Genomic DNA, 227,752 nt, shown 5'->3' on the forward strand with positions numbered 1-227,752 from the left:
TCCGGATGCCCTGCGTTCGCTGAGCCTGGCCGATCCCGGCGGCGACTATGCCGCCGAGGTCTACGCCCACGCCGGCCTGCCTGCGCCCGAGGAGCCATTGGAACGCAACCAGTTCCGGCGCCAGGCGCTCGAATTGATCCGTGGCGGCGAGGCGGAACGGGGACTGGAACTGTTCGTCGATACGGTGAGCGGCGCCGGGGTATGGAAACGCTCGTCGGCGACGTTCCGCCGAATGACCCTGGACAACGCCATGACCCTGGTCGGGCAGGTGGCCGACCAGCCGCCGGCGCTGGCGCTGTCGGAACTGCGCTCGATCGACCTGCCGAGCCTGATCCTCAATGGCGAACGCAGCCCGCTGCCATTCCCGGCCACCGCCGAGGCGCTGGCGGCGGCCCTGCCGCGCGCCGAGCTGCAACGCATCCAGGGCGCGTCCCATGGCCTCAATGCCACCCGTCCGGCGGCTTTCAACCGGTCGGTACTGGAGTTCCTGGCGCGCGTCGATGGCGTTGCGCCGGACGTGGAAACGTCCTGAAGCGAGGCCGGGCGAACTGACCGCTCGTCAGCTCGCCGCGGATGCTTTACCATGGGCGCTTCGCGCCGGATCAGCTCCGGCGTTTTTCGTCAGTATCCATTCCCAGTGATCTCCGTCCGCGCGCTTCGGCGCAGGGGTGCCGCAAGGCGCCTGCCACTGTGAGGCAGGCCGGCCCGGCGGGCGACGCTTACTGGCACATCCCAACCCACGTGGCCTTTGGTAGGGGTCACCACTAGGAGAGGAGGCGCCATGCCCATCATTACTCTTCCCGACGGCAGTCAACGTTCCTTCGATCACCCGGTCTCCGTGGCCGAGGTGGCCCAATCCATCGGCGCGGGCCTGGCCAAGGCGACCCTCGCCGGCAAGGTCGACGGCCGCCTGGTCGACGCCTGCGACACCATCGATCGCGACGCGACCCTGCAGATCATCACGCCCAAGGACGAGGAAGGACTGGAGATCATCCGCCACTCCTGCGCCCACCTGGTCGGCCATGCGGTCAAGCAGCTCTATCCGACCGCGAAGATGGTCATCGGCCCGGTGATCGAGGAAGGCTTCTACTACGACATCTTCTTCGAGCGCCCCTTCACCCCCGAGGACATGGCGGCGATCCAGCAGCGCATGCGCGAGCTGATCGACAAGGACTACGACGTGATCAAGAAGATGACCCCGCGCGCCGAGGTCATCGAGCTGTTCAAGTCCCGTGGCGAAGACTACAAGCTGCGCCTGATCGACGACATGCCGGACGAGAAGGCCATGGGCCTGTACTTCCATGAGGAGTACGTGGACATGTGCCGCGGCCCGCACGTGCCGAACACTCGCTTCCTCAAGGCGTTCCAGCTGACCAAGATTTCCGGCGCCTACTGGCGCGGCGACTCGAAGAACGAGCAGTTGCAACGCATCTACGGCACCGCCTGGGCCGACAAGAAGCAACTGGCGGCCTACATCCAGCGCATCGAAGAGGCCGAGAAGCGCGACCATCGCCGCATCGGCAAGCAGCTCGACCTGTTCCACCTGCAGGAAGAAGCGCCGGGCATGGTGTTCTGGCACCCGAATGGCTGGAGCGTCTACCAGGTGCTCGAGCAGTACATGCGCAAGGTCCAGCGCGACCATGGCTATGTCGAAGTGCGTACCCCGCAGGTGGTCGACCGCATCCTCTGGGAGCGTTCGGGCCACTGGTCGAACTACGCCGAGAACATGTTCACCACCTCCTCGGAAAGCCGCGACTACGCGGTCAAGCCGATGAACTGCCCGTGCCACGTGCAGATCTTCAACCAGGGCCTGAAGTCCTACCGCGACCTGCCGCTGCGCCTCGCCGAGTTCGGCGCCTGCCACCGCAACGAGCCTTCCGGCGCGCTGCACGGGATCATGCGCGTACGCGGCTTTACCCAGGACGACGCGCATATCTTCTGCACCGAAGAGCAGGTGAAGAAGGAAGCGGCCGATTTCATCAAGCTGACCTTGCAGGTCTACCGCGACTTCGGTTTCACCGACATCGCCATGAAGCTGTCGACCCGTCCGGCCAAGCGCGTCGGTTCCGCCGAGCTGTGGGATCGCGCCGAAGGCGCGCTGGCCGATGCGCTGAACGAATCCGGCCTGGCCTGGGAATACCAGCCGGGCGAGGGCGCGTTCTACGGGCCGAAGATCGAGTTCACCCTGAAGGACTGCCTCGGTCGTAACTGGCAGTGCGGCACCCTGCAGTACGACCCGAACCTGCCGGAGCGCCTGGACGCCAGCTACATCGCCGAGGACAACAACCGCAAGCGCCCGGTGATGCTGCACCGCGCGATCCTCGGGTCCTTCGAGCGCTTCATCGGCATGCTCATCGAGCACTACGCCGGAGCCTTCCCGGCCTGGCTGGCGCCGACCCAGGCAGTGGTGATGAACATCACCGACAAGCAGGCCGATTTCGCCGCCGAGGTGGTGCGGATCCTCGGGGAAAGCGGATTCCGTGCCAAGTCCGACTTGAGAAACGAGAAGATCGGCTTTAAAATCCGCGAGCATACTTTGCTCAAGGTTCCCTATCTCTTGGTTATTGGAGATCGGGAAGTTGAATCGAAGGCCGTCGCGGTGCGTACGCGCGAAGGGGAAGACCTGGGCTCCATGCCCGTCACCCAGTTCGCTGAGCTGTTGGCACAGGCGGTTTCCCGGCGTGGTCGCCAAGACTCGGAGTAATCATTATTAAGCGTGAAATGAGACAGGATAAGCGAGCTCAACCGAAACCCCCGATCAACGAGAACATCTCGGCTCGTGAGGTACGGTTGATTGGAGCTGATGGCCAGCAGGTTGGTGTTGTTTCGATCGATGAGGCGATCCGCCTAGCCGAAGAGGCGAAGCTGGACCTGGTTGAGATTTCGGCCGACGCGGTGCCTCCTGTCTGCCGCATCATGGACTACGGCAAGCACCTGTTCGAGAAGAAGAAGCAGGCTGCGGTCGCCAAGAAGAACCAGAAGCAGGCGCAGGTCAAAGAAATCAAGTTTCGTCCAGGGACGGAAGAAGGGGATTACCAGGTAAAACTACGCAACCTGGTACGTTTCCTTAGTGAAGGGGACAAGGCCAAGGTATCCCTGCGATTCCGCGGCCGTGAGATGGCTCACCAGGAGCTGGGGATGGAGCTGTTGAAGCGGGTCGAAGCCGACCTCGTGGAGTACGGCACCGTCGAGCAGCATCCTAAGCTGGAAGGACGCCAGCTGATGATGGTCATCGCTCCCAAGAAGAAAAAGTAACCACCAGGGCACTGGCAGGCCTTGCGGTTATGCGTAATCACTCAATGCGGAGTATCCGAACATGCCAAAGATGAAGACCAAAAGTGGCGCGGCCAAGCGCTTCAAGAAGACTGCTGGTGGCCTCAAGCACAAGCACGCCTTCAAGAGCCACATCCTGACCAAGATGACCACCAAGCGTAAGCGTCAACTGCGCGGCACCTCGATGCTGAACAAGTCTGACGTTGCGCGCGTAGAACGCTCCCTGCGTCTGCGCTGATTATTAAGGTAGAGGATTAATTCATGGCTCGTGTTAAGCGTGGCGTTATCGCCCGTCGTCGTCACAAGAAAATTCTGAAGCTCGCCAAGGGCTACTACGGTGCACGCTCGCGCGTGTTCCGCGTTGCCAAGCAGGCGGTGATCAAGGCTGGCCAATACGCCTACCGTGACCGTCGTCAGCGCAAGCGTCAGTTCCGCGCACTGTGGATCGCCCGTATCAACGCTGGTGCTCGTCAGAACGGTCTGTCCTACAGCCGCCTGATCGCCGGCCTGAAAAAGGCGGCCATCGAGATCGACCGTAAGGTCCTGGCCGATCTGGCAGTGAACGAAAAAGCGGCGTTTACCGCGATTGTCGAGAAAGCGAAGGCAAGCTTGGCTTAAGCCCTACGACAATCACCGGACTTCGGTCCGGACGTAACGTCACCGATAGGGGAAGAGCCTTACCGCTCTTCCCCTATTTTGTATCTGGAGTCCATACATGGAAAACCTGGATGCGCTGGTCTCTCAAGCATTGGAGGCTGTGCGACACACCGAAGACGTCAATGCCCTGGAGCAGATCCGGGTTCACTACCTCGGCAAGAAAGGCGAACTGACCCAGGTGATGAAGACCCTGGGCGACCTGCCGGCCGAAGAGCGGCCGAAGGTCGGCGCGCTGATCAACGTGGCCAAGGAAAAGGTCCAGGATGCGCTGAACGCGCGTAAGACCGAGCTGGAAGGGGCCGCGCTGGCCGCCCGGCTGGCCGCGGAGCGCATCGACGTCACCCTGCCTGGTCGTGGCCAGCTGAGCGGCGGCCTGCATCCGGTCACCCGCACGCTGGAGCGCATCGAGCAGTGCTTCAGCCGCATCGGCTACGAAGTCGCCGAAGGCCCGGAAGTCGAAGACGACTACCACAACTTCGAAGCGCTCAACATTCCGGGCCACCACCCGGCGCGTGCCATGCACGACACTTTCTATTTCAATGCGAACATGCTGCTGCGTACCCACACCTCACCGGTGCAGGTGCGGACCATGGAGTCCCAGCAGCCACCGATCCGCATTGTCTGCCCGGGGCGCGTCTACCGCTGCGACTCCGACCTGACCCACTCGCCGATGTTCCACCAGGTGGAAGGCCTGCTGGTGGACGAGGGCGTCAGCTTCGCCGACCTCAAGGGCACCATCGAGGAATTCCTCCGCGCCTTCTTCGAGAAGCAGCTCGAAGTGCGCTTCCGTCCGTCCTTCTTCCCCTTCACCGAGCCCTCGGCCGAAGTGGACATCCAGTGCGTGATCTGCAGCGGCAACGGCTGCCGCGTGTGCAAGCAGACCGGCTGGCTGGAAGTCATGGGTTGCGGCATGGTGCACCCGAACGTGCTGCGCATGTCCAACATCGATCCCGAGAAATTCCAGGGCTTCGCCTTCGGCATGGGCGCCGAGCGCCTGGCCATGCTGCGCTACGGGGTGAACGACCTGCGTCTGTTCTTCGATAACGATCTGCGCTTCCTCGGACAATTCCGCTAGGCCAGAACGCAACCGGATTCCTTAGGAGAACAGGATGAAATTCAGTGAAAAGTGGCTGCGGAGCTGGGCAAATCCGCAGGTTTCCCATGACGAGCTGGTCGCTCGCCTGTCCATGGTCGGCCTCGAGGTCGACGCCGACCTGCCGGTCGCCGGCGCCTTCAGCGGCGTGGTGGTCGGCGAGGTGCTCTCGACCGAACAGCATCCGGACGCCGACAAGCTGCGCGTCTGCCAGGTCAGCAACGGCAGCGAGACCTTCCAGGTCGTCTGCGGTGCGCCCAACGTGCGCGCGGGCCTGAAGATTCCCTTCGCCATGATCGGCGCCGAACTGCCGGGCGACTTCAAGATCAAGAAAGCCAAGCTGCGCGGCGTCGAGTCCTTCGGCATGCTCTGCTCGGCCAAGGAATTGCAGATCAGCGAAGAGAACGCCGGTCTGCTCGAGCTACCGGCCGACGCGCCGGTCGGCCAGGACGTCCGCACCTACCTGGAGCTGGACGACTACACCATCGAGGTCGGCCTGACCCCGAACCGCGGCGACTGCCTGTCGCTCGCCGGCCTGGCCCGCGAAGTCAGCGCCATCTACGACGTCCCGCTGGCGCCGGTGGCGGTGGACGCGGTCGCCGCGCAGCACGACGAGACCCGTCCGGTCGAGCTCGCCGCGCCGGCCGCCTGCCCGCGCTACCTCGGACGGGTGATCCGCAACGTCGACCTGAGCCGGCCGACCCCGTTGTGGATGGTCGAGCGCCTGCGCCGTTCCGACATCCGCAGCATCGACCCGGTGGTCGACGTCACCAACTACGTGATGATCGAACTGGGTCAGCCGATGCATGCCTTCGACCTTGCCGAGATCAACGGCGGCGTGCGCGTGCGCATGGCCGAGGACGGCGAGACGCTGGTCCTGCTCGACGGCCAGGAAATCACCCTGCGCGCCGACACCCTGGTGATCGCCGACCACCAGCGCGCCCTGGCCATCGCCGGGGTGATGGGCGGCGAGCACAGCGGCGTCAGCGACAGCACCCGCGACCTGTTCCTCGAAGCCGCGTTCTTCGACACCATCGCCCTGGCCGGCAAGGCCCGCTCCTATGGCCTGCACACCGACTCCTCGCATCGCTTCGAGCGCGGCGTCGACAGCCAGTTGGCGCGCAAGGCCATGGAGCGCGCGACGCGCCTAATCCTCGACATCGTCGGCGGTGAACCGGGGCCGATCGTCGAGCAGGTCAGCGAAGCGCACCTGCCGAAGGTCGCGCCGATCACCCTGCGCGCCGAGCGCGTGACCCAGATGCTCGGCATGCCGCTGGACGCCGCCGAGATCGTGCGCCTGCTGCAAGCCCTGGAACTAACGGTGGTAGCCGACGGGGAAGGGCAGTGGTCGGTCGGCGTACCGAGCCATCGCTTCGACATTTCCCTGGAAGTCGACCTGATCGAGGAACTGGCCCGTCTCTACGGCTACAACCGCCTGCCGGTGCGCTACCCGCAGGCGCGCCTGGCGCCGAACAACAAGCCGGAAGCGCGCGCCGCGCTGCCGCTGCTGCGGCGCCTGCTGGTCGCCCGCGGCTATCAGGAAGCGATCACCTTCAGCTTCATCGATCCGGCCCTGTTCGAACTGTTCGATCCGGGCACCCAGCCGCTGACCCTGGCCAACCCGATCTCCGCCGACATGGCGGCGATGCGTTCCAGCCTCTGGCCGGGCCTGGTCAAGGCGCTGCAGCACAACCTCAACCGCCAGCAGTCGCGGGTCCGCCTGTTCGAAAGCGGCCTGCGCTTCGTCGGTCAACTGGAAGGCCTGAAGCAGGAAGCCATGCTCGCCGGCGCCATCTGCGGCAAGCGCCTGCCCGAAGGCTGGGCCAACGGCCGTGATGGCGTGGACTTCTTCGACGCCAAGGCCGATGTCGAGGCAGTGCTGGCCAGTGCCGGTGCCCTCGGCGACTTCAGCTTCGTGCCCGGCGAGCACCCGGCGCTACACCCGGGGCAGACCGCGCGCATCGAGCGGGAAGGGCGGCTGGTCGGCTACCTGGGCGCGCTGCATCCGGAACTGGCGAAGAAACTCGACCTCGAGCAGCCGGTGTTCCTCTTCGAGCTGCTGTTGGCCGAAGTGGTCGACGGCCACCTGCCGAAGTTCCGCGAGCTGTCGCGCTTCCCCGAAGTACGCCGCGACCTGGCGCTGCTGGTGGACCAGGACGTGCCGGCGCAAGACATCCTGACACAAATCCGTGCGGCGGCCGGCGAATGGCTGACGGACCTCAGGCTGTTTGATGTGTATCACGGTAAAGGCATTGATCCGCATAGAAAAAGCCTTGCCGTCGGCTTGACCTGGCAGCATCCATCGCGCACTCTTAATGACGATGAAGTCAATAGCACGACGCAGAACATCGTCACGTCGTTGGAAGAAAGGTTCAATGCCACGTTAAGGAAATAGCGTATGGGGGCTCTGACGAAAGCTGAAATTGCGGAACGTCTGTACGAAGAGCTGGGCCTGAACAAACGGGAAGCCAAGGAGTTGGTGGAGCTGTTCTTCGAAGAGATCCGCCAGGCGCTGGAGCATAACGAGCAGGTCAAGTTGTCCGGTTTCGGCAACTTCGACCTGCGCGACAAGCGCCAGCGCCCCGGACGCAACCCGAAGACCGGCGAAGAAATCCCGATCACGGCCCGCCGCGTTGTCACCTTTCGTCCAGGGCAGAAACTGAAGGCCAGGGTTGAGGCATATGCTGGAACCAAGTCATAACGACGAGCTGCCACCGATTCCCGGCAAGCGCTACTTCACCATCGGCGAAGTCAGTGACTTGTGCGCGGTCAAGCCCCACGTGCTGCGCTACTGGGAGCAGGAATTCCCGCAGCTCAACCCGGTGAAGCGCCGCGGAAATCGCCGCTATTATCAGCGCCAGGACGTGCTGATGATCCGCCAGATCCGCGCGCTCCTCTACGACCAGGGCTTCACCATCGGCGGGGCGCGCCAGCGCCTCTCCGGCGACGAGGCCAAGGACGACGTCACCCAGTACAAGCAGCTCATCCGCCAGATGATCGCCGAGCTGGAGGAAGTCCTGCTGGTCCTGAAGAAGTGACGGAAGCAAAAAAAACTTCCACTTATCAGAAGCTTAGTATATAGTGCGGCTCACTTCGGAAGCACAGCCACTGAGCTTGGAAGTACAGTCGGGGCGTAGCGCAGCCTGGTAGCGCACTTGCATGGGGTGCAAGGGGTCGAGTGTTCGAATCACTCCGTCCCGACCAAAAATCCCTAGAAAATCCAGTCACTTAGCGGTGGCTGGATTTTTTTATGCCCATAGGTTTTTTGATCGTTTCTTGGAAAGGGGCTTTCTGGTTGCCAATTGGTTGCCAATTGAGATTGGCTTATCTGGCAGGACGAGCAATCATGGATGCATTGTCATTTAGACGTTATGTCGCCGATTAGCTTGATTCATCAGAGAGCATGCTGAGCCTACCCATCCTGACCAAGTACCAATGCCAGTACTACGCGTGGCTGCTTACCCGGCGGGCGGCTGGGGATTCGATCGAGTCTTTGGCTTCGACCCTTGTCGACTCGCAGATTGATCTCAACCCCCACCAGGTCGATGCGGCGTTGTTTGCCTGCCGCAATCCCTTGTCCCGCGGGGTGATCCTGGCCGATGAGGTGGGGCTGGGTAAAACCATTGAGGCCGGACTGGTTATCTCGCAGCGTTGGGCTGAGCGACGGCGGCGTATCCTGATCATTGCTCCTGCCAACCTGCGCAAGCAGTGGCACCAAGAGCTGCAGGACAAGTTCAATCTTCAGGGATTGATCCTAGAGACCAAAAGCTATAACGCACTCCGCAAGCAAGGTTTCATAAATCCTTTTGTGTTTGCCAGTGGCCCGGTGATTTGCTCCTACCAGTTTGCTAAGGCCAAGGCGAAGGACGTCAAGGCCATTGCCTGGGATCTGGTCGTGCTGGATGAGGCGCACCGCCTGCGCAACGTCTACAAGCGCAACAATGTCATCGGCAAGATACTGAAGGACGCGCTGGTCCATGTGAACTCCAAGGTGCTGTTGACCGCAACACCGCTGCAGAATTCGCTGCTCGAACTGTACGGGCTAGTCAGCATGATCGATGACCGAGTCTTCGGTGATATCGACAGCTTTCGTTCTCAGTTCGTCAATGCCGACAGGGGGCAGGCCTTTGGAGGTCTGCGGCAGCGCCTGGGCAGCGTCTGCAAACGCACTCTGCGTCGTCAGGTGCAGCAGTACGTTCCCTATACCGCCAGGCGCGCGATTGTTCAGGAGTTCATCCCCAGTCAGGAGGAGCTTGAGCTGTCCAGTCTGGTGGCCGAATACCTACGTCGCCCGAATCTCAATGCCTTACCTGAAGGCCAGAGGCAACTGATTTCCTTGGTGCTCTGGAAACTGCTGGCTTCCTCGACCCATGCGATTGCAGGGGCGCTGGAGACCATGGCCAAACGCCTGCAGGGCAATCTCGACAAGGCAGCTGAGGTCATCGATCTCACTCAGACCTTGGATGAAGACTACGAAGGCCTAGATGAGCTGGCCGACGAAAGCGAAAGGGAGTTGGAGAGCGAAGAGGTTGTGATCCTGACAGCTGGTGAGCGCGATACCATCGCGGCTGAAATCGCCGAGTTGCAGCAGTTCAAGAACATGGCCACCAGTATCCGCGAGAACGCAAAAGGTAAGGCGCTGCTGATCGCTCTGGACCGTGCCTTTGCCGAACTCGAACGTCTCGGCGCCGCCCGCAAGGCCATCATCTTCACAGAGTCGCGGCGCACCCAGGACTATCTGCTTTCGCTGCTGGCTGGTACGCCCTACGGCAATGGCATCGTGTTGTTCAATGGCACCAATACAGACTCTACAGCCCAGTGCATCTACAAGGACTGGCTGCAGCGCCACGCTGGCAGTGATCGCATTACCGGCTCCAAGACCGCCGATACCCGCGCAGCGCTGGTCGAGCATTTCAAGGAGCGCGGCACCATCATGATCGCCACCGAGGCGGGTGCTGAGGGTATCAACCTGCAGTTCTGTTCCTTGGTGATCAATTACGACCTGCCCTGGAACCCGCAGCGCATTGAACAACGCATCGGGCGCTGCCACCGCTACGGTCAGAAGCACGATGTGGTGGTGGTGAACTTTGTCGACCGCAGCAACGAGGCGGATGCACGGGTCTACGAACTGCTGGCCGAGAAATTCCAGCTGTTCGAGGGCGTATTCGGCGCAAGCGACGAGGTGCTGGGCTCCATCGGCTCAGGAGTTGATTTTGAGCGTCGCATTGCCGACATCTATCAGAATTGCCGCGACCCGGAAGAGATCAAGCGCAGCTTCGAGCAATTGCAGCTGCAACTTTCCGGGGAAATCAGCGAGGCGATGGTCAAGACCCGTCAGGTACTGCTGGAGAACTTCGACGAAGAGGTGCAGGACAAGCTGCGAATCCGCGCCGCAGACAGCAGCTCCACTCGCAATCGCTTCGAGCGTCTACTGCTCGATCTGACTCGCGCCGAACTCGGCGACTACGCTCACTTCCACGGCGAGAGCTTCGAGCTGCACAGGCTGCCGGCCGGCAGCGCTGGCGGCATTACTTTGGGGCGTTATGAACTGCCGCGTCGTGCTGGTAACTCTCATCTGTACCGTCTTGGCCATCCGTTGGCTGCTTGGGTTATCAATCAGGCCAAGAGTCGTCGGCTCGATCAGCAACCCGCCGATACGCTGGTGTTCGACTATGCCGCCTATGGAACCCGAATCAGCACTCTTGAGCCGTTGCGTGGCCAGCGCGGCCGTCTGACCCTGAAACTGTTTTCCGTAGAGGCGCTGGGCAACCTGGAGCAGCACCTAGTAGTTTCCGCCGTCACGAATGACGGGCATGCGCTGCCAGAGGATGATCCGGAAAAGCTGCTGCGCCTGCCGGCACGCCTGGAGCAGAGTGAATCCGCTGTAGCAGGAGCGGTACCGCTGGTTGACGACCTGGAGCAGCGCAAGAATCAGCTGCTGCGCGAGATTAACCAACGCAACATGGGCTACTTCGAACAGGAGGTCGCCAAGCTTGACGCTTGGGCTGATGACCTCAAGCTGGGGCTGGAGCAGGAAATCAAGAAGATTGATGGTGAGGTCAAGGAATTGCGCCGAATCGCGGCAACTGCAGCGACGCTGGAAGAAAAGGTCGGCTACCAGAAGCAGCAGCGCGAGCTGGAGGGCAAGCGCAACAAGCTGCGCCGCGAGCTATATGCCCGACAGGATGAGATCGAGGAAGAGCGCAACGCGCTGATCGATCAGTTGGAGCAGCAACTGCAGCAGCATGTTCGGGAAGAGCCCCTGTTTACTGTGGAATGGGTGCTGCAATGACAAGGCAGGTGCATAAAAAGAAGGCGTCGACATGGTCAAGCAAGTCAATGACTCGGACTAGATCTCATGGCCGGTGTTGCAAGGCTGACAGAACTGAACCGCTTGCATGAAAGGGAGTTTGGATTGATGGGCAAGCCACAAAGTCTTGTGAAGGGGGGTAAGTGTCCAGAGAGTTTAGGAGGTCAAGGCTGATGGCTGCTCTTGCCCCGGACTATATGGTCATTCTCAAGAATATTCTGCGTGAGCGATTTGTAGATTCACTGCCGCCACTGCTGGACACGAAAAAGCCAGCAGCGGAGCAGCAAGACAAGCAGCTGTCGCGCGCATTTAGTGCCTTCGTGTTGCACAAGCTGCTCGATCTGGCGCCAGCGGCTGCCGCAGCGTCGGTGGTCGATGACTTCAATGACAAGGGCATTGATGCCGTTCACTACCACGAGCCGTCGCAAACTCTTTACCTGCTGCAGACCAAGCTGAAGGAGTCGGAGCAGTTCAAACAGGAGGACGCCCTGCCGTTCTGTGAGGGAGTTCGCCTGCTGTTGAAGCAGGAGTTCACCGCCTTCAATCAGCATGTCCTACAGCGTCAAGCGGAGATCGAGACCGCACTTGATGTATGCAGCCATATCAAGCTAGTTGTGCCCTACACCGGCGACGGTGTCTCGAAGACCGCCAGTGATGCCTTGCAGGCACTGCTTGACGACGAAGACCTCGATGAGGATCGTTTGGTTCGGCAGGTGCACTATTACGCGGCAGATGAGATCACTCGCGATCTTCGGGCCGAACAGGCCTACTCACCGGTACATACCGACGTTTACCTGCAGAAGTGCAGCAGGGTTGAGGAACCGCGTGCCACCTACTATGGCCTCGCCAGACTGTCTGATCTGGTTGCGCTGCACCGGCAGCATGGGAAGGCGCTCTATGAGCGCAACATTCGATATTACCTTGGCAGCAGCAAGTCTGAAGTCAGTGCTGCCATTCAGACGACTCTGCGCGATGCTCCTGACGAGTTCTTTTATCTAAATAACGGTGTCACTGCCGTTTGTGACCATGTTGATCAAAAGGGCAACAAGCCTGCGACAGGCTTCCGCAGATACCAGGTCAGGGGGCTTTCCATCATCAATGGTGCGCAGACGGTCGCCTCTGCTGCCGAGTTTGTGGCGCAGAACCCGCAGAGCAATATCGAGTGCGCCAAGGTGCTATTTACCCTGATCAAGGCACCAGCCGCTGGCGATTTTGGCAAACAGGTGACCAAGGCTCGTAATCATCAGAACCCGGTGCAGATGGCGAACTTTGCTGCCCTTGATGAGAATCAGGAGCGGTTGCGCCAAGAGGCTGGGCTCTTGGGTTTTGACTACCATTATCGCCCTGAGGTTCAGGGGACAAGCCCGATGGCCTTCACCTTGGATGAGGCGTTGCGAGCACTGGCCCTGCAGCAGAATGATCCGCGCTATCCAGCGTGGCTCAAGGGGGAGCTGACGCGACTCTCGAATCCGGAGTCGGACGAATACAAGGCATTATTTAGCTCCACACTGAGAGGCATGAGTCTGGTCAATGCAGTCCAGTGCCAGAGAGTTCTTCGTGATTTGATTGTTAGTCATGAAAATGGGGCTCCATCCACCTCCCGAGAGAAGATGCTCTACCGGCACGGTAACTACGTCATAATCTCGGTCATGATGAAGCGGCTGCGTAATCGTATCGAATCCACCCAGATCATTGATCCAGGCGAGGTTGCTGCGTTGATTAGCCCATCCCTAGATCTGCTTCGGCAGCAAGCCTTTGATCTTGGACAGCTACGGTTGAATGGCGCGGGGCCGCTGGCTTTCTTCCGAAATCAGGGCAACGTTGTGGCCTTTTTGGCAGACCTGATGGAGGAGCACTATAGGCTGGCCACCGATCCGGCTATAGCGCCACTCCGTAATATCCAGAATGCAGCGGATGCGTATCCGCGAAAGCGCCTGATCGACTACATGTCGAGCAAGGCACCGCAAATTTGAGAAATACAGTATGAGCAAGCAAAAACTCGAACTCACCTGGATCGGCAAGGACAAGCGTCCCAAGCTGGAACCGCGCATTCTGCTGGAAGATCCAGCGAAGTCGTATCACTCCAGTCATCGCGTGACGGAAAACGACATCTTCGACAACCGGTTGATATTTGGTGACAACCTGCTGGCTCTGAAGGCGCTGGAGCAGGAGTTTGCCGGCAAGGTGAAGTGCGTGTTCATCGATCCGCCGTACAACACCGGCAGTGCCTTCACACATTACGACGATGGGCTGGAACATTCGATTTGGCTAGGCTTGATGCGGGATCGACTGGAGATTATTCAACGATTGTTGTCGGAGGATGGCTCTTTGTGGATCGCTATTGATGATAATGAAGGACATTACTTAAAGGTCTTGTGTGACGAGATTTTTGGGCGTCAGGCATTTATTACATCAATGGTCTGGGAGAATTTTTATGGTCGGAGTAATGCTGCGGCAATTTCTCCTGCGCATAACTATGTTCTCTTATATTCCCCGATGGGTCAGGATTGGAAGAAAGTCCGAAATCTTCTTCCTAGGGGAGAGGAAAGTGCCAGTAAATATAAGAATCTTGATGGTGATCCACGGGGGGCATGGCGTCTTGGGCCAATATTCGCAGGTGGTGAACGTCATGATGGGCTTATGTACACAATTAAAACTCCGTCAGGAAGAGAGGTGCGCCCTCCGAAGGGAAGCCACTGGCGCATGCTAGAGGACCAATTTTGGCGAATGGTTGATGAGGGTAGGATCGTTTTTGGTGAGAATGGCGACAATAATCCGGCTGTGAAGTTGTTCTTGAGTGAAGTCCAAGAGGGCTTGGTGCCTAGGACTTGGTGGCCACACACTGATGTAGGGCACTCTCAAGAGGCTAAGCGAGAGATTCAAGCCCTTTTCCCTGGAGAGGTACCTTTTGATACTCCCAAGCCGGAGCGCTTGCTTGCACAAATTATAACGATTGCGACCAACCCAGGAGATGTTGTTCTCGACTCTTTCGCTGGCTCCGGTACCACTGGTGCAGTTGCGCACAAGATGGGACGTCGCTGGATCATGGTCGAGTTGGGTGAGCATTGTGATACTTGCATTACCCCGCGCCTGCAGAAGGTCATCGACGGCACCGACCAAGGCGGTATCAGCAAGGCGGTCAACTGGCAGGGCGGCGGTGGCTTCCGCTACTACAAGCTGGCACCCACGCTGATTGTCAATGACAGCTGGGGCAATTCGGTGATCAATCCGGAGTACAACGCCGCCATGCTGGCCGAGGCACTGGCGAAGCTGGAAGGCTTCACCTATGCGCCCTCGGAAGCCCACTGGTGGCAGCACGGTCATTCCAGCGAACGTGATTTCATCTACGTCACCACCCAGAACCTGTCCGCCGAACAGCTACAGGCACTGGCCGATGACGTGGGAGCCGAGCAGAGCTTGCTGGTCTGCTGTGCGGCCTTCCATGGCGTGACTGCCGCCCAGGCCGAAGCACGCTGGCCGAACCTGACGCTGAAGAAGATCCCGAAGATGGTGCTATCGCGCTGCGAGTGGGGCCACGACGACTACAGCCTGAACGTCGCTAATCTGCCGCTGGCCGAGCAGTCCGTCGCCGTACCCGAGCCGGCCAAAAACGGCAGGAAGAGCAACGCCGCTGCGCCGGCACAAGCAGCGCTGTTTGGTGAAAGCGAAGCGTGATGTCTGAAGGCCGCGAAAAGCCTGCAGGCTACAAGGAAGAAGGGAAGAAAGTATGAGCAGTTCGCGTATTCAACATCACGTTTCCGGGCGTCTGTCGCTGCGCCCGCCGCAGGCCGAGTCGTTGGGCAAGCTGGTGCAGACGCTGAGCGCAGCGCCGGAGATGTTGGGGCATCAACAGAATGTGCCAGCCATCCTCGATACCCTGAAGGCCCAGTTCCCGACCCTGGAAGATTTCGAGCGCGACTTCCCGTCGCTTTGCTTCGCGCTGGCTACGGGTGTAGGCAAGACCCGGCTGATGGGGGCATTCATTGCTTATCTGCATCTTGAGCACAAGATCAACAACTTCTTCGTGCTCGCACCGAACCTGACCATCTACAACAAGCTGATCAGCGATTTCACCCCGAACACGCCCAAATATGTGTTCAAGGGCATCGGCGAGTTCTCGATCAATGTGCCGCGGGTCATCACCGGCGACAACTACGACCAGCAGAACATCCTGGGCGGTGAGCTGTTTGGCGAGATTCGCATCAACATCTTCAACATCGCCAAGATCAGCTCCGAGGTGCGTGGCGGCAAGGAGCCGCGCATCAAGCGCATGCGTGAGGTGCTGGGCGACAGTTATTTCAACCATCTGGCCAGCTTGGACGATCTGGTGCTACTGATGGATGAGTCGCACCGCTACCGAGCCCAAGCCGGGATGCGGGCGATCAACGAACTCAAACCCCTGTTTGGCCTGGAGGTGACAGCCACGCCGTTCGTGGAGTCCACCAGGGGGCCGGTGCCGTTCAAGAATGTGGTGATGAACTACCCGCTGGCCCGTGCCATCGAAGATGGCTTCGTCAAGGAGCCGGCGGTTGTCACCCAGCGCGACTTCAAGGCCGAGCAGCACGCGCCGGAAGAGGTGGAACGAATCAAGCTGGAAGACGGCGTGCGCCTGCACGAGATGACTAAAGCCGAGCTGCTGACCTACGCCCGCGAAAACGATGCCAGGGTGGTGAAGCCTTTCATGCTGGTGATCGCTCGTGACACCACGCACGCTGGCCAGCTGCTGGAGCTGCTGGAGTCGGAGGTCTTCTTTGAGGGCCGCTATCGCGGCAAGGTCATCCAGGTCGATTCCAGCAAGAGCGGCAAGGATGAAGAGGAAATGATTACCCGCCTGCTGACCGTGGAAAGCGTGGACGAGCCGACCGAGATCGTCATCCACGTCAACATGCTCAAGGAAGGCTGGGACGTCACCAACCTGTACACCATCGTCCCGCTGCGGGCCGCCAAAGCCCGCACGCTGGTTGAGCAGTCCATCGGACGCGGCCTGCGCCTGCCTTATGGCAAGCGCACCGGAGTGGAAGCCGTGGACCGGCTCAATATCGTGGCTCACGACAAATTCCAGGAAATCATCGACGACGCCAACCGAGCTGATTCGCCGATTCGCCTCAAGCAGGTGATTCTCGATGCGCCCAGGGCGGACGACAACAAGACCAGTGTGCAGGTGCAGTCCGGCGCGCATACGATGCTCGGCCTGAGCGAAGGTACAGAGCAGCCGGCTGCTGAGCAGGCGAGCACCTTCGGTGAGGCAAACAATACCGGTTTGAATACCGCTACGCAGAAATCTGTGCCGATTTTCACCACCGATGCAGAAAAGCAGGCTGCGCGTGTGGTGATGGAGGTGATCGGCAAGTACGAAACCAAGCGTGATTTGGTGTCGAGTAGCAGGGATCTGCTGAAGGAGGAAGTGCAGGAGCAGATCAAGGCCGAAGTCGCCGAAAGACTCAAGCCGCAACAAGGCTCGCTGCTGGAAGACCAGGATGCCTATGTGCCGGAGTTGAATCTGGCCGATGTGGTGGCCAAGACCACCGAAGTGGTGGTGCAGCAGACCATCGACATTCCGCGGATAACGGTGGTGCCGACCGGCGAGGTGACTTCGGGTTACCACTCGTTCACATTGAGCGATCTGCCTAATTATCAGCCAGGCCAGCGGGAGATCATCGGGCAGACACTGCGAACCAACGAGCAGTTCACCCTGAGTCGGGAGAGCGGTATCCACGAGAAACGCCTAGAGAATTACATCGTCAAGAAGCTGATCGACTTCGACGACGTGGATTACTTCACCCAGGCCGAACTGCTATACGACCTTGCCGGGCAGGCAGTGACTCATTACCAGACGCAGAACTACACCGAAAGCGAGCTGCACGAGATCCTCGATACGCACGGCGCGGACCTAGCCCGCCTGATCCATGCGGAAATGCTTAAGCACTTCTGGGAAGAGGCCAGTGGCTACGAGGTCAACGTCAGTCGCGGCTTTACCGAGCTCAAGCCTTGCAACTATACCGTGACAGCCAATCAGCCAATACGCAGCGTGCGAGAGACGGTCGCCGAAACCAGCCGGATCAAGCAGATGCTGTTTGGCGGTTTCATGCGCTGCCTGTATCCGTTGCAGAAGTTCGATTCGGACACCGAACGGCGCTTTGCCGTGATCTTGGAGCGTGACGCCCTGAAGTGGCTCAAGCCCGCCAAGGGGCAGTTCCAGATCTTCTACAAGCTCGGTGCCGAACAGCCGGAGTATGTTCCTGACTTCGTGGTGGAGACGGATAGCTGCATCGTTCTAGCCGAAACCAAAGCTGCCAACGACCTGGATACTCAAGAAGTGCAGGCCAAGGCCGCCGCTGCTGCCCAGTGGGCCAAGCATGCTACTGACTACGCGCAGAGCGTCGGTGGCAAACCTTGGAAGTATTTACTGATTCCGCACAGCGAAGTGACCGAGGCGAAACGGTTGATGGACTATCTGAGGTTTGAGGTGAAGACACCAGTGTCAGCAGCAGGCTGAAAGGTCTTGGGCTGAGGACGAATCATTAGCTCCAGGTGCGTTTTGTGCTTGGAGCATGAGATTTTCTGTGCACAGAGATGGGCGTTGAAGGTCAAGGCAGGCTGACCTGCCCCCAGTTTTAGTACCGCTGCCTAGTTAGTAGGCCCTGGGGTTGATATTAATTTTTCCTGCTTCAGCTGCTGCTGGCGAGTTCGCCAACTTGCAGCAAATTCTGCCGGGGTGAGATTGCCAATCGCGCTGTGCGGTCGGTGTTCGTTGTAATCCCGCCGCCAGGCCGCGATGCGGATTCTCGCTTCGGCCAGCGAACAGAACCAGTGCTCATTGAGGCATTCGTCCCGGAACTTACCGTTGAACGACTCGATGAAGGCATTCTGCGTGGGCTTACCAGGCTGAATCAGCTTCAGCTTGATGTCGCGCTGATAGGCCCATTGATCGAGTGCCTTGCCGGTGAACTCGGGCCCCTGGTCGGTGCGGATCGCTTTCGGGTAGCCGCGAAACCGCGCCATCTCGTCCAGCGCCCGTGTGACACGAAGCCGCTGATACCGTGCTCCACCAGGATGCCGACCGACTCCTTGGTGAAGTCATCGACCACCGTCAGGCATTTGATCCGCCGCCCGGTGCTCAGTGCATCGAAGACGAAGTCCATCGACCAGACCTGGTTTGGTGCGCTCGGCAAACTCAGACGTTCGCGCTCCACCGCGACGCCATGGCGGCGGCGCCGCCGTTTCACCATCAAGCCGGCAGCGCGGTACAGGCGATAGATCCGCTTGTGGTTGACCTGCACGCCAGCACGCCGCAGCAGGATGTGCAGGCGGCGATAGCCAAAGCGCCGGCGCTCTTGGGCCAGTTCCACCAGTTGGGCTTGCAGCTCGGTGTTTTGCACACTGGCTCGCGGCTGGTAGCGCAACACCGAGCGGAACAGCCCGATCAACTGACAGGCACGACGCTCGGAGATGCCGGTTCGCGCCTGCATCTCCTGCACCGCCTCCCGCCGTGCTGTCGGGCTTACCCTTTTCCCCGGGCGACCACTTTCAGCGACTCGATGTCGAGGTGGGCCTCGGCGAGCAACTTCTTCAATCGGCTGTTTTCCAGTTCAAGATCCTTCAACCGTTTGGCGTCCGCCACGGTCATACCGCCAAACTTGGCCCGCCAGGTGTAGAACGAGGCATCACTGAAGCCGTGTCGGCGACACAGTTCCTTCACCGGCACACCGGCCTCCGCCTGCTTGAGGAAGTCGAGAATCTGCTCTTCGGTAAAACGCTTTTTCACTGCCGTCTCCTGCTCGGAAAACGGACTCTACTAAGTTTGACATGGTACTGAAATCGGGGGGCAGGTCACTCACGCATCAGGTACATACCTTGAACCGCCCGATTTGCTCACGGTGTCTCCATTCTTTCGATGAACTTGACGGTTGTATCTGCTCCATCGAATGACTCATGTGTTACTGAAGAATGATTTCAAATTTGAAATGTTCTTCTTTGCATCTTTGATCCAGTATCTTCGTCCTAAGACATCTTCAATCTGAATGTCCTTTGCTTCTCTCTGGCTGTCCTCAAAGAAGCTATAAAGTATACGGTCATCGTCATGATGGATTATCAGTTCGAAAATATCACCTTCAGAAAGGCGAATAGATGTATTTTGCGCAACAAGTTTCTCTATCAGTGGCCGTGCCTCGGTAACTACTTCTTGTAGTTCATGGGCTCCAAGTTCACGAAGAGGTGTGAACTAGTTGCCTTGCTCGCTTATGATTACGAAGCGGGTCATTATTATAGGGCGGCGTCCTGCATTGACAATGATTACTCTCATGCTGGGGGCTGGCTCTAACCCACGAGTTGCGTCGTAGAAAATCTCTGATCTTGTGTGTATCCGTGCACGATCCTGACGAGTACTGTAAATGGAGACCGCCAGGCTAAGTCCTGAGATATTGCTGCAGAAAACGAGACTATTAAGGATATTTCGTTGAGCATGAATAGAACCTTATTTCGATAGATGCCGTATGTGGTAATCAACCTATCCCGGATGCTCCTCCTGAAGCGATTTTTCCCAGCGGCTGTAACGCAAAGGCCACGATGTCGAGCGGCCAGTAGGCTTCGATATAGCTGTAGCTTTAACTCCAAGGCAGCAGTTCCGAGTTTGAACTCGGCGGAAATGTACGTCGTTGTTTGCTCAATATGACGAAGTTTTTCGCTTGAATCAGTGATCCGGGATCAGTAGACCTCCTACAGAACATCATCTGTATGCAATGATAAGTTAGGCGTCTACACGCAAACTCCAATAATAGCTTAGGCGTCACCTTCAATCTCTTTTAGTGTGCGACCGGCTTGGTTCTTCCAGGATATCGGTCCAGGCGCCGTTCCACCTCGGATCACTCCTGCGGCTGCGCTTGGACTTGAGAACTCGACGTCTTTAGTGAAGATTAACAGTCCATTCTGCGGCTGAAGCGTTCCATTCTCGATCAGTTGTTGCCGCAACTTGAGTATCCAGGCGCCATGTGTTTTTCCGCTTTGTCGTTCCTGCAGAATGGCTGTTGAACCGGCTAAAACGACAAAGCCATTGGGTGATCGCATTCCGCGTGCCTCCGCACTCTTAATCTTGGATACAAGTACTTCTGTAGGCTGGAGTAGCTCGGCGACCGGCTTTACCGGAGTGAGTAGTTCCGAGCCAAGAACGGGCAATAGCTGTCCGATGCGCTCAAGGTAGACCTCCATATCGTGTTGATCTGACTCTGGCAGGCGCGATCCACTGTTGTTTGCGTTAATTAGGCTGTAGCGGCCAACTTGACTGGCAAGCTCAATGATTCGCCCTTCAAGGTAGCGAATGTGGGCTTTGGTGAGGTTTTCATCCTTGCTAACGAAAACGATGGCGGAGTTCCAGTACTCTTTGCTCCGATGCTGCTTAATGCGATCTAGAACGACCTCAGCTTCACCTATATATGCAACCTGCTTGCCGGAATCGGGGTCTTCTCCGAGCAAGAGATACACACCCGGCTGCAGAAGTTCGCGGCGATTTAAAAGTCGGTCTAAATCAGAGCGTGGGGCTGCGATAGCTTTTCCCGACCAATTGGATATTGATCTTGCCCAGTCCCAGTGGACACCCCGTTAAGCGATAAACTGCAACGAGGTGAATCATGGCAAGACAAGCAACCCCAATGAAACAGACCCGCACCCGCCATTCCCAAGCCTACAAGGACGAAGCGCTGGCTTTGGCCGAGCGCATTGGCGTCAGCAAGGCTGCCGAACAGCTCGGCCTGCATGCTTCCCAGCTCTACGGCTGGCGGAGCAAGAAGCACCAGACTCAGTCCGGCAGCGAGCGCGAGCAGTCGCTGGCCGACGAGAATGCCCGACTCAAGCGGCTGTTGGCCGAGCACGCCGAGGAGCTGGCCATCGTAAAAAAGGCCGCCGCGTACTTTGCCAAGAGCCTCAAGTGAAGTACGCCTTCATGAGGACTCATACCGCGCATTTCTCGATCCAGGCCATGTGTCGCGTGTTGGGCGTTGCCCGCAGCGGTTACTACGCTTGGTGCTCTCGCAGGCCGTCAATGCGCCAGCGGCGAAGAGCCGAACTGGATCGGCAGGTCGCTCAGGCATACAGCGCACGCAAGGGCCGCAGCGGGGCTCCACGGCTTTGCCACGACCTGCGGGAAGCCGGCCTACCCTGCAATCGCAAGACGGTAGCCGCCTCGATGCAACGGCAAGGACTGCGTGCCAAGGCCGCCAAGAAGTTCAAGGCCACGACCAATTCTCAGCACTCCCTGCCAGTGGCAGAGAACTTGCTCAAGCAGGATTTCAAGGCATCTGCGCCAAATCAGAAATGGGTGGGTGACATCACCTACCTGTATACGGAGGAAGGCTGGCTGTATCTGGCAGTGGTCATCGATCTGTATTCACGGATGGTGATCGGCTGGGCCATGAACGAACGCATGACGGCCGACTTGGTTTGCGATGCCTTGCACATGGCGCTGTGGCGACGTAGGCAGCCTAATGACGTGATCGTGCATAGCGACCGCGGCAGCCAGTACTGCTCAGCGGCTTACCAGGAGCTGATCCGCGCCCATCACTTGCGATGCAGCATGAGCGCCAAAGGCAACTGCTACGACAATGCCTGTGCAGAGAGCTTCTTCCACAGCCTGAAGGTCGAGTGCATCCACGGCGAGCGCTTCACGAGCCGCGCCCAGATGCGTGAAACCGTGTTTGAATACGTCGAAACCGATTACAACCGCCAGCGGCGACACAGCACGCTGGGGCACATCAGCCCAGAGGCCTTCGAGGCCAGGATGTGTGCTTAAACCCGTGTCCACGGCTGCTGGGCAAGATCAGATCTCTGCCGTACGGACGCGCTTAGGATCTCCCAGTGGTAGAAAAATTTTTATGGTGGCAGATGGGTTCATTTATGGCGCCTAATGTTTAGCTAGATAATGGCAGGAAGCCTGGCTTATGGTAGAACGATGCGGTAGCTGCGTTACGAAGGTGTTTAAGCTACGGGGTGGACTTCAGTTTGTCATCAGTGAATGAGTTCTCTCGGGTGACGTGATCGTCACGGTTGGGCTGTTGGTATACACAAGCGCCTGCTAATCCCGCAGGCTCACGGGTTCTCTTTCGTTATAAATCGTTACGTCAGCGACGTGCAGTAGTGTCCGGGTTCAGTAGGACACTACGCTACCCACCTACTATAAACAAAGAGACATTGGCCCCACTGCCTAGAAGGCATTGACCCTTTCACTACACGAGCTTCACAACCCCCTCTGCCGCACCACCCCCATCTCCCGCTGCTCCTCCTCGCCAATCTCCTTCAACGCCACTTCTCCCACCCCCAGCGCGCGTTCCACGCTGAGTTCGCCGCCCTGGGCGGCGAGCAGGGCCTGGAGGCGTTGGAATTCGCCGCACCAGAGGGTTTCGATGTCGCGGTCGCGCTGGCTGTCGCGGTTGGCGTTGAGGGCGACGGCGCGCAGTTGCAGGCGGCCGTTGTCGGCCTTGCCGCCGACTTCCAGGCCGTAGCCGGGGGTGGCGGGTTTGCGCAGGACGACCCTGCCGGTCTGCGCCCAGGCGGTGGCCATGCCTTCGCGGACTTCGTAGCCGAGGCTGGCGAGGCCCTGGAGCACGGCCTGGCGGCGGGCGAGGGCGGCCTGTTGCTGGAGGTGGGCGGTGAGGATGGCGTTGCATCGCTCGGTGAGTTCGGCGAGTTGCTGCGGATCGCTGTCGGGCTGGCAGGCGGCGGCGCGCTGGAGCAGTTCGGCGTGTTCGGCGGCGCCGAGGGCGGCGACTTCGCTGGCGAGGTCTTGCAGGTGTTCCAGGCGCTGGCGTTGCTGCTGGTGTTCGCGGGCGGCCTGGGCGAGGTCGAGAACCAGGCTGTCGAGCAGCAGGTTGCGGCGCTCCGGGCGCTGTTCGGCTTCGGCGCGGGCCAGTCGCTCGAGGAACGCTTGGGCGGCGCTGGCCTCGCCTTGCAGCAGTTGCAGTTCGGCGATGTGCCGGTCGATGCGCGCCAGGCGCTGTTCGCGCGGGGCGTCCTGTTGCTGGCGGGCGCGCCACTGTTCCAGGGTGATGGGCGTTTCGTCGGTCTTCAGGCGCTGGGCGAGTTCGCGCTGGGCTGCGCTGAGGCGTTCTTCGGCGGGGGCGCTGGCGAGGGCGGCGAAGCCTTGGGCGAGCAGGGCTTCCGCGTCGTCGCGGAGGGCGCCGTCGGCCAGCGCTTGCAGGGTTTGCCGGAGTGCGGCGCTGGCGGCATCGGGCCTGGCGTCGAGGGCCTGGAGCAGGGCGCTGGCGTTTTCCTGGAGGCGGCGGTGTTGCTGGCGCGTTTCCGCGGCCTGGCGGATGGCGCGCTCTTCGCGTTCGGTGAGGTCGCGCTTGAGGAATTCGCTTTCGATCTTCACCTGTAGTTGCACGTCCAGCCAGCGTTCCTGTTCGAGCAGGGCGTGCAGGCTGGCGCGGCGGGCGTGGGCGGCGGCGCGCTCGGCGTCGCTGAGCTGGGCGAGCCGGCTGGCCTGGTTTTCCCAGCGCGCGAGGGCCTTGTCCAGGCGTTGCAGGTCGCGCTCGCAGGTGGCGATGGCTTCTTCCCGGGTGACGATTCGTACGACTTTCGGTCCGCTCATTGGGAGGCCTCCGCTGCTGCCGTGGGATGGGTTTCCGCGCTGGGCGCCAGGGCCTTCTCGATGGCGGCGCGCAGCCGTGCGCGTTCGTTGTCGCCGTCGTGGTACCAGCCCTGGGAGGAAACCCGGTGGAGGTGCGGGATCGCCCGTCGCAGCACCGAGGGTCGCCAGATTTCCCGGGCGCGGGCGCGTTCCAGCAGCGGGTGGCAGGGGGCGTCGCATTCGATGCCGATGGCGTAGAGGCCGGTGGCCGGGTTCTCGATGGCGAAGTCGAGGCCGAAGGCGTCGCCTTCGCTGGCGGGCGCGGCGGACCAGCCCAGCGAGCGAATGTACTCGCCGACGATCTCGCTGAAGCCGTCGTGCCGCTGGTAGTGCTGGCGGCGTTGGTCGCTGCGGTCGGTGTGCAGGCGCTCGAGCAGTTGGCCGGTACCGGCGAACTCGCCGGCGGACAGTGCGCGGGCGTATTCCAGGTAGCCTTGCAGGTAGTCGCGCGGGCTGCTCGGCGAGCGCTGGGTGCCGAGCATGTCGGAGATGTCGCCGATCGGCATCGAGGTGATCATCACCACCTTGCGCCGCGCGCGGGTCACCGCCACGTTGAGGCGGCGCTCGCCGCCGGTCTGCCCGAGCACGCCGAAGTTGCGCCGGAAGCTGCCCTGGCCGTTGCGGCCGAAGGTGGAGGAGAAGACGATCACGTCGCGCTCGTCGCCCTGCACGTTCTCCACGTTCTTCACGAACACGCCCATGTCCTCGCCGTCTTCGCTGCGCTCGCGCTCCTCGCTGTAGGCGGCGCGGAACGCCTCGTCCTGCTCGGCGCGCAGTTCCAGGCGCTCCTCGATGAGGTCGGCTTGCTTGCGGTTGAAGGTGACCACGCCCACCGACGGCCGCGCCGCGTAGGGTTGGCGCCAGAGTTCGGCGAGGTAGTCGACGACTCGCTCGGCCTCGCGCTCGTTGCTCTGGTTCTGGTACAGGCCGTTCACCTGGATCAGTTCCAGCGGCTTGATGCGCAGGATGTTGGCCTGCGGATGGCGTACCGGCACGCTCAGGCGGTTGCCGTAGAACGAGGCGTTGGAAAAACCGATCAGCTCGCGGTAGGCCGAGCGGTAGTGGATCTGCAAGGTGGTGCTGGGCAGGGCGTTGCGCGCCAGTTGCAGGAGGTCCGGGCAGTCCTTGATCTCGCGGCGGTTCCAGGTGTCCTCGTAGGCTTCGAGCTGCTCCTCGTCGGCGTCCTCGTCGGGCGCTTCGCCGTCGAACAGCTCGGCCTCGTCGCTTTCCACGCGGCTGGAGAAGAACGCGGTCGGCGGCATCTGCTTCTCGTCGCCGCTGACCACCGTGACCCGCCCGCGATAGAGGGTCGGTAGGGCGAATTCCACCGGCATCTGCGAGGCTTCGTCGTAGATCACCGTGTCGAACAGCCCGGCCTTGAGCGGCAGCACGCGGCTGGCCAGGTCGGGGTTCATCAGCCAGACCGGGCGCAGGCTCATCAGGCCGAGTTCGGCGCCCAGCTCGATGAACTCGCGCAGGCGCCGCGAGCGCTTGCCGGTCAGGCGGGTGACGTCTTCCCACTGCTTGCGGCTGCCCAGGCGCGCGGCGTCGATTCCCTTGCCGAGCAGTTCGCGGTTCAGCGCGCGCATCTGCACGTCGGCTTCGGCGAGGCTGGCGACCCTGGCCCTGGCTTCGTCCTGGCTGAACAGCAGTTCCGGATTGTCTTGTTCCAGGCGCTGCTTCCAGCCCAGCCGCGCTTCGCGATTGAGCATGCGGCGCACCGTGGCTTCGAGTGCTTCGGCGGGAATCGCGTCGAGTCGTTCCTGGCGCTGGCGCAGTAGGGCCAGGAATTCCAGGTCGGTGGCTTCGAGCTGGTTGGCGCGGCCACGGAAGCGCTGGTAGGCGACCAGTTGCGGCAGCGCCTCGCGCAGGCGGCCGAGGGCCGGCAGGTTGCTCTGGTTGCCGGCGATGGCGCGGTGCAGCTGTTCCAGCAGTTCGTCGCCGAGCCAGTCGGCGAGCACCTTCAGTTTGTCCAGGCTGAGCTGGCGAGCGGCCTGGCGGATCAGCGCGGCGTCGAGGTCGCCGAGCAGCGCTTCGAAGCGCTGTTTCTCGCCGGTGAGGATCACCGCGTCGAGCTGCTCGGCGCGCGGCGCTTGGGCCAGGCCACGAGCCAGGGTCTGGATCTCGCGCAGCTGCTGGCTGGCGTGGCCGGCCAGGCCGGTCAGTTCCGGACCGGCATCGGTGGCGACTGTCGCCAGCCCCAGGCTCTGTTGCAGCGCCGCCAGTTGCCGGCGCAGCGGCCGCCACTGGCGCTCCAGGTCGCAGGCGCCGAGGAGGGCGGCCAGGCGGCTGTCGTCGTCGGCCTCGCCGTGCTCGCGCAGGAAGCGCCGCAGGCGGCCGCGCCGCAGCAGGCGCAGCGGGTTGAGCCGGGCCAGCCAGGCGCGTGCCTCGAGTACCTGGCGGGCGTGGGCCTGGAGGCGTTCGAGGTTTTTCTCTTCGAGCATGGCGAGGGCAGGAGACAGCAGCGGCGCGTGCCGTTCGAGGTCGAGCTGGCGCAGTTGCCGTTCGATCTGCTCGGCCTCCGCCAACAGGCCGTCGCCACGGCTCGGCTGTCCTGGCGCGGCGTCGCGGAACAGCGGCAGCCAGTGGGCCAGGCGCTGGCGTTGCTCCTCGCGCAAATTCAGCAGGGTACCGACCTGGCTTGCCAGCCAGGCGCGGTAGGGCGTCGGGTCGTCGACCTCGAAGCTCGCCGGGTGTTCGTCGAGGGCTTTCTGCCGGGCGTTCTCCGCTTCGCCGAAGGCGCGCAGGCTGTCGGCGAAGGCTTGCAGGGTGGCCTGGTCGGTGGCGAAGGCGCGCAGTTGCGCCAGCGGGCTGCCTTCGTAGTGGGCCGGTAGCCAGAGGCGGACCAGCGGCGCGCAGTTTTCCTCCAGGCGCGCCAGGCTGCCGATGTCCAGCGCCGCCAGGCGCTGGCGCAGGGCCGGGAAGTCCAGCGGCGGCGAGCCTTTCTCCAGCTCGATCAGTTCGCCGAGCAGGCGCCGGTAGCTCAGCCCGGTGGCCTCGTCCACGCGGTGCAGGCTCTGGTGGTAGCGGTCCAGTTCGCCTTCCAGCGCCTCGATACGCGCCGCCAGGCGCTCGCGCTGGCGCTCCCAGCCCTGGGCGCCGCCGGCGTCGGCGAACAGCGCTTCGAGTTGCTCGCGGATGTTGCGGATCACCGGTTCGCGGTCGCGGTTGACGTCGTTGAGCATGACGATGCGCTGGCCCAGGCCCTCGGCCACCAGGCGCTTGTGCACCACTTCCAGGGCGGCGTGCTTCTGGCAGACGATCAACAGGCTGCGCTGGCGGCCGATGGCGTCGGCGACCATGTTGACGATGGTCTGGCTCTTGCCGGTACCGGGCGGGCCTTCCACCAGCAGCCCCGGGCTCTGCCGGGCCTGCAACACGGCGGCCTCCTGGGACGGGTCGCTGGCCACGGTGAAGTAGCGCTGCAACTCCGGCGGGCTCTCGCGGGCTTCCGGCTCGCCGTTCTCGCGCAGGCGCAGCGCGGTCTCCAGGCCGGTGCCGGAGGGCGGCAGGCTCTTCAGCTGGCGCAGGTCCTCGCCGATCGCCTGGCCCATGAAGGTGACGTGGAACAGCACCGCGGCGCAGGCCAGTTGGTCCTGGTAGGGCGTGACCTCGGTGGAACTCGGTGGCAATCCTTCCAGCACCCTAGCACGCGGCGTGGCGAGCAGGCCGAAGGCATCCATCACATCGGCGGCGCGCAGCGCGGAGCGGCCGAGCAATTCGTCGGCGACCTTGCGCCAGCGCTTGCACGGCTCGGGCCCGAGCAGGCTTTCCAGGGCCGGGTTGAGGCGCACTTCCTCGCGCTCGCCGTCGAAGGCCAGCGCCACCTGGCCGCGGCTGCCGACTTCCAGTTGCAGCTTCAGCGGCCACAGCAGCAGCGGCACGATGCGCGTGCGGGTGGTGCCGCGCGGGTCGCGGTTGAGCAGGAAGGGGAAGCCCAGGTAGAGGCCGTCGATGCCGGTGTCGCGCTTGTACAGCGAGCTTTGCCGGGACAGCGCGTTGAGCCGCACTTCCAGTTGCGGGTTGGCGAGGAAGCTGTCCGGGTCGAGGCTCACCGCGCGGGCGTTGCGTTGCAGCAGGTGGTCGAGCAGGGCGGCGGCGGGGCGTCGCGCGCTGTGCAGTTCGTTGAGGTCGATGCGTGGAGTGCTCTTGCCGATGCTCATGCGCACCAGCGGCCCGCGCATCACTGCGGCGACCACTTTCTTCTCGAAGAAATCGAGGATCTGCGACACGTACTGCTGCTTCTGCGGTTCCAGCCACTGTTCCGGCGGGATCGCCAGCAGCACCAGGACCCTCGCCAACGGCATGCGCCGCTCCAGGCGGAACTGCTCGGCCCATTCGTCGACCCTGGGCACGCCGCTGCGGGCGAAGCCGCTGATGCGTTCGTCGACGCGGCGGTACAGCTCCTGCCGCGAGTGCTGCAACAGGCCGCGCGCGGTCTCCGCGTCGAACAGGTGCACATCGGCGTCGCGGGCCAGGCCGGCGGCTTCCTCGACGATCGCCTCGGCGGCACGGAACTGGCCGATGTTGGCGCTGAGCAGGACGATCAGGTCTTCCTCGGCGATCACCCGGCGCTCGGCCAGGGCCAGCAGGCCGGGGTGCTCGGTGTCCGGCAGGAGGCGCTGGCGCTCCTGCCACTGCGCGGCGAGGCGCGCCCGCGAGGTCGACAGCAGGTAGATGCGCAACTGTTCTTCGGCGAGTTCGATGTGCTGGTGCAGGGCGCGCTGGCGGACGTTCTCGGCGCGGGTCTTGAGCCGCGACAGCCAGCTTTCGGTGTGCAACTGTTCGAGCAGGTCGGGGACCGAGCCGCTGATCAGCCGGTAGCCCTCCAGCGGATGCTCCAGCAGCCAGCCGGGGGTGACGATCTCGCCGCGCTGGATCAGCGGGATTTCCGGGTTCAGCAGCTTGAGCGCCAGCATCAGCCGGAAGTCGTCCTCCAGCCCCTCGTGCTGGGCCACCTGGCGCAGGCCGGCGAGCAGCCTGGGCGACAGGCCGATGTGCTCGGCCCAGGTGACGATCGCCCCGCGCAGCAGGTGGTCGAGGGCCTCCGCCCAGTGCTCGGCCTGGGCCGCGGCCAGGGCGAAGACCGTTGGCTTGCGGAAGCGCCGGGCGCCGAGGGCGATGCTGGCGCCTTCGGCGTCGTCCTTTTCGCTGTCCGCCGAGGCCGGCGCGTCCACCGCCTCGCCGTTCAGCCAGGCCTGTACCTGCGGCCACTGCCAGCGCTGGTGGCGGTCGCGTGCAAGCAGGCCGCGCAGCAGCAGGTGCAACTGCGGGTCGAGGTCGTCGGGCAGCGCTACGCCGTTGGCCAGCACGTGGATCAGGAAGGCGTTGGCGTTGACTCCTTCGAAGCAGGCGCCGCGGGTCAACTGCTCCAGCAGGATCATGCCCAGGCTCCACCAGTCGGAAGCCGCCGCCACGCCGCCGGCGATCGCCTCGGGGGCCATGTAGCGGCTGGTCTCCAGCGGCGAGACGATATCCAGGTCGAACTCCGACAGGCGCGCCGAGCCGAAGCCGCTGATCACCAGGTCCAGCGGCTCGTGGCTGCGCACCAGCAGGCTGGCCGGGCGCAGGTCGCGGTGGCGCAGGCCGGCTTCGTTGAACACGTGCAGGGCGTGGCCCAGCTCGCGGACCACGTGGCGCACCGCCTCGCGGTCCTCCAGCACGGTGCCGAGGTCGGCGAGGCTGCCGCCGGTGAGTTCCTCGACCACTTCGTAGGCGCGCTCGTCCCAGCGGCCGGTGGCGAGGATTTCCGGTACGTGTTCGCGCGGCAGGCGGCGGATCACGTCGTAGATCGCCGGGTCCGGCTCGGCGCCCGGGCGATACAGGGTGAGCACCGCCTGGCGGGCGCTTTCCGCATGTTCGGCCAGGTAGCGCTCGCGCACGCCGTCGCTGCTGGCGATCTGCCGCAGCAGGCGCCAGCCGTCGATCAGGGTTTCCGTGACGGCGGGCTGCGGCGTGGCCTCGGCCTGCATCGGCAGCGGGCCTTCGGCCGGCGCGGCGCCGCACTCCAGGCACATCAGGTCGCCGGGTTGCAGCGGGTGGCCGTTGGCGCAGAGCGGGGCGGACGCCGTTGGCGGCTCGCTGGCGGGCGGCGCGATGGCTTCCTGGGTCAGCACCGGCTGTGGTCGCCAGCCGGCGGGATGGATGGCTTCGGCGGAAAGGTCCCAGCCGCAGGGCTGGCCCTGGATCGAGCCTTCGCAGAAGATTTCCGAAAGCGAGCGTTCGCTCTGGCAGTTGGGGCAGAAACGTATCATCGGTATCGATCCATTCAGCGCGGCCGATGGGCGCTGACGCTAAGTTGGTGGCCCTGTTCGCGCAGCAGGTCCTGTAGCCGCAGCAGGTCGTCGCGGCGCGGGATGCCGGCCATCCACACGCTGCCGTCATGGTCGAACATCAGGTCGAGGGCCTTGTCGTCTTCGCGCAGTGGCCGCTGGTAGCCGCCAAGGCGCGAGCGGCCGAGGTCGGTGAGCAGGCTCAGGCGCTGGTTGTCGCTGCCGCGCAGGGCCAGGCTCTGTTCGGCGTGCTGTTGGTAGGGGTCGCTGATCAGCGCGTCGATCAGCCCGGCGGCCTGCTCCAGTTGCGCGTGCAGATGCTCCAGCGGGTAGCCGCTGTAGACCAGGATGTCGGCGCGGCTGCGCTGGCGCAGTTCGCCGAGCAGGGCGAGGAGGGCAGCGAACTGCTCGAAGGGTTCGCCGCCGGAGACGGTGATGCCCTCGGCCTGCTCCAGCCATGGCTGGATGTCGGCGAGCAGGCGTGCCAGGGCGATGCGCCGCCGTCCCGGCCCCCAGGTATCGGCGGAGATGCAGCCGGGGCAGCGGATGCTACAGCCCTGGAACCAGATGCCCAGGCGCCGTCCCGGGCCCAGGGTGGTCACCGGGAAATGCACCCGCGATAGGCTCAGTTCCATCTCAGCGGCGTTCCAGAGTCAGGCCGTCGGCGTCCAGGGCGCTGATCAGGAAGCGCTCGCCCGGCTGCGCGTCCTGGTCGAACAGCGCCCGCGACAACGGGTTGAGCAGGCGCGCTTCGAGCTGGTTGCGGATGCCGCGGCCGCCGTTGGACAGGTCGCCCAGGCAGAGGTCGTGCAGCGCCTGGCGCGGCGCCTCGGCCAGTTCGATGACGAGGCGCTGCTCGCGGAGGTCGGCGAAGGTGCCGTCGACCATCTGGGTGAAGATCTGCTCGGCGACGTCGGCGCGGATGAAGTCGAAGACGATGATGTTCTCGCCGATCCGGTTGAGGATTTCCGGGCGGTTGAGAACCAGCTTGAAGTAGCGCTCGATCTCGCCGTGGACCTTGCCCTGCACCGCCTCGAAGGGCTCGCCGGGGAGCACGTTGGCGACCCGTTCGCCGTTTTCCCCCTGGCGGTAGATGCCCAGGTTCGAGGTGAACACGATCAGCGCCTCGGAGAAGTACACGCGATCGCCGCGCCCGGAGGTGAGCACGCCGTCGTCGAGGATCTGCAGGAACTTGTCGAGGATCCGGGGGTGGGCTTTCTCGATCTCGTCGAAGAGCACCACGCTGAAGGGTTTTTCGCGGATCGCGTTGGTCAGTTCGCCGCCGACGTCGTAGCCGACGTAGCCGGGCGGCGCGCCGATCAGGCGCTGGTCGGCATGCTCGGCGCTGAACTCGGACATGTCGAAGCGGATGTAGGCGCTCTCATCGCCGAACAGCAGGCTGGTGACGGTCTTCGCCAGCTCGGTCTTGCCGACCCCGGTGGGCCCGGCGAGGAAGGCCACGCCGCGCGGGCGGTTGCCCTTGCGGCTGGCGCCGACCCCGGTCATCGCGCGCTTGACGATGTCCAGCATGTGGGTCACCGCGTGCTGCTGGCCCTTGACCCGGCGGCGGACGATCTCGTCGGCCTGGCGGATGCGCTGGCGGTCGATCTTCAGCCAGGGGTCTTCGGTGACGCCGACCTTGTAGCGGCGCACGGCGTCGGCGATGCGTTCCATGGCCAGGCCTTCCACGCGCGCCAGCTGGACGATGGCGTTGAGATCGAGGAGCAGCAGGCCTTCGGTGTTCTCGACGAAGGTTGCGGCGGCCTGTTGCAGGGCCTCCTCGGCGACGCCCGCGCCGCCGAGCCCGCGGAGCAGCGCCGGGGCCAGGGCCCGGCGCGCCGGCTGGTCGGGCTTCGACACCGGGATATGGCGCAGGCGCGGGTTGTCCACCAGCAGCCAGTCGGGCAGGTCGCCTTCCTTTTCCACCACCCACAGCACGCTGTTGAAGAACGGTTTGCGCTGTTCCCCGGCGGGACGGCTGCGGGCCTGGTGGGAGAGCACCAGGGCCTGGGTGAACAACTGATGCTCGGCGGCGCTCAGGGCGTCGTTGCGCACCGCCAGGCGCGAGGCGAAGTCGACGATCAGGGCGATCGGCTCGCCGCTACGGTTGACCAGGCGTTGCAGGGTCGCGCCGAGCAGGTCGATGCCGGCCGGCGCGGCGCCGTCTACCGGGGTCAGGCCGAGGTCGAGAAGCACCTGCGGAGTGGCCCCCGCCTCGCTGCCCGGCCGGCCGAGCACGCGGAACCCGGCCAGCGGATCCCAGGCCAGCACCTGGGCGTAGCCGGCGTCCAGCAAGGCGTCGCAGAGGGTCTGGTTGAAGCTCTGCGCGGTGACCGTACCCGGCACCACTTCGCAGGCTTGCAGGTCGCGGATGTTCCCGGAGAGGACGAATTGGCTCTTGAGGGGCAGGAAGCGCAGGAGGTCGCGCAACCAGCGTGGCTTTTCGAACAGTGCAGTCCCTGGCATCGATAGTCGCTCACAGCGTGTGTCGTGGCCACAGCATATTGCCCCGAGGGCCATGTCTCCAACCCTGACCTCGCCGGAGGCGACGAAAACCGCTACGAGTTCCGGGTGCCAGGCTTGGCGGAGCGCCTGCTCAACCGTCGTAGCTCCGGCAGCCCCAGCGGAACGCCTGCGCCGCCGCCTCGATCCCGCGGCCGATCACCAGGCGCGGCGGGCTTTCGTCGAGGCCGGGACGCGGCGGCAACGGACGGCTGTAGAGCACCTCCAGCTCGCCGAAACCATCCAGCGCGGCGCGTTCCGCCGGGTGCGGCGTCGCGCCCTGGCGCCGGGCGAAGTCTTCGAGGTCGCCCTCGGCGTAGGCCATCACCAGCACGCCGCTGTCGCCGCGTACCCGCACCGCGTTCACCAGGCTGCCGTCGATGCGCAGCGGGGTGGCGAAGCGGTAGAGCAGGTCGAGGGTCTCGCCGGGCGCGCGATCCAGCACTTCGACGCCCTCGGCGCGCAGGCGCTCGGCGGTTGCGCGGTCGCGGCCGTCGGGGAAGTCGCCGCGGCAGTGCAGGGCGTCGGCGAACAGCGCGGTCAGGTTCGGTGCTGGCGGGGCAGGGGACGTGCAGGCGGCCGGCAGGAGCAGCGCCAGGCCGGCGGCGAGACGGAGCAGGTAGGGGCGGGTCATGTAGCCTTCCGTTGGCGGACAGTGCGGTGGGAGAAATTGCCAGCAGACGCTTCCGCGATACTGGCGGCCGGCGCTCAGAGCAGTACGGGCAGCGCGTCTTCGCCCAGCCCCGCTTCTCTCAGTCGCGCCCTGGCCCTGGCGGTCGCGCGCACGGCGTCGAGGTCGCAGCCGCGAGGAATATAGACCGGATCGAAGCCTTCGAGCACCAGGTAGGTGGAGGCCTGGCCGCGGGCATTCAGGTAGGCGTTGAAAGCCCGGTCGGCCGGGCGCAGAAAGACATCGCACCAGTACGGCAAGCGCTGGGCGAACAGCGCCTTGGCGATCTCCAGGTGCTCTTCGAACAGTTCGTCCATGCTGCCTCCCTTCTCCTGGCGGAATAACGTCACTCTTCGCTACGGCCGTCGCCTTCGCGATCCCTTTCATAGTGCCGTGCCAGCGGAAACGCCGGCAACCAGCCCTCGCGGCGGATGGTCCAGAGTTCGTAGGTGGGCTGGAACTGGTCGGGAGCGTCGAGGGCGCCGAGGCTGACCTCGATCTCGTCGGCGCTGCGCGAGAACACCGACGAGCCGCACTGCGGACAGAAGAAACGCCCGGCGTAGTCGCGGGTCTCGCCCTCGATGCTCACCGCCTCCTCGGGGAAGATCGCCGAAGCGTGGAACAACGCGCCGTGGTGCTTGCGGCAGTCGAGGCAGTGGCAGAGGCCGACCCGATAGGGCTGGCCGCTCGCCACCAGGCGGACCTTGCCGCAGAGGCAGCCGCCGGTGAATCGATCCATTTCGGTACTCCTCTGCAAGGCGTTGGGGCGCTCAGCCCTTGAAGGCCTTCTCTATGGTGGCGATATCGATCCTGCCCATCGTCATCATCGCCTCGAAGGCGCGCCTGGCCGCCGCGCGGTCGGGGCTGGCGATGGCTTCGCTGAGAACGCGCGGGGTGATCTGCCAGGAGATGCCCCATTTGTCGCGGCACCAGCCGCAGGCGCTTTCCTCGCCGCCATTGTCGACGATGGCGTTCCACAGGCGGTCGGTCTCGGCCTGGTCGTCGGTGGCGACCTGGAAGGAGAACGCTTCGCTGTGGCGGAAGGCCGGGCCGCCGTTGAGGCCGAGGCAGGGAATGCCCATCACCCGGAACTCCACCGTCAGCACGTCACCCTCCTTGCCGGAAGGGTAGTCGCCGGGCGCACGATGGACAGCCAGCACGGCGCTGTCAGGAAATGTCTCGGCGTAGAAGGTCGCGGCCTCCAGGGCGGCACTGTCGTACCAGAGGCAGATGGTGTTCTTGCTGATCATGGCTGGGTCTCCATGGGCGGGGGCGACCGTGGAAGTCTAGACCTGCGGGCGTTTCGAGCCGTGCTGGGCGCCGAACGGTGGCGCTGCCGGGCGATCGCATGCGCAGTTGCAGTTCCGCTTCGGGCGTAAATAGAATGAGACTCATTATCATAAGTGTCGTGAACTGCCATGCTCCCTCCCGCCAGCCCCCATCCACCGCAAGAAGAACGGCCAGCGTGCCCGACGGCCTCGATAGGCAAACCCCGCGTCGAGCATGGAAGCCGGCTCCGGCAATGGCTTCGCCTGTGCCTGGGCAATGCCCAGGATGCCGCCGATTTCGCCCACGGCACCTTCGTGCGCGTGTTCGCCTCGCGTAGCGCCGAGGCCCTCCGCGAACCGCGCTGCTACCTGAGCGCGAGCGTCCGGGCGCTGATGAGCGACAGCTTCCGCCGCTGCGCCACCGAGCAGGCCTATCTGGACAGCCTGGCCGCGCGGCCGGAGCCGCTGGACATTCCAGCGCAAACGCGACTGTCGATCCTGGAGACCCTGACTGCCATCGACCTCGCCCTCGACGGCATGGGCGAGCGTACCCGCCAGGTGTTCCTCGCGGTACAGCTCGAAGGGCTTACCTACAGGTCGGCCGGCGAGCGCCTGGGCGTCTCGATGACCGCCGTGGAGAACCACATGGTTCGCGCCATGACCCGCTGCCTGTTGCTCTGCAAGGACTGACCATGGAACTGGAGATCGAGGTGCTGGAGGCCGCCGCCACCTGGTACGTGCGCTTCGGCGCGGAACCGCCGAACGATGGCGAGCGCCAGGCCTGGCGCGAATGGCTGGAGGCCGACCCGCGACACCGTCGGGCCTGGGAGCGTATCGAGCGCTTGCAGGGCCAATGGGCGGTGCTGCCGGTGGAGACCTCCCTGCACACGCTGGCAGGCGTGCGTGCGCGGCGCCGAGCGCTGCTCAAGACGCTCGCCCTGCTGGCCTGCGCCGCGGGTAGCGGCTGGCTGGCGAGCGGCGGCCTGTCTTACCGTGCGCTCCTCGCCGGGGAGCGCACGGGCGTCGGCGAACGCCGCCAACTGCGCCTGGCGGACGGTACCCGGGTCGACCTGAGCAGCGCCACCGCGCTGGACCTGGCCTACGACGAAAGCCTGCGCCAGGCGTACCTGTGGCGGGGCGAGATCCTCGTGGAAAGCGCGCAGAGCGCTCGCCCGTTCCTCGTGCACACCGCACAAGGCAGCGTGCGCGCGCTGGGAACCCGTTTCAGCGTGCGTTGCGAGGGGCCGCGCACGCGCGTTTGTGTCCTCAGCCATGCAGTGGAGCTACGCCCGTTGCAAACGCCGACCCGGCCGATGCGCCTGCCAGCCGGCCAGCAGGCTCTCTTCGACGAGCGACGCGGCTACTCGTCGACGCCCTTGCGCGAAGGCGAAGGCAGTTGGACGCAGGGCGTGCTGACGGTGGTGGACTGGCCGCTGGGCGAGTTCATCGCCGAGCTGTCCCGCTATCGCACCGGGGTGTTGCGCTGCGCCGCCGAGGTGGCGGAGCTGCGCCTTTCCGGCGCCTACCGCCTGGACCGGATCGACGCGGTCCTGCAGAACCTGGGCAAGTCGCTGCCCGTGCGCGTGCGCTACCTGACGCGTTACTGGGTCACCGTCGAGTCGGTCTGAAGGACAGACGCAGAACAACGTCGCGGGCTTGCCGATGGTCATTCTTGTTCGGCCAACACATGAAGCAGCCGCGGACGTTGCCAAACAGGAAAATCTGATGTCGCATTCCCTTCCGGGTTCCTGCGCACTACGTCCGGCTCATCGTTACCGATGCGTTTCCCTGCCTATGCGCCCGAGTTCTCGGCCAGGGCCTGGGAGGGGGCTTCGGCCCGACCTGTCCCACGCCTGCGCCAGACCGGCCAGGTGGACGAGGCCCCGCTCGCAGCAGCGACGGCAGGAGGGCTCTTGGCTGTCGCTGCGCCAGCGTGACGAAGCTGGCGGCGCCGAGGATTCCGATCTGCGCTACCCTATGCCGCGTTTCGCCCGGCCTCGCCGGGCTTTCCGGGCAGCGCCTCGGCGGCGCGCCCTCGACCATGCAAGGACAACCCATGGAAGCGGTCTCCGTCTCGCAGCATCTGGCTGCTCTGTTCGAATCCCACCGGATCGAGTGCGTCGTGCACGGCGAATGGGTGGCGCCAGCCGGGCGGCTACCGGCGATCCGCGCCACCTGGTATGCGGGGGAGAAGACCGGGCGGCTGGACGTCGATGTGCTGCTGGAGGACGAGCGCCAGTTGCAGGAAGCCTTCGCCGGCATCGGCAGCGGCGAGGACGGCTTGCAGGACGCGTTGCGTAACTTCGCCTCCAACTCTTTCCACGTGCTGCTTTCCGCGCTCTGGGGCCAGGCCGAGGAGGACCAGGTGATGGTGGAGACCTGGGAGATCGGCGAGCGGCGTTTCGAGGTGCATATCGGCAACCTCGGCCTGCGCGGCGCCGAGGGCAAGGCGCCGCCGCTGCCGGCCGGGCTGTTCCCGAGCATCGAGCGGGCGATTCGCGCCGAGCCGCTGGACGCGCGCCTGCACTGGTTCCGGCATTTCTTCTGTGCCTTCGGCAACCAGCGCACGGTGGAGGCGCTGTTCGACAACCAGCCGTGGGAGGCCGGCATGCAGAACCTGGCCGCTCTCGACTGGCAGGATTCGCAGGGTTACTACAGCGTGCGCAACTTCCTCATGCTCAAGCCGCTGGCGTAGGCCGCCGCGTCGCGCAGCCCGCAAGGCGTCGATGGCGGCTCCATTCCTGTCAGGTCGCCCTTCGACGAGTTCGACCCCTACCACACGACCAGCACTGCGACGATCCTGCGGCCCCTGGCCGACGGCACGATGCAGATGTCGTTCTTCATCGGCAAGCGGCGCCACGACTTCCAGATGAGGCGCGCGCAGGACTGACACGCCGCGTTCAGCCGAGCAGGGCGGCCACCTGCTCGGCCGTGGCCTTGGCCGACTGCGGGTTCTGCCCGGTGACCAGGCGGCCGTCGACCACCACCTTGCTGGTGAACGGCAGCAGGCTTCTTTCGTAGAGCGCGCCGCGTCGTTTCATTTCTTCCTCGACGTTGTACGGCACCTTGCGGGCGACCCCGGCGAGCACTTCCTCGATCCAGGAGTAGCCGGTGAGGCGGCGCCCGGCGACCAGCAGGCGGCCATCGTCCAGGCGTGTGTTGAGCAGGCCGCAATAGCCATGGCAGACCGATGAGACGATGCCGCCGCGCTGGTAGATCTCGCGGGTCAGGCGCTGCAGCCCGGCGTCGTCGGGGAAGTCCCACATCACGCCGTGGCCGCCGGTGAAATAGATGGCGTCGAAGGCCTCCGCGTCGACCTGCTCGGGAGCGGCGGTGTCGGCCAGCAGCGCCAGGCGCGCCTCGTCGACCAGCCAGGCCTTGGCGCTGGCGTCGGCGTGGGGCCAGCCGAGGGCGCGCGGCTCCAGCGGCGACTCGCCGCCGCGGGGGCTGACCAGGCGTTGCTGGTAGCCCCGGGCGGCGAAGATCTCGTAGGCATGGGTCAACTCCGACAGCCACAGCCCGGTGGGCTGGGTCGGATCGGCATAGTGGGCGACGTTGGTGACGACGTGCAGGATGCGCTTGGTCATTGCGTTGACCTTCCTCGGTGAGTGATCCCTTCGGCAGCCGGTTTCGGCAGGCTGTCCGGGTGGGTTGGCGTCACTCTAAGATTCAAGTCGACTTCAAGGTCAAGCGTCGGAAAGCCGCTGCTCCGCCGGCGTGGAAGAGGCCCCCCGCGAGCGGGTTTGCCGTGGACGCCCGACCGTCTGCGGAGGGCCTTCCTCGCGCAGGCGCTCCAGCACGCGCTGGGTGTTTTCCGTGCACTGCAGACCGTCCGGCTTGTTCTCGATGCTTTCGATGGCCACCAGCAATTGTGCCTTGTTCTGTTCCAGGCGTCGTTGCAGGGCCTCGATCTCGGCCACCTTGCGGCGCAAGCCTTCGAGCAGCTCGCCGTGCTGCCAGGCGCCGTCGCCGCTCGGCAGCAGGCGAGCGATCTCCTCCAGGGAGAAGCCGGCGCCCTGGGCGCCGGTGACCAACTCCAGGATCCACACGGTATCTGCCGCGTAGTCGCGGTAGCCGTTGGCCTTGCGCTGCGAGCGGATCAGGCCGCTGGCCTCATAGAAGCGGATGCGCGATGTCGCCAGGCCGGTGAGCTTGGCCAGTTCGCCGATTTTCATGTCACACCTCGAAACGCGTTGACCTTCAAGCCTACTTCAAGCCTAGGGTGGTTTCACGGCCGGGCGACGAACTCGCCTCCATCGACGGGTTCGCCAGGCCGCATGGGCGCTACCGCCGGTCGCGTTTTCCTCGTCCAGGCGGCGCAACGCAGGCGGCTTTCTACTCTACACAGGGGTACGGCGGCCGCAGGGTGGCGCCGTTGCCTGCATCCACACCGATCGGGAGAAGCGACATGGGTTACGTGACAACGAAGGATGGCGTCGAACTCTTCTACAAGGACTGGGGGCCGCGCGACGCCCAGGTGATCTACTTCCATCATGGCTGGCCACTGAGTTCCGACGACTGGGATGCGCAGATGCTGTTCTTCCTCGCCGAGGGCTTTCGCGTAGTGGCCCACGACCGCCGTGGCCACGGTCGCTCCAGCCAGGTCTGGGACGGCCATGACATGGACCACTACGCCGACGACGTGGCGGCGGTGGTCGAGCGCCTCGGGGTGCGCGGGGCGATCCATGTCGGCCATTCCACCGGCGGCGGCGAGGTCGTCCACTACATCGCCCGCTATCCCGACGACCCGGTGCCGAAGGCGGCGATCATCAGCGCGGTGCCGCCGCTGATGGTGAAGACCGAGGGCAATCCGGGCGGCCTGCCGAAGAGCGTCTTCGACGATCTCCAGGCGCAGCTCGCGGCCAATCGCGCGCAGTTCTACCAGGACATTCCCGCCGGCCCGTTCTATGGCTACAACCGTCCCGGGGCGCAGCCCTCGGAAGGGATCGTCCGCAACTGGTGGCGGCAGGGCATGATGGGCGGCGCCAAGGCCCACTACGACGGGATCGTGGCCTTTTCCCAGACCGACTTCAGCGATGACCTGAAGCGCATCGACATCCCGGTGCTGGTGATGCATGGCGACGACGACCAGATCGTGCCCTACGAGAATTCCGGCGTACTCTCGGCGAAGCTGCTGCGCAACGGCACGCTGAAGACCTATCCGGGGTTCCCGCACGGCATGCCGACCACCCAGGCCGAGGTGATCAACGCCGACCTGCTGGCCTTCATCCGCGGCTGAGCGCGCCGGGTGCCGGGGCGCGCTCCCGGCACCTGGTCGGGGCCCGGGCGGCGCGGCAAAAAAGCGTTGACCTTGAAGTCGACTTCAATCTTATCGTCGGGCCACTGTCCTCATGAGGTAGGCCCATGAACCTGTTCGATACGCTGACGCTTCCCAACGGCTCGACCATTCCCAATCGCCTCGCCAAGGCCGCCATGGAGGAGAACATGGCCGATGCCGCGCAGGCCCCCTCCGAACGCCTGATGCGCCTCTACCAGGCCTGGGCCGACGGCGGCGCCGGGCTGCTGATCAGCGGTAATGTGATGGTCGACAGCCGTGCCATGACCGGCCCCGGCGGGGTGGTCCTGGAAGACGACGCGCAACTGGAGAAGTTCCGCCGCTGGGCGCGCATCGGGCGTTCCGCCGGCGCGCAGTTCTGGTTGCAGATCAACCATCCCGGCCGGCAGATGCAGGCCAATCTCGGCCAGCAGGCCTGGGCGCCCTCGGCGGTGCCGCTGGAACTGGGCGGGATGTCCAGGCACTTCGCTACGCCGAAGGCGATGGACGAGGCGATGATCGCCGAGGTGATCCAGCGGTTCGCCCGCAGCGCCGGCCTGGCCGAGCGGGCCGGCTTCAGCGGGGTGGAGATCCATGCCGCCCATGGTTACCTGCTCAGCCAGTTCCTCTCGCCGCTGAGCAACCGCCGCAGCGACGCCTGGGGCGGCTCCCTGGAGAATCGCGCGCGCCTGCTACTGGAGATCGTCCGGGCGGTGCGCGCCGAGGTTGCCCCTGGCTTCGCGGTGGCGGTGAAGCTGAATTCCGCCGACTTCCAACGCGGTGGTTTCAGCGCCGACGATGCCCGCGAGGTGGTACGGATGCTCGATGGGCTGGGCGTCGACCTGGTCGAGCTGTCGGGCGGCAGCTACGAGGCGCCGGCCATGCAGGGCGAAGCACGCGATGGGCGGACCCTGGCCCGCGAGGCCTACTTCGTCGAGTTCGCCCGCGACATCCGCGCGGCGGCGCGGATGCCGGTAATGGTCACGGGCGGCATCCGCCGGCGGCCGGTGGCCGAGCAGGTGCTGGCCAGCGGGGTGGACATGGTCGGCATCGGCACGGCGCTGGCCATCGAGCCGAACCTGCCGCGCGACTGGCGCGCCGGCAAGGACTCGGCGCCGCAGTTGCGGCCGATAACCTGGAAGAACAAACCCCTGGCCTCGCTGGCGAACATGGCCGCGGTGAAGTTCCAGCTGCGCAAGCTGAGCCGGGGCAGGGCGACCAACCCACGGGTGTCGCCGCTGTGCGCGCTGCTCGCGCAGCAGGCCGGCACGCTCCTGCAGACCCGCCGTTACCGGCGGCTCATGCGTTCGCGCGCCGAAGCCTGAGCACCGTCAGCGCCTCAGGCGCCGTTGCGGTCGAGTTCGGCCAGCTTGCCCGGCAGGCCGAACCAGGCGTCGTGGTCGTCGGGCGCCGGCTTCTTGCGGGTGATCTGCGTCCAGTTGGGATGCGCGGCGAGTTCGCCATTGAGGGCGATGAACTGCCGTTGCCCGAGCGGCACCTCGTCCTCGGCGCGAATCGCGGCGACCGGGCATTCCGGCTCGCAGAGCGCGCAGTCGATGCATTCATCGGGGTGGATGACGAGGAAGTTGGGGCCTTCGTAGAAGCAGTCCACGGGACAGACTTCCACGCAGTCGGTGTGTTTGCAGCGGATGCATTCTTCCAGCACGACGAAGGTCATGATCGTCCTCCCTGGCTCAGGCGTTCGTAGTAGAGGCGGGCGTCGCCAGCCGTTCCAGGCGCGCCGGCACGTACTTGTGCCAGGGCGTGCCGGCGAGGAAGTCGCGCTGGGTGCAGTCGGTCACCTCGTTGGGCGCCACGCCCCGGCGCACCACCTCGCCCTCGGCGTTGCGGTAGTCCAGGCCCTGGCCGTTGGGCAGGGAGATATTGCCCGGCTGCATCATGTCGCTGATCTCCACTTCCGCCTCGACGTCGCCGCGGCGGGTCACCACGCGCAGCACCTCACCGTCGGCGCAGCCCAGCGCCTCGGCGTCCTGCGGGCTGATGCGCAGGGTGCCGTAGCGCCCGCGGCGGTGCCAGCCGGTGTCGCGCACGGCGGTATTGCTGGTGTCGCTGCGTCGCTCGCCGGCGGCGAGGATGAACGGGTAGGCCGGATCGTGGGGTGGCGCGCTGTGGGCGAGCTTGGCCAGTTCCGGCAACAGTTCGGGAATGTGCAGGTTGATCCGCTGTTCGGGACGGGCGACGGCCTGCCAGCTTTCGGCGTAGGTGGTTTCGGCGAAGACCACCCCGGACGGGTTGTCGAGCATGGCCTGGAACAGGCGGTCGGCGGCCAGCGGCGGCAACCCGTCGAAGCCGGCGCGGGCAGCGGTCTTGCGGTTGTTCAGCACGTGCAGTTGGCAGATGCCCCAGATCGCCGCGGCCGCTTCCATGCCGGCGGGCAGGGTCGGGCCGAGGGTACGGTAGAGCAGGACCGGCGCGTATTTCATGACCTTGGGGCGGGTCGCCGCGGCGGCGAGGAAAGCCGCCGAGAACGCCTTGCGCCCGAGCTTCAGGACCAGGCGCAACGGCCGGTAGTCTTTCTCGCCGAGCACCCCCATGGCTTCCAGCAGGCGGGCGTGGATCTCCGCTTCCGGCAGGGTGCCGGGGCGCGCCGGGAACAGCGGCGCGCGCAGATGGAAGGCGTTGCGCGGGAATTCCAGGTTGAAGAAGGTCGCCTCGGCCTTTTCGAACTGGCTCGCCGCCGGCAGCACGTAGTCGGCGTGGCGCGCGGTCTCGGTCATGGCCACGTCGATCACCACCGACAGCTCCAGGGCGCGCATGGCTTCGCGCATGCGCTGGCTATCGGCCAGCGAATGCAGCGGGTTGCCGGTCTCCACCAGCATGGCGCGATAGCGCTTGGGATGGTCGGTGAGGATTTCCTCTGGAATCACGTTGCAGGGAATCAGGCCGATGATGATCTTGGCATTGGCCACCGGGCTGCGCTTCTCGACGCGTGGCGCGCCCTTCTTGCCCATCGAGGTATCGCCCTTGCTCGCCTTGGACAGCGAGAGGAAGGGCACGAAGGCGTTGCTGGTGCCGGGGCGCCCGTAATGGCCGGTGAGCAACCAGACCAGGCGTTGCAGGTAGCTGCCGAGGGTCGAGTGCAGGTTCATCTGCATGCCCAGGTCTTCCAGCGCCGATACGCTGCTGGCGCTGGCGATCCGCCGGGCGGTGGCGCGCAGCTTGTCTTCCGCCACCCCGCAGGTCTCGGCGCAGTAGGCCACCGGGATGGCGTTCAGTTCGTCGACGATGTGCTCGTAGCCGCTGGTGTGCTCGGCCAGCCAGTCGCGCGCCAGCAGCCCGTCCTGGACGATGATCCCGACCAGCGCCGCCAGGCACCAGGCGTCGGTGCCCGGACGGATCTGCAGGTGGAAGTCGGCCAGGGCGGCGGTTTCGCTCAGGCGCGGGTCGATCACGATGATCGAGCGCGCGGGGTCCTTGGCCATGGCGTTGAGCAGCACGCGGGCGCGGGCGAAACCATGGGATTGCCAGGGATTCTTGCCGATCAGGATGGCCACCTCGCAATGCTCGAAGTCGCCGTGCACGCCGGTACCGAACATCTTGCCCTGGACCCAGAACTCGCCGGTCTTTTCCTGGGCCAGGGCGTTGGAGCGGTACTTCACCCCGAGGGCCTTCAGCGTGCTGTCGCCGTAGGCGCCGCCGAGGTGGTTGCCCTGCGCGCCGCCGCCGTAGTAGAGGATGCTTTCGCCGCCATGCCTGCGCTTGATGGCGAGGAATTTCTCCGCCACCTCGCGGATCGCCGTGTCCCAGTCGATGGCTTCATAGCTGCCATCGGGGCGCCGGCGCATCGGCGTGTCCAGGCGGTCGGCGCCGTTCTGGTAGTAGTCCATGCGCTGCGATTTCTCGCAGACGTAGCCCTGCGAGGCGGGGTGGTCGTCATCGCCGCGGATCTTGCTGATGCGGCCATTCTCGGTCTGCACTTCCAGCCCGCAGTTGAGGCTGCAGAGGATACAGGCGGTCTTCTTCCATTGCGGGGACGGCGTAGTCACGGTGTGTTCCTCGTTGTTGTCGTTGCCGGCGCAACCTGGGGCGCACCCCAGCCGTGCGGGCTTCGTTCTTTCGGGACTGCCTGACGCTGTGCTGCAAGGACGACGCGCGGGCGGCACACGGAACCCCGTCGTATCGGCCTTTCCCTCTCATGCTCGACGCTTCTACAGTTCCGAATCGGAACTTACTATGCGGGCGCTGATATGGGACCCGTCCGTAGTGCTGGTTTGTCCGATCCTGCCAGGAGCGCGCCGGGTCCATGACCTTTTCGGCCGGATACTAAGTTCCAATTTGGAACTGGTCAAGCTCCGAAGCGGCCCCCTAGAATGGACGGAGGTTTTTCCGGGAGAACCCCATGAAATGGCAAGAAGTCGGCGAAACGCCCTGTTCGATGGCGCGCAGCCTGGCGATCCTCGGCGACCGCTGGACGCTGCTGATCCTGCGCAACTGCTTTCTCGGCATGCGCCGCTTCGATGAGTTCCAGGCCAGCCTCGGGGTCACCCGCCAGGTACTGGCCGACCGCCTGAGCCGGCTGGTGGAGGCGGGCGCGCTGAAGAAGGTGCCTTACCAGGAGCGACCGCCGCGCTACGAGTACCGCCTCACCGAGATGGGCCACGACCTGCATCCGGTGCTGCTGGCCCTGGCCAACTGGGGCGACCGCTGGCTCGACGAGGGCCGCGGCGCTCCGGTGGAGTACGTGCACAAGGCCTGTGGCCACAAGTTCCGGCCGACCATGGCTTGCCCGGAGTGCGGCGAGCCGGTGGGGTCGCGCGATGTGACGGCGGTGCCGGGGCCGGGGTTCGCGGCGATGGCTGGCAAGCTCGCGCAGAACTGAATCCGCGCGCGCTCTGCCAAGGGCGGGCCGCGACCCGCTCGGTTCGCTCAGCCGGCCTTGCGGAAGACGAACATCAGCCCCACCACGATCAGCCCCATGCCCAGCAGGCTGAGCCAGCCGAGGCGGTTGCCGAAGACCATGAAGTCCATGATCGCGGTCACCGCCGGCACCAGGTAGAACAGGCTGGTGACGTTGACCAGGTTGCCCTGGGCGATCAGCCGGTAGAGCAGCAGGGTCGCGCCCACCGAGACCACGACGCCCATCCACAGCGCGGGAACCAGGAAGCCGGCGTTCCATTCGAACTCGAACGGCTGGAAGGGCACGAACGCCAGGCACAGGCCGAGACCGGCGAGGTACTGCAGGGGCAGGGTGCCCAGCGGGTTCTCGCGGATGCCCTTCTGCATGATCGAGCCGCCGGTGACGCCAGCCAGCGCCAGCAGTGCGCAGAGGATGCCGGCCGTGGACATCCCGGCCAGGCCGATGCCCTGGTAGACCACCAGCACCAGGCCGGCCAGGCCCAGCAGCAGGCCGAACAGGCGCGCCGGCGACTGCCGGCGTTCGAGGATGACGGCGGTGAGGATCGGTTGCACGCCGAGGATGGTCGCCATCATGCCGGGAGTGACCTGCAGCTTCAGCGAGAAGATATAGAAGATCGGATAGATCCCCAGCATCACCAGGCCGGTGAGCAGGGCCTTGCCGCGCTCACGCGCGCTGCGCGGCGCGCGCAGCCTGAGCAGCGGGGCGAGCGGCAGCAGGCAGGCGAGGGCGATGCCGAAGCGGAACACCAGGAAGGCGAACGGCGAGGAATGCGCCAGGCCCCATTTCGAGGCGATGGCGCCACTGCTCCAGAGCAGGACGAAGAGGCTGGTGCTGGCCAGGCCGGCCAGCGCGGATTTGTTCAGTGCAAACATGGATCTGCCACCTTGTAGTCGGGCATGCCGCGGGCTCGGGCCGGCGGCGGACGGCACGCCTCGGCAGCGGATGGCGCTGCTTGCGGCGGGCTGTGGAAGAGCGTTGGGGCGCTACCGCGCTCGTCAGGGACTGACGCCCGGCGGCGGGCAGGCGGCCGAACCGGGAGGGGGAGGCGGAGGCGAGGCGACTACAGGAGGGGAAACGCAGCCCAGGCTGGCGCACGGCTGGAGCGCGCCGACCTCGCCGGTGGCTACCGGAAGGGCGGGGAGCGAGCTGTGCGAGCGCTGGTTCATGGAGGCTATCCGGTCGATGAAGACAACGAGAGGGACTATAGCGGGCCGTCCGGGATTTGACGAGCCTGTGGGCGAGCCTTGCGCTAAAACGCCAGCCCGGCGACAAACCGGGCCGGCGCCGGGCTTCACTTGCCGGTCTTCACCGTGTTCCAGGTGCGCGTGCGCACGCGGTCGATCTTCTGCGGCATGGACTCGAGGGCGAACAGCTTGGCCATCTTCTCCTGCGGCGGGTAGATCGCCGGGTCGGTCTTGATCTCGGCGTCCACCAGCGGGTCGGCGGCCAGGTTGCCGTTGGCGTAGTGCACATGGTTGCTGATCGCCGCCATCACCTCGGGACGCAGCAGGTAGTTCATGAAGGCGTAGCCGGCCTTCTCGTCGGGCGCGTCGACCGGCATCGAGACCATGTCGAACCACAGCGGCGAGCCTTCCTTCGGCGTCGAGTAGCGCACTTCCACGCCGTTGTTGGCCTCCTTGGCGCGGGTCGCGGCCTGCAGGATGTCGCCGGAGAAACCGACCACCATGCAGATCTCGCCGTTGGCCAGGTCGCTGACGTACTTCGAGGAGTGGAAGTAGCGGATGTACGGGCGCACCTTCAGCAACGCCGCCTGGGCCTGCTTGTAGTCGTCGGCCTTCTGGCTGTGGTGTGGCAGGCCGAGGTAGTTGAGGGTGATGGGCAGCAGCTCGGGGCCGTTGTCCAGCACCGCCACCCCGCACTTGCTCAGTTTCTGCATGTATTCGGGCTTGAAGAAGATATCCCAGGAGTCCAGCGGCGCGTCGTCGCCGAGCACCGCCTTGATCTTCGCCGGGTTGTAGCCGATGCCGGTGGTGCCCCAGAGGTAGGGGAAGCCGTACTGGTTGCCCGGATCGTTGACCTCCAGGGCCTTGAGCAGCACCGGGTTGAGGTTCTTCCAGTTGGGCAGCTGGGACTTGTCCAGCTTCTTCAGGGCGCCGGCCTGGATCTGCTTGGCCATGAAGTGGTTCGACGGGAATACCACGTCGTAGCCGGATTGGCCGGTCATCAGCTTGCCGTCGAGGGTCTCGTTGCTGTCGTAGACGTCGTAGGTGGCCTGGATGCCGGTTTCCTTGGCGAAGTTCGCCACGGTTTCGGGAGCGATGTATTCGGACCAGTTGTAGATCTTCAGGTTGTCCGCGGCGAGGGTTGCGCCGCTGCCGCAAGCGAGGGCGAGGAGGGTGAGGGAAGCGATGCGGGTCTTCATTGTTGTAGGTGTCCTGTCGGCTGACGACAGCGTCGGCGACGGACTGGTTCGCCGCCGGCGCTCAGGGGGCGCCGGCAACGCTGGCCGGCACCCGGGTTTTATCCCGCGTTGCTGGAAGCGAGGAAAGGGGCGGCTTTTACCTGCGGGCCCGCAGACAGGCGCCGGCACCGCAGCGGGGCGTCGCTCCGCCCGCCTGCCTCAACTCAGGGCGACCTTGACCCCGAGGGCGATCAGCAGGCCGCCGAGCAGCTTGTCCACCACCCCCTGGGCCCTGGCCAGGCCACGGCGCACCACCGCGCTCTGGATCAGCACCACCAGCAGCGGCCACCAGAGTGCGGCGAGGCCGACGATGATGCCGGCGTACCAGAGCTTCTCGGCGAAGCTGGAGTCCAGGCTCAGCACCTGGGTGAACACGGCGAGGAAGAACAGCGTGGCCTTGGGGTTGAGCAGGTTGCAGAGGTAGCCCTGGAGGAAGGCGCTCCAGTGGCCGACGCGCTGCACGCCGCCGACCGCCAGGTCGAGCGTGCCGCCGCCGCGCGAGCGCAGGGCCTGGATGCCGATCCAGATCAGGTAGACCGCGCCGGTGTACTTCAGCGCGTTGAACAGCCACGGCGTGGTGGTGATCAGCACCGCCAGGCCGGCGACGCAGTAGGCCATGTGGGTGGCCACGCCGAGGATCACCCCCAGCGAGGTCATCATCGCCGCCGAGCGCTGGTAGCGCGCCGCGTTGCGGATGATCAGGAAGAAGTCCGGGCCGGGCGAGAGCATGCCCAGGGTGGCGAGGGTGGCTACGAAGAGCGAGGTTTCCAGCATGATTCGATACGCCTGGCGCAAGGCGGCGCCGGTTCGCTGCGGCGCCGCGGGTCGGTGGTTACTGGGTCAGTTCCTGTTCGCTGAACAGGCCGTCGAAGAGCATGCTCGAAAGATAGCGCTCGCCGGAATCGGGGAGGATCACCACGATGGTCTTGCCCTGCATGTTCGGCTCCTCGGCCAGGCGCACCGCGGCGGCCATCGCCGCGCCGGAGGAGATGCCGCAGAGGATGCCTTCTTCCTGCATCAGGCGCAGCGCCATGTTCTTCGCTTCGTCGTCGCCGATCTTCTCGACCCGGTCGACCAACGACAGGTCGAGGTTCTTCGGCACGAAGCCGGCGCCGATGCCCTGGATCTTGTGCGGGGCGGGCTTGACCTCCTCGCCGGCGAGGGTCTGGCTGATCACCGGCGAGGTCACCGGCTCCACCGCCACGGCGAGGATCGGCTTGCCCCGGGTGTTCTTGATGTAGCGCGAGACGCCGGTGAGGGTGCCGCCGGTGCCGACCCCGGAGACCAGCACGTCCACCGCGCCCTCGGTATCGTTCCAGATCTCCGGGCCGGTGGTCTTCTCATGGATCGCCGGGTTGGCCGGGTTGTCGAACTGCTGCGGCATGAAGTACTTCCCGGGATCCCCCGCGACCAGTTCCTCGGCCTTCTGGATCGCACCCTTCATGCCCTTCGCCGGTTCGGTCAGGACCAGCTCCGCGCCCAGCGCCTTGAGCACCTTGCGTCGCTCCAGGCTCATCGACGCCGGCATGGTCAGGATCAGTTTGTAGCCGCGTGCGGCGGCGACGAAGGCGAGGCCGATGCCGGTGTTGCCGGAGGTCGGCTCGACCAGGGTCATGCCGGACTTCAGTCTGCCGCTGGCTTCGGCATCCCAGATCATGTTCGCGCCGATCCGGCACTTCACCGAATAGCCGGGGTTGCGCCCTTCGATCTTGGCCAGGATGGTGACGCCGCGCGGGGCGATGCGGTTGATCTGGACCAGCGGCGTGTTGCCGATGGACTGCGCGTTGTCTGCGAAGATGCGGCTCATGATGGTGTCCTTGTCGCATGGAGAAAGATCAATCAGCCTATTCCGCCCCCGCCCGCGCGTCCAGACGCGTTCGAACCAGCGGCGCGCCGCGCGTGTCCACTGTCCAGGAGGGCCGTACCGATGAAGAAACGCTATGCCATTCCCCTGGGCAGCCTGGCGGCGCTGCTTCTGTTGTTGCTGGCGCTGCACCTGGCGCTGCCGTACCTGGTGCGCGACTACCTGAACGGCAAGCTGGCCGACATGGGCGACTACCGTGGGCACATCGCCGACGTCGACCTGGCGCTCTGGCGCGGCGCGTATCGGATCGACGGGCTGAGCATCGTCAAGGACAACGGCAAGGTGCCGGTGCCGTTCCTCGACGCGCCGAGCATCGACCTGTCGGTGAGCTGGCAGGCGCTCTGGGATGATCACGCAGTAGTGGCGCGGGTGGTCTTCGAGCGTCCGCAGCTCAACTTCGTCGATGCCGGCGGCGACCGCGACGCCTCGCAGACCGGTGCCGGCACCGACTGGCGCGAGCAACTGGACAAGCTGCTGCCGATCACCCTCAACGAGGTGCGGGTGGTGGACGGCACCCTGCGTTTCCGCAACTTCACTTCGAAGCCGCCGGTGAACCTGCACGCCTCGGCGCTCAACGCCAGCATCTATAACCTGACCAACGTGGCCGACGCCCGGGGCGAGTGGCCGGCGCGTCTCGAAGGCACGGCGCGGATACTCGGCCAGGCGCCGCTGGAAGTGGCGGCGCATTTCGACCCGCTGAGCGACTTCGAGGACTTCGACCTGCGCCTGCGGGTCACCCGGGTCGAGCTGAAGCGGCTCAACGACTTCGCCAGCGCCTATGGCAAGTTCGACTTCAATGCCGGCACCGGCGACCTGGTGCTGGAGGCCCAGGCTAAGCGCGGCCAGTTGGATGGCTACATCAAGCCGCTGCTGCGCGACGTGGACGTGTTCAACTGGCGGCAGGACGTGGAGGATGGCGACAAGAACCTGTTCCGCTCGGTGTGGGAGGCGCTGGTCGGCGGTGGCGAGACGGTGCTGAAGAACCAGCGCAAAGACCAGTTCGCAACCCGTGTGAGCCTGAGCGGTAATATCCACCAGCGGGACGTCAGCGCGTTCCAGGCGTTCCTCGGGATTCTCCGCAACGCGTTCGTCGAGGCGTTCAACGCTCGTTTCGAGCGTTCCCCGGCGACGCGCGACGACGACGGCTGAAGACGCGGGCGGAACGGCGGGTCGCGAGGTGGCCGGGCATTCAGTGACTGAATGACCCGTCTGCGTTCACAGTGCGCTTGTCCCCGCGTTATAGTCGGGTTTTCAAACAATACTGAACTGCCCGGTTTTCCAGCCAGGGCGTTACCGTTCGAGGATTTCCTGATGAAGTTCGAAGGCACCCAGTCCTACGTCGCCACCGACGACCTCAAGCTCGCGGTCAACGCCGCCATCACCCTGCAGCGGCCGCTGCTGGTGAAGGGCGAACCGGGCACCGGCAAGACCATGCTCGCCGAGCAACTGGCCGAGTCCTTCGGCGCCAAGCTGATCACCTGGCACATCAAGTCCACCACCAAGGCCCACCAGGGCCTCTACGAGTACGATGCGGTAAGCCGCCTGCGCGATTCGCAGCTGGGCGTGGACAAGGTCCACGACGTGCGCAACTACATCAAGAAGGGCAAGCTCTGGGAGGCCTTCGAGGCCGAGGAGCGGGTGATCCTGCTGATCGACGAGATCGACAAGGCCGACATCGAGTTCCCCAACGACCTGCTGCAGGAACTCGACAAGATGGAGTTCTACGTCTACGAGACCAACGAAACCATCAAGGCGAAGCAGCGCCCGATCATCATCATCACCTCGAACAACGAGAAGGAACTGCCCGACGCCTTCCTGCGCCGCTGCTTCTTCCATTACATCGCCTTCCCCGACCGCGAGACGTTGCAGAAGATCGTCGACGTGCACTACCCGAACATCAAGCAGTCGCTGGTCAGCGAGGCGCTGGACATCTTCTTCGACGTGCGCAAGGTGCCCGGCCTGAAAAAGAAACCTTCGACTTCCGAGCTGGTCGACTGGCTGAAGCTGCTGATGGCCGACGAGATCGGCGAAGCGGTGCTGCGCGAGCGCGATCCGACCAAGGCGATCCCGCCGCTGGCCGGCGCCCTGGTGAAGAACGAGCAGGACGTGCAGCTTCTCGAGCGCCTGGCGTTCATGAGCCGCCGCGCCAGCCGCTGAGTGCGTCGGCCCTTTCCGGGGAAAGGGCCGCGGGGCGGCACGCCAGACAGCGGAGGAACATCCCATGCTCAGCGGAAGTTGCCTGTGCGGCGCGGTACGTTACGAGATCGACGCGCCCATCGAATCGGCCAGCCATTGTCATTGCAGCCAGTGCCGCAAGGCCCACGGCGCGGCGTTCGCCACCTACGGCAAGGTGCGCCGCGAGGCGTTCCGCTATGTCGCCGGGGCGGACGCGGTGGCCGAATACCACTCGTCGCCAGGCGTCACCCGTACCTTCTGCCGCCACTGCGGATCGAACCTGCAGTGGCTTGGCGGCAACGAGGACCCGACGTACACCTCTATCGCCCTCGGCACCCTCGACTCGCCGCTGCCATCGGTAGCGCAGCGGCACATCTACGTGGGTTCGAAAGCCGACTGGTACGTCATCGCCGACGACCTGCCGCAGGAACACCAATACTGACCGGCGCTCGCGCGCCGGGATCAACGGACAACAGACGAGGTCGCAGCCATGCTGCTCAACCTGTTCAACGAAATGCGCGCAGCCAAGGTGCCGGTGTCGGTGCGCGAGCTGCTCGACCTGATCGACGCCCTGAAGCACCGCGTGGTGTTCGCCGACATGGACGAGTTCTACTACCTGGCGCGCACCATCATGGTCAAGGACGAGCGCCACTTCGACAAGTTCGACCGGGCCTTCGGCGCCTACTTCAAGGGCCTGGAGAAGCTCGACGACCACCTCAAGGCGCTGATCCCCGAGGAATGGCTGCGCAAGGAGTTCGAGCGCCTGCTGACCGACGAGGAAAAGGCGCAGATCCAGTCCCTCGGCGGCCTGGACAAGCTGATCGAGGAGTTCAAGAAACGCCTCGAGGAACAGAAGGAGCGCCATGCCGGCGGTAACAAGTGGATCGGTACCGGCGGTACCAGTCCGTTCGGCTCCGGCGGTTTCAACCCGGAGGGTATCCGCGTCGGCGACGCCGGCAAGCGCCAGGGCAAGGCGGCCAAGGTCTGGGACCAGCGCGAATACAAGAACCTCGACGACCAGGTCGAACTGGGCACGCGCAACATCAAGATCGCCCTGCGGCGCCTGCGCAAGTTCGCCCGTGAGGGCGCGGCGGAGGAGCTGGACATCGACGGCACCATCGACCACACCGCGAAGGACGCCGGGCTGCTCAACATCCAGATGCGCCCGGAGCGGCGCAACACGGTGAAGCTGTTGCTGCTGCTGGACATCGGCGGCTCGATGGACGCCCACGTCAAGGTCTGCGAGGAGCTGTTCTCGGCCTGCAAGACCGAGTTCAAGCACCTGGAGTATTTCTACTTCCACAACTTCATCTACGAGTCGGTGTGGAAGAACAACCTGCGCCGCAGCAGCGAACGCACCGCCACCTTCGACCTGCTGCACAAGTACGGTCCGGACTACAAGGTGGTGTTCGTCGGCGACGCGGCGATGGCGCCCTACGAAATCACCCAGGCCGGCGGCAGCGTCGAGCACTGGAACGAGGAAGCCGGTTACGTCTGGATGCAGCGCTTCATGGAAAAGTACAAGAAGCTCATCTGGATCAACCCCTATCCGAAGGACACCTGGAACTACACGGCGTCCACCGGCCTGGTCCGCGAACTGGTCAAGGAACAGATGTATCCGTTGACCCTGAGCGGCCTGGAGGAGGGCATGCGCTTCCTCTCGCGCGGTTGAGCCAACTGCCTGCGGGACCGGCGACAAGCGCAGCGGCACGCAACTTGCCTACCCTGTGTATCCCGTCCGCGCGGTAACAGCGCGGCGCGGCCACCGGTAACGATGGGCACGCCATGATCGATTCGACCTTCTCCCGCGCCACCTGGCTCAACTCGCTGCACATGTCGACCCTCACTCTCTCGCTGCTGGAGAAGGAAGGGTTCGCCCGCGAGCAACTGCTCGAAGGCAGTGGCATCACCCCCGCCGACCTGCTCGACCTGCGGCGCCTGATCAGCCCCTGGCAGGAGCAGCAGGTGTTCGCCAACGCCTGCCGGCTCAGCGACGAGCCGGCCCTCGGCCTGCGCCTGGGGCTGCGCACGCGGATTTCCGCCTACGGCCTGCTCGGCTACGCGCTGCTCTCCGCGCCGACCCTCGGCGAGGCGCTGCGCATCGGCCTCAGCTATCCGGTCTTGCTCGGCACCTACTTCCACCTGTCGCTGGAAGTCGCCGACGGCCGCGCCTGGCTGGTGGCCACCGGCTACGGCGAGGACGAGGCGCTGCGGCCATTCAACACCGAGCTTTGCCTGGGCTCGCTGAAGGTCACCTGCGCCGACCTGCTCGGCCAGCCGCTGCCCTTGCTGGAAGCGGCCTTCGACTATGCCGGCGACGAGGCGATGGCGCGGGCCTACGCCGAGGGTTTCGCCTGCGAGTTGCACTTCGAACGCGAGCGCAGTGCCATCGGCTTCGCCGCCGAATGGCTGGAGCGCCCGTTGCCGCTGGCCGACCCGGTGACCCACCGGGAGATGCTGGAACAGTGCCGGCGGCAGAACATCGACCTGGCCGCGCGTCGTGCCTGGCTGGACAAGGTCCGGGCGATCCTCGCCGAGCGCTTGCAGGACCCGCCCGGCCTGGAGGAACTGGCCAGGCGCCTGAACTGTTCGTCGCGCAGCCTGCGCCGGCACCTTCAGCAGCAGCGCACCAGCTACCAGCAACTGCTCGACGAGTTGCGCTTCGCCCGCGCCAAGGAGTTGTTGCAGAGCGGCGACATGCCGATCTACCGGATCGCCGAGGAACTCGGCTTCAGCGAGACCGCCAGCCTGCGCCATGCCTTCCAGCGCTGGAGCGGCCAGCCGCCGAGCCATTTCCGCGCCTGAGCGCTCGCTCAGGCGGAGGGGCTGGTGTCGGCGTGGCGCCGCCGCCGTTCGTCCGCCACCTCACCCAGGGATTTTGCCGCGCCGTCGCCAATCCAGGCCATGAAGGCACGATCGAAGCGGAAGTCGGCGCCGCGCAGCCCGACGAGGAAGCGCCGTACGTCCTGGGCGTTGCGCTAGTCGCGGCACACTGCGGTGTCGCGGGTGATGGTGTCGCCGTGCCAGCCGAAGACCATCTGTCGTTTCTCTGCGCGCGCTGGAGCGGGCGGGCCAACGACGGCCCGCCCACGGGCCGTCAGGACACCGGGTCTTCGATCAGCCGGTCATAGGGCGGCAGGCCGCTGTATTGGCCCAGGGCTTGCTCGTAGGCGTTCTTCAGGTCGTCGGCGGCGAGGTCGTAGCCGACCAGCAACTGTTCGAGTTCAGCGGCGTTCTGCGGGTCGTCGTTCTGCAACTGCGCGTCGAGTTCGCGGGTGCGCGCGGCGACGCACTGGATCGCCACCATCAGGGTCTGGGGTTTCAGGTTCATGGTTCACTCCTAGAGCCCGCGGGCTTTTTCCCATTGGCGGCGGATGGCGTTGCGCACGAAGTTGTCCAGTTGGCCCATGAGGACCTCCCGGTACATCGGCTTGGCCGGCATGATGGTGTAGTGGGTGGCTTGCAGGCGCTTGTTGTAGCTGTCCTGTTTCACCTTAAGGTCCGGCGGGATGTCGGTGCCGTCGGGTATCACGAAGTCGCCGTCGGCGCGGCGCAGCACGCCGGCGCGGTCGAACACCGAGGTGCCGCCGGTGTCCGGGGCGTAGAGGCCGTCGCGGCCGGCGACGATGTCCGGCGCGCGGGCGGGGACGCCAGGGGTGTTGGGGCTGTCGAAGGTCGGATGCAGCAGCGGGGCGACTTCCGCAGCCTCGGCGAGTTCCTTGTCGGGACGCAGGTAGCGACCGACGTCGCCGTCGTAGTTGGCCTTGAATACCGCCCGGTAGAGGGTGAGGCTGGTTTTCTCGTAGTCGTAGGACATGCGTGGACTTCCCTGTGGGTTGCGTTCGCGGCGCCGCGGGTGCGCGGCATCGCTACCGACCACCGTCCTTGTGGCACCATCGGCGAGCAGGATAACAGCCGTGGGCGGATCCGCCAGGGGCAGGCGACGACCGTCGCCCGGGAGGCTCAAGGCCTGGCCGCGCCGTGCAGGTAATGGCGGATGCGCACCTCCACGCCGGCGCTCTGGAAGCGCCGGGCGGCGGCCTCGACCCGCAACTCGCCGCGGGTCACCCGCTGGTGGTGGCGCAGGTGCTCCAGCCAGGATTCGTCGATGAAGAACTCCAGCCACAGGCGACGGTTGCCGCTGTCCTGGACCAGCCCCCAGGACACCGCGCCGTTGCGCCGACGCATGGCGCGCACCTCGACCATCGCCGCCTGGAATGCCGCGGCGTCCTGCGGGTCGATGTCGTACTCGAGGGTGACCATCACCGGGCCGCGTTCCTGGTCCACCTCTTCGTCGACCAGTGGCGCCGGCCAGTGCAGCGACGGCGCGAGGTCCTCGGCCTCGGTGACCGGCAGCCGGCAGCGCAGCGACGCGAACAGGCCGAGCAGCAGCGCGGCGCTGGCGCAGAGCAGGGCGAAGGCGATCGACAGGTGGCTGGCGACCAGACCCCACAGGGCGCCGCCGGCGGCCATGCTGCCGAAGAACACCAGGATGTAGACCGCCAGCGCGCGGGCGCGGACCCAGGCCGGCACGGAGGTCTGCGCGGCGACCTGCAGGCTGGAGAGCACGGCGATCCATGCCGCGCCGCTGAGCAGCATCACCGGCACCAGCAAATAGAGGTTGCGCAGCAGCGCCAGGGCCACCAGCACCAGTGCGTAGAGCACGCTGGAGAGCAGCACCAGGCGGTCGCTGCCGAGGCGTTCGCGCAGGTGCGGCAGGAACGCGGCGCCGAGTACCGCGCCGACGCCGACGCTGCCCAGCAGCAGGCCGAAGTCCATGGCGTTGCCATGCAGTTCGCCGCGCACGATCAGGGGCAGCAGCGACATGCCGGCGCTGGCGCCGAGGAAGAACGCCACCGCGCGCACCAGCACCGATTGCAGTGGCCTCGAGCTGCGGCTGTAGCGCCAGCCGGCGCGCAGGGCGCCGAACAGGCGTTCCGCCGGCAGCACCGAGGGCACGGCCTCGCGTTTCCAGGCCAGCAGCACGGCGATCACCGCGAAGAAGGAGAGGGCGTTGAGGGCGAAGGTCAGCCAGGGGCCGACCAGGCTCACCAGCACCCCGGCGATGGCCGGTCCGACCGCCCGCGCCAGGTTGACCCCGACACTGGACAGCGCCACCGCCGCCGGCAGTTCGTCCTTGCCCACCAGTTCCGGAGTGGTGGCGCTCCAGGCCGGCATCATCAGCGCGGTGCCGATGCCCATGCACAGGGTCAGGCCGAGCAGCAGCCAGACGCTGGTCAACTGGAGCAGGGTGAGGCTGGCCAGCAGGGTGGCCACCAAGGCCATCCACAATTGCACGCCGAGCAGGTAGCGGCGCTTGTCGACGATATCGGCGAGGGCGCCGGCCGGCAGGGCCAGGAAGAACATCGGCAGCGATCCGGCGACCTGCACTAGGGCCACGTTCAGCGGGCTGGCGGAGAGCGAGGTCATCAGCCAGCCGGCGCCCACCTCGTGCATCCAGGTGCCGATGTTCGAGGCGATGCTGGCCAGCCATAGCCAGCGGAAGGTGGCTTGGCGCAGGGGACTCCAGGGTGAGGCGGCGGGTGCGGTCATGGTCAGAGCGAGCCTTTGAGTGGGTATTCGACGATCAGGTAGAGGCGGTCGATGTCGTCGCCGGCCTGGGCCGCGTTGGCCCGGTGGCTGAGGTGCGAGACGTTCAGCGAGAGGTCCTTGAGCGGGCCCGAGGCGAACACGTAGCGCAGGTCGAGGTCGCGCTCCCAGTGCTTGCCGCCGCTGCCCTGCAAGGGCCGGTAGCGGCCATCGGCGCCCAGCGGGTTGTAGGCGCCGCCGGCCGGCGCATGGCTGCCGTCGATGGCGCGGCCGCTGACGTAACGCGCCATGAAGCTCAGCCCCGGCAGGCCGAACGGGGCCAGGTCGAGGTCGTAGCGGGCCTGCCAGGAGCGTTCGCCCGGACCGTTGAAATCGGCGTACTTGATCGAGTTGGCGAGGTAGATGGAGTCACCTCCGACGAAGTCGAACGGCGTATCCCCATGGACACGCTGGTAGGCCAGGGAGAAACCCTGCGCGCCGACGCGGTACTTCAGTTGCAGGCTGTAGGCCAGGGTGTCGATCGCGCCGGCCCGGCTGCGGCCCTGGTCGCGCGTGCGATAGAGGTTGCCATCCAGGCTGAACGCGGCACGTTGCAGGTTCATGTTGAGATAGACCTGGCGCCAGACGTTGTCCAGTTGCGCGGCGAACAGCGAGCCGCTCAGGTTGTCGCTGGCCGCCAGGCTGGCGCCGGCGAAGCCGATCGCGCTGCCGGCGGTGCTCGCGCCGTAGCCGTCGAAGTCGCCATGGCCGGAGCTGGAGGCCTGTTCCTTGAAGGCGGTGAAGCGCCCGGCCTGGATCCGCACGCGGTCGAGGTCGTCGCTCTGCAGGAAGAAGCCCCTGGCGTACTGGGGTTGCAGGCGCTTGTCGCTGGTATCGAAGACCGGGGTCTCGACGGTCATCTCGCCGACCTTGAGCAGGCTCTCGCCGAGCCGCAGCTTGAGTGCGGCGCCGGCGTCGGAATACTCGCTGGCGTTATCGCCGGATGAGTCCAGCGGCAACAGGCCGGTGCCGGCATGGCCACGTCCGCCGTCGAGCTTGAAGCCGGCGAAGCCGTGGAGATCGAGGCCGAAACCGACGCGGCCGGGAGTATAGGCCGACTCCAGGTCGACGATCAGGCCGTGTGCCCATTCCTTGCGGTAGCCGCGCCCGGCGTCCGCGCGGCGATAGTCGTTGTAGAGGAAGTAGTTGCGGTTGAGCAGGCGCCACTCCAGGTAGTCGGGTGCCTTGGCTTCCTCTGTCGCGGCGTGGCACGGCGAGGTGCCGCCCAGCGCCAGGAAAAGGGCCAGGCGGCCGACCGGTCGAACGCGGATCATCGGGAAAACTCCGGGCGAGGCGGGCCGCGAAGGGCCCGCCCGGGTACGTCAGAAAGCGAAGCAGGAACAGCCGAATGCGCCCCAGAAACCCTGGAAGTCGCTCACCGGTACGTTGGAGTGGCGCGCGCGGTTGTGCTCGTGGGCGTGTACCGCGCAGGCACCGACGCACTGGTGGACCTGGGCGGTCAGCGGCGCGCCTTGCCGCCAGTGGCCGGGTACCTTGGCCACCGGCGACCAGTCCGGCAGCACCGGCGGCGCCGGCGGACCGAGCTTGTCGAACTCGGCGGCGGCATAGACGATCTTGCCGTCGACCACCGTGAGCACCGACTCGATCCACTTGATGGCCTCTTCCTCGACGCCGAAGAAGTCTGCCGACAGCGCCGCCAGGTCGGCGAGCTGGCCAACCTTGATCTGTCCTTTCTTGCCCTGCTCGCTGGAGAACCAGGCGCTGCCGTGGGTGAACAGCTGCAACGCGGTTTCCCGCGGCAGGCCCTGCGGATACAGGGCCATGCCGCCGACGGTGCGGCCGCTGACCAGCCAGTACAGCGAGGTCCAGGGGTTGTAGCTGGAGACCCGGGTGGCGTCGGTGCCGGCACCCACCGGCACGCCCTCGGCGAGCATGCGCTGGATCGGCGGCGTGGCCTCGGCGGCCTTGGCACCGTAGCGGTCGACGAAGTACTCGCCCTGGAAGGCCATGCGGTCCTGGATCGCGATGCCGCCGCCGAGTGCCCGCACCCGCTCGATGTTGCGCGGGGTGATGGTCTCGGCGTGGTCGAAGAACCAGGGCAGGCCGTTGAACGGAATGTCGCGGTCGACCTTCTCGAACACGTCGAGCATCCGCGAGATCGATTCGTCGTAGGTGGCGTGCAGGCGGAACGGCCAGCGCTGCTCCACCAGGTGGCGGACCACAGGCTCCAGCTCCTGCTCCATGGTCTGCGGCAGGTCCGGGCGCGCTTCGAGAAAGTCCTCGAAGTCGGCGGCGGAGAACACCAGCATCTCGCCGGCGCCGTTATGGCGGAAGAAATCGCTGCCCTGGCCGTACTTGACGCTGCCGGTCCAGTTCTTGAAGTCGGCGAGTTCTTCCTTCGGTTTCTGGGTGAACAGGTTGTAGGCGATGCGTACGGTGAGCTGGCCCTGGTCGGCCAGTTCGCGAATCACCTGGTAGTCGTCCGGGTAGTTCTGGAAGCCGCCGCCGGCGTCGATCGCGCTGGTAAGGCCGAGGCGGTTGAGTTCGCGCATGAACTGGCGGGTGGAGTTGACCTGGTATTCCAGCGGCAGCTTCGGTCCCTTGGCCAGGGTGGCGTAGAGAATCATCGCGTTGGGCCGGGCGATCAGCATGCCGGTGGGTTCGCCGCTGCTGTCGCGGACGATCTCGCCGCCGGGCGGGTTGGGCGTGTCCTTGGTGTAGCCGACCACGCGCAGGGCGGCGCGGTTGAGCAGGGCGCGATCGTACAGGTGGAGGACGAACACCGGGGTGTCCGGCGCGGCCTTGTTCAATTCCTCCAGGGTCGGCATGCGCTTCTCGGCGAACTGGAACTCGTTCCAGCCGCCGACCACCCGCACCCACTGGGGGCTGGGCGTGCGTTCGGCCTGGTTCTTGAGCAGGCGCAAGGCGTCGGCCAGGGAGGGCACGCCTTCCCAGCGCAGCTCCAGGTTGTAGTTGAGGCCACCGCGGATCAGGTGCAGGTGCGAGTCGTTGAGACCGGGGATCACGGTGCGCTTCTGCAGGTCGATCACCTGGGTGGCGCTGCCGCGATGGAGCATCGCCTCGGCGTCGTTGCCGACGGCAAGGAACTTGCCGTCCTTGATCGCCACGGCGGTGGCGGTGGGGTTGTCGCGGTCCACGGTGTGGAAGCGGCCGTTGTGCAGGATCAGGTCGGCGGTCATGGAACCTCCTGGGTTGCTTGCGGGAGAAAGGCTGGCGGCGTTGGCGAAGGGCAGGGCGGACCACAGGACTCCGGCGGCGCCCAGCACCGAACTGGTAGTGAGGAAATGGCGGCGGTCCTTGCTCGGCGGATCGTGGCTCATGGCGTGCTCCTGGCAGCGGGGCGGAATCGGTCAGCGAGGGCGGCGGCGAGAGAGGCCACCGGACAGGATAGGTGCGGCGGAAAACGTACGGGACGAAAGAGCGGTTTTCCCGAATGACGCATCCTCCTGCAAACGCAACTTGCTGGTGGTCGATAGCAAGTAAGGCGCGAGACATGTCCTGAACTTCATGGGGGTTTTTTCTTATAGGGCGGACTGTCGATTCTGCTAGCTGGTAATCCTTCTTTTATTGTCTCTGTGTGCGCTTTTTGTATGGATGTGTCGAATATTTTGAATATCGCCGTTTAATTTTATCCAGGGCCGCAGTTCAGTGATTTATTTTCTCGAAAAGTTTGTTTTTTCCAATATTCATGCTTCATAGTCTGGCCGGCCACGGGAAATTATCTGTTGGCCCGCGTGCTGTTGTGCGCAACAGCTGGAATTCATCGTTCGTTGTCAGGAAACAATCATGAGCCACTATCTCGAAGTTCTAACTCCGCAGAACAGCCAGATCATCTTCATCGACCAGCAGCCACAGATGGCATTCGGCGTACAGTCCATCGATCGCCAGACGCTGAAGAACAACGTAGTGGGCCTGGCCAAGGCGGCGAAGGTATTCGACATCCCGGTCACCATCACCACGGTGGAAACCGACAGCTTCTCCGGCCCGACCTATCCGGAGCTGCTGGCGGTGTTCCCCGAGCAGAAGATCCTCGAACGCACCTCGATGAACTCCTGGGACGACCAGAACGTGCGCGACTCGCTGGCCGCCGCGGGCCGCAAGAAGGTCGTGGTCGCCGGGCTGTGGACCGAGGTCTGCAACACCACCTTCGCCCTCTGCGCCATGCTCGAGGGCGGCTACGAGATCTACATGGTGGCCGATGCCTCGGGCGGCACCTCCAGCGACGCCCACAAGTACGCCATGGACCGCATGGTCCAGGCCGGCGTGGTACCGGTGACCTGGCAGCAGGTCCTGCTGGAGTGGCAGCGCGACTGGGCCCGCCGGGATACCTACGACGCCGTGATGGCCATCGCCAAGGAGCATTCCGGGGCCTACGGCATGGGCGTGGACTACGCCTACACCATGGTGCACAAGGCGCCCGAGCGGGTGACCCACGGCGAACGCATCGGCCCGAATCCGGCCAAGTGAATGCCGGCCGTGCCGCTCCGGTCCGCCGGGCGGCACGGCCGCGAAGGAGAACGAAGATGAAGCTCTACGTATTGTCGCTGGGCGCCGGACTGTTGGTGGGGATCGTCTACAGCCTGCTGCAGGTGCGTTCGCCGGCTCCGCCGCTGGTGGCGCTGGTGGGGTTGCTCGGCATCCTGCTCGGCGAGCAGGTCATCCCGGTCGGCAAGCAATTGCTCGGCGGTTGCGCGTTCGCCTCGGCCTGCGACAAGGCGGGTTCGGTCGGCCATGTGCTGGGGCAACTACCGGGTCGGCATCGCCTCGACCAGGCCGCTGGCCCGTCGGAAAAGGAAAAGGGTTGAGCGCTATATCATCGAGTAACAGCGCAGTAATCTGGTAGTTATCTTCGTCGGTTAGATTTCCCCGGAACGGCTCCCTCGGATTAATCTCTGGGGGAGCTTTCGTGCGTCGTTTTTCGCGTCGAGAGAAAAGTGTCACGAGATCATCAGGCGCATGGAATCAGGGGGAGTCATGACTGTTGCCATAGACAGAACAAAGGGCGACCAATCCACGCCAGGGAACATCATAAGGGGAGAAGGGTACGCCTTGATTCGCAACAGTGAGGCGACTCCCGATCCGGACAAGGTGATCCATATTCCTTGTGCCGATTCGTTTTCCGTCATCGTTCAGTTGCGCGACTTCAATTCCCATCGTCTCTGGAATGGAAACAAACTGGTTTTCGATGGCGGACATCCACGGAAAAGTATCTCCATCGCCTATCTTGGCGATGAAATAAAGTGCCAGCACCGGACAACTTACGACAATGTCCGCTTCATGTTGCCGCGCGCTTCGATAAAGGAGTTTCTCTACGAAGAAGGGCAACGCGCGTCCGCCGAGCCGGAGCGGATCATCGGCGTCGACGATCCGGTGGTCTATCACCTGGCGCTGGCGTTGCTGCCCAGTTTCGCCAGGGCGGGGGAGCGCAACGAGCTGTTCGTCGAACAGGTCATGCTGGCGCTGTTGACCCACGTCCAGGATCGCTTCGCCTCGACCCCGCTCCCGGCCTGCACCGGCAAGGGCCTGGCGCCCTGGCAATTGCGCAGGGCCAAGGAGCTGATCGCCGGGCATCTGGCCGAGGGCGTGTCGGTGGCGCGCCTGGCCGAGGAGTGCGGGCTCTCGCGCAGCTATTTCACCAAGGCCTTCAAGTGCAGCACCGGTGTTTCGCCCCACGAATGGCTGATGCGCATGCGCGTCGACCGGGCCAAGGAGCTGATGCTGGGCAGCGACGAACCGCTGTCGCAGATCGGCGTCGCCTGCGGCTTTTCCGACCAGCCGCATTTCTCGCGGATCTTTCTCCGGCTGGCCGGCGCCTCGCCCTCGACCTGGCGTCGGGTCAAGCGGCAGCGCACCGACGCAGCGCTGTGAACCGCGACCGTGCGTGACGGACGGTACGGAAGCCGCCGGATGCTCGGCTAGAATGCCCTGGCTTCGGCGGTCGCTACCGGCCGCCCACTTCGCAACGGAACAGGGAATCGCAGATGAAAGCAGTACGCCAGGGTCGCGGCGTAACGGGGTTGCTCATGCTCCTGGCGCTGGCCGGGTGCAGTTCGCGGTCGGCGGAGCCGCCGCCGCCCAACCCCGACGAAGTACGGGCGAAGATCGTCCGCCTGATGCCGGCCACGGTGCGCGATCGCCAAGGGTGGGCCAGCGATATCTACGCGGCCTTTTCCACCCAGCAGGTCTACCCCAGCGACGAGAATCTCTGTGCGGTGCTGGCGGTGACCGAGCAGGAGTCCACCTACCAGGTCGACCCGCCGGTGGCCGGCCTGGGCAGGATCGCCACCCGCGAGGTCGAGCGCCGTGCCGGCAAGCTGCACGTGCCGGCGTTCCTGGTCAGCTCGGCGCTGAATATCAAGTCGCCCGATGGCCGCACCTACAGCCAGCGCCTGGCCGCGGCGCGCACGGAGAAGGAACTGAGCGAGACATTCGACGATTTCATCGCCATCGTGCCCATGGGCGGCAAGCTGTTCGGCGGCTTCAACCCGGTACACACCGGCGGGCCGATGCAGGTCAGCATCGCTTTCGCCGAGCAGCACGCGGACGGCTATCCCTATCCGCTGGACGGCAGCATCCGCCGCGAGGTGTTCAGCCGGCGCGGCGGCATGTATTTCGGCATCGCCCACCTGCTTGGCTATCCGGCGGACTACCCGGCGCCGCTGTACCGCTTCGCCGACTTCAACGCCGGCTGGTATGCCAGTCGCAACGCCGCGTTCCAGAATGCGGTGAGTCGCGTCTCGGGGATTCCGCTGGCGCTGGATGGCGATCTGATCCGCTACGGTACGCGCACGCCGGGCTCCACCGAACTGGCCGTGCGCAGCCTCGGCAAGCGCTTGGACATGAGCGACGCGGCGATCCGCCGGGCGCTGGAGCAGGGCGACAGCCCGGAGTTCGCCGACAGCGCGCTGTACCGCAAGGTCTTCGCCCTGGCCGAAAGCGCCACCGGCAAGACGCTGCCCCGCGCCGTGCTGCCGGGGATCGCCCTGGAGAGCCCGAAGATCACCCGCAAGCTGACCACCGCCTGGTTCGCCAAGCGCGTCGACGAACGCTACCAGCGCTGCATGGCGCGCGTGCGGAAACGCTGAGTCCATCGTCGCGCGGTCGCGCGGGTCGAACCTGGCGCCGCCGCGGGAGTCTGCCGTCCTGTCAGCCAAGCTCATGGAGAAGCAGCGTATGAAGACCCGATACAGCGCCGAGGCACCGGCGCGCGACGAACTGGACCGGCTCGCCGGTCCGACGCTGGTGGAGTTCGGTACCGACTGGTGCGGCCATTGCCAGGCCGCCCAGCCGCTGCTGGCGGAAGTATTCAGCGACTATCCGGAGGTCGGCCACCTGAAGGTCGAGGACGGTCCCGGGCGCCGCCTGGGGCGCTCGTTCCAGGTCAAGCTGTGGCCGACCTTCGTCTTTCTTCGCGACGGCCGGGAGGTGGCGCGGGTGGTCCGCCCCGGCAGCGCCAGCGTGCTGGAAGAAGCGTTCGAGAGCCTGGTCGGCGAGGGCTGAGGACCCGGCCCGCGGGCCGGGCGGCGTTCAGGCCGGCATCGCGTGATCCACCTGTTCGCGGATCTCCTGGTAGCGCAGTTCCATCAGCTTGCGCTGCTCGCGCCGGGCCAGGGCCTGGGCGTAGCGGCGTTTCTCGATCGCGGTCTCCGGTTCCAGTGGACGCACCGCCACCGGCCGGCGCTGGTCGTCCATCGCCACCATGGTGAAGAAGCAACTGTTGGTATGGCGCACGGTGCGCTCGTGGATGTTCTCGGTCATCACCTTCACCCCGACCTCCATCGAAGTGCGCCCGGTGTAGTTCACCGAGGCGAGGAAGGTCACCAGTTCGCCGACATGGATCGGCTCGCGGAAGATCACCTGATCCACCGACAGGGTCACCACGTAGCGTCCGGCGTAGCGCTTGGCGCAGGCGAAGGCCACTTCGTCGAGTAGCTTGAGCAGCGCGCCGCCGTGGACGTTGCCGGAGAAGTTCGCCTTGTCGGGGGTCATGAGCACGCTCATGGTCAGTTGGTAGCTGCCAGGTTCCATCGTTCACCTATCACGCAAGTTGGTCACGGGCCATTGCAGTGGGCCGGCGGCCGCTCTGCGGCGGCCTCTGGCGATAGGGTAGGGAGAAACGCCGGCGCGATTAGCACCGCAGTCGACAATGGTGTTTTCCGCGAAACGGGCTTGCGGCGCCGCTCCGTATGCGCCAAGGGCTAGTCGCGGGAGCCGCCGCGTCCTTCCCGGCTGGCATCCATCCAGCGCAGCACTTCTTCGCCGAACTCCGGTGGCGCGATACGCCCCACCCGGCGTACCAGGTCGAGGATGGTCTGCTGGGCCAGCGCTTCTTCCATGCGCTTCTGCGCGGTGAGCATCACCGCGTGGATAGAGCAGGTGTTGCGGGTCGCCCAGGAAGGCGGGTTGCCTTCGAAGATCGCGCAGCGCTCGCGGACCTCGCGGCATTCGAAGATCGATTTGTCGCCGTCGATGGCGCGGACCACGTCGAGCACGCTGATTTCGTTGGCCGGCCGTGCCAGGCGGAAGCCACCGCGCACGCCTTCGGTGGCAGCCACCAGGCCGGCCTTGGCCAGGCGGGTGAAGACCTTGGCCAGCAGTTCCGGCGGCACGCCCTGCAACTCGGCGAGGGTGCGTACGCTGGACTCGCGGCTGTCGCCTTTCTCGTCGGCGAGGAACAACAGGCAGTGGATGCCGTATTCGACGCCGGCGCTATAGAGAGCCATCACTAACTCCGACAGAAATATTCGCAATATTCTGCGCGGTTTTCAGGCCGCTCACAAGGACAGGTCGTTCGCTGTCTTCCGCCTCGAAGCGCTCTATCTCCGATCCTTTTCGTATGTTTTCGACGTCTTTTCCTCTCTTTCACGGCGAGGGGCGATTGCCTGTCGGAACGCTTTTCGGGGATTGATCTCCGTAACTACGACAAATATAGTCGTAGTTACGGAGAGGCTTTTCTCCGGATATCCCGTCCTTTCCCTCCAGGAGCCCCCAATGAAACAACGTATCCTGATCGTCGGTGCCGGATTCGCCGGCATGTGGAGCGCGCTGAGCGCAGTGCGCCAGCTCGACCGCCAGGGCCGCGACGACGTCGAGGTCGCGGTGCTCGCGCCGCAGCCCGAGCTGCGCATCCGCCCGCGTTTCTACGAGCCTGACGTGCAGCGCATGGCGGCGCCGCTGGGCGAATTGTTCGCCGCGGTCGGCGTGCGTTTCGTGCAGGGCAGCGCGCAGCGCATCGACGTGGCCGGCAAGCGAGTGGAGTACCGCGATGCCGAGGGCACGCTGGCGCAGCTGGACTACGACCGCCTGGTGCTGGCGGCCGGCAGCGGCGTGTGGCGTCCGGCGAGTGTCGCCGGCATCGACGCGGCCTTCGATGTCGACCAGTTGGAAGACGCCCTGCGCCTGGAGGCACACCTGCATGCCCTGCGCGACTTGCCGGATTCGCCGGCACGCAACACCGTGGTGGTCGCCGGCGGCGGCTTCACCGGCATCGAGACCGCCACCGAGATGCCGGCGCGCCTGCGGGCGATCCTCGGCGAGAAAGCGGCGCTGCGAGTGATCGTGGTCGACCGCGGCGCCGCCATCGGCGCATCGATGGGCGCGGACCTGAGCGGCTTGATCGCCGAGGCCTCGGCGGAACTGGGCGTGGAGTGGTGCCTGGGGCGTTCGGTGGCGGCGGTGGATGCCGAGGGCGTGACGCTCGACGACGGCCAGCGGATCGAGGCGAAGACCGTGGTCTGGACCGTGGGCGTGCGGGCCAGCACCCTGACCGGGCAGATTCCGGGCGAGCGCGATGCCCAGGGTCGCCTGCATGTCGACCGCAACCTCAAGGTGCTCGGTCTCGACGATGTCTACGCCACCGGCGACGTGGCCCGCGCGGCTACCGACGACCTCGGCAACCATGCCCTGATGACCTGCCAGCACGCCATCGCCCTGGGTCGCTCGGCCGGCAATAACGTGGCCGCCGACCTGCTCGGCGTCGAGCCGATTCCCTACAGCCAGGTGAAATACGTGACCTGTCTCGACCTCGGCGGCTGGGGCGCGGTGTTCACCGAGGGCTGGGACCGCCAGGTACGGTTCGTGCGCGAGGAAGGCAAGAAGATCAAGACCGAGATCAATGGCGTGTGGATCTACCCGCCGGCGGCGGACCGCGCCGTGGCGCTGGCGGCGGCCGACCCGCTGATTCCGGTGGTGGCGTAGGGCGATTTTCCCTCACCCCAACCCTTTCCCGCAGGCGGGAGAGGATGCCGTGCGGCGTAGAGGGATGCAGCGGCGCGCGGATGCCTGGCTTCCAGTAGGGCGAATAACCGCGAAGCGGTTATCCGCCGTTGCGTCGGTCTTCCTTACAGCCCGACCTTCTCCCGCGGGCGGAAGAAAGGGACGGCGTAAAGGGCTCCTGGGAGCGTGCGCCTTCAGCGCTGGCGTTCCACCGCCGGACGGGCGAGCAGAAGGCGCAACGAGGCCCCCAGCGTTTCGCCATGACCCAGGCCGTCGAGCGGCTGGAAGTCCAGCGTCAGCCCGGCAACCCGGCGCAGGTCATCTACCAGCCGCGCCATCGCCTGGCCCGGCTCGGCTTTCAGCGAGCCGCGCGGGCTGGCCGGTTCGGCGCTGCCGCGCCAGAGCAGGAGTTCCGCGCGCTTTCCGCGCAGGCGCTGTTCGAGCCCCGCTCGTTCGCCGAGGATCGCCCCGTCGCGCCACCACAGCGACGGGCTGGCCGCGGCGTAGCGGGCGAACTCGCCGGGACGGGTGAACAGTGCGTGGAGCACCAGCAGGCCGCCGTAGGAGTGTCCCCAGAGGGTTTGCCGCGCAGTGTCCAGGGGCGCCTGCGCCGCCACGGCCGGGCGCATGCCGTCGCGCAGCAGGTCGAGGAAGGCGTCGGCGCCACCGCTGGGCAGGCCGTTGAGTGGGTCGCGCTGATCGGCCTGGCCGGGACTCGCGGGGGTGTAGTCGAAGGTACGCCCGGCGCGGTCGATGCGCAGCGGCGTGCGGTAGCCGATGGCGACCAGCAGCGGTGCGTCGCCGTCGGCCAGGCGTCTCAGGGTGGACGCGTCGAGGGCGCCGACGGCGGCGTTGCCGTCGAGCATCCAGACCACCGGGTAGCCGGCGGCGGGCGGTGCCTGCAGCGGTCGGCCGAGCCACAGCCGGTAATGCCGCTGGCCATCGACGGAGTCCAGGTCCACGGCGCTGAAGCGATAGGGCAGGTCCTGGCGTTGCAGCAGGCTGCGGTCCATGGTCGCCTCGGGGTCCGGTTGCGCCAGCGGCGCGCCGCCGGGCAGGGCCGCCGCCAGGGCGAGGCCCAGGGCGGCGACGAGCAGGGAGGTTCTCATCAGGCTTTCTCGTTATGGCTCAGAACGACGCGGTCAGGCTGGTATAGAAGGTCCGTCCGGGCTCGTTGTAGGTCGCCGCGCCGGCCCCGTCGATGCCGACCACGCCCTGGGCATTGCCGGCGCGGAACAGGCGCTTGTCGAACAGGTTGTCGACGCCGGCGCCGAGGCTCAGGTTCTTGCTCAACCGATAGGTGCCGCCGAGGCCGGCGATGGCGTAGGGCGAGAGCTGGTCGTTGGCGCTGCCGGTGACACGGTCGCCGTGATAGTCGTATTTCTTCGGCTTCTGCTTGCCGTACCAGGTGACCGTGGCTTGCAGCGAGAGGTCGTCGGTGGCCTGCCAGTCGAGCATCGAGTTGAGGGTGTAGCGCGGCGTCACCGAGAGCACGTCGCCGGTTTCCTTGTTCTTCGATTGCAGCATGTAGGTGAAGTTGTTGCTCCACTTCAGGCCGTCGGCCAGGGGCAGGGTCAGGGTGCCTTCGAGGCCCTCGACCACCGCCTTGGGCACGTTCTCCCACTGGTAGATCGCCGCGTTGGCGTAGTCGCCCTTGCCGCCGCTGGCGTGGTCGACCGGTGACAGGCCGGATTCGATCTTGTTCTTGTAGTCGTTGCGGAAGTAGGTCAGCCCCGCTACCAGGCCGTCGTGGCTGTACTCGATGCCCAGTTCCTTGTTCACGCTGGTCTCGGCCTTGAGGCCGTCGTTGCCGCGCAGGTAGCAACTGGTGCTTTGCCCGTAGCAACCCTGGCCACGGCTGTAGAGCAGGTAGTCGGGGTTCAGCTGGTACAGGTTGGGGGCCTTGTAGGCGCGGGCGATACCGGCCTTCAGGGTGACCCGCTCGGTGAGCGCGTGGGACAGGTTCAGCGATGGGCTCCAGTTGTCGCCGACGATGTCGTGGTGGTCCCAACGCAGGCCTGGGGTGAGCATGGTGCCGGGCATCAGCTCGATGTTGTCCTCGGCGAACAGCGAGAAGATCCGCGCCGAGGAACTGCTGCTGCGGTTCTTTCCGGCGAGACCGGGGATCGAGCCGCCTTCCTCGGTGTTCTGGGTGTTGGAGCTGGGGTCGTCGAGCTTCTGCTCGGTCCACTCGCTGCCGAGGGTCAGGGTCTGCTCGTAGCCCAGGTGCAGCGGCAGGTTGACCTCGCCGTGGGCGGTCAGGTCGCGCAGGGTGGCGGTGTAGAAGCCGGCGTTGTTGGGGTCGAAGATACCTTCGGTGCCGCCGGCCAGGCCTTCGTTGATCCGGCTGTTGCGGGTCTTCTCGTACTGCAGGTAGGCCAGCGAGCTGCCGAAGTCCCATTCGCCGCGATGGGTGACCGAGTAGGTCTCGCGGTACATGCGGTTGGTCTCGTGGCCGAGCATCTGCTTCACGTAGTTGTTGCTGTTGGTGTTCTGCGTGTCGCCGGTGTAGATGTTGCCCTGGCGGCTGAAGCCGGCCTCGAACTCGAGAGTCTGCTCGGGCGTCAGGCGCCAGCTGAGCAGCCCGTCGATGTCCTTGTTGCGCACGCCTTCGCGACCGGCGGGGAGGGTGCCGGCCTGCTTGCCGGTGCGGTTGGATTCGTGGCCGGCGTTGATGTCCCAGTCGTCCGAGTCGGTCTTGGCGATGTTGCCGTAGACGCGGTAGCTGAGATTTTCCGTGAGCGGCCCGTTGAGACCGAAGCTCATCCGTTCGCTGGCGCCTTCGGCCTTGTGCTGCGGGAAATTGCTGTAGACGCTGAGATTACCGTGGGTTTCCGCGCCGGCCTGCTTGGTGATGATGTTCACCACGCCGCCCGCCGCGCCGTTGCCGTAGCGCGCCGCCGCCGGGCCGCGGATCACTTCGATGCGCTCGACCTGGTCGGCCGGCACCCAGTTGGTGTCGCCGCGGCTGTCGCGCTCGCCGCGCCAGCCGTAGCGCACCGAGTTGCGCGAGCTGACCGGCTTGCCGTCGACCAGGATCAGGGTGTTCTCCGGGCCCATGCCGCGGATGTCGATCTGCCGGTTGTTGCCACGCTGGCCGCTGGAGCTGTTGCCGGTCAGGTTGACCCCCGGCATGGTCCGGATGATCTGCGACAGGTCGTTGCTCGGCGGTCGCTTGGCGATGTCCTCGGCGGTGATGATGGAAACTCCCGGCGCCTGCTTGGTTTCCTCCTGGGCGGTGGCGACCACGGTCTGCTCGCCCAGCTCGATGACGGAGCCGTCGCCCTGGCCGGCGGCGTGTACGGCGTTGGCGAGCAGGCAACTGGACAGCAGCAGGAAGGGAACGGCGGGAAGGGCGCGTGAGGACATCGGTGATCTCCGGGCAATGCAGCGAAATGCAAGAGATCACGAATGATATTGATTGTTATTTGAGAGTAAAGCGCATTAACTTTCTAAACACTTCGCCCTCAGGCGGCCGCCGGCAGCCACAGGTGCAGGCACAATCCGGGCTTGCCGTTGCTGGCCCAGAGCCGGCCGCCCTGTAGCTCGATGGCGCGCCGGGCGATCGCCAGGCCGAGGCCGAAACCTTCGCCGGCGCTATCGTCCAGGCGCTGGTAGGGGAGGAAGATGCGTTCCAACTGGTCTTCCGCCACGCCAGGGCCCTGGTCCTGCAGGCGCAGGTGCCAGAAGTCGCCCTCGCGCTCGCCGTCGAGGCTGACCGTGCCGTTCTCGGGCGAGTGACGGATGGCGTTGCGCAGGAGGTTCTCCATGGCCTGGGCCAGGCTGTCCAGGTGGACCTCGACGCGACAGTCGACGCCCAAGCGGCAGGGTAGCCGCGCCGGGTCCCAGCCGCTTTCGAAACAGGCGTCATCGCGCAGCGCTTCCCACACCGACAGCGCCAGCACCGGCTCGGTGGGCAGTTGCGGGCGCTCGGTGTCCATCCAGGCGAGGTCGAGGGTGTCTTCCAGCAGTCGTTGCATGTCGCCGATTTCGCGATCCAGGCGCTGGCGCAACTGTTCCGGCGGTAGCTCGCTGTCGTGGGCGATGCGCAGGCGCGCCAGCGGCGTGCGCAGTTCGTGGGACAGGGTGCGCAGCAGCAGGCGCTGCTGGGCGAGACTCAGGCGCAGGCGCTCGGCCATGTGCTCCAGGGCCTGGGCCAGCTCGCCCAGTTCGTCGCGGCGGGCCGCCAGCGGTGCGGCGAGGGGAGTGCTTTCCAGTTCGTCGGCGCGCAGGGCGTCGGCGCGATCGCGCAAGCGGTTCAGCGGCACCACCAGGTGGCGATAGAGCAGCAGGCCGAGCAGGGCGGCCAGCAGGGTCGGGACTATGCCGTGGGTGACCAGGTGGGTCCAGGGGGTCAGTCCGCCGGGCAGCAGGCGCTCCGGTAACTGGATTACCAGCCGGCCCTGCTCGGGATGTCCGGGGAACTCGATGCTGACGTACGGCAGTTCGTCCTGCAGGCGTCGGCTCATCGGCCAGTCGAGCTTGCGCATGAAGGTGAGGTGGCTCGACTCCTCGGCGCTTAGCGGCGTGCTGCCGAGGCTTTCCAGGTACGGTCCGACCAGCGCCACCCAGGTATCTTCCTTCGCCGACAGTTCCTTGCGGAAGCGTTCGGCGCCCGCGGCGCCCTCGCTGCGCCAGGCATCCTCCGCCTGCCGCGCGTAGTCCGCCAGGTAGCTGCGGTCGGCCGGGGCGAGGAAGTAGGTGCTGCGCTCCACCGACAGGCCCCAGGTGTAGATCAGCCAGGTCAGCAGCAGGCAGAAGCCGACCTGCAGCAGCGCCAGTTTCCATAACAGCGGGTGCCTGCGCATCAGGGGTGTTCCGTCTCCACCAGCAGGTAGCCCTGGCCGCGTACCGCCTGGATCTGCAGGTGACGGACGGCGACCGCGGCGAGTTTGCGCCGCAGGTTGCAGACGTGCACGTCGAGACCGCGGTCGAGGCGCGTGTAGCTGCGGTGCAGCACGCTCCGGTAGAGGAACGGCTTGCTCAGCGCCTCGCCAGCGTGTTCGCGGAGCGTCGCCAGGAGGCGGTACTCGGATGGCGTCAGCCCCGCCGGAAGGCCCTGGTGGAGCACATCCTGGGCCTGGTCGTCGAACACCAGCCGGGTATCCCGCCGCTGCGCCGACGGCAGGCGGTCCAGTCGTACGCGGCGCAGCAGGGCGTCGGTGCGGGCGTCCAGCTCGGCCAGGCTGAACGGCTTCGGCAGGTAGTCGTCGGCGCCGCGGGTGAAGCCGCTGATGCGATCCTGCTCGGCGCCCAGGGCCGACATCAGCATCACCGGCGTGGCCTGCTCGCGGCGCAGCAACTCCAGCAGGGCCAGGCCGTCGAGGCCGGGCAGCATGATGTCCAGCAACACCAGGTCGAACGCTTCGCGCCCGGCGGCTTCCAGCCCGTGCGAGCCATCGCCGCAGACGGTCACGCGGAAGCCGCGCTGGCGGAAATGCGCGTCGAGATCCTCGCGCAGGCGCGGGTCGTCTTCGACCAGCAGCAGGCGGGGAGATGGGTTTGAGATATGAGAATGATTCACGTTCGTGAATATCTCATTTTTGCCGGGGATCGAGCAATGGGCCAATGCGACGCATCGCGCTCGGAGCGGAAATACTTTTCGACAAAGCCGTCGTTGCTTCGGTTTTTTTTCTGGCTTAGGGTCGGCGGGTCCGCAGGAGGCGGGCAGGGGTGTCGTGGCTATTGGCTAGCCTTTCGCGACGGCACTGGGTTGTACGATCATCTGGCGCGCCGCTGGCGCGTTGTTCGGGCCGCCCGCCGCAGGTGACTATCAAGGAAGATTCCCCATGCTGTTCTCCCAACACACCCGCCTGGTACACGTGGACTCCCCGCTGGGCCCCGAGGTCCTGCAACTGCAACGGCTGGAAGGCCGCGAGGAGCTGGGCCGGCTGTTCAGCCACGAACTCGAACTGGTCTCGAGCAATCCCGCCTTGCCTCTGGATGCCCTGTTGGGCAAGCCGATGAGCCTCGCGCTGGAACTCCCCGGCGGTAGCCGGCGGCACTTCCACGGCATCGTCGCGCGCTGCAGCCAGGGCGCCGGCGCCGGCCAGTTCGCCAGCTACCAGGTCACCCTGCGCCCCTGGCTGTGGCTGCTGACGCGCACTTCGGACTGCCGCATCTTCCAGAACCAGAAGGTCCCGGACATCATCAAGCAGGTGTTCCGCGACCTCGGCTTCTCCGACTTCGAGGACGCCCTGAGCCGCTCCTACCGCGAGTGGGAATACTGCGTGCAATACCGCGAGACCAGCTTCGATTTCGTCAGCCGGTTGATGGAACAGGAAGGCATCTACTACTGGTTCCGCCACGAAAAGAAGCGCCACATCCTGGTGCTCTCCGATGCCTACGGCGCGCACCACAGCCCGGCCGGCTACACCAGCGTGCCCTATTACCCGCCGAGCCTCGGCCATCGCGAGCGCGACCACTTCTTCGACTGGCACATGGCGCGCGAGGTCCAGCCCGGCTCGCTGAGCCTCAACGACTACGACTTCCAGCGTCCCGGCACCCGCCTGGAAGTGCGCTCCAATGTCGGGCGCGCCCATGCCGCGGCCGACTACCCGCTCTACGACTACCCTGGCGAGTATGTGCAGAGTCAGGACGGCGAACACTATGCACGGACCCGCATCGAGGCGATCCAGACCCAGTACGAGCGAGTTCGCCTGCGGGGATGCGCCAGGGGTATCGGGGCGGGCCATCTGTTCCACCTGAGCAACTACCCGCGCCTGGACCAGAACCGCGAATACCTGGTGGTTGGCGCCGAGTACCGGGTAGTCCAGGAACTCTACGAGACCGGTAATGGCGGGGGCGGCGCGCAGTTCGAGAGCGAGCTGGACTGTATCGACGCCGGCCAGGCTTTCCGCCCCTTGCCGTCGACCCCGGTGCCGGTGGTGCGCGGCCCGCAGACCGCGGTGGTGGTCGGGCCCAAGGGCGAGGAGATCTGGACCGACCAGTATGGCCGGGTCAAGGTGCATTTCCACTGGGACCGCCACGACCAGTCCAACGAGAACAGCTCCTGCTGGATGCGCGTCTCGCAGGCCTGGGCCGGGAAGAACTGGGGCTCGATCCAGATCCCGCGGATCGGCCAGGAAGTGATCGTCAGCTTCCTCGAAGGCGACCCGGACCGTCCGATCATCACCGGGCGGGTCTACAACGCCGAGCAGACGGTGCCCTACGAGCTGCCGGCGAACGCTACCCAGAGCGGCACCAAGAGCCGTTCGAGCAAGGGCGGCACGCCGGCCAACTTCAACGAGATCCGCATGGAGGACAAGAAGGGCGCCGAGCAGTTGTTCATCCATGCCGAGAGGAACCAGGACATCGAGGTCGAGAACGACGAGACCCACTGGGTCGGCCACGACCGGACCAAGACTATCGACCACGACGAGACGGTGCATGTGAAGCACGATCGCACCGAGACCGTGGACAACAACGAGACCATCACCGTGCATGCCAACCGCAGCAAGACGGTCGACCGCAACGAGACGGTCAGGATCGGCATGAACAAGACGGAAACCATCCTCATGGCCTCGTTGCAGAACGTCGGCATGGGGCGCATGGAAAACGTCGGGCTCGGCTACAGCCTGAACGTCGGCATGATGATGAACACCGTGGTCGGGCTGAACCAGAGCACCCAGGTGATGAAGAAGAAGACCTTGTCGGTGGGCGATAGCTACGAAGTGAGCGTGGGCGGCAGCGACGATGGCTCTAAGATCACCCTGGACGGTCAGAGCATCACCCTCGGCAGCCAGCGCATCGAGCTGACCGCCGACCGCGAGATCCTCTTGCGCTGCGGCCAGAGCACGATCCGCCTGACGCCGGGGGAGATCGAGATCCTCTCGCCCAATGTCGATATCAACTGTTGAGCGGCGGGCGGATGTCCTGTCGCGGCTTTTCCCAAGGAAGGATGGATAGATGAGCGGCCTACCGGTTTCCCATGTCGGCGAGAAAGTCTCGGGAGGGGTTATCTCCACCGGCTCGCCCACCGTGCACGTCGGCAGCAACGCGGTCGGCCTGGCCGACCGGGTGTCCGCCTGCGTGCCGTTGGTGGGCAAGCCGGTCAACCCGATGCTCGGCAGCAAGCTGCTGCCGGAAGAGGTCGATTTCGCCCTGGCGGCGCCGGACACCTTCACCTTCGCCCGTGGCTACCTGTCGAGCAACCCCCGTATCGGCCGGCTCGGCCGGGGCTGGTGGCTGCCGGGCGAGAGCATGCACCTGGAACTGAGCGAAGACGCCTGCGTGCTGGTCGACGCCCAGGGCCGCCGGATCGGCTTTCCTGCGCTGGCTCCCGGCGCCCAGCATTATTCCGGCAGCGAGGAGCTGTGGCTGCGCCGCGGCGGTTCGAGCGGCGGCGAAGCGCAGGCCTGGCGCGGGCGCTGGGCGGCGGTGCCGGCCGAACTGCAGACGCAGGAGGGCTCCGTGCTGGTGCTGTCCGGCCACAGCTACCTGCATTTCCAGCGTTGCCCCGACGGTATCTGGCGCCTGCAGGCCAGCTTCGGCCGCGCCGGCTACCGCACCGAGTTCCGCTGGAGCGGACGTGGCCTGCTCACCGGCGTGCGCGACAGCGCCGGGCGCAGCTATGCGCTGGTCTACCAGCAAGCCTGCGAGCCGAGCGAGGGCGACGACGGCCTGCGTCTGTTCGGCGTGATCCTGGCCAGCCACGACGGACCGCCTCCGGACTACATCGATCCGCAGAGCCCGGGGCTCGACTGGCTGGTGCGCTACCAGTTCAGCGACAGCGGCGACCTGATCGCCGTGCGCGACCGTCTTGGCCAGGTGGTCCGGGTATTCGCCTGGCGCGAGCACATGCTGGTCGCCCACGGCGAACCGGGTGGGCTGGAGGTTCGCTACGAGTGGGATGTCCATGCTCCGCACGGGCGGGTCGTGAAGCAGATCGAGGCGGGCGGCCTGACCCGTACCTTCCGCTACCTGCGCGATGCCACCGAGGTCAGCGACAGCCTCGGCCGCGTCGAACGCTACGAGTTCGCCGGCGAGGGTGGGCAGCGGCGCTGGACCGCGCTGGTCAGGGCCGACGGCAGCCGTAGCGAGTTCGACTACGACCTGTTCGGCCGCCTGGTCGCCATGCGCGATCCGCTGGGACGGGAGACGCGGCGCCGGCGCGATGGCCAGGGGCGGATGCTCGAGGAGGAGTCGCCGGGCAAGGCGCGCTATCGCAAGCGCGTCGACGAAGAGACCGGGCTGCTGGTCGAGCTGGAGGACGCGATGCAGCGCCGCTGGACCTTCGAGCGCGACGAACGGGGCAATGCGACGACGGTGCGCGGCCCGGCCGGCAGCACCCGCTACGCCTACGAAGACCCGCGCCTGCCCGACCGGCCGACGCGAATCGTCGACCCGCGCGGCGGCGAGCGGCGCCTGGAGTGGAACCGCTTCGGCCTGTTGGCCGCGTTGACCGATTGTTCCGGCCAGGTCTGGCGTTACGACTACGACAACGAAGGACGTTTGGTCGCCAGCAGCGACCCGCTGGGACAACTGACCCGGCGCCGCTACGACCCGCTGGGGCAACTGATCGGCCTGGAATTGGCCGACGGCAGCGCCCTGAGCTATGAATACGACGCCCTTGGGCGGCAGACCCGTATCGCCGATGCCAAGGGGCACGCCACGCTGTTTTCCTGGGGGCACGGCGATCTGCTGGCGCGGGTTTCCGACGCCGGCGGCGGCGAATTGTCCTACCTGCACGACGAAGCCGGCAGGCTGGTCGCCCTGACCAACGAGAACGGCGTCCAGGCGCAGTTCCGCTACGACCTGCTGGACCGTCTGGTGGAAGAGACCGGCTTCGACGGTCGTCGCCAACGCTATCGCTACAACGCCGCTGACGAACTGATCGCCCGCGAGGATGCCGACGGTCGCGAGACCACCTATGGCTACGACCGCGACGGCCGCCTGGCGAGCATCCGGGTTCCCGCCACCGAGCACGCACCGGCCCTGGTCGAGCGTTACCGCTGGTTGGCCGACGGCCGCCTGGCCAGCGCCGGCGGGGCGGATTGCGAGGTGCGCTACACGTACGACGAGGTCGGTAACCTGCGCCTGGAAAGCCAGGTACATGCCGACGGTTGGGTCTACAGCGTCGAGCACAGCCACGACGCGCTAGGCGTGCGCCAGACCAGCCGCTACGGCGACGCGCCGCCGGTCGCCTGGCTGACCTATGGCCCGGGTCATCTGCACGGCGCGCTGGTCGGTGCGGTCGAGCTGGCCTTCGAGCGCGATGCCCTGCACCGCGAGGTGCGTCGCGACGCCCGCCGCGACGGGCAGGATGACGCGTTGTTCACCCAGGAGCGCCAGCACGCGCCGCTGGGACGCCTGCAGCGCAGCCGCCTGCGTCTGGCCGGCGGTTTCGACTGGCAGCGCGGCTATCGCTACGACGGACTTGGACAACTGGTCGGCATCGACGACAACCAGTATCCGTCGGTGCGCTACGAATACGACCTCGGCGGTCGCCTGCTGGCCAGCCGGCGCGCTGGCGCGGCGGCCAGCACCTACCGCTACGACGCCGCCGGCAACCGCCTGGAGGGCGTCGGCGAGTACGCGCGCGAGGACGCTCGCCAGGCATTCGCCGAGAACGAACTGTACCGCTCCGGTTTCAGTCGCTCCGAGGCGCGCGCGCGCCAGGCCGGCGAAGGCCCGGCGCGCTGGGTCGGCAACCGCGTGGAGAGGATCGCCGGCAACCGCTATCGCTTCGATGCGCTGGGCAACCTGGTCGAGCGTATCGGCGCCGACGGCGAGCGCCTGCGCCTGGCCTACGACGGCGCGCAGCGCCTGGTCCATCTGACGCGCGATTACGCCGACGGTACGCGGCTGGAGGCGCGCTACCGCTACGACGCGCTGTCGCGACGGATCGCCAAGGTGGTGCTGCGCGAGGGTGTCGAGCAGCAGGTGCGCTTCGGCTGGGATGGCGATCGCCAATGCGCCGAAGCCTTTGCGCGGGAACTGCGCACGACCGTTCACGAACCGGGCGGTTTCGTCCCGTTGCTGCGCCTGGAGCAGGCCTGCGAGCCCGATCCCCCGGAGCTGCTGCAACTGCGCCAGGCGTTCGCCGCCGAAGGCCAGCCGCTGCCGGCGCAATGCGTGCCGGCGCTGGGCGAGGCGCGGATCGCTTTCTTCCACACCGATCACCTCGGTACCCCCCTGCAGCTGAGCGACGAACGTGGCCAACTGCGTTGGCAGGGCGTTCCGGACGACTGGCGGGCGGTGGCGCCGGAACGACAGCCGGGTGCGCAGCCGATCCGCTTCCAGGGGCAGTACCACGATGAGGAAAGCGGCCTCTACTACAACCGCTACCGTTACTACCTGCCGGAAGCCGGGCGCTATGCCAGCCAGGACCCGCTCGGCCTGGGCGGTGGGCCCAACCCCTATGCCTACGCGCTGAACGCGCCCACGCTGGCCTACGATCCCACCGGCCTGATCATCCCGCTGGTGGTGATCGGTGCCTTCGCCGCCCGCGCCGCGATCGGAGCGGCGCTGGGCGCCGGCATCGAGCTGGGGATGCAGACCGGCAAGCAGGTGCTGGGGCAGATGAAGGACAACTGGGACAGCGATCGCGACCTCACCGATATCAAGTGGAAGTGCATCGACATCAACTGGAAACACGTCGGCGCCTCGGCGGCCATCGGCACCGTGGCGCCGGGCATGCTCAGCACCGGCAAGACCGTGGTGCAGTCCGCCAAGGCGATCAGGACCCTTTCCGGACAGGCGGCCAACACCGCCAACCGCGCGGCCAAGCTGGCCGCGCGCAAGGCCGCCCATGCCGATACCATCAAGAAGGCCGTGGCCACCCAGGCCGCCTGGCAGACGGGCAAGCAGATCGTCAAATGCCCGCTGAAGGACGAAGAAGAGGAGTGTCCGCCGCAATGATCAAGCATTACCTGCTGATGACCCTCGTCTGCATACCGCTGGCGTTGCTCTACGTCTGCCTGGAATGGTTCTTCGGCAACACCTGGGTGACCGTCGGGGTGTTCTTCGGCGTGCTCGTCGTGCTGCGCCTCGGGCTCTACCTCTACCGCCGCTCGAAGGGCATCAGGGACGGCTACCTGGACGAGTGAGGCCGACCCGGCATCGCGGAGCATCGACCCATGCAGGGCCTCTTCGTCAATGGCTCCGCCAGTCTTCCGCCGCCGATGCTGTCGCGCAGGCGCTGCTGGCGGCGTTCGCCTGGTAACCTGGCGACCTGCCTGTCTTCTTTGCCAAGGTCCGAGGAACCGACCATGCACGACCTGCCTACCTACGACGATGTGATCGCCGCCGCCGCGCGGATCGCCGGGCATGCCAACCGCACGCCGGTGATGTCCTCGCGTACCCTCGACGAAGAACTCGGCGCGGAAGTCTTCTTCAAATGCGAAAACCTGCAGCGCATGGGAGCGTTCAAGTTCCGCGGCGCCTTCAACGCGCTGTCGCGGTTTTCCGCCGAGCAGCGTGCCGCCGGGGTGGTGGCGTTCTCCTCCGGCAACCACGCCCAGGCCATCGCCCTCTCGGCGCGCTTGCTGGGGATCCCGGCGACCATCGTGATGCCGGCCGACGCGCCGGCGGTGAAGATCGAGGCGACCCGTGGCTACGGCGGGCAGGTAGTGCTCTATGACCGCTATACGGAAGATCGCGAGCAGATCGGCCGCGACCTGGCGCAGCGCCATGGCCTGACCCTGATCCCGCCCTACGATCACCCCGACGTGCTGGCCGGGCAGGGCACCGCGGCCAAGGAACTGTTCGAAGAAGTCGGTCCGCTGGACGCCTTCTTCGCGCCCCTCGGCGGCGGCGGCTTGCTCTCCGGCTGCGCCCTGGCGATCCGCGCGCTGGCGCCGGCCTGCCGGATCTACGGGGTGGAGCCGGAGGCCGGCAACGATGGCCAGCGTTCGCTGCGCAGCGGCGCCATCGTGCATATCGATACGCCGCAGACCCTCGCCGATGGCGCCCAGACCCAGCATTTGGGCAATCTCACCTTCCCGCTGATCCAGCGCAACGTCGATGACATCCTCACCGCCAGCGACGCCGAACTGGTGGATGGCATGCGCTTCCTCGCCGCGCGGATGAAGCTGCTGGTCGAGCCCACCGGTTGCCTCGGCCTGGCCGCCGCCCGCCAGCGCAAGGACGAATTGCGCGGCAAGCGGGTCGGGATCCTGCTCAGCGGCGGTAACGTCGACCTGGCGCGTTTCTGCGCCTTGCTCGGCGGCTAGCCGGCCGCTAGAGGCCGAGTCCTTCGCTGGCTGCCCAGCGCGCCATCAGGCGGTTCGAGGGCAGGCTTTCGTCGAGCAGCTTGCGCGCGCTTTCCACCCCCGCGACCGGCAGGCCCTGCGGGTCGAGCAGGCCGATCTGCACCAGCACGCCGGCCTGGTCCCAATAGATGTGCTCGTGGTAAAGGCGGTCGCCGCGAAAGCGCACCACGCCGAGCATGGGGATTTCCACGAAGCGCCCGGTGGGTGGGACGCCGGGCAGCAGCCAGTCGATCTCGCAGCTGTGGGTGAAGCGCATGACGAACTCGTCGACCACCTGCAGCGCCCCCACCGTCCGCGAAATCGGCGTGAGGGTCATGTCCGGCGGGTTGCCGTGAATGAAGTGATGGCGGTAGAAGCGGCTCAGTTCGCGCTGGCCGACGCCGCCGGTGAGGGTCGGGACATGGTTGACATAGGGCTCGGCGACCATGGTCGCCATGGTCGCGGCGACGTCGCGGGTATCGAACTCGTGGCGCACATGCTCGTCCCACAGCGCGGAGAGGTCGAAGTTCGGCCCGATCTCCCGCTTCAGGGCGGCGATGCTGCGTTCGTGGGCCATCAGGTAGGCCGGTTTGTCGAAGTGCATGCCGCCGACGCGGGCGAAGGCGTGATCGACGCCGGGGTAGAGGTACAACTCGGTCTTGGGCAGGTTGCGCAGGCAGGGCAGGATCGCGTCGCGGGCCTGCTGCGGGCAGTAGGCGTCCTGTTCGGCGAAATGCAGCACCAGCCGGCCCTTGATCTGTTTCGCCTCGTCGAGCAGCGCCTCGATGCCCATGCCGTAGTAGCCCACCGAGCAGGAGACGTCGGTGCGCGTCGCGGCGAGGTAGGCCAGCTTGCCGCCCATGCAGAAGCCGACGAAGCCGATCCCGGCGTGGACCACCTCCTCGCGTTGGCGCAGGTGCTCGATACAGGCGGCGATGTCGTCCACCGCGGCGTCTAGGTCGATGCGCTGGAACAGCTCGATGGCCTTGGCGAAGGCCGCTTCGTCGTAGCCCAGGTCGACGCCCGGCTGCAGCCGCCAGAACAGGTCGGGGACCAGGGCCACGTAGCCCTCTTCGGCGTACAGGTCGGCCACCGCGCGCATGTTCGCGTTGACGCCGAAGATTTCCTGACCGATCACCACGCCCGGCCCCTTGCCGCTGGCGGGGAGCGCGAGATACGCGTCGAACCGGCCGCTGCCGTCGGACGCGGCGATGCTGACGTACTGTCCCATGCCTGGATTCCTCATCGGGTTGTTGTTGGAGTGGGAAAACGGGAAAGCGAAGCGAACCAGCCTAGTAGGAACCGGCCGGCGGGTCATTGGCTATCCGCATGCTGGCGGGAGGGTATCCGGATTGTCCGGGAGCGAGGGGCGGGAGGCGGCGCGATCCTCGGCGAGCCGCTCGCGGATACCGCTCAGTCCCGCTGGCGCTGCCAGGGCGGGCCCGCGGCGAACCGCGCTTCCACCCATTGGCGGAACGCGCTGGCCGCCGCCGTGGCGTAGCGCGCCGAGGGGCGCACCAGGTAGACGCCGGCGTCGGCATCCAGTTGCCACTCCGGCAGCACCCGTACCAGCCTGCCGGCTTCGAGGTCGCGGCTCATCAGCCACTCGCCGGCGGCGAAGATGCCCAGGCCCTGGCGTGCGGCGCAGAGCAGGGCCTCGTTGTCGTTGCTGACCATCGAGCCGCGTACCCGCACGGGCTGCTGTTCGTCCTGGCGGGTCAGCTTCCATTCCGGGTACGAGTGCAGTCCGCTGAAGCCGAGGCAATTGTGTGCCGCCAGGTCGGCCGGGATACGCGGTACCCCATGCCGCTCCAGGTAGTCGGGAGCGGCGCCGAGGATGCGCCGGTGGGCGCACAGCCGCCTGGCCACCAGGCGGCTGTCGGCCAGTTCGCCGACCCGGATCGCGAGGTCGAAGCCTTCCGCGATGATGTCGACGAAGCGCTCCGAATAGTCGGTTTCCAGCACCACCTGCGGATGCGCCAGGGCGAACTCCGCCAGCAGCGGACCGAGCCAGAGCCGGCCCATCGCCGATGGCAGGGCGATGCGCAGGCGTCCGCGCAGTTGCGCGGCGCCCAGGCTGGCTTCGTGCTCGGCCTCGTCGAGCAGGTCGACGGCCTGGCGGAAGCGGCTCGCCAGGCGCTCGCCTTCATCGGTGAAGCGCAGTTGCCGGGTGGTGCGTTCGACCAGGCGGATGCCGAGGCGACGCTCCAGTGCGCCGAGCCGCTTCGAGAGCACCGAGGGATGGCGTTGCAGGGCGCGGCCGGCGGCGGCGAACGAACCGTGCTCGGCCAGGGCCAGGAGCGTGGCGACTTCATCGGCCTGCCGGCTGTCGAACGGTTGCATGCATGCGCCTCTTGCGGGTGGGTCAGGGCAAGAGTACCAGCGCGCCTTGCGAGCGTCCCTCCAGCAGATCGGTATGCGCCACGGCCGCCTCGGCCAGCGGGTAGCGCCGCCAGACCCGGGGCTGGATGACACCGTCTGCATGGGCGCGCAGCACAGCCTGCGCGCGTAGCCGGTATTCCTCCGGGTTGGCGGTGTGGGCGGCGAGCGAGGGACGGGTGAGGAACAGCGAACCCTTGGCGTTGAGGGTGGCGACTTCGACGGCTGGCGGCACGCCGGAGGTAGCGCCGAAGGACACCAGCAGGCCGCGCGGACGCAAGCTGTCCAGGGATGCCTCGAAGGTAGCGCGACCGATGGGGTCGTAGACCACATCGACCTTGCGCCCGGCGGTCAGCTCGGCGACCTGGGCGGCGAGACTGGCCGCGTCGAACACCAGCACCTCGTCGCAGCCGGCAGCCCTGGCCCGTTCGACACTTTCCGCCTTCGACACCACGCCGATCACCCAGGCGCCCAGGTGCCGGGCCCAGGCCGCCATCAACTGGCCGACGGCGCCCGCCGCGCCGTACAGCAGGATGCGTGTGCCGGGCCCGACGGGGTAGGTGGCGTGCAGCAGGTAGTGCGCGGTGATGCCCTTGAACAGCAGCGCCGCCGCGTCCTCGAAAGCGAGTGTGTCGGGCAGCTTCAGCAAGCGCTCGGCGGGGTAGAGCCGGGCGCTGGCATAGGCGCCCAGCGGGCCGGTGGCATAGGCGACGCGGTCGCCCGGCGCCAGTCCGGAGACTCCCGGACCCAGCGCGGCGACCACTCCGGCGCCTTCCAGGCCGAGGCCGGACGGCAGCGGAATCGGTACCGCTCCCGAGCGCTGGCCGAGGTCCAGCGGATTGACGCCGATGGCGGCCTGCTCCAGCCAGACCTCGCCGGGGCCCGGTTGCTGCGCCTGGACTTGCTCCAGGCGCAGGACCTCGGGGCCTCCGTTTGCGTTGAGGGTGATGCGACTGGGCATGGCGGTCTCCTTGGCTGCGTTCGTCGTTCCGGCAGTCTAATGAAGCATCTGGGGATGACCAGGTAGGTTCTTTGCAGTTGATTGCTGCACCGCATGCAGTAGTGAGACGGTGCTCCAAGGTGACCGAAAGTCGTGTTTCCGTATCGACGGGATTCGCCTAGTGTAAGGCGGCAGCCTGGACGGCCATGGTCCCTGTGGTCGCCGGGATCATTTCGGGAGAGTCCCATGACGGCACCTTTCAAGGATCATTTCTCCACCGGTTCGGCGAACTACGCCGCACATCGTCCGACCTACCCGGCGCGGTTGGTCGACGAGCTGGCCGCGCTCTGCCCCGGCACCCGCCTGGCCCTGGACTGCGGCTGCGGCACCGGACAGCTTACGGTGCTGTTGGCCGAGCGTTTCGAACGGGTGGTCGGTACCGACGCCAGCGCCGCGCAGATCGACAAGGCGCAGGCGCGCGAGCGGGTCGAGTATCGCGTGGCCCTGGCCGAGGACAGCGGGCTGGCGGCGGCCAGCGCCGACCTGGTGACGGTCGCCCAGGCCGCCCACTGGCTGGACCTGCCGCGCTTCTACGAGGAAGTCCGGCGTGTGGCCCGCGCGGATGCCATCCTGGCCCTGGTTACCTATGGCGTATTGCATGTCAACGGCCCCATGGAACCGCTGGTCCAGCACTTCTACCACCAGGTCGTCGGCCCCTACTGGCCTGCCGAGCGGCGCCACGTGGAGGAGGGCTACCGCAATCTGCCGTTCCCCTTCGAGGAGCGCCGCCTGCCGGACCTGGCCATCGAGGTGGCCTGGACCCTGGACGAACTGCTGGGCTATGTCGGTACCTGGTCGGCGGTGAAGGAAGCCGGCAAGGCCCTTGGCCAGGATCCGGGCGCCGCGTTCGTCGATGAGCTGCGCGAAGCCTGGGGCGACCCGCAGACGCGCTATCGGGTCAGTTGGCCGCTGACGGTGCGCGCCGGGGTGATCCGCTGAGCCATCGGACGCAATCCGAAACTCAACCATGACGGCGGGGAGAGCGCCGATCGCGTCCGCCTGCCGTCTACGCAGGTCGCTGCAACCCCTTGGCAGCCGCGGCGTCGCTTGAGCGCGGGCACAGGGGGCAGGTGGTGCGCCGAGTCGTATTCGTCGAACTCGCCATGCCGCCCCAGGGCGGGTCGGCGTGCAGGTTGCCAGTCCCTGGCGTACGGGGCGCTCAGTGCGTGCTTTCGTTTCACTGAGCCAGGTTTTCCAGCGCTATGAAGAAATCGCCCCGATTGCAGGATGAGTCTTGCTTTCGTCCCGGTTTCACTGCCGCTGGCTGCTGAATCGAGGGTGCACTCCGCGCAGTCCGGCCCCACACCTTGAGAGTCGTTGCCATTGCCGGGGTTACCCACGTGCTTTCCAGCAGGTACGGAGCCGATGGGAGATCGAGTTAGCGAGAGTGCCGGCTTGCTCCGGCCTTCTGAAGACTCTTCTTGAATCAGAAAAACCTTACGCCAGAAGTAGTGGGGGCTGATGGCCCAGCTCGCTTCGATCCTTCATGGTTAGCGGGTTCTGTTCTTCTTCGCCGTGGAGAGTTTTTCTGTGAGTGGTTCCCTCTTGGTACCGGCCAGTCTCGCCAGTCGCATCAGGCTCCTGCTGGTCATGACCCGGCGCGAGGTCGAACTGCGTTATCGCGACGCCATGTTGGGCCGCATCTGGATCATCGTCTCGCCGTTCCTGCTCTTGCTGATCTATACGTTTGTCTTCGGCTTCGTGCTGAAGTCGCGCTGGGGTGGAAGCCAGAGCACGCTTTCCTTCGCCTTGACCCTGTTTTCCGGACTCCTGCTGAACGGGATCCTCGCTGAAAGCCTGTCCAGGGCCCCGACTATCATCCAGGCCAACGCCAACTACGTGAAGAAGCTGGTTTTTCCCCTGGAGATACTCCCCCTCACACCGCTACTGGCCGCTTTCTTCAACGCCATGCTCGGCTACCTGGTGCTCTGTATCTTTCTTCTCTTCAGCGGCGTCGAGCCGGGCTGGCAACTGGTTCTGCTACCGCTTGCCCTGCTCCCCTTCCTGCTCTGCGTGACGGGGCTGGCGTGGTTCCTCGCGGGGCTCGGGGTCTATGTTCGCGACATAGGGCAGTTCGTCCAGTTTCTCCTGGTGCTTCTGCTATTCATCAGCCCGGTGTTCTATCCGCTGTCATCCTTGCCACCGGTAATGCAGCCCTACCTGTACCTCAATCCGCTGACGATCCCGGTGGAAATGGTCAGGGCGATCCTTTTCGATGCTCCCTATCCGACCCTTGGGGTCTTCAGCGTTTATTGCGTTGCGTCGCTGCTGGTCTGTTCATCGGGCTTCCTCTGGTTCCGTCGGGTACAGGAAGGTTTTGCAGATGTCCTCTGAGGCCGTTTCCCCGGGCCCGCAGGTGACGGCCGAGTGGATACCGCTGGGGCAGCGTTTGCTCGAACGCGGGTTGGTGAGCGGCCAGGAACTCGAGCGGGCGCTCGACCTGCAACGCCGGCTTGGCGGCCGCCTGGGAGGTATTCTCGTGCGTTCCGGAGCCATCTCGGAAAATACCCTCATGCAGGTGCTGGCGGAGCAACTGCGGTTGCCGCTGGTGGGGGACGACCTGCGGAAGCCGAGCGAAGAGTCCATCGCCGCATTCCTGCTCAGCACCCCGATCAATACCGACTGGTTCGTCGAAGAGCAACTGGTGGTCTGGGAGGAGGGCGAGCAACTGCTGTTCGCGGCGCGTGATCCGTTATCTCCTTCGATACGCGAAACCCTGGGCTATTTCTATCCGGAGCGCTCGATTCAAGCAGTGCTGTGCCGCTCCCAGGATCTGGACGGCTGGTTGGAGCATTCCCTGGACCTGGCCCGGCAAGGTGCGGATCGGCACGCCTACGGCAGCGAAGACATCCGCTACCTGCGGGAGCTGGCGGAGGAGGCGCCGGTAGTCGAACTCGTCAACAACGTGATGAGCCAGGCCATGGAAAAGCGCTCTTCGGATATTCACATCGAACCCCGGGAGTTCGACTTCCGTATCCGCTTCCGCGTCGACGGCGTCCTGCACGACCAACTGAGCCTTCCCCGCGAGCGATTCGCGGCGGTCGTCTCGCGGATCAAGCTGATCTCCGCCATCGACATCGCGGAGCGACGGTTGCCGCAGGATGGACGCATGAGCATCCGGGTCAGCGGTACGGAGCTCGACGTGCGGGTCTCCACCTTGCCAGGGGTGCATGGCGAATCGGTGGTCATGCGCCTGTTGCCGAAGGAGCGCGAGGGGTTGCGCCTGGACCGGCTCGGGATGCTCCCGGACCACTTGCAGAGGATGCGTGCATGGGTAGCGGAACCCCACGGCATCATCCTGGTGACCGGCCCCACCGGATCGGGCAAGTCCACCACGCTCTATGGCGCGCTGGAGGAAATCAATGATGGCGTGCGCAAGCTCATCAGCGTGGAAGATCCCGTGGAGTACCAGGTGCCCAACATCACCCAGGTCCAGGTCCATGCCGACATCGGCCTGACCTTCGCTGCCGCCTTGCGCTCGATCCTGCGGCAGGATCCCGATGTGATCATGATCGGGGAGATACGCGACCTGGAGACGGCGGAGATCGCCGTACAGTCCTCGCTCACCGGTCACCTGGTGCTTTCGACCCTGCATACCAACGATGCGGTGAGTGCCTTCACGCGCTTGATCGACATGGGCGTGGAACCCTTCCTGGTGGCTTCGCCGGTGCGCGGTGTCCAGGCCCAGCGACTGGTGCGCAGGTTGTGCGCCCACTGCGCGGAACCTTGCGAGCCAACCCTTGCTGCGGCCGATCTGGCAGCGACCGAGGCGGCCACCGCGCGGCTGTTCCCGGGGCAGGCAGCGCAATGGCGCGTGGCGCGAGGCTGCGGCCGCTGCGAAGGTACCGGCTACAGCGGCCGTGTGGGCATCTACGAACTCGTCGATCTGTCTTCCGAGATGCGCGACCTGATCGTGCAGAGAGCTTCCCTCGAACAGATGCATCGGCTTGCCGCCAGCCAGGGACAGCGCAATCTGCGTGAAGATGGCTTGATCAAGGCCTGGTTGGGTATGACCAGTCTTGACGAGGTGCATCGCGTGACCAGCGGCTAAGTCCATGAATTTCATCTACCAAGCCGTCGATCGCAAGGGCAGGCGCGTTCGTGGCGAACTCTGCCTCCCCACGCGCCAGGATGCGCTGCGGCAGTTGCAGCGCCAGGGGCTGACCCCGCTCAGCCTGGAGGTGAAACGCCGCAACCTGGGCTCGCGACGTCGGCTCAAGGCCGAGGAATTGAACATGGCCATCCACGAGCTGGCCACCATGCTCGCGGCGGGAGTGAGCATGGCCGACGCGGTGGAGGCCCAGGAGCGAGGCGCGCGCCACCCGAAGTTGATTTCCGCCCTGCAGGCGATGGCCAATGGTCTGCGCCAGGGGCAATCCTTTCCCGTAGTGCTGGAGAGCGCCGGCCTCGACTTGCCGCGCTATGTATATCAACTGGTGGCGGCCGGCGAGATGACCGGAAACCTCGCAGGAGCTCTGAGGGACTGTGCCACGCAGATGGAATACGAACGGCGAACCCGCGCCGAGTTGCAAGGGGCGCTGATCTACCCTGCGATTCTGGTGCTCAGCGGGGTGCTCGCCGTGGCGACCCTGTTCGTCTTCGTCGTTCCGAAATTCGCCAATCTCCTGAACGAGACCGCCCAGCTTCCGTGGCTTGCCTGGGCAGTGCTGAGCATCGGGGTATGGAGCAACGAGAGTTCCGGCTTGCTGGCGTTCGCCGTCCTGCTGCTTGCTGGCGGCATTGCCGTGGCGCTGCGCAATCCGGCGCTCCGCGCCCATGCGCTCGACCAGTTGGTGCGCCTGCCCGTAGTCGGGGAATGGTTGATGCAGGCGGAAATAGCGCAATGGTCGAAGGTGCTTGGAACCCTGCTGGGAAATCGTGTGCCGCTGGTGGAGGCCCTGGCGCTTTCCGCCGCTGGCGTCCGCATTGCCCGGCAGCGCCGGACCCTGGAGCGAGTCACCCAGGATGTGCGGGCCGGCATCGCCTTGTCGGCAGCGTTGGAGGAGCGCCAGGCGGTCACGTCCATCGGTTCGAGCCTGGTGCGGGTTGGAGAGGCCTCCGGGCAGCTCGCGGAGATGCTGCAGAGCCTGGCGACGCTCTATGGAGAGGCCGGGCAGGCGCGAATGAAAAAGGCCCTGGTACTGATCGAGCCTCTGGCGATCCTGCTGATCGGCTCTGTGTTCGGCCTGATCATTACCGGCGTGGTACTGGCGATTACCAGCGCCAACGACATGGTGCTTTGAATGCCGGGTATCGATGCCGCGGCTGGTTGGATGAGACGTGAAGTGGAAACCGTATGAACAGAGCTGCACAACAGGGCTTCACCCTGCTCGAGATGATTGTGGTGTTGGTGATTATCGGCATGCTGATGGGGCTCGTCGGGCCGCGACTGTTCAGTCAGGCCGACAAGGCGAAGGCGCAGACGGCGGATACCCAGGTGAAGATGCTCAAGGGCGCGTTGCTCACCATGCGCCTGGACATCGGCCGGCTGCCGACCGAAGAAGAAGGCCTGGCGCTACTCAACACGCCGCCTTCCGATGAACGTCTCGGGGCCTTCTGGCACGGGCCCTACCTCGAGGGCGGCGTACCGCTGGACCCCTGGAACCGGCCTTACCTGTACAGCGACAGGCCGAGTGCCGAACAACCCTTCACTCTCTACAGCCAGGGCGCGGATGGGCAGCCCGGTGGGAAAGGCCTGGATGCCGATGTCGGTTACGCGCCCAAACGTTGACCAGGCCGCGTTCACCTTGCTCGAACTGCTGGTGGTGCTGGTGTTCGTCGGGGCCATTGCTGCGGTGGCGTTGCCCGGCCTGGTGAGGATGCAGGAGACCTGGGCGCGCAGGACCGCGCTGGACGATCTGTTCAATCAATTGCAGACCCTGGGCTATCGCGTGCGCAGCGACGGGCGGGAGCTGCTCATTGATGAGAGCGGGGCGGTTCCCGAGCAGTTGCTGCGACTGCCCGATGGCTGGACGGTTACTGCTCGGCCGCCGATACGTTACATGGCAAACGGAGTTTGCCTGGGCGGAAAGTTGCAGGTCCATCATGGGCGCGCGACACATACGCTGCTGCTTCAGCCACCCCTCTGCGCGCCCGGGACGATCCGCTGATGCCGGCGCGGCAGGAAGGCTTCACGCTCCTGGAGGCGGTGGTTGCGCTGACGCTCCTGGCAGTGGTCGGCGGTGCGCTTTTCGCCTGGCTCAACAGTGCCTTTCGGAGCATGCAGCGGGTCGAGGCGGCCGAGCTGCGCATTGAGACGGCCCGGGTGGCGATGGCCTATCTGGAGCGCATGAACCCTGCGCTCGAACCCGCAGGCAGGGTCCGGCTGGGGCATTACCGGCTGGAGTGGCGAAGTTCGCCACTGTCCGCATCGAAAGCGGCGGTGGGCCGCCATAGCGGCAGTCCGGGCATCTACGACGTGACCTTGTTCAGGGTCGTCGCCAGCATCCGGGCCGGCGATGGAACGCCGCAGACGCTGCAACTGGAGCTTCCCGGGTACGTGGTCATCCCAGCGCGACTGGGTGATGGACCATGATCCGCTCGCGACGAAAACAGGGTGCATTCACCCTGCTCGAGATGATCGTGGTGCTGCTGGTCGTTTCCTTCATCGGCACGTTGCTCATGCAAGGGTTGAGCTATGCCAGCAAGGCCAACCAGTCCTTGCACCAGAACCTGGGGCGCGGACAGGTCCGGGCGCTGACCTTCGATTGGTTCCGTGATGCGGTGGAGAACCTGGTCGCTCCCGAGGCTGGCGAGGTCCGCTGGCGTTTGCGAGGGGACGAACTCAGTTTCGAGGCCATGTCTGCCGCGGCCCTGGATCGCCGTGCGGGCATCCCGACGCCCTTGGCCTTCCGGCTCGAGCGGCGGGCAGGAGAGGACAGGACCGAGTTGATCTATGTGCGAAGGCTGGAGGACAGTCGCTGGCCCCTCCTGCATCTGCGCGGCGAAGCTCGCTTCCGCTATCTGGACGGTCATGGCCAGTGGCACCGGGACTGGCCGCCGAGCGCGCAACTGGCCGATACCCTTCCCGAGGCGATGGCACTGACGGCTCCCGAGGAGCGCCTGTTTGTCCTTGTCGCGGTCGCGCTGCCCAGAGCGAGGCCCGCCGAACATGATTTCTGATGGCGCATGCCGACATGCGGCGTCTGCCCGCTCGTCTGGCTTCGTTCTGGTCGGAGTGGTCTGGTTCCTGGCCATCATGACCCTGCTGGCCAGTGCCGCTGTACTCTGGGTCGGGCGCTCGCTGGATGCCACGGAAAACCGGCGCAAGGCGCTGCTTCGTGAGCTGGAGGAGCATGCCTTGCTGGCGCGGGTCCAATGGCTGGTGGCTACCCAGCGCTATACCGTCGCGGGCCTGAGCGTACCGGGAAATGCTGGCGCCGCGCCGAGCAAGGTGGACATGGACACTTCGATCCTGCCCATTGGCGGGGAGCTGCCTCTGGATGGCCGGGAGTTCTGCATGGCCAATGGCTGGTGCATTGCGCTGCTCGATCGCTCCGCGCGCCTCAGTCTTTCCGGCATCGATCCGCGGGTACTGTCCAGGCTGCTGGCGGGGTTGGGGGTTCCCGCCGAGCAGGTGCAGGTCATGGTCGCCCAATGGTTCAGCTATCTCTATCCCGGCGCCGCTCCACGACTGGGTAGCGCCGCGCAAGCCAGCGACAGGTCCTCTCCGGGCCAGGCCCGGCGCCGTCCGTTGCGCTCGGTGATGGAAGTCTTCCGGCTGGAGGCCTGGCGCCCCTGGGAAGCGCATTTGCTCGACGCCGGTTGGCGCGATCTGGTTGCGGCGGACGAGGCGGCGCTGAACATCAACACCGCGGATGCCCGAATCCTGTCTCTTGCCTGGGGACTACCGGAGGACGCTGTCGGCCGACTGCTGCAAGCCCGCTGGCAGCGTCCGTTCACCCGGATGTCGGACCTGCATGACTTCCTCGGGGGGCATGCGAGGCTGGTTCCCGAGGATGGCTGGGCGCGCCTGGCCAGTCCGGTCCTGTCGATTCGGCTCTACCCGCCAGGAGCCGAGCAGGGGACGGAATACGAGGTCCGCTTCAACTCAGAGCACCGCCTGCTGCCACCCTGGCAGCTTCTCTCGAAGAGGTCCGTGAAGATAAATGATCGCTACTCGAATCCTCCGCTGCATCCCGATATCGCCCCCGGGGTTCTTGCCGCCCCGCTTGTGGCAAGGCCGTGGTAAGGATGGCCGGGCGCAGCTTGAGTGGGTACGTAGAGGTACAGGGTTGGCGCGGCGCGCCCCAGCGCAGTGGATCGTGGATCGGGCGTGGTGTGTCTATCGCTGTCTCGATCTCAATCATGTGCCGCGCTCTGACCGGTATCAGGCACTGGCGTTGAAGCTTGCCGCCCTGGCGCCTTTTCGCCGCGCAGGCCATTACGTAGCCTGGCGGGGTGGCCATGCTCTGGTCTGGTTCTGGGATGAGGAGGTCCGGGAGGCCGTTGCCGAAGACTGCGTCGACCAACCTCGGCGTTATCGCTGTATCCCCGAATCCCTCCTGCAGGCTCCCCCTCGGTCGGTCGCGGAAGGCGAGACGGTTCGGCTGCTTCGGGTTCGCTCCGGGCTGGATCTGCAGGTCTGGAGAGATGACTGCCTTGTCCTGAGCCATTTCTTTCCCAGCCCACCCCAGCCAGAACAATGGGTTCGGTTGCTCCGGGGGCTGGCGGGAATACGCATTCCGGAGAGCCTGGTTGCCGAGCCTGGGGAAGCGCTGGGCCGTCCCTGGGCCGTTCCGGCGGCGGAAGCAACGCTGCTGCGATGGGAGCGTTGGTTGCCGCATGGGCTCATAGCCACCCTGTTGCTGGGATGCGGATTCAATCTGGGGGAAGGTTTGTCCTGGTGGTGGGCCGAGCGTGCGCTGCGAACGCAGTACGACCAGCTGAGCGACCAGGTCTCGCCGATCCTCAGCGCACGCAACCAGGCCTTGCAGACCAATCGGATGGCCACGGAGCTGGGGCGCGCTTTGCAGCATCGCTCGCAGGTGGCGCTGCTGGGACAGGTAGCGGAACTGTTGCCGAAGGACAGTCGGTTGCTCGCCTGGCGCTATCGAGGCTCCGAGCTGGAGTTGCGGATTGGCACCGACAGTGTCGACCCGCGTCTCTATGTGCGGCGTTTCATGGAGTCTGGGAGTTTCGAAGATGTCAGGGTGGAACCTTCGCAGAGCGAGGGGCTATCGCTGAGCCTGGTCCTGCGTACGCCGGGGGAGGGTGCCTGATGTCGGACTTCCAGCGATCACTGCAGTTCCAGGGGCGGAACCTGCAACGACAATGGCAGGAAAAACCACTCTTGCGCATGGCCATCTGGAGCCTGTGCCTGCTGCTGGTTGTGCATCTGGTCATGCTCAGCATGGATTGGAGGGAGGAACGAGGGGAGGAATATCGTCGTCTGGCCGGGGAATGGCTCAAGCTCCAGGACGTTTCCCGGCAGACCGCCTGGCCGGAGCGGGCGATGCAGGCGGAGCAGGTCCTGAACCTTCAGCGAGAGCGCTTCTGGCAGGCGCCGAATGCGTCGCAGGCGAGGGCCGATGTGCAGGCCTGGCTGACCGAGCGGGTTCGCCTGGCGGGCGTCCCTGACGCGGAAGTGAGCGTACTGCTTCCTCGCGGCTTCGAGAAGCAAGGGACGATCGCGCGTATCGAGGCCCAGGTTCGCGGGCAGTTGCAGCCAGCCTCGTTCAGTCGGTTGTTGCAGGATATAGAAGCGGAGCAGCGGCAAGTAGCGGTGGAGTTTCTGGAACTGAACAATATGTTGTCGCCCATGCTCAATCTACAGTTGTCGTTCCTGTTCGTAGCGGCCTATTGAAGCGGATGCGGATCGGGCAGCACCCGTTTGCCGGAAGAGTTCGGCGGAGGGCGGTGCCCGTCGATGGAGCGAGTTGCCGCCAGGCGGCCGGGAAACCGAATCCGCTCGGGACGCCTGCGATTCGGCTCCCCGGCCCGCCATTGTCGCATTCGCGCAGCGAAGAACGGCCAGTCTGGCCCGGCCTGTAAACAAGTGCAAAATTTTACTTCATGGTCGGCTTGGCACTCCGAGCCGGCTCGTCCATGCTGGAGCACAACTTTCCCATGGATACCATTGCCATGAAGTTCCTGCTGCCCCTGCTGCTGTTATTTCCGCTTTCCACTCTCGCCGACGACAAGGACTACGACCAATGCATACTCGACTACCAACGCACGGCGAAGAGCGGGGTGGCGGTTCACTTCATCACCCAGGCCTGCGACAAGTTGTATAACGACGGTTCCTTCCTGCTGTCGCGGGAAAAGGCTTATTACGAGTGTCTGCTGGAGAACCTGCCGGGGGTGGAGAACAACCTGGCGGCGCAGAAGATCAGGAGCGCTTGCGAATCGAAGTCGCAGAATTGATCTGGCGAGGAGGGGAGCGAAAGTAGCCAGTGAGGTTTCCGACGGCATCGGCAGGATGCCGTCGGGAAAACCGGCTTAGCGTTGCAGCCAGGATTCGACGGTTTCGGAACCGTACTGTTCTTTCCAGGCTTTCAGAACCTTGTGGTTGCCGCCCTTGGTTTCGACGACTTCACCGTTGTTCGGGTTCTTGTAGACCTTCAGGGCGCGGGCACGGCGCTGCGGAGCGGCGCTGACGGTGACCGGAGCCTTGGGGTCGAGGATGGCGATGATGTTGTGCAGGGTCATGCCGTACTTGTCCATCAACGCCTGCAACTTGTCCTTGAATTCCAGTTCCTGCTTCAGGCTGCTGTCGCTTTTCAGCTTTTCCAGCAGGGCCAGTTGCTCCTGAAGTTTGCGCTCTGCCTCGCGGAACTCGGCAAGTTTGGACATTCGTTTCACTCCCGTTCTAAAAATATGGTGCTGGGTTTTGGTGCATTTATAGTGGCTTTACGGACTTTCCGTGTCCGCGGCAAAGGATAAGTCTTTATCTACTGGAAGAACAATATAGTTGCACGGTTTTATTGACTAACGGACTGTGGGGACAGCTTGCCGGATGTTTCCCGGAAGAATATGAAACCTTTATGTCCGTGGGGATAATGCTTCGTACAACCCATGGGAGAGAGATGGCAGAACGGGCCCGTTGTGTGGAAGCCCGTTTTAGAGCGGATGGCGAAGCGCCAGGGGAGAGTCGGGCGAATCAATCGCCCCGATATTCGCAACCGCTGGTGCAAGTTTCGTGGACGCGGACCTTGGAGAGTTCCGGCAACAGCGGCTTGAGTTGTTGCCAGATCCAGCGGCAGAGGTTTTCGCTGGTGGGGTTTTCCAGGCCTGGAATATCGTTCAGATAATTGTGGTCGAGTTGCTCGTAGATCGGCTTGAAGATCGCCTTGATTTCCGCGAAGTCGCGGATCCAGCCGGTATGCGGATCGACCTCGCCTTCGATGTGGATGGCGACACGGAACGAGTGGCCGTGCAGGCGCCCGCATTTGTGGCCTTCGGGGACGTGGGGCAGGCGATGGGCGGATTCGAAGGTGAATTCTTTGAAGAGTTCCACTGTAGTGCGCTCTGGATCGGGGTTATCGGACAACCGGAATGGGGGCGCCATGGTAGCAGGTTTGCGCGCCGGACCCGGTCTGCTCCGACCGGGCGGTCGTTCACCTGAGTTGCAGGCGGCGCGCCAGGCGCGCCAGGTTGGCGCGATCCAGGCCCAGCTCGCGTGCAGCCGAGGCCCAGCTTCCCTGGTGACGGGCCAGGCAGTCCTGGATCAGGTGGCGTTGGTAGGCGTCGGTGGCCGCGCGCAACGAGTGACCGGTCTGTGGCACGGCGGGCGCGGGCTCGACCACGCTGCGAGGTGGCGCGGGGGTTTCCGCGGGCAGGTCGAGATCCTGCCGATGCAGGGTGACGATCCGCGACCGCTCCGGATTGTGGCCGAGGGCCTTGAGCGAGGCGCGGCCGACCAGGTGCTCGAGTTCGCGCACGTTGCCCGGCCAGCGATAGTCGAGGAGCGCGGCCTGGGCCTCGTGGTCCAGGCGCAGGCTGCGCAGTCCCAGGCGCGGTCGGTTTTCCTCGAGGAAGTAGCCGGCCAGCAGGAGGATATCGCGGCCGCGCTCGCGCAGCGGCGGCACGCGCAAGGGATAGACGCTGAGGCGATGGTAGAGATCGGCGCGGAAGCGCCCGGCGCGCACTTCCTCGGCCAGGTCGCGGTTGGTGGCTGCGATCAGGCGTACGTCGACGCGGTGCTCGCGATCGGAGCCGACCCGCTGCAACTGCCCGCTCTGCAGCACGCGGAGCAGCTTGGCCTGCACCGCCAGCGGCAACTCGCCGACCTCGTCGAGGAACAGGCTGCCGCCGTCGGCCAGTTCGAACTTGCCGCGCCGTTCGTTGACCGCGCCGGAGAAGGCGCCGCGCACATGGCCGAACAATTCGCTTTCCACCAGGGTCTCGGGCAGCGCGGCGCAGTTGAGACTGATCATCGGCTTGCCGCTGCGCATGGAATGCCGGTGGATGGATTGCGCCACCAGTTCCTTGCCGACCCCGGTCTCGCCGGTGATCAGTACGCTCAGGTCGCTGTTGGCGACCAGGCGGATTTCTTCCAGCAGCGCCTTGTGCGCGGCGCTCTGGCCGATCATTTCCCGTGGCCGCTCGCCAGCGGCTTCGAGATAGGCCTCGGCGCGCTGGTGCTCGTCCTCGGCGCGGCGGGTCAGGTCGCGCATCCGCTCGCTGGCCTTGACCGTGGCGGCGGCGAGACTGGCGAAGGCCTCCAGGGTGTCCAGGTCGGCGCTGGCGAAGCGCGACGGATCGAGGGTATCCAGGGTCAGCAAGCCCCAGGGCTGGTCGTCGAGGTACAGCGGACAGCCCAGGCAATCATGGATTTCCAGGTGGCCGTGGAGGCCTTCCACCAGACCGTCGTAGGGATCGGGCAGGCCGCAGTCGGCGGGGAAGCGGGTCGGCCCGCGGCGCTCCAGGAGGGCCTCGAGGCGCGGATGTTCGCCGACCCGGAAGCGCCGGCCGAGGGTGTCCGGGCTGAGGCCGTCCACCGCCAGCGGGATCAGGTATTCGCCGTCCAGGCGCAGCAGCGCGGTGGCGTCGCAGGGCAGCAGGTCGCGCAGGGCCTGGAGCAGTCGGCGGTAGCGTTCGTCTTCCGGCAGGTCGCGGGACAGGTCGGCAACCAGCGGGATCAGGGTGGCAAGCAAGGGGTTGGTGGTCATTTCGACCTCTTTGCAGTCCTAATGACTCTGAATGGTTGCAGTCATTATGACCTATGTCGGCCTGCAAGGCCCGTAAATTCTGGTAGTTTGCCTTGGCACGCTTCCTGAAATGCTTCGAGGTGAAACAAAACCTTGCATGCGTCAGGAGTCATCTATGTTGTCCAATGCCCAACGTGCCCTCATCAAAGCTACCGTACCGCTGCTGGAGACCGGCGGTGAAGCGCTGATCACCCATTTCTACCGCACCATGCTCGGCGAGTACCCCGAGGTGCGCCCGCTGTTCAACCAGGCCCACCAGGCCAGCGGCGACCAGCCGCGGGCGCTGGCCAATGGCGTGCTGATGTACGCCAGGCACATCGACCAGTTGCAGGAACTCGGCCCGCTGGTGGCCAAGGTGGTGAACAAGCATGTCTCCCTGCAGGTGCTGCCCGAACACTATCCGATCGTCGGCACTTGCCTGTTGCGGGCGATCCGCGAGGTCCTCGGCGAACAGATCGCCACCGACGAAGTCCTCGAAGCCTGGGGCGCGGCCTACCAGCAACTGGCCGACCTGCTGATCGAGGCCGAGGAGTCGGTGTATGCCGCCAGCGCCCAGGCCGATGGCGGCTGGCGCGGCGTGCGGCGCTTCCGCGTGGCACGCAAGCAGGCGGAGAGCGAGGAAATCACCTCGTTCTACCTGGAGCCGGTGGACGGCCAGCCGCTGCTGGCGTTCCAGCCGGGACAGTACATCGGCCTGCGGCTGGACATCGACGGCGAGGAAGTGCGCCGCAACTATTCGCTTTCCGCTGCCAGCAACGGCCGCGAATACCGCATCAGCGTCAAGCGCGAGGCGGGTGGACGGGTCTCCAATTACCTGCATGACCGGGTCGCCGAGGGCGACGAGCTGGATCTGTTTCCGCCGGCTGGCGATTTCGTCCTGCGTGACAGCGACAAGCCGCTGGTGCTGATCACCGCCGGCGTCGGCATCACCCCGGCCCTGGCCATGTTGCAGGAAGCGCTGCCGCAGGCGCGGCCGATCCGCTTCATCCATTGCGCCCGGCATGGCGGCGTGCATGCCTTCCGCGACTGGATCGAAGACGTGTCGGCGCAGCACGAGCAGGTCGAGCACTTCTTCTGCTACAGCGAACCGCGTGCCGGCGACAGTCCCGACGCCGAGGGATTGCTGAGCCGCGAGAAACTGGCCGACTGGTTGCCGCAGGAGCGCGACCTGGACGCCTACTTCCTCGGACCCCGGCCTTTCATGGCGCAGGTCAAGCGCCACCTGGCCGACCTCGGCGTACCCTCGCAGCAATGCCACTACGAGTTCTTCGGTCCGGCCGCCGCGCTGGACGCCTGAAGCGACGGGCCGGCGCGAAATGCGTCGGCCCTTTTCGGAAAAAGGAGATCGAGATGAACGCTCTGTTCGATTGTACACGGCGGGTGCTGCGGATCGGTCACGGGCTGCTGGCGGCCGGCCTGGCGCTGCTCGTCGCCGGCGTGATCGCCGCCTATTTCCTCGACCGCTACCTGAACATGCCGGCGCTGGTGTTTTCCCATGCGCTGGTGATCCTCGGCCCGACCCTGTTGAAGATTGGCTACGTGATGCGCCTGAGCGCGCTGTTCCGCATGCGTCGACCCGGTTGGGAGGTCTGCTGTGCAAGTGCTTGATCGTTCCAGGCTGATGGCCATACCGCCGATCTGGCGCCTGGGCTTCCGCCCGTTCTTCCTCGGCGGCGCGCTGTTCGCGGTGCTCGCCATCGCGCTCTGGCTGGCGGCGCTGGCCGGGCTCTGGAGCGGCTGGCAACCGGTCGGTGGCTGGCTGGCCTGGCATCGTCACGAAATGCTCTTCGGTTTCGGTGTGGCGATCATCGCCGGCTTCCTGTTGACCGCCGTGCAGACCTGGACCGGCGTACCCGGCCTGCAGGGCAAACCCCTGGCCCTGCTCGCCGGACTCTGGCTGGCGGCGCGCCTGGCCTGGCTATTCGATGCGCCGCTGGCGCTGCTGCTGGTGCTGCAACTGAGCTTCCTGCCGCTATTGGCCTGGGCTATCGGTCGCAGCCTGTGGCGGGTGCGGCAGAAGCGCAATTACCCGGTGGTGGGCCTGTTGCTGCTGTTGACCCTGGCCGACGCCCTGGTCCTGCTCGGCCTGTTCGAGGGCAACGACGACTGGCAACGGCGTGCCTCCATCGCCGCGCTATGGCTGATCGCCGGAATGATGAACCTGATCGGCGGGCGGGTGATCCCGTTCTTCACCCAGCGCGGTCTCGGCCGTCAGCAGCAGGTGCCGGCGATCGCCTGGCTGGACAATGGCATCCTGCTGGGCTGCGTGCTGGTGGCGCTGCTCACCGCCGCGGGCGTCACGGCGCAGCCGACGCCCTGGCTTGCAGGACTGTTCGCCGCCCTCGGCGGTGCGCAACTGTGGCGCCTGTGGCGTTGGCGCGATCGCGGCATCTGGCAGGTGCCGCTGCTCTGGTCGCTGCACCTGGCGTATTTCTGGATCGCCGTGGCGCCGCTCGGCATGGCGCTCTGGAGCCTGGGCCTGGCGCTGGCGCCGAGCCAGGCGCTGCACGCGCTGGCGGTGGGCGGCATGGGCGGGTTGATCCTGGCGATGCTGGCACGGGTCACTCTCGGCCATACCGGTCGCGCGCTGCAACCGCCGGCAGCGATGCCCTGGGCTTTCGCCCTGCTCAATCTCGGCTGCGCGGCGCGGGTGTTCCTGCCCAGCCTGTTGCCGGCGAACTGGGCGCTGCCCCTGGCAGGCGGACTGTGGGCTTTGGCGTTCCTGCTATTCGCCTGGTGCTACGCGCCGATGCTGTGTCGTCCGCGGGTCGACGGCCATCCCGGTTGATCAGGGGGCTTGCCGCAGACGCCGCAGCTCCTGGTTCAGCCAGTCGGCGGAGTTGCGCGTCTGCCCGGCGCAGCGCACCTGGTAGGGCTTGCCGCTGAGGCTGCTCTGGGTCGCGGCGCGCTCGATGAAGTCCTCGCTGCTGGCGACCAGATCCTTGCGCTCCAGGTAGTCGAGCTTCTTCTGCAGGTGGGCGCGGGCCTCCGCGGCCGGGTATTCGCTGCCGTTGCGGATGAAGGTGCAGCCGCTGTCTTCAACAAAGCTCAGCAAGCGGCCGATCTCCTGGCTCGCCTGCGGGGAGGGCGTGGCCAGCGCCGGCAGGCTCGAGGCCAGCAGCCAACAGGCGGCGCAGGTAGTCCGCCAGGTAATCGTGAAAGCGCGCATCGTTCCAGTACTCCATGTGGCTCAACGGGGTGTGCCGCTTGTACCAGGGACCGACCGGCAGGGCGAGGTCCTCGTGGACGACCGCGGCGTAGTTCTGCAACGGCCGCAGCGGATAGCCGAGCGGATCGGCCGGCGCGTAGACGTTCAGCCAGCGTGCCTGCTGGCGGATCGCCGGGGGCAGGCAGTGGCCGGGAAAGCGGATCGGACAGACCTTCTCGTAGGCGAAGGTGAACAGCGGGATGTTGCAACCGAAGGTGACCAGCCCGGCCAGGGTTTCCAGGCCGAGGAAGGGGTCGATCGAGCAACTCGGCGTGCGGTTGAGTTTCTGCTGGTCCCAGATGAAGTTGGATACGATGTGCCCGCCCAGGGAGTGGGCGAGGATCACCAGCGGCGTCTGCGGCCCGACCTTCGCGCGCAGGGCCATGATCCCGCTGCGCACGTGCTGGTGGACCTGCTGGTAGGTGGTGTCGTAGGCGGCGCTGACCTTGCGGTAGCCGCTGGCGTCGCCGAGGAACAGCGTCACCGCCCGGCGCAGCCAGCGCCAGCCCAGCGGCTCGCGCTCGATGCGCTTGAGGTAGTCCAGCTCGCGGGCGTCCAGCACGCTGGCCCAGTACAGGCTCTGGAAGGCCACCTCGCCGGCTTCCGCGCCGAGACGTCGGCGCAGCGCCGCCACCAGTTCGCGGGCGTAGCTGTGCAGACCGTCCTCGTCGCGGCTATCGGGCTGGTCGCCGATGCCGTGGATCAGCGCTACGGCCAGTTTCATGCAGGATCCTTCTCGTCGGTGGCGGCTCAGTCCAGCGCTTGCAGGCGTTCTCCGAGCCGGCCGCCGTCGACCAGTTCGAGGAATTCGTCGCCGAGCCTGCGGCTTTCCGCCATCGCCTGGCGCCAGTAGCGCTCGCGGCCGTCGTCGTCGCCGAGGTAGCGAGTGAAGTCCTTGCGGTCCGGCAGCTTGGCGTGCGGCAGGCGCGCCAGGTACTCGCGCGACGGCGCCAGCAGCAGCACGTCCTGCAGGCGCCCGGCGTCGCCACGGCGCCAGGGCAAGCCCTTGTCGAACCAGCCGGGGATCACCTTGTCGGTGAAGTGCGGGTAGAGCACCACGCCGCGGTCCTCGTAGGGCAGGTCGAGATGGTAGTCGAGCAGGCCGCCGTCGCGGTAGGTGCCGGGGCCGGCGCCAGGCAGGTTGCGGACGCCTTCCATGACCATCGGGATCGAGCCGGAGGCGAGCAGCGCCTGGCGCAGGTTGCCGCCGTCCAGGTGCAGGTAGCGCGACGGGAAGTCGGTCAGCGCGGCCAGCGGCGGCGCCTGGCGGGCGTCATGCAGGATCACCCGTTCGAAGTGGCGGTGCAGGTGGCGGCGGCCGATCAGGTTGTCGCGGATCACCGAGGACAGCCCCAGGCCGAGGCTGGCCTTGTGGTCGTGGGCGAGGCGCCCGTGGCTCTTCACCACCACCACGTTGAGGCGGTACAGCGGGTTGTCGAGGATCCGCGCGTCCTGGCCGGCGAGCAGGTCGTCGAGCATCGCCGCGCACTTGCGCGAGACTTCGGCGATGCTCACGCCCTTGGGAAAACGCTGCCGGGTGTACAGCTCGCCGAGGCGGGTGAGGCCGGCCACGGCGTCGGGCAGGCAGGCGCTGGCGAAGCGCCAGGAACCGATGGAGGCGCCGATCAGCGAGCGTTCGCGCGGGGCGCGCGGCAGCCACTCGCCGAAGATCGCCAGGTCCAGTCCCTGGATGCCCAGCGCCTTTGGCCCGCCGGCGGCACCGGGGACGATGCCGACGTCGGCCGGCTGCAGTCCGCGCTCGCGGATGCGGGCGAGGGCGCGGCGACCGGCCTTGAGGGTCAGTGCGGGGGACTTGATCTGGATGGCTGGCATGCTGGTCTTCTCCCTTGCGAACCGGCGATTATAGGACGAGTTGTCGCAGGACCAAGCGCTTTCGAACGCCGGCGAGCCCCATCGCAGAGGCTTTCCGTTACCCTATGGCGCGCCCCGGCCATGTCCTTGCGGCAAATTCAGCTTCAATTAAGAGCGCCCGGTTAATCTGCAAACCGTCGAAAGCAACACGATTGATTCCCACGGAGAGATTCCCATGAAGAAACTGACTGCCCTGTTCGCCGCCACCGCCATCGCCCTGACTGCCGGCCTGGCCCAGGCCCGCGACCTCGGCCCGGACGAGGCGCTGAAGCTGCGTGACGCCGGGACCATCAAGTCCTTCGAAGAGCTGAACAAGAACGCCATCGCCAAGCATCCCGGCTCGAGCGTCCACGATACCGAGCTGGAAGAGGAATACGGCCGCTACATCTACCAGGTCGAGTTGCGCGACCCGCAGGGCGTGAAGTGGGACCTGGAGCTGGATGCCGCTACCGGCGCCGTGCTCAAGGACCACCAGGACGACTGATGAAGTGGCTCATGCGCTACGCCGGGATCATCGCACTGGTCCTGGCGGTCATCAGCCTCGAGGCGATGGCGCGCGACCTGGACCAGGACGAGGTCCTGCGCCTGCGCCAGGACGGTGTGATACAGCCGCTCGAATCCCTCATGCAGGAAGCCCTGGGGCGTTACCCCGGGGCGCGCCTGCTGGAGGTCGAGCTGGAAGAGGAAGACGACGTCTATGTCTACGAGGTGGAACTGCTCACCCGCGACGGCGTCGTGCGTGAACTGGAACTGGATGCCCGCAACGGCCGCATCCTGAAGGACGAGGAAGACGACTGATGCGGTTGCTGCTGGTTGAGGATCACGTTCCCCTGGCCGACGAACTGATGGCCAGCCTGACCCGCCAGGGCTACGCGGTGGACTGGCTGGCCGACGGCCGCGACGCGGCGGTACAGGGCGCCAGCGAGCCCTACGACCTGATCATTCTCGACCTCGGCCTGCCCGGGCGTCCCGGCCTGGAGATACTCCAGGAGTGGCGTGGCCTGGGACTCGCGACTCCGGTGCTGATCCTCACCGCGCGCGGTTCCTGGGCCGAACGCATCGATGGGCTCAAGGCCGGTGCCGACGACTATCTGACCAAGCCGTTCCATCCGGAAGAGTTGGCCTTGCGCATCCAGGCCCTGTTGCGCCGCGCCCATGGGCTGGCCAACCAGAGCCAGCTGGAGGCCGCCGGGCTGCGCCTGGACGAGCAGCGTCAGTGCGTGTGCCTGAACGGCGCCGACGTCGACCTGACCGCCGCCGAATTCCGCCTGCTGCGCTATTTCATGCTGCACCCCGGCCAGGTCCTGTCCAAGGGGCACCTGGCCGAGCATCTGTACGACGGCGAGACCGAACGCGATTCCAACGTCATCGAGGTCCACGTCAACCACCTGCGGCGCAAGCTCGGCCGCGAGGTGATCGAGACCCGCCGTGGCCAGGGCTACCGCTACGCCGGGGTGGCCGCCGGATGAGGTCGATCCAGCGGCGCCTGAGCGTCGGCCTGTTCGCGGTGCTGCTGGTGGTCGGGCTGGTCCTCGCGCAGACCGGCCTGTGGCTGTTCGACCAGGGCCTGCGGCGCTATTTCGCCGGCAACCTGCGCGAGGAGGCGGAGAACCTGCTGGTGGCCATGGTGCGCGGGCCGAACGGCATGCAACTGGACGAGCAACGCCTCAACCCGGCGTTCCAGCGCCCGTATTCCGGGCGCTATTTCGTCATCGAGCTGGAAAAGGACACCTGGCGCTCACGCTCCCTGTGGGACAGCGAGCTGGAAGTGCCGCACAAGAAAGGGCTGGTGCAGGGCCTGGTCGATGGGCCCGAGGAGCAGCGACTGCTGGTGTTCCGCGGCCACTACAAGCGCATGGGCCAGAAGCTGCGGATCGTGGTGGCGCAGGACTATACGCCGATCCTGGAAAGCTTCGCCCGTGTGCAGTGGATGGGCCTGGGCGCCGGCGCCCTGGCGCTGCTCCTGGTATTGCTGTTGCAGCGCCTGACCGTGCGTCGTTCGCTGCGTCCGCTGGAGGAGGTGCGCCTGCAGATCGCCCAACTGCAGCAGGGCCAGCGCAGCCAACTGGACAACCAGGCTCCCGAGGAACTGGAGCCGCTGGTGGAGCAGATCAACCACCTGCTGGCGCACACCGAGGAGACCCTGAAGCGTTCGCGCAACGCCCTGGGCAACCTCGGTCACGCCCTGAAGACGCCGCTGGCGGTGCTGGTCAGCCTCGCCGAGCGCGAGGAGATGGCGCGCCAGCCGGAGTTGCAACAGGTCCTGCGCGAACAGCTGGAACAGATCCAGCAGCGCCTCGGTCGCGAGTTGGGCAAGGCGCGCCTGGTCGGCGAAGCGCTGCCTGGCGCACATTTCGATTGCGCCGAGGAGTTGCCGTCGCTGTGCGACACCCTGCGCCTGATCCACGGCCCGCACCTGCAGGTGAGCTGGAGCGCGCCACCGGGGCTGCGCCTGCCATGGGACCGCGAGGACCTGCTGGAGATGCTCGGCAATCTGCTGGACAACGCCTGCAAGTGGGCCGATAGCGAAGTCCGCCTGACTGTCGCGCAGGGCGAGGGCATGGTCCGCCTGAAGGTCGACGATGACGGCCCCGGCATCCTCCCCGACCAGCGCCAGGCGGTGCTCGAGCGGGGTACCCGGCTCGACGAGCAGGTCAGCGGCCATGGCCTGGGCCTGGGCATCGCGCGCGACATCGCCGAGGCCTGCGGTGGCCGCCTGAGTCTCGAAGACAGCCCGCTGGGCGGCCTGCGAGTGAGCATCGAGTTGTCGTTGCAGAAGAGCGGCCGCGCCGCCAGGGCTTAACAGTTCTTCACCATTTGCCGACAGTCCCGGCAAGATTTCCTCCTGCGCTTTCCCTAGCATCCCGGGCTTCTTGCAAGGAGGTCTTGGACGATGAAACGGCGGACGGGTACGGGCCGCTGGCGCTGGGCGCTGATGCTGCCGGTGCTGGTGTTCCTGTTGGGCGAGTCCAGTGGACAGCGAGAGGAGGGGCGGTCGCCGCGGTTACCCGCGCAGGCTCGCTACGAGCAGGCCGTGGAAAACGCGTTGCGCAGCGAGCGCGGCGAACCGCGACAGGCCGGGACAGCGGCAGCGAAGGTGGCCGAGGCGGGAGCCCCGGCGCGTCTGCGTGGCTGGCTGCGCTCGCTGGCCCGCCTGGCGATCTGGGGGACCTACGGCCCCCCGGCGCTATTCAGGCCGTGAACGGTCAGGCCTTGAACTGTTCCATCAGGCCCTGCTGGTGGTTGGCCAGGCGGTTCAGCGACTGACTGACCTGGGCCGATTCCTCGGCCTGGCTCGACAGCGACTCGGTGACGTCGCGGATCGCCGCGACATTGCGGTTGATCTCCTCGGCTACCGAGCTCTGTTCCTCGGCGGCGCTGGCGATCTGCAGGTTCATGTCGTTGATCACCGTCACCGCCTCGCCGATCCGTTGCAGCGCGGCCACCGCTTCATCCACCTGCTCGACGCTGCCCTGGGCCTGGCGATGGCTGCCGTGCATGGCGTCGACCACGTCGCGGGTGCCCTGTTGCAGGCCTTCGATCACCCCGCGGATCTGTTCCACCGAGTCCTGGGTGCGCCGGGCGAGGTTGCGCACTTCGTCGGCGACCACCGCGAAGCCGCGGCCGGCGTCGCCGGCGCGGGCCGCCTCGATGGCCGCGTTGAGCGCCAGCAGGTTGGTCTGCTCGGCGATGGCGCGGATCACTTCCAGCACCGAACCGATTTCCTCGCTGCTGCTGGCCAGTTGCTCGACCTGGCCCATGGCGCTGGTCAGGTTGGCGGCCAGGCTGTCGATGCTCTGTGTGGTGCGGTCGATCAGCGCCAGGCCGTCGCGGGTCGCCTGGTCGGCACCGCGCGCGGCGTCGGCGGCCTGGGCGGCGCTACGGGCGACGTCCTGGGCAGTGGCGGTCATCTCGTGGGATGCGGTGGCGACCTGGTCGATCTCGCGGAACTGCTGCTGCATGCCGGCGCTGGTCTGGCTGGAAATCGCCGCCGACTGGTCGGCGGTACTGCGCGCATCGCGCACCGAGACCTTCACGTCGCGGATGATCGGCTGCAGCTTGTCGAGGAAACGGTTGAACCAACCGGCCAGTTCGCCCAGCTCGTCGCGCCCGGTGTGCGGCAGACGCTGGGTCAGGTCGCCTTCGCCGCTGGCGATGTCGCGCAGCATGTGGGCGACGCCGAGGATCGGCCGGGTTACGCCGCGGGCGGTCAGCCACAGCACCAGCAGGCCGAGCACCGCGGCGCCGAGGCCGAGGCCCAGTTCGACCCAGGTGCCTTCGCGGCGCATGTCGTCCAGTTGCCGCTCCAGCGCCAGGGCCGGGCCGAGCAGGGCGCTCTTCGGCACTTCGAGGAGCACGCCCCAGGGCTTGGCGCCGGGAATCGGCTGCAACGGTTGCAGCACCTTGAGGTCGTCGTTCTCGTTGAACAATTGGCTCTTGCCGGCGGCCAGCAGTTGCAGGAGTTCGCCGGCGTGCTGCGGATCCGCCTTGGCCAGGTTCTTGCCGAGCAGGCCGGCGTCGCGGCTGTTGCCGGCGAACAGCCCGGCCGGGCTGAGGATGCCGACCTGGCCAACGCCGTCGTAGAGTTCGCGGTTGCCCTGTTCGCTGAGCGCCTGCAGATTGCTCAGGTTGATGTCCAGGCCCATCACGCCGATCACCTTGCCATCCAGTTCGAGGGGGAAGGCGATGCTGGTCATCAGCAGTTGGCGCTCGCCGACCTTGTCGAAGTAGGGATCGAGCACGCAGGGTTGAGCGCTTTCCTTCGGGCAGGTGTACCAGGCGTTGTAGGCCGCGCCGCTGGGCCCGCTGCTGGTGTCGGCGAGTTCGGACTCGACCATCGACTCGGACTCCAGCTGTCCCGGCGTGGCCTGCGCCCAGTACAGGGAGAAGCGTCCCTTGTCGTTGCTGCCCAGGGCGGGCTGGTCGACGAACAGTTCGTCCTTGCCGTCCAGTGCGTTGGGTTCGAAGACCACGTACAGGCCGAGCACCTCGGGATTGGCGGCGAGCGCGGTGCGCACCTGGCGGGTCAGGTCTTCGCGCAGGTCGTAGGCGTCGAGGAAGCGCTTCTGCGCCTGGTCGCGGAGGAACAGGATCTGCCGGGAGAAACCCTTGCCGTACTGGAAGGCATCCATGAAATAGCGCTGGATGCGCAACGCCTGCAATTCCCCGCGGGCTTCCAGGCGCAGGCGCGCCGATTCGTCGAGCATCTGCGTACTGGCGCTTTTCACCAGTACGCTGCTGTGCTGCATGCGGTAGACCGAAAGGCCGACCAGCAAGGCGACCACGCCGAGCAGGCAGAGGCCTGCCAGCAGGGTGATCTTCCATTGGATGGACAGGCGGCGAAGGAACATGGGAGGGGTCCTTGTACGAAGAAACTGCGGGGGCCCAAGGCTTATCGGCAGGGCTCGCCCATTCTTGACGACGGTTCGTTCGCTGGCGCCGGATTGCCGTCGTGCGGCGAATCGCACGCAAGAACCGTGCACAACGGTTTATAGCCAGGCGACATTCGCCCATGCGCGGCTTTGACAGGCGGGGATGGCTGTAGCAGAGTACGCCCCTTTTTTCGGTCGCAGGCGGCCGGGTTCGTTTCATTTGCAAGGAGTTCAACGATGAACGCAGTGGTGCTGGCGGTCGCACTGATGCTCGTCCTCAGCCTTTGCCGTGTGCATGTCGTGCTGGCGCTGATCATCGGCGCGGTGGTCGGCGGACTGTTCGGTGGCCTAGGCCTGGAGGGGACTCTCAAGGCCTTCAACGGCGGCCTCGGCGGCGGCGCCACGGTGGCCCTGTCGTACGCCATGCTCGGCGCCTTCGCCGTGGCCATCGCTCGCTCCGGCGTGGCCCATGCGCTGGCCGACAAGGTCCTGGCGCTGCTCGGCCGGCACGACGAGCAGGGCAAGGGCGCCGGTGCGTTCAAGTGGATCCTGGTCGGCCTGCTGCTCTGCGTGGCGGTATCCTCGCAGAATATCCTGCCGATCCATATCGCCTTCATCCCGCTGCTGGTGCCGCCGCTGCTCTATGTGCTGAGCAAGCTGCAGATCGACCGGCGATTGATCGCCTGCGTCATCACCTTCGGCCTGATCACCCCGTACATGTTCCTGCCGGTGGGCTTCGGCAACATCTTCCTCAATGAAATCCTGCTGGCCAACGTGGCGCGCAACGGCGTCGACGTCAGCGGGGTCAACGTCACCCACGCCATGTTCATCCCGGCCCTGGGCATGCTCGCCGGGTTGCTCATCGCGGTGCTGTTCAGCTACCGCCGCAAGCGCGTCTACGACTTGCAGCGGATCGAGCAGGCCGAACGCGTCGATGTCAGCTATAGCCCGAAAAGCCTGGCGGTGGCCGGGGTCTCCATCGTCGCCGCGTTCGTCGTGCAGCTGTGGCTGGACTCGATGATCATCGGCGCGCTGGTCGGTTTTGTGGTCTTCTCGCTGTCCGGCGTGGTGCGCTGGAAGGAGACCGACGACCTGTTCACCGAAGGCATGAAGATGATGGCCACCATCGGTTTCATCATGATTGCCGCGGCCGGTTTCGCCGAGGTGATGAAGGCCACCGGCGAGGTGCAGAGCCTGGTCGACGCCTCGGTGGCCTGGATCGGCAACAGCAAGGCGGTCGGCGCCATGCTGATGCTGCTGGTCGGCCTGCTGGTCACCATGGGCATCGGCTCGTCGTTCTCCACCGTGCCGATCATCGCCGCGATCTTCGTCCCGCTGGCGGTGCAACTGGGCTTCAGCCCGCTGGCCATCGTCAGCATCGTCGGCACCGCCGGCGCGCTGGGGGATGCAGGTTCTCCGGCGTCGGACTCGACCCTCGGGCCGACCTCCGGGCTCAACGTCGACGGCCAGCACAATCACATCTGGGACACCGTGGTGCCGACCTTCCTGCACTACAACCTGCCGTTGCTGGTGTTCGGCTGGGCCGCCGCGATGTTGCTCTGAGTCCCATTTCGGGCGGTCGCCTGACGGAATGTCGGGCCGGCCGCTTAAGCTTCCGACGGGATTGCCGATGAAACGGGAATCCCGTTTTTTATTGGGCGTCATGCTAGGAGTTGATGATGCGTCTGACCCTGAAATCCAAAGTCCTCCTGCTGGCCATGGTGCCGGTGCTGCTCTTCGCCCTGGTGCTCAGCGGCGGAGCGGTGCTGATCCTGAAAAAACAGGCTGATACCGAAGTCAAGGATACCCGCGAGCGCCTGCTCGGCGACCGTCGTGCCGAACTCGAGCACTATGTGCAGATCGCCATGGGCAGTATCCAGGCCGAGTACGACCGCTCGGCCAACGGCGACCTGAACGCCCGCGCCGAGGCTATTGCGCGCCTGTCGAAGGTCAAGTACGGCAAGGACGGCTATATCTTCGGCTACGACTCCCAGGTGGTGCGCCTGTTCCGTGGCGACAGCCCGGTGGATGTCGGCAAGAGCTTCCGCGACCGCCGCGATCCCAGCGGCGTCTACCTCAACCGCGAACTGGTGGAGGCAGGCAAGAGCGGCAGCCACTACGTGACCTATACCTCGCCGCTGCCGGGCAACGAAAGCGTCATGGTGCCGAAGCTGTCGTACACCCTGTACCTGCCGAAGTGGGACATGGTGATCGGCTCGGCGATCAACCTCGACGGCGTCGAGGCCCAACTGGTGGAGATCAAGCAAGCCATCGACGAGCGTATCGGCACCCTGATCGCCAGCATCGTGGCGATCGCCGGGGTCCTCCTGGTGGTCCTGCTGGTGATCGGCCTGGCGGTGGCCAACGCGATGCTGCGTCCGCTGCACCAGATCCGCCAGAACCTCGACGACATCGCCGCCGGCGAGGGCGACCTGACCCGCCGCCTGCCGGTGACCAGCCACGACGAGCTGGGCGAGCTGGCCGGTTCCTTCAACCGCTTCGTCGAGAAGATCCACGGTCTGGTGCGGCAGATCGCCGGGATGACCGGCGACCTCAAGCAACTGGTGGAGCAGATGTCGGCCCAGGCCGAGCGTTCCGAGCAGGCCATGGAGCGCCAGCGCCACGAGACCGATCAGGTCGCCACCGCGATCAACGAGATGTCCGCCGCCGCCCATGAAGTGGCGCAGAGCGCCCAGCGCGCCGCCGAGGCCGCGCAGCAGACCGACCACGAAGGCCAGGCGGCCAAGCGCGTGGTGGACGGCAGCATCGAGCGCATCCACGCGCTGGTGGACGAGATCCGCGACAGCGGTTCCTCGCTGGACAGCCTGCAACAGGACGTGCAGTCGATCGTCAGCGTGCTCGGGGTGATCCGCTCGATTGCCGAACAGACCAACCTGCTGGCGCTCAACGCGGCCATCGAGGCGGCCCGTGCCGGCGAGGCCGGACGTGGCTTCGCGGTGGTCGCCGACGAAGTGCGGGCGCTGGCCAGCCGCACCCAGCAGAGCACCCAGGAAATCCAGGGCATGATCGATCGCCTGCAGCAGGGCACCAACGCCGCGGTCGACGCCATGCGCCGTTCCGGCGAGGCCGGCGAGGGCACCAGCAACCAGGCCAACCAGGCCGGCGATTCGCTGGACGCCATCGCCCAATTGATTGCCACCATCAACGCGATGAACGCGCAGATCGCCAGCGCCGCCGAGGAACAGACCGCGGTGGCCGAGGAGATCAACCGCAGCGTGCACCAGATCGCCGGCGCGGTGGACAGCGTCGCCGACGAGGCCCAGCAGGGCGCGCAGACCGCCCGCAGCCTGGCGCAACTGGGCCAGGGCCTGGGCCGGCTGGTCGGCCAGTTCCGCATCTGACCCTTCCCCCGCGCGACCGCTGCCGGCAAAAGAGCCAGCCGGCAGTGGTGCGCCACAGAGCCTTCCTGTCATTATTCGGCGGAGTCGGCCGGCAGTCGTGAACGATCCACCTCCGCCGGCTGACTAATGCTTTGCTTCCCACTGCCAGATGGATTGGACATGCTCGACACGAAACTGGAATCCCGGACTTTTCTCCTGTTGCTGGCGGTGGTCACGCTCGCCTTCGGCTGGCTCTTGCTGCCGTTCTACGGCGCGGTGTTCTGGGGCACCATCCTGGCGATCATCTTCGCCCCGGTGCAACGCCGCCTGCAGGTGCGTCTGAGGGATCGGAAGAACCTCGCCGCGCTGATCACCCTGCTGATCTGCGTGCTGATCGTGATCATCCCGGTGATCTTCATCGCCGGTTCGCTGGTGCAGGAAGGCGCGAGCGTCTACCAGCGGGTCAAGTCCGGCGAACTGAACTTCGCCGCCTACCTGCAGCAGGCGGTGGCCGCCTTGCCGCCATCGGTGCACCAGTGGCTGGAGCGCTTCGACCTGGCCAATCTCTCGAGCCTGCAGGAGAAGCTCTCCTCGGTGGCGATGCAGGCCAGCCAGGTGGTGGCGACCAAGGCGTTCAGCATCGGCCAGAACACCCTCGACTTCGTCATCAGCTTCGGCATCATGCTCTACCTGCTGTTCTTCCTCCTCCGCGACGGTCGCGTGCTCGGCCGGCGGATCAAGCAGGCGGTGCCGCTGAGCCAGGAACACAAGCACCACCTGTTCGCCAAGTTCACCACGGTGATCCGCGCCACGGTGAAGGGCAACATCGCCGTGGCTGCCACCCAGGGCGCTCTCGGCGGCCTGATCTTCTGGGTGCTGGGCATCGAGGGCGCCTTGCTCTGGGGCACCCTGATGGCCTTCCTGTCGCTGCTGCCGGCCATCGGCGCGGCGCTGATCTGGGCGCCGGTGGCGGCCTATTTCCTGCTCACCGGGGCGATCTGGCAGGGCGTAGTGCTGATCCTGTTCTGCGTGGTGGTGATCGGCCTGGTGGACAACATCCTGCGCCCGATCCTGGTCGGCAAGGACACCAAGATGCCGGACTACGTGGTGCTGATCTCCACCCTCGGCGGTATGGCCCTGTTCGGCCTCAACGGCTTCGTCATCGGCCCGCTGATCGCCGCGCTGTTCATGGCCAGTTGGGACCTGTTCACTGGTCGCGAGGAAGAACCACAGGCCTGAGTCGCGCCCGTGGCAGACAAGCCCCGCGAATGCGGGGCTTGTTCGTTTCAGGCCTTGAAGCATCATGGACGGCGCTGTCGTGGCTGAGCCGCTCCAGGCAGTGCCTGGGGCCTTCGGCTAACAGTGCGTCGAACCCGGTACATCGCGACCGTTGCGCAACCGGACATGGAGCAGCGCTTGCCGGCACTCCTCAGGGCTCGCCGCTGTCAACCGGCGGCGGACCTCGGCTTGAGCGCGCAGGTGGCGAGGAAGGTCGGCATGAAGCGGTCGATGACGAAGCGCGGGTGCGGTTGCCAGTCTTCGTAGAAATCCTGCAGCAGCAGGCCGGCGGCGAGCTGGCCGGCGATTTGCTGGGTCAGGCTATGGCCGAACACCAGGGCTTCGCCTTTCTCGCGCTTCGCCGCGAGGGCTTCGGCGGAGAGGCTTTCCAGGTCGGAGTAGGGCAGGCGATGTCGCGGCCGGATCAGGCCCTGCTCTGCCAGTTCCGGCGAGCGGTCCTCGATGAACAGCGCCGGGTTGTAGAAGCTCGCCAGCAGCTTGCCGCCCGGCCGCAGCACCCGCGCGCATTCGCGCCAGACCGGCAGGACATCGTCGACGTAGAGATTGGAGATGGGATTGAAGACCAGGTCGAAGGAGGCATCGGCGAAGGTCGAGAGGTCGCGCATGTCGCCCTGCACGCAGGCCAGTTCGAGGCGGTCGCGGGCGGCGACCTGGCGGTCCTTGTCCAGCTGTCCCGCCGAGGCGTCGAACAGCGTGACCCGTGCGCCGGCGGCGGCAAGGATCGGCGCCTGCTGGCCGCCGGCCGAGGCCAGGCAGAGGATCTCGCGGCCGCGTACGTCGCCCAGCCAGTGAGTGGGTAACGCGCCCGGGGTCAGCTTTACCGCCCAGTCGCCGCGGCGTGCGGCGGCGACCTCTTCGGCGCTGACCGGTCGCGACCATTCGCAGTCACGGGCGGCCTGGGCGTCCCAACTGGCGCTGTTGTGTCGCAGGACGTCGATATCGTGGAAGGTGGGCATGAGGCCTCCGGGTTCATCCATGGAGCGCGGAGCATGCCACGGCAGCGGGGCAGGGTGCGTGGGGCGGGCCAAAGAAAAACCCCGCCGAGGCGGGGTTTTCGTGGAGCGGGCGACTCAGCCGGCGAGGGCCAGGCCGGAATGCTGGAGGATTTCCAGCAGCGGCTGCGGGTAGACGCCGAGGAAGAACGCCAGCAGGGCGATGGCCACCAGCATGATGCCGCCGGCGCGCTGGCCCCAGTTGAACGGTGCGTCGTGCTGGCGGATGCCGGGCTCGACCAGGAACAGGGTGACCATGACCCGCAGGTAGTAGTACAGGCCGATGGCGCTGCCCAGCACCAGGGCGCCGATCAGCCACCACAGGTGCGACTCGACGCCGACCGCGATCACGTAGAACTTGCCGATGAAGCCGGCGGTCAGCGGGATGCCTGCCAGCGACAGCATCATCACGGTCATCACCGCGGTCAGCACCGGCCGGCGCCAGAACAGGCCGCGGTACTCGAACAGCGCATCGGCGTCGCGGCCGCTGTACGGGGTGGACATCAGGGTGATCACGCCGAACGCGCCGAGGGAGGTCAGTACGTAGGTGGCCAGGTAGACGCCGACCGCTTCCACGGCCATGCCCTTGCTGGCGATCAGGGCGACCAGCAGGTAGCCCAGGTGGGCGATGGACGAGTAGCCGAGCAGGCGCTTGATGTTGCTCTGGGTCAGTGCCAGCAGGTTGCCGAAGAGGATCGAGGCGACCGCGATAACGCTCAGGGAGATGTTCAGCAGTTGGTTGTCCAGGGCCGCCGGGGCGATCTGGAACAGCCGCAGCAGCACGGCGAACACCGCGACCTTGCTGGCGGTGGCGAGGAACGCCGAGACCGGCGCCGGGGCGCCTTCGTAGACGTCCGGGGTCCACAGGTGGAAGGGCACCAGCGACAGCTTGAAGCCCAGGCCGACCAGCATCATGCCGACGCCAACGCTGACCAGCGGACCGCTCAGCACGTGCTCGGCGACCTTGGCGCCAAGGCCGGCGAAGCCCAGGGTACCGGACTCGGCGTAGAGCAGGGCCATGCCGAACAGCAGGAAGGCGGAGCCGGCGGCCGAGAGCACGGTGTACTTGATGCCGGCTTCCAGCGAGCGCTTGTTGAAGAAGGCGTAGGCGACCATCCCGTAGACCGGGACCGAGAGCAGCTCCAGGCCGATGAACAGGCTGGCCAGGTGCTGCGCGCTGACCAGCACCAGGCCGCCGGCGGTGGCCAGCAGCAGGAGCAGGTACAGCTCTTCGCGGTTACCCGGATAGCTTTCCATGTAGGCGTGGGCGAGGGTCACGCAGGCCAGGGCGGAGACCAGCACCAGGGCCATGTAGAAGCAGGCGTAGTTGTCCACCAGCACCAGCGGGGTCACCTCGATCGGGGTGACGCCGAGGACCGGCAGCAGCGACAGCAGGGCCAGGTTGAGGCCGATCACCGAGAGAGTGGCGGTGAACGAGTGATTGCGTTTCCAGGCTACCGCCAGCATCACCACCACCAGGGTGGCGCTGGTGATCAGCAGTGGCAGGAGCGCGATGAAGTGTTGGATCGTAAAGGTCATTTCGCGACTACCGTCCTGCAAGGGTGGAAAGGGCTGCGCCCAGCCATTGCTGCACGCCGTGCATGCTGGCCGCGGAGATGTCCAGCACCGGCTGCGGGTAGACCCCGAGCAGGACCAGCAGGACCGCCAGGCCGAGCACCATGCTCAGTTCGCGGGCGTCGAGGCCGAGGATCGGCTCGTCGGACTGGCTGGGTCCGAAGTAGGCGCGGTGGATCATGATCAGCGAGTAGACCGAGGCGAAGACCAGGCCGAAGGTGGCGATCACGATGATCACCGGGACCACCTTGAAGGCGCCGATCAGGATCAGGAACTCGCCGACGAAGTTGCCGGTGCCGGGCAGGCCCAGCGACGCCGAGGCGAAGAACAGGCTGATCGCCGGCAGGTAGGGCATGCGCGACCACAGGCCGCCCATCTTGCGCATGTCGCGGGTATGCAGGCGCTCGTAGAGCTGGCCGCAGAGGATGAACAGCGCCGCGGCGGAGAGGCCGTGGGCGATCATCTGTACCACCACGCCCTGCAGCGCGACCTGGCTGCCGGAGTAGATGCCGATCATCACGAAGCCCATGTGCGAAACGCTGGAGTAGGCGACCAGGCGCTTGATGTCGGTCTGCGCGAAGGACAGCAGGGCACCGTAGAAGATGCCGATGATGCCGAGCCACATGGCGATCGGCGCGAATTCCGCCGAGGCGTTGGGGAACAGCGGCAGGGCGAAGCGGATCAGGCCGTAGGCGGCGGTCTTCAGGAGGATGCCGGCGAGGTCCACGGAGCCGGCGGTGGGCGCCTGGGCGTGGGCGTCCGGCAGCCAGGAATGCACCGGCACCACCGGCATCTTCACCGCGAAGGCGACGAAGAAGCCGAGCATCAGCAGCCATTCCACGTGGGGGCTCAGCTGGGTCTTCAGCAGGGTGGCGTAGTCGAAGGTGATCACGCCGGTGGCATTGAAGTTGACGAACACCAGGCCGAGGATCGCCACCAGCATCACCAGGCCGCTGGCCTGGGTGAAGATGAAGAACTTGGTGGCGGCGTAGATGCGGGTCTTCTTGCCGTCATCGGAACTGTGTCCCCACAGCGCGATGAGGAAGTACATCGGCACCAGCATCATTTCCCAGAAGAAGAAGAACAGGAACAGGTCGATGGCGAGGAACACGCCGATCACACCGCCCAGGATCCACAGCAGGTTCAGATGGAAGAAGCCGATGCGGCGCTGGATCTCGTTCCAGGAGCAGAGGACCGAGAGCACGCCGAGCAGGCCGGTGAGGGCGACCATCAGCAGCGACAGGCCATCCATCGCCAGGTGGATGCTGATGCCGAGACGCTCGATCCACAGCACCTTGAATTGCAGGGTCCATTCCGGCTCGCCGCCGGGCGCGGGCGCCAGCTGGAAGTCGCCGGTGGCCCAGATCCACAGGCTCAGGATCAGGACCAGGGTCATCGAAAGCAGCGCGATCCAGCGGGGCAGGGTCTTGCTGCTGTGTTCGGCGATCCAGCAGAGGAAACCGCCGATGAAGGGGATCAGGATTAGCCAGGGCAGAATCATGACAGGCTCAGTCTCTCCGTGAATTCGTTAGGCCAGCAGCAGCGCGCCGAGCAGGATGGCGGCGCCACCCACCAGGGAAGCGGCGTACCAGCGCAGGCGGCCGTTCTCGGTGAGGCTGAGGAGGTTGTGTCCGCCGCGCACGCTGAACGGAACGACGCCCAGGGTACGGTCGATGGGGTCGCGCCCCAGCAATTGGCAGAGCAGCAGGTAGGGTTTCACGAACAGCTTGTCGTACAGCCAGTCGAAGCCCCAGGCGTGGTACCACCAGGTACCGAAGAAGCGACCCGGGGCGCTCTTCGCCAGGGCGCTGACGAAGCGGCGCTGGCCGAGGAACAGCAGGCCGGCCAGCAGGATGCCGGCGATGGCGATGGCGCCCGAGGCCAGTTCCAGGCTGTGCTTGGCTTCGCCACCGGCGTGGCCGACGCTTTCCGGCAGGACGCCGGCCAGCGGCGGGGTGATCAGGGCACCGACGAAGGTCGACAGGACGATCAGCACGCTGAGCGGCAGCCAGTGGGAAATCCCGTGGCCGGCGTGGGCTTCGGTCTTCGGCTCGCCGTGGAAGGCGACGAAGATCAGGCGGAAGGTGTAGATCGAGGTCAGGAACGCACCCACCAGGCCGGCGATCAGCAACTCGCGATGGCCGCTGGCGAAGGCCTCCCAGAGGATCTCGTCCTTGGAGTAGAAGCCCGCGGTGAGGAAGGGCAGGGCGGCCAGCGCCGCGCCGCCGACCACGAAGCTGGCGTAGGCCAGCGGCAGCTTCTTCCACAGCCCGCCCATCTTGAAGATGTTCTGCTCGTGGTGGCAGGCGACGATCACCGCGCCCGAGGCGAGGAACAGCAGGGCCTTGAAGAAGGCGTGGGTCATCAGGTGGAAGATCGCCGCGTCCCAGGCGCCGACGCCGAGGGCGAGGAACATGTAGCCGATCTGGCTCATGGTCGAGTAGGCGAGGATGCGCTTGATATCGGTCTGCACCAGGGCGGCGAAGCCGGCCAGGACCAGGGTCACCGCGCCGACGATGCCGACCAGTTCGAGGATGTCCGGGGCCAGGGTGAACAGGCCGTGGCAACGGGCGATCAGGTAGACGCCGGCGGTCACCATGGTGGCGGCGTGGATCAGCGCGGAGACCGGGGTCGGGCCGGCCATGGCGTCGGCCAGCCAGGTCTGCAGCGGCAGCTGGGCGGACTTGCCGACCGCGCCGCCGAGCAGGGCCAGGGTCGCCAGGGTCAGCCAGAGGTTGCCTTCCGGGAACTTCTGCGGCGCCAGCACCAGCAGCTCCTGGATGTTCAGGGTGCCGAACTGCTGGAACAGGATGAACAGGCCGAAAGCCATGAACACGTCGCCGACGCGGGTGACGATGAATGCCTTGAGCGCCGCGTTACCGTTGTTGCGATTGCTGTAGTAGAAGCCGATCAGCAGGTAGCTGCACAGGCCCACGCCTTCCCAGCCGAAGTAGAGGAACAGCAGGTTGTCGCCCAGCACCAGGAACAGCATGCTGGCAATGAACAGGTTGGTGTAGGCGAAGAAGCGCGAATAGCCGGTTTCGCCACGCATGTACCAGGAGGCGAACAGGTGGATCAGGAAGCCGACGCCGGTAACCACGCCGAGCATGGTTACCGAGAGGCCGTCCAGGTACAGGGTGAAGTTGGTGCTGAAGTCGCCGGCCGCCATCCACTGCCACAGCACCAGGCTGTAGGCGCCGCCTTCCGGCGGACTGCTGTGGAAGCTGAAGATGGCCCAGGCCGCGCTCAGGGCGGAGAGGCCGACCGAGCCGACGCCGACCAGCGCCGAAAGGTTTTCCGACCACCTGCCGCGGGAGAACGACAGCAGCAGGAAGCCGACCAGGGGGAACAGGAAGGTAAGAGGTAGAAGGTTCATCCGCGCATCTCGCTGGCAGCGTCGATATCGAGGGTGTGGAAGCGGCGATACAGTTGCAGCAGGATCGCCAGGCCGATGCTCGCTTCGGCGGCCGCGAGGCTCAGCACCAGGATGAACATCACCTGGCCGTCGGGTTGGCCCCAGCGGCTGCCGGCGACCACGAAGGCGAGGGCGGCGGCGTTCATCATCACTTCCAGGCTCATCAGTACGAACAGGATGTTGCGTCGCACCATCAAGCCGACCAGTCCGAGGGCGAACAGGACGCTGGCGAGGGCCAGGCCGTGTTCCAGTGGTATTGCGTTCATAGCGTTACGTTCCCTTGGGGCGGGCGCAGGGCGCCCGCCGAACCTTTATTGTTTGGCGTCTTGACGACCCAGGTGATAGGCAGCGACCAGGGCCGCGAGCAACAGCATGGAGGCCAGTTCGACCACCAGCAGGTACGGGCCGTAGAGGCTGATGCCGACCGCCTTGGCGTCTACCGTGGTATGGCCGATGCCGGCACCGCTCGGGGTGCGGGCGAGGACCACCAGCAGTTCCACCAGCAGGACCAGGGCCAGGGCCGAAGGCCCGACCCAGATGCCGGGCGTGAGCCACTTGCGCTCCTGCTCGACCACGGCCGGGCCGAGGTTGAGCATCATCACCACGAAGACGAACAGAACCATGATGGCGCCAGCGTAGACGATGATCTCCAGGGCGCCGGCGAAGGGTGCGCCGAGGCTGAAGAAGGTCATCGAGATGGCCAGCAGGGAAATGATCAGGTAGAGCAGGGCATGCACCGGGTTGCTGTTGGTGATGACCCGCAGCGTGGCCAGTACGGCGACGCCGGCAGCGAAATAGAAAGCGAATTCCACGCGACGTCTCCTTATGGCAGCAGGCTTTTCACGTTGATCGGTTCGGCTTCGTTCTGCGCGGCGCCTTTCGGCTTGCCGGCGATCGCCATCCCCGCAACGCGGTAGTAGTTGTAGTCCGGGTTCTTGCCCGGGCCGGAGATCAGCAGGTCGTGCTTCTCGTAGACCAGGTCCTGGCGCTTGAACTCGCCCATCTCGAAGTCCGGGGTGAGCTGGATCGCGGTGGTCGGGCAGGCTTCCTCGCACAGGCCGCAGAAGATGCAGCGCGAGAAGTTGATGCGGAAGAACTCCGGATACCAGCGACCGTCCTCGGTCTCGGCCTTCTGCAGGGAGATGCAGCCAACCGGACAGGCCACGGCGCACAGGTTGCAGGCTACGCAGCGTTCCTCGCCGTCGGGGTCGCGGGTCAGGACGATCCGGCCACGATAGCGCGGCGGCAGGTAGACCGGCTCTTCGGGGTATTGCAGGGTGTCGCGCTTGCGGAAGGCATGGCTGAAGATCATCACCAGGCTGCGAAGCTGGGTGAAGGTGCCATGCACGACGTTGATGATTTCTTTGATCACGGTGGTTCTCCTTACTGGGCCGCGGCCAGCACGAGCGCGCCGGTCACCAGCAGGTTGATCAGGGTCAGCGGCAGGCACACCTTCCAGCTGAACGCCATCACCTGGTCATAGCGCGGACGCGGCAGCGAGGCGCGGATCAGGATGAAGAGCATGATGAAGAAGCCAGTCTTGGCGGCGAAGTAGAAGAACGACAGCCAGGGCAGGGTGTCCAGGAACGGACCGTGCCAGCCGCCGAAGAACAGGGTTGCCAGCAGCGCCGAGACCAGCACGATGCCGATGTACTCGCCGACGAAGAACATGCCCCATTTCATCCCGGCGTACTCGATGTGGTAGCCGTCCGCCAGTTCCTGCTCCGCTTCCGGCTGGTCGAACGGGTGACGGTGGGTCACGGCGACGCCGGCGATGATGAAGGTGCAGAAGCCGAAGAACTGCGGAATGATGAACCAGACGTTGTCGATCTGGTACTGGACGATGTCGCGCATGTTGAACGAGCCGACCTGGGCGACGATGCCCATCAGCGACAGGGCCAGGAACACCTCGTAGGAGATGGTCTGGGCCGAGGCGCGCAGGCTGCCGAGCAGGGCGAACTTGTTGTTGCTCGACCAGCCGGCGAACAGCACGGCGTACACCGTCAGGCCGGCCATGGCGAAGAAGAACAGGATGCCGATGTTCAGGTCCGCCACGCCCCAGGTGGGGGTGATCGGCACGATGGCGAAGGCGACGAGCAGGGCGCCCATCGCGATCACCGGAGCCAGGGTGAAGATCATCTTGTCGGCGAACGGCGGGGTCCAGTCCTCCTTGAAGAACATCTTGACCATGTCCGCGCCGAGCTGGAACGCACCGAACGGACCGACCCGGTTGGGGCCGTAGCGGTCCTGCCAGAGGCCGAGCAGGCGGCGCTCGACCCAGCTGAGCAGGGCGCCGCAGATGACCACGGCGAGCAGCACCACGATGGCCTTGACCACGGTGAGGATGATGGTGACCAGAGCGGGAGTCAGCCAACTCATTGTGCAGCCTCCTGCAGACCTTCCACGGAGCAGCCGGCGATCGCCGCCGGGATGCCGGCGAAGCCGACCGGCAGGCCGATCAGGCCGGCGCCGAGTTGTTCATCGATGCGCAGCGGCAGGCGCAGGGCCTGGCCCTTGAGCTGGAAGCCGAGGGTCGCGCCGTCGTTGACGCCGAGGCGGTCCGCGTCTTCCTTGGACAGGGCGACGTAGGTCTCCGGGATGCGCTGCTGGATCGGCGCGGCCCGCGAGCTGTTTTCCTCGCTACCGAACAGGTGGTACAGCGGCACTACCTTCCAGCTGTCGGCCTTGGCGCTGAACGGCACCGGCACGGCCTGGAACCAGTCGAGGCCTTCGCCCTTCGGTTCGATCAGGCGCACGCCGGGGTCGCCGGCGCGCAGGTGGCCGCCGACCTCGTCCTGGAACTTGTTCCAGGCCTGCGGCGAGTTCCAGCCCGGCGACCAGGCGAACGGGATCTGCTGACGGTCTTCCTGGCTGCCGGAGTAGCCTTCCATGGAGAAGGCGAACGCCGAGTCGATGTCCTGCGGGGTGCGCGGTTCGTGCACGCTGATGTTGGCGCGCATGGCGGTGCGCCCGCTGTAGCGGTGCGGTTCGCGGGCCAGCTTGAGGCCCTTGATGCGGAACGAGGCGGCCGGTGCGGCGTCGCGGATACCGGCCAGGATCGGCTTGGCCTCGGCCACGGCTTCGGTGACGTGGTCCAGCTGGGTCCAGTCGACGCGCTTGCCTTGCAGGGTGCTGTGGATCGCATGCAGCCAGCGCCAGCCCTCGCGGACCATGTTCCTGGCGTCGTAGTAGGTCGGGTCGAACACCTGGAAGAAGCGCTGGGCGCGGCCTTCCTGGCTGACCAGGGTGCCGTCGCCTTCGGCGAAGCTGGCCGCCGGCAGCACCAGGTGCGCCTTGGCGGTGGTGGCGGTCTGCTGGTGATCGGCGACGATCACCACCCTGGCCGCCGCCAGGGCTGCGTCGACACGGGCGGCGTCGGTGCGGCGGTAGAGATCGTTCTCCAGCACCACCACGGCGTCGGCCTGTCCGGAGGTCAGTCGCTCGAGCGCGGCTTCCACGGAGTCGCCGCCGAAGAGCGCCAGGCCGAGGCTGTTGGCTTCGCCGACCACCAGGCTGATGGAACCGTTCTTCTCGCGCTGATTGAGGGCCTTGGCGATGTTCGCCGCGGCTTCGATCAGTGCCTTGTTGCCCAGCGAGTTGCCGGACACCACCAACGGACGCTTGGCCGCCAGCAGGGCATCGGCGATGCGCTGGGCGAAGGCCTGGGCCTGCGGGTCGAGGTCGGCCACGGCTGGAGCGCTCGGGTCGATCGCGTGGGCCACGGCGAAGCCGAGGCGGGCGAGGTCGTCCGGTGCGGCGTGGACGGTTTCCTCGGCCACGTCGTCGAGGCGGGTCGCGCTGACGCTGGCGATGAACAGCGGGTTCTGCGCGTGCTGGGCGATGTTCTTCACCGCGGCGTCGAGCCACGGCTGGACCTTCATGTCGGCGGCCATCTCGACGGCCTTGCCCTTCACCGACTGGCGCAGGGCCAGGGCGATGCGGGCGGCGGTCTGGGTCAGGTCCTCGCCGAGGACGAAGACCGCGTCGTGGTCCTCGATGTCGCGGATGCTCGGCACCGGCAGCGGGCCTTCCTGCATGACCTGCAGGATCAGGCGCAGGCGGTCGAGCTCGCCTTCGTTGATGCCGCTGTAGAAGTTGCCTTCGCCAACCAGCTCGCGCAGGGCGAAGTTGCTTTCCAGGCTGGCGCGCGGCGAACCGATGCCGACCACCTTGCGCTCCTTCAGCAGGGCGGCGGCCTGGTCGAGGGCGCCGTCCAGGCTCAGCTTCTGCTTGCTCAGCACCAGCAGCGGCTGGCGCGGACGGTCTTCGCGGTTGACGTAGCCGTAGCCGAAGCGACCGCGGTCGCAGAGGAAGTAGTGGTTGACCGAGCCGTTGTAGCGGTTCTCGATGCGGCGGATCTCGCCGTAGCGCTCGCCGGGGCTGATGTTGCAGCCGCTGGAGCAGCCGTGGCAGATGCTCGGGGCGAACTGCATGTCCCACTTGCGGTTGTAGCGCTCGGAGTGGGTCTTGTCGGTGAACACGCCGGTGGGGCAGACCTCGGTGAGGTTGCCGGAGAACTCGCTTTCCAGCACGCCGTCCTCGACCCGTCCGAAGTAGACGTTGTCGTGGGCGCCGTAGACGCCGAGGTCGGTGCCGCCGGCGTAGTCCTTGTAGTAGCGCACGCAGCGGTAGCAGGCGATGCAGCGGTTCATCTCGTGGGCGATGAACGGGCCGAGTTCCTGGTTCTGGTGGGTGCGCTTGGTGAAGCGATACCGGCGCTCGTTGTGGCCGGTCATCACCGTCATGTCCTGCAGGTGGCAGTGACCGCCTTCCTCGCACACCGGGCAGTCGTGCGGGTGGTTGGTCATCAGCCATTCGACGACGCTGGCGCGGAACTGCTTGGCCTCTTCGTCTTCGATGGAGATCCAGGTGTTGTCGGTGGCGGGGGTCATGCAGGACATGACGAGGCGACCACGCTTGTCGTTCTCGTCGGTGTACTGCTTCACCGCGCACTGGCGGCAGGCGCCGACGCTACCGAGCGCCGGGTGCCAGCAGAAGTAGGGAATGTCGAGACCGAGGGACAGACAGGCCTGCAGGAGGTTGTCTGCACCATCGACTTCGAGCGTCTTGCCGTCTACGTGGATAGTGGCCATGGTTCAAGTCTTCGTTGGCCCGTTGTCAGCGGGCGTGGCTAATAGAAACTCACGGTTCCGTCGGGCCTGCGGCCGGGCCGCGGCACGACGACGAAACATCGCCGGACGGCTGGCCGTCCGGCTGCAAAGCATCAGGCGCCGACCGTTGCCGGGCGCGGCGCGGCCGAAGGCTGGCGGGAGATGCCCGCCTCGAATTCGGCACGGAAATACTTGAGGGCGCTGCCCAGCGGCTCGACGGCTCCCGGCGCATGGGCGCAGAAGGTCTTGCCTGGGCCGAGGAAGTTGACCAGTTGCTCGAGGGTCTCGAGGTCGCCGGGCTGGCCTTCGCCCCGCTCCAGGGCGCGCAGCAGCTTCACGCTCCACGGCAGGCCGTCGCGGCAGGGGGTGCACCAGCCGCAGGACTCGCGGGCGAAGAACTCTTCCATGTTGCGCAGCAGGGAAACCATGTTGATGCTGTCGTCCACCGCCATGGCCAGGCCGGTGCCCATCCGGGTGCCGACCTTGGCGATGCCGCCGGCGAACATCTGCGCATCCAGGTGCTCCGGGAGCAGGAAGCCGGTACCGGCGCCGCCGGGCTGCCAGGCCTTGAGCTGGAAGCCGTCGCGCATGCCGCCGGCGTAGTCCTCGAACAGCTCGCGGGCGCTGACGCCGAACGGCAGTTCCCACAGGCCGGGGTTCTTCACCTTGCCGGAGAAGCCCATCAGCTTGGTGCCCATGTCTTCGCTGCCGGGGCGGGCCAGGGTCTTGTACCAGTCCACGCCGTTGCCGACGATGGCCGGCACGTTGCACAGCGTCTCCACGTTGTTCACGCAGGTCGGCTTGCCCCAGACGCCGACGGCGGCGGGGAAGGGCGGCTTGGAACGCGGGTTGGCGCGGCGGCCTTCCAGCGAGTTGATCAGCGCGGTCTCTTCGCCGCAGATGTAGCGGCCGGCACCGGTGTGGACGAACAGCTCGAAATCGAAGCCGCTGCCGAGGATGTTCTTGCCGAGCAGGCCGGCGGCCTTGGCTTCGTCGATGGCGCGGTTGAGGTTGCGCGCCGCATCGACGTATTCGCCGCGCAGGAAGATGTAGCCGCGGTAGGCCTTCAACGCACGCGCGGAAATCAGCATGCCTTCCACCAGCAGGTGCGGCAGCTGCTCCATGAGCATGCGGTCCTTCCAGGTGTTCGGCTCCATCTCGTCCGCGTTGCACAGCAGGTAGCGGATGTTCAGCGACTCGTCCTTCGGCATCAGGCCCCACTTCACGCCGGTGGGGAAGCCCGCGCCGCCGCGGCCCTTGAGGCCGGAGTCCTTGACGGTCTGGACGATGTCGTCCTGGGCCATCTGGGTCAGCGCCTTGCGCGCCGCGGCATAGCCGTCCTTGCTCTGATATTCCTCGAGCCAGACGGGCTGGGCGTCTTCGCGCAGGCGCCAGGTCAGCGGATGGGTTTCCGCCGAACGCGTCATGCGGTTGGCCGGACCAATGGAGGTAAGGGTCATACGTAGGCCTCCAGCAGTTTGGCGACACCGTCGGGACGCACGTCGCCATGGGTGTCGTCGTCGATCATCAGCGCCGGGGCCTTGTCGCAGTTGCCCAGGCAGCAGACCGGGAGCAGGGTGAAGCGTCCGTCGGCGGTAGTCTGGCCGAGACCGATGCCGAGTTGCTTCTGGATCTCGCCGACCACCGACTCGTGGCCGCCGATGTAGCAGACCATGCTGTCGCAGACGCGGATGATGTGGCGGCCCACCGGCTGGCGGAATATCTGACTATAGAAGGTGGCGACGCCTTCGACGTCGCTGGCCGGGATTCCCAGCACCTCGCCGATCGCCGGGATGGCGCCGTCCGGCACCCAGCCGCGCTGCTTCTGGACGATCTTCAGGGCTTCGATGGACGCCGCGCGCGGGTCCTCGTAGTGATGCATTTCATGCTCGATGGACGAGCGCTCGGTTTCGCTGAGGACGAAACGGTCGGTCTGAATCAGGTTGCTCTGGCTCATGTCAGCGGTCCACGTCAGCCATAACGAAATCGATGCTACCCAGGTAGGCGATCAGGTCCGCGATCATGCTGCCGTTGATCACCGAGGGGATCTGTTGCAGGTGCGCGAAGCTGGGCGTCCGGATACGCGTGCGGTAGCTCATGGTGCTGCCGTCGCTGGTCAGGTAGTAGCTGTTGATACCCTTGGTCGCCTCGATCATCTGGAAGGCTTCGTTGGCCGGCATGACCGGGCCCCAGGAAACCTGCAGGAAGTGGGTGATCAGGGTTTCGATGTGTTGCAGCGTGCGTTCTTTCGGCGGCGGCGTGGTCAGCGGATGGTCGGCCTTGTACGGGCCTTCCGGCATGTTCTTCAGGCACTGTTCGATGATCCGCAGGCTCTGGCGCATCTCGCCCATCTTGACCATGCAGCGGTCGTAGGCGTCGCCGTTGTGGGCCAGCGGTACCTCGAACTCGAAGTTCTCGTAGCCGGAGTAGGGGCGGGCCTTGCGCAGGTCGAAGTCGCAACCGGTGGCGCGCAGGCCGGCGCCGGTGGTGCCCCACTCGAGGGCTTCCTTGGTGTTGTACTGGGCGACGCCGATGGTCCGGCCGCGCAGGATGCTGTTCTTCAGGGCCGCGGTCTCGTACTCGTCGAGGCGCTTGGGCATCCAGTCGAGGAACTCGCGGACCAGCTTGTCCCAGCCGCGCGGCAGGTCGTGGGCGACGCCGCCGATGCGGTACCAGGCCGGGTGCAGGCGGAAGCCGGTGATGGCCTCGACCACCTTGTAGGCGCGCTGGCGGTCGGTGAAGGTGAAGAACACCGGGGTCATGGCGCCGACGTCCTGGATATAGGTGCCCAGGTACAGCAGGTGGTTCAGGATACGGAAGAACTCCGCCATCATGATCCGGATCACGTCGACCCGCTGCGGCACCTTGATCCCGGCGAGCTTCTCCACCGAGAGTACGTAGGGCAGGTTGTTCATCACCCCGCCGAGGTAGTCGATGCGGTCGGTGTAGGGGATGAAACTGTGCCAGGACTGGCGCTCGGCCATCTTCTCGGCGCCGCGGTGGTGGTAGCCGATCTCCGGGACGCAGTCGATGATCTCCTCGCCGTCCAGTTGCAGGATGATGCGGAACGCGCCGTGGGCGGACGGGTGGTTCGGGCCGAGGTTGAGGAACATGTAGTCCTCGTTCTCGCCGTGGCGCTTCATGCCCCAGTCTTCCGGCTTGAAGCGCAGGGCCTCCTGCTCCAGGTCCTGCTTGGCGGCGGACAGGGAGTAGGGATCGAACTCGGTGGCGCGCGCCGGGTAGTCCTTGCGCAGCGGATGGCCCTGCCAGGTCGGCGGCATCAGCATGCGGGTCAGGTGCGGGTGGCCGGTGAAGGTGATGCCGTACATGTCCCACACTTCGCGCTCGTACCAATTGGCATTGGGCCAGATACGGGTGGCGGTGGGCAGGTTGAGGTCGCGCTCGGACAAGGCGACCTTGATCATCACGTCACTATTACGCTCCAGCGACATCAGGTGGTAGAACACGCTGAAGTCGGCGCTCGGCAGGCCGCGGCGATGGGTGCGCAGCCGCTCGTCGACGCCGTGCAGGTCGTAGAGCATCACATAGGGCTTGGGTACCTGACGGAGGAAGGTCAGGACTTCGATCAGTCTTTCGCGCGGGACCCAGAGCACCGGCATGCCGGTACGGGTGGGCTGGACGGTGAAGGTCTCGGCGCCAAAGCGGGAATTCAGTTCGACGACGATATCCTGGTCGTCTGCCTTGTAAGGCGGGATGTACAGAGCGGAGTCTGCAGTCATGGTCTCGGTCGCTTTCGGTCAACGGTGGGGTGAACGCGGCTGGTCTCGGCCGGCCAGCGGGGCTGGCCGGGAGTTCCGGATCACACTTCGTCGGGGCTGCGCAGGTTGGTCACCTGGATGCGCTGCTCGCGTTTCAGGTCTTTCTGGGCCGGCATTTCGGCGCGGTAGACCCCCTGGTCGCCAACGACCCAGGACAACGGGCGGCGCTCCTGGCCGATGGATTCCTGCAGCAGCATCAGGCCTTGCAGGAACGCCTCCGGACGGGGCGGGCAGCCGGGGATGTAGACGTCCACGGGGAGGAACTTGTCGACCCCCTGGACCACCGAATAGATGTCGTACATGCCGCCGGAATTGGCGCACGAGCCCATGGAGATGACCCACTTGGGTTCGAGCATCTGCTCGTAGAGGCGCTGGATGACCGGGGCCATCTTGATGAAGCAGGTGCCGGCGATGACCATGAAGTCGGCCTGGCGCGGCGACGCCCGGATCACTTCGGCGCCGAAGCGGGCGATATCGTGCGGCGCGGTGAAGGCGGTGGTCATCTCCACGTAGCAGCACGACAGCCCGAAGTTATAGGGCCAGAGCGAGTTCTTGCGACCCCAGTTGACGGTGGAGTTCAGCACATCCTCGAGCTTGCCCATGAAGATGTTCTTGTGAACCTGGCCCTCGACCAGCGGGTCGGCTACGGTTTCTCGTTCGCCTATCGGGTATTGGTCGTTGGCCGCATCGGGATCGATCCGGGTAAGTTTGTATTGCATCGCCAAAGCCTCATTGTTTTAGCTTCGCCTGCCGCTTGCGACGGCTTTCGGGAGCCCAATCGAGCGCACCGATCCGCCAAAGATAGACAAGACCCGCCAACAGAATTGCTATGAAAATGGTTGCCTCGATCAGGCCGGCCCAGCCGCTTTCGCGAACCGACACCGACCAGGCGAAGAGGAAGAGGGCTTCGACGTCGAAGATCACGAAGAGCATCGCGACCAGATAGAATTTTGCCGAGAGACGCAGGCGTGCGCCTCCGGTGGGGACGATCCCGGATTCGAAGGGTTCGTTCTTGCTGCGACCAAATGCCTTGCTGCCAAGCAGGGACGAAACCCCTAGCATGAAGGCGAGAAGGCCAACGACCCCTAGAAGGAAGGCAGCGAATCCCCAGTGATGAGCTGCAAGTTCAGCTGGGTTTGGCATGCTGATACTCCTTCTGTACCGGATATATAAGATCGTGGGTTCTGGGCGCAATGCCCGACTTCTTGTGCAACCCGCTGCGTAGTGAGCTAAGGGTTGTATGTATCTTTCCGATTTTATGCCCAAAGCGCCGGACAAGTAAATTTTTCTAACACAAACAGACGCTTCTCTGCTTTTTCCAGCGCTTTGGTTAATCCCCGAAAGCCTCGTGAATGCTGTCTCTGCGAGAAATGGCGCGGCCTGGCTGGCTTTTGGTCGTATTGCCGCGAAGCGTGGGGGAGGGCTCTTTGCAAGACCTCAAACGATAATGAATATCGTTTGCAATGTCGCATCCGTATAACTTCGCTACATATATTCTTCGCCGCGTTACTATTGTTTACCCTTTTATTGGTAATTACTCGCGATCAATCCGTTATTGCATTAAACCGGGAATATTTTCCGGGCCGGGCGCATGGCGGTTTTTCTTCTTTCCGCACCATGACAACCCGGCTGTGGCGCCGCCTGGGGCTGCGCCCGCGGTTCTTCGTGACGGATGCGAAGGCGCTGGGCAAGGTTTGCGGCGGTTCGCTTCGCAGCGCAGATGTAGTCGCTCTGGAGGTGCGCTACCTAGGGGCTGCGGTAGCGTCCCGGGGTTTCTTGCCGACCCAGGCCCAGACCATCTCGCAGGCGATCGGCTGGTTGCCGTTCTCGTCGCTGACCAGCACCGCCACGCGGACCTCGCCCTTGTCCTGTTGCCGGATCTGCTCGATCTGTCCGGCCTCCAGCGTCGCGATGGCGGTCAGGTCGCCCTGGGCGCGCTTGAGATAGTCGATCTTCATGGTCTTGATCAGCGGCAGCTTGTCGTCCGGTACGTTCATTCCGACCAGGAAGCCGCTGGCCGACTCGGCGAGCAAGGCCATCGCTGCGGCATGGATACCTTTTATGTGGTTCTGCACCGGTCGACGGTTCTTCAGGCTGAGGATGGCGCGCTCCTGCCCCAGTTCATGGATGCGCACCCTCGCCGTGCCGGCGAAGCGCACCTGGGAGCCCAGCAGCAGCGTCAGGCTGCGGCTGCGCAGGCGGCGGGGGAGGAGGTTGATGGCGCCGACGGCGCGGCTGAGGCGATTGCGCTTGGGCATGTTGGCGTCCTTCCATAGAGAGGGAGTCTGCATTCCACCCGCTTTGCCCGGGCTTGCCCACGGCTGTAGCGGCGACCTGCGCCGGCATTCCGGCCAACGCAGGTCGTCGTGGCGCGTCAGAGCAGGCGTCGGCCGTCTTCGCGGGTGATCACCACGGTGGCCGAGCGTGGCCGGCGGCCCGGCCCGTCCGGCCAGGTGCTGAGGAGGTTATCGGCGGTCGAGCCTTCCCCCGGGTGCTGGATGTTGATGAACAGCGTACGGAAGTCCGGCGTCGCGGCAATGCCGGTCACCTCGCAACCCAGCGGACCGGTGAGGAAGCGCTTCAGTTCGCCGGTGCGCGGGTCGGCCACCAGCATCTGGTTGTTGCCGAACGGGCCGCTGCTCAACTGGCTGCCGCTCATGTCGGTCTGGATCCACAGGCGGCCTTCCGGGTCGAACCAGAGGCCGTCGGGGCTGGCCAGGATATTGTCCTGGTTCAGCGGCTTGCCGTCCGGGCCGCGGCTGTCTTCGCCGGGACCGGCGAGCATGAACAGGTCCCAGGTGAAGCGTTGCCCGGCATAGTCGCGGCTGCGTTCGCGCCAGCGGATGATATGGCCGTAGGCGTTCTTCACCCGTGGGTTGGCCGCGTCGGCGACGGTGCGCGACGTGTTGTTGGTGAGGGTGAAGTAGACGTCACCGTTGTCCGGGTTGACCGCGCCCCACTCCGGGCGATCCATCTTGGTCGCGCCGAGGACATCGGCGGCCAGGCGGGTGTTGATCAGCACTTCGCCCTGGTCGGCGAAGCTCACCCCGGCCTTGCGACAGGCCGCGCGGAAGTTGCCGTCGGCGATGTCCAACGGCAGCCACTGGCCGCTGCCATCGGCGTTGAAGCGGGCGACGTAGAGGGTGCCTTCGTCGAGCAGGCGAGCGTTGCTGCGACCCGGACGGAACTTGTCGCGGCTGACGTACTTGTAGATGTACTCGTTCTGCGAGTCGTCGCCGGAGTAGCAGACTACCTGGCGGCCCGGCTTGACCGGGGCGAAGACCAGGCCTTCGTGGGCGAAGCGGCCGAGAGCGGTGCGCTTGACCGGTACCGATTGCGGGTCGAACGGGTCGATCTCGACGATCCAGCCGAAGTTGTTCGGTTCGTTGCGGTAGTCGTCCTGGGCCTGTTTGCCCTTGCGGGTGGCGTCGAAGCGCTCGAACTCGTCGCCCGCCAGGGTCTCCCAGCCGAAACGGCTGGTGTTGCGAATACCGTAGCGGGTCAGTTCGCGCGGCAGTTCGCTGTCCTGGGTGGAGAAATAGCCGACCCAGTTCTCCTCGCAGGTGAGGTAGGTGCCCCAGGGGGTGAAACCGTTGGAACAGTTGTTGTGGGTGCCGCGGGTGCGGGTGCCGTCCGGACTGTGGCGGGTGCGCAGCAGTTCGTGGCCGCGCGCCGGGCCGGCGATACGCATCGGCGTGGCGGCGGTGATCCGCCGATTGCGTTGCGACGGTACGACATTCCACTCGCCACGCACGTTGCGACGGATCTCCACGACGGAAACGCCATGGGCGTTGATTTCCTTGCGCACTTCATCGGCGACGGTGCGCTTGCCATCGACCACGGTCGGGCCATTGGTGTGCAGCAGCGGCGCGTCGATGTATTCATGGTTGAGCACCAGCAGGCCATGGTTGCTGATGTGTCCGCCGCCGAAGCCGAACTGCGCGTCGATCGGGAAGAAGTGCATGCCGTCGTGGTGCATGCCGATCTGTTCGGCCTGGTCCTGGGCGCTGTTGCTGGCGTCGTCGAGGAAGCCCGGATAACTGCCGCTGATCGGGGTACCCCAGGGTATGAAGGGCGTCGCCTTGTAGCCGGCGGGCACCCGGATGGTATCGGCACGGCCGCTGGCGATGGCTTCGAAGGGCAAGCGGTTGCGGCGTTTGAAAGGCAAGCCGCGCAGGCCTTCCGCGGCGGGCACCTGCGCTTCGGCGGGAGCGGCGCTGGCGGGGAGCGCGACGCCGAGGAAGGCGAGGGCGCCGAGCGCCGCGCCGCCGGCCAGGACCTGGCGGCGGCCGAGGCCGGCGATCAGGTCGTTCATGTGCGGGTTGTTCGAATGGTTGCTGGGCAACTCGTCGCCATCACCGAACAGGATGGCATCTTTTTTCTCCAGGCTCACGGACGTGCTCCTTGTGGGCTGATCGACGGAGCATTGACGCTAACCGCTGAAAGCGACGGGACGATGACAGGCACTCGAGGCCTTTTGCCATGATCCGGAAATGAAAAACCCCGGCCGGAGCCGGGGTTTTCGCGAGGCGGGCCGGGCAGATCGTGGCTGCCCGGCTGGCCCCTGTTCCTTAGTGGAACTGGTTCATGGTGTTGTCTTTGCCGCTGGCCTTCAGAGCGGCTTCGCCAGCGAAGTACTCTTTATGGTTGTCGCCGATGTCGGAGCCCGCCATGTTCTGGTGCTTGACGCAGGCGATGCCCTGGCGCAGTTCCTGGCGCTGCACGCCCTTCACGTAGGCCAGCATGCCTTCGTCGGCGAAGTAGCCCTTGGCCAGGTTGTCGGTGGACAGCGCGGCGGTGTGGTAGGTCGGCAGGGTGATCAGGTGGTGGAAGATGCCGGCGTGGGCCGAGCCATCGCGCTGGAAGGTGCGGATCTTCTCGTCGGCGACCTTGGCCAGCTCGGTGTCGTCGTACTCGACGCTCATCAGCTTGTTGCGGTCGTAGGCGGAAACGTCCTTGCCTTCGGCGACGAACGCATCGAACACCTGCTGGCGGAAGTTCAGGGTCCAGTTGAAGGACGGGCTGTTGTTGTAGACCAGCTTGGCGTTCGGAATCACTTCGCGGATGCGATCGACCATTGCCTTGATCTGGCCGACGTGCGGCTTCTCGGTTTCGATCCAGAGCAGGTCGGCGCCGTTCTGCAGCGAGGTGATGCAGTCCAGGACGCAGCGATCTTCGCCGGTGCCCTTGCGGAACTGGAACAGGTTGGAAGCCAGGCGCTTCGGACGCAGCAGCTTGCCTTCGCGCTTGATCACGACGTCGCCGTTGCCCAGCTCGGCCTCGGAAATTTCTTCGCAATCCAGGAAGGAGTTGTACAGGTCGCCCAGGTCGCCCGGCTCGTTGGTCACGGCGATCTGCTTGGTCAGGCCGGCGCCCAGGGAGTCGGTGCGGGCGACGATCACGCCATCGTCCACGCCCAGCTCGAGGAAGGCGTAGCGTACGGCATTGATCTTGGCGAGGAAGTCGATATGCGGAACGGTGACCTTGCCGTCCTGGTGGCCGCACTGCTTCTCGTCGGACACCTGGTTCTCGATCTGGATGCAGCAGGCGCCGGCTTCGATCATCTTCTTGGCCAGCAGATAGGTCGCCTCGGCGTTGCCGAAGCCGGCGTCGATGTCGGCGATGATCGGCACCACGTGGGTTTCGAAGTTGTCGATCTGGGCCAGCAGCTCGGCTTCCTTGGCCTTGTCGCCAGCGGCGCGGGCAGCGTCCAGGCCGGTGAACAGCAGGTCCAGCTCGCGGGCGTCAGCCTGGCGCAGGAAGGTGTACAGCTCTTCGATCAGGCCGGAAACCGCGGTTTTCTCGTGCATGGACTGGTCCGGCAGCGGGCCGAAGTCGGAGCGCAGCGCGGCGACCATCCAACCGGACAGGTAGAGGTAGCGCTTGTTGGTGGTCTTCAGGTGCTTCTTGATCGAGATCAGCTTCTGCTGCCCGATGAAGCCGTGCCAGCAACCCAGCGACTGGGTGTAGACGGAGGAGTCCGCATCGTATTCGGCCATGTCCTTGCGCATGATGGCCGCGGTGTACTTGGCGATATCCAGGCCGGTCTTGAAGCGGTTCTGGATACGCATGCGAGCTGCGTACTCGGGGTTGATCGCGCTCCAGCTGCTGCCGTTCTTCTCTTTCAGCGCGGCAACTGCCTTGATCTCGTTCTGATATGCGGACATGGTCAATCCTTCAAGAAATGTATTGGTTGAGCACCGACTGACCCACTCAAAACCTGCTGGTGAAGGTTGTCTTGCGGGTGGCTCACCGCTGCATGGCGAGAGAATGACCGTGGCGAAGAATGACGCCGAGGAGGGGGTGGAGACGAACAGTTCGCGGACCGTGCTTCTCGACTGGATCAAGTGCCGTTCGGCTCGTGGTTGCCGGTGGGCGACTCGCTGTCGAGTCTTTCGATCTGGCTGATACGTAAACGCTTCCCCGTCCCTCAGGACAACTTCGTTCCAGTCGCAATCTCGTCAAGCCGCCTTGTGGGCAGATCAACACGGTGGAGGCCGAGGGCGTATCGGCGCAGGCACCGGGAGCTCGTCGTTTCAGAGCCCCTGATTAGCGGGAGCGGGGCCATCATGCTCTGGAAAAAATCCGTCGTCAAACGTTTTGTAGTGTTTTTTCAAGACTACTACACGAAGGTCTAAGAGTGACCGGATGGTCTTGTCTGGTCGAGATGTTTCCGTTTGCATCGAAAATGCCCGCAAGAGCCCGCGCCCCGCGGCTTTGCCGGAGCGGGAGACAATTCGCGCTGGAAAGAGCGCCGTCGGTCAGTCGAGGGTTTCGACTTTCAGGCGCAGGCTGGTGTCGTCGCGTCCCTGGGTCGAGTAGCGACGCACGAAGCCGCGCTGGTCGGCCTGGTTCTGTTCGCTGACGCCGCCCAGGGTGATCCACTCGCCGAGCTTGCCGCTGACCCGGGTGTCGGTGCTCTGGGTATCGATGACGCCGGGATGGCTCTGGCTGAGGCGGTCATTGCTGGAGCTGATGGTGACGTGCACCAGATTGCCGGTCAGCGTCGCGGTGACGTAGAAGCCGCGGTTGACGTTGCGGTATTCGGTCTGGCTGTAGATCTGCCCGTAGGGACCGGTGGCGGTGCTGGTGATGGGGACGCTCTGGCCGACCTGGATCAGCGCCGGGTAGCCCTCGGTGGCCTGGACCTGCTGGCTGCCGCCGGAACGGCTGTCGGTGGAGCGACGGATGATGCGGACGCGATCCTTGCCGTTGACCTCGCCGCGGCCGCTCTGGATCTCGATGTTGCCGGCGCTGGCCGAACCATCCACCGAATAGCCGCGGCTGTCCTGTTGCAGGTTCTCGCTGGTATCCACGGTGATCAGCAGGCGATGCGGGCGCGAGTCGATCTGCTGCAGGACCGATTGCAACTCGCGGATCTTCGCCGGCTCGGCATTGACGATCAACTGGTTGCCATAGGCGGTGACCTTGCCTTCGCTGCCGATGACCGACTGGGCCACCGCCATCACGTCGTCGGCGGTGCGGTAGTTGAGCGGGATCACTTCGGTGCGCGGGGCGGCCGAGGCGCCGAGAACGACTGTCGCCAACAGCGAGGAGAGCAGGGTGGTGCGCAACAGGGTCACAGGAGGAAGCTCCGCAGGTCCGGGTCGGAAAGACTGGTGTCCCAGGCCTGCTCGAAGCGGGCCTGGAGTTGACGCACCCGCCCGGCGGCACGGTAGCAGGCGTAGCCCGCCGGTTGCGCCGGTTTCGGGCGCAGCAGCAGGCCCTGGTCGTCGGCCAGGAGGAAGGCGTCGTCCTCTTTAGGGTAGTCCGGGTTGAGCCGGCGGATCAGGCAGTTGCTCGACAGGCGGCGCGAAAGGTTGATCAGGCGGTGGCCGTTGCGCACGGCCTGGGCGCTGTCGCCAACGAGGATACGCAGGCGATTGCGTGGATTGGCCAGGAGAAAACGGGTGCAGGCTTCCTGGATGCTGCTGTGGTGATAGAGCCAGCTTTCCAGGTCGGGACTGTGCAGGCAGAGCGAGCGGCGGGCCTGCTGCAGGAGGGCCAGGGCATGGGCGCGGGCTTCCTGCGGATGCTCGAAGCGCTCCAGCGGCTCATGTTCGCCGAGGCGGAATGGCGCTGGTTCCCAGCGTTCCGCGGGTGGTGCGGCGCTTGCCGGGTTGCGTACCGCAAAGCGCCCCGGAGAGCTGAATTCGATGGCCGGCAGGTCGGCCGGCGAGGTCTCCGGGGCGTCGCTCATCGGGCCTCAGTCGCTGTCGCGAACCATGTCGACATGGGGCAGGCCGGCGTCGAGGAACTCGCCGCTGTCGACCTTGAAGCCCAGTCGCTCGTAGAAGGGTATGGCATAGACCTGCGCGGTCAGCAGTTGGCGCTTCAGGCCGCGTCGCTCGGCTTCCTCGATGGCCGCGCGCATCAGCGCGTCGCCGACCTTCAGGCCGCGCCAGTCCTTGAGTACCGAGACCCTGCCGATGTGCCCGTCGCCCAGCAGGCGCGCGGTGCCGATCGCGTATTCGCCTTCATAGGCGAGAAAATGCACGGCTTCGTCGTCTTCGGCGTCCCACTCCAGTTCCGGCGGAACCGACTGTTCGGCAATGAAGACCGCTTCGCGGATGCGGCGCAGTTCGGCATTGTCCTTCTGCCAGTCGGCTACGCGTACGCGGATCTTATTCATCTGCAAACTCCAAACTGCCCTGTTTGACCAACTCCGCCAACAGCTTACGCGCATCGTCGTCGGCCAGCCATTGGCCGAGGTTTTCCAGATGCAACGCATCGGCCGAGCAGACCAGCTTCAGCAGTTCCTTGAGCTGGCCGGGCAGGAGTACGCTCTGGCCGCTGGCGAACAGCACCAGGCCGATGTCGATCTCGCTCCAGGCCAGGCGGGCGCTGGGGTTGCGCACCAGCAGCGCGCCATCCTCGAGGGCGCCGAATAGCTCCTCTTCGGGGATATCCTCGCCGGCAACCAGTTCAGGATAGCGCGGCTCGGTCATGAACTGGCCGAACCAGGTCAGCAGCAGGCGCTCGTCGCTCATGTGCTCCTGGATCAGGCCCTGCAGGCGCTCCAGAGCGTCGCGCTGGATCTGGTGCGGATCGTCGCCTACCGGTTGCAGGCCGGCATCGGTGTAGCGCTCCTCGTCGGAGAGGAACTGGCCGAGGAAGTCGGTGAAATGGGTCAGCACTTCGGCGGCGCTGGGCGCGCGGAAGCCGATCGAGTAGGTCATGCACTCGTCTTCGGCAATGCCGTAGTGGGCGAGGCGCGGGGGCAGGTAGAGCATGTCGCCGGGCTCCAGGACCCACTCGTCGCTCTGTTCGAAGTCGGCGAGGATGCGCAGGTCGGCGTGCTCGCGCAGCGGGCTGTCGCTGCTGCACATCTGTCCGACTTTCCAGCGCCGGCGTCCGTGGCCCTGAAGCAGGAATACGTCGTAGTTGTCGAAGTGCGGACCGACGCCGCCGCCGGGAGCGGCGTAGCTGATCATTACGTCGTCGATCCGCCAGCTGGGCAGGAAGCGGAATTGCTCCAGCAGTTGGGCGACTTCCGGGACGAACTGGTCGACCGCCTGGACCAGCAGGGTCCAGTCCTGTTCCGGCAGGTGCTGGTAGTCCTCCTCCTGGAACGGGCCACGGCGCATTTCCCACGGGGTTTTCCCGTGTTCGAGGACGATGCGCGATTCCACCGATTCCTCCAGCGACAGCCCGGCCAACTCGTCGGCGGACAGCGGGCTTTCGAAGTCCGGAATCGCCTGGCGGACCAGCAGCGGTTTGCGCTGCCAGTAGTCGCGGAGGAATTCGGCAGCGGTCAGTCCGCCCAGAAGTTGCAGGGGAGTATCAGCATTCATGGTTAAGTCCTTGAAACAAAAACGCCCGGCGCAGCCGGGCGTGCAAAAGGGTTGCGTGCTCAGATGCGCTTGGCCTGGGCGGCGGCATTGCCGACGTAGCCGGCCGGGGTCAGCTTCTTCAGCTCGACCTTGGCCTCGGCGGGAATCGCCAGCTCTTCGATGAAAGTCTGCAAGGCTTCGGCGCTGATGCCTTTGCCGCGGGTCAGTTCCTTCAGCTTCTCGTAGGGGTTTTCCACGCCATAGCGACGCATCACGGTCTGCACCGGCTCGGCGAGGACTTCCCAGCAGGCGTCCAGGTCCTCGGCGATGCGCTGGGCGTTCAGCTCCAGCTTGCCGATGCCCTTCAGGCTGGCCTCGTAGGCGATGATGCTGTGGGCGATGCCGACGCCGAGGTTGCGCAGCACGGTGGAGTCGGTCAGGTCGCGCTGCCAGCGCGAGATCGGCAGCTTGCTGGCCAGGTGCTGGAACAGCGCGTTGGCGATGCCGAGGTTGCCCTCGGAGTTCTCGAAGTCGATCGGGTTGACCTTGTGCGGCATGGTCGAGGAGCCGATCTCGCCGGCCACGGTCTTCTGCTTGAAATAGCCGAGGGAGATGTAGCCCCAGACGTCGCGGTCGAAGTCGATGAGGATGGTGTTGAAGCGGGCGATCGCATCGAACAGCTCGGCGATGTAGTCGTGCGGCTCGATCTGAGTGGTGTAGGGGTTGAAGGTCAGGCCGAGGTCGCCTTCGATGAACTGGCGGGCGTTGGCTTCCCAGTCGACTTCGGGATAGGCGGACAGGTGGGCGTTGTAGTTGCCCACGGCACCGTTGATCTTGCCCAGCAACTCGATGCCGGCGACCTGCTTGATCTGCCGCTCCAGGCGGTAGACGACGTTGGCCAGTTCCTTGCCCAGGGTGGTCGGCGAGGCAGGCTGGCCGTGGGTGCGGGAGAGCATCGGCACGTCGGCGAATTTCACCGCCAGTTCGCGGATGGCCTCGGCGATCTGGCGCATCAGCGGCAGCAGCACGCTGTCGCGACCCTCGCGGAGCATCAGGGCGTGGGACAGGTTGTTGATGTCCTCGGAGGTGCAGGCGAAGTGGATGAACTCGCTGACCGCGGCCAGCTCCGGGAGCTTGGCGGCCTGTTCCTTGAGCAGGTACTCCACGGCTTTCACGTCGTGGTTGGTGGTGCGCTCGATTTCCTTGATGCGTTCGGCGTGTTCCAGCTGGAAGTCGCTGGCCAGGCTGTCGAGCAGGGCGTTGGCTTCGGCGGAGAACGGCGCGACCTCGGGAATCCCGGCGTGGGCGGCGAGGCGCTGCAGCCAGCGGACTTCCACCATGACGCGGAAACGGATCAGGCCGTATTCGCTGAAGATCGGACGCAGGCTGCTGGTTTTGCCGGCATAGCGGCCATCGACGGGGGATACCGCGGTGAGCGAGGAAAGCTGCATGAGACGTTCTCGTGGCTGGAAGTCAACGAAAAAGGGGCGCATATCATACATGAAAGGTGCGCCCCGGTGGGGCATTCAGCGGGGCCTTTCGGCGGGGCGGTTGCCCAGCAGGGGGATCAGGCTGGCGGCGAAGATCAGGGCGGCGCCGAGCAGCGACGTGTGGCTGGGCAGTTCGTCCCAGCGCAGCCAGGCGATCACCCCGGCGAAAACGATGGCCATGTAGGCGATCGGTCCGATCACTCCCGGGGAGGCCAGGGCATAGGCCTGCGACATGGTCAGTTGGCCGAGGCTGGCGAACAGTCCGGCGCCGAGCAGCAGGAGCAGTTCCTGGCCGTTCAGCGGCTGCCAGGCCCAGGCCAGCGGCACGGCGGAGAACAGGGTGCCGAACAGGGCGAAGTAGAAGACGATGCGATAGGCCGGCTCGCTGTCGCTCATTTCGCGGATCGAGACGAAGGCACAGGCGGCCATCAGGCTGGAGGCGATGCCGACCAGGGCGATCGGCGCCACTACCGCGCCGCTGGGCCTGGCCACCAGCAGCACGCCGAGGAAGCCGACCAGGGTGGCGACCATCATGCGGCGGGTCAGCGGCTCCTTGATCCACAGGTGTGCGATCAGCGGCGTGAACACCGGCGCGGCATAGCTGAACAGCATGGCGTCGGTCAGCGGCAGGTGGGCGAGGGCGTAGAAGTAGCAGTACATGCCGCCCAGGCCGTAGGTGGTGCGCAGCAGGTGCGATAGCGGGCGGCGGGTGCGCAGCGGGCCGATGCCGCGAGTCAGCGCCAGGGGCAGGAAGAACAGCACGCCGACGAGGTTGCGGAAGAACACCACGGTTTCGTTGTTGACGGTGCTGGAAGCCTCGCGGATCAGGCCGCCCATCAGGGCGAAGAACAGCGCCGAAAGAGCCAGCATGGCGGCGCCCTGGGTCGGGCTGTTGCGCCGTTGCGGCTGGCTCCCGGCCATGGCCATGGCTAGCCGCGCAGCAGGGGATAGAGTTCGTTGAGCAGCCGGCGCCGGCTGAACACCATCTGCCAGCGGCTGCCGCCCAGTTGCCGCCAGAGCCGCGCCGAGCGGATGCCGGCGAGCAGCAGGGCGCGGATCCGCGCGGCGTTGCTGCTGACCTGCAGGTGGCGCATGTCGCCGTGTACCTGGATGCGCTGGCGGAAGGTGCTGAGGGTGTCCTGGTAGATGCTGGCGAACGAGGCGATGACGTTCTCGTGGACCAGGCCGAAGTGCTGGACCTGCTGTTCGACCTGGTCGAGGCGCTGGCCGATCAGGTCGAGCATGTCGCCGCGCTTGTCCAGTTGCCGTTCCAGGGTCAGCATCGCCAGGGCGTAGCGCAGCGGTTCGCGCTGCAGGCTGCCGGGCTTGCGCTCCAGGGCGCTGGCCAGGGCCTTGAAGCCGTCGCGCAGGTTGAGGCTGTCGCCACCGTAGACGTCCAGGGTGCTGGCCGGGTTGCGCGCCAGCAGGCTGCCGAGCATGCAGCCCATCGGGGCTTCGCTGATCTGCCCGGTGCGTGCCAGCTTGTCGACCAGGGCTGCGGATTCGAAGACGGCGCCGAGGGCAATCAGTTGCTGTCGCGGATCGCTCACGGGCGTCCTCCGAAATCCCAGGCTTCCGCCGTTTCGATCACGCCGCCGCCGAGGCAGACGTCGCCGTCGTAGAACACCACCGATTGCCCCGGGGTCACTGCGCGCTGCGGTTCGTCGAACACCGCGCGGTAGCCTTCGGCGGTTTTCTCCAGGACGCAGTCCTGGTCGCTCTGCCGGTAGCGCACCTTGGCCCGCAGGCGACGTGGCCGCTCCAGTTCGACCGGGTTGACCCAGTAGATTCGCGAGGCCAGCAGGGCGCGGGAGAACAGCAGCGGGTGGTCGTTGCCCTGGCCGACCAGCAGTACGTTGCGTTGCAGGTCCTTGCCGAGTACGTACCAGGGATCGTCGCCGGCTTCCTTGAGACCGCCGATGCCGAGGCCCTGGCGCTGGCCGATGGTGTGGTACATCAGGCCGCTGTGGCGACCGATGACCTTGCCTTCGGTGGTCTCGATGTCGCCCGGCTGGGCCGGCAGGTACTGCTTGAGGAAATCGGTGAAGCGTCGCTCGCCAATGAAGCAGATGCCCGTGGAGTCCTTCTTCTTCGCCGTGGCGAGGCCGTGCTTCTCGGCGATGGCGCGGACTTCCGGTTTCTCCAGTTCGCCGACGGGGAACAGGCTGCGGGCGATCTGCTCGCCGCCCACCGCGTGCAGGAAGTAGCTCTGGTCCTTGTTCGGGTCCAGGCCCTTGAGCAGCTCGGTGCGCCCGTCGCGGTCGCGGCGCCGCACATAGTGGCCGGTGGCGATCAGGTCCGCGCCGAGCATCAGCGCGTAGTCGAGGAATGCCTTGAACTTGATTTCGCGGTTGCAGAGGATGTCCGGGTTCGGCGTACGGCCTGCCTTGTACTCGGCAAGGAAATGCTCGAACACGTTATCCCAGTATTCCGCGGCGAAGTTCGCCGTGTGCAGCTTGATGCCGATCCGGTCGCAGACGGCCTGGGCGTCGGCCAGGTCCTCGCGGGCGGTACAGTATTCGGTGCCGTCGTCCTCGTCCCAGTTCTTCATGAACAGGCCTTCGACCTGATAGCCCTGCTGCAACAGGAGCAGGGCGGAGACGGACGAGTCGACGCCGCCGGACATGCCGACGATCACGCGCTCGCGGCGTGGGGTGGGGGCGGATTCAGACATAGCGATCAGGCGTCACGGGCGAATTCGTAAAACGCGGATTCTATCAGGCCTGGGGCAGGGAGGGCGACACGTGGGTGTCGCGGATCAGCGCCAGGGGATAGCGGCCGCCGGCCAGGTAGTCGTCGATGCAGCGCAGCACCAGGTGGCTGCGCCAGCGCTGCGGCTGGGCGGCCAGTTCGTCGCGGGTCAGCCAGCGCGGGCCGATGATGCCGTCGTCGAGGGCGCGTTCGGGATGGTGGCGCACGGGGCGGGCGGCGAAGCATACGCGCTGGTAGGTGACGCCGTTGGACGGGGCGGTGTACAGGTAGATGCCGGTGACGGCGCTCAGCTCGACCTCCCAGCCGGTTTCCTCGAGGGTTTCGCGCAGGGCGGCCTCGAGCAGGCTTTCGGCGGGCTCCAGGTGCCCGGCGGGCTGGTTCAGCACCTCGCGGCCGTCGGCCTGTTCCTCGACCAGCAGGAAGCGGCCCTGGTCCTCGACGATGGTCGCTACGGTGACATGGGGATGCCAGCTCATGGATGTCTCCTCGGTACGGAAAAGGCCTCGATAAAAAGAAACCCCGAGCGTAGGCCCGGGGTTTCTGCTTCGTCAGCGTGACGCCATCAGGCCAGGCTGTCGATCGCTGCGTTGAAGGTGGCGCTGGGGCGCATCACCTTGCTGGTCAGCTCCGGGTTGGAGCGATAGTAGCCGCCGATCTCGGCCGGCTTGCCCTGGACCGCATTGAGTTCGGCGACGATGGTCGCTTCCTGCTCGGTCAGGGCCTTGGCCAGCGGTGCGAAGTGCGCTTTCAGTTCGGCGTCTTCGTCCTGGGCGGCCAGGGCCTGGGCCCAGTACATCGCCAGGTAGAAGTGGCTGCCGCGGTTGTCGATGTCGCCGACCTTGCGCGACGGCGACTTGTTGTTGTCCAGCAGCTTGCCGGTGGCTTCGTCCAGCGCCTTGCCGAGCAGCTTGGCCTTGGCGTTGCCGGTCTTGATCCCGGTTTCCTCCAGGGACACGGCCAGGGCCAGGAACTCGCCCAGGGAGTCCCAGCGCAGGTAGTTCTCTTCCACCAGTTGCTGGACGTGCTTGGGTGCCGAGCCGCCGGCGCCGGTTTCGTACATGCCGCCGCCCGCCATCAGCGGAACGATGGAGAGCATCTTGGCCGAGGTGCCCAGTTCCATGATCGGGAACAGGTCGGTCAGGTAGTCGCGCAGGACGTTGCCGGTCACCGAGATGGTGTCCTTGCCGCGGATCAGGCGTTCCATGCTGACGCGAATGGCCTCGTTGTAGCCCATGATGCTGATGTCGAGGCCGGTCAGGTCGTGGTCCTTGAGGTACAGCTCGACCTTCTTGCGCAGTTCGCGGTCGTGGGCGCGCTCCGGGTCCAGCCAGAAGATCGCCGGGGTGTCGGACTGGCGCGCGCGGGTGACGGCCAGCTTGACCCAGTCGCGGATCGGCGCGTCCTTGGTCTGGCAGGCGCGCCAGATGTCGCCTGTCTCCACCTCGTGCTGCATCAGCACGCTGCCGTCGGCCAGGACCACGCGCATGGTGCCGTCGGCGGTCATTTCGAAGGTCTTGTCGTGGGAGCCGTATTCCTCGGCCTTCTGCGCCATCAGGCCGACGTTCGGCACGCTGCCCATGGTGGTCGGGTCGAAGGCGCCGTTGGTCTTGCAGAAGTTGATCATCTCCTGGTAGATGCGGGCGTAGGTGCTTTCCGGCATTACCGCCTTGGTATCTTTCTGCTTGCCGTCCTTGCCCCACATCTGGCCGGAGTTGCGGATCATCGCCGGCATCGAGGCGTCGACGATGACGTCGCTCGGAATGTGCAGGTTGGTGATGCCTTTCACGGAGTCGACCATCGCCATTTCCGGGCGGTGGCTGTACACCTCGTGGATGTCGTGGAGGATCTCTTCCTGCTGGGAGGCGGGCAGCGACTTGATCTTGTCGTAGACGCTGGAGATACCGTTGTTCGGGTTCACGCCGAGCTCTTCGAAGAGTTGGCCCCACTTGTCGAAGACGTCCTTGTAGTAGACGCTCACCGCATGTCCGAAGACGATCGGGTGGGAAATCTTCATCATGGTCGCCTTGACGTGCAGGGACCACATGACGCCGGTTTCCTTGCAGTCCTGCAGGGTCTTCTCGAAGAAGTCGCGCAGCTTGCCGCAGCTCATGAACATGCTGTCGAGCACTTCGCCTTCCTGCAGGCTCAGTTGCTTCTTGACCTCGACCTTGCCGTCCTTGCCGACGAACTCGATGCGCACGTCACCGGCCTTGGCCATGGTGATGGACTGTTCGCTGGAGAAGAAGTCGCCGCCGCGCATGTAGTCGGCGTGGGAGCGCGAGGCCATGCTCCACTTGCCCATGGAGTGCGGGTGCTTGCGGGCGTAGGCCTTCACCGCGGCAGGCGCGCGACGGTCGGAGTTGCCTTCGCGCAGGACCGGGTTCACGGCGCTGCCGAGGATCTTCGCGTAGCGTGCGCGAACCTCTTTCTCTTCGTCGGTCTGCGGGTCTTCCGGGAAGTCGGGAACCTTGTAGCCCAGGCCCTGCAGCTCGGCGATTGCGCCTTTCAGCTGGGGCACCGAGGCGCTGATGTTGGGCAGCTTGATGATATTGGCGTCGGGCGAGGTGGCCAGGACCGCCAGGCGGGCGAGGTCGTCTTCGATACGCTGGTCGGCGTCGAGGCGGTCGGCGAAGTTGGCCAGGATGCGTCCTGCAAGAGAGATGTCGCTGGTCTCGACGTCGATGCCGGCGGACGCGGCAAAGGCCTTGACGATGGGGAGGAGCGAGTAGGTGGCGAGCGCAGGTGCTTCGTCGGTGAAGGTGTAGGTGATCTTCGAGCGGATGGACATCTACGGTAACTCTCTTTTTTGCTGGGCGCGCACAGAGTCTCGATACGCGTTGGTGGACGCGATGCCTTCGCTCAACATCGGGTTGAATCGAAATCGAGATATGCCGCGGGATATAGGGGCGCCAGTAGAGCGTTGTACGGCGGGCTCATGGTGGCGAACCCGACGCTGCGAGGGGAGAGGGTCTGGTCCCAGACTGCTCGGACCTCGATGACTGCGAAGTCATGGCGCGCAGTATACCACCCTCTCGCCGGGCTGATGCGCTCGCCTGTTTAGACTAAGGAAGATGTGGTTTCCGGGCGGACAACTGGGCTACCCTAGAAGGCTGCAACAGGGTTTTAACCACAACACGGAGTTCAGCATGGGATACCAAAAGATCCAGGTGCCGGCGACCGGTGACAAAATCACTGTGAATGCCGACATGTCCTTGAGCGTACCGAAGAACCCGATCATCCCGTTCATCGAGGGTGATGGCATCGGCGTCGATATCAGCCCGGTCATGATCAAGGTTGTCGACGCTGCAGTGGAAAAAGCATACAAGGGCGAGCGCAAGATCGCCTGGATGGAAGTCTACGCCGGCGAGAAGGCCACCCAGGTCTATGACCAGGACACCTGGCTGCCCCAGGAAACCCTGGACGCCGTGCGCGACTACGTGGTTTCCATCAAGGGCCCGCTGACCACCCCGGTCGGTGGCGGCATCCGCTCCCTGAACGTGGCCCTGCGCCAGCAACTCGATCTCTACGTCTGCCAGCGCCCGGTACGCTGGTTCGAAGGCGTGCCCAGCCCGGTGAAGAAGCCCGGCGACGTAGACATGGTGATCTTCCGCGAGAACTCCGAGGACATCTATGCCGGCGTCGAGTGGAAGGCCGGTTCGCCGGAGGCGGAGAAGGTCATCAAGTTCCTCACCGAGGAAATGGGCGTCAAGAAAATCCGCTTCACCGAGAACTGCGGCATCGGCATCAAGCCGGTTTCCCAGGAAGGCACCAAGCGCCTGGTGCGCAAGGCCCTGCAATACGCCGTCGACAACGACCGCAGTTCGGTGACCCTGGTGCACAAGGGCAACATCATGAAGTTCACCGAGGGTGCCTTCAAGGATTGGGGCTACGAAGTCGCGCGCGATGAATTCGGCGCCGAGCTGCTGGATGGCGGTCCGTGGATGCAGTTCAAGAATCCGAAGACCGGCAAGAACGTCGTGGTCAAGGACGTGATCGCCGACGCCATGTTGCAGCAGATCCTGCTGCGCCCTGCCGAGTACGACGTGATCGCCACCCTGAACCTGAACGGCGACTATCTCTCCGACGCCCTGGCGGCCGAGGTCGGCGGCATCGGCATCGCGCCCGGCGCCAACCTGTCCGATTCGGTGGCCATGTTCGAGGCGACCCACGGCACCGCGCCGAAGTACGCCGGCCAGGACAAGGTCAACCCGGGTTCGCTGATCCTCTCCGCGGAGATGATGCTGCGCCACATGGGCTGGACCGAGGCGGCCGACCTGATCATCAAGGGCACCAACGGGGCGATCGCCGCCAAGACCGTGACCTATGACTTCGAACGCCTGATGGACGGCGCGACCCTGCTGTCCTGCTCGGAGTTCGGCGACGCGATGATCGCCAAGATGTAGGAAGGGCTAGCGCCCGAACGAGAAAAAGGCCGGTTCGCACCGGCCTTTTTCATTTCCGCATCCGCGTTGGGGGTCAGGCTTCGATGGGCGTCGCCTGCGGCTCTTCCTGCGGGGCGGGGGCGGAGGGTGCGGCGGTTGTCGCGGTGGCGGGGCTGATGTTGATGGCATGCAGTCCCTTCGGTCCCTGGATGATCTCGAAATTGACCGGCTGGCCCGCCTTGAGTGTCTTGTAACCGTCCATCTGAATGGCCGAGTAATGGGCGAACAGGTCCTCATCTCGGCCCTCGGCCAGGATGAACCCGTAGCCCTTGGCGTTGTTGAACCACTTGACCTTACCGCTGAGCATGCTCATATCCCTCTGCAAAGGACTCCAACGCTGGAGTATCATCCACTACGATCCCGCGTCCGACCTGGGTCGAGACGGGTGCGGAACCCCTGATACCCTGTAGGGGTATTCCATTGTTTGTAACACCCTTTTGCAGTTAGTCAAGGCGCTGAACCATACGCCTGAGAAACGGATCAACATCATGTCGGTCCATAACTTTCCAGAAAGGCAAAGCTTTTTTTCCTCATGCATGCACCTAGCCAGATTCGACTAACATTCAATCAGGACCATCCCGAGCCTCATGAACACGAGGACGAAGGGGCGGGGCTCGCGGTACAGGAGTCGAAGCCTGTATTACAGCCGCCACCGTTGTATAAGGTGGTACTGTTCAACGACGATTACACGCCGATGGACTTTGTTGTTGAAGTGCTGGAAGTGTTCTTCAACATGGACCGGGAAAAAGCCACCAAGATCATGTTGACGGTACATACTCAGGGTAAGGCGGTCTGCGGCTTGTTTACCCGGGACGTGGCCGAAACCAAGGCGATGCAGGTCAATCAGTATGCACGGGAGAGCCAGCATCCATTGCTCTGCGAGATAGAGAAAGACAGTTGATCGGATGTTTGGGAGCGAGGTGAAGCCATGTTGAATCGAGAGCTCGAAGTCACCCTCAATCTCGCCTTCAAGGAGGCGAGGGCCAAACGCCATGAATTCATGACGGTTGAGCACCTGCTGCTGGCCTTGCTGGACAATGAGGCGGCGGCAACGGTATTGCGTGCGTGCGGTGCCAACCTGGACAAGCTGCGGCGCGACCTGCAGGAATTCATCGATTCCACCACGCCGCTGATCCCGCAGCACGACGACGAGCGCGAAACCCAGCCGACGCTGGGCTTCCAGCGCGTCCTGCAGCGTGCGGTGTTCCACGTGCAGAGTTCCGGCAAGCGCGAAGTGACCGGGGCCAATGTCCTGGTGGCGATCTTCAGCGAACAGGAAAGCCAGGCGGTGTTCCTGCTCAAGCAGCAGAGCATTGCGCGTATCGATGTGGTGAACTACATCGCCCACGGCATCTCCAAGGTGCCCGGGCATGCCGAACATCCGCAGGATGGGGAGCAGGATATGCAGGATGAGGAAGGTGGCGAGTCGGCCACGTCCAACCATCCGCTGGACGCCTATGCCAGCAACCTCAACGAACTGGCTCGCCAGGGGCGGATCGACCCGCTGGTGGGGCGCGAGCATGAAGTCGAGCGGGTGGCGCAGATCCTTGCCCGCCGGCGCAAGAACAATCCGCTGCTGGTAGGTGAGGCGGGGGTCGGCAAGACGGCCATCGCCGAGGGCCTGGCCAAGCGCATCGTCGATGGCCAGGTGCCGGACCTGCTGGCCGACAGCGTGGTCTACTCCCTCGACCTGGGTGCCTTGCTCGCGGGTACCAAGTACCGCGGCGACTTCGAGAAGCGCTTCAAGGCCTTGCTCAACGAGTTGCGCAAGCGCCCGCACGCGGTGCTGTTCATCGACGAGATCCATACCATCATCGGCGCCGGTGCGGCATCCGGCGGGGTAATGGACGCCTCCAACCTGCTCAAGCCGGTTCTGTCCTCGGGCGAGATCCGCTGCATCGGCTCGACCACCTTCCAGGAGTTCCGCGGCATCTTCGAGAAGGACCGGGCCTTGGCGCGGCGCTTCCAGAAGGTCGACGTGACCGAGCCGTCGGTGGAAGACACCTATGGCATCCTCAAGGGTCTCAAGGGGCGCTTCGAGCAGCATCACCACATCGAGTACAGCGACGAGGCGCTGCGCGCCGCGGCCGAGCTGGCGGCGCGCTACATCAACGACCGGCACATGCCGGACAAGGCCATCGACGTCATCGACGAGGCGGGCGCCTACCAGCGCCTGCAGCCGGAAGAGAAGCGCGTGAAGCGCATCGAGGTGGCGCAGGTCGAGGATATCGTGGCGAAGATCGCGCGGATCCCGCCAAAACACGTCACCACCTCCGACAAGGAGTTGCTGCGCAACCTCGAACGCGACCTCAAGCTGACCGTGTTCGGCCAGGACGACGCCATCGAGTCGCTGTCCACCGCGATCAAGCTGTCCCGGGCCGGGCTCAAGGCGCCGGACAAGCCGGTCGGCTCGTTCCTCTTCGCCGGTCCCACCGGCGTGGGCAAGACCGAAGTGGCGCGGCAGTTGGCGAAGGCCTTGGGCGTGGAACTGGTGCGCTTCGACATGTCCGAGTACATGGAGCGGCATACCGTGTCGCGGCTGATCGGTGCGCCTCCGGGCTACGTCGGCTTCGACCAGGGCGGCCTGCTCACCGAGGCGATCACCAAGACCCCGCACTGCGTATTGCTGCTCGACGAGATCGAGAAGGCTCACCCGGAGGTCTTCAACCTGCTGCTGCAGGTGATGGACCACGGCACCCTGACCGACAACAACGGGCGTAAGGCGGACTTCCGCAACATCATCCTGATCATGACCACCAACGCCGGCGCGGAAGTGGCGGCGCGCGCGTCGATCGGCTTCAACCAGCAGGATCACACCACCGATGCGATGGAAGTGATCAAGAAGAGCTTCACCCCGGAGTTCCGCAACCGCCTGGATACCATCATCCAGTTCGGCCGCCTGAGCACCGAGACGATCAAGAGCGTGGTCGACAAGTTCCTCACCGAGCTGCAGGCGCAGCTGGAGGACAAGCGCGTCCAGCTCGAGGTCAGCGATGCGGCGCGCGGCTGGCTGGCGGAGAAGGGCTACGACGTGCAGATGGGTGCGCGACCGATGGCGCGGCTTATCCAGGACAAGATCAAGCGGCCGTTGGCCGAGGAGATCCTGTTCGGCGAGCTGGCCGAGCATGGCGGCCTGGTGCATGTCGACCTGAAGGGCGACGAGCTGGCCTTCGAGTTCGAGATCACGGCGGCGGAGCCCGCCTGATCCGAGCGCGGCAACGAAAACGCCCGGCAGATGCCGGGCGTTTTCTTTTGCAATCGGCGAGCCGCAGCGGCTCGTGTCGACTCAGCGGGCGCGGTAGGTGATGCGGCCCTTGCTCAGGTCGTAGGGCGTCAGTTCCACGCGGACCTTGTCGCCGGTGAGGATGCGGATGTAGTTCTTGCGCATTTTGCCGGAGATGTGCGCGGTGACGACGTGCCCATTTTCCAACTCCACACGGAACATGGTGTTGGGCAGGGTGTCGACGACAGTACCTTCCATTTCGAAGCTGTCTTCTTTCGACATGCAGTAGAGCCCTCGGTATCTATGGGTGGCCCTTTCAATGAGAGGTGGGCCGTGAAAAGCGGCGTGCATTGTGCCAGAAAATCGACAATAGCGCCACACGGCTATCAGGTGAGGGCGACCCAGCGCTGGTTGACGAACAGTTCGATGGGCCGGTACTGGGTCTTGTAGTTCATCTTGCGGCAATTCTTGATCCAGTAGCCCAGGTAGACGGCCTGCAGGCCCAGGCGTTCGGTCTCGGCGATCTGCCAGAGGATCGCATAGCGTCCCAGGCTGCGCTGCTCTTCGTCGGGATCGTAGAAGGTATAGACGGCCGAGAGTCCGTTCGGCAGCACGTCCGTCACGGCTATGGCCAGCAGGCGGCCATGCAGGCGGAACTCGAAGAAGCAGCAGAAGGGCAGGTCGCGGACCAGGAAGGTGGCGAACTGGTCGCGGCTGGGCGGATACATGTCGCCGTCGGCGTGGCGTTGCTCGATGTAGCGCCGATAGAGGTCGTAGTACTCCTCGTTGAAGCTCGGTCGCTTGCGGATCACCTGCAGTTCCGCATTGCGCTTGAGGATGCGCCGCTGCTGGCGGTTCGGGCTGAAGTCGGCGACCGGTATGCGCGCGGCGATGCAGGCGGTGCAATGCTGGCAGTGCGGACGATAGAGATGGTCGCCGCTGCGGCGGAAGCCGACCTCCGACAGCGAGGCGTACAGCTGCGTGTCCATGGGCTGGCTGGGATCGAGGAACAGGGTGGTTGCCTGCTCCTCGGGCAGGTAGCTGCACGGGTGCGGTTGCGTCGCGTAGAACTTCAGTCGGGCGAGTTCGGTCATGGTGAACTCCAGCAGGGACCCATAAGCAAGTTTATGCCAGGCACGGAAACTCGCCTAAAAATCCAGGTCGCCGGTAGGAGGCTGGTCGCGATAGCGTTGCAGGTAGTCGGCGAATTCCCCCCGGCTGATGGCGCGGGCGCCCAGGCTGTGCAGGTGGCGGGTCGGCATCTGGCAGTCGATGAGGACGAAGCCGGCGTCGCGCAGATGGCGGACCAGCGTGACGAAGCCGACCTTGGAAGCGTTGTCGGCGCGGCTGAACATCGATTCGCCGAAGAACAGCCTGCCCATGGCCAGGCCGTAGAGGCCGCCGACCAGTTGTCGCTCCTGCCAGACTTCCACGGAGTGGGCAATTCCGCGCAGGTGCAGCTCCTGGTAGGCCAGTTGCATCGGCGTGGTGATCCAGGTGCCGTCGGCGTAGTCACGCGGCGCGGCACAAGCCTGGATCACCGCCTGGAAGTCATGGTTGAAAGTGACTTCGAAGCGTTGCTGGCGCAGGCACTTGGCCAGGCTGCGGGAAACGTGCAGTTCGTCGGGGAACAGGACGGTGCGCGGGTCGGGCGACCACCAGAGGATCGGCTGGCCATCCTGGTACCAGGGGAAGCAGCCGTGGCGATAGGCTGCGACCAGGCGTTGCGGATTGAGGTCGCCGCCGGCCGCGAGCAGCCCGTTGGGCTCCTGCAAGGCCTTGTCGAGGGGCGGAAAGTCGAAGTCGGTGCGGGAAAGCCAGGTCAGCATGGCGGGGTAGGGGAGGGCGGGCCTCCCCCGGGTCCGATCAATGGTCGTCGAGGTATTTTTCGGCATCCAGCGCTGCCATGCAGCCGGCGCCGGCGGAAGTGATGGCCTGGCGGTAGACGTGGTCGGCCACGTCGCCGGCGGCGAACACGCCTTCGATGCTGGTCTGGGTGGCGTTGCCTTCGCTGCCGCCGTGGATCCGCAGGTAGCCATCGCGCATTTCCAGTTGGCCCTGGAACAGGTCGGTGTTCGGCTTGTGGCCGATGGCGATGAACACGCCGGCCAGCGACAGTTCGCTGGTGCTGCCGTCGATGGTGCTCTTCAGGCGTACGCCGGTGACGCCGGTGACGCCGCTGGCGTCGCCCAGCACCTCGTCCAGGGTGGTGTTCCAGTGCAGGCGCACGTTGCCGTTCTCGGCCTTGTCGAACAGCTTGTCCTGGAGGATTTTCTCCGAACGCAGCTTGTCGCGACGGTGGATCAGGTGGACTTCCTTGGCGATGTTGGCCAGGTACAGCGCTTCCTCGACGGCGGTATTGCCGCCGCCGACCACGCAGACCACCTGGTTGCGGTAGAAGAAGCCGTCGCAGGTGGCGCAGGCGGAAACGCCCTTGCCCATGAAGGCTTCTTCCGACGACATGCCCAGGTATTGCGCGGAGGCACCGGTGGCAATGATCAATGCATCGCAGGTATAAGTGCCACTATCGCCCTTCAGTGTGAAGGGGCGCTGTTGCAACTCGGCGGTGTGGATGTGGTCGTAGACGATCTCGGTGTCGAAACGCTCGGCGTGCTGCTGCATGCGGGTCATCAGCGCCGGGCCGGTAAGGCCTTCGACGTCGCCCGGCCAGTTGTCGACTTCGGTGGTGGTGGTCAGCTGGCCGCCTGGCTGGATGCCGGTGATCACCACTGGCTTGAGATTGGCGCGTGCGGCGTACACGGCGGCGGTATAGCCGGCCGGACCGGAGCCCAGGATGATGAGGCGCGAATGCTTGACTTCACTCATAAAAAGACTCCATAAGCCTTTGTCACATAAGAAAATGCGTGCTCCAATGGAGCCGCCTGAAGAGTTCTGCCGGCTATGCTACACCTATCCGCAAAAGGCCGGCAAAACCCCGGGGCCGGGATCAGCCACGCACGGATTGCCGCTGATTTCGGGTGTGATTTTTCAGAGTTTCCCTAAAGCCGTACAATAGGCGCGTTTTGACCAAGACAGCTTCTAAAGCACCAGCCGTGCGCAGGAAAAATAGCGATTTGAAGGATTCGACCACCGCGAGCCATGCCGCCGCATGGCGTCAGCAACTGCATTCCCGCCTGAAGGAAGGGGTCCTGATCGCGCTGGGCGCGCTCTGCCTCTACTTGTGGATGGCTCTGCTCACCTATGACCCGGCCGATCCGAGCTGGAGTCACTCGAGCCAGGTTGACCAGGTGCAGAATGCCGCCGGTCGGCTCGGTGCGGTATCCGCCGATATCCTGTTCATGACGCTCGGCTACTTCGCCTACCTCTTTCCGCTGTTGCTGGGCATCAAGACCTGGCAGGTATTCCGCCGCCGCAACCTGCCGTGGGAATGGAACACCTGGCTGTTTTCCTGGCGCCTGGTCGGGCTGATCTTCCTGATCCTGGCCGGCTCGGCACTGGCCTACATCCATTTCCACGCCAGCGGCCACATGCCGGCCAGCGCCTCGGCCGGCGGCGCCATCGGCCAGAGCCTGGGCCGCGTCGCGGTGGATGCGCTGAACGTGCAGGGCAGCACGCTGGTGTTCTTCGCCTTGTTCCTCTTCGGCCTGACGGTGTTCGCCGACCTCTCCTGGTTCAAGGTGATGGATGTCACCGGCAAGATCACCCTGGACTTCTTCGAACTGATCCAGAACGCCTTCAATCGCTGGATGGGCGCGCGCGCCGAGCGCAAGCAACTGGTCGCGCAACTGCGCGAGGTCGACGAGCGTGTCGCCGAGGTGGTGGCGCCGAGCGTGCCGGACCGCCGCGAACAGTCCAAGGCCAAGGAGCGCCTGCTGGAACGCGAAGAGGCCCTGGCCAAGCACATGAGCGAGCGGGAGAAGCGCCCGCCGCCGAAGATCGATCCGCCACCGCCGCCGAAGGCCCCGGAGCCGAGCAAGCGCGTGCTGAAAGAGAAGCAGGCGCCGCTGTTCGTCGATACGGCGGTGGAGGGCACCCTGCCGCCGCTGTCGCTGCTCGACCCGGCGGAAGTGAAGCAGAAGAGCTACTCGCCCGAGTCGCTGGAGGCGATGTCGCGCCTGCTGGAGATCAAGCTGAAGGAGTTCGGCGTCGAGGTCAGCGTGGATTCGGTGCATCCGGGCCCCGTGATCACCCGTTTCGAGATCCAGCCCGCGGCGGGGGTCAAGGTCAGCCGCATTTCCAACCTGGCCAAGGACCTGGCGCGCTCGCTGGCGGTGATCAGCGTGCGGGTGGTGGAAGTGATTCCCGGCAAGACCACTGTCGGCATCGAGATTCCCAACGAAGACCGGCAGATGGTGCGCTTCTCCGAAGTGCTGTCGTCGCCGGAGTACGACGAGCACAAGTCCACCGTGCCGCTGGCCCTGGGCCACGACATCGGCGGTCGGCCGATCATCACCGACCTGGCGAAGATGCCGCACCTGCTGGTGGCCGGTACCACCGGCTCCGGTAAGTCGGTGGGGGTCAACGCCATGCTCCTGTCGATCCTGTTCAAGTCCACGCCGAGTGAGGCGCGACTGATCATGATCGACCCGAAGATGCTCGAACTGTCGATCTACGAAGGGATCCCGCACCTGCTCTGCCCGGTGGTCACCGACATGAAGGAAGCCGCCAACGCCCTGCGCTGGAGCGTGGCGGAGATGGAGCGGCGCTACCGCCTGATGGCGGCCATGGGCGTGCGCAACCTGGCTGGCTTCAACCGCAAGGTGAAGGACGCCGAGGAGGCCGGCACGCCGCTGACCGACCCGCTGTTCCGTCGCGAAAGCCCGGACGACGAGCCGCCGCAACTGAGCACCCTGCCGACCATCGTGGTGGTGGTCGACGAATTCGCCGACATGATGATGATCGTCGGCAAGAAGGTCGAGGAGCTTATCGCCCGTATCGCGCAGAAGGCGCGGGCGGCCGGTATCCACCTGATCCTGGCGACCCAGCGGCCGTCGGTGGACGTGATCACCGGCCTGATCAAGGCCAACATCCCGACCCGGATCGCCTTCCAGGTCTCCAGCAAGATCGACTCGCGCACCATCCTCGACCAGGGGGGCGCCGAACAACTGCTCGGCCACGGCGACATGCTCTACCTGCCGCCGGGCACAGGCCTGCCGATTCGCGTACACGGCGCCTTCGTTTCCGACGACGAGGTGCACCGGGTGGTCGAGGCCTGGAAGCTGCGCGGCGCGCCCGACTACATCGAGGACATCCTCGCTGGCGTCGACGAAGGCGGCGGCGGTGGCGGTTCCTTCGATGGCGGCGACGGCTCCGGCGAAGGCAGCGAGGACGACCCGCTCTACGACGAGGCGGTACGTTTCGTCACCGAGAGTCGCCGGGCATCGATCTCCGCCGTGCAACGCAAGCTGAAGATCGGCTACAACCGCGCCGCGCGGATGATCGAGGCGATGGAGATGGCCGGCGTGGTCACCCCGATGAATACCAACGGCTCCCGCGAAGTCATCGCGCCGGCGCCGGTTCGTGATTGAACCCGACAGGTTTTAGAGGATTCCGATGCGACTGATCCGCACGTTGTTCGTTGCCGCCCTGGCCATGGGCGCTTCGCTGGCCCATGCCGACGACAGCGCCGCCGTCCAGCGCCTGACCGGCCTGCTGAACAAGGCCCAGACCCTGACCGCGCGTTTTTCCCAACTGACCCTGGACGGTAGCGGCACGCGCCTGCAGGAAACCGCCGGCCAACTGAGCCTGAAGCGGCCGGGACTGTTCCGCTGGCATACCGATGCGCCGAACGAGCAATTGCTCATTTCCAACGGCGAGAAGGTCTGGCTGTACGACCCGGACCTGGAGCAGGTGACCATCCAGAAGCTCGATCAGCGCCTGACCCAGACGCCGGCGCTGCTGCTCTCCGGCGACATCTCGAAGATCAGCGAAAGCTTCGCCATCACCTACAAGGAAGGCGGCAACGTAGTCGATTTCGTACTCAAGCCGAAGACCAAGGACACCCTCTTCGACACCTTGCGCCTGTCGTTCCGCAGCGGCAAGGTGAACGACATGCAGATGATCGATGGCGTCGGCCAGCGCACCAACATCCTGTTCTTCGACGTGAAGATGAACGAGGCGCTGGATGCCAAGCAATTCACCTTCGACGTTCCGCCGGGCGTCGACGTGATCCAGGAGTAAGCGCAAGCCGTGGATCTGTTCCGCAGCGAGCCCGTCGCGCAGCCCCTGGCGGCACGGCTGAGGCCCGCAAACCTGGACGAGTACGTGGGGCAGGAACACCTGCTGGCCCGCGGCAAGCCCTTGCGCGAGGCGCTGGAGCAGGGCGCGCTGCACTCGATGATCTTCTGGGGCCCGCCGGGAGTCGGCAAGACCACCCTGGCGCGGCTGCTGGCGCAGGTGTCGGACGCCCATTTCGAGACCATTTCCGCGGTGCTGTCCGGGGTCAAGGAGATCCGCCAGGCGGTCGAGGTGGCCAAGCAGCACGCCGCGCAATACGGGCGCCGGACCATCCTGTTCGTCGACGAGGTGCACCGCTTCAACAAGAGCCAGCAGGATGCCTTCCTGCCCTATGTGGAAGACGGCACGCTGATCTTCATTGGCGCGACCACCGAGAACCCGTCCTTCGAGTTGAACAACGCGCTGCTCTCGCGGGCTCGCGTGTATGTCCTCAAGAGCCTCGACGAAGCCGCCCTGCGCAAGCTGTTGGGCCGCGCGCTGAACGAGGACAAGGGCCTCGGCAAGCGCAAGCTGAGCCTGCCGGAGGAGAGCTTCCAGGTTCTCCTGGCCGCCGCCGACGGCGATGGGCGGCGCCTGCTGAACCTGCTGGAGAACGCTGCCGACCTCGCCGAGGACGGCAGCGAGATCAGTCCCGAACTGCTGCAGAATCTGCTCGGCGATACCCGCCGGCGTTTCGACAAGGGCGGCGAGGCGTTCTACGACCAGATCAGCGCGCTGCACAAGTCGGTGCGCGGCTCCAATCCCGACGCGGCACTCTATTGGTTCGCGCGCATGCTCGACGGCGGCTGCGATCCCCTGTACATCGCCCGGCGGGTGGTGCGCATGGCCAGCGAGGAGGTTGGCAACGCCGATCCTCGCGCTCTCGGCCTGTGCCTGTCGGCCTGGGACGTGCAGGAGCGCCTGGGCAGCCCCGAAGGCGAGCTGGCGGTGGCCCAGGCCATCGTCTACCTGGCCTGCGCGCCGAAGAGCAATGCGGTGTACAGCGCGTTCAACGCGGCGATGCGCGACGTCGCCGAAAGCGGCTCGCGGGAAGTGCCATTGCACTTGCGCAACGCGCCGACCAAATTGATGAAGAGCCTCGGCTATGGCGAGGAATACCGCTACGCCCACGACGAGCCGGATGCCTATGCCGCCGGAGAGGATTATTTCCCCGAGGATCTGGAGCCGCGGCGTTACTATCAACCGGTGCCGAGGGGCCTGGAACTGAAGATCCGCGACAAGCTGGAACACCTGGCCGAGCTGGATCGCACCAGCCCCCGCCAACGCAGAAAATCCTGAGCGGTATGGGCTCGGCGGAGCTAGCCAGGCTTCCGCGACGGCGTCGATGACGTCGCCGGGGCCGGCGAAGCGCCAACCGGGCCACGAACCGCCGATAACCGACACGAGACGAGAAAAGAGCATGCTCGATCCCAAACTGGTACGCACCCAGCCGCAAGAAGTGGCTGCCCGCCTGGCCACCCGTGGCTTCCAACTGGATGTCGCGCGCATCGAAGCGCTGGAAGAGCAGCGCAAGTCGGTACAGACCCGTACCGAGCAACTGCAGGCCGAGCGCAACGCGCGCTCCAAGGCGATCGGCCAGGCCAAGCAACGTGGCGAGGACATCGCGCCGCTGCTGGCCGATGTCGACCGCATGGGCTCCGAGCTGGAGGAAGGCAAGCGCCAGCTGGACGCCATCCAGGGCGAACTGGATGCCATGCTGCTGGGCATTCCCAACCTGCCGCACGAGTCGGTGCCGGTCGGTGCCGACGAGGACGCCAACGTCGAAGTGCGTCGCTGGGGCACGCCGAAGACCTTCGATTTCGAGGTCAAGGACCATGTCGCCCTCGGTGAACGGCACGGCTGGCTGGATTTCGAGACCGCCGCCAAGCTTTCCGGCGCGCGCTTCGCCCTCATGCGCGGCCCGATCGCCCGCCTGCATCGCGCCCTGGCGCAGTTCATGATCAACCTGCATACCGCCGAGCATGGCTACGAGGAGGCCTACACCCCCTATCTCGTCCAGGCTCCGGCGCTGCAAGGCACCGGCCAGTTGCCGAAGTTCGAGGAGGACCTGTTCAAGATCGGCCGCGACGGCGAAGCCGACCTCTACCTGATCCCGACCGCCGAGGTTTCGCTGACCAACATTGTCTCCGGGCAGATCCTCGATGCCAAGCAGTTGCCGCTGAAGTTCGTCGCCCATACCCCGTGCTTCCGCAGCGAGGCCGGCGCCTCCGGGCGCGATACCCGCGGCATGATCCGCCAGCACCAGTTCGACAAGGTGGAGATGGTGCAGATCGTCGATCCGGCCACCTCCTACGAGGCGCTGGAAGGCCTGACCGCCAACGCCGAGCGCGTCCTGCAACTGCTCGAGCTGCCGTATCGGGTGCTGGCGCTGTGCACCGGCGACATGGGCTTCGGTGCGACCAAGACCTACGACCTGGAAGTCTGGGTTCCCAGCCAGGACAAGTACCGCGAGATTTCCTCCTGCTCCAACTGCGGCGACTTCCAGGCCCGGCGCATGCAGGCCCGCTACCGCAATCCGGAAACCGGCAAGCCCGAGCTGGTGCACACCCTCAACGGCTCCGGCCTGGCCGTCGGTCGCACCCTGGTGGCGGTACTGGAGAACTACCAGCAGGCGGACGGCTCGATCCGTGTGCCGGAAGTCCTCAAGCCCTACATGGCTGGCATCGAGGTGATCGGCTGACATGGATTTCCTGCCGCTGTTCCACTCCTTGCAAGGGCGCCTCGCGCTGGTGGTCGGCGGCGGCGAAGTCGCCCTGCGCAAGGCGCGCCTGCTGGCCGACGCCGGCGCGCGCCTGCGCGTGGTCGCGCCGCAGATCCACATCGAACTGCGGCATCTGGTGGAGCAGGGCGGCGGCGAGCTGCTCGAACGCGACTACCAGGACGGCGACCAGCCCGGCTGCGCCCTGATCATCGCCGCCACCGACGACGAACCGCTGAACGCCGAGGTGTCGCGAGCGGCCAATGCGCGCGGGATACCGGTCAACGTGGTGGACGCGCCGGCCCTGTGCAGCGTGATCTTCCCGGCCATCGTCGACCGTTCGCCGCTGGTGGTGGCGGTCTCCAGCGGCGGCGATGCGCCCGTGCTGGCGCGGCTGATCCGGGCCAAGCTGGAAACCTGGATTCCCTCGACCTACGGGCAACTGGCCGGACTCGCCAGCCGCTTCCGCCACCGGGTCAAGGAATTGCTACCCGACCTGCAGCAGCGCCGGGTGTTCTGGGAAAACCTGTTCCAGGGCGAGATCGCCGAGCGTGTCCTGGCCGGCCGTCCGGCGGAAGCCGAGCGTCTCCTGGAAGAGCGCCTGGCCGGCGGCCTCGCGCACATAGCCACGGGCGAGGTATATCTGGTCGGGGCCGGGCCGGGGGATCCGGACCTGCTGACGTTCCGTGCCCTGCGCCTGATGCAGCAGGCCGACGTGGTGCTCTACGATCGCCTGGTGGCGCCGTCGATCCTCGAACTATGCCGCCGCGATGCCGAACGCCTGTACGTCGGCAAGCGCCGCGCCGAACATGCGGTGCCGCAGGATCGGATCAACCGCCTGCTGGTGGAGCTGGCCAGCCAGGGCAAGCGCGTGCTGCGCCTGAAGGGTGGCGACCCATTCATCTTCGGCCGCGGCGGTGAGGAAATCGACGAACTGGCTGCCCACGGCATACCTTTCCAGGTCGTGCCGGGAATCACCGCGGCCAGCGGCTGCGCGGCCTACGCCGGGATTCCGCTGACTCATCGCGACCATGCGCAATCGGTTCGTTTCGTCACCGGTCACCTGAAGGATGGCACCACCGACCTGCCGTGGCAGGACCTGGTAGCGCCTGGCCAGACCCTGGTGTTCTACATGGGCCTGGTGGGATTGCCGGTGATCTGCGAGCAACTGGTCGCCCACGGTCGCTCCGCGCAGACCCCGGCGGCGCTGATCCAGCAGGGGACCACCGCCCAGCAGCGGGTATTCACCGGAACCCTGGAAAACCTGCCGCAGCTGGTGGCCGAGCACGAAGTGCATGCGCCGACCCTGGTGATCGTCGGCGAAGTCGTGCAACTGCGCGACAAGTTGGCCTGGTTCGAAGGCGCCCGCGAGGACGCCTGAGCCTTCAGCCTTCTCCCCAGATGCCCTTGCCGGGAAGTCGTTCCCGGCCTGGCGCGCGCGCTAGGTCGAGACGCGGGCCCAGCGGTACTATCCCGGTCGGGTTGATGGTGCGGTGGCTGGCGTAGTAGTGCCCCTTGATATGTTCGAAGTCCACTGTCTCGCCGATGCCCGGGCGTTGGTACAGTTCGCGCAGCCAGCCGGAAAGATTCGGGTAGTCTTCGATGCGCCGCAGGTTGCACTTGAAGTGTCCGTGGTACACCGCATCGAAGCGCACCAGGGTGGTGAACAGGCGGATATCGGCCTCGGTCAGGTATTCGCCGGCCAGGTAGCGGCGTTCGCCGAGCAAGCCTTCCAGGTAGTCCAGTTCCTCGAACAACTGGACGAAGGCCTCCTCGTAGGCGTCCTGGCGAGTGGCGAAGCCAGCACGGTACACGCCGTTGTTGACCGCAGGATAGATGCGTCCGTTGAGGCGGTCGATCTCCTCGCGCAGCGGCTCCGGGTAGAAGTCCAGCGCGTTGGCGCCGATGGCGTCGAAGGCGCTGTTGAAGATGCGGACGATATCGGCTGATTCGTTGTTGACGATCTTCTGCGCCTGCTTGTCCCACAGCAGCGGCACCGTGACCCGGCCGCTGTAGTGCGGGTCGTCGCGGGTATAGCGCTGGTGCAGAAAGGCCAGGCCGTCGAGGCGATCGCCAGTGGAGCCGTGGGCGGGGTCGAAGGTCCAGCCGTTCTCGCGCATCAGCCAACTGACCACCGAAACATCCACCAGCGACTCCAGCCCCTTCAGCTTGCGCACGATCAGGGTCCGATGGGCCCAGGGGCAGGCCAGCGAGACATAGAGATGGTAGCGCCCGCCCTCGGCGGGGAACGCCGGCTCGCCCAGCCAATGGCGGCGCTGGGCGTTTTCGCGCTGGAAGCGGCCGTCTTTCTGTGTGTCATACCACTGGTCGTGCCAGCGGCCATCGATCAACTGTCCCATGAGCGGGTTCCTCCATACGTCGTTGGAGGAACAGTCTAGTGTCGGTCGATCGATAAATTTATATAAATAAAGGGCTATTCGTATCGATCAGATCGATTCGTTTCGGGTCGCCCAGTAGTGTGCGGCTTCCTTGAAGGCTTCTTCGCGATTCTTGCCAAGGGCCCGTAGCGCCAGGGCCATGCTGGAGAGCACCGCCAGGTGGCCATAGGCGTCGCCTTCGCGGCCGTCCCAGACGGCCCGAAGGAAACCCGGGTCGAGCTGTTCCGGCTTCATGTGCCGGTGCGTCGACAATGCCGGCCATTCCTCGTCCCAGGCTTCGCCCTGGTCGCAACCATACAGGTGGGCGACGACGTCCGGGTTGACTTCGACCTCGCCGCCTTCGCCCTTGATGACGATGGCCCGGTCGCCGAGCAGGCGGCTGGCCTCGCGGTGGGTTTCCTGGTAACCGGGGTGGAAGATGCTCTGCAGGATGCAATCCGCATTCAGGGGGTTGAGCAGGCGAACCAGCGAATGGATCGGCGAGCGCAGACCGAGGGTATTGCGCAGATCGATCATACGTTGCAGCACCGGCATCCAGGCGCCGAGCGGAATGAACGCCAGGTGGCCGCGCTCCAGGGCCTGTTCTACCTGCAGCCAGTCGTGGCAGAGCGGGATCTCCAGCGCCGCCAGCAACTGTTCGCTGTACAGGCGTCCGGCGGTATGCGCGCCGCCGCCGTGCATGAGGATGCGCACGCCATGGCCGGCCAGGCACTTGGCGGCCAGCAGGTACCAGGGCAGGTGGCGCTTCTTGCCGGCGTAACTGGGCCAGTCGAGGTCGACGCGCAAGGACGGGACTTGCAGGCGCTCGCGCACCGCCTCGGTGAAACCGGCCAGTTCCTCGCTGCTTTCCTCCTTGTGCCGCAGGAGCATGAGGAAGGCGCCCAGCTGGGTGTCCTCGACCCTGCCGTCGAGGATCATGCCGAGGGCCTCGCGGGCTTCCTCCCGGGTCAGGCTGCGCGCTCCGCGCTTGCCTTTGCCGAGGATGCGGACGAACTGGGCGAACGGATGTTCGGCGGGAGTCGAGAGAGTCATAGACAGTTGCTCGGTTTCGGCAGGCCGGCCAGCTTCGCGCCAAGCTTGGCCGGGGCGCCCTTGAACAGGTGGTTGAGGTGCAGGCTGTTGCCCTTGTCCGGCCCCAGTCGCTGGGCGACGTACTTGATCAGCGGGCGGTTGGCCGGAGACAGCTGGAACTCCGCATAGAACTCGCGGAGCAGTTGGAGAATCTCCCAGTGCTCGGCGGTCAGGGCCAGCTCCTCGCGGGCGGCCAGGGCTTCCGCCACCGGCTCCGACCAATCGTCGAGGGCGGCGAGGTAGCCGTCCTTGTCCAGCCGGATTTCCCGGCCTTCCAGCGTAAGGAGCGTCATAGCCAACTGTTGACCTTGTCGAAGCGGGTGGCGAGTTCGACGAAGCCGGGGTAGTCCACCGCCACCAGGCGAGCGGGGACGTCCTCGATACCGCGCGCCTGGAGGTCTTCCAGCAGGGCGAACAGTTCGATTTCCGCCGGCATCAGTTCCAGGGCCTGGCAGGCGTGGCTGCCGGCCAGCAAGGCGTGCACGGCGTCGCCGCAGAGCAGCAGGCCGTCGCCGGGGTTGAGCAGGTACAGGCAACTGCCCAGGCGGCCGTCATTGAACGGCGAGCGGGACAGTACGTGGAGGGTCGTGGCCATCAGAGGGTAATCACCTGGTCGTAGCGTTGCAGCAGGTCGCGCAGGGCCTGGTCGTCGAGCACCTCGACCGCGAGGGCCAGGCGCTCTTCCGCCAGGCCACGCTCGCGCAGGCTGCGGGCCGAGACGTAGAGGTCGTCCACGCCGAACATCGGCAGGGCCTGCAGGTTGGCCTGCAGGTCCTTCTGCTGCAGGTGCGCAGGATGCTGGCCGGGAGCCAGCTGGAACGCGCCGTCGTCGAGGAACAGCATGCCGACCGGTAGATCGAAGGCGCCGCCGGCCAGGGCTATGTCCAGCGCCTCGCGGGCGCTCGGGCCGGACCAGGGCGACTGGCGGCTGATGATCAGCAGCGACTGGCTCATCGGTCGCCTCCGAAGCAGACCAGGCGGTCCGCGGTTTGCGCCGCCTCGTGCAACTGGCCGAGTCCGGACAGTTCCCATGGTGCGCCAAGGTTGGCGCCGGGACGGCCGTAGCGTTCGGCTTCCTCGGCGTTCAGCACGCCGCGGCGAAGGGCGGCGGCGATGCAGACCACGGCGTCCAGGCCGTTGCGCTCGACCAACTCGCGCCAGGCGGCGGGCAGGTCGAACTCGTCCTGGCCGCTCACGACGTTGGCCGAGGCGCTGTGCACGCCGTCCTGGTAGAAGAACAGGCGGACGATTTCGTGCCCGCCGGCCAGCGCGGCTTCGCTGAAGCGCAGCGCGCGGCGGGCGGCGGGGGAGTGGGGGGGGGCGAATAGGGCGATGGCGAATTTCATGCTGCGATACGCGAAGGATTTCTTCGAATGATAAACCAATGCCTGTGTTTTGCCGGTCCGCAAATGAAAAAGCCCGTCGCGGGGACGGGCTTTTCCGGAGGCGCTTTCTATCAGTCGTCGCCGCCAGCGATGCCGAAGATCTGCAACAGGCTGATGAACAGGTTGTAGATCGACACGTACAGGCTGATGGTGGCCATGATGTAGTTGCGTTCGCCGCCGTGGATGATCGCGCTGGTCTGGTAGAGGATCATCGCCGAGGAGAACAGGACGAAGCCGGCGCTGATCGCCAGTTGCAGGCCACTGATCTGGAAGAACAGCGATACCAGCACGGCGCCCAGCAGGACGAAGAAGCCGGCGGTGATGAAGCCGGACAGGAAGCTCATGTCCTTGCGGGTGGTCAGCACATAGGCGGACAGGCCGAAGAACACCAGGGCGGTCATGGCGAACGCCGAAGTGATGACGCTGCCGCCGTTGGGCAGGCCGAGGTACATGTTGAGGATCGGGCCGAGCGTGTAGCCCATGAAGCCGGTCAGGGCGAAAGTGCTGACCAGGCCCCAGGCGCTGTTGCGCAGCTTCACGGTGAGGAAGAACAGGCCGTAGAAGCCGATCAGCACCACGAACACGTTCGGATAGGGCAGGCGCATCTGCTGCGAAACGTAGGCCACCAGGCCGCTGAAGGCCAGGGTGAGTGCCAGCAGGCCGTAGGTATTGCGCAGAACGCCGCTGACTTCACGCTGTTCCGCGACGGCGGAGTTCAGCTGATATTGCTGTTCTTGCATGGTGTGGGTACTCCTTAACGGGAACGGGTCCATGACGTACTGATGGGCATGATAGCAAAGCCTCTGCCAGGGCCAATCGATAGAGTTTGACAGTGTGTTGCTATCCGGTACTATGGCGCCCCGCGATGCGGAGGTGTGGCCGAGTGGTTTAAGGCAACGGTCTTGAAAACCGTCGAAGGGGAGACTCTTCCGTGAGTTCGAATCTCACCGCCTCCGCCATATTCGCGTACTGAAAAGCACCGCTGAGCGGGGCTTTTGCATTTTCGGGGCGCTGCTCTTCCGCACTTCCGGATCGTTTCCGCAGCCTGCCCGGCGTCGATTCGATGACTCTCCGATTTCGTCGGGTAATGGCTTCAGATCACGAAGAAGCCGTGGGTTCCGTCGCGACCGAGTTGCTCCACCAGGCCGAACTCCCAGTCCAGGTAGCCCTGCATCGCTTCGCGCGGATTGTCGGTACCTTCGTAGGGGCGGCGGTAGCGGTCGATGCGCGGCGACGCCAACAGGCTTTCGCCGTCTTCCGTCGGCAGGCCCGCGGCGACCCAGGCGTTGGTGCCGCCGTCGAGAAGGAACACCGGCTTGCCGCTGAGTGCCTGGACTTCCGCCACGGCGAAGCGCGCCAGCAGGCTGCTGCCGCAGGTGAGTACGTAGCGCTCGGCCGTGCCCAGCCGTTCCAGTGCCTGCTTCAACTGGCTGCGCAATACCCAGGCGGCGCCGGGGATGTGGCGTTTCGCATAGTTGGCGCTGGCGGTGAAGTCGAGCACCCGGGTGCCCGGTTCGCCCAGCCAGGCGGCGAGGGTGGTCGGGTCGATGGTGTCGGCCCGGGGTTGCCCCGGCAGCGGCGCGCTCCAGGCGCCCCTCTCGCTGAAGTCGGCGTCGGAGAGTCCGTCCAGTACCGCGACCTGCCAGCCCATCTGGGCCAGCCAGGAGGCGCTCATGTTGGCGCGTACGCCATCGTCGTCCACCAGTACCAGGCGCGCGCCGCGCACGCTGGCGACATGGTCGGTTTCCTGAACCAGCTGGCCACCGGGCGTGGAGCGGGAGCCAGGCAGGTGACCGGCTTCGTATTCCTCGGGCGTGCGTACGTCGAGCAGGTAGGTGGTGCGGTCGTGCTCGTCCTGCCATTGGGCCAGACCGGCCAGGTCGAGGCGTTCGACGCCGGCGCGGTCGGCGACGGCACGGGCGCGCTGGGCGGCGGCCTTGCGAGTGTCCTGCGAGATCGCACCGAAGCGTCGCGTCTGGCCGTGTTCCAGTTGCTGACCGGCCAGCGTCCAGCCGATGGTGCCGTTGCGTAATGCCGCCACCGGGTTGGGGATGCCGGCGTTGAGCAGCGACTGGGTACCGATGATGCTACGAGTGCGCCCGGCACAGTTGACTATCACCCGGGTGCGCGGGTCCGGCGCCAGTTCGGCGACGCGCAGCACCAGTTCGGCGCCGGGCACGCTGATGCCGCCGGGGATACTCATGGTCTGGTATTCGTCGAAACGACGGGCATCCAGGATCACCGCGTCGGCCCTGGCGTCGAGCAAAGTCTGTACTTCCTCCGCGGCCAGCGATGGCGTGTGGCGCTCGGCCTCCACCAGTTCGCCGAAGGCCTTGCTCGGCACGTTCACATCCCTGAACAGCTCGCCGCCGGTGTTGCGCCAACCGGACAGGCCGCCATCGAGCAAGGCCACGTCGCTGTAGCCGAGGTCGAGGAGGCGTTGCGCGGCGACCGGCGCCAGGCCTTCGCCGTCGTCGTAGACGGTAATCGGCGTGTCGCGGCGCGGCACCCGGGCATGGATCTCCAGTTCCAGCCTGGACAGCGGCAGGTTGGCGGCGAACAGGGGATGGGCCTGGGCGAACGGGTCCTCTTCGCGCAGGTCGCGCAGCGCCAGCTCCCGGCGGGCGAGGAGAGCGGCGCGGATATCGTGGAAGGTGCGTACGGCGATCTGGCTCATGCGGGGTTCTCTTTCGACAGGTCCCAGATATTGGGCAAGCGGCTGTTGGAATAGCCGGAAATGAAGGGTTTTTCCTCACCTTCGGCGCTGAACACGGCACGCCGTACCGCACCGATATTGGCGCCGTAGACGTGGATACTGATGGATGTGCGGTCGCTGAAGGCGTTGCTCACCTGGTGCACGTCGCCAATGCGTGGCGACAGCGCTTCGACCTCGCCGGGCTCCAGGCGTCGACGGGCTCCGCTGGGATGCGGACGCCCCCCCGCATCGAAGGCGTACGGCTGCGAGTATTCGGCCCCGCGGAGCATGCCGATCAGGCCCCAGACCCGATGATCGTGTACCGGTGTGATCTGGCCCGGCCCCCAGACGAAGCTGACCACCGAGAAGCGCTGCCGTGAGTCGACATGCAGCAGGTACTGTTGGTAGCGCTGTGGATCGGGGCGGGCGCAGTCTTCCGGCAGCCAGTCGTCCTGGCGCACCAGCTCGGCCAGCAGGGGGGAGGCTTGGGTGAGCAGGGTGGATTCGTCGGGACGGCTGTCGAGCAGTGTCGCCAGCTCGCCGATGAACTGGCGCAGGCGGTCGAGGCGCAGGATGGATGACATGCGGGGATTCACTCCGGGAAGTTCTGGCGGTACGGTAGCAAACGCTTTTTTATTCCTGAAATGCATTTTGAATCTAAGCTAATATGCGAGAAATGCAATTGGTGCCGGCCCCATGAAAATCGATGACATCGACGCCTTCGTCGCGGTGATCCGCAACGCTTCCCTGAGCCAGGCCGCCGAGAGCCTGGGCCTGACCCAGTCTGCGATCACCCGGCGGGTACAGAGCCTGGAGGAGTCCCTCGGAGTGGCATTGCTGGACCGCAATACCAAGCCGCTCAAACCCACCGCCAGCGGACTGCGGGTCTACGAACAGTGCCGGCGGGTGCTGCGCGAGGTGGATGGCCTGCGCGAACTGGTGGCCGGCGACGCCACACCAAGTGGCGTGCTGCGCCTGGGCGTGCCGCAGAGTATCGGCGAGGTGGTGTTGCTGGATGCCCTTCGGCGGCTGGCCGACGAGTACCCGGAGCTGCGCGCGCAGGTCGGCACTGGCTGGGGCAGCCATTTGCTGGCGCGCCTGGAGAATGCCGAACTGGACGCGGCAGTGGTGTTGTTTCCGCCAAGCAAGGTGTTCCCCGAAGAACTCGGCGCCACGCCCCTAGGGCGCATGGAACTCTGCGTGGTGGTCGCCCGCGACAGTGCCATCCAGGCGCGACGCCTGCTCGATTGCTACCACCATGGCTGGGTGCTCAACCCCGATGGCTGCGGCTTCCGTGCCGGCCTGCAACGGGCCCTGGCCGATCAGGGCCTGGGCCTGCAACTGAACCTCGAGACTTTCGGCAGCGAGCTGCAACTGGGCCTGGTCGCCGCGGGCCGGGGTCTCGGCCTGGTGCCGGCGCCGGCCCTGGCGCGTAGCCGCTACCGCGATCAGTTGCAGGTGCTGCAATTGGAGGATTTCCAGCCGCTGATCCAGCTCTGGCTGGTGCGTCCGCGCCTGCTGGGCAATCTGGAGACGCCGGCACGGCTGTTCGGCAGGGCGGTGGCCGAGGGGTTGGATATGCAAGCCGGTTGAGTAGCGGCGCTGGGAGATCCCCGGGAGACGGGAGCGTGAATGAGAAGGGGCTGCAGTCGGGATCAACATTCCCCTGCGAGCCCCTTTTCGCTTCAGAGGGAAGAGGGAGCGAGGGCGGCTACGCATAGTGTCCGCCTTGGGAAACGCAAAGACGGAAAAGCTAAATATGCGTGTTTAGCATATTAAGATATGACAAAAATGAATTTCCATCATGTAGTTTCAGCCTGTAGCTTCTAAGAAAAGCACCCATGCAGATGTTTTTCTTATAACGACAGCCGCCAACCTTATCAGTCGAGCGGCCCAGGCGAGGGCAACAGCGTGAGCGTGGAAATTCTCGGCATGATCACCGCCACACCGAGTTCCGAGGTGGACCAGCCGTTGGGGGAGGCTGTGGACGCCGGTTTCGTCCGGCGTTTCGCCCAGGCCCATGAGGACGCCGGCTTCGACCGGGTGCTGGTGGGGTATTTCAGCAATGCCGCCGAGGGCACGGTGGTCAGTTCCTTCGTCGCCGCTGCCACCCGGCGCCTTGGCGTTCTCCTGGCCTATCGCCCGGGGGTGATCGCAGCGCCGCTGGCGGCACGCCAACTGGCCACCCTGGATCAGTTCAGCGAGGGCCGCCTGGCCCTGAACGTAGTCAGTGGTGGTAACGACGAGGACCTCGCGCGCGATGGCGACTACCTCGACCATGACCGCCGCTACGCCCGTACCGATGAATACCTGCAAGCCCTGCGTGCTATCTGGACCGCCACGGGACCGGTGGATTTCGACGGCGAGTTCTACCGCTTCCAGGGCGCCTCGCCAGCGGTGCGCCCGCGCCAGTCGCCGCACATACCGATCTATTTCAGTGGCTCCTCCGACGCAGCCATCGAGGTCGCCGCCAGGCACGCCGACACCTACATGCTCTGGGGCGAGCCGCTGGCCGCGGTCGACGGGCATATCCGCCGAGTGCGCGCCGCCGCCAAGGCCCAGGGACGCGATCCGCGCTTCTCGGTGTCATTCCGGCCGATCGTCGCGGATACCGAGGAGGCCGCCTGGAAGCGTGCCGCCGAGGTGCTCGAACAGGTCCGCGAGAACCGTGCGCGCCTCGGTCTGCCGCTGCGCGACCACCAGCCGCAGAACGTCGGTTCGCAGCGCCTGCTGGCCGCCGCCGAGCAGGGCGAGGTGCTCGACAGCCGTTTGTGGACCGGCGTGGCCCGGCTGACCGGGGCGCGCTGGAACTCCACCGCCCTGGTAGGCACCCCCGAGCAGGTTGCCGCTGCGCTTGGCGAGTACTACCGGCTGGGCGTCTCGACCTTCCTGATTCGAGGCTTCGATCCGCTCGGCGACGCCGTGCGCTACGGCCAGGGCCTGATTCCCGCCATACATGACCATATCGCCCGCCTGCCGCTGTTGCGGCACGCCGGTTGAGGAGCTCCGATGAAACTCAAGCAATACCTGTTAACCAGCTTCGCCACGCTTCTGCTCGGTGCCTCCCTGGCCCAGGCCGCAGACCTGCCGACGTTGCGTGTGGGCGACCAGAACTACTACAACGTGCGGGCTTCAATGGAGGCCTCGGGAGTTCTCGAAGGCGCGCCTTACCAGGTCGAATGGAAGCATTTCCAGTCCGCCGCGCCGGTGGCCGAAGGGTTGCAGGCCGGAGCGCTGGACCTGGGTTTCCTCGGCGACTCGGGCTTCATCTTCCTCGCCGCCAAGGGTGCGCCGGTGAAGCTGGTCGGCGTCTCGCGGCAGAACCTCGATACCATAGCCCTGCTGGTGCCGAAGGATTCTCCGGTGCGCAGCATTGCCGATCTCAAGGGCAGGAAAGTCGCCTACTGGCCCGGTGCCTGGAGCCAGCAACTGACCTTGCGCGCGCTGGAGAAAGCCGGCTTGCCGAAGGACTACGTGGAGTTCGTCAAGCTGATGCCGATCGACGCCGCCGCCGCCTTGCCGCGCGGCAGCATCGATGCCTTTCCGGTGTGGGAGCCGTATATCTCGCAGCAGATCGTGGTTTCCGGCGCACGGCCGATTCTCACCGCCCGCGACCTGATGCCGGGGCTGTCCAGCATCGCCGCCAACGCTGCTTCCATCGAGCCCAGGCGCGCGCAGATCGCCGACTTCCTCGGCCGCCTGCGCAAGGCACGGGCCTGGGTCGAGGCACACAAGGAGCAGTACGCCGACCTCTGGGCGCAGAAGGCCAATCTCGACCGGGCAGTCTCCCGCCATTGGATCGGCCAGGCCGGCATGAGCGTCGGCCCGGTAGACGCCCAGGCCGCCACCGACTACCAGGAGACCGCGGATTTCCTGCTGCAGACCGGTGCCTTGCCCAAGCCGTTCGACACTTCCACGGTGATCGACACGTCCTTCAACGAAGCCTTCCACTGAGTACGGACCATGAGCATCCAGTTTCTCGGCATGATCGGCCATCGCCTGGCCTCGGAGACCCTCGCGCCGGTCGGACCTATCCTCGACAAGCCTTACATCGCCGCTTTCGCACGCGCCCACGAAGAGGCCGGCTTCGATCGAATCCTGGTCGGCTACTGGTCGGACCAGCCGGATGGATTCCTGGTGGCCGCCGCCGCTGGCCTGGCCACTTCCCGGATCGGTCTGCTGCTGGCGCACCGCCCCGGTTTCGTCGCCCCGACCCTGGCCGCGCGCAAGCTGGCGACCCTCGAACACCTCCTCGACGGGCGCCTGGCGGTGCATATCATCAGCGGCGGCAGCGACGCCGACCAGCGCAAGGACGGCGATTATCTCGACCACGACCAGCGCTATGCCCGCAGCGACGAATTCATCGAACTGCTCAAGCGCACCTGGACCAGCACCGAACCCTTCGATTTCCACGGCGCGCACTACCGCGTGGAGCACGCCTTCTCGGCCATCCGTCCGCAGCAGAAACCGCACATTCCGGTGTATTTCGGCGGCTCCTCGGAAGCCGCGCTGAAGGTCGCCGGCAAGCAGGCCGATGTGTTCATGCTCTGGGGCGAACCCCTGGCACAGGCCGCCGAAACCATCTCCGCTGTGCGCGAACAGGCGCGCTCGAATGGTCGCGAAGTGGAATTCAGCCTGTCGTTCCGGCCCATCCTCGGGCGCACGGAGGACGAGGCCTGGGCCAAGGCCGAGGCGATACGCGCAAGCGCCGGCGCGCGCCTGGGCGAGGCCGGCTTCCCCAAGGGCAAGCCGCAGAGCGTCGGCGCCCAGCGTCTGCTCAAGGCGGTGGAGCAGGGCGAGCGCCTCGACGAGCGCCTTTGGACCGGAATCGCCAGGCTGGTCGGTGGCGGGCACAACTCCACCGCCCTGGTCGGTACCGCGGAACAGGTGGCCGACGCGCTGCTCGCCTACTACGACCTGGGCGTGCGCAATATCCTCATTCGCGGTTTCGATCCCCTCGCCGATGCCGTGGAATATGGCCGCGAGCTGATCCCGCTGACCCGCGCCAAAGTCGCCGAGCGCGAGCGCCGGCGCGCCACGGCCTGATCCCATGGCCGTCCTGCAGACTCCCTCGGCGGCGTTCGACGAATGGCTGCCGGAACTGACCCGGCAACTGGCGGAAAGCGCCGATGCCCATGACCGCAGCGGAGATTTTCCCCATGCCAACCTGGCCCTGCTGCGACACCACGGACTGCTCGCCCTGGCCTTGCCGCCTGCGCTCGGCGGTCCCGGCGCCAGCCTCGGCGAGCTGCGCCGGGTAATCGGCGCGGTGGCTCGCGGCGAACCCTCCACGGCCCTGGTGCTGTGCATGCAGTACCTGCATTTGCGGCGCCTGGCCGATAACCCCGATTGGCCCGGCGCGCTCAAGCGGCGCGTGGCGCGCGAGGTGCTGGAGCAGGGGGCGTTGATCAATAGCCTGCGCGTGGAGCCCGAGCTGGGTTCGCCGTCACGCGGCGGTCTGCCGGATACGCTGGCGCGGCGTGTCGGCGACGGCTGGCAGCTGTCCGGGCACAAGCTCTACACCACCGGCATTCCCGGCCTGACCTGGCTGGCGGTATGGGCGCGCAGCGACGAGCCGATCCCCCGCGTGGGTACCTGGCTGGTGCGCCGCGACAGCCCAGGCATCCGTATCGTGGAGAGCTGGGACCATCTGGGCATGCGCGCCAGCGGCAGCCACGAGGTGCTCTTCGAAGAGGTGGCGGTGCCTCTGGAAAACGCCATCGGCCTGCATCCCCACGACCAGCCTCCGGCGCCGGACCAGGCCGTGCTGCGCGACTTCGCCCAGGCTAGCGCGGTATTGCTTGGCGCGCTCTACGACGGTATCGCCGGGAGCGCCCGCGAGTGGCTCGTCGGCTGGCTGCGCGAGCGCGTGCCGGCCAGTCTCGGCGCGCCGTTGGCGAGCCTGCCGAGGATGCAGGAGGCGCTCGGCGGGATCGACGGCCTGCTCCTGCAGAACCGCCTGCTGCTCGATGCCGCGTGCTGCGGACAGTTGCCCGCCAGCGACTCCGGGCTGCTCAAGGTCGCGGTCATCGACAACGCGTTGGCGGTGGTCGAGAAGGCCCTGGAACTGAGCGGCAACCACGGCCTCAGCCGGCACAATCCGCTACAGCGGCACTACCGCGACGTGCTTTGCGGACGTGTCCACACGCCACAGAAAGATAGCGTCTGGAGCGCGGCGGGGAGGGCGGCGCTGAGTCTTTGAAACGTACCTCCCACGATTCTCGACCCTGGCCTTGTCGGCGACCGCACCGGCGGAACGGATAGCCCAGGATAGCCCCGGCTCCGTGCGGAGCTGCCTGGAGATTGCCCATGAAACGACCCCTGTGTGTGCTTGCCGGCCTGCTGGCCGCGACCCTGCTGGCTGGAGCCGCCAGCGCCGCCGACCTCATCAGCCTGCGCCTGGGCGATGTGAAGGGCGACCGCTACGCCGCCCTGCGCGCGTCCGGCGAGCTCGACGACCTGCCGTACAAGCTGGAAATGTCGGCGTTCCCCTCCGGTGCGCCGGTGCTCGAGGCGCTCAACGCCGGGGCCCTGGACATAGGCTTTACCGGCGACATCCCGTTCCTCTTCGTCTACGCTGCCGGCGCGCCGCTCAAGGCGGTGGGCGCCTGGCACTTCAACCCGGCGACCGTGGCGCTGGTGGTCGGCAAGGACTCGCCGATCCGTTCGGTGGCCGGCCTCAAGGGCAAGCGCATTGCCGTCAATCGCGGCGGCTGGGGGCATTTCCTCGCCCTTGGCGCGTTGCGTCGCGCCGGCCTCGGACCGCAGGACGTAAGCTTTTCCTTCCTTGGTCCGGTGGACGGCCGCGCCGCCCTGGTGCGTGGCTCGGTAGACGCCTGGGTGCCCTGGGAGCCCTATACCTCCAGCGCCGTGCTGCTCGATCAGGCGCGGGTCATCGACAACGGTGCCGGGATCATGACCGGCTACTCCTATGCCCTGGCCAGCGACGCTGCGATCGCCCGCAAGAAGGCCGCGATCAGCGACCTGCTGACCCGCCTGGCGCGTGCCCAGGCCTGGGCCCTGAGGCACCCGGAGGCGTTCGCCGAGGCCCTGGCCAAGGATCTGAACATGCCGCGCGAAGTCACTCGGCGCTGGGTTGGCGAGGCGCGCATCAGTCCTGTGGTCTTCGGTCCGGAGGTTGCCGCCACCCTGCAGACCGCCGCCGATTTCTTCCATGCCGAAGGCGTGCTGCCGAAGTCGCTGGAGGTCGCCCCGGCGTTCGACTTCAGCCTGTCCGCTGGTGCCGCCGAAGTGGCCCGCCAGTTGCCCGCCGACCTCCGCGTCGGCCAGCGTTGAGGAGTTACGGAATGCGTCAGACCCTGAGCCTGTTCCTGCTTCTCTGCCTGCTCGTCGGCCAGGCCTGTGCCGACGAGCGCGTGACCCTGCGCCTGGCCGACCAGAAGGGCAACATGCGCGCCCAGTTGGAGGCTGCCGGCGCGCTGGACAACCTGACCTACGACATCCGCTGGTTCGAATTCCCCGCCGCCGCCCCCCTCGCCGAAGCACTCAATGCCGGTGCGGTGGATGCCGGCATCATCGGCGACGCGCCATTGCTCTTCGCCCTGGCCGCCGGTGCCCGGCTGAAGGCCATCGCCGTCGACAAATCCGATCCCTACGGTACCGCCGTGCTGGTGAGAGGGGATTCGCCGTTGCGCTCGGCCAACGACCTGAAAGGCCAGCGCATTGCCACCGGGCGCGGTTCCATCGGCCACTTCGTCGCGCTCAAGGCCTTGGCCTCGGTCGGGCTGGGCGAGAAGGACGTCGAGTTCCGCTTCCTCGGCCCGGTGGACGCGAAAATGGCCCTCGCCAATGGTTCCGTGGATGCCTGGGCGACCTGGGAGCCCTACACCGCGTTCGCGGAGACCGCCGACAAGGCTCGGGTACTGGTCGACGGTCGCGGCCTGTGGGCTGGCAACAGCTTCCTCGCTGCTACCGATAGCGCACTGGCCGACCCGGCGAAACGCGCCGTGCTGCAGGACTACCTGCAACGCCTGGCCAGCGCCCAGCGCTGGGCGTACCTGCACCTGGACGAGTATTCGCGAAGCCTGGCGCAGATCATCGGCTTCCCCGAGGACGCCGCGCGCTTGCAGTTCGAACGCCGGCGCTTGCGTTGGCAGGCGCTGGATGAGCGAACGCTCGGCCAGCAGCAGGAGACCGCCGATTTCTACCAGGCCCATGGATTGATTCCGCAGCGCCTCGATGTGCGGCCGACCTTCGCCAGCGGCTTTGCGGTCAGGCAGGCGTCGGATGCGGATATCCGGTAGGCGCTGCCCGGGCATTAATTGATAACTATAAGTTATTTATCGATTGTTTTTTATTCCAATAATCTATCCGTTCCGTCGCCGGCAGCTGGAACTCCCGTCCCTGCGGGCGCTCGCACCTATCCCAGGAGTCATCGCATGTCTCGTCCGTTCCTGCGTCGCTTGGCCATCGTGTTTGCCACTTCCGTCGTCCTGTCGGGCATTGGTGGCGCACAGGCCGAGGAGGTCCTGCGCATCGGCTTCCAGAAATCCTCGACTCTGCTGACCCTGATCCGCAGCCAGGGCACCTTCGAGCACGAGTTGGCCAGGCAGGGCATCCGGGTGTCCTGGCATGAGTTCCCCAGCGGCCTGCCGTTGCTCGAATCGCTCAATGTCGGCAACATCGATCTCTCCGCCGACGTCGCCGACACCGTGCCGGTGTTCGCCCAGGCGGCGGGTGCTCGCCTGACCTACTTCGCCCGCGAAACACCTTCGCCCGCGGCGCAGGCGATACTGGTCGGCGAACATTCGCCGCTGAAGTCCCTGGCCGAGCTGAAGGGCAAGCGCATCGCCGTGACCAAGGCCGCCGGCAGCCACTACCTGCTCATCGCCGCGCTGGCCAGCGCCGGGCTTGAGTTCTCCGACATCCAGCCAGCCTACCTGACGCCAGCCGACGGCCGCGCCGCCTTCGAGAACGGCAAGGTCGACGCCTGGGTGACCTGGGACCCCTACGTGGCAAGCGCCCAGCGCCAGCAACGCGCGCGGGTACTGGCCGACGGCCAGGGCCTGGCCAGCTACCAGCGCTACTACCTCGCCTCCAGCGACTACGCCAGGAAACATCCTGAAGTGCTCCAGCAGGTCTTCGCCGAACTGCAGCGCACCGGGCGCTGGCTCAAGAGCCACCCGGCCGACGCGGCCAAGGTGCTGGGGCCGCTGTGGGGCAATCTCGATGCCGCTACCGTCGAGCAGGCGAATGCGCGGCGCAGCTACGACGTACAACCGGTGAGCGCAGATGGTCTCGACGAGCAACAGCGCATCGCCGACGCCTTCCACGCCCAGGGACTGCTACCCAAACCGGTGGATACGCGCGCCGTGGAGGTATGGCAGCCGCGGCACTGAGCGACGCAGCTGCCCTGTGATGCGCGGCACCGGCGGCCAGCGTAGCTTGCCGCTGGCGCGCGTCCTTCAGGCCAGCCCATAGCTGATCTGCTCGGCCTTGACGTGGAACGCCTGCTCACGGCTCGGAAGATGCTGGTTGGCATCGGCGTTGCCCTGGCGCAGGCGTTCGGACCTCAGCGTTGGCAGGCGGAACACATCCTGCCGCTCGGTCTGCAACGCATTGCCGCGCATCAGTTCCATCAACGGAACCTGCATGGCCGGGGTGCTCTGGCCGAGGAAGTAGTTGGGCACCTCGTCGCACCACAACAGCATGTAGTCGCTCACCGCGTCGTGCTCGGCGTCGAGCACCACGTACTCGACGCGGTGGCGCAGGACCACTTCGGCGTCGATGCTCCAGCGGGTGTCCACGGTGAACAGCGGAACGTGCTTTTCCACGTCCACCAGCAGGCCATTCACCGCCTTGCAGCCGGACTTGCGGCAGGCCACGTGGTAGCGCTTGTCGGGGAGGGGGTGACGCGCCACCACGTCGCGCCCGCCAAGCAGGTGCAGGTCGAACTCCTTGATGCGGATGTCGATCAGCTCGCACGGCAGGTCGAACCCCGCAGGCGTCAGCAGCCTGGGGCAGAAATGGATAAGCATGGTTTTCTCCATCAGGCATGCCCGGGGCTTTCCCGCCCAGGGGGAGAGGTATCTCTATCGATCGGTCGCGGGTCAGACGGCAAGCCGCGTCCTGACGGACGAGGCAGAGCCTCGCCCGGTGAAGGGCGCGAACGCCGGTCCTGGCGGACCTCGCTGGATTTTTCTGGCTCCGGGCGCTCCCGTGCTTCCAGGGGCGTCTCGGACGGGTTTCAGCTCCCGGTCTTGACTCGGCTCCAGACCCGGGTACGGATTCTCTCGACCTTCAGTGGCAGGGTTTCCAGCGGGAAGAGGGTCGCCATGGTTTCCTTGCTCAGGTAAACCGCCGGGTTTTCCCGCAGCTTCCGCTCCACCAGCGGCAGCGCCGCCTGGTTGCCATTCGGATAGCCCACGTAGTTGGAGGTCCTGGCGATGACCTCCGGACGCAGCAGGTAGTCGATCAGCGCATAACCTTGCTGCGGATGCGGTGCATCCTTGAGCAGCACCATGTTCTCGGCCCAGACCAGCGAGCCTTCCCGGGGAATGCTGTAGGCGATATGGCGACCGTTCCCGGCCTGTTCGTTGTTGACCTGGGCCATGTAGGCCGTGCCCTGCCAGCCGACCACCACGCAGACGTTGCCGTTGGAGAGGTCGGTGTCGACTCTGGAGGAGTCGAAATAGCGAATGTAGGGGCGAACCTTCAGCAACAGTTCCTGGGCTTTCTGGTAATCCTCGGGATTCTGGCTGTTGTGCGGCAGGCCCAGGTAGTTGAGGGCGATGGAAACCAGCTCGGTGGAGGAGTCCAGCGTGGCCACGCCGCACTGGCTGAGGCGGGAGATATTCTCCTCCTTGAAGACCAGGTCCCAGGAGTCGACCGGCGCGTCGGGGCCGAGCAGCTTGCGGACCTTGTCCACGTCGTAGGCGATCCCGGTGGTTCCCCAGAGATAAGGTACGGCATAGCGATTGCCGGGATCGTTGGCCTGAAGCTTCCCGAGGATGTCCGCGTCGAGGTTCTTCCAGTGGGGGAGCCGATCGCGGTCGAGTTCCTGGAGGACGCCTGCCTTGATCAGTCCGGGCAGGATGTTGGAGGTGATCACCACCACGTCGTAGCCGGAGCGGCCGACCATCAGTTTGCCCTGCGCGGTCTCGGCGCTGTCGAAGGTGTCGAGGACGACACGGGTGCCGGCTTTCCTTCTGGAAAGCCTTGGGCGTTTCCGGGGCGATGAAGTCATACCAGTTGTAAAGATGGACGCTGGTTTGCGCAGCCCATGCACTGTCCGCCGCTGTCGCACCGATCGTCGTCAGGATCGATAACGCCAGTGCACAAACTTTTTTCATTGGATTTCCTTTCCGAAACGAAACAAGTTGGTTTTTGCACCTACCAGAACTGGTAGTTCTGACCTGTGGCTATCTTCGAAGGCATCGATATTATGCACATTGGAACTCTTCATGACATAACGCCGAGTGACTAATCCCAGAGGAGTAGTTGTGTGGATATCGCATTGCACGGCGGCGCCTGGCACGAGTCACTGGGAAAGTTGCTCGAAGCGCTGGACCGGCCGTTCTTCTGGCGGATCCTGGCGCAGACCCTCGGCCAGTTCGCCCCCGTCGACAATTGGGCGGCCCTGATATTCAGCGACTCCAGCCCCTTGATTCTTTCCTTCATGGAAGAGGAGATAGAAGAAATCGAGCCGGACCCGCTGATCAGTCGATATATAACCGGACTCTATCTGCAAGATCCTTTCTACCAGGTATCCAGAAACTGTCGGCGCGGCGGGCTTTTTCATCTTGCGGATATCGTCTCCGAAGATTTCGAAACGACCGAGTATTACAATGCGTACTTTGCGCATTATGTGGTGACGGACGAAGTTCAATATAACGTCCCGCTGGATGGTGAAAGAACCCTATGCCTGTCGTTGGGCAGCGAGAGCCGCTTCGGTGCCGAGCAGATCGCGCTGTTCGAGCTGCTTCGCCCGTGGGTCATCGCGCTGATGAAAAAACGCATCCACTTCGAGGATGCGGTCAGGGAGGAGGCGAAACCGATCGCAGCGGCGGAGGTGGAAGTCCAGCCCTGGAGAGGGTTGATATCGCCGCTGACCGCGCGGGAGTCGGATGTCATCCGGCTGATGCTGGATGGATACTCGAACAAGGAAATAGCGGATCGGCTGACGCTGTCGATCGCCACCATCAAGGTGCATCGCCGGCATATCTACGCGAAGCTGAACGTGAAGTCCCACTCCGAGATATTCGCGCTGTTGATCAACCCGCCCGCGCCGCGGCTCGCCGACGCACGCTAGTGCGCCGCCTGCGGAGGAATCCGGGCGCATAAGGTTATGCGAAATTCATATTGCCCGACGCTGAAAAAGCCGGCGTCGGATTGCACTCATGGGCGAATTCCATCCAGGACGATTCGACCATGCCCGATGTACGTCTTTCCTCTCGTTCGTTGACCCCCGTGCTCTGTGCGGTGGGGCTCGCCTGCGCGCTGCAGGGCGAGGTGCAGGCCGCCGACGGTGGGCCGCGCGACGCGGCCACGGCGCCCCGGGTATTCGACATAGCGCCCGGCGAACTGGCCGAGGTGTTGTTGAACATCGTGCGCCAGGGACACGTGCCTATCGCCTTCGACCAGCGCCTGGTGGCGGGGTTGCGCGGACCGGATATCCGCGGCCGGCTCAGTGTCGAGGACGCCTTGCGGCGTGCCCTGGCCGGCAGCGGGCTGGCATACGCGCAGGACGAAAGCGGTGCCTTCGTCCTGCGCGGCGGACAGGCGCCTGTGCAGGAGACGCGAGGTGCGGCGGTGGCACCGACCTTGTCCACCGTGGTGGTCACCGGCACGCGCAAGAGCGAGGTGAAGGCGCAGGACAGCCTGAGCCCGATCGACGTGGTCAGCGCTACCCAGCTACGTAGTAGCGGCGCGGTCGACCTGCGCGATGCACTGGTCAAACTGCTGCCCTCGCTGACCCGCCAGGCCCAGCCGTTCAACGCCTCGGCGTTGACCCACACGCAGTCGCTGCGCGGGCTGAGCCCCAACCATGTGCTGGTGCTGGTGAACGGCAAGCGTCGCCACGAAACGGCCAATCTCAATATCAGCGGGGGGCTGGAGAAGGGCTCCACCGGCGTCGATCTGGACACCATCCCGATCAACGCCATCGAGCGGGTCGAGGTGCTGCGCGACGGCGCCTCGGCGCAGTACGGTTCGGACGCCATCGCCGGGGTGATCAACGTCATCCTCAAGTCCGCCGACCACGGCGGGTCGGCGGCCGCTGACGTCGGGCAGACCGGCGACGGCGACGGCTTCACCCATGGCGGCGGGGGGAACATCGGACTGGCCTTCGGCGATAGCGGCTTCGTCAACCTCACCGCCGAATATCGCGAGCAGGAGCGCACGATGCGCAGCGGCATCGATGAGCGCACCGGTCGGCGCGACAACATTTCCATGGGCGATCCCGCGTTCCACCGGCAATCGCTGGCGCTCAACTCGGGTTTCGGGTTGGGCGACGATATCGAGGTGTACGGCTTCGGCACCTATACCCGGCGCAAGGCCTCCTCGGCGGCCAACTATCGCCTGGCCTCGGTGGCACCGACGCTGTATCCGGACGGCTTCACGCCGCGCCCGAACAGCGACGAGGACGACTATGCGTTCCTCGCCGGGGTGCGCGGCGAGCGTCTGCTGGATGCCTGGCACTGGGACCTGAGCAGTGGCTACGGCGCCGACCGTCCCGATATCGGCATGACCCAGTCGGTGAACGCGGCGATCTACCGTGAAACCGGCAACAGCCCGAGAAGCTTCGACCTGGCGCGCTACCGCAACAGCCAATGGACCAGCAACCTGGACCTGGGGCGGGAATTCCAACTGGATTTCCTCGCCGCCCCGCTGGCGCTGTCGCTGGGCGCGGAATACCGGCGGGAAACCTACCGCATCGACGCCGGCGACCCGGCGTCCTACTACAGCGGCGGGGCGGAATCCCTGGCTGGCCTCTCGCCGCTCAGCGAGGGGCAATGGTCGCGGCACGCCTGGGCGTCCTACCTGGACCTGGGTACCTCCCTGACCCCAGCCTGGGAGGTTGACGTGGCGGTGCGCCACGAGAAATTCAGCGACTTCGGCAGCACCACCAACGGCAAGTTCGCCACCCGTTACCAGTTCGATCCGCGGGTGGCGCTGCGCGCCAGCGTAAGCAGCGGGTTCCGCGCGCCGTCCCTGGTCCAGGAGCACTACACCGGCCTCAGCGTCGGTCCGACCATCGCCCTCGGCCTGCTGGCGGCCAACTCGCCGGCAGCGAAGATGCTCGGCGCCGACGAACTGCAACCGGAGAAGTCGACCAGCTTCAACCTTGGCCTGGTACTCAACCCTTGGGAAAACGTCGGGCTGAACATCGACGCCTACCAGATCAGCATCCGCGACCGCATCGTCGACAGCGCCACCTATTCCGGCCAGGAAGCCATCGATGCCCTGGCCGCGGCGGGGATCTCGTTGCCGGCCAGCGCCAGTACGGTCAGTACCCATTACCTGGCCAACGGTGCCGACACCCGCACCCGCGGTGTCGACATCACCGGTCACTACCTCGTCGCGCTTGGCGAGTACGGGCAGATCGACTGGGAACTGTCGGCCAACTTCAACCGCACCACCTTGCGCAAGAACCATCGAGGCGCCAACGGCGAGCCGCTGCTCAATGCCCAGCAGGTCGCCTGGATCACCAGCTCCACCCCGCGCAGCCAGGTTTCCCTCGGCGGCACCTGGAGCCGCCAGGACTGGGAGGTCAGCCTGCGCCTGACGCGCTACGGCCGGACCAGCTCGGAACTCGACTACACGGTAGGGCCGGACGCCTGGTCGACGGAGAAATTCAACCATTTCGTCAACGACCCGAAGTACATCACCGACATCGCCGCGCGCTACCGGCTCAGCGCTGACCTGACGCTGACCGCCGGCGCCGACAACCTGTTCGACGTCCGTCCGGACAAGCTGCCCGCGCAGAACACCACCTATGGCGACGTGCTGCGCTACGACACCTATGCCTCGCAGATCGGCTTCAACGGCGCCTTCTACTACCTGCGCGCGGCCTACCGCTTCTAGAGGGCCAGGCGTGGCGCAACGAGAATTTTCCGCGACCAGCGGCGGCGTGCTGCTGGCGTCGGTGGTGGCGATCATGCTCGGGCCCACCGGCATCCTGCTGAACACCTTCAGTCTGTTCATCGCACCGATGAGCGCCGAGTACGCCTGGGACCGCGCCGAGGTGTCGTTGCTGGTGACGCTGTTCGGACTGGCGGTCGCCATCACCAGCCCGCTCAAGGGCTGGCTGATCGACCGTTGGGGCGCGCGGCGGACAATGCTCGGGCTGACCGCGGCCCTGTCGCTGCCGCTGCTCGGCCTGGCAGCGGTGAATGCCGTCTGGCAACTCTACGCGCTGTTTCTGCTGATCGGCCTGCTGGCGCCAGGCAACCTGCCTTACGGACGTATCCTCGGACTCTGGTTCCGCCAACGCCTGGGCGTGGCCTACGGCCTGCTCGGCCTGGGCTTCGGGGTGGGCGGGCCGCTGGGCCTGCTGGTCGGCCACCAGAGCCTCGAAGCGTGGGGCTGGCGCGGCGCTTTCCTGGTCTACGGCGTGCTCGAACTGGGCCTGGCGCTGCCGCTGCTGGCCTGGCTGTTCCGCGAGCCAGCGCCGGGCGCTGGCGTGGCCGCCGGCACGGCCGTAGCGGAAACCGCGCTGAGCGGATCGACGGCGCCCCAGGCCTGGCGCAGCGCCAGTTTCTGGCTGGTGCTGGGCAACCAGGTGCTGGCGGTGTTCGTGATGTCCGGGATCATGACCCATGGTGTGCCGATGCTGGTGGAGCGCGGTTTGTCCCGGGGCGAGGCGGGCACCGCGCTGTCGGCGTTGTGGGTCGGCATGATGCTGTCGCAGCCGCTGATGGGCTGGCTTCTCGACCGCGTGGCGACGCCGCGGGTGGCGTTGCCCTTCGCCCTGGCGGCGGTGCTCGGCATGGCCTGGTTCCTGGTGGGCGACACACCGAGCGGTCTATGGCTGGCGGTGTTCCTGGTCGGCCTGGGCGGAGGAGGGGAAAGCGGCACCACCAAGTACCTGTTGATGCGCTACTTCGGCCTGCGCAGCTTCGGTGTGATCTACGGTTCGATCCAGCCGTTCACCTTCGCCCTGTCGATCAGTCTCGGCGCTTACCTGCTGGGCTGGCTGTACGACCGCGCCGAAGGCTACGGGACGGCCGAATGGGTGCTGCTCGCGGCTTTTTCCCTGGCTGCGTGCAGCCTGTTCGCCTTTCGCCCCTATCCGCAGAAATTGCCCTGAGGGGAATCATGCCGGCTAGCGTTCGCCCTGGCGCCGCGCGGTCTTGCCGGCGAGGCGGGTCTGGCGATAGTCGTTGGCGCACTGTCCCGTCCAGCGGCGGAAGGCGTGGCGAAAACTGGAGGTATCCATGTAGCCCAGCCTCTCGGCGACTTCCTCGATGCGCAGTCGCTCGTCCCGCAGCAGTTGGCGCGCCCTGTCGTGGCGGACCAGGTCGAGCACTTCCCGGTAGTTAGTGCCCTCGTCGGCGAGCCGTCGGCGCAGCGTCCGCTCGGTGACCTTCAATTGCCGGGCGACCCAGGCGATGCTCGGGTAGCGGTCCTGCAGCACCTCCAGCAGTGCCACGATGCGTTGGCGGTAGCCGCCCATCTCGCGGGTGACGCGGGTGTTGAAAGCCTTGCTGCCGAGCGCCAGCGAGGCCTGGAACACGGCGGAGTTGGCAGTGGCGATCTCGGCCTCGAGCAATTCCTCGGGGAGGGTGAAGGTGATGCCTTCGCCGGCGAAATACACCGGCACCCGGAAATACTCCTCGTATGCCCGCACGTCGCCGTTCCTTTCCGGGAGGCGCAGGCGGACCAGTTCCAGATCGCCCAGCAGCAGGTCGCGGAACACCGCGTAGGCGGCCGACGCCAGGACGTTGGCGTGGTACAACCGGGCCGACTGCGGCCAGTCCGGCTTGTCCTGCAGGTCGATATCCACATCCACGGTGTCGCAACTGGAACGTCTCACCGCGATCCCGCGGATGTCCTTGCGGAACAGCAGCATGTTGGTCTTGATCAGTTGCAAGGCTTCGCCCACGGTGCCGGCACTCTGCAGCGCCAGCCCGGCGACGCCATAGTCGGAAAGGCGGTAGTGTTCCCCCAGGCTCAGGCCTTCCAGGGGGGAGCGCCCGTTCAGCACGATCCACTCGTAGAGCGCTTCGCTGGGCAGGCGCGGCTCGGCAGCCGAACCCTGGCGCATGTCCGGAGGCGTGATGCGTTGCACGGCGAGGTAGTTGTTGAGTGGTCGCCACTCGAAATCGTACTGGATGTTTTCGGACGGGCTCATCGGTTACCTCTTGCACGCGATGCTATCGCCCTGAAGGCGTCAGGGCTTCGTTATTCCATGCGGATGTCGTTTCGGTTGATTTTCGTACGCTGGGCTTCCGGCAATCACTACCTTGCGTAAGGGGTTGACAGGAGCGGGGTCTGCGTATAGCCGCGCCTCCGCGACGCCGTGCCGATCGGTCGTGCATGCTCGCCGTGGCCCGGCCGAACGCTGCCGTCCCGGCCACTCTCTCCGGGGTGGCTGCGCCTGGATGATCGTCGTGGGCGATGGTGGCGCGGGCCGATCGCCGTGAGCTTCAAGCGCCATCGCCGTTTGCCGGCGCTCGGGAGGCTGCTGGCCAAGGAAAACCGTAGCGCCGCGGCGGGCGGCTGCTAGCGGGGATTTCCGGCCACGCGTGCCGTGCCCGGGCCACGCTTGCCTTCCCGGCGCGCCGGACTTCCGGTGGCCTGGAGGACAGGAAAAGCGAGCGGCGAGGTGTCGGCGAGCAGGGTCAACTCGATCTTCTGATAGGGTCGGTGGGCTGTCCGGGGCGGCTAGGATGGACATTTTCATCGTCTCGGGCAGGCCTGTCGCGACCGCGCGAAGTCGCGACGGATGCCGCTGCTAAGGAGCAACGGATGACCGTTCTTATCCAGGGGGCCGGGATCGCCGGCCTGGCGCTGGCGCGCGAATTCACCAAGGCAGGCATCGACTGGCTGCTGGTCGAGCGGGCCAGCGAGATCAGGCCCATCGGTACCGGTATCACCCTGGCGAGCAATGCGTTGACGGCGTTGTCCAGCACCCTGGATCTCGACCGGCTGTTCCGCCGTGGCATGCCGTTGGCCGGCATCAACGTATACGCCCACGACGGTTCGATGCTGATGTCGATGCCTTCCAGTCTGGGTGGGAATTCCCGCGGCGGCCTGGCGTTGCAGCGCCACGAACTGCATGCGGCGCTACTGGAGGGGCTGGATGAGTCGCGCATTCGGGTCGGGGTCTCCATCGTGCAGATCCTCGACGGACTCGACCACGAACGCGTGACCCTGAGCGACGGCACTGTCCACGACTGTTCGCTGGTGGTCGGTGCGGATGGCATTCGTTCGAGCGTGCGACGTTATGTCTGGCCGGAGGCGACCTTGCGTCATTCCGGCGAAACCTGCTGGCGCCTGGTCGTTCCCCATCGGCTGGAGGACGCCGAGCTGGCGGGAGAGGTCTGGGGGCACGGCAAGCGCCTCGGCTTCATCCAGATCAGCCCGCGCGAGATGTATGTCTACGCGACCCTGAAGGTGCGCCGGGAGGAGCCCGAGGACGAGGAGGGCTTCGTCACCCCGCAACGGCTGGCCGCCCACTACGCAGACTTCGACGGCATCGGCGCGAGCATCGCCCGGCTCATACCGAGCGCCACCACGCTGGTGCACAACGACCTCGAGGAGTTGGCCGGCGCCTCCTGGTGCCGCGGACGGGTAGTGCTGATCGGTGGCGCCGCACACGCCATGACGCCGAACCTGGGGCAGGGCGCGGCCATGGCCCTGGAGGACGCCTTCTTGCTGGCGCGCCTGTGGTGTCTGGCGCCGCGCGCCGAGACGCTGATCCTGTTCCAGCAGCAACGCGAGGCGCGGATCGAGTTCATCAGGAAGCAATCCTGGATCGTCGGCCGCCTTGGTCAATGGGAATCGCCCTGGAGCGTCTGGCTGAGGAATACCCTCGTTCGCCTGGTGCCGAATGCCAGTCGCAGGCGCCTCCACCAGCGTCTTTTCACCGGTGTCGGTGAGATGGCCGCGCAGTAGCCGCCGGTGCCAGTGGCGTCTTGGTCGCCTGTTTTCGACTTCGGCGATGGTCGCTATGGAGAAGTCCCGGGCAACCAGGGCGCTTGCGCTTTACCAGGCCCGGCGTCGCTGGGCTCTCCACAGGTTCGCCGGTTTTTGCTGCGATCCGGTCTGCCGCTCGCCGAGGGCTGGCGGTATACTTCGCAGCGCCCGTTCGATGCCGTCGAATGATGTTTCCATGACGCTTGATTTATGACGCCTTTGCGCCAAGCTAGGTCATGGGATGGCTTTCTGTTAAGGTTGCCGAAATCTCCTGGGGGCCCGTGTGGGCGGTTGTCTGCTAATGCGCGACGAGGTGCAGCGTGATTAAGGTGCTGGTGGTCGACGACCACGATCTGGTACGCACCGGTATTACCCGCATGCTGGCCGACATCGAAGGCTTGCAAGTGGTCGGCCAGGCCGACTGCGGTGAAGACTGTCTGAAACTGGCCCGCGAACTGAAGCCGGATGTCGTCCTGATGGACGTGAAGATGCCCGGTATCGGCGGCCTGGAGGCAACCCGCAAGCTGCTGCGCAGCCAGCCCGACATCAAGGTCGTGGTAGTCACCGTCTGCGAAGAGGATCCGTTCCCCACCCGCCTCATGCAGGCCGGCGCCGCCGGCTACATGACCAAGGGCGCGGGGCTGGAGGAAATGGTCCAGGCGATTCGCCAGGTCTTCGCCGGCCAGCGCTATATCAGCCCGCAGATCGCCCAGCAACTGGCGCTGAAGTCCTTCCAGCCGCAGCAGCACGATTCCCCCTTCGATTCGCTGTCCGAGCGCGAGATCCAGATCGCCCTGATGATCGCCAACTGCCACAAGGTGCAGAGCATCTCCGACAAGCTGTGCCTGTCGCCGAAGACCGTGAATACCTATCGCTACCGCATCTTCGAGAAGCTCTCGATCACCAGCGACGTGGAGCTGGCGCTGCTCGCCGTCCGCCACGGCATGGTCGATGCCGCCAGCTAGATGAGCGCCGTTTTCGACGCGAGCGCCTTCCTCGCTACCTGTAGCAATCGTCCGGGCGTCTACCGCATGTTCGATGCGGACGCCAAGCTTCTCTACGTGGGCAAGGCGAAGAGCCTGAAGAAGCGCCTGGCCAGCTATTTCCGCAAGTCCGGCCTGGCGCCGAAGACCGCTGCGCTGGTGGCGCGCATCGCCCAGGTGGAAACCACCATCACCGCCAATGAAACCGAGGCGTTGCTGCTGGAGCAGACGCTGATCAAGGAGTGGCGGCCGCCCTACAACATCCTGCTGCGGGACGACAAGTCCTATCCCTTCGTGTTCCTCTCCAGCGAGGATGAGTATCCGCGGCTGTCCCTGCACCGTGGCGCGAAGAAGCGCAAGGGGCGTTACTTCGGTCCCTATCCGAGCGCGGGAGCGATCCGCGAGAGCCTCAACCTGCTGCAGAAGGCGTTTCTCGTCCGCCAGTGCGAGGACAGCTATTTCCGCAACCGTACGCGGCCCTGCCTGCAATACCAGATCAAGCGCTGCAAGGGGCCCTGCGTGGGACTGGTCAGTCCTGAGGAGTACGCCGAGGACGTGCGCCACTCGGTGATGTTCCTCGAAGGAAGGAGCAACGCGCTGGCCGACGAGCTGAACGTCGGCATGGAGCAGGCGGCGATGCGCCTGGACTTCGAGAAGGCGGCGGAGTTGCGCGACCAGGTGGCGATCCTGCGGCGGGTCCAGGACCAGCAGAGCATGGAAGGTGGCAACGGCGACGTCGACATCGTCGCCGCCATCGTCACCCCTGGCGGCGCTTGCGTACACCTGATCAGCGTACGCGGCGGGCGGGTGCTGGGCAGCAAGAACTTCTTCCCGCAGGTCGCGATCGAGGAGGAGGTGGGCGAAGTGCTGCTGGCGTTCCTTGGCCAGTACTATCTCAGCCACCAGGAGCGCGACCTGCCGGCGGAGTTGATCGTCAACGTGACGCACGAGGATTTCCCGGTGCTGGTTTCGGCGATCGCCGAAGCGCGAGGCCGCGAACTGGAGATCAGCTACCGGGTGCGTGGTACCCGCGCCCGCTGGCAGCAACTGGCGGTGACCAACGCCGAACAGGCCCTGGGCGCACGCCTGGCCAACCGCCAGCATGTGGCGGCACGCTTCGAAGCCCTTGCCGAGGCGCTCGACCTGGCGGAGCCGCCGCAACGCCTGGAGTGCTTCGATATCAGTCACTCCAGCGGCGAGGCCACCGTGGCTTCCTGCGTGGTGTTCGGCCCGGAAGGGCCGCTGAAGTCGGACTATCGCCGCTACAACATCGAAGGCGTCACGGCCGGCGACGACTACGCGGCGATGCACCAGGCGCTGACCCGCCGCTTCAGTCGCCTGAAGGACGGCGAGGGGAAGATGCCCGACATTCTCCTGGTGGATGGCGGCAAAGGGCAATTGGCCATGGCCCAGGAGGTGCTCCAGGAACTGGCGGTCGCCGGTCTGATCCTGCTCGGCGTGGCCAAGGGCGTGACCCGCAAGCCGGGGCTGGAAACCCTCTACCTGAACGATGCCTCCCACGAGTTCACCCTGCCGGCCGATTCGCCGGCGCTGCACCTGATCCAGCAGATACGTGACGAAGCGCACCGTTTCGCCATCACCGGCCACCGTGCGCGGCGCGGCAAGGCACGGCGGACGTCGACGCTGGAGGATGTCCCCGGCGTCGGCCCGAAACGTCGGCGCGACCTGCTCAAGTATTTCGGCGGGTTGCAGGAATTGTCGCGGGCGAGTATCGATGAACTGGCCAAAGCCCCCGGTATCAGTAAAAAGCTTGCCGAGCAGATTTATGCCGTCCTGCACAGCGAGTAGAATGCCGGCTCACCTCGCAGCCTAGATGGTCCGATGAATATCCCCAATCTGCTCACGTTACTGCGCGTCCTGCTCATTCCGATCTTCATTCTGCTGTTCTATCTGCCGACGTCCTGGAGCTACCTGACCGCCAGTGCCGTGTTCGCCCTGGCCGCCGCCACCGACTGGCTGGACGGCTACCTCGCCCGGCGCCTCGGCCAGAGCACGCCGTTCGGCGCCTTCCTCGACCCGGTCGCGGACAAGCTGATGGTGGCGGTTGCGCTGGTCCTGCTGGTGGAAGAGCACGCCAACCTGTGGCTGACCCTGCCGGCGGTGATCATCATCGGCCGCGAGATCGTGGTTTCCGCCTTGCGCGAGTGGATGGCCGAACTGGGGGCGAGGGCTCAGGTGGCGGTGTCCAACCTGGGCAAGTGGAAGACCGCGGCGCAGATGCTGGCGCTGGTCATTCTCCTGGCGAATCCGCCGCTGATGACCTTCTGGGTGATTCTCGGCTACGTGCTGCTGATCATCTCTGCGGCGCTGACCCTGTGGTCCATGGTGCACTACCTGCTGGCCGCGTGGCCGCATCTGTCGACCACCCCGAAAGAGAAATAAACTTTTTTGAATCAAGGAGTTGACACGGCGCCGCGATGCTATAGAATGGCGCCCGTCACCAAGACGATGCGGGAATAGCTCAGTTGGTAGAGCACGACCTTGCCAAGGTCGGGGTCGCGAGTTCGAGTCTCGTTTCCCGCTCCAGATATAGATCCACAGGCTTGCCTGTAGATCATTGAAAAAAGGGCCTTAGGGCCCTTTTTTCGTTTCGGCGGGTTCCATCGGCCCGGCATCGGCCAGCATCTTCTAGTCCATTCTTTAGTGCATCAGTGCTGGGCGGCGGCTACAGATCGTCTATCCCTTGATCCGCGCAATAGAGCATTGAGCATGGTGCGTTGCCATTCGGCATTCGAAGGGCACCGGCAAGGTCCATATAGTCTTGGTCATCGATGGCCTTTCCCAGGCTGTTTCGCCCGAGGATGGCAAGAGCCGGCATTTCCCACTATCGCTGGAAGGACAAGCAAAAGGTGCTTGGTCGGGCAGCTATCCTGAAGTCGCTCTCAAAGAGGCTCGCAGCCGATGCGTCGTGTCCGCGAATTGATCGCATGCGCTCGGCTCTTGCGAGCAACGGACACAGGAGTGCCGGGAAGCCCGGTGTGTGGAAGGGGCGCCTTCTCGAAGATACATCTACCGAGTCATCGGAATGCCCTGTCGCATCGACGACCCGGCATTGGGTCGGTTCCCGCGATTTGACCCGTTCATGCGGTCGATGAGTTACGCGCAGAGCGAGCCCCCTTATCTCTAGGTATTCAACTTAGGCGGAGCCGACGGGGAGGCGCTCATTCCGGAAGCTGGTGGGCATCGGCGTCGCCTCATCGATGCGTTGGTTGTACCGCAGTGTGGGCCGGGTTCGGTTCGACCGACCGGTTCTGCTGGGTTAGTTGTACTCCAGGATGTAGGTCAAAATGGAGTCAGCTTTACCCGCGGTGATTTTTCCGCCAGTGGCGACATAGCGAGCCGATCCCACAAAGCGGTACATCTCCGTCCCTGCACCGCTGGCCAGCCAGTCCAGGGGCAGGGCCCTGGCTTGGGTGAATGGCAATGCCGCTCCCTTACTGGACGTCAACGAAATGCCGACTCCTTGGGCTACACCGGCTTCTCCTCTGCCTGTGAGGTTCAACAGGCCATCCTGGATCGAGTTGCCTTCAAAGTAGACCTTCACAGGAGGTTTGACACTCGGATTGAGCCCTTCGCACACAACATCCAGTGAAAAGCCATGATCTGGCACAGCCCCTCTTTTGATGTCATACGCCGTTGGGCGCCCCATGTTGACATCAATGGTCGACTTTTGTGTGCTGCACGTGGTGAAGAAAGCGTTATGTTCAAGCGTTGCGCGAAGGTTATATCCCTCTATGGTGAATTCAGCCCTGGATGGATTTGTGTAGTTGGTATCGATGAAAAAATTGGTTGAGTAGTTAAAAGGGGTGATGTCTCCCTTTCCTACTCCCATTGCGGTTCGGATGAAATCAACTACGAGAACAGTGGGCATATAGCGCATGGTGCCGATGTTGCCCGTGGGGTAGGTGGCGGGAGCTGCTGTCGGTTCGGTCCAGTTATAGCGTGCTCGGTGTCCAATTCTGATACCGACCCCTGGCACTCCAGACTCATAGAGGCCATTTCCATCTATTGGAATGAGGGTCGTTTTGGGAGCTGTAAAACCGAATTGTCCGGGCTTTCCGTCACTTCCGCACCACGCCCAGCCACCTAGAGTTTCTCCTGAGCCGACTTGCACGGTCATTGTTCCCATCGATTTACCGATCGGTGCGTGCTTCAAGGTGAAAACGGATTGGAGGCTCTGTATCGGCAGGGGGGTCTTGGTAGGTAGTTCAGGCTTGCCGCAATAGGCCACCGAGGAGAGCGACCAAAGGCATCCAGCGGTCGATATACCAATGCAGAAGAGTAGCTTGACGTGTGCGGGAGCTGGCTTTTTCACGGGAACCCTTGAACTCGTAGGATGATTTGCTCACGCTGATTATTCCATCCCTGGTCTTTCAACTGAGACAGGACCGGTCCGGGGGGCTTGTATGAAATTTCTTAACTTTCTGATTGGAAGTAACGCTGGAATCTGATCCTCTCAACCAGCCATAACACTTGAGGTTGCGCAGGTCTCTGGCGGGAATGCTTGCCAGGCGTAGTGCCTCGCATCCTGTCGGCGGATTCATCGCAAGGCGGTCTTCCTGCGATGCTATGGGGCAGGAGCTGCGGCCGCAGGATGAAGCGTTCGTGGAGCGGCTTCGGGAAAAGCCGTGGCGCGGAAGGCTGGGAAAGGAACTCATGGGAAGGGCCACGCAATGGCTGCCTGGCGTTCCTCGACTGTGCCTGCCTGTCCTGTCTCGAAGACTAGTCCTTAATTCAGTCCATCGATCCGAGGTGAGTGCAAGGCTCTCCTTTGGAGTCAGTATCATGGAGGCTCGTTTCCCGCTCCAGGATATCGATATGCAGATTTCACCAAGTTCTGCAGAACCTCGAAAAGGATCGAGAGGCCCTTTTTTCGTATCAGCGTAAAAACACCGGCAGCCGCTCGTTTCCGCCACGGCTGTCTGGGAAAAATACCCGTTCACCTGCTAACATGGCGACATCGGTGCCGATGTGTCCGCAGGCTCTGGGGCGCGGATGCCATGCCCTCTATCCGGCCGGAGAACTTTGCCATCGAAGACTCGACATGCTGACAAGGTCGTTGCTGTCCGCGGTCTTTTGCCTGTTGCCGATCATCCTGCAGCCGCTGCCCGTCGCGGCCGAATCCATCCTGCTCGATGGTCGTATGACGACAACGACGCGCCCCTGGCTCGACAAACGAGCCAGGCAGTGGCTGGATGCCCGGGAGCCGCTGACGATAGGCGTGGTTTCTCCCGACTATCCGCCGCTATCCATCTTCTACGCAGGTTCCTACAAGGGCTTCACGGCCGATTACCTGGCCCTGGTGTTCGAGCGGCCGTTGCGCGTCAGGGACTTTCCGTCGCGGCAGGCGGCAATCGCTGCGTTGTCGCGGGGAGAGATCGATCTGCTCGGTGTCGGTAGCGAGGTCGAGGCCCGGCAACACGGATTGCTGGCATCCGCTGCGTATCTTTCCGACCGGCCGGTACTGGTGTCTTCCAGCGGCGCCCCGTTCGATTCGCAGGCGGAGTCCTGGCTGGCCACGGTCAAGGGTTATCTTCCCGCCGAACGTATCAAGGCCGCCTATCCGCACAGCAAGGTCATCTGGTTCGACTCGCCGCAGCTTGCCCTGGAAGCGCTGAGCATGGGGGACGTCGATGGCGTGCTGGGTGACGCCGTCTCTGCGCACTATCTCATCCAGACCCATTACCTGCTGAACTTGCGTATCGAGAACTTCGCGCCCATCGACAGCCAGGGTTTCCGTTTCCTGCTCCGGCCGGGGGATGAGCCTCTGCTCGCGGTCCTCGATCGAGCCCTGCCGCGTATCAATGGGCGCTACGGCGACGAACTGTTGCGCAGTTGGAGCGCCGGGCGGCGCCTGCGTTTCGACGAGCCCAGGGTGACGCTTGCGCCGGCGGAACAGCGTTGGCTCTCCACGCATCCGGTCGTGCCGGTGGTGATCAACCATTCCCTTGGCGCGCTCGGGCAACTGGATAGCGAGGGGCGGCTGAGCGGTATCGGGCGTGACTATCTGGACCTGATCGGCAAGCGCAGCGGCCTGCAGTTTTCCTTCAGCGGAGCCCGAAACTTCGTCGAGGCGAAACGTCGACTGGATGCGGGCGAGGCGTTGGTTACGCCGACCATGCCCTCGACGGAGCGTCTCGATTCCGGCCTCGAGGTCCTGACTCCCTACCTGCGTAGCACCACGGTGCTGATGAGCGCCAGCCGGGGCGGCCGGGGCGAACGGCTGGAGCGTGTCCATGGCCTCGCGGATCTCGACGGCAAGCGATTGGCCACGACGGTTGGCTATTTCCTCAACGACACCATTCGGCGCGATCACCCTGAGATCAAGCTCCAGGTCTATCCGACCTTTCTCGCCGCGATGCAAAGCGTCGATGCCGGACAGAGCGAGGCTTCTATCAGCAGCGATTATACCGGTCGCTATCTGTCCGCCCAGCATTTCGACAACCGGATCCAGGTCGTCGGTATCCTCGATGATCTCTCCATTCCGATCAGCATCGGTGTGGCGAGGAACCAGCCCGAGCTGCAGGGCATCCTGGAGAAGGCGCAGCTGGCGATCGCTCCGGAAGAAGTGGCGGAAATCCTCCACCGCTGGGAGCCTCGCTTCGCCAAGGGAGGGACGGACTTCTGGCGCGATCACCGGAGCAAGATTCTGCAGATCGGCGGATTGTTCGGCGTACTGATTTCCATCTCTCTCATCTGGGGTTTCTACCTGATGCGCCAGGTGCGCAAGACCCGCCAGGCAGAAGAGCAAGCCGACGCTGCCAACCGTGCCAAGAGCGTGTTTCTTTCGACGATGAGTCACGAGATCCGCACGCCATTGAACGCGGTCATCGGCTTGCAGGAGCTGGTGCTGAAAAAGGGCGAGAAGGGCGTGTTGGATCTCGATTCGCTGAGCATCGCCCAGGAAGCTGCCCAGGGGTTGCTGCTTCTGCTGGGCAATATTCTCGATTTGTCGCGGATCGAATCCGGTCGGTTCGATTCCGCTCCCGAACCAGTGCTTCCTGGCGAGTTGATCAGAGGGATCCTGCCGCTGGTTGGCGGGCTGACGCGGCAGAAGAATCTTTCCCTGGCACTGGAACTCGACGGGGATCTCGAGCAGTGGGTGCTGGTGGATCCCCTGCATTTCAAGCAGGTGTTGTTCAACTTGCTGGGCAACGCCATCAAGTTCACCGAGCGCGGTGGGGTAACGGTGCGGGCGGTGGGGCGGCGCGAGGCGGAGAGGCTTCATTTGCTGCTCGAGGTAAGCGACACCGGCCTCGGTATTTCGGAGGAGGACCAGGCCAGGCTGTTCCGGCCATTCTCGCAGGTCGGCTCGCCTGCGCTTGGCCAGGCGTCCGGCAGCGGCCTGGGGTTGTACATCAGCCGACGCCTGGTACACCTGATGGGCGGCCAGATCAGCCTGCGCAGCGAGCTGGGCAACGGCTCCTGCTTCTCGGTCGAGTTCGATCTTCCGCTGACCGAACCTCCGCCCAGCGAGTCCAGCGAAGCGCGTTCCGGAGTTGCCGAGGTCGAGGAGCGGAAAGAGGCAAGGGCGCTCTCGATATTGCTTGCGGAAGACCATCCGTTCAATCGGCTGACCCTGACCATGCAATTGGAAAGCCTTGGGCACCGGGTGACCTCCACGGAAGATGGCGAGGAAGCATTCGAACGTTGGCAGGGCGAAGACTTCGACGTCGTGATTACCGACGGCATGATGCCGCGGATGGATGGCTACGAGCTGGCGCGACGGATCCGCTCGCAAGAAGCCCTTGGCGGTTGGCGTCGCTGCTTGGTGATAGCGCTTACCGCCAGCGCCGAGAAGGATGCGCTGGAGCGTTGCCTGGCTGCCGGCATGGACCGGGTCCTGTTCAAGCCGACTACGCTCGATGAGCTCGCTCGGGCGCTGAACGGGGGAGAGCAGCTCATGCCTACGAGCGTCGATTCGCAATGAAAGTGCCCGACTGGTTGCCGTTTTGCGTGCCGCGAGCGGATGTATCGGGTAATCTCTCGCAGAAATGAACCAGCACTAGTGAAGCGAACGATGGGTTTTGAACAACTTGCCGAGCTGAGAGACCGTCTGCGCGCACAGGCGGCGCAGGCGAAACCGGCTCAAACCAAAAGCTCCGCGGGACGCGCGAAGAAACGTGAAGCCGTCGAGCCAGGAGTCGAGGCTATCTGGAGGCTGCAACGGCATTTCCCGCTGGCGTTTCCGAAAAGCCCCGCGGCCAAGGTTCCGCTCAAGCAGGGCATCCTCCAGGATGCGCAGCAGCACCTCGAGCTACTGGGAATCACCGCCGAACAACTGAAACAGGCCATCGCCACCTGGTGCCAGGGCAGCCGCTACTGGAGTTGCATGGTGGAAGATGCGCCGCGGCTGGATCTGCAAGGCCAGGTTGCCGGCAAGGTAACCGCCGAGCAGGCGGTGTATGCGCGGCGGCAGGCGTCTCGCCGGCAGCGCGAGCAGATGCGCGAGAAGCGCGCCAAGCGTGCCCAGGCAGGTAGCGAAGCGCCGGCCGCCACGGAGGCGCCGACGCCTGAAGCGCCCGCAACCGAAGCGAGTTCCGAGGCGAACTGATCGCCGGGGCAGGGCGCGTCGGATCCTGGCGCGCTCCTCGGTTGCCGGTCGCCGCAGGGCCCATTTCGCGGACGTCTGGGCCCGTTTCTCCCGGCTTGTGCTACGCAATAGCCTGATCTGCAAAGTTTTTTTCGTAGAGCGCTTGCCAAGCCCGGCGAATCCGTCCATAATTGCGTCCATTCCAGCGATGGGTGAGCTAAAAATCTTTTGAAATCAAAGGGTTATAAGTTCAAAATCGCACCAGGAAAGAGATTTCAGCGATATGCCAAACGCATGTCGCTTCGCTCAAAGGCTGAGTAGCAGAGTGGTTATGCACCGGATTGCAAATCCGTGAACGCCGGTTCGATTCCGACCTCAGCCTCCAACAGGAAAGCCCCGTAGCTCAACGAGTTACGGGGCTTTTTTCTTTCCTGTCCGGTATTGCTGAAGCAAGTTCCTTGGGGTGTCCCCATAACGCTTTCATACTTTTACGGCCTCGCAACCGCCTCCCTCTCCCGATAAGCCGCTCCGTAATTACTACTTTCCCGGAGTGTCCGAGGAGTACCCCAGCACCTGTCACGTTTTCGGCCGTTGCCTGCAATCCAGCCCCGTGCGCGGCTTTTATCTGGACGCAAGATCCGGTCTGGGTCGGTCATCGGCTGGTCGTCATCGAACATGACCAGCCGAGCCGGTCTGTCCTGCCGCCTGCCTTCCGGGCCTCTATCGATCAACCGTTGTGGCGACCGCGAGCGGAAGGCGCTTAGCGGAGGGCCCGTTTCATCTTGCCTTGCGTTTCAAGGAAACCGGCAGGCCCCAGGTCAGGTCTTCCATGCCTGCTTCGCCGAGTATCTCGGTTTTCATCGGCTGGATCCGCGCGAGCACCTGGCGGCCCGTTTCATCAAGCCTTGGCTGCTCGCGATCGATGAACCTTTTCGTCAGCTCCATGGGCGCTGGCCTCATGAAGACCTGGATATCCTGCAAGGTGCACTTGATGTTTTGCGTGTCCACGGCCTTGCAGGTCTTCCTGTCATAGCTCACGGCCGGGGTCTTCAAGTGGAACCGATCGCTGAGCAGGATCTGCCCAGGCTGAATGGTGAAGGACAGCGGGGCATAGGCGTCGGGTATCTGCGCTTGCAGCTTGATGGAGGGGACATCCTCGATCTTCGTGCCTTCGGCCCAACCGGCATCCGAGACCATTTCCCGCTGGCTGTATTGCTGCTCGGTCCAGCCCACGCATTGGCCGGAGGCCATGTGCACGGCGCTGCAGACATTCTGTGTGTAGGTTTTGTCTGCATAGGAGGCGTCGCGCCAGTAGTTCTCCTTCACGAACCGGCGATACAGCACGGCGGACAGGTTCACCGAACCAAGTGGGCTGGCAGCCGGCTGCCCCTTTGGCGCCTTGATCTGGGCAAGGGTGCTGTCGATCTTGTAGTCGATCCCTCCGGACAGCAGGTAGGTTCCCGGCGGGACGATGTTGACCTCGAGGAAGTCCCACAGATAGACGGCTTCCTTGATCTTCTCCAGGTCGTTGTTGGCAAAGGCCTGCATGTAGGCGATCCCGGGCACGTCCTTGTTCTTGAATATGACCCGATGCGAGTAGCTGGAGAGGTCCGTCACGCTCTTGTTGGGCATGAGCGCCGGTACCAGCACCACGGACATGCCTTCGCGGGTAGCCTCATCGATCATGTTCAGGAGCTGGTTGGTGGGGTTCTGCTGGGAGCCGCCGAGTCCGGCGTTGCCTAGGGAGGCGCAGGCTGATAACAGGCTTGCCGGGAGCAGAATCGCGAAGGGGCTCAGGCGCCGAGCGATGGTTTTCATGAGATATCCTTATCTATATGGGCCAATGACTTAAGGCGAGTGCGGGAAGAATCCTAATCTACTCCTTGCGGATCCCCAAGGAGAGTTCGTCCCGCGCGTAGGAAGGAGCGTTTGAGTCGAGCGCGTCACAGCCTGTTGCTGCAATCATGGGTACTCACATGCGTGCGAATGCTGGCGAGCCAGTGCGTACCGCGTTCGTGATGGCTCGCTGCGGGTAGAGTTCGTGCCGGTCATCGAGGGCTGGCGCGTGGGGGCGCAATGAAGACGCGCATCCCGGCTCTTCTGGCGATTCGTGAGTGCGGATCAAATCTGTTTTACCGCCGTACGACTTTTTCCGTTTCCTGCGCCTATCTAACCTGCCGCTCTCTTCAACCCGGGATCGGCAGGCATCTCCGCTGCGGTTCCAGCATGTACGGAACACCATGAAAAACATTCTCCTGCTCAACGGCGGAAAGCGTTTCGCTCATTCCGACGGTCGCCTCAACCAGACCCTGCACGAAACCGCCCTGGCCCATCTGGACCGCCGTGGCTTCGACCTGCGCCAGACCTTCATCGACGGCGGTTATGACATCCCGGCGGAGGTGGACAGGTTCCTCTGGGCCGACGTGGTGATCTACCAGATGCCCGGCTGGTGGATGGGCGCGCCATGGACAGTGAAGCGCTACATCGACGAAGTCTTCACGGCCGGTCATGGCAGCCTCTATGCCAACGACGGCCGTACCCGCTCCGACAGCACGCAGAAATATGGCAGCGGCGGTCTGGTGCAGGGCAAGCGCTACATGATCTCGGCGACCTGGAATGCACCACGGCAGGCGTTCGACGATCCGAGCGACTTCTTCGAAGGGAAAGGCGTGGATGCGGTGTACTTCCCCTTCCACAAGGCCAACCAGTTCCTCGGCATGTCCGGCCTGCCGACGTTCCTCGCGGTGGATGTGATGAAGCGCCCGGACGTCCCGGCTGCCGTCGCTGCCTACCAGGCGCACCTGGACAGGGTGTTCGGGCGCGCCGGCTGAGTTCGACGGCGGGCCTCGTGTCGCTTCGCTGGATGGAGTGGCGGATCGAAATCCAGTCTCTCGGGACGAGGCCTAACGGTCACGGATCCGCTATCCGGGCTTTTGTCGGCCACGACCCGCGAGTGATCCGAAATTCGATTTTTCCATCGATCCGTCGAATTAGATTTCATCGGGGACGGGGAGGAAAGGATGCTTTGCACGAATATTCGAATGGGCGCATCGTAAAATGAGCGCGCTTCGACCGCGTCGAAGCCACCCCCGACAACGTTGCCGGCAGGTCGCTCATCGACTTCCGACGCCTGCCGCCGAATTCAGGAGATTCACATGTGTCCTTGCCCTCACTCCCAGGCCCAGGGAGAAACGGACGGAGAGGCTGAGTGGCATAACGCCGCCCTGGACTTCACCCATGCGATGAGCTACGGCGATTACCTGAAGCTGGACAAGGTCCTGGACGCCCAGTTCCCGCTTTCGCCCGACCACAACGAAATGCTGTTCATCATCCAGCACCAGACCTCGGAGCTATGGATGAAGCTGATGCTCCACGAACTGCGGGCCGCCCGGGAGCACGTCAAGTCAGGCAAGCTCGGTCCGGCGCTGAAAATGCTCGCCAGGGTCTCGCGGATCTTCGACCAGCTGGTACACGCCTGGGCGGTGCTGGCCACCATGACGCCGACCGAGTACAACACCATCCGCCCATACCTGGGCCAGTCTTCCGGTTTCCAGTCCTACCAGTACCGCGAGATCGAATTCATCCTCGGCAACAAGAACGCCACCCTGCTCAAGCCCCATGCTCACCGCGCCGAGCTGCTGGCAGCCTTGGAGCAGGCCCTGCATACGCCGTCGCTATACGACGAAGCGATCCGCCTGATGGCCGCCCAGGGGCTGCCGGTAAGCCAGGAGCGGCTCGTCCGGGACGCGGCGGCCGGCACCTGTTACGAGGCCTCGGTGGAGGCGGCGTGGCGACAGGTCTACCAGGCGCCGGAGCGCTACTGGGACCTGTATCAGTTGGCGGAAAAACTGATCGACCTGGAGGATTCGTTCCGCCAGTGGCGCTTCCGTCACGTGACCACGGTGGAGCGCATCATCGGTTTCAAACCCGGCACGGGCGGAACCGAGGGAGTGGGGTATCTGCGTAGCATGCTCGATACCATCCTCTTCCCCGAACTGTGGCGGCTCCGTTCCAACCTGTAGTACCGGATGAGGCGCAGCATCCGCCTGCGCCTCAGTCGTTGCCGGCGCCTCCCGCCGCCCACTCTTGCCGCAAAAGCCCCATGAGAACGACATTCCAGCGTTCCCGGCCGACCCGGGTGGCGGAGCGGCGCAAGCCTTCTTCGCGGAACCCCGCGCGTCGATAGAGATGACGGGCGGCAGCGTTCCAGTCGTACACGTTCAATTCAACGCGCTCGATGTCGGCGTCGGCGAAAGCCTCGGCGAGCAGCGCCTCCAGCATCGGCAGCCCCAGGCCCTGGCCGCGCGCGCTTGGCGCCAGGGCTATGCGAGCCAGGCGGACGACGCCGTTGCGGCGGTCGAACAGCAACTGGCAATGGCCGATGACCTGGCCATCCCGGCAAGCGCTCCAGAGCAGGCGCAGCGGCGGTTGCCGGCGGCTTTCCGCGAGGTCTTCATGCATCTGCTCGAGGCTCAGCGGATGCCGCAGGGCGGGGCCGGCCCATTGCACCAACTCCTTTTCCGTGGCGAACCAGCGTTGCAGGGTGGGGAAGTGTTCCAACTGGAACGGGACGAGTTGCAGGTCCGGGACGGAACCCGTGCCGGGTGTGGGCATGCGGAGTGCCTCGCTCAGGTCATCGGGGGGAGCCGGCGTTTAACCGGGGACTTCTTGACGATGGCGGTGTTGGTTTCCGCGTAGCCGTTGATCCTGTCCAGCAGCGTGTCGAGCTGTTCCATCGAACGGACCTGGAGGCGGGCGATGAAGCAGTCGTCACCGGTGACCTTGTCGCACTCGGTGAACTCGGCGATGTCCTGGATCTGTCGCTCGACCTCGTGCAGCTTGCCGGGCAGGGGGCGGATGCGCACGATCGCCTGGAACTGGTAGCCGAAACAGCGGGGGTCGACATCCAGGGTGTAGCCGCGGATCACGCCGCGTTCTTCCAGTTTGCGCAGGCGTTCGGCGACGCTCGGGGCCGATAGCCCGCTGACCTGGGCGAGGGCCTTGAGGGACAGTCGCGAGTCAGCCATGAGGGCGTTGATCAGGCGTTGGTCGATGTCGTCGGTCATGTCGGCCTCGAAAGTTTTTTTTCAAAATAGCCCTGATAAAAAAGGTCGTCACGGGTTTTTGCCTGAGTAATGCGATGGAGGGCTGGAAGACGGCTTTGGATAATCATAGGCCTGTCTTGCGGGAGAGCGCTCATGAACGATCCGATCCGTCGCGGTACGCTGGAAATGACTTCGGCCATGCTGATCTGCGGCACCATTGGCTGGCTGGTGCTGCTCTCCGGGCAGCCCGTGCTGGACGTGGTGTTCTGGCGCTGCGTATTCGGTTTCGCCGCCCTGCTGGTCGCCTGTGCCGCGCTGGGCTTCCTGCGCCGCGGCAGCCTGGGGCGCGAGGCGTTCCTGCTGGCGCTCCTCAGCGGGGTGTTCATCGTCGGCAACTGGGTGTTGCTGTTCGCATCCTACTCACGGGCTTCGATCGCCATCGGTACCGCGGTCTACAACGTCCAGCCGTTCATGCTGGTGGGGCTAGGCGCGGCGTTTCTCGGCGAGAAGGTCACGGCGCGCAAGCTGGGCTGGCTGGGGCTTTCGTTCGCCGGCATGCTGGCGATCGTCAGCGCCCACGGCGACAGCGACGCCCCGCGCGGGGACTACCTGTTCGGTATCCTCCTGGCGCTCGCTGCCGCGCTGCTGTATGCCTTTGCCGCGCTGATCGTGAAGCGCCTGCAAGGCACGCCGCCGCATCTTATCGCGTTGATCCAGGTGGGCACCGGCGTGCTGATGCTCGCACCGCTGGCGAACCTTGCCGAACTGCCCCGGGGCGTTGCTCCCTGGGCCAGCCTGGCGACCCTGGGAATCGTCCATACCGGGCTGATGTACGTGCTGCTCTACGGCGCCATTCAGAAATTGCCGACGGCGCTGACCGGTGCGTTGTCCTTCATCTATCCGGTCGCGGCGATCCTGGTGGACTGGCTGGTCTTCGAACATCGCCTGAGCCTGGCGCAGTGGCTTGGCGTGGCCGCCATCCTGCTTGCCGCGGCGGGCATGCAGCAGGGTTGGAGCGTGCGCCTGCCGGGGCCGGCAGTGCGGCGCGGCTGAGGCGGCGGGGAAAAGAAAAGGCCCCGCGACGGGGGCGGGGCTTTTCTACAGCGATCTCGGCCGATCAGTTGCCGAAGACCTTGAAGCGTTCGCTTTCGGCGATGAAGGCTTTCTCGCCCGCCGGGGCGGCGATGGCGCCGAAAGGCATCTGTGCGCGCAGCTTCCAGCTTTCCGGCAGGTTCCAGGTCTTGTGGGTCTGGGCATCTACCAGCGGGTTGTAGTGCTGCAGGCTGGCGCCGACCTTGTGCTCGGCGAGGACGGTCCAGACCGCGAACTGAGCCATGCCGCTGGCCTGCTCCGACCACACCGGGAAGTTATCGGCGTAGAGGGCGAACTGCTCCTGAAGCTGGCGCACTACCGTCTGGTCTTCGAAGAACAGTACGGTGCCGGCACCGGCAGCGAAGGAGTTGAGCTTGGTTTCGGTGGCGGCGAAGGCGTCGGCGGGAACGATCTTCTTCAACTCGTCCTTGGCGATGTTCCAGAACTGCTCGTGCTCGGCGCCGAACAGCACGACCACCCGCGAGGTCTGCGAGTTGAACGCGGAAGGGCTGTGCGAGACGGCCTCCTTGACCAGTTCGACGACTTTCTCCTGGGAGATAGGCAGTTGCTTGTCCAGGGCGTAGATGGTGCGGCGGTTCTTGATGGAGGAGAGGAATGCGTCAGACATCGTGAGGCTCCTTGTTTGGAAGTTGGATTCGATATTAGCGAGGGCCTCGATGAGATCAATGGGAAATAACCGGTGATTCCTATCGACTGATGCGATGGATGTCCTGTTTCCCCAGGAAAGCCGGGTATCAGCAGTCCAGCGAGGCCAACAGCGAGGGATGGCGAGTACGGATGAAATCGGAATATCGAGAAAGTCGATGGGCATAAACCCGCGAGAACCTGGCCGTTGATTCAGGTCAAGCAGGGTGGAGGCCAGGGAGGCGGCCAACCTTTAGTGATGGTGACCCGGCGGCCCGGCTCGGTGATGGTTCGATTGTAGGATTGTCGGACAAAAACTGGAGCGCACGATGTTTGAAAATTTCTCTCCCACCACCATGCTGGCCATCAAGAAGTACGCCTATTGGCTCTGGCTGCTGCTGGCGTTGTCCATGCCGTTCAACTACTGGATGGCCCAGGACAGCGCGCATCCGGCCTTCTGGGCATTTTCCCTGGTGATTGCGGTATTCGGCATCGGGCCATTGCTGGACATGCTGTTCGGTCGTGACCCGGCCAACCCCGACGAGGAAACCCAGACGCCGCAGTTGCTCGGCCAGGGCTACTACGTATTGCTGACCCTGGCCACGGTGCCGGTGCTCATCGGCACGCTGGTCTGGGCCGCTGGCGTGTTCGTCGCTTTCCAGGAATGGGGCTGGCTCGGCCGGTTGGGCTGGATCCTCTCGATGGGCACGGTGATGGGAGCGGTGGGGATCGTCGTCGCCCATGAGCTGATCCACAAGGACTCGGCGTTGGAGCAGGCTGCCGGTGGCATCCTGCTGGCCGCCGTGTGCTACGCGGGGTTCAAGGTCGAGCATGTGCGCGGCCACCATGTGCATGTGTCCACCCCGGAGGACGCTTCGTCGGCGCGTTTCGGCCAGTCGGTCTACCAGTTCCTGCCGCATGCCTACAAGTACAACTTCCTCAACGCCTGGCGCCTCGAAGCGGTGCGGCTGCGCAAGAAGGGCCTGCCGGTGTTCGGCTGGCAGAACGAACTGATCTGGTGGTACCTGCTGAGCCTGGCGTTGCTGGTCGGTTTCGGTTGGGCGTTCGGCTGGCTGGGGATGGTTTTCTTCCTTGGCCAGGCGTTCGTCGCGGTGACCCTGCTGGAAATCATCAACTACGTCGAGCACTACGGCCTGCATCGGCGGAAGGGCGAGGACGGGCGCTACGAGCGGACCAACCATACCCACTCCTGGAACAGCAACTTCGTCTTCACCAACCTGGTCCTGTTCCATCTGCAACGGCATTCCGACCATCATGCCTTTGCCAAACGCCCCTACCAGGCCCTCCGCCATTATGACGATAGCCCGCAGATGCCCAGCGGTTACGCCGGGATGGTGGTGCTGGCGCTGATCCCGCCGCTGTGGCGGGCGGTCATGGATCCCAAGGTACGGGCCTACTATGCGGGCGAAGAGTTCCAGTTGACGGCCGAACAGAGCGAGCGGCCGGCGGCCTCCTGAGCATCGCCGATGCCTCCCGCTCCGTGCCCGGATAGCTCTTCGTTCGGGTAATTCCGCCTTGCCGGGGGTTGGCTATCCTTAGCGATATCTCGCATGGAAAGGAGCCCAGGGATGAACATTCGGCAGAGGATCCTCGCTTCGGGCGCCATCGGCATCGTGGCTGTGGTGCTGCTCGGCGGGGTCGGCTTCTGGGGGCAATTGCGGTTGGGCAAGGCGCTGACGGAGAACGAGCTGAGCGTCAATGCGCTGCGCAACCACATGGAAGGCGACATGATGCACGACGCCTTGCGCGCCGACGTCCTGGCGGCGTTCGTGGTCCAGCCCGGCGACGGCGCGGCGGCCGAGCAGGTCCGCGAGGACCTGCAGGAGCACAGCCAGTGGTTTCGCAAGGTGGTCGAGCAGAACCAGGGGCTGCCTCTCAACGACGCCATCCACCAGGCGCTGGTCGAGTTGCGGCCCGACCTGGAAGCCTACATCGGCGCCGCCGAGAGCATCGTCGGCAAGGCGTTGCTCGATCCCGTGGCGGCGCGGGCCGAGCTGCCGCAGTTCGTCCAGGCCTTCAAGGATCTGGAAGGGCGCAACGAAGCGCTCAGCAGCCTGATCGAGAAACACGTCGAGCAGACCAACCGGGCGCGCGAAGACAGCATGCGCTATTCCGCCTGGATGCTCGCGGGCGGCATCCTGGTCGCCTGCCTGGTCCTCGGACAGCTCTGTCGCCAGTTGCTGCGCGCCGTCCTGCAGCCGCTGCGCAAACTGGTCTCATCGGCCCGGGTGATCGCCCAGGGCAACCTGCAGGAGCCGATCGGCGTCGACAGCAATGACGAGGCCGGCCAGTTGCAGCGGGCGTTGGGCGAGATGCAGGAGAACCTGCGGCAGATGATCACCATCATCCGCCAGGAAAGCGAAGAACTCCACGACACCTCCCAATCCATCGGCCAGACCTCGCAGTCGATCGTCCACGGCGCCAGCCAACAGGCCGACAGCGCCACCAGCATGGCTGCGAGCATGGAAGAGATGATCACCAATATCTCGCAGATTTCCGACCACGCCGACAACGCCAGGGTGATCTCGGCCAAGTCCGAGGAGCTGGCCAGCAGTGGCGGACAGGTGATCCTCAACGTGGTGGAAGGGATGAGCCGCATCGCCGACGTGGTCAACCAGTCCTCCACCAGCATCACCGCTCTCGGCCAGTCGTCGGACGAGATCCATTCGATCATCCAGGTGATCAAGGGGATCGCCGAGCAGACCAACCTGCTGGCATTGAACGCCGCCATCGAGGCGGCGCGGGCCGGAGAGGCCGGGCGCGGTTTCGCCGTGGTCGCCGACGAGGTGCGCGGGCTGGCGGCGCGGACCACCCAGTCGACCCAGGAGATCACCGCGATGATCGAGCGCATCCGCGCCAGCACGGGGCAAGCGATCAACAGCATGGAGGCCGGCGTGAGCCGGGTCAACGAGGGGGTGTCGTTCGCCCGCCAGGCAGGGGTGTCGATCAACGAGATCCTCGATGGAACCCGTCATGCCGCGTCGGTGGTCGACGAAATTTCCCAGACCATCCGCGAACAGTCGCGCGCCAGCGATGAAATCGCCCAGCGCGTGGAGCTCATCGCCCAGCGTTCGCAGCAGAACACCCAGGCGATGCACGAGATGGCCGCCACCGCCAGGCGCCTGAACGAGGTTGCGGCGACCATGCGCTCGTCGGTGGAGCGCTTCAAGATCTGACGGGGGCCGCCTAGGTCGTCGACTCCGGGAGGCGCACGAACAGCGTGTAGCGTGCGCCTTCGATCGCTTCGAAGGCGATCAGCTTCTCGATCAGCGCCAGGTTCAGGACCTTGCCCGCGTTGAGCAGCAGCATGCCGTTGTTGGCGGTGAGGTTGCGCGCCAGCACCATGCCCGGAACCAGGTCGCGGGTGCCATGGGCACGGACTTGCGGATCGGCCAGGGTGACGTCGGCAAGGGTCGTCGCGCAGACCTGGATGAACGGTTCGATCAGCTCGGGGTCGTACAGCCGGCCGGCGTACTTGCGGATGTAGATCAGCGCTTCGTCGCGATTCATGCGCCGTTCGAGGATCAGCCCACGCTGCAACTCGACGAAATCCACCGCCAGCTTCAAGAGGCGCGAGCCCAGGGGGATGGACTCGCCTTTGAGGTGGTCCGGATAGCCGCTGCCGTCCCAGTGCTCCTGGTGATGGCGAATCAGGCGGGCGGCGTCCTGCATCGGCTCCAGCGACATCAGCAGCGACTCGCTGAGTTCCGGGTAGCCGCGGAAACGATCGCGGTCGTGGTGATAGAGCAGGTCCGAGGGCGAGCGGAGCAGGGTGTCGTTCCAGCTCAGCTTGCCGATGTTGTAGAGCGCCGCGGCCATCGCCAGGTCGCGACCATCCGATTCGTCGACGAGACCGCTGGCACAGCAGGCGCGGACCAGTTCGATGATCTGCTGGTTGGTCTGCTTGTCCTTGGGCAGGCGCTGGTTGACCAGCAGCGAGAAGACCTCGGTGCCGACCACGTAGCTACGCTTTAGCTCCTCATAGGCGAGGTCGAGCATGTCGGCGGTCTGCTGCAGTTCGGCGGTGCGCGCCTGAACGCGCTTTTCCAGCGTGGCGTTGAGTTGCTGGAGGCGGTCGTTCTGCTCCTGGGTAAGTCGCTCCAGGCGCCGCCGCTCGCGCTCGGAATACAGGTATTCGAGCGACTGGCGCAGGGTCAGCAGCAACTCGTCGTCGTTCCACGGCTTGCTCAGGTAATGGTGGATGCGCCCTTCGTTGATGGCCTTGGCGATGGTCGGCAGGTCGGCATGGCCGGTGAGCAGGATGCGAATGGTTTCCGGGAAGCGGCGATGGATTTCCGCGAGCAGGGCGGCACCGTCCATGTTCGGCATGCGGGCGTCGGACACCACCAGGTCCACGGGCCGGCTTTCCAGCAGTTGCAGGGCCTGTTCGCCGCTTTCCGCCAGCAACAGGTCGTAGGGCTGGTTGCGTAGCAGCCGGCGCAGGCTGCTGAGGATCAGCGGCTCGTCGTCGACCAGCAGTACGCTGAAGCGGATCTCCGTCTCGTTGGAAGGAGGTGCGCTATCGTTCATGTGTGTCTGTCCACCGGGTGAGTTTTGCCTGAGTGCTTCAGGCAAGCATAGTCCGAGTCTGGCCTGGACGAGGGGCATGCACGCGGCGACAGGGCGAGCGGAGGTGCGGATCATGGAGGCGTTACCCATCAGGAACCGGCGCTTGCTGGTGATCGATGAGCGGCAGGCGGATCGAGACCGTGTATGCGGGTTGTTGCAGGGAACCCGAGAGGCCGAATCGCCTCCCGTGGCGCCTGAGCGGGGCTACCAGGTGGATACGGCGGGAAGCGCCGAGGAGGCCTTGGGGCGGATACGCTCGGCCCTCCAGGCCGATGCGCCGTATGCCGTGGTGTTTCTCGGGATGTCGTCGGTAGGCGCGGATATTCCCGTTCTCGAGCGGTTCTGGCGTCTCGACTCCCGCTTGCAGGTCGTGGTGCATGCGCCTCCCGCCGATTTTCCGCTATTGGCGCCGTGGGCCGCGGAAGAGCGCCTGCTGCTTCTCGGCCTGCCTTTGCAGGGACAGGAGGTCCGCCAGATGGCCGGCAATCTCAGCGCCAAGTGGAACGTGACGGCTCACCTGCAATTGCAGATGAGCCGGATGGAGGCTGCCATCCAGGAGATCACCCAGGAAGTCGGCCAGGCCAAGGAGGCGCTGGAGAAAGAGATCGGCGAGCGCAAGGAGCTGGAAAGCCAACTGGTGCAGACGGAGAAGCTTGCCTCGATCGGGCACCTGGCCGCCGGCGTCGCCCATGAGATCAATAACCCCATCAGCTACGTTTCCTCCAACTACACCACCCTGGAGGAGCACGTCAGGCGTTTGCTGGAGGTACTTGAAGCCTATGAAGAGGCTCGCCCCGCGATCCGCGACGAGGCGCTGGCAAGACGCCTGGAGCAGCTCGGCGAGCGGGTCGAACTGGCCTTCGTCAAGGAGGATGTCGCTGTGTTGCTGCGCGAATCCAGGGAGGGAATAGGGCGGGTGCGCAAGATTGTCCAGGACCTGAAGAACTTCTCCCGCGTCGACGCCGAGGACGACTGGCAGTGGACCGATCTGCACCAGGGGATCGAGTCGACCCTCAATATCGTCGCCAGCGAACTGAAGTACCGGGCCGACGTGGTCCGCGAATACGGCGATCTGCCCGAGGTGAAGTGCCTGCCGTCGCAGATCAACCAGGTGGTGATGAACCTGGTGATGAACGCGGCCCAGGCGATGGGGCCGGAGCGGGGTCGCATCGTGATTCGCACGGGGCATACCCTGGAGCATGCCTGGATCGAGGTGGAAGACTCGGGGCAGGGCATCTCCCCCGAGATCCTGCCGCGCATCTTCGATCCGTTCTTCACCACCAAGCCGGTAGGCAAGGGGACCGGCCTGGGGTTGTCGCTCTCCTACGGCATCGTCCAGAAACACGGCGGCACCATCGAGGTACGCAGCCAGCCGGGAGTCGGCAGCGCTTTCCGGATCGTGCTTCCCCTGGAATCGCCTGGCAACCTGGGCGGAGCCCACGGAAATTAACTGTTGCGCCGCTTAAGGTAACGTAAGACAATGATTTATCTACCGTTTGGGGTGGGTCTCAGGTTGGGATGCCGGTTTGGTTCCCATTGCCGGCTCACTTGAAGCGAGATCCTGCCCGGATGGCGAAATCGGTAGACGCAAGGGACTTAAAATCCCTCGGGGGTAACCCCGTGCCGGTTCGACCCCGGCTCCGGGCACCATCGTGTTTCCTGGCGTTCAGCCGACTTCTGCGCTCCTTCCCCGATTTTCTTCCGGCCCGCCATCGCGCGGCAGTCAACGAGTCGACGTTGCCTTCTTTCCCTCCTCGGCCTTGGAGGCGTTTCATTCTAGTACGGCTCCGTATAGGGTTCGCCCTGGCTGGCGAGCGGGAGTGTTTGTTCAGTTTGAAGTAGTTGTTTTTGGAAGTTTGTTTTTTTGTCGTTATCTTCTGCTCCTGCTTTTTAATTTCCTTTCCGAATATATTCAATTCACTGGCGGAATTATTGTGTTTTCTCCTGCATGAATTGATAGGCGGTACTTTCTCGCTGCTGTGCTTTGCTGACAGGGAAGGATCGCGAATCAGGGTTTTTCGCCTCTTTCGTTTATGAACAGGAATTCATATATCGGAGATCAATCATGGCTTGGAAAGGTGAGGTTCTGGCTAATAACGAAGCAGGGCAGGTAACGTCGATTATCTACAATCCGGGCGATGTCATTACCATCGTCGCCGCCGGTTGGGCCAGTTACGGACCTACCCAGAAATGGGGGCCGCAGGGCGATCGGGAGCATCCGGACCAAGGGCTGATCTGCCACGATGCGTTTTGTGGCGCGCTGGTCATGAAGATTGGCAACAGCGGAACCATTCCGGTCAATACCGGGTTGTTCCGTTGGGTTGCACCCAATAACGTCCAAGGCGCAATCACTCTTATCTACAACGACGTGCCCGGAACCTATGGCAACAACTCCGGCTCGTTCAGCGTCAATATTGGAAAGGATCAGTCCTGATAACTTGTTTCTGAAAAAAAAGGGCCCGAACGGGCTCTTTTTTTAAATATGAATAAAGTGACGTTGCCCGCGTGGTCGTTATGAACGGACAGGCAGCGCTTCGCAGTTGCGACTACCAATGACAATGCTATCGATCTCCTGGGGCTGCCGCGGTCGTGGGAAACCGAGCGAGTGGGGGCGGGGAACTGCTTCAACACGCTTCGGTCTGAACGGGAATATCGATTCCTGACCCGATTCAGAATTCCGTCCACATAGAAGACAGTACCGAAGCCGATGCCCTGCCGACTTTCCCTGGTTGTATTTCCCGCTCTCTTCTCCATTGCCGCTGGCGCCGCGGAGGAACTCAAGGAGATGGCAGGTTCGACCATCGTCGTTGCCGGAAGACTCGAGGCCGTCGAATGCCCTGGCGCAGGCCTGTACGATTGCACGGGGTGGCCTGCCAACCTGTACCGTTTCGAGGGACAGGACGTATGCCTCAGCATCGAGGCTGGCTGCGATTACAGTTGCGATGGCATTCTCAGCGAGAAGGGCGGCACGCAATCGATCCTGGTTTCCGGCTCCTATCGCGATCACATCCGCAAGGTGGAAGGCACGCAGGTCTCCTGCCCGCGCTAGAGACGCTCGGCCGAGCGCTGGAAACATCGCGAGGCGCAACGGACGGTCTGCCGCCCGCTGAAGAAGGCGAGCGGATCGGGATGTGCTAGGGTGCCCGTTTGCAGGGAGGACCCAGGGCATGGAGCACCCATACAAGACCCCAGAGGCGGACCTGGCCGACGAGAGGCTGACTGCGGGAGGTTTCCTTTCCGGTGGGCAGCCGCTGTGGAAGGCATTCTGGCTGTTCTTCGCTGCGGGTTTCTTATTGCTCAGTGTCGCCGCCAGGCAGGCGATGGTGGCCATTGTCGATCCGCTGATGCAGGAAGCTCCCGGCGAACATGCGGTGGCCCTGACCTTGTGGGGAATGATCGGTGTCGAGCTGGTGAGGCTGGCCTACCTGTGCCTCAGCCTCGTCGTGGTCTGGCGCTGCGGGCGCAACTCCCGCTGGGTGGCTGCGCGCCATGCCAGCAGGGCGGTGCTGTCGGCACTGATACTCCTGACCCTTTACTCGATCTATCTGGTCTGGGCCTTGCTCGCCAGTCCCTGAGCGACGCGCCGAGGCTGGCGAGCATGCTGGTAAGGCCCATTCCACGTGCCTGCGTCGGCTAGCGCCGCAGCCAGTCCTCCAGTTGCTCCGGCAGCATCGGCTGGGCGATCAGATAGCCCTGGCCCTCGTGGCAGCCCCAGGCCTGCAGCAGGTGGAAGGTGTCGTGGGTCTCGATGCCTTCCGCGACCACCCGATAACCCAACTGGCTGGCCAGGCCGATCACCGCCTGGGTGACACTCTGCGCCTTCGGCGAGCCGGCGAGGTCGCGGGTGAACGATTGGTCGAGCTTGATGGCGGTGATTGGCAGGTCGCGCAGGTAGGTCCAGTTGCTGTAGCCGGTGCCGAAGTCGTCCACGGCGATGCCCATGCCAAGCTCCCGGGCACGCAGCAGCACCGAGCCGACCGCCGAGGCGTCGCGGATGAGGACGCTTTCGGTGAATTCCAGCTCGAGGGCGGAAAGGTCGATGTCGTAGGTTTTGGCGAGTCTGACGGCCTCTTCCAGGAAGCTGCTGTCTTCCATGTCCGATGCCGATACGTTGATCGCCAGCCTGAGCGGGATGTTCCGTGCGTTCCATTGCGCCAGCTGGGCCATGGCATGGCGCAGCACCCAGTCGCTGAGGGGGCGCATCAGTGCGGTTTTCTCCGCCAGGGGCACGAATTCGGCGGGGCTGACGAAGCCGAGTTGCGGGTGCCGCCAGCGCAGCAGCGCTTCCACGCCCGTGCACCTGCCTGTCGGCAGGTCGATTTTCGGCTGATACACCAGATGGAAGCCTTCTTCGGTTCCGATCGCCTGGGACAGCGAGGTCAGCAATGTGAAGGCGCGCTGCTGGGCCTGGTCCAGCGGCGGGTTGTAGCGGGCCCAGCCGACACCGCGGTCGCGGGCGTCGTCGGCCGCGCTGACCACCAGGCGCAGCCAGTCCTGGTCGCCGTCGAGGGGATCGTCGGCAAGCGGTAGTACGCCGAGTCCCACGATGGCCTTGATCGGGATCCCGCGACATACGACGGGGCTTTCGAAGGCCCGCAGCAAGCGGAGGCAGACCGACTCGGTTTCTTCCTGTTGCTGCCGTGGCAGGAGCAGTCCGAAGCGCGTCGGGCTGATCTTGTAGAGGGTGAAATCCGGCAGTTCCGCGCGGATGCGGTCGCGCGCCTCGAGCATGAGGTCGTTGGAAAAGGGATAGCCCAGCGTACGGATGATGGTATTCAGCAGGGCGAGGGGCAGGAGGTCGGCGGCGATCACGGTGAGGGCGCCGTCGCGCTGCAGGCGCAGGGAAACGTCCTCCTGCAGGCGGAGACGGTTGTACAGGCCGGTTGGCTCGTCGATGTAGTTGGTCGAGCGCAGCGTATGGATACGGGCCATCACCAGGCGGGCGAAATGCTCAAGCATGGCGATGTCGCGCTCGGACAGCGGCCCGCGTGGTTCCCGGTCGATGACGCAGAGGCTGCCGAGGTTGAGACCCTCCGCGGTGGCCAGCGGAGCCCCGGCGTAGAAGCGGATGCGCGGTTCGCCTTGCACATAGGGATTGTCCCGGAAGCGCGGGTCGAGGGTGGCGTCGGCCACCTCGAAGACTCCCTTGCCCAGGATCGCGTAGGCGCAGAACGAATCCCGTCGCGGCGTCTGCCGGGTATCGAGGCCGATGCTCGCGCGAAACCACTGGCGCTGGTGGTCGAGGATGGAAATGAGCGCGATGGGCGTCTGGAAGTAGGACGTAGCGGCGGCGAGGATTTCCTCGAATACCTCGTCCGCACCTTCTTCCAGCAATCCGAGTTGGTCGACGTAGGCTTGCCTGGAATGCTCGTTCGCGGGATAGGGTGGGGTTGCCATGCTGGACTCCTGGGCTACTGCGATGTCGGGCATCGGCAATCAATGATGTCATTGTGCCTTTATTTCGTGGAGCGCGGGCTCTTTCCCAGATTGCAGCGATGAAAGGGCATGGGGGTTGATCGCGGTCATGCCGGTAGGGCCTTCGACGCCGACGCCAGCTCTGCGAAACCGATTACCTGCCAATCGGACGTTTCCTATATCGACCGGCACCACCGCTCGCTAAAACGGTCGCACATGCTTCCACCGAGAAAAGACATGTCCGATACGTTCTCCTTCGCCTCGCGCCTCTGCAAGTTCGTCATCCTTCTCGTCATCCTGCTGATCGGCGGAGCCAGCCTCTACCTGTGGTGGCTGGGGCGGCCTTACCAGGACGCCATGTCCGCCTTCGTCCCGTTGCTCATGCCGATGCTCGTGCTGGTGCTGGCGTTCGATACGTTCCGGGCCCTCGCCCGAACGAGGCGCTAGGCGTCAGCGAGGCAGCGCTGTATTCCCGTCGTTCTACCCTGCCAGTTCTGGTAGGCGGCGGGTCTTCGCAGGCAAGCGCTTGAACTGGGTGAGGTTTCCGGATTTGTCCTGTTTCCGTGGCGAAGCCGTGCTTGCCTAATCCCCCGGTTCATCTAGATATACCCATGGCTTCCTCAGGGTTAAGGAGAAGTCATGCAACAAATCGTCATCGTCGGGGGCGGAGTGGGCGGCACTATGCTCGCCAACCTGCTGGTCGTCCGGCTCTACCCGGAGATACTCGGCGGCGAGGTGCAGGTACTGCTGATTTCCGACTCGCCGGATCACTACTACAAGCCGGCCTTCATGTACGTCGCCTTCGAGCAATTCTTCCTCGAAGATCTGAAACGACCGCAGCGCTCGCTGCTGCGGCCGGAAGTGATGTTCCAGCTCGACCGGGTCGACCGTTTCGATTTCCCCCGCCAGGAACTGCAGACCCGCAGCGGCAGGCGCCATGGCTACGACTACCTGGTGATCGCCACGGGTTGCGTGCCGGCTCCGGAACGTATCGAGGGGCTGAAAGAGGCTGGCGACCATTTCTACCAGTACCAGCCGGCCCGTCGGTTGGCCGAGCGGCTGGCGAGCCTGGAGTCGGGGCGGGTATTCATCACGGTGAGCTTCCCGAGGACGCCGAATGTGCCCCACCAGTGCGGGATCGCGCCTGTGGAGACGACCCTGATGCTCGACGACTACTTGCGCCGCCGGGGTGTCCGCGAACGTGTCGAGATCGTCTACACCTATCCCACCACGGCCCAGTTGCTGCGCAACTGTCTGTTCCTGCAACGACCGACCTGCGAAATCCTGCCGAGCCTGTTCGAGCAACGCGGCATCCGTTTCCAGCGCGGTTTTACCCTGGCCAGGGTCGACCCGGAGCGGCGCATCGCCTATTCGGAGGAGGGCGACGAGCAGCCGTTCGACTTGCTCATGGCGACACCGCCGATCCACGCCGTGGATGCGGTCAGGGAGTGCGGCCTGTCCCAGGCCGCCGCCGACGAAGGCTGGTTGCCGACGAACCATGAAACCTTGCAGGTGTATGGCGTCGACCGGGTGTATACCCTGGGCGATACCGTCGATCTGCCGGTGAGCAAGGCCGGTGGGGCCTGTCACAACCAGGCGCCGGTAGTCGCCAGCAACATCGCTGCCGAGATTCGTCTCGGTAAGCCCTGCGCGATCTACGATGGACGAGTCCAGGCTGTCGCGCAGATGGGCCTGAACGCCGGAATGCCGCTCTGGTACGACTATCGGCACGACGTAAAGCCGACCCCGCCGACCAAGCTTGGCGGGTTGTTGCGCCAGGGTTTCAATCGCGGCCTGTACTGGGCCGTAGCCCGTGGAATGCTTTGACCCCGCACGGGGAGGAGCCGACATGGATAGCCATCAGCAGCCATACGCGTCGCAGGCGCAGGCCGATACCACCCTGTTTCCCGAGCAGACCCGCGAGAGTCTCCAGGCCCTGGCCGTCAAGTTGCAGCCGCTGATCGAGGGCCACCGCCTGGACAACCTGGTGGATCTGCTGTCACTGCTTTCGGATATCGTCGATCTGCTGGACCCGGCCATGGTGGACAGGCTGGCGCAGCTCTTCGAGCAGGTCACCAGTGTCGGTTGGTCAGTCGGTAACGCGGTACGCGTGGCCAAGGCGGAGCTGCTCCGAGAGCAGCCGCCAAGCCTGAAAGACCTGCTGCGGTTGTTGCGCGACGCCGATACCCGGCGCGGGCTGGCTCTCGTGCTGGGTAGTTTGCGCAGCCTGGGGTGCCAACTCGCCGCGGAGCAGGAGGTTGCCCATGGTGCATGACCTTCTCCGAGATCGTGCGGATCTAGAGGCGCGTTGGAACCCTTCCGCCTACATGCAGTTCGCCCGATTGCGCCAGCGGCCGGTGGTCGAGTTGCTGGACCATATCGAGCTGTGCTGTCCGGAACGGATCTACGATCTTGGCTGCGGAACCGGCATCGCCACCGAATTGCTCGCCCGCCGCTGGCCGCTGGCCGAACTGCACGGCGTGGACAGCTCCGTGGAGATGCTCGAGGAGGCCGCGCGCTTGCCGATCAAGGCCAGTTGGGAACGCGCCAACCTGCGCCACTGGTGCGCCGAGCGCCCTGCCAGCCTGCTGTTCGCAGCGGCGGTACTGCACTTTCTCGAAGATCACGGCAAGCTGCTGCCACGCCTGCTGGGGCAACTGGCTCCGGGAGGCTGCCTGGCGGCGCACATGCCGAACTGGCGCGATGCTTCCTGGTATCGCCTGATGCTCGATGCGCTGGACAGTGCGGGCCCCGGCGGTGCATCGCTGGGCAGCCCCGCGTTGCGCTACCGGCTGCATCGGCGCAATGTGCTGTCGCTGGACAACTACTACCGGCTACTGGCACCGCTGACGGCGGAGCTGGACATCTGGGAGACCGAGTACCTGCAAGTGGTGGACGGCAACGACCCGATCTTCGATTGGATCAAGGTCTCCGCCTTGCGTCCGGTGCTCGGCGAACTGGACGAGGAGGCGCGTCGGCGCTTCCTCGACCGTTACCTGGAACTGCTGCACCGTCACTATCCACGGGAACTGGATGGACGAACGCTGTTCCCGTTCCGCCGAGTATTCATCGTCGCCAGTCTCGGCCGCTGAACGGGCGTTTCAGTGATCGGAGAGAATGTCCACTGCGCCCGGCTTGTCGTAGGCGCCGAAGCGATCGACCAGGGTCGCGCTGGCGGCGTTCAGGCCCAGCACGTCGACCTGCACGCCGCGCTGGCGAAAGCCCAGGACCACCTTGTCCAGTGCCGCGACGGCGGTGACGTCCCACAGGTGGGCGTGGCGCAGGTCGATGAGCACATGCTCCAGCGTCTCTTTCAGGTCGAAGGCAGCGACGAACCTGCCGGACGACGCGAAGAACACCTGCCCGCTCACCTGGTAGTGGCGGCGGGTGCCGTCGGCGGAGCGTTCGCTGTCGATATCGAGGTAGTGCCCGATCTTGTTGGCGAAGAACAGCGAGGCCAGAAGAACGCCGGCGACCACGCCGAAGGCCAGGTTGTGGGTGGCGAGGACCACGCCGACCGTCACCAGCATGACCAGGTTGGTCGATAGCGGGTAGCGCTTCAGGTTGCGGATCGACTCCCAGCGGAAGGTACCGATGGACACCATGATCATCACCGCCACCAGGGCCGCCATGGGAATCCGCCCGACCCAGTCGCTGAGGAACACCACCATCAGCAGCAGCGCGACGCCGGCCACCAGGGTCGAGAGCCGGCTGCGCCCGCCGGATTTAACATTGATCACCGACTGGCCGATCATCGCGCAGCCAGCCATGCCGCCGAGCAGGCCGGTGGCTATGTTCGCCAGCCCCTGGCCCTTGCATTCGCGGTTCTTGTCGCTGCCGGTGTCGGTCATCTCGTCGACGATGGTGGCGGTCATCAGCGACTCCAGAAGGCCGACCACCGCCAGGGCGGCGGAGTAGGGCAGGACGATCAGCAGGGTGTCGAGGTTCAGCGGCACGTCCGGCCAGAGGAACAGCGGCAGGCTGTCGGGCAACTGTCCCATGTCGCCGACGGTGCGGATGTCCAGGCCCAGGTAGATGGATATGCCGGTGAGGACCAGGATGCATACCAGCGGAGAGGGCAGCAGCCGGCCGATCCGTGGCAGGTGCGGGAAGCCGTAGACGATCGCCAGGCCCGCGGCGGTCATCGCGTAGACCGGCCAGCCGACATCGGTGAGTTCGGGTAGCTGGGCCATGAAGATGAGGATCGCCAGGGCATTGACGAAACCGGTCACCACCGAGCGCGAGACGAAGCGCATCAGCGAGCCCAGGCGCAGGTAGCCGGCGAGTATCTGCAGCACGCCGCAGAGCAGGGTCGCCGCCAGCAGGTATTGCAGGCCGTGGTCCTTCACCAGGTTGACCATCAGCAGCGCCATGGCGCCGGTAGCGGCGGAGATCATTCCCGGACGGCCGCCGGCGAAGGCGATCACCACCGCCATGCTGAAGGAGGCGTACAGGCCGATCTTCGGGTCGACCCCGGCGATGATGGAGAAGGCGATGGCCTCGGGGATCAGCGCCAGGGCGACGACCAGGCCGGCGAGCAGGTCGCCGCGAATATTGGAGAACCAGTTCTGTTTCAGCGTCTGTAGCATCGGGATATCCAGGGACGAGGCGCGGCCCGTGCCGTCGGTCGACGGTGCGGGCCGTGGGATGGCATTGAAAAAACAAGGGATGACGACAGGCGTTCAGGCGAACGCACGCTGGCCGCGGTCGCTCGGACCGTTGCCGGAAGGGGCAGGCATGGCTATGGCGGAGTGGGCAGCCAGGTCATCGGGGAGTGCAGGTGGTCGCTTGCAGGGAGCGGCAGCATAGCCGATTCGATAGGCCCGACCAAGCTCTACTCCGGACATTCCCTGGGGGCGCAATCGGTGGCGCTGAATCAAACAGGCGAAACGGTTCTAAGCTATCGAGGGATCGTCCTCGCATGGAGAGAAGATCATCATGTTCAACACTCGTTCTGTGCTCGCGCTGGTCGTGAGCCTGTCCCTGATCGGCGGTACGCCTGCCGTCCTGGCCGACCCGGGCAATGGCAAGGGCAACCCGCACGGTAACCAGATGGACGGCGGAAAGGGTAACAAGGGCAACAAAGGCAACCAGGGTGGCCACGACAACCATGGCGGCCCCGGCAACAAGGGCGGCGGCGCCGGCCAGAAGGGCAACGGCGGCGGCAACTGGGACTCGGGACCGCGTATCGACGTCGGCGGGGTACGGGTGATCCTCGGCGACAACCGCGGCTACTGGAACCCGGGGCCGGCCCTGCCGCCCGGCATCCAGAAGAACCTGGCGCGCGGCAAGCCGCTGCCGCCCGGCATCGCCAGGAAACTCGACGGCCGCCTGCTAGGCCGGCTGCCGCACTACGACGGCTACGAGTGGATGCAGGCCGGCACCGACCTGCTGCTGGTGGCGGTGGCGACCGGGCTGATCTACGAAGTGCTGGACAACGCTCTCGACTGAGCAGGCCTTTTGGCTGTGCAGGGCGGGTAGCGCCATAGGCGCTATCCGCCAGGCCCCGTTGGAGTGGCGGATAACCGTGTTGCGCTTGTCCGCCCTACCTCGTGGAAGTCCTTTTCTTACCCCAGGTCAGGCCCGCAGGCGTTGCAGGGCATCGCCCAGTTGCGCGGAGAGGCTGTGGAGATCGCGGCTGGCGGCCTCGGTCTGCTCCACCTGTTCCTGGTTGCTGGAGGCGATCGAGGCGATTTCCGTGAGGTTGCGGGAAATGTCCTCGGCCACGGCGGTCTGTTCCTCGGCGGCGGTAGCGATCTGGCGGTTCATGTCGCGGATCGATTCGACCGAGGCGGTGATCTGGCGCAGCATGGCGCCGGCGTTGGCAACCTGCTCGGCACCGGCCTCGCTGCGCGACTGCCCGCTTTCGATGGCGCGTGCGGCATTCACCGCGCCGTTCTGCACGGTATCGATGATCTGGTGGATCTCGGCGATGGACTCGGCGGTGCGCTGTGCCAGGGTGCGGACCTCGTCGGCGACCACCGCGAAGCCACGGCCGGCATCGCCGGCGCGGGCGGCTTCGATGGCCGCGTTGAGGGCGAGCAGGTTGGTCTGCTCGGCGATGCCGCGGATCACGTCGAGGACCTTGCCGATCCTGCCGCTATCGCTTTCCAATTGGCGGATGACCTCCACCGTATGGTCGATCTCCTTGCGCATCTCGCCGATGCTGCGAATCGTTTCTTCCATCACGTCTTCGCCGCGCTGGGCGGAATCGTCCGCCTCGTCGGCGGCCTTGGCCGCGTCGCCGGCGTAGCGCGCCACTTCCTGGGCGGTGGCGGACATTTCCTGCATCGCCGTGGCGACCTGGTCGGTGCGGCTGAACTGCTCGCGGGTACCGGCCGCCATCAGGCTGGCGATCGCGTTCAGCGAGCCGCTGGCGCTGTCCAGGTCGCGGGTACTGCGCCGCAGCCGCTCGAAGATGTCCACCAGGAAGTCGCGCAGCGTGTTGGCGGCCAGGGCCAGCTTGCCGAGTTCGTCCTTGCGCCGGATCTCGATGCGCTCGCCGAAGTCGCCATGGCTGAGCTGGGCGATGTGCTCGATCAGGCGTTGCACCGGACGGACCAGGTTGCGATTGACCAGCCACAGGCTGAGCAGGGCGACGGCCAGGCTGGCGCCGATCAGCACCAGGCTGCCGAGCAGCATGGTGCGCCGGGCCTCCGCGCTGATGGCGGCGGAACGGAGATCACTGGCCTGGTGCAGTTCGTCACGCAAGGCCTGCATCTGCGCGGTGGTGGCGCGGTCGATGCCGGTCACCGCCTGGTCGCCGGCGATGGGGTCGGCGCCCGCCTCGAGGAACCGTTGCCTGCCTTGTCGGTAAGCCGTACCGAGTCGCCGGTGCTCTTCGCGCAGGCGCTCGACACGATCCTTCAACTCGCCTTCGGCCACGCTGCCCAGGCGCCCGAGGATGTCCTGCACCGCTCGTTCCTGGGCCTCGAACTGGCTCCAGTATTTCGTCTGGGCCTCTGCCTGGCGTCCGCGTAGCAGGACGTTCTTCCATTCCTGGACCTGGCCGCGGAATTGCAGGTTGGCCTCGTCGATCAGTTGCGCCGCCCGCACGGGGCCGCCGAGCAGCTCGCGGTAGGCGCGTACGTCGCCGGTCAGCGAGCCGAAGCAGGCCAGGGCTATGAGTAGCAGCGCCGCCAGGCTGCCGCCGAGCAGGACAAGGATTTGCGCACGTAGGGATTGTTGCAGCATGGAACGCCTCGATGGATTGCCAGGTTGGACCGGCACGCAGGCTGCGACGAGGCAGCCGAGGACGTCCCTGTGGCCCGGCGAGGCGGGCATGGCGCGTGTTCCGGCTCGCAGAGTATCGACAGCGGATCTGACAACTTGAGGACGACGCAGGGGCCGGGCCAGAGCCGACGAAGGGAAATAGCTGGCATGGATGTTCTGCGGGGCTTCGGTTAATCTCTGTGACGAATGTCACATTGTGCCAGTCGAAGGATCTGACTCATGGATGTCCCTCCCACCGTTCAGGATGAACAGGCCGTTTCCCGCCAACTGCACTCGTTGAGTGTGCGCAATCTCGCTCACTTGGCTGCCGCCCTGACCCAGCTCGGCTTCGAGCTGTCGCGCAGCTCCGACCCTGGCACCCGCCAGGCGGCCAATGCCTTCATCGGCCAGTTGGCCAATATCAACCAGGACATCGATCGACAGATCGAACTGCTCGGCGCGCTGGACGCCGACAGCGTGGGGTTTCGCCTGCTGGACGAGGTGCAATACCCGGATGCGCCCGAATGAGCCGACGCCAGGAGCACGCAAAGAGTGGAGGGGGTGTGCGGGCCGAGAGCGGCAGTCTCCCGGCGTGGCGCTGATCAGTCTTCCTGGCGCAGGTCGCTGAGCATCTGCTCCCAGTACTGGTTGGCCTTGCGGTTGAGATCGAAGGCGGCTTGACGCAACTGGTCGTACTCGGCGCCGCTGTAGCCGCTTTCGCGCAGCTTCTGGCGAGCGGCGTCGGCTTCTTCGCGCAGACGGTTGTAGGTCGCCTGGTCGTCCGCCCAGGTCCTACCTGTGCGCCGGGTGTACTTGTCCTGGGGTTCAGCCATGGGTTCTCCTTGCGGGCCGGATGGGACTTGGAAAAACGCTGCGCTGAACAGACTTTTTCCAATGGCAAAAATTCAAAAAAAACTGACGGATTGCGCGACTTCGCTATTGGTACCGATGTCCCATACCTGTACGCCAGCCGATGAAATTTGTGCGTTCCTCGCCAAGTCGGCTAGCTTGTTCAGGCTTGCGCCTTGGCGCTCGCCGTCTCTCCGGTAAGCTGGGAACGTTGTCGCCATGGGCTCGGAGACTGCGCGGACGGCGCCATGGCGACAGGTCCGACCTTTCCCTCCGATGGGTTTTGCGAGTAAGGAAATGCTATGAGAAGCAAGGCGTCCGGCTTGGCGCTGGTGGTAGTGGCGGGGCTTGTGGCGGGTTGCGCCAGCAGTGGCTATCAGCCCGAGGTCGACTGGCCGGCCGGCTGGCAGGTGATCACCGAGAGCATCCCACCCGAGGCCAGCGACGTGGAGCAACTGGGCTCCCGGCAACTGGCGACCAAGCTCGGGCCGGGAGGTGAGAAGGAAGCCAGCATCGAGTTGCTCAGCCTGAAGATGATGGAAGAGGAGTCGGTGGAGATCGACGGCCAGTTCCAGAGTGTCTTCGATGTCGTCCAATCGGGCTACCGCAAGGCCGGGCTGGGCTCGCGCTGCACCACACCGATCCGCTCGAACCTCGGCGGCCTGGCATCGCTGGAGACCCACTGCCGGATCAGCCAGGGCAACGAGGTGCTGCTGACCCAGATCGTGGCGATGGCCCTGGGACAGCGCGCGATGTACTCCCTGGTATATACCGCCAGTCCGGCCAACAGCGTGGTCTACCGGCAGAGCTACCTGCGCACCCGGGCCAGCCTGGTCCTGCGCTGAAGGGCCAGCCGCTCGACGCCTGGACGCGACCGGCGTCGCTCAGGCTTCCTCGGGCGGCGCCTCGACGCTGAGATAGCGATGGGCGCCGCAACGCCGGCAACGTTGGCGCAGCATCAGGTCGGGGCCTACCGTGACCAGGCTACCTTCGTCCCAGCGGCAACCTCGCAAGAAACAACGCAAGCGCATGACTCCTCCCCGCGGGGCGGCTCGCCCCGTCCACGAAACAGGCAGTGGTGGTGTGGTTCACTCCGGCTTGTTCTTGTCTGGAGGTGGAAAAAGCCTGCGGCGAAGCGTCTAGAATGGGCAACCTAAATTCGCCGGATCATTCCGCGGCGGGATTCATCACCCAACTGGCGGCGGTGACCTGCGGTGCCAGGCACAGCTCGCCGACCATCTGTTCCACCAGCGAATCCTCCTTGTGCAGGGTGAACACCACGGCGTTCACTTCTACGTTGCCGCTGCCTTTCAGCGCGTGGCTTTCCAAGCTCTGCAGGTTCAGGCGGTTGTCGCCCATGCGTTGCAGCAACTGCATGCGCACCAGCGCTTCGTTGCGCGCCTCGCAGGACACGCTGATCTGGTAGAAGCGCTCCTGCTCGGCCTCGCCCGAGGTGTGGCGGTCCACCACCCGGCCGAGAGCGGGCAGGAACAGGTTGGCGATGACGATCAGCGCGGTCGTCATGCAGGCCGCCAGGATGAAACCGCTGCCGGCCAGTACGCCGATCGCGCCGGTGCTCCAGATGCTCGCCGCAGTGCTCAGGCCGCGTACGCTGAGGCCGTCGCGCATGATCACGCCGGCGCCGAGAAAACCGATGCCGCTGACTACCTGGGCCGCCATGCGGGTCACGCTGACCTCGTTGTCGAGCAACAGCGGCAGGATCGAGAAGCTGGCCGCACCGAGTGCGACCATCGCGTGGGTGGCCATGCCGGAAGAGCGCTGTCGCCATTGTCGCTCGAGACCGACCAGCGCACCGAGGCCGAGGGCCGTCACCAGGCCGATGGCGATTTCCGGGGTCATGCTGTGCTCCTGTGAAAAACCGCCCATTGTACGCCGTTCCGTTGGGCCGCGCCGGGGCCGACGGCCCTGGGCGGACAAGCCTCTTGCGTTTACCTTTACGTTAACGTAAACATGCTCTTCGACTTCACCGACACCGCTCGCCGGTGTCCGTCGTAGCGCCCTGGCGGCGCAGGACGACGGTTCAGCGACATTCCCAGAACAACCACAACAAGGGAAAGCCATGAATCAGCCGAGCTATACCTCGGGTCGCCAGGATGTCGCCTTGCTGGCGACCACCGTCGGCGACGCCTTCGATGCCACTGTCGCGCGTCATGCCGAGCGCGAGGCGCTGGTGGTGCGGCATCAACGCCTGCGCTACAGCTGGCGGCAACTGGCGGAGCGGGTCGATGCCTACGCCCGCGCCTTCATCGCCCTGGGTCTGCGCCCCGGCGAACGCCTGGGGATCTGGGCGCCGAACTGCGCCGAATGGTGCATTACCCAGTTCGCCAGCGCCAAGGTCGGTGCGGTCCTGGTGAACATCAACCCGGCATACCGCAGCAGCGAGCTGGAATACGCTCTCAAGCAGTCCGGTTGCAGCTGGCTGATCTGCGCCGACGCCTTCAAGACCAGCGACTACCACGCGATGCTCGGCGACCTGCTGCCGGAGCTGGCGCGGGCGCGTCCGGGCGAACTGGCCAGCGAGCGCCTGCCGGAACTGCGCGGCGTGATCAGCCTGGCCGAGCGGGCGCCAGCGGGCTTCCTGCACTGGCAGGGCCTGCCGGGGCTGGCCGCCGCGGTAGGCGCCGAGGAACTGCGCCAGCGCCAGGCCTCGCTGCAGTTCGACGAGCCGATCAACATCCAGTACACCTCCGGTACCACCGGCTTCCCCAAGGGCGCCACCCTCAGCCACTACAACATCCTCAACAACGGCTACATGGTCGGCGAAAGCCTCGGACTCGGTGCGGAAGACCGCCTGGTGATCCCGGTGCCGCTGTATCACTGCTTCGGCATGGTGATGGGCAACCTCGGCTGCGTCACCCACGGCTCGACCATGATCTACCCGGCGCCCAGCTTCGACGCCGAGGCGACCCTGCTGGCCGTGGCCGAGGAGCGCGCCACCGCGCTGTACGGGGTACCGACCATGTTCATCGCCGAGCTGGATCATCCGCGCCGCCGCGAATTCGACCTTTCCAGCCTGCGCACCGGAATCATGGCCGGCGCCACCTGCCCGATCGAGGTGATGCGGCGGGTCATTGGCGACATGCACATGGCCGAGGTGCAGATCGCCTACGGCATGACCGAGACCAGCCCGGTGTCGCTGCAGACCGGTCCGGACGATGGCCTGGAGCTGCGCGTGACCACTGTCGGACGCACCCAGCCGAGGCTGGAGAGCAAGATCGTCGACCAGACGGGCAGGGTGGTGCCGCGCGGCGAGATCGGCGAGCTGTGCACCCGCGGCTACAGCGTGATGCTCGGCTACTGGAACGACCCCCAGGCCACCGCCGAGGCCATCGACCCGGCGCGCTGGATGCACACCGGCGACCTGGCGGTGATGGACGACGACGGCTACGTGCGGATCGTCGGGCGCAGCAAGGACATGATCATCCGCGGCGGCGAGAACATCTATCCGCGCGAACTGGAGGAGTTCTTCTTCACTCACCCGGCGGTGGCCGACGTGCAGGTGATCGGCATCCCCGACGAGCGCTATGGCGAGGAAATCGTCGCCTGGATCAAGCTGCATCCGGGCCACCACGCCGATGACGAACAGTTGCGGGCGTTCTGCAAGGCGCGTATCGCTCACTTCAAGATCCCGCGCCACTTCAAGTTCGTCGACGAGTTCCCGATGACCGTTACCGGCAAGATCCAGAAGTTCCGCATGCGCGAGGTCAGCATCGAAGAGATTCGCCTGCTCGCGCTGCGCGAGGGGCGCGATTGAGAGGATGGAGCCGCGCCCCGCTCCTGCGCTAAGGTGGCGGGCGGCGCGCAGCGAGGCGAGAGGGACGGGTGAAGAACGACGGCGAGACTCAGGCGAGCACCAAGGGCACCATCTCGGTGCGCCTGGTCGGCGAGGCGCTGGTGGAGTGGCGCCGGCAGGGCGGCGAGGAGGGGGAGGTCCTCCAGGCCGCCGGTATCGATCCGCAGTTGCTCGGCAAACCCTACGCGCGGGTCACCTCGCACGCCTATTCGCGGCTCTGGCTGGATCTGGCTCGGCGCATGGACGACGAGTTCTTCGGCATGGACGCGCGGCGCCTGAAGAGTGGCAGCTTCGCTTTCATGAGCCGCTGCGCGATCCACGAGCAGACCCTGGAACCGGCGCTGACCGGCATCCTGCGATTCCTCTGCCTGCAGTTCGACGACTTCCAGCCGCGCCTGCAGCGCCGCGGCGGCCTGGCGGAAATCGTCCTCGACGAGGCGCCGGGCCGGTACGGGCGAGCGCTGTCCTACTTCACCCTGTGGATGATCACCCATGGCCTGGCCTGCTGGCTGGTCGGCCGGCGCATCCCGATCCTGGCCATCGACCTGCGCTGTCCGCAGCCGGACTACATCGAGGACTACCGGGTGATGTTCAGCGACAACCTGCGTTTCTCCCGTCCCCTCAGCCGCCTGCTGTTCAATGCCGACTGCCTGGCTCTGCCGGTCCGCCGCGACAAGCGGGAGCTGCGGCGCTTCCTGCTCGGCGCGCCGGCCAACATCCTGGTCCGCTATCGCGATCCGCAGAGCCTGGCGGCGCGGATCAAGGCCTACCTGCGCAGCCTGCGGCCGGGACGCTGGCCGGACGCGGACGCGCTCGCCGGGCATTTCTTCATGGCGCCCTCGACCCTGCGCCGCAAGCTGTCCCTGGAAGGGCAGAGCTACCAGGCGCTGAAGGACCAGGTCCGCCGCGACCTGGCCATCGCGCGGCTGGACGCCGGCGCGGCGAATTTCGCCGAACTGGCGCTGGAGCTGGGCTTCGCCGATGGCAGCGCGTTCCACAAGGCGTTCAAGAAGTGGACCGGCTCGACCCCCGGGCAGTACCGGGCGCAGGTCGCGGCGGAAACCGCGTCGGCCGAGTCGTCAGGCGTCTTGTCCGAAACGCTCGGCCGTCGATAGGGCGAATGCCGCGCAGCATCATCCGCGGTATGTCGCGAACGGTTCGGGGGGACAGGCAGCCAGCCCGGATTGTCCAAACCGCTCAGGCAGATTGAAGCCTTTCGACATTGCCCCGCGCCAGCCACGGCGTGAAGATTCCGGCTACTCCATACAAAAACAAGCCGAGGAGTCCTGCAATGCGCGACTACGCCACCACTGCCGCCGGGTTCGACTTGCAGCGGACCGCCGCCGCCACGCTTTCCGGCACGCTCCAGGCGCTCAACGCCTGCGTCGAATGCTGCGACCGGCATGCCCTGCCGGGTCGGATCGCGTTGTTCTGGGAGGGCAAGGATGGCAGTCGCGCCAGCTATACCTTCAGCGAGCTGAAAGCGCTCTCCGGACGTTTCGCCAATTTCCTCCAGGCCCAGGGCGTACGCCCGGGCGACTGCGTCGCCGGCCTGTTGCCGCGCACGCCCGAGCTGCTGGTCACCATCCTCGGCGCCTGGCGCCTGGGCGCGGTGTACCAGCCGCTGTTCACCGCCTTCGGCCCGAAGGCCATCGAACACCGCGTGGCGACCGCCGGCAGCAAGGTGCTGGTCACCGATGCGGCCAACCGCGACAAGCTCGACGAACTCGCCGATCCGCCTCTGGCCGTCACCGTCGGCGGACCGAAGGGGCAGGGCATCCGTCGCGGCGATTTCAGCTTCTGGGCCGAGCTGGAGCGCTATCCGGCCGAATTCGAGCCGGTTCCGCGCAGCGGCGAGGATCCGTTCCTGATGATGTTCACCTCCGGCACCACCGGCCTGGCCAAACCGGTGCCGGTGCCGCTCAAGGCGATCCTCGCCTTTGTCGGCTACCTGCGCGAGGCGGTGGACCTGCGCCCCGAGGACGCCTTCTGGAACCTCGCCGATCCGGGCTGGGCCTACGGCCTCTACTACGCTGTCGCCGGTCCCCTCGCCATGGGCCATCCGACCACCTTCTACGAAGGGCCGTTCAGCGTGGAAAGCACCTGTCGGATCATCCGTGACTACGGCATCACCAACCTCGCCGGATCGCCCACCGCCTATCGCCTGCTGATGGCCGCCGGCGCGGCCGCGGAAACTGCGCTGAAAGGGCGCCTGCGCGCGGTCAGCAGCGCCGGCGAGCCGTTGACGCCGGAGGTGATCCGCTGGTTCGCCGACAGGCTCGGCACCACCATCCACGATCATTACGGGCAGACCGAGCTGGGCATGGTGCTGTGCAACCACCATGCCCTGGCGCATCCGGTGCGGGTCGGCGCCGCCGGATTCGCCTGTCCCGGGCACCGGGTGGTAGTGCTGGACGACGATCTCAACGAACTGCCGCCCGGCCAGCCGGGCATCCTCGCCCTCGACCGGCGGCGTTCGCCGCTGATGTGGTTCCCCGGCTACCAGGGCCTGGAAACCGCAGCCTTCGTCGGCGACTACTACCTGAGCGGCGATACCGTCGAACTCAACGAAGACGGCAGCATCAGCTTCGTCGGCCGCGCCGACGACGTCATTACCACCTCTGGCTACCGGGTCGGCCCGTTCGATGTGGAGAGCGCGCTGATCGAACACCCGGCAGTGATGGAGGCGGCGGTGATCGGCAAGCCCGACCCGGAGCGCACCGAACTGGTCAAGGCCTTCGTCGTGCTCTGCGCCGGCCACCGGCCGACGCCGGAACTGGCGGACGAACTGCAGCGATACGTGCGCCAGCGCCTGTCGGCGCACGCCTACCCGCGGGAGATCGAGTTCCTCGAGGAACTGCCGAAGACCCCCAGCGGCAAGATCCAGCGCTTTCTCCTGCGCAACCAGGAGATCGCCCGGCAACGCGAGGCGGCCCCACGGGCGGCCGCCGCGAACTGATTCAGCAGGAGAAAACGACGTGCGTATCGAAAATCGAGTGTTCCTGGTCACCGGCGGTAGCTCCGGGCTCGGCGCCGCCACCGCGAAGATGCTGGTGGAGCAGGGCGGCAAGGTGGTGCTGGCCGACATCAACGCCGAGGCCGGCGCGGCCAAGGCCGCCGAGCTTGGCGCCCAGGCGCGCTTCGTCAGGGCCGACATCGCCAGCGAGGCCGACGGCCGCCAGGCCGTGGCCACTGCACTGGAGGCCTTCGGCGGCCTCCATGGCCTGGCCAATTGCGCGGGCGTGGCGCCGGCCGAGAAGGTCCTCGGACGCAATGGCATCCATGCCCTGGAGAGTTTCCGCCGGGTCATCGACATCAACCTGGTGGGCAGCTTCAACATGCTGCGCCTGGCCGCCGAGGCCATGTCCCAGGGCCAGCCGGACGAGGGCGGCGAGCGCGGGGTGATCGTCAATACCGCCTCGGTGGCGGCGTTCGACGGGCAGATTGGCCAGGCCGCCTATTCCGCCTCGAAGAGCGGGGTGGTCGGCATGACCCTGCCCATCGCCCGCGAGCTGGCGCGCTTCGGCATCCGAGTGATGACCATCGCCCCGGGCATCTTCGAGACACCGATGATGGCCGGCATGCCCCAGGAGGTGCGCGACTCCCTCGGCGCCAGCGTGCCGTTCCCGCCGCGCCTGGGGCGTCCGGACGAATACGCCGCGCTGGTCCGGCAGATCATCGAGAACAGCATGCTCAACGGCGAAGTGATTCGCCTCGACGGCGCCATCCGCATGGCCGCCCGCTAATACAGGAGGAAGATCCCATGACCCGCGAAGATCCGATCGTCATCGTCAGCGCCGTCCGCACCCCGATGGGCGGCTTCCTCGGCGACTTCAAGGACGTCAACGCCGCTACCCTCGGCGCCGCGGCGGTGCGCGCCGCGGTGGAGCGGGCGCGCCTGCAAGCCGACGAAGTGGACGAGGCCGTGCTTGGCTGCGTGCTCGCCGCCGGCCAGGGCCAGGCGCCGGCGCGCCAGGCGGTGCTTGGCGCCGGGCTGGCGCGCGGCACGCCGTGCTCGACGCTGAACAAGATGTGCGGCTCGGGCATGAAGGCGCTGATGCTCGCCCACGACACGTTGCTCGCCGGCAGCGCCGGGGTCGCGCTGGCCGGGGGCATGGAAAGCATGTCCAACGCGCCCTACCTGCTGGAGCGCGCCCGTAGCGGCTACCGCATGGGCCACGGCAAGGTGCTCGACCACATGTTCCTCGACGGCCTCGAAGACGCCTACGACAAGGGCCGCCTGATGGGCACCTTCGCCGAGGACTGCGCCGAGGCCTACGGCTTCACCCGCGAAGCACAGGACGAGTTCGCCGTGGCCTCGCTGACCCGAGCGCAGCAAGCCATGCGCGACGGGCGCTTCCAGGCCGAGATCGTGCCGCTGACGGTCACCGCCGGCAAGACCGAGCGCCTGGTGGATAGCGACGAGCAGCCGCCGAAGGCCCGGCTGGACAAGATCCCGACCCTGAAGCCGGCGTTCCGCGAAGGCGGCACGGTGACCGCGGCCAACTCCAGTTCGATTTCCGACGGTGCCGCCGCGCTGGTCCTGATGCGCCTTTCCGAGGCCGAGCGACGCGGGCTCGCGCCGTTGGCGGCGATCCGTGGGCATGCTTCGTTCGCCGACGCGCCGAACCTGTTCCCCACCGCGCCGGTCGGTGCGGTGAAGCGCCTGATGCAGCGTACCGGCTGGTCGCTGGGCGAGGTCGACCTGTTCGAGGTCAACGAAGCCTTCGCCGTGGTCGGCATGGCGGCGATGCGCGACCTCGACCTGTCCCACGAACGCCTCAACGTCCACGGCGGCGCCTGTGCGCTGGGCCACCCGATCGGCGCGTCCGGCGCACGGATCGTCGTGACCCTGCTCAACGCCCTGCAGCAGTACGACCTGGAACGCGGCGTGGCGGCGGTCTGCATCGGCGGCGGCGAGGCGACCGCGATCGCCGTCGAGCGCTTGCGCTGATGCAGGCAGTGAAGAAGAGGAACCCGCGATGATTCCCTGCGAAGAAGAGATCCAGATCCGTGACATGGCGCGGCAGTTCGCCCAGGAACGGCTGAAACCGTTCGCCGCCGACTGGGACCGCGAGCACCGTTTTCCGGCCGAGGCGATTCGCGAGATGGCCGACCTCGGCTTCCTTGGCATGCTGGTGCCCGAGGAGTGGGGCGGCGCGCAGACCGGGCACCTGGCCTACGCCATGGCCCTCGAGGAGATCGCCGCTGGCGACGGCGCCTGCTCGACCATCATGAGCGTGCACAACTCGGTCGGCTGCATGCCGATCCACAAGTTCGGCAGCGCCGAGCAGAAGGAGCGCTTCCTCCGTCCGCTGGCCCAGGGTTCGATGCTCGGCGCCTTCGCCCTGACCGAGCCGCAGGCCGGTTCCGACGCGAGCTTCCTGAAGACCCGCGCCCGCCGCGACGGTGACCACTACGTGCTGAACGGTGCCAAGCAGTTCATCACTTCGGGCAGCCACGCGGGGATGGTGATCGTCTTCGCGGTCACCGATCCGGATGCCGGAAAGCGCGGCATCAGCGCGTTCATCGTGCCCACCGACACGCCCGGCTACGAGGTGGTGCGGATCGAGGACAAGCTCGGCCAGCACGCCTCGGACACCTGCCAGCTGGCCTT

The 227,752-nt window shown here is 65.4% G+C and carries 196 protein-coding genes, 5 tRNA genes and 6 pseudogenes (2 of these 207 only partly in view); 110 read left to right on the plus strand and 97 right to left on the minus strand.

The features are described from left to right. The 14 genes from VQ067_RS12055 to VQ067_RS12120 form a co-directional block, all read left to right on the plus strand. On the plus strand, positions 1 to 532 hold the 3' portion of the coding sequence (locus VQ067_RS12055) for an alpha/beta fold hydrolase (protein WP_033991168.1). Its footprint begins 332 nt before the window's first position; 532 of the gene's 864 nt are visible here — the last part of the coding sequence; its start codon lies off the left edge, out of view; its stop codon occupies positions 530 to 532. A gap of 249 nt (positions 533 to 781) precedes the next feature. After that, positions 782 to 2,704 carry a threonine--tRNA ligase gene (gene thrS, locus VQ067_RS12060; protein WP_033991170.1) on the plus strand — a complete coding sequence of 641 codons (1,923 nt, stop codon included), beginning with the start codon at positions 782 to 784 and terminating at the stop codon, positions 2,702 to 2,704. After that, positions 2,704 to 3,255 carry a translation initiation factor IF-3 gene (infC, locus tag VQ067_RS12065; protein WP_003119938.1) on the plus strand — a complete coding sequence of 184 codons (552 nt, stop codon included), beginning with the start codon at positions 2,704 to 2,706 and terminating at the stop codon, positions 3,253 to 3,255. The genes thrS and infC overlap by 1 nt, the downstream gene beginning before the upstream one ends. Before the next feature lie 61 nt (positions 3,256 to 3,316). Continuing rightward, complete coding sequence (gene rpmI / locus VQ067_RS12070) at positions 3,317 to 3,511, plus strand: 50S ribosomal protein L35 (RefSeq protein WP_003090673.1); 195 nt, start codon at positions 3,317 to 3,319, stop codon at positions 3,509 to 3,511. A 23-nt stretch (positions 3,512 to 3,534) separates the two neighbouring features. After that, positions 3,535 to 3,891 (plus strand): 50S ribosomal protein L20, encoded by a 357-nt coding sequence (gene rplT / locus VQ067_RS12075; protein WP_003099086.1) that lies wholly within the window; start codon positions 3,535 to 3,537, stop codon positions 3,889 to 3,891. 97 nt (positions 3,892 to 3,988) lie between these two features. Further along, entirely contained in the window at positions 3,989 to 5,005 is a 1,017-nt protein-coding gene (gene pheS / locus VQ067_RS12080) for a phenylalanine--tRNA ligase subunit alpha (RefSeq protein ID WP_003090666.1), read from the plus strand. Positions 5,006 to 5,039: 34 nt separating this feature from the next. Beyond that, a complete protein-coding gene (gene pheT / locus VQ067_RS12085; RefSeq protein ID WP_033991172.1) occupies positions 5,040 to 7,418 on the plus strand; it encodes a phenylalanine--tRNA ligase subunit beta in 2,379 nt (792 codons plus the stop codon). A 3-nt stretch (positions 7,419 to 7,421) separates the two neighbouring features. Then, positions 7,422 to 7,724, plus strand: a complete 303-nt coding sequence (gene ihfA, locus VQ067_RS12090; protein ID WP_003090661.1) for an integration host factor subunit alpha — start codon at positions 7,422 to 7,424, stop codon at positions 7,722 to 7,724. Next, positions 7,705 to 8,061, plus strand: coding sequence for a MerR family transcriptional regulator (locus VQ067_RS12095; RefSeq protein WP_003090655.1), 357 nt, complete (start codon positions 7,705 to 7,707; stop codon positions 8,059 to 8,061). The genes ihfA and VQ067_RS12095 overlap by 20 nt, the downstream gene beginning before the upstream one ends. A gap of 89 nt (positions 8,062 to 8,150) precedes the next feature. Next, positions 8,151 to 8,227, plus strand: a tRNA-Pro gene (locus VQ067_RS12100). A 199-nt stretch (positions 8,228 to 8,426) separates the two neighbouring features. Next, positions 8,427 to 11,315: an SNF2-related protein gene (locus tag VQ067_RS12105; RefSeq protein ID WP_033991213.1), complete on the plus strand. Its 2,889-nt coding sequence runs from the start codon at positions 8,427 to 8,429 to the stop codon at positions 11,313 to 11,315. Positions 11,316 to 11,506: 191 nt separating this feature from the next. Then, entirely contained in the window at positions 11,507 to 13,306 is a 1,800-nt protein-coding gene (locus tag VQ067_RS12110) for an AIPR family protein (RefSeq protein ID WP_033991215.1), read from the plus strand. 10 nt (positions 13,307 to 13,316) lie between these two features. Next, positions 13,317 to 15,008, plus strand: coding sequence for a site-specific DNA-methyltransferase (locus VQ067_RS12115; protein WP_033991216.1), 1,692 nt, complete (start codon positions 13,317 to 13,319; stop codon positions 15,006 to 15,008). A gap of 52 nt (positions 15,009 to 15,060) precedes the next feature. After that, positions 15,061 to 17,829: a DEAD/DEAH box helicase gene (locus tag VQ067_RS12120; protein WP_033991218.1), complete on the plus strand. Its 2,769-nt coding sequence runs from the start codon at positions 15,061 to 15,063 to the stop codon at positions 17,827 to 17,829. 131 nt (positions 17,830 to 17,960) lie between these two features. Here VQ067_RS12120 and VQ067_RS12125 read toward each other — a convergent pair. Together VQ067_RS12125 and VQ067_RS12130 are read right to left on the minus strand one after the other, a co-directional pair. Further along, a pseudogene (locus tag VQ067_RS12125) lies at positions 17,961 to 19,098 on the minus strand (IS3-like element ISPa32 family transposase). A 1,013-nt stretch (positions 19,099 to 20,111) separates the two neighbouring features. After that, positions 20,112 to 20,801, minus strand: coding sequence for a GIY-YIG nuclease family protein (locus VQ067_RS12130; protein WP_196678509.1), 690 nt, complete (start codon positions 20,799 to 20,801; stop codon positions 20,112 to 20,114). Positions 20,802 to 20,956: 155 nt separating this feature from the next. On the opposite strand from VQ067_RS12130, the gene VQ067_RS12135 reads away from it, so the two are divergent. Continuing rightward, positions 20,957 to 22,113, plus strand: a protein-coding gene (locus VQ067_RS12135) for an IS3 family transposase (protein WP_105446839.1) whose coding sequence is annotated in 2 segments (ribosomal slippage) — positions 20,957 to 21,215 and positions 21,215 to 22,113 — 1,158 coding nt in all. Because the reading frame shifts where the segments join, the coding sequence is not laid out codon by codon here. Positions 22,114 to 22,557: 444 nt separating this feature from the next. On the opposite strand, the gene VQ067_RS12140 is transcribed toward VQ067_RS12135, so the two are convergent. The 8 genes from VQ067_RS12140 to VQ067_RS12175 form a co-directional block, all read right to left on the minus strand. Beyond that, entirely contained in the window at positions 22,558 to 23,910 is a 1,353-nt protein-coding gene (locus VQ067_RS12140) for a hypothetical protein (RefSeq protein ID WP_033991763.1), read from the minus strand. Beyond that, on the minus strand, positions 23,907 to 30,203 hold the full coding sequence (locus VQ067_RS12145; protein ID WP_033991760.1) for an AAA domain-containing protein: 6,297 nt from the start codon (positions 30,201 to 30,203) through the stop codon (positions 23,907 to 23,909). Before VQ067_RS12145 ends, VQ067_RS12140 begins: the two co-directional genes overlap by 4 nt. 14 nt (positions 30,204 to 30,217) lie before the next feature. After that, on the minus strand, positions 30,218 to 30,856 hold the full coding sequence (locus VQ067_RS12150) for a 4Fe-4S single cluster domain-containing protein (RefSeq protein WP_023111634.1): 639 nt from the start codon (positions 30,854 to 30,856) through the stop codon (positions 30,218 to 30,220). A 1-nt stretch (position 30,857) separates the two neighbouring features. After that, positions 30,858 to 32,741 carry an AAA family ATPase gene (locus VQ067_RS12155; RefSeq protein WP_003131033.1) on the minus strand — a complete coding sequence of 628 codons (1,884 nt, stop codon included), beginning with the start codon at positions 32,739 to 32,741 and terminating at the stop codon, positions 30,858 to 30,860. A gap of 76 nt (positions 32,742 to 32,817) precedes the next feature. Next, positions 32,818 to 33,357 carry a hypothetical protein gene (locus tag VQ067_RS12160; RefSeq protein WP_003099071.1) on the minus strand — a complete coding sequence of 180 codons (540 nt, stop codon included), beginning with the start codon at positions 33,355 to 33,357 and terminating at the stop codon, positions 32,818 to 32,820. A 74-nt stretch (positions 33,358 to 33,431) separates the two neighbouring features. Further along, positions 33,432 to 33,710, minus strand: a complete 279-nt coding sequence (locus VQ067_RS12165) for a hypothetical protein (RefSeq protein ID WP_003090604.1) — start codon at positions 33,708 to 33,710, stop codon at positions 33,432 to 33,434. A gap of 29 nt (positions 33,711 to 33,739) precedes the next feature. Then, a complete protein-coding gene (locus VQ067_RS12170; RefSeq protein ID WP_003090602.1) occupies positions 33,740 to 34,132 on the minus strand; it encodes a GFA family protein in 393 nt (130 codons plus the stop codon). Between the two features lie 31 nt (positions 34,133 to 34,163). Further along, on the minus strand, positions 34,164 to 34,643 hold the full coding sequence (locus tag VQ067_RS12175) for a VOC family protein (RefSeq protein WP_003090600.1): 480 nt from the start codon (positions 34,641 to 34,643) through the stop codon (positions 34,164 to 34,166). 168 nt (positions 34,644 to 34,811) lie between these two features. On the opposite strand from VQ067_RS12175, the gene VQ067_RS12180 reads away from it, so the two are divergent. From VQ067_RS12180 to VQ067_RS12190, 3 genes are all read left to right on the plus strand, one after another. Further along, on the plus strand, positions 34,812 to 35,351 hold the full coding sequence (locus VQ067_RS12180) for a sigma factor-like helix-turn-helix DNA-binding protein (RefSeq protein WP_023875189.1): 540 nt from the start codon (positions 34,812 to 34,814) through the stop codon (positions 35,349 to 35,351). Positions 35,352 to 35,353: 2 nt separating this feature from the next. Beyond that, positions 35,354 to 36,289 carry a FecR domain-containing protein gene (locus VQ067_RS12185; RefSeq protein WP_021204890.1) on the plus strand — a complete coding sequence of 312 codons (936 nt, stop codon included), beginning with the start codon at positions 35,354 to 35,356 and terminating at the stop codon, positions 36,287 to 36,289. Positions 36,290 to 36,717: 428 nt separating this feature from the next. Beyond that, positions 36,718 to 37,356 (plus strand): DUF6348 family protein, encoded by a 639-nt coding sequence (locus VQ067_RS12190; protein ID WP_003090593.1) that lies wholly within the window; start codon positions 36,718 to 36,720, stop codon positions 37,354 to 37,356. A gap of 205 nt (positions 37,357 to 37,561) precedes the next feature. Here the strand turns inward: VQ067_RS12190 and VQ067_RS12195 are convergent, their stop codons facing one another. Beyond that, positions 37,562 to 38,248, minus strand: a complete 687-nt coding sequence (locus VQ067_RS12195; RefSeq protein WP_033991597.1) for a type 1 glutamine amidotransferase domain-containing protein — start codon at positions 38,246 to 38,248, stop codon at positions 37,562 to 37,564. Positions 38,249 to 38,347: 99 nt separating this feature from the next. Then, entirely contained in the window at positions 38,348 to 38,836 is a 489-nt protein-coding gene (locus VQ067_RS12200) for a MerR family transcriptional regulator (RefSeq protein ID WP_003110523.1), read from the minus strand. A 233-nt stretch (positions 38,837 to 39,069) separates the two neighbouring features. On the opposite strand from VQ067_RS12200, the gene VQ067_RS12205 reads away from it, so the two are divergent. Both VQ067_RS12205 and VQ067_RS12210 read left to right on the plus strand, forming a co-directional pair. Continuing rightward, a complete protein-coding gene (locus VQ067_RS12205; RefSeq protein WP_003101542.1) occupies positions 39,070 to 39,900 on the plus strand; it encodes an alpha/beta fold hydrolase in 831 nt (276 codons plus the stop codon). Positions 39,901 to 40,025: 125 nt separating this feature from the next. Then, positions 40,026 to 41,261, plus strand: a complete 1,236-nt coding sequence (locus VQ067_RS12210) for an NADH:flavin oxidoreductase/NADH oxidase family protein (RefSeq protein WP_031639191.1) — start codon at positions 40,026 to 40,028, stop codon at positions 41,259 to 41,261. Positions 41,262 to 41,275: 14 nt separating this feature from the next. Here the strand turns inward: VQ067_RS12210 and fdxA are convergent, their stop codons facing one another. Beyond that, positions 41,276 to 41,614 carry a ferredoxin FdxA gene (gene fdxA, locus VQ067_RS12215; protein ID WP_003090580.1) on the minus strand — a complete coding sequence of 113 codons (339 nt, stop codon included), beginning with the start codon at positions 41,612 to 41,614 and terminating at the stop codon, positions 41,276 to 41,278. A gap of 16 nt (positions 41,615 to 41,630) precedes the next feature. After that, a complete protein-coding gene (locus VQ067_RS12220; protein WP_033991599.1) occupies positions 41,631 to 43,943 on the minus strand; it encodes a molybdopterin oxidoreductase family protein in 2,313 nt (770 codons plus the stop codon). A 353-nt stretch (positions 43,944 to 44,296) separates the two neighbouring features. Here VQ067_RS12220 and VQ067_RS12225 point away from each other — a divergent pair, with 353 nt between their 5' ends. Further along, the gene (locus tag VQ067_RS12225; protein WP_033991601.1) at positions 44,297 to 44,776 is read left to right on the plus strand and encodes a winged helix-turn-helix transcriptional regulator; all 480 of its coding nucleotides are present in this window, start codon (positions 44,297 to 44,299) and stop codon (positions 44,774 to 44,776) included. 47 nt (positions 44,777 to 44,823) lie between these two features. Here the strand turns inward: VQ067_RS12225 and VQ067_RS12230 are convergent, their stop codons facing one another. From VQ067_RS12230 to cysK, 4 genes are all read right to left on the minus strand, one after another. Further along, the gene (locus VQ067_RS12230) at positions 44,824 to 45,687 is read right to left on the minus strand and encodes a DMT family transporter (protein WP_003119465.1); all 864 of its coding nucleotides are present in this window, start codon (positions 45,685 to 45,687) and stop codon (positions 44,824 to 44,826) included. A 419-nt stretch (positions 45,688 to 46,106) separates the two neighbouring features. Continuing rightward, a complete protein-coding gene (locus VQ067_RS12235) occupies positions 46,107 to 47,198 on the minus strand; it encodes a polyamine ABC transporter substrate-binding protein (protein WP_023091218.1) in 1,092 nt (363 codons plus the stop codon). 198 nt (positions 47,199 to 47,396) lie between these two features. Continuing rightward, positions 47,397 to 48,011 (minus strand): LysE family translocator, encoded by a 615-nt coding sequence (locus VQ067_RS12240; protein WP_003090574.1) that lies wholly within the window; start codon positions 48,009 to 48,011, stop codon positions 47,397 to 47,399. A 58-nt stretch (positions 48,012 to 48,069) separates the two neighbouring features. Continuing rightward, on the minus strand, positions 48,070 to 49,044 hold the full coding sequence (gene cysK, locus VQ067_RS12245) for a cysteine synthase A (protein WP_003090573.1): 975 nt from the start codon (positions 49,042 to 49,044) through the stop codon (positions 48,070 to 48,072). 120 nt (positions 49,045 to 49,164) lie between these two features. Here cysK and VQ067_RS12250 point away from each other — a divergent pair, with 120 nt between their 5' ends. The 5 genes from VQ067_RS12250 (at position 49,165) to VQ067_RS12270 (ending at position 54,081) form a co-directional block, all read left to right on the plus strand. Further along, entirely contained in the window at positions 49,165 to 50,250 is a 1,086-nt protein-coding gene (locus VQ067_RS12250; protein ID WP_033991603.1) for a DUF748 domain-containing protein, read from the plus strand. A 162-nt stretch (positions 50,251 to 50,412) separates the two neighbouring features. Continuing rightward, complete coding sequence (locus VQ067_RS12255) at positions 50,413 to 51,258, plus strand: AAA family ATPase (protein WP_003090571.1); 846 nt, start codon at positions 50,413 to 50,415, stop codon at positions 51,256 to 51,258. 64 nt (positions 51,259 to 51,322) lie between these two features. Then, entirely contained in the window at positions 51,323 to 51,718 is a 396-nt protein-coding gene (locus tag VQ067_RS12260) for a GFA family protein (protein WP_003131045.1), read from the plus strand. A gap of 48 nt (positions 51,719 to 51,766) precedes the next feature. Further along, on the plus strand, positions 51,767 to 52,948 hold the full coding sequence (locus tag VQ067_RS12265; RefSeq protein ID WP_003101527.1) for a vWA domain-containing protein: 1,182 nt from the start codon (positions 51,767 to 51,769) through the stop codon (positions 52,946 to 52,948). A 113-nt stretch (positions 52,949 to 53,061) separates the two neighbouring features. Beyond that, positions 53,062 to 54,081, plus strand: a complete 1,020-nt coding sequence (locus VQ067_RS12270) for an AraC family transcriptional regulator (RefSeq protein ID WP_003101519.1) — start codon at positions 53,062 to 53,064, stop codon at positions 54,079 to 54,081. Positions 54,082 to 54,089: 8 nt separating this feature from the next. Here VQ067_RS12270 and VQ067_RS12275 read toward each other — a convergent pair. From VQ067_RS12275 to VQ067_RS12300, 6 genes and pseudogenes are all read right to left on the minus strand, one after another. Next, positions 54,090 to 54,242, minus strand: a pseudogene (locus VQ067_RS12275) (DUF6434 domain-containing protein); the annotation flags it as partial. 131 nt (positions 54,243 to 54,373) lie between these two features. After that, positions 54,374 to 54,607, minus strand: coding sequence for a type IV secretion system immunity protein Tsi2 (tsi2, locus tag VQ067_RS12280; RefSeq protein WP_003090566.1), 234 nt, complete (start codon positions 54,605 to 54,607; stop codon positions 54,374 to 54,376). A gap of 9 nt (positions 54,608 to 54,616) precedes the next feature. After that, positions 54,617 to 55,093, minus strand: a complete 477-nt coding sequence (gene tse2 / locus VQ067_RS12285; RefSeq protein ID WP_003119469.1) for a type VI secretion system effector Tse2 — start codon at positions 55,091 to 55,093, stop codon at positions 54,617 to 54,619. Positions 55,094 to 55,239: 146 nt separating this feature from the next. After that, positions 55,240 to 56,829 carry an MFS transporter gene (locus VQ067_RS12290; RefSeq protein WP_016253334.1) on the minus strand — a complete coding sequence of 530 codons (1,590 nt, stop codon included), beginning with the start codon at positions 56,827 to 56,829 and terminating at the stop codon, positions 55,240 to 55,242. Between the two features lie 2 nt (positions 56,830 to 56,831). After that, positions 56,832 to 58,139, minus strand: coding sequence for an OprD family porin (locus tag VQ067_RS12295; RefSeq protein WP_023084166.1), 1,308 nt, complete (start codon positions 58,137 to 58,139; stop codon positions 56,832 to 56,834). A 48-nt stretch (positions 58,140 to 58,187) separates the two neighbouring features. After that, entirely contained in the window at positions 58,188 to 60,026 is a 1,839-nt protein-coding gene (locus VQ067_RS12300) for an amidohydrolase (RefSeq protein WP_074241410.1), read from the minus strand. A 607-nt stretch (positions 60,027 to 60,633) separates the two neighbouring features. Between VQ067_RS12300 and VQ067_RS12305 the strand changes: the two genes are divergently transcribed. From VQ067_RS12305 to VQ067_RS12325, 5 genes are all read left to right on the plus strand, one after another. Then, a complete protein-coding gene (locus tag VQ067_RS12305) occupies positions 60,634 to 61,314 on the plus strand; it encodes a hydrolase (RefSeq protein WP_003090561.1) in 681 nt (226 codons plus the stop codon). A 56-nt stretch (positions 61,315 to 61,370) separates the two neighbouring features. Further along, entirely contained in the window at positions 61,371 to 61,652 is a 282-nt protein-coding gene (locus VQ067_RS12310; RefSeq protein WP_003101509.1) for a XapX domain-containing protein, read from the plus strand. Between the two features lie 169 nt (positions 61,653 to 61,821). Next, entirely contained in the window at positions 61,822 to 62,715 is an 894-nt protein-coding gene (locus VQ067_RS12315) for a helix-turn-helix domain-containing protein (RefSeq protein WP_023099495.1), read from the plus strand. Between the two features lie 113 nt (positions 62,716 to 62,828). Then, a complete protein-coding gene (locus VQ067_RS12320) occupies positions 62,829 to 63,932 on the plus strand; it encodes a DUF1615 domain-containing protein (protein WP_023101187.1) in 1,104 nt (367 codons plus the stop codon). 88 nt (positions 63,933 to 64,020) lie between these two features. Then, positions 64,021 to 64,347: a thioredoxin family protein gene (locus tag VQ067_RS12325; protein ID WP_003101499.1), complete on the plus strand. Its 327-nt coding sequence runs from the start codon at positions 64,021 to 64,023 to the stop codon at positions 64,345 to 64,347. A 27-nt stretch (positions 64,348 to 64,374) separates the two neighbouring features. On the opposite strand, the gene VQ067_RS12330 is transcribed toward VQ067_RS12325, so the two are convergent. After that, a complete protein-coding gene (locus VQ067_RS12330) occupies positions 64,375 to 64,875 on the minus strand; it encodes an acyl-CoA thioesterase (RefSeq protein WP_003090555.1) in 501 nt (166 codons plus the stop codon). A 170-nt stretch (positions 64,876 to 65,045) separates the two neighbouring features. Next, a complete protein-coding gene (locus VQ067_RS12335; RefSeq protein ID WP_003090553.1) occupies positions 65,046 to 65,570 on the minus strand; it encodes an RrF2 family transcriptional regulator in 525 nt (174 codons plus the stop codon). 268 nt (positions 65,571 to 65,838) lie between these two features. On the opposite strand from VQ067_RS12335, the gene VQ067_RS12340 reads away from it, so the two are divergent. Beyond that, entirely contained in the window at positions 65,839 to 67,044 is a 1,206-nt protein-coding gene (locus VQ067_RS12340) for an NAD(P)/FAD-dependent oxidoreductase (RefSeq protein WP_003101497.1), read from the plus strand. Between the two features lie 212 nt (positions 67,045 to 67,256). On the opposite strand, the gene pfeE is transcribed toward VQ067_RS12340, so the two are convergent. The 4 genes from pfeE to VQ067_RS12360 form a co-directional block, all read right to left on the minus strand. Then, a complete protein-coding gene (pfeE, locus tag VQ067_RS12345; protein WP_003122580.1) occupies positions 67,257 to 68,171 on the minus strand; it encodes a ferric enterobactin esterase PfeE in 915 nt (304 codons plus the stop codon). 19 nt (positions 68,172 to 68,190) lie between these two features. Further along, positions 68,191 to 70,431: a siderophore enterobactin receptor PfeA gene (pfeA, locus tag VQ067_RS12350; protein ID WP_003090548.1), complete on the minus strand. Its 2,241-nt coding sequence runs from the start codon at positions 70,429 to 70,431 to the stop codon at positions 68,191 to 68,193. A gap of 98 nt (positions 70,432 to 70,529) precedes the next feature. Continuing rightward, positions 70,530 to 71,870: a two-component system sensor histidine kinase PfeS gene (pfeS, locus tag VQ067_RS12355; RefSeq protein ID WP_033991608.1), complete on the minus strand. Its 1,341-nt coding sequence runs from the start codon at positions 71,868 to 71,870 to the stop codon at positions 70,530 to 70,532. After that, positions 71,870 to 72,586 (minus strand): response regulator transcription factor, encoded by a 717-nt coding sequence (locus VQ067_RS12360; protein ID WP_003116701.1) that lies wholly within the window; start codon positions 72,584 to 72,586, stop codon positions 71,870 to 71,872. Before VQ067_RS12360 ends, pfeS begins: the two co-directional genes overlap by 1 nt. A 265-nt stretch (positions 72,587 to 72,851) precedes the next feature. Here VQ067_RS12360 and tssI point away from each other — a divergent pair, with 265 nt between their 5' ends. From tssI to VQ067_RS12380, 4 genes are all read left to right on the plus strand, one after another. Continuing rightward, on the plus strand, positions 72,852 to 74,921 hold the full coding sequence (gene tssI, locus VQ067_RS12365; RefSeq protein ID WP_009313976.1) for a type VI secretion system tip protein TssI/VgrG: 2,070 nt from the start codon (positions 72,852 to 72,854) through the stop codon (positions 74,919 to 74,921). A gap of 49 nt (positions 74,922 to 74,970) precedes the next feature. Then, positions 74,971 to 78,924: a type VI secretion system effector Tse5 gene (gene tse5 / locus VQ067_RS12370; RefSeq protein ID WP_033991609.1), complete on the plus strand. Its 3,954-nt coding sequence runs from the start codon at positions 74,971 to 74,973 to the stop codon at positions 78,922 to 78,924. Next, entirely contained in the window at positions 78,921 to 79,112 is a 192-nt protein-coding gene (locus VQ067_RS12375; protein ID WP_003090543.1) for a hypothetical protein, read from the plus strand. Before tse5 ends, VQ067_RS12375 begins: the two co-directional genes overlap by 4 nt. A 162-nt stretch (positions 79,113 to 79,274) precedes the next feature. After that, positions 79,275 to 80,237 carry a threo-3-hydroxy-L-aspartate ammonia-lyase gene (locus VQ067_RS12380; RefSeq protein ID WP_003090528.1) on the plus strand — a complete coding sequence of 321 codons (963 nt, stop codon included), beginning with the start codon at positions 79,275 to 79,277 and terminating at the stop codon, positions 80,235 to 80,237. A gap of 7 nt (positions 80,238 to 80,244) precedes the next feature. Here VQ067_RS12380 and VQ067_RS12385 read toward each other — a convergent pair whose 3' ends face one another. The 3 genes from VQ067_RS12385 to VQ067_RS12395 form a co-directional block, all read right to left on the minus strand. Next, on the minus strand, positions 80,245 to 81,486 hold the full coding sequence (locus VQ067_RS12385; protein WP_003113399.1) for a dienelactone hydrolase family protein: 1,242 nt from the start codon (positions 81,484 to 81,486) through the stop codon (positions 80,245 to 80,247). Between the two features lie 182 nt (positions 81,487 to 81,668). Then, entirely contained in the window at positions 81,669 to 82,598 is a 930-nt protein-coding gene (locus tag VQ067_RS12390) for a LysR family transcriptional regulator (RefSeq protein ID WP_003090525.1), read from the minus strand. A gap of 22 nt (positions 82,599 to 82,620) precedes the next feature. Further along, positions 82,621 to 83,595, minus strand: coding sequence for a quinone oxidoreductase family protein (locus VQ067_RS12395; protein ID WP_003110096.1), 975 nt, complete (start codon positions 83,593 to 83,595; stop codon positions 82,621 to 82,623). 225 nt (positions 83,596 to 83,820) lie between these two features. On the opposite strand from VQ067_RS12395, the gene VQ067_RS12400 reads away from it, so the two are divergent. The 12 genes from VQ067_RS12400 (at position 83,821) to VQ067_RS12455 (ending at position 93,999) form a co-directional block, all read left to right on the plus strand. Beyond that, positions 83,821 to 84,573 carry a class I SAM-dependent methyltransferase gene (locus VQ067_RS12400; protein WP_033991110.1) on the plus strand — a complete coding sequence of 251 codons (753 nt, stop codon included), beginning with the start codon at positions 83,821 to 83,823 and terminating at the stop codon, positions 84,571 to 84,573. Positions 84,574 to 85,164: 591 nt separating this feature from the next. After that, a complete protein-coding gene (locus tag VQ067_RS12405; RefSeq protein ID WP_003097732.1) occupies positions 85,165 to 85,968 on the plus strand; it encodes an ABC transporter permease in 804 nt (267 codons plus the stop codon). Next, positions 85,958 to 87,685, plus strand: coding sequence for a GspE/PulE family protein (locus VQ067_RS12410; protein WP_022579957.1), 1,728 nt, complete (start codon positions 85,958 to 85,960; stop codon positions 87,683 to 87,685). Before VQ067_RS12405 ends, VQ067_RS12410 begins: the two co-directional genes overlap by 11 nt. A gap of 4 nt (positions 87,686 to 87,689) precedes the next feature. Beyond that, complete coding sequence (locus tag VQ067_RS12415; protein WP_003138899.1) at positions 87,690 to 88,877, plus strand: type II secretion system F family protein; 1,188 nt, start codon at positions 87,690 to 87,692, stop codon at positions 88,875 to 88,877. A gap of 53 nt (positions 88,878 to 88,930) precedes the next feature. Next, the gene (gene gspG, locus VQ067_RS12420) at positions 88,931 to 89,365 is read left to right on the plus strand and encodes a type II secretion system major pseudopilin GspG (protein WP_003090519.1); all 435 of its coding nucleotides are present in this window, start codon (positions 88,931 to 88,933) and stop codon (positions 89,363 to 89,365) included. Next, the gene (locus VQ067_RS12425; RefSeq protein WP_021264907.1) at positions 89,334 to 89,744 is read left to right on the plus strand and encodes a hypothetical protein; all 411 of its coding nucleotides are present in this window, start codon (positions 89,334 to 89,336) and stop codon (positions 89,742 to 89,744) included. Before gspG ends, VQ067_RS12425 begins: the two co-directional genes overlap by 32 nt. Next, positions 89,744 to 90,169, plus strand: coding sequence for a PulJ/GspJ family protein (locus VQ067_RS12430; RefSeq protein ID WP_003110087.1), 426 nt, complete (start codon positions 89,744 to 89,746; stop codon positions 90,167 to 90,169). The genes VQ067_RS12425 and VQ067_RS12430 overlap by 1 nt, the downstream gene beginning before the upstream one ends. Further along, a complete protein-coding gene (locus VQ067_RS12435) occupies positions 90,166 to 90,756 on the plus strand; it encodes a PulJ/GspJ family protein (protein WP_003110086.1) in 591 nt (196 codons plus the stop codon). The genes VQ067_RS12430 and VQ067_RS12435 overlap by 4 nt, the downstream gene beginning before the upstream one ends. Continuing rightward, positions 90,746 to 91,825, plus strand: a complete 1,080-nt coding sequence (locus VQ067_RS12440) for a type II secretion system minor pseudopilin (protein ID WP_033991114.1) — start codon at positions 90,746 to 90,748, stop codon at positions 91,823 to 91,825. Before VQ067_RS12435 ends, VQ067_RS12440 begins: the two co-directional genes overlap by 11 nt. A 646-nt stretch (positions 91,826 to 92,471) precedes the next feature. Then, positions 92,472 to 92,855, plus strand: a complete 384-nt coding sequence (locus VQ067_RS12445; protein ID WP_065426587.1) for a hypothetical protein — start codon at positions 92,472 to 92,474, stop codon at positions 92,853 to 92,855. Then, entirely contained in the window at positions 92,855 to 93,439 is a 585-nt protein-coding gene (locus VQ067_RS12450) for a GspMb/PilO family protein (protein ID WP_033991116.1), read from the plus strand. The genes VQ067_RS12445 and VQ067_RS12450 overlap by 1 nt, the downstream gene beginning before the upstream one ends. Positions 93,440 to 93,702: 263 nt before the next feature. Further along, positions 93,703 to 93,999 carry a VF_A0006 family four-cysteine protein gene (locus VQ067_RS12455; RefSeq protein ID WP_009877656.1) on the plus strand — a complete coding sequence of 99 codons (297 nt, stop codon included), beginning with the start codon at positions 93,703 to 93,705 and terminating at the stop codon, positions 93,997 to 93,999. Between the two features lie 75 nt (positions 94,000 to 94,074). Here VQ067_RS12455 and mvaU read toward each other — a convergent pair whose 3' ends face one another. From mvaU to norR, 3 genes are all read right to left on the minus strand, one after another. Further along, on the minus strand, positions 94,075 to 94,428 hold the full coding sequence (gene mvaU / locus VQ067_RS12460; RefSeq protein WP_003090506.1) for a histone-like nucleoid-structuring protein MvaU: 354 nt from the start codon (positions 94,426 to 94,428) through the stop codon (positions 94,075 to 94,077). 307 nt (positions 94,429 to 94,735) lie between these two features. Further along, positions 94,736 to 95,092 carry a 6-carboxytetrahydropterin synthase QueD gene (queD, locus tag VQ067_RS12465; protein ID WP_003090505.1) on the minus strand — a complete coding sequence of 119 codons (357 nt, stop codon included), beginning with the start codon at positions 95,090 to 95,092 and terminating at the stop codon, positions 94,736 to 94,738. A 100-nt stretch (positions 95,093 to 95,192) separates the two neighbouring features. After that, positions 95,193 to 96,746, minus strand: a complete 1,554-nt coding sequence (norR, locus tag VQ067_RS12470) for a nitric oxide reductase transcriptional regulator NorR (protein WP_033991117.1) — start codon at positions 96,744 to 96,746, stop codon at positions 95,193 to 95,195. 154 nt (positions 96,747 to 96,900) lie between these two features. Here norR and hmpA point away from each other — a divergent pair, with 154 nt between their 5' ends. Genes hmpA through VQ067_RS12485 form a run of 3 tightly spaced genes read left to right on the plus strand, consistent with a single transcriptional unit; the run spans position 96,901 to position 99,573 of the window. Further along, positions 96,901 to 98,082, plus strand: coding sequence for an NO-inducible flavohemoprotein (hmpA, locus tag VQ067_RS12475; protein WP_022579953.1), 1,182 nt, complete (start codon positions 96,901 to 96,903; stop codon positions 98,080 to 98,082). Positions 98,083 to 98,135: 53 nt separating this feature from the next. After that, entirely contained in the window at positions 98,136 to 98,393 is a 258-nt protein-coding gene (gene ppyR / locus VQ067_RS12480; protein ID WP_062842472.1) for a psl/pyoverdine operon transcriptional regulator PpyR, read from the plus strand. Further along, a complete protein-coding gene (locus VQ067_RS12485; protein WP_003131074.1) occupies positions 98,380 to 99,573 on the plus strand; it encodes an NnrS family protein in 1,194 nt (397 codons plus the stop codon). The genes ppyR and VQ067_RS12485 overlap by 14 nt, the downstream gene beginning before the upstream one ends. Here the strand turns inward: VQ067_RS12485 and VQ067_RS12490 are convergent, their stop codons facing one another. Genes VQ067_RS12490 through VQ067_RS12500 form a run of 3 tightly spaced genes read right to left on the minus strand, consistent with a single transcriptional unit; the run spans position 99,574 to position 101,826 of the window. Next, entirely contained in the window at positions 99,574 to 99,840 is a 267-nt protein-coding gene (locus VQ067_RS12490; RefSeq protein WP_003090500.1) for a YfeK family protein, read from the minus strand. It lies immediately after the preceding gene. Beyond that, on the minus strand, positions 99,824 to 100,717 hold the full coding sequence (locus tag VQ067_RS12495) for a hypothetical protein (protein WP_023123170.1): 894 nt from the start codon (positions 100,715 to 100,717) through the stop codon (positions 99,824 to 99,826). Before VQ067_RS12495 ends, VQ067_RS12490 begins: the two co-directional genes overlap by 17 nt. Before the next feature lie 26 nt (positions 100,718 to 100,743). After that, positions 100,744 to 101,826 (minus strand): hypothetical protein, encoded by a 1,083-nt coding sequence (locus VQ067_RS12500; protein WP_003138917.1) that lies wholly within the window; start codon positions 101,824 to 101,826, stop codon positions 100,744 to 100,746. A gap of 214 nt (positions 101,827 to 102,040) precedes the next feature. Here VQ067_RS12500 and VQ067_RS12505 point away from each other — a divergent pair, with 214 nt between their 5' ends. From VQ067_RS12505 to VQ067_RS12525, 5 genes are all read left to right on the plus strand, one after another. Next, positions 102,041 to 102,349, plus strand: a complete 309-nt coding sequence (locus tag VQ067_RS12505) for a PepSY domain-containing protein (protein ID WP_003090497.1) — start codon at positions 102,041 to 102,043, stop codon at positions 102,347 to 102,349. Beyond that, on the plus strand, positions 102,349 to 102,663 hold the full coding sequence (locus tag VQ067_RS12510; protein ID WP_003131079.1) for a PepSY domain-containing protein: 315 nt from the start codon (positions 102,349 to 102,351) through the stop codon (positions 102,661 to 102,663). The genes VQ067_RS12505 and VQ067_RS12510 overlap by 1 nt, the downstream gene beginning before the upstream one ends. Beyond that, entirely contained in the window at positions 102,663 to 103,334 is a 672-nt protein-coding gene (gene carR / locus VQ067_RS12515; RefSeq protein ID WP_003090494.1) for a two-component system response regulator CarR, read from the plus strand. The genes VQ067_RS12510 and carR overlap by 1 nt, the downstream gene beginning before the upstream one ends. Beyond that, positions 103,331 to 104,668 carry a two-component system sensor histidine kinase CarS gene (carS, locus tag VQ067_RS12520; protein ID WP_003097701.1) on the plus strand — a complete coding sequence of 446 codons (1,338 nt, stop codon included), beginning with the start codon at positions 103,331 to 103,333 and terminating at the stop codon, positions 104,666 to 104,668. Before carR ends, carS begins: the two co-directional genes overlap by 4 nt. A 90-nt stretch (positions 104,669 to 104,758) precedes the next feature. Beyond that, a complete protein-coding gene (locus VQ067_RS12525) occupies positions 104,759 to 105,067 on the plus strand; it encodes a hypothetical protein (protein ID WP_003097699.1) in 309 nt (102 codons plus the stop codon). Positions 105,068 to 105,071: 4 nt separating this feature from the next. Here VQ067_RS12525 and VQ067_RS33505 read toward each other — a convergent pair. Further along, positions 105,072 to 105,608 (minus strand): annotated as a pseudogene (locus VQ067_RS33505) (methyl-accepting chemotaxis protein); the annotation flags it as partial. A gap of 321 nt (positions 105,609 to 105,929) precedes the next feature. Next, positions 105,930 to 107,216: pseudogene (locus VQ067_RS33510) on the minus strand (PDC sensor domain-containing protein); the annotation flags it as partial. Between the two features lie 258 nt (positions 107,217 to 107,474). Here VQ067_RS33510 and VQ067_RS12535 point away from each other — a divergent pair. The 3 genes from VQ067_RS12535 to VQ067_RS12545 all read left to right on the plus strand — a co-directional run bounded on the left by VQ067_RS12535 (position 107,475) and on the right by VQ067_RS12545 (position 111,817). Next, positions 107,475 to 108,800, plus strand: a complete 1,326-nt coding sequence (locus tag VQ067_RS12535; protein WP_033991120.1) for a Na+/H+ antiporter family protein — start codon at positions 107,475 to 107,477, stop codon at positions 108,798 to 108,800. 113 nt (positions 108,801 to 108,913) lie between these two features. Continuing rightward, on the plus strand, positions 108,914 to 110,599 hold the full coding sequence (locus tag VQ067_RS12540) for a methyl-accepting chemotaxis protein (RefSeq protein ID WP_073646317.1): 1,686 nt from the start codon (positions 108,914 to 108,916) through the stop codon (positions 110,597 to 110,599). Between the two features lie 159 nt (positions 110,600 to 110,758). Next, on the plus strand, positions 110,759 to 111,817 hold the full coding sequence (locus VQ067_RS12545) for an AI-2E family transporter (protein ID WP_003090487.1): 1,059 nt from the start codon (positions 110,759 to 110,761) through the stop codon (positions 111,815 to 111,817). A gap of 206 nt (positions 111,818 to 112,023) precedes the next feature. Here the strand turns inward: VQ067_RS12545 and VQ067_RS12550 are convergent, their stop codons facing one another. From VQ067_RS12550 to VQ067_RS12680, 27 genes and pseudogenes are all read right to left on the minus strand, one after another. Next, positions 112,024 to 112,833, minus strand: coding sequence for a class I SAM-dependent methyltransferase (locus VQ067_RS12550; protein WP_019371700.1), 810 nt, complete (start codon positions 112,831 to 112,833; stop codon positions 112,024 to 112,026). Between the two features lie 114 nt (positions 112,834 to 112,947). Then, positions 112,948 to 114,408, minus strand: a complete 1,461-nt coding sequence (gene nuoN / locus VQ067_RS12555; RefSeq protein WP_003090482.1) for an NADH-quinone oxidoreductase subunit NuoN — start codon at positions 114,406 to 114,408, stop codon at positions 112,948 to 112,950. 7 nt (positions 114,409 to 114,415) lie between these two features. Then, a complete protein-coding gene (gene nuoM, locus VQ067_RS12560) occupies positions 114,416 to 115,945 on the minus strand; it encodes an NADH-quinone oxidoreductase subunit M (RefSeq protein ID WP_003097684.1) in 1,530 nt (509 codons plus the stop codon). A 27-nt stretch (positions 115,946 to 115,972) separates the two neighbouring features. After that, positions 115,973 to 117,820, minus strand: coding sequence for an NADH-quinone oxidoreductase subunit L (nuoL, locus tag VQ067_RS12565; protein ID WP_009314012.1), 1,848 nt, complete (start codon positions 117,818 to 117,820; stop codon positions 115,973 to 115,975). Further along, positions 117,817 to 118,125, minus strand: coding sequence for an NADH-quinone oxidoreductase subunit NuoK (gene nuoK, locus VQ067_RS12570; RefSeq protein WP_003090475.1), 309 nt, complete (start codon positions 118,123 to 118,125; stop codon positions 117,817 to 117,819). The genes nuoL and nuoK overlap by 4 nt, the downstream gene beginning before the upstream one ends. A 45-nt stretch (positions 118,126 to 118,170) precedes the next feature. Further along, positions 118,171 to 118,671 carry an NADH-quinone oxidoreductase subunit J gene (gene nuoJ, locus VQ067_RS12575; protein ID WP_003090473.1) on the minus strand — a complete coding sequence of 167 codons (501 nt, stop codon included), beginning with the start codon at positions 118,669 to 118,671 and terminating at the stop codon, positions 118,171 to 118,173. Positions 118,672 to 118,682: 11 nt separating this feature from the next. Continuing rightward, positions 118,683 to 119,231, minus strand: coding sequence for an NADH-quinone oxidoreductase subunit NuoI (nuoI, locus tag VQ067_RS12580; protein ID WP_019486397.1), 549 nt, complete (start codon positions 119,229 to 119,231; stop codon positions 118,683 to 118,685). 11 nt (positions 119,232 to 119,242) lie between these two features. Beyond that, positions 119,243 to 120,238 carry an NADH-quinone oxidoreductase subunit NuoH gene (nuoH, locus tag VQ067_RS12585; protein ID WP_003090465.1) on the minus strand — a complete coding sequence of 332 codons (996 nt, stop codon included), beginning with the start codon at positions 120,236 to 120,238 and terminating at the stop codon, positions 119,243 to 119,245. Beyond that, complete coding sequence (gene nuoG / locus VQ067_RS12590) at positions 120,235 to 122,952, minus strand: NADH-quinone oxidoreductase subunit NuoG (protein ID WP_003090464.1); 2,718 nt, start codon at positions 122,950 to 122,952, stop codon at positions 120,235 to 120,237. Before nuoG ends, nuoH begins: the two co-directional genes overlap by 4 nt. A gap of 131 nt (positions 122,953 to 123,083) precedes the next feature. Further along, on the minus strand, positions 123,084 to 124,430 hold the full coding sequence (gene nuoF, locus VQ067_RS12595; protein ID WP_003090462.1) for an NADH-quinone oxidoreductase subunit NuoF: 1,347 nt from the start codon (positions 124,428 to 124,430) through the stop codon (positions 123,084 to 123,086). Continuing rightward, positions 124,427 to 124,927 (minus strand): NADH-quinone oxidoreductase subunit NuoE, encoded by a 501-nt coding sequence (gene nuoE / locus VQ067_RS12600; RefSeq protein WP_003090460.1) that lies wholly within the window; start codon positions 124,925 to 124,927, stop codon positions 124,427 to 124,429. The genes nuoF and nuoE overlap by 4 nt, the downstream gene beginning before the upstream one ends. 1 nt (position 124,928) lies before the next feature. Then, positions 124,929 to 126,710, minus strand: a complete 1,782-nt coding sequence (gene nuoC, locus VQ067_RS12605) for an NADH-quinone oxidoreductase subunit C/D (protein ID WP_003090458.1) — start codon at positions 126,708 to 126,710, stop codon at positions 124,929 to 124,931. A gap of 80 nt (positions 126,711 to 126,790) precedes the next feature. Continuing rightward, positions 126,791 to 127,468: a NuoB/complex I 20 kDa subunit family protein gene (locus tag VQ067_RS12610; RefSeq protein WP_003090455.1), complete on the minus strand. Its 678-nt coding sequence runs from the start codon at positions 127,466 to 127,468 to the stop codon at positions 126,791 to 126,793. Positions 127,469 to 127,478: 10 nt separating this feature from the next. Next, positions 127,479 to 127,892: an NADH-quinone oxidoreductase subunit A gene (locus VQ067_RS12615; protein WP_003090452.1), complete on the minus strand. Its 414-nt coding sequence runs from the start codon at positions 127,890 to 127,892 to the stop codon at positions 127,479 to 127,481. A 599-nt stretch (positions 127,893 to 128,491) separates the two neighbouring features. Beyond that, a pseudogene (locus tag VQ067_RS12620) lies at positions 128,492 to 129,045 on the minus strand (DUF4442 domain-containing protein). Between the two features lie 78 nt (positions 129,046 to 129,123). Continuing rightward, positions 129,124 to 131,142: a PhoX family protein gene (locus VQ067_RS12625; protein ID WP_003097668.1), complete on the minus strand. Its 2,019-nt coding sequence runs from the start codon at positions 131,140 to 131,142 to the stop codon at positions 129,124 to 129,126. 178 nt (positions 131,143 to 131,320) lie between these two features. Beyond that, on the minus strand, positions 131,321 to 132,916 hold the full coding sequence (locus VQ067_RS12630; RefSeq protein WP_003090447.1) for an isocitrate lyase: 1,596 nt from the start codon (positions 132,914 to 132,916) through the stop codon (positions 131,321 to 131,323). A 594-nt stretch (positions 132,917 to 133,510) separates the two neighbouring features. Continuing rightward, positions 133,511 to 134,332, minus strand: coding sequence for a secretin N-terminal domain-containing protein (locus VQ067_RS12635; RefSeq protein ID WP_003090446.1), 822 nt, complete (start codon positions 134,330 to 134,332; stop codon positions 133,511 to 133,513). Beyond that, positions 134,329 to 134,949, minus strand: coding sequence for a DUF7931 domain-containing protein (locus VQ067_RS12640; RefSeq protein ID WP_003131112.1), 621 nt, complete (start codon positions 134,947 to 134,949; stop codon positions 134,329 to 134,331). The genes VQ067_RS12635 and VQ067_RS12640 overlap by 4 nt, the downstream gene beginning before the upstream one ends. A 6-nt stretch (positions 134,950 to 134,955) precedes the next feature. Then, positions 134,956 to 135,381, minus strand: coding sequence for a GNAT family N-acetyltransferase (locus tag VQ067_RS12645; RefSeq protein WP_003090444.1), 426 nt, complete (start codon positions 135,379 to 135,381; stop codon positions 134,956 to 134,958). After that, positions 135,374 to 136,543, minus strand: coding sequence for a ribosomal protein uL16 3-hydroxylase (locus VQ067_RS12650; RefSeq protein WP_003090443.1), 1,170 nt, complete (start codon positions 136,541 to 136,543; stop codon positions 135,374 to 135,376). The genes VQ067_RS12645 and VQ067_RS12650 overlap by 8 nt, the downstream gene beginning before the upstream one ends. 59 nt (positions 136,544 to 136,602) lie before the next feature. Continuing rightward, positions 136,603 to 137,973: an adenylosuccinate lyase gene (gene purB, locus VQ067_RS12655; RefSeq protein WP_019371702.1), complete on the minus strand. Its 1,371-nt coding sequence runs from the start codon at positions 137,971 to 137,973 to the stop codon at positions 136,603 to 136,605. 75 nt (positions 137,974 to 138,048) lie between these two features. Then, the gene (locus VQ067_RS12660) at positions 138,049 to 138,939 is read right to left on the minus strand and encodes a DMT family transporter (protein ID WP_003097658.1); all 891 of its coding nucleotides are present in this window, start codon (positions 138,937 to 138,939) and stop codon (positions 138,049 to 138,051) included. A 2-nt stretch (positions 138,940 to 138,941) separates the two neighbouring features. Beyond that, positions 138,942 to 139,562 (minus strand): high frequency lysogenization protein HflD, encoded by a 621-nt coding sequence (gene hflD / locus VQ067_RS12665; RefSeq protein WP_003116717.1) that lies wholly within the window; start codon positions 139,560 to 139,562, stop codon positions 138,942 to 138,944. Beyond that, the gene (gene mnmA, locus VQ067_RS12670) at positions 139,559 to 140,686 is read right to left on the minus strand and encodes a tRNA 2-thiouridine(34) synthase MnmA (protein WP_003131114.1); all 1,128 of its coding nucleotides are present in this window, start codon (positions 140,684 to 140,686) and stop codon (positions 139,559 to 139,561) included. Before mnmA ends, hflD begins: the two co-directional genes overlap by 4 nt. 43 nt (positions 140,687 to 140,729) lie before the next feature. Then, the gene (locus VQ067_RS12675) at positions 140,730 to 141,200 is read right to left on the minus strand and encodes an NUDIX hydrolase (RefSeq protein WP_003097654.1); all 471 of its coding nucleotides are present in this window, start codon (positions 141,198 to 141,200) and stop codon (positions 140,730 to 140,732) included. A gap of 86 nt (positions 141,201 to 141,286) precedes the next feature. Continuing rightward, positions 141,287 to 143,512 (minus strand): NADP-dependent isocitrate dehydrogenase, encoded by a 2,226-nt coding sequence (locus tag VQ067_RS12680; protein WP_003090437.1) that lies wholly within the window; start codon positions 143,510 to 143,512, stop codon positions 141,287 to 141,289. Positions 143,513 to 143,870: 358 nt separating this feature from the next. On the opposite strand from VQ067_RS12680, the gene icd reads away from it, so the two are divergent. Continuing rightward, positions 143,871 to 145,127, plus strand: coding sequence for an NADP-dependent isocitrate dehydrogenase (gene icd / locus VQ067_RS12685; RefSeq protein WP_003090436.1), 1,257 nt, complete (start codon positions 143,871 to 143,873; stop codon positions 145,125 to 145,127). A gap of 73 nt (positions 145,128 to 145,200) precedes the next feature. Here the strand turns inward: icd and cspD are convergent, their stop codons facing one another. Continuing rightward, entirely contained in the window at positions 145,201 to 145,473 is a 273-nt protein-coding gene (gene cspD / locus VQ067_RS12690) for a cold shock domain-containing protein CspD (RefSeq protein WP_003090435.1), read from the minus strand. 225 nt (positions 145,474 to 145,698) lie between these two features. On the opposite strand from cspD, the gene clpS reads away from it, so the two are divergent. Both clpS and clpA read left to right on the plus strand, forming a co-directional pair. Continuing rightward, complete coding sequence (clpS, locus tag VQ067_RS12695; RefSeq protein WP_003097649.1) at positions 145,699 to 146,067, plus strand: ATP-dependent Clp protease adapter ClpS; 369 nt, start codon at positions 145,699 to 145,701, stop codon at positions 146,065 to 146,067. Positions 146,068 to 146,094: 27 nt separating this feature from the next. Beyond that, positions 146,095 to 148,371, plus strand: coding sequence for an ATP-dependent Clp protease ATP-binding subunit ClpA (clpA, locus tag VQ067_RS12700; RefSeq protein WP_003090432.1), 2,277 nt, complete (start codon positions 146,095 to 146,097; stop codon positions 148,369 to 148,371). An 81-nt stretch (positions 148,372 to 148,452) separates the two neighbouring features. On the opposite strand, the gene infA is transcribed toward clpA, so the two are convergent. From infA to trxB, 4 genes are all read right to left on the minus strand, one after another. After that, on the minus strand, positions 148,453 to 148,671 hold the full coding sequence (infA, locus tag VQ067_RS12705) for a translation initiation factor IF-1 (RefSeq protein WP_002553999.1): 219 nt from the start codon (positions 148,669 to 148,671) through the stop codon (positions 148,453 to 148,455). 104 nt (positions 148,672 to 148,775) lie between these two features. Further along, the gene (locus VQ067_RS12710; RefSeq protein WP_003108766.1) at positions 148,776 to 149,483 is read right to left on the minus strand and encodes an arginyltransferase; all 708 of its coding nucleotides are present in this window, start codon (positions 149,481 to 149,483) and stop codon (positions 148,776 to 148,778) included. A gap of 54 nt (positions 149,484 to 149,537) precedes the next feature. Then, on the minus strand, positions 149,538 to 150,218 hold the full coding sequence (gene aat / locus VQ067_RS12715; RefSeq protein WP_033991617.1) for a leucyl/phenylalanyl-tRNA--protein transferase: 681 nt from the start codon (positions 150,216 to 150,218) through the stop codon (positions 149,538 to 149,540). Between the two features lie 37 nt (positions 150,219 to 150,255). Next, positions 150,256 to 151,215: a thioredoxin-disulfide reductase gene (gene trxB / locus VQ067_RS12720; protein ID WP_033991814.1), complete on the minus strand. Its 960-nt coding sequence runs from the start codon at positions 151,213 to 151,215 to the stop codon at positions 150,256 to 150,258. Positions 151,216 to 151,442: 227 nt separating this feature from the next. On the opposite strand from trxB, the gene ftsK reads away from it, so the two are divergent. From ftsK to cysG, 5 genes are all read left to right on the plus strand, one after another. Beyond that, entirely contained in the window at positions 151,443 to 153,878 is a 2,436-nt protein-coding gene (gene ftsK / locus VQ067_RS12725) for a DNA translocase FtsK (RefSeq protein ID WP_003131123.1), read from the plus strand. Positions 153,879 to 153,903: 25 nt separating this feature from the next. Beyond that, positions 153,904 to 154,530 carry an outer membrane lipoprotein chaperone LolA gene (lolA, locus tag VQ067_RS12730; RefSeq protein WP_003090414.1) on the plus strand — a complete coding sequence of 209 codons (627 nt, stop codon included), beginning with the start codon at positions 153,904 to 153,906 and terminating at the stop codon, positions 154,528 to 154,530. Positions 154,531 to 154,539: 9 nt separating this feature from the next. Next, the gene (locus tag VQ067_RS12735; protein WP_033991811.1) at positions 154,540 to 155,865 is read left to right on the plus strand and encodes a replication-associated recombination protein A; all 1,326 of its coding nucleotides are present in this window, start codon (positions 154,540 to 154,542) and stop codon (positions 155,863 to 155,865) included. A gap of 121 nt (positions 155,866 to 155,986) precedes the next feature. Beyond that, positions 155,987 to 157,267: a serine--tRNA ligase gene (serS, locus tag VQ067_RS12740; RefSeq protein ID WP_003097631.1), complete on the plus strand. Its 1,281-nt coding sequence runs from the start codon at positions 155,987 to 155,989 to the stop codon at positions 157,265 to 157,267. Between the two features lies 1 nt (position 157,268). After that, positions 157,269 to 158,666 (plus strand): siroheme synthase CysG, encoded by a 1,398-nt coding sequence (cysG, locus tag VQ067_RS12745; RefSeq protein WP_003108773.1) that lies wholly within the window; start codon positions 157,269 to 157,271, stop codon positions 158,664 to 158,666. A gap of 4 nt (positions 158,667 to 158,670) precedes the next feature. Here cysG and VQ067_RS12750 read toward each other — a convergent pair whose 3' ends face one another. The 7 genes from VQ067_RS12750 to VQ067_RS12780 form a co-directional block, all read right to left on the minus strand. Next, positions 158,671 to 159,645, minus strand: a complete 975-nt coding sequence (locus tag VQ067_RS12750) for a glutathione S-transferase family protein (RefSeq protein ID WP_003138951.1) — start codon at positions 159,643 to 159,645, stop codon at positions 158,671 to 158,673. A gap of 87 nt (positions 159,646 to 159,732) precedes the next feature. Beyond that, entirely contained in the window at positions 159,733 to 160,716 is a 984-nt protein-coding gene (locus tag VQ067_RS12755; protein WP_009314043.1) for a glycosyl transferase family protein, read from the minus strand. Then, positions 160,713 to 161,048 carry a TusE/DsrC/DsvC family sulfur relay protein gene (locus VQ067_RS12760; RefSeq protein ID WP_003090393.1) on the minus strand — a complete coding sequence of 112 codons (336 nt, stop codon included), beginning with the start codon at positions 161,046 to 161,048 and terminating at the stop codon, positions 160,713 to 160,715. The genes VQ067_RS12755 and VQ067_RS12760 overlap by 4 nt, the downstream gene beginning before the upstream one ends. Next, complete coding sequence (gene tusB / locus VQ067_RS12765; protein WP_003090391.1) at positions 161,045 to 161,350, minus strand: sulfurtransferase complex subunit TusB; 306 nt, start codon at positions 161,348 to 161,350, stop codon at positions 161,045 to 161,047. Before tusB ends, VQ067_RS12760 begins: the two co-directional genes overlap by 4 nt. Next, positions 161,350 to 161,709 (minus strand): sulfurtransferase complex subunit TusC, encoded by a 360-nt coding sequence (gene tusC, locus VQ067_RS12770; protein ID WP_003090389.1) that lies wholly within the window; start codon positions 161,707 to 161,709, stop codon positions 161,350 to 161,352. Before tusC ends, tusB begins: the two co-directional genes overlap by 1 nt. Continuing rightward, positions 161,706 to 162,101: a sulfurtransferase complex subunit TusD gene (tusD, locus tag VQ067_RS12775; RefSeq protein WP_023128817.1), complete on the minus strand. Its 396-nt coding sequence runs from the start codon at positions 162,099 to 162,101 to the stop codon at positions 161,706 to 161,708. The genes tusC and tusD overlap by 4 nt, the downstream gene beginning before the upstream one ends. Positions 162,102 to 162,211: 110 nt before the next feature. Continuing rightward, entirely contained in the window at positions 162,212 to 162,880 is a 669-nt protein-coding gene (locus tag VQ067_RS12780) for a Bax inhibitor-1/YccA family protein (protein ID WP_003090386.1), read from the minus strand. Between the two features lie 129 nt (positions 162,881 to 163,009). Here VQ067_RS12780 and VQ067_RS12785 point away from each other — a divergent pair. Next, a tRNA-Ser gene (locus VQ067_RS12785) sits at positions 163,010 to 163,099 on the plus strand. Positions 163,100 to 163,233: 134 nt separating this feature from the next. Here the strand turns inward: VQ067_RS12785 and VQ067_RS12790 are convergent. Next, positions 163,234 to 164,817 carry a rhodanese-related sulfurtransferase gene (locus VQ067_RS12790; protein WP_340080826.1) on the minus strand — a complete coding sequence of 528 codons (1,584 nt, stop codon included), beginning with the start codon at positions 164,815 to 164,817 and terminating at the stop codon, positions 163,234 to 163,236. After that, positions 164,814 to 165,419 carry a 3-mercaptopropionate dioxygenase gene (locus tag VQ067_RS12795; protein ID WP_033991704.1) on the minus strand — a complete coding sequence of 202 codons (606 nt, stop codon included), beginning with the start codon at positions 165,417 to 165,419 and terminating at the stop codon, positions 164,814 to 164,816. The genes VQ067_RS12790 and VQ067_RS12795 overlap by 4 nt, the downstream gene beginning before the upstream one ends. Positions 165,420 to 165,531: 112 nt before the next feature. Here VQ067_RS12795 and VQ067_RS12800 point away from each other — a divergent pair, with 112 nt between their 5' ends. The 8 genes from VQ067_RS12800 (at position 165,532) to VQ067_RS12835 (ending at position 174,194) form a co-directional block, all read left to right on the plus strand. Further along, entirely contained in the window at positions 165,532 to 166,428 is an 897-nt protein-coding gene (locus VQ067_RS12800; RefSeq protein ID WP_003090383.1) for a LysR family transcriptional regulator, read from the plus strand. Positions 166,429 to 166,767: 339 nt separating this feature from the next. Next, complete coding sequence (locus VQ067_RS12805) at positions 166,768 to 167,835, plus strand: LLM class flavin-dependent oxidoreductase (RefSeq protein ID WP_073660186.1); 1,068 nt, start codon at positions 166,768 to 166,770, stop codon at positions 167,833 to 167,835. A 9-nt stretch (positions 167,836 to 167,844) separates the two neighbouring features. Next, on the plus strand, positions 167,845 to 168,789 hold the full coding sequence (locus tag VQ067_RS12810; RefSeq protein ID WP_003130939.1) for an ABC transporter substrate-binding protein: 945 nt from the start codon (positions 167,845 to 167,847) through the stop codon (positions 168,787 to 168,789). A 9-nt stretch (positions 168,790 to 168,798) separates the two neighbouring features. Then, positions 168,799 to 169,881, plus strand: coding sequence for an LLM class flavin-dependent oxidoreductase (locus VQ067_RS12815; protein WP_003097607.1), 1,083 nt, complete (start codon positions 168,799 to 168,801; stop codon positions 169,879 to 169,881). 4 nt (positions 169,882 to 169,885) lie between these two features. After that, on the plus strand, positions 169,886 to 171,037 hold the full coding sequence (locus VQ067_RS12820; RefSeq protein WP_033991706.1) for an acyl-CoA dehydrogenase: 1,152 nt from the start codon (positions 169,886 to 169,888) through the stop codon (positions 171,035 to 171,037). Positions 171,038 to 171,144: 107 nt separating this feature from the next. Beyond that, the gene (locus tag VQ067_RS12825; RefSeq protein ID WP_003113358.1) at positions 171,145 to 172,131 is read left to right on the plus strand and encodes an aliphatic sulfonate ABC transporter substrate-binding protein; all 987 of its coding nucleotides are present in this window, start codon (positions 171,145 to 171,147) and stop codon (positions 172,129 to 172,131) included. A gap of 11 nt (positions 172,132 to 172,142) precedes the next feature. Beyond that, positions 172,143 to 173,099, plus strand: coding sequence for an ABC transporter substrate-binding protein (locus VQ067_RS12830; protein WP_003090373.1), 957 nt, complete (start codon positions 172,143 to 172,145; stop codon positions 173,097 to 173,099). A gap of 135 nt (positions 173,100 to 173,234) precedes the next feature. Beyond that, complete coding sequence (locus tag VQ067_RS12835; protein WP_033991708.1) at positions 173,235 to 174,194, plus strand: aliphatic sulfonate ABC transporter substrate-binding protein; 960 nt, start codon at positions 173,235 to 173,237, stop codon at positions 174,192 to 174,194. A gap of 66 nt (positions 174,195 to 174,260) precedes the next feature. On the opposite strand, the gene qteE is transcribed toward VQ067_RS12835, so the two are convergent. Continuing rightward, positions 174,261 to 174,833, minus strand: coding sequence for a quorum threshold expression protein QteE (qteE, locus tag VQ067_RS12840; RefSeq protein WP_003090369.1), 573 nt, complete (start codon positions 174,831 to 174,833; stop codon positions 174,261 to 174,263). 209 nt (positions 174,834 to 175,042) lie between these two features. After that, a pseudogene (locus VQ067_RS12845) lies at positions 175,043 to 176,147 on the minus strand (polyamine ABC transporter substrate-binding protein). 152 nt (positions 176,148 to 176,299) lie between these two features. Here VQ067_RS12845 and vqsR point away from each other — a divergent pair. The 3 genes from vqsR (at position 176,300) to VQ067_RS12860 (ending at position 181,105) form a co-directional block, all read left to right on the plus strand. Next, positions 176,300 to 177,106, plus strand: a complete 807-nt coding sequence (gene vqsR / locus VQ067_RS12850; protein ID WP_003130951.1) for a transcriptional regulator VqsR — start codon at positions 176,300 to 176,302, stop codon at positions 177,104 to 177,106. A 119-nt stretch (positions 177,107 to 177,225) separates the two neighbouring features. Beyond that, positions 177,226 to 179,880: a TonB-dependent receptor gene (locus tag VQ067_RS12855; protein ID WP_033991711.1), complete on the plus strand. Its 2,655-nt coding sequence runs from the start codon at positions 177,226 to 177,228 to the stop codon at positions 179,878 to 179,880. Between the two features lie 10 nt (positions 179,881 to 179,890). Then, complete coding sequence (locus VQ067_RS12860; RefSeq protein WP_003108786.1) at positions 179,891 to 181,105, plus strand: MFS transporter; 1,215 nt, start codon at positions 179,891 to 179,893, stop codon at positions 181,103 to 181,105. 15 nt (positions 181,106 to 181,120) lie between these two features. Here the strand turns inward: VQ067_RS12860 and VQ067_RS12865 are convergent, their stop codons facing one another. Beyond that, entirely contained in the window at positions 181,121 to 182,149 is a 1,029-nt protein-coding gene (locus tag VQ067_RS12865; protein ID WP_019485641.1) for an AraC family transcriptional regulator, read from the minus strand. A 617-nt stretch (positions 182,150 to 182,766) separates the two neighbouring features. Between VQ067_RS12865 and pqsH the strand changes: the two genes are divergently transcribed. The 5 genes from pqsH to VQ067_RS12890 all read left to right on the plus strand — a co-directional run bounded on the left by pqsH (position 182,767) and on the right by VQ067_RS12890 (position 187,466). Further along, a complete protein-coding gene (pqsH, locus tag VQ067_RS12870) occupies positions 182,767 to 183,915 on the plus strand; it encodes a 2-heptyl-3-hydroxy-4(1H)-quinolone synthase (protein WP_042852892.1) in 1,149 nt (382 codons plus the stop codon). A 341-nt stretch (positions 183,916 to 184,256) separates the two neighbouring features. Further along, positions 184,257 to 184,901, plus strand: coding sequence for a response regulator transcription factor GacA (gene gacA / locus VQ067_RS12875; protein WP_003090351.1), 645 nt, complete (start codon positions 184,257 to 184,259; stop codon positions 184,899 to 184,901). Beyond that, entirely contained in the window at positions 184,902 to 186,728 is a 1,827-nt protein-coding gene (gene uvrC / locus VQ067_RS12880; protein WP_003090350.1) for an excinuclease ABC subunit UvrC, read from the plus strand. A gap of 33 nt (positions 186,729 to 186,761) precedes the next feature. Further along, a complete protein-coding gene (gene pgsA / locus VQ067_RS12885; RefSeq protein WP_003090349.1) occupies positions 186,762 to 187,322 on the plus strand; it encodes a CDP-diacylglycerol--glycerol-3-phosphate 3-phosphatidyltransferase in 561 nt (186 codons plus the stop codon). 68 nt (positions 187,323 to 187,390) lie between these two features. Next, positions 187,391 to 187,466, plus strand: a tRNA-Gly gene (locus VQ067_RS12890). A gap of 733 nt (positions 187,467 to 188,199) precedes the next feature. On the opposite strand, the gene VQ067_RS12895 is transcribed toward VQ067_RS12890, so the two are convergent. After that, positions 188,200 to 189,060 (minus strand): fimbrial protein, encoded by an 861-nt coding sequence (locus VQ067_RS12895; protein ID WP_223677416.1) that lies wholly within the window; start codon positions 189,058 to 189,060, stop codon positions 188,200 to 188,202. A gap of 831 nt (positions 189,061 to 189,891) precedes the next feature. Between VQ067_RS12895 and VQ067_RS12900 the strand changes: the two genes are divergently transcribed. From VQ067_RS12900 to VQ067_RS12910, 3 genes are all read left to right on the plus strand, one after another. Continuing rightward, positions 189,892 to 192,870, plus strand: a complete 2,979-nt coding sequence (locus tag VQ067_RS12900) for a response regulator (RefSeq protein ID WP_033991012.1) — start codon at positions 189,892 to 189,894, stop codon at positions 192,868 to 192,870. Between the two features lie 90 nt (positions 192,871 to 192,960). Beyond that, positions 192,961 to 193,494, plus strand: a complete 534-nt coding sequence (locus VQ067_RS12905; protein ID WP_031636084.1) for a ProQ/FINO family protein — start codon at positions 192,961 to 192,963, stop codon at positions 193,492 to 193,494. Between the two features lie 290 nt (positions 193,495 to 193,784). Beyond that, positions 193,785 to 193,858, plus strand: a tRNA-Cys gene (locus VQ067_RS12910). A gap of 392 nt (positions 193,859 to 194,250) precedes the next feature. Here VQ067_RS12910 and VQ067_RS12915 read toward each other — a convergent pair. Continuing rightward, positions 194,251 to 195,291, minus strand: a complete 1,041-nt coding sequence (locus VQ067_RS12915; protein WP_003143851.1) for a hypothetical protein — start codon at positions 195,289 to 195,291, stop codon at positions 194,251 to 194,253. Between the two features lie 422 nt (positions 195,292 to 195,713). Between VQ067_RS12915 and VQ067_RS12920 the strand changes: the two genes are divergently transcribed. Both VQ067_RS12920 and kynA read left to right on the plus strand, forming a co-directional pair. Next, entirely contained in the window at positions 195,714 to 196,304 is a 591-nt protein-coding gene (locus VQ067_RS12920) for an NAD(P)H-dependent oxidoreductase (RefSeq protein WP_023875223.1), read from the plus strand. A gap of 324 nt (positions 196,305 to 196,628) precedes the next feature. Beyond that, positions 196,629 to 197,495, plus strand: a complete 867-nt coding sequence (kynA, locus tag VQ067_RS12925) for a tryptophan 2,3-dioxygenase (RefSeq protein WP_003090069.1) — start codon at positions 196,629 to 196,631, stop codon at positions 197,493 to 197,495. Positions 197,496 to 197,526: 31 nt separating this feature from the next. Here the strand turns inward: kynA and VQ067_RS12930 are convergent, their stop codons facing one another. Further along, positions 197,527 to 198,087, minus strand: coding sequence for a GNAT family N-acetyltransferase (locus VQ067_RS12930; protein WP_023106534.1), 561 nt, complete (start codon positions 198,085 to 198,087; stop codon positions 197,527 to 197,529). 14 nt (positions 198,088 to 198,101) lie between these two features. Beyond that, entirely contained in the window at positions 198,102 to 198,539 is a 438-nt protein-coding gene (locus VQ067_RS12935) for an Lrp/AsnC family transcriptional regulator (RefSeq protein ID WP_003090065.1), read from the minus strand. Between the two features lie 132 nt (positions 198,540 to 198,671). Between VQ067_RS12935 and VQ067_RS12940 the strand changes: the two genes are divergently transcribed. Beyond that, positions 198,672 to 199,571 (plus strand): DMT family transporter, encoded by a 900-nt coding sequence (locus VQ067_RS12940; protein WP_019371712.1) that lies wholly within the window; start codon positions 198,672 to 198,674, stop codon positions 199,569 to 199,571. 64 nt (positions 199,572 to 199,635) lie between these two features. Here VQ067_RS12940 and VQ067_RS12945 read toward each other — a convergent pair whose 3' ends face one another. Then, positions 199,636 to 200,238 (minus strand): nitroreductase family protein, encoded by a 603-nt coding sequence (locus VQ067_RS12945; RefSeq protein WP_003090061.1) that lies wholly within the window; start codon positions 200,236 to 200,238, stop codon positions 199,636 to 199,638. A gap of 346 nt (positions 200,239 to 200,584) precedes the next feature. On the opposite strand from VQ067_RS12945, the gene alkB1 reads away from it, so the two are divergent. Further along, positions 200,585 to 201,733, plus strand: a complete 1,149-nt coding sequence (gene alkB1 / locus VQ067_RS12950; protein WP_003090058.1) for an alkane 1-monooxygenase AlkB1 — start codon at positions 200,585 to 200,587, stop codon at positions 201,731 to 201,733. Positions 201,734 to 201,844: 111 nt separating this feature from the next. Then, complete coding sequence (locus VQ067_RS12955; protein WP_003090055.1) at positions 201,845 to 203,452, plus strand: methyl-accepting chemotaxis protein; 1,608 nt, start codon at positions 201,845 to 201,847, stop codon at positions 203,450 to 203,452. 10 nt (positions 203,453 to 203,462) lie between these two features. Here the strand turns inward: VQ067_RS12955 and VQ067_RS12960 are convergent, their stop codons facing one another. After that, positions 203,463 to 204,806 (minus strand): HD domain-containing phosphohydrolase, encoded by a 1,344-nt coding sequence (locus tag VQ067_RS12960; RefSeq protein WP_003090053.1) that lies wholly within the window; start codon positions 204,804 to 204,806, stop codon positions 203,463 to 203,465. A gap of 76 nt (positions 204,807 to 204,882) precedes the next feature. Between VQ067_RS12960 and VQ067_RS12965 the strand changes: the two genes are divergently transcribed. From VQ067_RS12965 to VQ067_RS12985, 5 genes are all read left to right on the plus strand, one after another. Beyond that, positions 204,883 to 206,295, plus strand: a complete 1,413-nt coding sequence (locus tag VQ067_RS12965; protein ID WP_024008260.1) for an ATP-binding protein — start codon at positions 204,883 to 204,885, stop codon at positions 206,293 to 206,295. A gap of 113 nt (positions 206,296 to 206,408) precedes the next feature. After that, a tRNA-Leu gene (locus VQ067_RS12970) sits at positions 206,409 to 206,495 on the plus strand. Between the two features lie 415 nt (positions 206,496 to 206,910). Continuing rightward, positions 206,911 to 207,279 (plus strand): PA-I galactophilic lectin, encoded by a 369-nt coding sequence (gene lecA / locus VQ067_RS12975; RefSeq protein WP_003102492.1) that lies wholly within the window; start codon positions 206,911 to 206,913, stop codon positions 207,277 to 207,279. A 273-nt stretch (positions 207,280 to 207,552) separates the two neighbouring features. Further along, entirely contained in the window at positions 207,553 to 207,894 is a 342-nt protein-coding gene (locus VQ067_RS12980) for a hypothetical protein (RefSeq protein ID WP_033991010.1), read from the plus strand. A 118-nt stretch (positions 207,895 to 208,012) separates the two neighbouring features. Next, positions 208,013 to 208,420, plus strand: coding sequence for a hypothetical protein (locus VQ067_RS12985; RefSeq protein WP_003108811.1), 408 nt, complete (start codon positions 208,013 to 208,015; stop codon positions 208,418 to 208,420). A 58-nt stretch (positions 208,421 to 208,478) separates the two neighbouring features. Here the strand turns inward: VQ067_RS12985 and VQ067_RS12990 are convergent, their stop codons facing one another. Further along, entirely contained in the window at positions 208,479 to 210,242 is a 1,764-nt protein-coding gene (locus tag VQ067_RS12990; protein WP_003108812.1) for a cyclic di-GMP phosphodiesterase, read from the minus strand. 255 nt (positions 210,243 to 210,497) lie between these two features. On the opposite strand from VQ067_RS12990, the gene VQ067_RS12995 reads away from it, so the two are divergent. The 4 genes from VQ067_RS12995 to VQ067_RS13010 all read left to right on the plus strand — a co-directional run bounded on the left by VQ067_RS12995 (position 210,498) and on the right by VQ067_RS13010 (position 213,352). After that, positions 210,498 to 210,707, plus strand: coding sequence for a hypothetical protein (locus tag VQ067_RS12995; RefSeq protein ID WP_003090037.1), 210 nt, complete (start codon positions 210,498 to 210,500; stop codon positions 210,705 to 210,707). A gap of 192 nt (positions 210,708 to 210,899) precedes the next feature. Beyond that, a complete protein-coding gene (locus VQ067_RS13000) occupies positions 210,900 to 212,087 on the plus strand; it encodes an NAD(P)/FAD-dependent oxidoreductase (RefSeq protein ID WP_023091696.1) in 1,188 nt (395 codons plus the stop codon). 22 nt (positions 212,088 to 212,109) lie between these two features. After that, positions 212,110 to 212,535 carry a DUF1641 domain-containing protein gene (locus VQ067_RS13005; RefSeq protein WP_003090035.1) on the plus strand — a complete coding sequence of 142 codons (426 nt, stop codon included), beginning with the start codon at positions 212,110 to 212,112 and terminating at the stop codon, positions 212,533 to 212,535. After that, a complete protein-coding gene (locus VQ067_RS13010; protein WP_003090032.1) occupies positions 212,525 to 213,352 on the plus strand; it encodes a class I SAM-dependent methyltransferase in 828 nt (275 codons plus the stop codon). The genes VQ067_RS13005 and VQ067_RS13010 overlap by 11 nt, the downstream gene beginning before the upstream one ends. Before the next feature lie 9 nt (positions 213,353 to 213,361). On the opposite strand, the gene VQ067_RS13015 is transcribed toward VQ067_RS13010, so the two are convergent. Then, positions 213,362 to 214,849 (minus strand): SulP family inorganic anion transporter, encoded by a 1,488-nt coding sequence (locus VQ067_RS13015; protein WP_003090030.1) that lies wholly within the window; start codon positions 214,847 to 214,849, stop codon positions 213,362 to 213,364. A 349-nt stretch (positions 214,850 to 215,198) separates the two neighbouring features. Between VQ067_RS13015 and VQ067_RS13020 the strand changes: the two genes are divergently transcribed. Next, positions 215,199 to 215,711 (plus strand): anti-virulence regulator CigR family protein, encoded by a 513-nt coding sequence (locus VQ067_RS13020; RefSeq protein WP_023091697.1) that lies wholly within the window; start codon positions 215,199 to 215,201, stop codon positions 215,709 to 215,711. A gap of 126 nt (positions 215,712 to 215,837) precedes the next feature. On the opposite strand, the gene ctpH is transcribed toward VQ067_RS13020, so the two are convergent. Further along, positions 215,838 to 217,544, minus strand: coding sequence for a methyl-accepting chemotaxis protein CtpH (gene ctpH / locus VQ067_RS13025; protein ID WP_019485295.1), 1,707 nt, complete (start codon positions 217,542 to 217,544; stop codon positions 215,838 to 215,840). 168 nt (positions 217,545 to 217,712) lie between these two features. On the opposite strand from ctpH, the gene plzR reads away from it, so the two are divergent. Beyond that, complete coding sequence (gene plzR, locus VQ067_RS13030) at positions 217,713 to 218,000, plus strand: type 4 pili assembly inhibitor PlzR (RefSeq protein ID WP_003090024.1); 288 nt, start codon at positions 217,713 to 217,715, stop codon at positions 217,998 to 218,000. A gap of 74 nt (positions 218,001 to 218,074) precedes the next feature. Here plzR and srfA read toward each other — a convergent pair whose 3' ends face one another. Continuing rightward, the gene (srfA, locus tag VQ067_RS13035; RefSeq protein WP_003090022.1) at positions 218,075 to 218,305 is read right to left on the minus strand and encodes a stress response facilitator SrfA; all 231 of its coding nucleotides are present in this window, start codon (positions 218,303 to 218,305) and stop codon (positions 218,075 to 218,077) included. A 318-nt stretch (positions 218,306 to 218,623) separates the two neighbouring features. Between srfA and VQ067_RS13040 the strand changes: the two genes are divergently transcribed. After that, on the plus strand, positions 218,624 to 219,166 hold the full coding sequence (locus VQ067_RS13040; RefSeq protein ID WP_003090018.1) for a DUF4946 domain-containing protein: 543 nt from the start codon (positions 218,624 to 218,626) through the stop codon (positions 219,164 to 219,166). Between the two features lie 39 nt (positions 219,167 to 219,205). Here VQ067_RS13040 and VQ067_RS13045 read toward each other — a convergent pair whose 3' ends face one another. After that, positions 219,206 to 219,352, minus strand: a complete 147-nt coding sequence (locus VQ067_RS13045; protein WP_003090016.1) for a PSPA7_2676 family Cys-rich small protein — start codon at positions 219,350 to 219,352, stop codon at positions 219,206 to 219,208. A 136-nt stretch (positions 219,353 to 219,488) separates the two neighbouring features. Further along, a complete protein-coding gene (locus VQ067_RS13050; protein ID WP_003102512.1) occupies positions 219,489 to 220,181 on the minus strand; it encodes an MgtC/SapB family protein in 693 nt (230 codons plus the stop codon). A gap of 220 nt (positions 220,182 to 220,401) precedes the next feature. Here VQ067_RS13050 and VQ067_RS13055 point away from each other — a divergent pair, with 220 nt between their 5' ends. From VQ067_RS13055 to VQ067_RS13080, 6 genes are all read left to right on the plus strand, one after another. After that, positions 220,402 to 222,096 carry an AMP-binding protein gene (locus VQ067_RS13055; protein ID WP_003090011.1) on the plus strand — a complete coding sequence of 565 codons (1,695 nt, stop codon included), beginning with the start codon at positions 220,402 to 220,404 and terminating at the stop codon, positions 222,094 to 222,096. Positions 222,097 to 222,164: 68 nt separating this feature from the next. Further along, positions 222,165 to 223,250 carry an AraC family transcriptional regulator gene (locus tag VQ067_RS13060; protein WP_003131253.1) on the plus strand — a complete coding sequence of 362 codons (1,086 nt, stop codon included), beginning with the start codon at positions 222,165 to 222,167 and terminating at the stop codon, positions 223,248 to 223,250. A gap of 176 nt (positions 223,251 to 223,426) precedes the next feature. Further along, positions 223,427 to 225,094 (plus strand): acyl-CoA synthetase, encoded by a 1,668-nt coding sequence (locus VQ067_RS13065; protein ID WP_003139051.1) that lies wholly within the window; start codon positions 223,427 to 223,429, stop codon positions 225,092 to 225,094. A 19-nt stretch (positions 225,095 to 225,113) separates the two neighbouring features. Next, on the plus strand, positions 225,114 to 225,881 hold the full coding sequence (locus tag VQ067_RS13070) for a 3-hydroxyacyl-CoA dehydrogenase (RefSeq protein ID WP_003090005.1): 768 nt from the start codon (positions 225,114 to 225,116) through the stop codon (positions 225,879 to 225,881). Positions 225,882 to 225,898: 17 nt separating this feature from the next. Next, positions 225,899 to 227,089, plus strand: a complete 1,191-nt coding sequence (locus VQ067_RS13075; RefSeq protein ID WP_003108823.1) for an acetyl-CoA C-acyltransferase — start codon at positions 225,899 to 225,901, stop codon at positions 227,087 to 227,089. A 28-nt stretch (positions 227,090 to 227,117) separates the two neighbouring features. Continuing rightward, positions 227,118 to 227,752 carry the 5' portion of an acyl-CoA dehydrogenase family protein gene (locus VQ067_RS13080; RefSeq protein WP_003090001.1) on the plus strand. Its footprint extends 493 nt past the window's final position, so only the first 635 of its 1,128 coding nucleotides appear in the window; its start codon is at positions 227,118 to 227,120; its stop codon lies off the right edge, out of view.

Origin of the sequence: Pseudomonas sp. KBN12P06040, from assembly GCF_037574965.1 — a bacterium.
GTDB lineage: Bacteria > Pseudomonadota > Gammaproteobacteria > Pseudomonadales > Pseudomonadaceae > Pseudomonas > Pseudomonas aeruginosa.

Bases quoted from the DNA above. Each gene is read 5' to 3' on its own strand.
- thrS (WP_033991170.1), top strand. From the start codon at position 782: ATGCCCATCATTACTCTTCCCGACGGCAGTCAACGTTCCTTCGATCAC.
- rpmI (WP_003090673.1), top strand. From the start codon at position 3,317: ATGCCAAAGATGAAGACCAAAAGTGGCGCGGCCAAGCGCTTCAAGAAG.
- rplT (WP_003099086.1), top strand. From the start codon at position 3,535: ATGGCTCGTGTTAAGCGTGGCGTTATCGCCCGTCGTCGTCACAAGAAA.
- pheS (WP_003090666.1), top strand. From the start codon at position 3,989: ATGGAAAACCTGGATGCGCTGGTCTCTCAAGCATTGGAGGCTGTGCGA.
- pheT (WP_033991172.1), top strand. From the start codon at position 5,040: ATGAAATTCAGTGAAAAGTGGCTGCGGAGCTGGGCAAATCCGCAGGTT.
- ihfA (WP_003090661.1), top strand. From the start codon at position 7,422: ATGGGGGCTCTGACGAAAGCTGAAATTGCGGAACGTCTGTACGAAGAG.
- VQ067_RS12095 (WP_003090655.1), top strand. From the start codon at position 7,705: ATGCTGGAACCAAGTCATAACGACGAGCTGCCACCGATTCCCGGCAAG.
- VQ067_RS12105 (WP_033991213.1), top strand. From the start codon at position 8,427: ATGCTGAGCCTACCCATCCTGACCAAGTACCAATGCCAGTACTACGCG.
- VQ067_RS12110 (WP_033991215.1), top strand. From the start codon at position 11,507: ATGGCTGCTCTTGCCCCGGACTATATGGTCATTCTCAAGAATATTCTG.
- VQ067_RS12115 (WP_033991216.1), top strand. From the start codon at position 13,317: ATGAGCAAGCAAAAACTCGAACTCACCTGGATCGGCAAGGACAAGCGT.
- VQ067_RS12120 (WP_033991218.1), top strand. From the start codon at position 15,061: ATGAGCAGTTCGCGTATTCAACATCACGTTTCCGGGCGTCTGTCGCTG.
- VQ067_RS12140 (WP_033991763.1), bottom strand. From the start codon at position 23,910: ATGAGCGGACCGAAAGTCGTACGAATCGTCACCCGGGAAGAAGCCATC.
- VQ067_RS12145 (WP_033991760.1), bottom strand. From the start codon at position 30,203: ATGATACGTTTCTGCCCCAACTGCCAGAGCGAACGCTCGCTTTCGGAA.
- VQ067_RS12150 (WP_023111634.1), bottom strand. From the start codon at position 30,856: ATGGAACTGAGCCTATCGCGGGTGCATTTCCCGGTGACCACCCTGGGC.
- VQ067_RS12155 (WP_003131033.1), bottom strand. From the start codon at position 32,741: ATGGCCCTCGGGGCAATATGCTGTGGCCACGACACACGCTGTGAGCGA.
- VQ067_RS12160 (WP_003099071.1), bottom strand. From the start codon at position 33,357: ATGACCCGCCCCTACCTGCTCCGTCTCGCCGCCGGCCTGGCGCTGCTC.
- VQ067_RS12165 (WP_003090604.1), bottom strand. From the start codon at position 33,710: ATGGACGAACTGTTCGAAGAGCACCTGGAGATCGCCAAGGCGCTGTTC.
- VQ067_RS12170 (WP_003090602.1), bottom strand. From the start codon at position 34,132: ATGGATCGATTCACCGGCGGCTGCCTCTGCGGCAAGGTCCGCCTGGTG.
- VQ067_RS12175 (WP_003090600.1), bottom strand. From the start codon at position 34,643: ATGATCAGCAAGAACACCATCTGCCTCTGGTACGACAGTGCCGCCCTG.
- VQ067_RS12180 (WP_023875189.1), top strand. From the start codon at position 34,812: ATGCTCCCTCCCGCCAGCCCCCATCCACCGCAAGAAGAACGGCCAGCG.
- VQ067_RS12185 (WP_021204890.1), top strand. From the start codon at position 35,354: ATGGAACTGGAGATCGAGGTGCTGGAGGCCGCCGCCACCTGGTACGTG.
- VQ067_RS12190 (WP_003090593.1), top strand. From the start codon at position 36,718: ATGGAAGCGGTCTCCGTCTCGCAGCATCTGGCTGCTCTGTTCGAATCC.
- VQ067_RS12195 (WP_033991597.1), bottom strand. From the start codon at position 38,248: ATGACCAAGCGCATCCTGCACGTCGTCACCAACGTCGCCCACTATGCC.
- VQ067_RS12200 (WP_003110523.1), bottom strand. From the start codon at position 38,836: ATGAAAATCGGCGAACTGGCCAAGCTCACCGGCCTGGCGACATCGCGC.
- VQ067_RS12205 (WP_003101542.1), top strand. From the start codon at position 39,070: ATGGGTTACGTGACAACGAAGGATGGCGTCGAACTCTTCTACAAGGAC.
- VQ067_RS12210 (WP_031639191.1), top strand. From the start codon at position 40,026: ATGAACCTGTTCGATACGCTGACGCTTCCCAACGGCTCGACCATTCCC.
- fdxA (WP_003090580.1), bottom strand. From the start codon at position 41,614: ATGACCTTCGTCGTGCTGGAAGAATGCATCCGCTGCAAACACACCGAC.
- VQ067_RS12225 (WP_033991601.1), top strand. From the start codon at position 44,297: ATGAAATGGCAAGAAGTCGGCGAAACGCCCTGTTCGATGGCGCGCAGC.
- VQ067_RS12230 (WP_003119465.1), bottom strand. From the start codon at position 45,687: ATGTTTGCACTGAACAAATCCGCGCTGGCCGGCCTGGCCAGCACCAGC.
- VQ067_RS12235 (WP_023091218.1), bottom strand. From the start codon at position 47,198: ATGAAGACCCGCATCGCTTCCCTCACCCTCCTCGCCCTCGCTTGCGGC.
- VQ067_RS12240 (WP_003090574.1), bottom strand. From the start codon at position 48,011: ATGCTGGAAACCTCGCTCTTCGTAGCCACCCTCGCCACCCTGGGCATG.
- cysK (WP_003090573.1), bottom strand. From the start codon at position 49,044: ATGAGCCGCATCTTCGCAGACAACGCGCAGTCCATCGGCAACACGCCG.
- VQ067_RS12250 (WP_033991603.1), top strand. From the start codon at position 49,165: ATGAAGAAACGCTATGCCATTCCCCTGGGCAGCCTGGCGGCGCTGCTT.
- VQ067_RS12255 (WP_003090571.1), top strand. From the start codon at position 50,413: ATGAAGTTCGAAGGCACCCAGTCCTACGTCGCCACCGACGACCTCAAG.
- VQ067_RS12260 (WP_003131045.1), top strand. From the start codon at position 51,323: ATGCTCAGCGGAAGTTGCCTGTGCGGCGCGGTACGTTACGAGATCGAC.
- VQ067_RS12265 (WP_003101527.1), top strand. From the start codon at position 51,767: ATGCTGCTCAACCTGTTCAACGAAATGCGCGCAGCCAAGGTGCCGGTG.
- VQ067_RS12270 (WP_003101519.1), top strand. From the start codon at position 53,062: ATGATCGATTCGACCTTCTCCCGCGCCACCTGGCTCAACTCGCTGCAC.
- tsi2 (WP_003090566.1), bottom strand. From the start codon at position 54,607: ATGAACCTGAAACCCCAGACCCTGATGGTGGCGATCCAGTGCGTCGCC.
- tse2 (WP_003119469.1), bottom strand. From the start codon at position 55,093: ATGTCCTACGACTACGAGAAAACCAGCCTCACCCTCTACCGGGCGGTA.
- VQ067_RS12290 (WP_016253334.1), bottom strand. From the start codon at position 56,829: ATGACCGCACCCGCCGCCTCACCCTGGAGTCCCCTGCGCCAAGCCACC.
- VQ067_RS12295 (WP_023084166.1), bottom strand. From the start codon at position 58,139: ATGATCCGCGTTCGACCGGTCGGCCGCCTGGCCCTTTTCCTGGCGCTG.
- VQ067_RS12300 (WP_074241410.1), bottom strand. From the start codon at position 60,026: ATGACCGCCGACCTGATCCTGCACAACGGCCGCTTCCACACCGTGGAC.
- VQ067_RS12305 (WP_003090561.1), top strand. From the start codon at position 60,634: ATGAGCCACTATCTCGAAGTTCTAACTCCGCAGAACAGCCAGATCATC.
- VQ067_RS12310 (WP_003101509.1), top strand. From the start codon at position 61,371: ATGAAGCTCTACGTATTGTCGCTGGGCGCCGGACTGTTGGTGGGGATC.
- VQ067_RS12315 (WP_023099495.1), top strand. From the start codon at position 61,822: ATGACTGTTGCCATAGACAGAACAAAGGGCGACCAATCCACGCCAGGG.
- VQ067_RS12320 (WP_023101187.1), top strand. From the start codon at position 62,829: ATGAAAGCAGTACGCCAGGGTCGCGGCGTAACGGGGTTGCTCATGCTC.
- VQ067_RS12325 (WP_003101499.1), top strand. From the start codon at position 64,021: ATGAAGACCCGATACAGCGCCGAGGCACCGGCGCGCGACGAACTGGAC.
- VQ067_RS12330 (WP_003090555.1), bottom strand. From the start codon at position 64,875: ATGGAACCTGGCAGCTACCAACTGACCATGAGCGTGCTCATGACCCCC.
- VQ067_RS12335 (WP_003090553.1), bottom strand. From the start codon at position 65,570: ATGGCTCTCTATAGCGCCGGCGTCGAATACGGCATCCACTGCCTGTTG.
- VQ067_RS12340 (WP_003101497.1), top strand. From the start codon at position 65,839: ATGAAACAACGTATCCTGATCGTCGGTGCCGGATTCGCCGGCATGTGG.
- pfeE (WP_003122580.1), bottom strand. From the start codon at position 68,171: ATGAGAACCTCCCTGCTCGTCGCCGCCCTGGGCCTCGCCCTGGCGGCG.
- pfeA (WP_003090548.1), bottom strand. From the start codon at position 70,431: ATGTCCTCACGCGCCCTTCCCGCCGTTCCCTTCCTGCTGCTGTCCAGT.
- pfeS (WP_033991608.1), bottom strand. From the start codon at position 71,870: ATGCGCAGGCACCCGCTGTTATGGAAACTGGCGCTGCTGCAGGTCGGC.
- tssI (WP_009313976.1), top strand. From the start codon at position 72,852: ATGCTGTTCTCCCAACACACCCGCCTGGTACACGTGGACTCCCCGCTG.
- tse5 (WP_033991609.1), top strand. From the start codon at position 74,971: ATGAGCGGCCTACCGGTTTCCCATGTCGGCGAGAAAGTCTCGGGAGGG.
- VQ067_RS12375 (WP_003090543.1), top strand. From the start codon at position 78,921: ATGATCAAGCATTACCTGCTGATGACCCTCGTCTGCATACCGCTGGCG.
- VQ067_RS12380 (WP_003090528.1), top strand. From the start codon at position 79,275: ATGCACGACCTGCCTACCTACGACGATGTGATCGCCGCCGCCGCGCGG.
- VQ067_RS12385 (WP_003113399.1), bottom strand. From the start codon at position 81,486: ATGGGACAGTACGTCAGCATCGCCGCGTCCGACGGCAGCGGCCGGTTC.
- VQ067_RS12390 (WP_003090525.1), bottom strand. From the start codon at position 82,598: ATGCAACCGTTCGACAGCCGGCAGGCCGATGAAGTCGCCACGCTCCTG.
- VQ067_RS12395 (WP_003110096.1), bottom strand. From the start codon at position 83,595: ATGCCCAGTCGCATCACCCTCAACGCAAACGGAGGCCCCGAGGTCCTG.
- VQ067_RS12400 (WP_033991110.1), top strand. From the start codon at position 83,821: ATGACGGCACCTTTCAAGGATCATTTCTCCACCGGTTCGGCGAACTAC.
- VQ067_RS12410 (WP_022579957.1), top strand. From the start codon at position 85,958: ATGTCCTCTGAGGCCGTTTCCCCGGGCCCGCAGGTGACGGCCGAGTGG.
- VQ067_RS12415 (WP_003138899.1), top strand. From the start codon at position 87,690: ATGAATTTCATCTACCAAGCCGTCGATCGCAAGGGCAGGCGCGTTCGT.
- gspG (WP_003090519.1), top strand. From the start codon at position 88,931: ATGAACAGAGCTGCACAACAGGGCTTCACCCTGCTCGAGATGATTGTG.
- VQ067_RS12425 (WP_021264907.1), top strand. From the start codon at position 89,334: ATGCCGATGTCGGTTACGCGCCCAAACGTTGACCAGGCCGCGTTCACC.
- VQ067_RS12430 (WP_003110087.1), top strand. From the start codon at position 89,744: ATGCCGGCGCGGCAGGAAGGCTTCACGCTCCTGGAGGCGGTGGTTGCG.
- VQ067_RS12435 (WP_003110086.1), top strand. From the start codon at position 90,166: ATGATCCGCTCGCGACGAAAACAGGGTGCATTCACCCTGCTCGAGATG.
- VQ067_RS12440 (WP_033991114.1), top strand. From the start codon at position 90,746: ATGATTTCTGATGGCGCATGCCGACATGCGGCGTCTGCCCGCTCGTCT.
- VQ067_RS12450 (WP_033991116.1), top strand. From the start codon at position 92,855: ATGTCGGACTTCCAGCGATCACTGCAGTTCCAGGGGCGGAACCTGCAA.
- VQ067_RS12455 (WP_009877656.1), top strand. From the start codon at position 93,703: ATGGATACCATTGCCATGAAGTTCCTGCTGCCCCTGCTGCTGTTATTT.
- mvaU (WP_003090506.1), bottom strand. From the start codon at position 94,428: ATGTCCAAACTTGCCGAGTTCCGCGAGGCAGAGCGCAAACTTCAGGAG.
- norR (WP_033991117.1), bottom strand. From the start codon at position 96,746: ATGACCACCAACCCCTTGCTTGCCACCCTGATCCCGCTGGTTGCCGAC.
- hmpA (WP_022579953.1), top strand. From the start codon at position 96,901: ATGTTGTCCAATGCCCAACGTGCCCTCATCAAAGCTACCGTACCGCTG.
- ppyR (WP_062842472.1), top strand. From the start codon at position 98,136: ATGAACGCTCTGTTCGATTGTACACGGCGGGTGCTGCGGATCGGTCAC.
- VQ067_RS12495 (WP_023123170.1), bottom strand. From the start codon at position 100,717: ATGAAACTGGCCGTAGCGCTGATCCACGGCATCGGCGACCAGCCCGAT.
- VQ067_RS12500 (WP_003138917.1), bottom strand. From the start codon at position 101,826: ATGCCAGCCATCCAGATCAAGTCCCCCGCACTGACCCTCAAGGCCGGT.
- VQ067_RS12505 (WP_003090497.1), top strand. From the start codon at position 102,041: ATGAAGAAACTGACTGCCCTGTTCGCCGCCACCGCCATCGCCCTGACT.
- VQ067_RS12510 (WP_003131079.1), top strand. From the start codon at position 102,349: ATGAAGTGGCTCATGCGCTACGCCGGGATCATCGCACTGGTCCTGGCG.
- carR (WP_003090494.1), top strand. From the start codon at position 102,663: ATGCGGTTGCTGCTGGTTGAGGATCACGTTCCCCTGGCCGACGAACTG.
- carS (WP_003097701.1), top strand. From the start codon at position 103,331: ATGAGGTCGATCCAGCGGCGCCTGAGCGTCGGCCTGTTCGCGGTGCTG.
- VQ067_RS12525 (WP_003097699.1), top strand. From the start codon at position 104,759: ATGAAACGGCGGACGGGTACGGGCCGCTGGCGCTGGGCGCTGATGCTG.
- VQ067_RS12535 (WP_033991120.1), top strand. From the start codon at position 107,475: ATGAACGCAGTGGTGCTGGCGGTCGCACTGATGCTCGTCCTCAGCCTT.
- VQ067_RS12540 (WP_073646317.1), top strand. From the start codon at position 108,914: ATGATGCGTCTGACCCTGAAATCCAAAGTCCTCCTGCTGGCCATGGTG.
- VQ067_RS12545 (WP_003090487.1), top strand. From the start codon at position 110,759: ATGCTCGACACGAAACTGGAATCCCGGACTTTTCTCCTGTTGCTGGCG.
- VQ067_RS12550 (WP_019371700.1), bottom strand. From the start codon at position 112,833: ATGCCCACCTTCCACGATATCGACGTCCTGCGACACAACAGCGCCAGT.
- nuoN (WP_003090482.1), bottom strand. From the start codon at position 114,408: ATGACCTTTACGATCCAACACTTCATCGCGCTCCTGCCACTGCTGATC.
- nuoM (WP_003097684.1), bottom strand. From the start codon at position 115,945: ATGATTCTGCCCTGGCTAATCCTGATCCCCTTCATCGGCGGTTTCCTC.
- nuoL (WP_009314012.1), bottom strand. From the start codon at position 117,820: ATGAACCTTCTACCTCTTACCTTCCTGTTCCCCCTGGTCGGCTTCCTG.
- nuoK (WP_003090475.1), bottom strand. From the start codon at position 118,125: ATGAACGCAATACCACTGGAACACGGCCTGGCCCTCGCCAGCGTCCTG.
- nuoH (WP_003090465.1), bottom strand. From the start codon at position 120,238: ATGAGTTGGCTGACTCCCGCTCTGGTCACCATCATCCTCACCGTGGTC.
- nuoG (WP_003090464.1), bottom strand. From the start codon at position 122,952: ATGGCCACTATCCACGTAGACGGCAAGACGCTCGAAGTCGATGGTGCA.
- nuoF (WP_003090462.1), bottom strand. From the start codon at position 124,430: ATGACCCTTACCTCCATTGGTCCGGCCAACCGCATGACGCGTTCGGCG.
- nuoE (WP_003090460.1), bottom strand. From the start codon at position 124,927: ATGAGCCAGAGCAACCTGATTCAGACCGACCGTTTCGTCCTCAGCGAA.
- nuoC (WP_003090458.1), bottom strand. From the start codon at position 126,710: ATGACTGCAGACTCCGCTCTGTACATCCCGCCTTACAAGGCAGACGAC.
- VQ067_RS12610 (WP_003090455.1), bottom strand. From the start codon at position 127,468: ATGCAATACAAACTTACCCGGATCGATCCCGATGCGGCCAACGACCAA.
- VQ067_RS12615 (WP_003090452.1), bottom strand. From the start codon at position 127,892: ATGCCAAACCCAGCTGAACTTGCAGCTCATCACTGGGGATTCGCTGCC.
- VQ067_RS12630 (WP_003090447.1), bottom strand. From the start codon at position 132,916: ATGTCCGCATATCAGAACGAGATCAAGGCAGTTGCCGCGCTGAAAGAG.
- VQ067_RS12640 (WP_003131112.1), bottom strand. From the start codon at position 134,949: ATGAGCGACGCCCCGGAGACCTCGCCGGCCGACCTGCCGGCCATCGAA.
- VQ067_RS12645 (WP_003090444.1), bottom strand. From the start codon at position 135,381: ATGAATAAGATCCGCGTACGCGTAGCCGACTGGCAGAAGGACAATGCC.
- VQ067_RS12650 (WP_003090443.1), bottom strand. From the start codon at position 136,543: ATGAATGCTGATACTCCCCTGCAACTTCTGGGCGGACTGACCGCTGCC.
- purB (WP_019371702.1), bottom strand. From the start codon at position 137,973: ATGCAGCTTTCCTCGCTCACCGCGGTATCCCCCGTCGATGGCCGCTAT.
- VQ067_RS12660 (WP_003097658.1), bottom strand. From the start codon at position 138,939: ATGGCCATGGCCGGGAGCCAGCCGCAACGGCGCAACAGCCCGACCCAG.
- mnmA (WP_003131114.1), bottom strand. From the start codon at position 140,686: ATGTCTGAATCCGCCCCCACCCCACGCCGCGAGCGCGTGATCGTCGGC.
- VQ067_RS12675 (WP_003097654.1), bottom strand. From the start codon at position 141,200: ATGAGCTGGCATCCCCATGTCACCGTAGCGACCATCGTCGAGGACCAG.
- VQ067_RS12680 (WP_003090437.1), bottom strand. From the start codon at position 143,512: ATGTCCATCCGCTCGAAGATCACCTACACCTTCACCGACGAAGCACCT.
- icd (WP_003090436.1), top strand. From the start codon at position 143,871: ATGGGATACCAAAAGATCCAGGTGCCGGCGACCGGTGACAAAATCACT.
- cspD (WP_003090435.1), bottom strand. From the start codon at position 145,473: ATGCTCAGCGGTAAGGTCAAGTGGTTCAACAACGCCAAGGGCTACGGG.
- clpS (WP_003097649.1), top strand. From the start codon at position 145,699: ATGCATGCACCTAGCCAGATTCGACTAACATTCAATCAGGACCATCCC.
- clpA (WP_003090432.1), top strand. From the start codon at position 146,095: ATGTTGAATCGAGAGCTCGAAGTCACCCTCAATCTCGCCTTCAAGGAG.
- infA (WP_002553999.1), bottom strand. From the start codon at position 148,671: ATGTCGAAAGAAGACAGCTTCGAAATGGAAGGTACTGTCGTCGACACC.
- VQ067_RS12710 (WP_003108766.1), bottom strand. From the start codon at position 149,483: ATGACCGAACTCGCCCGACTGAAGTTCTACGCGACGCAACCGCACCCG.
- aat (WP_033991617.1), bottom strand. From the start codon at position 150,218: ATGCTGACCTGGCTTTCCCGCACCGACTTCGACTTTCCGCCCCTCGAC.
- trxB (WP_033991814.1), bottom strand. From the start codon at position 151,215: ATGAGTGAAGTCAAGCATTCGCGCCTCATCATCCTGGGCTCCGGTCCG.
- lolA (WP_003090414.1), top strand. From the start codon at position 153,904: ATGCGACTGATCCGCACGTTGTTCGTTGCCGCCCTGGCCATGGGCGCT.
- serS (WP_003097631.1), top strand. From the start codon at position 155,987: ATGCTCGATCCCAAACTGGTACGCACCCAGCCGCAAGAAGTGGCTGCC.
- cysG (WP_003108773.1), top strand. From the start codon at position 157,269: ATGGATTTCCTGCCGCTGTTCCACTCCTTGCAAGGGCGCCTCGCGCTG.
- VQ067_RS12750 (WP_003138951.1), bottom strand. From the start codon at position 159,645: ATGGGACAGTTGATCGATGGCCGCTGGCACGACCAGTGGTATGACACA.
- VQ067_RS12755 (WP_009314043.1), bottom strand. From the start codon at position 160,716: ATGACTCTCTCGACTCCCGCCGAACATCCGTTCGCCCAGTTCGTCCGC.
- VQ067_RS12760 (WP_003090393.1), bottom strand. From the start codon at position 161,048: ATGACGCTCCTTACGCTGGAAGGCCGGGAAATCCGGCTGGACAAGGAC.
- tusB (WP_003090391.1), bottom strand. From the start codon at position 161,350: ATGGCCACGACCCTCCACGTACTGTCCCGCTCGCCGTTCAATGACGGC.
- tusC (WP_003090389.1), bottom strand. From the start codon at position 161,709: ATGAGCCAGTCGCTGCTGATCATCAGCCGCCAGTCGCCCTGGTCCGGC.
- tusD (WP_023128817.1), bottom strand. From the start codon at position 162,101: ATGAAATTCGCCATCGCCCTATTCGCCCCCCCCCACTCCCCCGCCGCC.
- VQ067_RS12780 (WP_003090386.1), bottom strand. From the start codon at position 162,880: ATGCAAGAACAGCAATATCAGCTGAACTCCGCCGTCGCGGAACAGCGT.
- VQ067_RS12790 (WP_340080826.1), bottom strand. From the start codon at position 164,817: ATGAGCCAGATCGCCGTACGCACCTTCCACGATATCCGCGCCGCTCTC.
- VQ067_RS12795 (WP_033991704.1), bottom strand. From the start codon at position 165,419: ATGTCATCCATCCTGCGCCTCGACCGCCTGCGCCAGTTCATCGGCGAG.
- VQ067_RS12800 (WP_003090383.1), top strand. From the start codon at position 165,532: ATGAAAATCGATGACATCGACGCCTTCGTCGCGGTGATCCGCAACGCT.
- VQ067_RS12805 (WP_073660186.1), top strand. From the start codon at position 166,768: ATGATCACCGCCACACCGAGTTCCGAGGTGGACCAGCCGTTGGGGGAG.
- VQ067_RS12810 (WP_003130939.1), top strand. From the start codon at position 167,845: ATGAAACTCAAGCAATACCTGTTAACCAGCTTCGCCACGCTTCTGCTC.
- VQ067_RS12815 (WP_003097607.1), top strand. From the start codon at position 168,799: ATGAGCATCCAGTTTCTCGGCATGATCGGCCATCGCCTGGCCTCGGAG.
- VQ067_RS12820 (WP_033991706.1), top strand. From the start codon at position 169,886: ATGGCCGTCCTGCAGACTCCCTCGGCGGCGTTCGACGAATGGCTGCCG.
- VQ067_RS12825 (WP_003113358.1), top strand. From the start codon at position 171,145: ATGAAACGACCCCTGTGTGTGCTTGCCGGCCTGCTGGCCGCGACCCTG.
- VQ067_RS12830 (WP_003090373.1), top strand. From the start codon at position 172,143: ATGCGTCAGACCCTGAGCCTGTTCCTGCTTCTCTGCCTGCTCGTCGGC.
- VQ067_RS12835 (WP_033991708.1), top strand. From the start codon at position 173,235: ATGTCTCGTCCGTTCCTGCGTCGCTTGGCCATCGTGTTTGCCACTTCC.
- qteE (WP_003090369.1), bottom strand. From the start codon at position 174,833: ATGCTTATCCATTTCTGCCCCAGGCTGCTGACGCCTGCGGGGTTCGAC.
- VQ067_RS12855 (WP_033991711.1), top strand. From the start codon at position 177,226: ATGCCCGATGTACGTCTTTCCTCTCGTTCGTTGACCCCCGTGCTCTGT.
- VQ067_RS12865 (WP_019485641.1), bottom strand. From the start codon at position 182,149: ATGAGCCCGTCCGAAAACATCCAGTACGATTTCGAGTGGCGACCACTC.
- pqsH (WP_042852892.1), top strand. From the start codon at position 182,767: ATGACCGTTCTTATCCAGGGGGCCGGGATCGCCGGCCTGGCGCTGGCG.
- uvrC (WP_003090350.1), top strand. From the start codon at position 184,902: ATGAGCGCCGTTTTCGACGCGAGCGCCTTCCTCGCTACCTGTAGCAAT.
- pgsA (WP_003090349.1), top strand. From the start codon at position 186,762: ATGAATATCCCCAATCTGCTCACGTTACTGCGCGTCCTGCTCATTCCG.
- VQ067_RS12895 (WP_223677416.1), bottom strand. From the start codon at position 189,060: ATGACCGTGCAAGTCGGCTCAGGAGAAACTCTAGGTGGCTGGGCGTGG.
- VQ067_RS12900 (WP_033991012.1), top strand. From the start codon at position 189,892: ATGGCGACATCGGTGCCGATGTGTCCGCAGGCTCTGGGGCGCGGATGC.
- VQ067_RS12905 (WP_031636084.1), top strand. From the start codon at position 192,961: ATGGGTTTTGAACAACTTGCCGAGCTGAGAGACCGTCTGCGCGCACAG.
- VQ067_RS12915 (WP_003143851.1), bottom strand. From the start codon at position 195,291: ATGAAAACCATCGCTCGGCGCCTGAGCCCCTTCGCGATTCTGCTCCCG.
- VQ067_RS12920 (WP_023875223.1), top strand. From the start codon at position 195,714: ATGAAAAACATTCTCCTGCTCAACGGCGGAAAGCGTTTCGCTCATTCC.
- kynA (WP_003090069.1), top strand. From the start codon at position 196,629: ATGTGTCCTTGCCCTCACTCCCAGGCCCAGGGAGAAACGGACGGAGAG.
- VQ067_RS12930 (WP_023106534.1), bottom strand. From the start codon at position 198,087: ATGCCCACACCCGGCACGGGTTCCGTCCCGGACCTGCAACTCGTCCCG.
- VQ067_RS12935 (WP_003090065.1), bottom strand. From the start codon at position 198,539: ATGACCGACGACATCGACCAACGCCTGATCAACGCCCTCATGGCTGAC.
- VQ067_RS12940 (WP_019371712.1), top strand. From the start codon at position 198,672: ATGAACGATCCGATCCGTCGCGGTACGCTGGAAATGACTTCGGCCATG.
- VQ067_RS12945 (WP_003090061.1), bottom strand. From the start codon at position 200,238: ATGTCTGACGCATTCCTCTCCTCCATCAAGAACCGCCGCACCATCTAC.
- alkB1 (WP_003090058.1), top strand. From the start codon at position 200,585: ATGTTTGAAAATTTCTCTCCCACCACCATGCTGGCCATCAAGAAGTAC.
- VQ067_RS12955 (WP_003090055.1), top strand. From the start codon at position 201,845: ATGAACATTCGGCAGAGGATCCTCGCTTCGGGCGCCATCGGCATCGTG.
- VQ067_RS12960 (WP_003090053.1), bottom strand. From the start codon at position 204,806: ATGAACGATAGCGCACCTCCTTCCAACGAGACGGAGATCCGCTTCAGC.
- VQ067_RS12965 (WP_024008260.1), top strand. From the start codon at position 204,883: ATGCACGCGGCGACAGGGCGAGCGGAGGTGCGGATCATGGAGGCGTTA.
- lecA (WP_003102492.1), top strand. From the start codon at position 206,911: ATGGCTTGGAAAGGTGAGGTTCTGGCTAATAACGAAGCAGGGCAGGTA.
- VQ067_RS12980 (WP_033991010.1), top strand. From the start codon at position 207,553: ATGCCCTGCCGACTTTCCCTGGTTGTATTTCCCGCTCTCTTCTCCATT.
- VQ067_RS12985 (WP_003108811.1), top strand. From the start codon at position 208,013: ATGGAGCACCCATACAAGACCCCAGAGGCGGACCTGGCCGACGAGAGG.
- VQ067_RS12990 (WP_003108812.1), bottom strand. From the start codon at position 210,242: ATGGCAACCCCACCCTATCCCGCGAACGAGCATTCCAGGCAAGCCTAC.
- VQ067_RS12995 (WP_003090037.1), top strand. From the start codon at position 210,498: ATGTCCGATACGTTCTCCTTCGCCTCGCGCCTCTGCAAGTTCGTCATC.
- VQ067_RS13000 (WP_023091696.1), top strand. From the start codon at position 210,900: ATGCAACAAATCGTCATCGTCGGGGGCGGAGTGGGCGGCACTATGCTC.
- VQ067_RS13005 (WP_003090035.1), top strand. From the start codon at position 212,110: ATGGATAGCCATCAGCAGCCATACGCGTCGCAGGCGCAGGCCGATACC.
- VQ067_RS13010 (WP_003090032.1), top strand. From the start codon at position 212,525: ATGGTGCATGACCTTCTCCGAGATCGTGCGGATCTAGAGGCGCGTTGG.
- VQ067_RS13015 (WP_003090030.1), bottom strand. From the start codon at position 214,849: ATGCTACAGACGCTGAAACAGAACTGGTTCTCCAATATTCGCGGCGAC.
- VQ067_RS13020 (WP_023091697.1), top strand. From the start codon at position 215,199: ATGTTCAACACTCGTTCTGTGCTCGCGCTGGTCGTGAGCCTGTCCCTG.
- ctpH (WP_019485295.1), bottom strand. From the start codon at position 217,544: ATGCCCGCCTCGCCGGGCCACAGGGACGTCCTCGGCTGCCTCGTCGCA.
- plzR (WP_003090024.1), top strand. From the start codon at position 217,713: ATGGATGTCCCTCCCACCGTTCAGGATGAACAGGCCGTTTCCCGCCAA.
- srfA (WP_003090022.1), bottom strand. From the start codon at position 218,305: ATGGCTGAACCCCAGGACAAGTACACCCGGCGCACAGGTAGGACCTGG.
- VQ067_RS13040 (WP_003090018.1), top strand. From the start codon at position 218,624: ATGAGAAGCAAGGCGTCCGGCTTGGCGCTGGTGGTAGTGGCGGGGCTT.
- VQ067_RS13045 (WP_003090016.1), bottom strand. From the start codon at position 219,352: ATGCGCTTGCGTTGTTTCTTGCGAGGTTGCCGCTGGGACGAAGGTAGC.
- VQ067_RS13050 (WP_003102512.1), bottom strand. From the start codon at position 220,181: ATGACCCCGGAAATCGCCATCGGCCTGGTGACGGCCCTCGGCCTCGGT.
- VQ067_RS13055 (WP_003090011.1), top strand. From the start codon at position 220,402: ATGAATCAGCCGAGCTATACCTCGGGTCGCCAGGATGTCGCCTTGCTG.
- VQ067_RS13065 (WP_003139051.1), top strand. From the start codon at position 223,427: ATGCGCGACTACGCCACCACTGCCGCCGGGTTCGACTTGCAGCGGACC.
- VQ067_RS13075 (WP_003108823.1), top strand. From the start codon at position 225,899: ATGACCCGCGAAGATCCGATCGTCATCGTCAGCGCCGTCCGCACCCCG.